Origin of the sequence: Micromonospora sp. NPDC049903 (assembly GCF_044460945.1) — a bacterium.
In the GTDB taxonomy this organism is placed as follows: domain Bacteria; phylum Actinomycetota; class Actinomycetes; order Mycobacteriales; family Micromonosporaceae; genus Micromonospora.
The window spans coordinates 68,330-291,280 of the sequence record NZ_JBITKL010000005.1; the positions used below are offsets into that span (position 1 = coordinate 68,330).

General features: G+C 72.1%; 197 protein-coding genes and 3 tRNA genes. 114 read left to right on the top strand and 86 right to left on the bottom strand.

Annotation, left to right across the window (positions count from 1 at the left end):
- Positions 1 to 140 precede the first annotated feature (140 nt).
- The 3 genes from ACIBO1_RS11635 to ACIBO1_RS11645 all read right to left on the bottom strand — a co-directional run bounded on the left by ACIBO1_RS11635 (position 141) and on the right by ACIBO1_RS11645 (position 2,943).
- The gene (locus tag ACIBO1_RS11635) at positions 141 to 1,469 is read right to left on the bottom strand and encodes an ABC1 kinase family protein (protein ID WP_396744341.1); all 1,329 of its coding nucleotides are present in this window, start codon (positions 1,467 to 1,469) and stop codon (positions 141 to 143) included.
- A gap of 10 nt (positions 1,470 to 1,479) precedes the next feature.
- Positions 1,480 to 2,583, bottom strand: coding sequence for a TOMM precursor leader peptide-binding protein (locus ACIBO1_RS11640; protein WP_396744344.1), 1,104 nt, complete (start codon positions 2,581 to 2,583; stop codon positions 1,480 to 1,482).
- A 192-nt stretch (positions 2,584 to 2,775) separates the two neighbouring features.
- On the bottom strand, positions 2,776 to 2,943 hold the full coding sequence (locus ACIBO1_RS11645; protein ID WP_012014940.1) for a DUF5679 domain-containing protein: 168 nt from the start codon (positions 2,941 to 2,943) through the stop codon (positions 2,776 to 2,778).
- Between the two features lie 535 nt (positions 2,944 to 3,478).
- Here ACIBO1_RS11645 and ACIBO1_RS11650 point away from each other — a divergent pair.
- Positions 3,479 to 4,000, top strand: a complete 522-nt coding sequence (locus ACIBO1_RS11650) for a M48 family metallopeptidase (RefSeq protein WP_396744347.1) — start codon at positions 3,479 to 3,481, stop codon at positions 3,998 to 4,000.
- A 32-nt stretch (positions 4,001 to 4,032) separates the two neighbouring features.
- Positions 4,033 to 4,653: a hypothetical protein gene (locus tag ACIBO1_RS11655; protein ID WP_396744350.1), complete on the top strand. Its 621-nt coding sequence runs from the start codon at positions 4,033 to 4,035 to the stop codon at positions 4,651 to 4,653.
- A 25-nt stretch (positions 4,654 to 4,678) separates the two neighbouring features.
- On the opposite strand, the gene ACIBO1_RS11660 is transcribed toward ACIBO1_RS11655, so the two are convergent.
- On the bottom strand, positions 4,679 to 5,992 hold the full coding sequence (locus tag ACIBO1_RS11660) for a zinc-dependent metalloprotease (RefSeq protein ID WP_396744352.1): 1,314 nt from the start codon (positions 5,990 to 5,992) through the stop codon (positions 4,679 to 4,681).
- A 113-nt stretch (positions 5,993 to 6,105) separates the two neighbouring features.
- Between ACIBO1_RS11660 and ACIBO1_RS11665 the strand changes: the two genes are divergently transcribed.
- The 6 genes from ACIBO1_RS11665 (at position 6,106) to ACIBO1_RS11690 (ending at position 12,050) form a co-directional block, all read left to right on the top strand.
- On the top strand, positions 6,106 to 7,119 hold the full coding sequence (locus ACIBO1_RS11665; protein WP_396744355.1) for a PDZ domain-containing protein: 1,014 nt from the start codon (positions 6,106 to 6,108) through the stop codon (positions 7,117 to 7,119).
- Positions 7,120 to 7,308: 189 nt separating this feature from the next.
- Positions 7,309 to 10,308 carry a UPF0182 family protein gene (locus tag ACIBO1_RS11670; protein WP_396744789.1) on the top strand — a complete coding sequence of 1,000 codons (3,000 nt, stop codon included), beginning with the start codon at positions 7,309 to 7,311 and terminating at the stop codon, positions 10,306 to 10,308.
- Between the two features lie 150 nt (positions 10,309 to 10,458).
- A tRNA-Met gene (locus ACIBO1_RS11675) sits at positions 10,459 to 10,532 on the top strand.
- A gap of 151 nt (positions 10,533 to 10,683) precedes the next feature.
- A tRNA-Met gene (locus ACIBO1_RS11680) sits at positions 10,684 to 10,757 on the top strand.
- A 141-nt stretch (positions 10,758 to 10,898) separates the two neighbouring features.
- On the top strand, positions 10,899 to 11,141 hold the full coding sequence (locus tag ACIBO1_RS11685) for a hypothetical protein (protein ID WP_396744357.1): 243 nt from the start codon (positions 10,899 to 10,901) through the stop codon (positions 11,139 to 11,141).
- Between the two features lie 75 nt (positions 11,142 to 11,216).
- Positions 11,217 to 12,050, top strand: coding sequence for a phosphoribosylaminoimidazolesuccinocarboxamide synthase (locus ACIBO1_RS11690; RefSeq protein ID WP_396744359.1), 834 nt, complete (start codon positions 11,217 to 11,219; stop codon positions 12,048 to 12,050).
- 16 nt (positions 12,051 to 12,066) lie between these two features.
- On the opposite strand, the gene ACIBO1_RS11695 is transcribed toward ACIBO1_RS11690, so the two are convergent.
- Entirely contained in the window at positions 12,067 to 12,537 is a 471-nt protein-coding gene (locus ACIBO1_RS11695; protein WP_396744361.1) for an ATP-binding protein, read from the bottom strand.
- A 116-nt stretch (positions 12,538 to 12,653) separates the two neighbouring features.
- Here ACIBO1_RS11695 and macS point away from each other — a divergent pair, with 116 nt between their 5' ends.
- Both macS and ACIBO1_RS11705 read left to right on the top strand, forming a co-directional pair.
- Positions 12,654 to 13,778 carry a MacS family sensor histidine kinase gene (gene macS / locus ACIBO1_RS11700; protein WP_396744363.1) on the top strand — a complete coding sequence of 375 codons (1,125 nt, stop codon included), beginning with the start codon at positions 12,654 to 12,656 and terminating at the stop codon, positions 13,776 to 13,778.
- A 14-nt stretch (positions 13,779 to 13,792) separates the two neighbouring features.
- Positions 13,793 to 14,437 (top strand): response regulator transcription factor, encoded by a 645-nt coding sequence (locus tag ACIBO1_RS11705; protein ID WP_350693154.1) that lies wholly within the window; start codon positions 13,793 to 13,795, stop codon positions 14,435 to 14,437.
- A gap of 178 nt (positions 14,438 to 14,615) precedes the next feature.
- On the opposite strand, the gene ACIBO1_RS11710 is transcribed toward ACIBO1_RS11705, so the two are convergent.
- Both ACIBO1_RS11710 and ACIBO1_RS11715 read right to left on the bottom strand, forming a co-directional pair.
- Complete coding sequence (locus ACIBO1_RS11710; protein ID WP_350692591.1) at positions 14,616 to 15,188, bottom strand: DUF5709 domain-containing protein; 573 nt, start codon at positions 15,186 to 15,188, stop codon at positions 14,616 to 14,618.
- Between the two features lie 9 nt (positions 15,189 to 15,197).
- Entirely contained in the window at positions 15,198 to 16,223 is a 1,026-nt protein-coding gene (locus ACIBO1_RS11715) for an SDR family oxidoreductase (RefSeq protein WP_396744366.1), read from the bottom strand.
- Between the two features lie 135 nt (positions 16,224 to 16,358).
- Between ACIBO1_RS11715 and ACIBO1_RS11720 the strand changes: the two genes are divergently transcribed.
- The gene (locus ACIBO1_RS11720; RefSeq protein ID WP_396744369.1) at positions 16,359 to 17,561 is read left to right on the top strand and encodes a glycosyltransferase; all 1,203 of its coding nucleotides are present in this window, start codon (positions 16,359 to 16,361) and stop codon (positions 17,559 to 17,561) included.
- Here ACIBO1_RS11720 and ACIBO1_RS11725 read toward each other — a convergent pair.
- From ACIBO1_RS11725 to aroA, 4 genes are all read right to left on the bottom strand, one after another.
- The gene (locus ACIBO1_RS11725) at positions 17,516 to 18,505 is read right to left on the bottom strand and encodes a hypothetical protein (RefSeq protein ID WP_396744792.1); all 990 of its coding nucleotides are present in this window, start codon (positions 18,503 to 18,505) and stop codon (positions 17,516 to 17,518) included. The two genes, ACIBO1_RS11720 and ACIBO1_RS11725, sit on opposite strands and share 46 nt — an antisense overlap.
- Before the next feature lie 59 nt (positions 18,506 to 18,564).
- Positions 18,565 to 19,368, bottom strand: coding sequence for a histidinol-phosphatase (hisN, locus tag ACIBO1_RS11730; RefSeq protein WP_396744372.1), 804 nt, complete (start codon positions 19,366 to 19,368; stop codon positions 18,565 to 18,567).
- Positions 19,369 to 19,432: 64 nt separating this feature from the next.
- On the bottom strand, positions 19,433 to 20,554 hold the full coding sequence (gene rsgA, locus ACIBO1_RS11735; protein WP_396744375.1) for a ribosome small subunit-dependent GTPase A: 1,122 nt from the start codon (positions 20,552 to 20,554) through the stop codon (positions 19,433 to 19,435).
- Positions 20,524 to 21,825 (bottom strand): 3-phosphoshikimate 1-carboxyvinyltransferase, encoded by a 1,302-nt coding sequence (gene aroA, locus ACIBO1_RS11740; RefSeq protein ID WP_396744378.1) that lies wholly within the window; start codon positions 21,823 to 21,825, stop codon positions 20,524 to 20,526. Before aroA ends, rsgA begins: the two co-directional genes overlap by 31 nt.
- A 102-nt stretch (positions 21,826 to 21,927) precedes the next feature.
- Between aroA and ACIBO1_RS11745 the strand changes: the two genes are divergently transcribed.
- The 5 genes from ACIBO1_RS11745 to rsrA all read left to right on the top strand — a co-directional run bounded on the left by ACIBO1_RS11745 (position 21,928) and on the right by rsrA (position 25,401).
- Positions 21,928 to 22,638: an SOS response-associated peptidase gene (locus tag ACIBO1_RS11745; RefSeq protein WP_396744381.1), complete on the top strand. Its 711-nt coding sequence runs from the start codon at positions 21,928 to 21,930 to the stop codon at positions 22,636 to 22,638.
- A gap of 195 nt (positions 22,639 to 22,833) precedes the next feature.
- Entirely contained in the window at positions 22,834 to 23,226 is a 393-nt protein-coding gene (locus tag ACIBO1_RS11750; RefSeq protein WP_350692582.1) for a WhiB family transcriptional regulator, read from the top strand.
- A gap of 194 nt (positions 23,227 to 23,420) precedes the next feature.
- Complete coding sequence (locus ACIBO1_RS11755; RefSeq protein WP_396744385.1) at positions 23,421 to 24,035, top strand: alpha/beta family hydrolase; 615 nt, start codon at positions 23,421 to 23,423, stop codon at positions 24,033 to 24,035.
- Positions 24,036 to 24,296: 261 nt separating this feature from the next.
- The gene (locus ACIBO1_RS11760) at positions 24,297 to 25,112 is read left to right on the top strand and encodes a sigma-70 family RNA polymerase sigma factor (RefSeq protein WP_350692578.1); all 816 of its coding nucleotides are present in this window, start codon (positions 24,297 to 24,299) and stop codon (positions 25,110 to 25,112) included.
- Position 25,113: 1 nt separating this feature from the next.
- Entirely contained in the window at positions 25,114 to 25,401 is a 288-nt protein-coding gene (gene rsrA / locus ACIBO1_RS11765) for a mycothiol system anti-sigma-R factor (RefSeq protein WP_396744389.1), read from the top strand.
- A 90-nt stretch (positions 25,402 to 25,491) separates the two neighbouring features.
- On the opposite strand, the gene ACIBO1_RS11770 is transcribed toward rsrA, so the two are convergent.
- Positions 25,492 to 25,566, bottom strand: coding sequence for a 50S ribosomal protein bL37 (locus ACIBO1_RS11770; RefSeq protein ID WP_370461611.1), 75 nt, complete (start codon positions 25,564 to 25,566; stop codon positions 25,492 to 25,494).
- Between the two features lie 201 nt (positions 25,567 to 25,767).
- Here ACIBO1_RS11770 and ACIBO1_RS11775 point away from each other — a divergent pair, with 201 nt between their 5' ends.
- Both ACIBO1_RS11775 and ACIBO1_RS11780 read left to right on the top strand, forming a co-directional pair.
- Positions 25,768 to 25,983, top strand: a complete 216-nt coding sequence (locus ACIBO1_RS11775) for a biotin/lipoyl-binding carrier protein (RefSeq protein ID WP_139582225.1) — start codon at positions 25,768 to 25,770, stop codon at positions 25,981 to 25,983.
- Positions 25,980 to 26,537, top strand: a complete 558-nt coding sequence (locus tag ACIBO1_RS11780) for a GNAT family N-acetyltransferase (protein ID WP_396744393.1) — start codon at positions 25,980 to 25,982, stop codon at positions 26,535 to 26,537. Before ACIBO1_RS11775 ends, ACIBO1_RS11780 begins: the two co-directional genes overlap by 4 nt.
- Here the strand turns inward: ACIBO1_RS11780 and ACIBO1_RS11785 are convergent.
- Positions 26,517 to 26,891, bottom strand: a complete 375-nt coding sequence (locus ACIBO1_RS11785) for a hypothetical protein (protein WP_396744396.1) — start codon at positions 26,889 to 26,891, stop codon at positions 26,517 to 26,519. The genes ACIBO1_RS11780 and ACIBO1_RS11785 overlap by 21 nt on opposite strands.
- A 34-nt stretch (positions 26,892 to 26,925) precedes the next feature.
- Positions 26,926 to 27,534, bottom strand: coding sequence for a TetR/AcrR family transcriptional regulator (locus ACIBO1_RS11790; protein WP_396744795.1), 609 nt, complete (start codon positions 27,532 to 27,534; stop codon positions 26,926 to 26,928).
- A 108-nt stretch (positions 27,535 to 27,642) separates the two neighbouring features.
- Here ACIBO1_RS11790 and ACIBO1_RS11795 point away from each other — a divergent pair, with 108 nt between their 5' ends.
- Positions 27,643 to 29,220, top strand: a complete 1,578-nt coding sequence (locus ACIBO1_RS11795; protein WP_396744399.1) for an MDR family MFS transporter — start codon at positions 27,643 to 27,645, stop codon at positions 29,218 to 29,220.
- Positions 29,221 to 29,331: 111 nt separating this feature from the next.
- On the opposite strand, the gene ACIBO1_RS11800 is transcribed toward ACIBO1_RS11795, so the two are convergent.
- Positions 29,332 to 30,948, bottom strand: coding sequence for a tetratricopeptide repeat protein (locus ACIBO1_RS11800; RefSeq protein WP_396744402.1), 1,617 nt, complete (start codon positions 30,946 to 30,948; stop codon positions 29,332 to 29,334).
- A 221-nt stretch (positions 30,949 to 31,169) separates the two neighbouring features.
- On the opposite strand from ACIBO1_RS11800, the gene ACIBO1_RS11805 reads away from it, so the two are divergent.
- Together ACIBO1_RS11805 and ACIBO1_RS11810 are read left to right on the top strand one after the other, a co-directional pair.
- Positions 31,170 to 32,201 carry an SIS domain-containing protein gene (locus tag ACIBO1_RS11805; RefSeq protein ID WP_396744798.1) on the top strand — a complete coding sequence of 344 codons (1,032 nt, stop codon included), beginning with the start codon at positions 31,170 to 31,172 and terminating at the stop codon, positions 32,199 to 32,201.
- A gap of 25 nt (positions 32,202 to 32,226) precedes the next feature.
- On the top strand, positions 32,227 to 33,798 hold the full coding sequence (locus tag ACIBO1_RS11810) for a histidine kinase N-terminal domain-containing protein (RefSeq protein WP_396744405.1): 1,572 nt from the start codon (positions 32,227 to 32,229) through the stop codon (positions 33,796 to 33,798).
- 184 nt (positions 33,799 to 33,982) lie between these two features.
- Here ACIBO1_RS11810 and ACIBO1_RS11815 read toward each other — a convergent pair whose 3' ends face one another.
- Positions 33,983 to 35,599 (bottom strand): glycosyltransferase family 39 protein, encoded by a 1,617-nt coding sequence (locus ACIBO1_RS11815; protein ID WP_396744801.1) that lies wholly within the window; start codon positions 35,597 to 35,599, stop codon positions 33,983 to 33,985.
- A 401-nt stretch (positions 35,600 to 36,000) separates the two neighbouring features.
- On the opposite strand from ACIBO1_RS11815, the gene ACIBO1_RS11820 reads away from it, so the two are divergent.
- From ACIBO1_RS11820 to ACIBO1_RS11835, 4 genes are all read left to right on the top strand, one after another.
- Positions 36,001 to 37,713 (top strand): nitrite/sulfite reductase, encoded by a 1,713-nt coding sequence (locus tag ACIBO1_RS11820; RefSeq protein ID WP_396744408.1) that lies wholly within the window; start codon positions 36,001 to 36,003, stop codon positions 37,711 to 37,713.
- Between the two features lie 13 nt (positions 37,714 to 37,726).
- Positions 37,727 to 37,888, top strand: coding sequence for a hypothetical protein (locus ACIBO1_RS11825; RefSeq protein ID WP_162854390.1), 162 nt, complete (start codon positions 37,727 to 37,729; stop codon positions 37,886 to 37,888).
- Entirely contained in the window at positions 37,885 to 38,658 is a 774-nt protein-coding gene (locus ACIBO1_RS11830) for a phosphoadenylyl-sulfate reductase (RefSeq protein WP_396744412.1), read from the top strand. The genes ACIBO1_RS11825 and ACIBO1_RS11830 overlap by 4 nt, the downstream gene beginning before the upstream one ends.
- A 65-nt stretch (positions 38,659 to 38,723) precedes the next feature.
- Positions 38,724 to 39,449 (top strand): sirohydrochlorin chelatase, encoded by a 726-nt coding sequence (locus tag ACIBO1_RS11835; protein ID WP_396744804.1) that lies wholly within the window; start codon positions 38,724 to 38,726, stop codon positions 39,447 to 39,449.
- A 142-nt stretch (positions 39,450 to 39,591) separates the two neighbouring features.
- On the opposite strand, the gene ACIBO1_RS11840 is transcribed toward ACIBO1_RS11835, so the two are convergent.
- Both ACIBO1_RS11840 and ACIBO1_RS11845 read right to left on the bottom strand, forming a co-directional pair.
- A complete protein-coding gene (locus tag ACIBO1_RS11840) occupies positions 39,592 to 39,849 on the bottom strand; it encodes a WhiB family transcriptional regulator (protein ID WP_007072794.1) in 258 nt (85 codons plus the stop codon).
- 444 nt (positions 39,850 to 40,293) lie between these two features.
- Positions 40,294 to 41,238, bottom strand: a complete 945-nt coding sequence (locus ACIBO1_RS11845; RefSeq protein ID WP_396744415.1) for a diacylglycerol/lipid kinase family protein — start codon at positions 41,236 to 41,238, stop codon at positions 40,294 to 40,296.
- Positions 41,239 to 41,280: 42 nt separating this feature from the next.
- Between ACIBO1_RS11845 and ACIBO1_RS11850 the strand changes: the two genes are divergently transcribed.
- Positions 41,281 to 41,670, top strand: coding sequence for a hypothetical protein (locus tag ACIBO1_RS11850; protein ID WP_350692555.1), 390 nt, complete (start codon positions 41,281 to 41,283; stop codon positions 41,668 to 41,670).
- Between the two features lie 7 nt (positions 41,671 to 41,677).
- Here the strand turns inward: ACIBO1_RS11850 and ACIBO1_RS11855 are convergent, their stop codons facing one another.
- Both ACIBO1_RS11855 and sodN read right to left on the bottom strand, forming a co-directional pair.
- Positions 41,678 to 42,085: an anti-sigma regulatory factor gene (locus ACIBO1_RS11855; protein ID WP_131055293.1), complete on the bottom strand. Its 408-nt coding sequence runs from the start codon at positions 42,083 to 42,085 to the stop codon at positions 41,678 to 41,680.
- Positions 42,086 to 42,271: 186 nt separating this feature from the next.
- Positions 42,272 to 42,676, bottom strand: a complete 405-nt coding sequence (sodN, locus tag ACIBO1_RS11860) for a superoxide dismutase, Ni (protein WP_131055291.1) — start codon at positions 42,674 to 42,676, stop codon at positions 42,272 to 42,274.
- A gap of 85 nt (positions 42,677 to 42,761) precedes the next feature.
- On the opposite strand from sodN, the gene ACIBO1_RS11865 reads away from it, so the two are divergent.
- From ACIBO1_RS11865 to ACIBO1_RS11875, 3 genes are all read left to right on the top strand, one after another.
- Positions 42,762 to 43,094, top strand: coding sequence for a S24/S26 family peptidase (locus ACIBO1_RS11865; protein ID WP_350692553.1), 333 nt, complete (start codon positions 42,762 to 42,764; stop codon positions 43,092 to 43,094).
- A gap of 141 nt (positions 43,095 to 43,235) precedes the next feature.
- The gene (locus ACIBO1_RS11870) at positions 43,236 to 44,414 is read left to right on the top strand and encodes an NADP-dependent malic enzyme (RefSeq protein WP_396744419.1); all 1,179 of its coding nucleotides are present in this window, start codon (positions 43,236 to 43,238) and stop codon (positions 44,412 to 44,414) included.
- A 76-nt stretch (positions 44,415 to 44,490) separates the two neighbouring features.
- The gene (locus tag ACIBO1_RS11875) at positions 44,491 to 45,453 is read left to right on the top strand and encodes a zinc-binding dehydrogenase (protein ID WP_396744422.1); all 963 of its coding nucleotides are present in this window, start codon (positions 44,491 to 44,493) and stop codon (positions 45,451 to 45,453) included.
- A gap of 131 nt (positions 45,454 to 45,584) precedes the next feature.
- Here the strand turns inward: ACIBO1_RS11875 and ACIBO1_RS11880 are convergent, their stop codons facing one another.
- Together ACIBO1_RS11880 and ACIBO1_RS11885 are read right to left on the bottom strand one after the other, a co-directional pair.
- Complete coding sequence (locus ACIBO1_RS11880; protein ID WP_396744425.1) at positions 45,585 to 46,571, bottom strand: alpha/beta hydrolase family protein; 987 nt, start codon at positions 46,569 to 46,571, stop codon at positions 45,585 to 45,587.
- Between the two features lie 97 nt (positions 46,572 to 46,668).
- Positions 46,669 to 47,568, bottom strand: coding sequence for an alpha/beta hydrolase family protein (locus ACIBO1_RS11885; RefSeq protein ID WP_396744428.1), 900 nt, complete (start codon positions 47,566 to 47,568; stop codon positions 46,669 to 46,671).
- Between the two features lie 118 nt (positions 47,569 to 47,686).
- Between ACIBO1_RS11885 and ACIBO1_RS11890 the strand changes: the two genes are divergently transcribed.
- On the top strand, positions 47,687 to 47,854 hold the full coding sequence (locus ACIBO1_RS11890; RefSeq protein WP_162854353.1) for a hypothetical protein: 168 nt from the start codon (positions 47,687 to 47,689) through the stop codon (positions 47,852 to 47,854).
- A gap of 26 nt (positions 47,855 to 47,880) precedes the next feature.
- Here ACIBO1_RS11890 and ACIBO1_RS11895 read toward each other — a convergent pair whose 3' ends face one another.
- On the bottom strand, positions 47,881 to 49,002 hold the full coding sequence (locus tag ACIBO1_RS11895) for an acetate/propionate family kinase (RefSeq protein WP_396744807.1): 1,122 nt from the start codon (positions 49,000 to 49,002) through the stop codon (positions 47,881 to 47,883).
- Positions 49,002 to 51,083, bottom strand: a complete 2,082-nt coding sequence (gene pta / locus ACIBO1_RS11900; RefSeq protein WP_396744431.1) for a phosphate acetyltransferase — start codon at positions 51,081 to 51,083, stop codon at positions 49,002 to 49,004. The genes ACIBO1_RS11895 and pta overlap by 1 nt, the downstream gene beginning before the upstream one ends.
- A gap of 130 nt (positions 51,084 to 51,213) precedes the next feature.
- Between pta and ACIBO1_RS11905 the strand changes: the two genes are divergently transcribed.
- Positions 51,214 to 51,747 (top strand): hypothetical protein, encoded by a 534-nt coding sequence (locus ACIBO1_RS11905; protein ID WP_396744433.1) that lies wholly within the window; start codon positions 51,214 to 51,216, stop codon positions 51,745 to 51,747.
- Positions 51,748 to 51,887: 140 nt separating this feature from the next.
- A complete protein-coding gene (locus ACIBO1_RS11910) occupies positions 51,888 to 54,041 on the top strand; it encodes a bifunctional polysaccharide deacetylase/glycosyltransferase family 2 protein (protein WP_396744435.1) in 2,154 nt (717 codons plus the stop codon).
- A gap of 105 nt (positions 54,042 to 54,146) precedes the next feature.
- Here ACIBO1_RS11910 and ACIBO1_RS11915 read toward each other — a convergent pair whose 3' ends face one another.
- The 6 genes from ACIBO1_RS11915 to ACIBO1_RS11940 form a co-directional block, all read right to left on the bottom strand.
- Complete coding sequence (locus ACIBO1_RS11915) at positions 54,147 to 55,172, bottom strand: glycoside hydrolase family 6 protein (protein WP_396744438.1); 1,026 nt, start codon at positions 55,170 to 55,172, stop codon at positions 54,147 to 54,149.
- Positions 55,173 to 55,293: 121 nt separating this feature from the next.
- Entirely contained in the window at positions 55,294 to 55,473 is a 180-nt protein-coding gene (locus ACIBO1_RS11920; protein ID WP_117226038.1) for a DUF6104 family protein, read from the bottom strand.
- Between the two features lie 76 nt (positions 55,474 to 55,549).
- Positions 55,550 to 59,281 (bottom strand): multifunctional oxoglutarate decarboxylase/oxoglutarate dehydrogenase thiamine pyrophosphate-binding subunit/dihydrolipoyllysine-residue succinyltransferase subunit, encoded by a 3,732-nt coding sequence (locus tag ACIBO1_RS11925; RefSeq protein WP_396744442.1) that lies wholly within the window; start codon positions 59,279 to 59,281, stop codon positions 55,550 to 55,552.
- Between the two features lie 228 nt (positions 59,282 to 59,509).
- On the bottom strand, positions 59,510 to 60,325 hold the full coding sequence (locus ACIBO1_RS11930; RefSeq protein ID WP_396744445.1) for an ABC transporter permease: 816 nt from the start codon (positions 60,323 to 60,325) through the stop codon (positions 59,510 to 59,512).
- Positions 60,322 to 61,257 carry an ABC transporter ATP-binding protein gene (locus ACIBO1_RS11935; RefSeq protein WP_396744448.1) on the bottom strand — a complete coding sequence of 312 codons (936 nt, stop codon included), beginning with the start codon at positions 61,255 to 61,257 and terminating at the stop codon, positions 60,322 to 60,324. Before ACIBO1_RS11935 ends, ACIBO1_RS11930 begins: the two co-directional genes overlap by 4 nt.
- A 145-nt stretch (positions 61,258 to 61,402) precedes the next feature.
- The gene (locus ACIBO1_RS11940) at positions 61,403 to 62,050 is read right to left on the bottom strand and encodes a hypothetical protein (protein ID WP_396744451.1); all 648 of its coding nucleotides are present in this window, start codon (positions 62,048 to 62,050) and stop codon (positions 61,403 to 61,405) included.
- A 172-nt stretch (positions 62,051 to 62,222) separates the two neighbouring features.
- On the opposite strand from ACIBO1_RS11940, the gene ACIBO1_RS11945 reads away from it, so the two are divergent.
- From ACIBO1_RS11945 to ACIBO1_RS11975, 7 genes are all read left to right on the top strand, one after another.
- Positions 62,223 to 62,987, top strand: a complete 765-nt coding sequence (locus ACIBO1_RS11945) for a GNAT family N-acetyltransferase (protein ID WP_396744454.1) — start codon at positions 62,223 to 62,225, stop codon at positions 62,985 to 62,987.
- Positions 62,984 to 63,931, top strand: coding sequence for a lysophospholipid acyltransferase family protein (locus tag ACIBO1_RS11950; RefSeq protein WP_396744457.1), 948 nt, complete (start codon positions 62,984 to 62,986; stop codon positions 63,929 to 63,931). Before ACIBO1_RS11945 ends, ACIBO1_RS11950 begins: the two co-directional genes overlap by 4 nt.
- Positions 63,932 to 64,002: 71 nt before the next feature.
- Positions 64,003 to 64,704, top strand: coding sequence for a response regulator transcription factor (locus tag ACIBO1_RS11955; protein ID WP_137780828.1), 702 nt, complete (start codon positions 64,003 to 64,005; stop codon positions 64,702 to 64,704).
- Positions 64,701 to 66,254: an ATP-binding protein gene (locus tag ACIBO1_RS11960; protein ID WP_396744461.1), complete on the top strand. Its 1,554-nt coding sequence runs from the start codon at positions 64,701 to 64,703 to the stop codon at positions 66,252 to 66,254. The genes ACIBO1_RS11955 and ACIBO1_RS11960 overlap by 4 nt, the downstream gene beginning before the upstream one ends.
- 62 nt (positions 66,255 to 66,316) lie before the next feature.
- Complete coding sequence (locus ACIBO1_RS11965) at positions 66,317 to 68,020, top strand: trypsin-like peptidase domain-containing protein (RefSeq protein WP_396744464.1); 1,704 nt, start codon at positions 66,317 to 66,319, stop codon at positions 68,018 to 68,020.
- Between the two features lie 180 nt (positions 68,021 to 68,200).
- Positions 68,201 to 68,872, top strand: coding sequence for a BON domain-containing protein (locus ACIBO1_RS11970; protein ID WP_396744467.1), 672 nt, complete (start codon positions 68,201 to 68,203; stop codon positions 68,870 to 68,872).
- A gap of 148 nt (positions 68,873 to 69,020) precedes the next feature.
- On the top strand, positions 69,021 to 70,082 hold the full coding sequence (locus tag ACIBO1_RS11975) for a glycosyltransferase family 4 protein (protein WP_396744810.1): 1,062 nt from the start codon (positions 69,021 to 69,023) through the stop codon (positions 70,080 to 70,082).
- 27 nt (positions 70,083 to 70,109) lie between these two features.
- Here ACIBO1_RS11975 and ACIBO1_RS11980 read toward each other — a convergent pair whose 3' ends face one another.
- A complete protein-coding gene (locus ACIBO1_RS11980; RefSeq protein ID WP_396744470.1) occupies positions 70,110 to 71,702 on the bottom strand; it encodes a protein kinase in 1,593 nt (530 codons plus the stop codon).
- A 168-nt stretch (positions 71,703 to 71,870) separates the two neighbouring features.
- Between ACIBO1_RS11980 and ACIBO1_RS11985 the strand changes: the two genes are divergently transcribed.
- Genes ACIBO1_RS11985 through ACIBO1_RS12010 form a run of 6 tightly spaced genes read left to right on the top strand, consistent with a single transcriptional unit; the run spans position 71,871 to position 79,143 of the window.
- Complete coding sequence (locus tag ACIBO1_RS11985; protein ID WP_131057051.1) at positions 71,871 to 72,701, top strand: patatin-like phospholipase family protein; 831 nt, start codon at positions 71,871 to 71,873, stop codon at positions 72,699 to 72,701.
- Complete coding sequence (locus ACIBO1_RS11990; RefSeq protein WP_396744474.1) at positions 72,701 to 73,717, top strand: 1-acyl-sn-glycerol-3-phosphate acyltransferase; 1,017 nt, start codon at positions 72,701 to 72,703, stop codon at positions 73,715 to 73,717. Before ACIBO1_RS11985 ends, ACIBO1_RS11990 begins: the two co-directional genes overlap by 1 nt.
- A gap of 9 nt (positions 73,718 to 73,726) precedes the next feature.
- The gene (gene cutA / locus ACIBO1_RS11995; RefSeq protein ID WP_396744477.1) at positions 73,727 to 74,047 is read left to right on the top strand and encodes a divalent-cation tolerance protein CutA; all 321 of its coding nucleotides are present in this window, start codon (positions 73,727 to 73,729) and stop codon (positions 74,045 to 74,047) included.
- A 48-nt stretch (positions 74,048 to 74,095) separates the two neighbouring features.
- Complete coding sequence (locus ACIBO1_RS12000) at positions 74,096 to 77,647, top strand: SCO7613 C-terminal domain-containing membrane protein (protein ID WP_396744480.1); 3,552 nt, start codon at positions 74,096 to 74,098, stop codon at positions 77,645 to 77,647.
- Between the two features lie 57 nt (positions 77,648 to 77,704).
- Positions 77,705 to 77,998 (top strand): 4a-hydroxytetrahydrobiopterin dehydratase, encoded by a 294-nt coding sequence (locus ACIBO1_RS12005; RefSeq protein WP_396744483.1) that lies wholly within the window; start codon positions 77,705 to 77,707, stop codon positions 77,996 to 77,998.
- A complete protein-coding gene (locus ACIBO1_RS12010; RefSeq protein ID WP_396744486.1) occupies positions 77,995 to 79,143 on the top strand; it encodes an FHA domain-containing protein in 1,149 nt (382 codons plus the stop codon). Before ACIBO1_RS12005 ends, ACIBO1_RS12010 begins: the two co-directional genes overlap by 4 nt.
- A gap of 147 nt (positions 79,144 to 79,290) precedes the next feature.
- Here ACIBO1_RS12010 and rocD read toward each other — a convergent pair whose 3' ends face one another.
- The 4 genes from rocD to ACIBO1_RS12030 all read right to left on the bottom strand — a co-directional run bounded on the left by rocD (position 79,291) and on the right by ACIBO1_RS12030 (position 84,431).
- Positions 79,291 to 80,505, bottom strand: coding sequence for an ornithine--oxo-acid transaminase (rocD, locus tag ACIBO1_RS12015; protein ID WP_396744489.1), 1,215 nt, complete (start codon positions 80,503 to 80,505; stop codon positions 79,291 to 79,293).
- A complete protein-coding gene (gene ddaH / locus ACIBO1_RS12020; RefSeq protein WP_396744813.1) occupies positions 80,502 to 81,311 on the bottom strand; it encodes a dimethylargininase in 810 nt (269 codons plus the stop codon). Before ddaH ends, rocD begins: the two co-directional genes overlap by 4 nt.
- Positions 81,312 to 82,246: 935 nt before the next feature.
- The gene (locus ACIBO1_RS12025) at positions 82,247 to 83,434 is read right to left on the bottom strand and encodes a thrombospondin (RefSeq protein ID WP_396744492.1); all 1,188 of its coding nucleotides are present in this window, start codon (positions 83,432 to 83,434) and stop codon (positions 82,247 to 82,249) included.
- 304 nt (positions 83,435 to 83,738) lie between these two features.
- A complete protein-coding gene (locus ACIBO1_RS12030) occupies positions 83,739 to 84,431 on the bottom strand; it encodes an SDR family NAD(P)-dependent oxidoreductase (protein ID WP_396744495.1) in 693 nt (230 codons plus the stop codon).
- 100 nt (positions 84,432 to 84,531) lie between these two features.
- On the opposite strand from ACIBO1_RS12030, the gene ACIBO1_RS12035 reads away from it, so the two are divergent.
- From ACIBO1_RS12035 to ACIBO1_RS12045, 3 genes are read left to right on the top strand one after another with little or no spacing between them, the layout of a single operon-like run.
- On the top strand, positions 84,532 to 84,954 hold the full coding sequence (locus ACIBO1_RS12035) for a DUF5753 domain-containing protein (RefSeq protein WP_396744498.1): 423 nt from the start codon (positions 84,532 to 84,534) through the stop codon (positions 84,952 to 84,954).
- Positions 84,947 to 85,144, top strand: coding sequence for a DUF397 domain-containing protein (locus tag ACIBO1_RS12040; protein ID WP_396744501.1), 198 nt, complete (start codon positions 84,947 to 84,949; stop codon positions 85,142 to 85,144). Before ACIBO1_RS12035 ends, ACIBO1_RS12040 begins: the two co-directional genes overlap by 8 nt.
- Positions 85,145 to 85,175: 31 nt before the next feature.
- On the top strand, positions 85,176 to 86,000 hold the full coding sequence (locus ACIBO1_RS12045; protein ID WP_396744504.1) for an Fpg/Nei family DNA glycosylase: 825 nt from the start codon (positions 85,176 to 85,178) through the stop codon (positions 85,998 to 86,000).
- A 75-nt stretch (positions 86,001 to 86,075) separates the two neighbouring features.
- Here the strand turns inward: ACIBO1_RS12045 and ACIBO1_RS12050 are convergent, their stop codons facing one another.
- The 5 genes from ACIBO1_RS12050 to ACIBO1_RS12070 form a co-directional block, all read right to left on the bottom strand.
- Positions 86,076 to 87,683, bottom strand: coding sequence for a ricin-type beta-trefoil lectin domain protein (locus ACIBO1_RS12050; RefSeq protein ID WP_396744507.1), 1,608 nt, complete (start codon positions 87,681 to 87,683; stop codon positions 86,076 to 86,078).
- A gap of 122 nt (positions 87,684 to 87,805) precedes the next feature.
- On the bottom strand, positions 87,806 to 88,678 hold the full coding sequence (locus ACIBO1_RS12055) for an aminoglycoside phosphotransferase family protein (protein ID WP_396744510.1): 873 nt from the start codon (positions 88,676 to 88,678) through the stop codon (positions 87,806 to 87,808).
- Between the two features lie 219 nt (positions 88,679 to 88,897).
- Complete coding sequence (locus ACIBO1_RS12060) at positions 88,898 to 90,319, bottom strand: WGR domain-containing protein (RefSeq protein WP_396744513.1); 1,422 nt, start codon at positions 90,317 to 90,319, stop codon at positions 88,898 to 88,900.
- 87 nt (positions 90,320 to 90,406) lie between these two features.
- Positions 90,407 to 91,780: an FAD-dependent oxidoreductase gene (locus tag ACIBO1_RS12065; RefSeq protein ID WP_396744516.1), complete on the bottom strand. Its 1,374-nt coding sequence runs from the start codon at positions 91,778 to 91,780 to the stop codon at positions 90,407 to 90,409.
- Between the two features lie 13 nt (positions 91,781 to 91,793).
- The gene (locus tag ACIBO1_RS12070; RefSeq protein WP_396744519.1) at positions 91,794 to 92,942 is read right to left on the bottom strand and encodes a glutamate--cysteine ligase; all 1,149 of its coding nucleotides are present in this window, start codon (positions 92,940 to 92,942) and stop codon (positions 91,794 to 91,796) included.
- A 256-nt stretch (positions 92,943 to 93,198) separates the two neighbouring features.
- Between ACIBO1_RS12070 and ACIBO1_RS12075 the strand changes: the two genes are divergently transcribed.
- Both ACIBO1_RS12075 and ACIBO1_RS12080 read left to right on the top strand, forming a co-directional pair.
- Positions 93,199 to 94,617, top strand: coding sequence for a carbohydrate-binding protein (locus tag ACIBO1_RS12075; RefSeq protein WP_396744522.1), 1,419 nt, complete (start codon positions 93,199 to 93,201; stop codon positions 94,615 to 94,617).
- A gap of 174 nt (positions 94,618 to 94,791) precedes the next feature.
- Entirely contained in the window at positions 94,792 to 96,180 is a 1,389-nt protein-coding gene (locus tag ACIBO1_RS12080; RefSeq protein ID WP_396744525.1) for a chitinase, read from the top strand.
- A 149-nt stretch (positions 96,181 to 96,329) separates the two neighbouring features.
- On the opposite strand, the gene ACIBO1_RS12085 is transcribed toward ACIBO1_RS12080, so the two are convergent.
- Positions 96,330 to 96,995 (bottom strand): DedA family protein, encoded by a 666-nt coding sequence (locus ACIBO1_RS12085; protein ID WP_396744528.1) that lies wholly within the window; start codon positions 96,993 to 96,995, stop codon positions 96,330 to 96,332.
- A 55-nt stretch (positions 96,996 to 97,050) separates the two neighbouring features.
- Entirely contained in the window at positions 97,051 to 97,641 is a 591-nt protein-coding gene (locus ACIBO1_RS12090) for a DUF1349 domain-containing protein (RefSeq protein ID WP_396744531.1), read from the bottom strand.
- 93 nt (positions 97,642 to 97,734) lie between these two features.
- Here ACIBO1_RS12090 and ACIBO1_RS12095 point away from each other — a divergent pair, with 93 nt between their 5' ends.
- Positions 97,735 to 99,387 carry an alpha-amylase family protein gene (locus tag ACIBO1_RS12095; RefSeq protein ID WP_396744534.1) on the top strand — a complete coding sequence of 551 codons (1,653 nt, stop codon included), beginning with the start codon at positions 97,735 to 97,737 and terminating at the stop codon, positions 99,385 to 99,387.
- Positions 99,388 to 99,501: 114 nt separating this feature from the next.
- Positions 99,502 to 100,260: a 3-oxoacyl-ACP reductase FabG gene (gene fabG / locus ACIBO1_RS12100; protein ID WP_396744537.1), complete on the top strand. Its 759-nt coding sequence runs from the start codon at positions 99,502 to 99,504 to the stop codon at positions 100,258 to 100,260.
- A gap of 86 nt (positions 100,261 to 100,346) precedes the next feature.
- Here fabG and ACIBO1_RS12105 read toward each other — a convergent pair whose 3' ends face one another.
- Both ACIBO1_RS12105 and ACIBO1_RS12110 read right to left on the bottom strand, forming a co-directional pair.
- The gene (locus ACIBO1_RS12105; protein WP_396744540.1) at positions 100,347 to 100,763 is read right to left on the bottom strand and encodes a hypothetical protein; all 417 of its coding nucleotides are present in this window, start codon (positions 100,761 to 100,763) and stop codon (positions 100,347 to 100,349) included.
- A complete protein-coding gene (locus ACIBO1_RS12110) occupies positions 100,756 to 101,151 on the bottom strand; it encodes a hypothetical protein (RefSeq protein ID WP_396744543.1) in 396 nt (131 codons plus the stop codon). Before ACIBO1_RS12110 ends, ACIBO1_RS12105 begins: the two co-directional genes overlap by 8 nt.
- A gap of 151 nt (positions 101,152 to 101,302) precedes the next feature.
- On the opposite strand from ACIBO1_RS12110, the gene ACIBO1_RS12115 reads away from it, so the two are divergent.
- Both ACIBO1_RS12115 and erm read left to right on the top strand, forming a co-directional pair.
- On the top strand, positions 101,303 to 102,205 hold the full coding sequence (locus ACIBO1_RS12115) for a Gfo/Idh/MocA family protein (RefSeq protein ID WP_396744546.1): 903 nt from the start codon (positions 101,303 to 101,305) through the stop codon (positions 102,203 to 102,205).
- A 344-nt stretch (positions 102,206 to 102,549) separates the two neighbouring features.
- The gene (gene erm / locus ACIBO1_RS12120; protein ID WP_396744549.1) at positions 102,550 to 103,347 is read left to right on the top strand and encodes an ErmE/ErmH/ErmO/ErmR family 23S rRNA (adenine(2058)-N(6))-methyltransferase; all 798 of its coding nucleotides are present in this window, start codon (positions 102,550 to 102,552) and stop codon (positions 103,345 to 103,347) included.
- A 7-nt stretch (positions 103,348 to 103,354) separates the two neighbouring features.
- On the opposite strand, the gene ACIBO1_RS12125 is transcribed toward erm, so the two are convergent.
- Entirely contained in the window at positions 103,355 to 103,546 is a 192-nt protein-coding gene (locus ACIBO1_RS12125) for a DUF2795 domain-containing protein (RefSeq protein WP_350692482.1), read from the bottom strand.
- A 75-nt stretch (positions 103,547 to 103,621) separates the two neighbouring features.
- Here ACIBO1_RS12125 and ACIBO1_RS12130 point away from each other — a divergent pair, with 75 nt between their 5' ends.
- Complete coding sequence (locus ACIBO1_RS12130) at positions 103,622 to 104,878, top strand: erythromycin esterase family protein (protein WP_396744553.1); 1,257 nt, start codon at positions 103,622 to 103,624, stop codon at positions 104,876 to 104,878.
- Positions 104,879 to 105,030: 152 nt separating this feature from the next.
- On the opposite strand, the gene ACIBO1_RS12135 is transcribed toward ACIBO1_RS12130, so the two are convergent.
- Both ACIBO1_RS12135 and ACIBO1_RS12140 read right to left on the bottom strand, forming a co-directional pair.
- Positions 105,031 to 107,265 carry an MMPL family transporter gene (locus tag ACIBO1_RS12135; protein WP_396744556.1) on the bottom strand — a complete coding sequence of 745 codons (2,235 nt, stop codon included), beginning with the start codon at positions 107,263 to 107,265 and terminating at the stop codon, positions 105,031 to 105,033.
- Positions 107,266 to 107,302: 37 nt separating this feature from the next.
- Entirely contained in the window at positions 107,303 to 107,851 is a 549-nt protein-coding gene (locus ACIBO1_RS12140; RefSeq protein WP_396744559.1) for a TetR/AcrR family transcriptional regulator, read from the bottom strand.
- Between the two features lie 125 nt (positions 107,852 to 107,976).
- On the opposite strand from ACIBO1_RS12140, the gene ACIBO1_RS12145 reads away from it, so the two are divergent.
- A complete protein-coding gene (locus ACIBO1_RS12145) occupies positions 107,977 to 108,747 on the top strand; it encodes an isocitrate lyase/phosphoenolpyruvate mutase family protein (protein ID WP_396744562.1) in 771 nt (256 codons plus the stop codon).
- Between the two features lie 486 nt (positions 108,748 to 109,233).
- Positions 109,234 to 110,196: a DNA polymerase domain-containing protein gene (locus ACIBO1_RS12150; protein ID WP_396744565.1), complete on the top strand. Its 963-nt coding sequence runs from the start codon at positions 109,234 to 109,236 to the stop codon at positions 110,194 to 110,196.
- Positions 110,197 to 110,208: 12 nt separating this feature from the next.
- Here ACIBO1_RS12150 and ACIBO1_RS12155 read toward each other — a convergent pair whose 3' ends face one another.
- The 7 genes from ACIBO1_RS12155 to ACIBO1_RS12185 all read right to left on the bottom strand — a co-directional run bounded on the left by ACIBO1_RS12155 (position 110,209) and on the right by ACIBO1_RS12185 (position 116,985).
- On the bottom strand, positions 110,209 to 112,563 hold the full coding sequence (locus tag ACIBO1_RS12155) for a metallophosphoesterase (RefSeq protein ID WP_396744568.1): 2,355 nt from the start codon (positions 112,561 to 112,563) through the stop codon (positions 110,209 to 110,211).
- Between the two features lie 20 nt (positions 112,564 to 112,583).
- A complete protein-coding gene (locus ACIBO1_RS12160; protein ID WP_396744571.1) occupies positions 112,584 to 113,285 on the bottom strand; it encodes a hypothetical protein in 702 nt (233 codons plus the stop codon).
- A 271-nt stretch (positions 113,286 to 113,556) separates the two neighbouring features.
- Positions 113,557 to 114,198, bottom strand: a complete 642-nt coding sequence (locus tag ACIBO1_RS12165) for a LysE family translocator (protein ID WP_396744574.1) — start codon at positions 114,196 to 114,198, stop codon at positions 113,557 to 113,559.
- A 110-nt stretch (positions 114,199 to 114,308) separates the two neighbouring features.
- Positions 114,309 to 114,380: transfer RNA gene (locus tag ACIBO1_RS12170), tRNA-Arg, on the bottom strand.
- Positions 114,381 to 114,618: 238 nt separating this feature from the next.
- Positions 114,619 to 115,311, bottom strand: a complete 693-nt coding sequence (locus tag ACIBO1_RS12175) for a winged helix-turn-helix domain-containing protein (RefSeq protein WP_396744816.1) — start codon at positions 115,309 to 115,311, stop codon at positions 114,619 to 114,621.
- A gap of 212 nt (positions 115,312 to 115,523) precedes the next feature.
- Positions 115,524 to 116,153 carry a DUF305 domain-containing protein gene (locus tag ACIBO1_RS12180; RefSeq protein WP_396744577.1) on the bottom strand — a complete coding sequence of 210 codons (630 nt, stop codon included), beginning with the start codon at positions 116,151 to 116,153 and terminating at the stop codon, positions 115,524 to 115,526.
- A 28-nt stretch (positions 116,154 to 116,181) separates the two neighbouring features.
- Positions 116,182 to 116,985 (bottom strand): DUF3105 domain-containing protein, encoded by an 804-nt coding sequence (locus tag ACIBO1_RS12185; protein ID WP_396744580.1) that lies wholly within the window; start codon positions 116,983 to 116,985, stop codon positions 116,182 to 116,184.
- 101 nt (positions 116,986 to 117,086) lie between these two features.
- On the opposite strand from ACIBO1_RS12185, the gene argS reads away from it, so the two are divergent.
- The 5 genes from argS (at position 117,087) to ACIBO1_RS12210 (ending at position 123,892) form a co-directional block, all read left to right on the top strand.
- Positions 117,087 to 118,751 carry an arginine--tRNA ligase gene (gene argS, locus ACIBO1_RS12190; RefSeq protein ID WP_396744583.1) on the top strand — a complete coding sequence of 555 codons (1,665 nt, stop codon included), beginning with the start codon at positions 117,087 to 117,089 and terminating at the stop codon, positions 118,749 to 118,751.
- Between the two features lie 3 nt (positions 118,752 to 118,754).
- Positions 118,755 to 120,167, top strand: coding sequence for a diaminopimelate decarboxylase (gene lysA / locus ACIBO1_RS12195; protein WP_396744586.1), 1,413 nt, complete (start codon positions 118,755 to 118,757; stop codon positions 120,165 to 120,167).
- 8 nt (positions 120,168 to 120,175) lie between these two features.
- Positions 120,176 to 121,486 carry a homoserine dehydrogenase gene (locus tag ACIBO1_RS12200; RefSeq protein ID WP_350693145.1) on the top strand — a complete coding sequence of 437 codons (1,311 nt, stop codon included), beginning with the start codon at positions 120,176 to 120,178 and terminating at the stop codon, positions 121,484 to 121,486.
- 73 nt (positions 121,487 to 121,559) lie between these two features.
- Positions 121,560 to 122,609, top strand: coding sequence for a threonine synthase (gene thrC, locus ACIBO1_RS12205; protein WP_396744819.1), 1,050 nt, complete (start codon positions 121,560 to 121,562; stop codon positions 122,607 to 122,609).
- A 74-nt stretch (positions 122,610 to 122,683) separates the two neighbouring features.
- Positions 122,684 to 123,892, top strand: coding sequence for an acyltransferase (locus ACIBO1_RS12210; RefSeq protein ID WP_396744589.1), 1,209 nt, complete (start codon positions 122,684 to 122,686; stop codon positions 123,890 to 123,892).
- A 12-nt stretch (positions 123,893 to 123,904) separates the two neighbouring features.
- On the opposite strand, the gene ACIBO1_RS12215 is transcribed toward ACIBO1_RS12210, so the two are convergent.
- Positions 123,905 to 124,468 (bottom strand): TetR/AcrR family transcriptional regulator, encoded by a 564-nt coding sequence (locus tag ACIBO1_RS12215; RefSeq protein ID WP_396744592.1) that lies wholly within the window; start codon positions 124,466 to 124,468, stop codon positions 123,905 to 123,907.
- Positions 124,469 to 124,544: 76 nt separating this feature from the next.
- On the opposite strand from ACIBO1_RS12215, the gene ACIBO1_RS12220 reads away from it, so the two are divergent.
- From ACIBO1_RS12220 to ACIBO1_RS12230, 3 genes are all read left to right on the top strand, one after another.
- The gene (locus tag ACIBO1_RS12220) at positions 124,545 to 126,449 is read left to right on the top strand and encodes an ABC transporter ATP-binding protein (RefSeq protein WP_396744595.1); all 1,905 of its coding nucleotides are present in this window, start codon (positions 124,545 to 124,547) and stop codon (positions 126,447 to 126,449) included.
- Between the two features lie 9 nt (positions 126,450 to 126,458).
- Positions 126,459 to 129,743, top strand: a complete 3,285-nt coding sequence (locus ACIBO1_RS12225) for an efflux RND transporter permease subunit (protein WP_396744598.1) — start codon at positions 126,459 to 126,461, stop codon at positions 129,741 to 129,743.
- 109 nt (positions 129,744 to 129,852) lie between these two features.
- Positions 129,853 to 131,097, top strand: a complete 1,245-nt coding sequence (locus tag ACIBO1_RS12230; RefSeq protein WP_396744601.1) for an MFS transporter — start codon at positions 129,853 to 129,855, stop codon at positions 131,095 to 131,097.
- 10 nt (positions 131,098 to 131,107) lie between these two features.
- Here ACIBO1_RS12230 and ACIBO1_RS12235 read toward each other — a convergent pair whose 3' ends face one another.
- Positions 131,108 to 131,584, bottom strand: a complete 477-nt coding sequence (locus ACIBO1_RS12235; RefSeq protein WP_396744604.1) for a hypothetical protein — start codon at positions 131,582 to 131,584, stop codon at positions 131,108 to 131,110.
- A 118-nt stretch (positions 131,585 to 131,702) separates the two neighbouring features.
- Here ACIBO1_RS12235 and thrB point away from each other — a divergent pair, with 118 nt between their 5' ends.
- The 4 genes from thrB to prfA all read left to right on the top strand — a co-directional run bounded on the left by thrB (position 131,703) and on the right by prfA (position 136,858).
- Positions 131,703 to 132,656: a homoserine kinase gene (gene thrB, locus ACIBO1_RS12240; RefSeq protein ID WP_396744607.1), complete on the top strand. Its 954-nt coding sequence runs from the start codon at positions 131,703 to 131,705 to the stop codon at positions 132,654 to 132,656.
- A gap of 296 nt (positions 132,657 to 132,952) precedes the next feature.
- Positions 132,953 to 135,025: a transcription termination factor Rho gene (gene rho, locus ACIBO1_RS12245; RefSeq protein WP_396744610.1), complete on the top strand. Its 2,073-nt coding sequence runs from the start codon at positions 132,953 to 132,955 to the stop codon at positions 135,023 to 135,025.
- A gap of 425 nt (positions 135,026 to 135,450) precedes the next feature.
- Positions 135,451 to 135,675 carry a 50S ribosomal protein L31 gene (gene rpmE, locus ACIBO1_RS12250; RefSeq protein ID WP_350692447.1) on the top strand — a complete coding sequence of 75 codons (225 nt, stop codon included), beginning with the start codon at positions 135,451 to 135,453 and terminating at the stop codon, positions 135,673 to 135,675.
- Between the two features lie 94 nt (positions 135,676 to 135,769).
- A complete protein-coding gene (gene prfA, locus ACIBO1_RS12255) occupies positions 135,770 to 136,858 on the top strand; it encodes a peptide chain release factor 1 (RefSeq protein ID WP_396744613.1) in 1,089 nt (362 codons plus the stop codon).
- Positions 136,859 to 136,864: 6 nt separating this feature from the next.
- Here the strand turns inward: prfA and ACIBO1_RS12260 are convergent, their stop codons facing one another.
- Positions 136,865 to 138,415, bottom strand: a complete 1,551-nt coding sequence (locus tag ACIBO1_RS12260; RefSeq protein WP_396744615.1) for a diguanylate cyclase domain-containing protein — start codon at positions 138,413 to 138,415, stop codon at positions 136,865 to 136,867.
- A gap of 84 nt (positions 138,416 to 138,499) precedes the next feature.
- Between ACIBO1_RS12260 and prmC the strand changes: the two genes are divergently transcribed.
- The 4 genes from prmC (at position 138,500) to ACIBO1_RS12280 (ending at position 142,913) form a co-directional block, all read left to right on the top strand.
- Positions 138,500 to 139,450, top strand: a complete 951-nt coding sequence (gene prmC, locus ACIBO1_RS12265) for a peptide chain release factor N(5)-glutamine methyltransferase (protein WP_396744822.1) — start codon at positions 138,500 to 138,502, stop codon at positions 139,448 to 139,450.
- A complete protein-coding gene (locus tag ACIBO1_RS12270) occupies positions 139,450 to 140,094 on the top strand; it encodes an L-threonylcarbamoyladenylate synthase (RefSeq protein WP_396744825.1) in 645 nt (214 codons plus the stop codon). The genes prmC and ACIBO1_RS12270 overlap by 1 nt, the downstream gene beginning before the upstream one ends.
- On the top strand, positions 140,095 to 140,706 hold the full coding sequence (locus ACIBO1_RS12275; protein WP_396744618.1) for a phosphotyrosine protein phosphatase: 612 nt from the start codon (positions 140,095 to 140,097) through the stop codon (positions 140,704 to 140,706).
- Positions 140,707 to 140,801: 95 nt separating this feature from the next.
- Positions 140,802 to 142,913: a transglycosylase domain-containing protein gene (locus tag ACIBO1_RS12280; RefSeq protein WP_396744621.1), complete on the top strand. Its 2,112-nt coding sequence runs from the start codon at positions 140,802 to 140,804 to the stop codon at positions 142,911 to 142,913.
- Positions 142,914 to 142,928: 15 nt separating this feature from the next.
- Here ACIBO1_RS12280 and ACIBO1_RS12285 read toward each other — a convergent pair whose 3' ends face one another.
- Positions 142,929 to 144,413: an SDR family oxidoreductase gene (locus ACIBO1_RS12285; protein WP_396744624.1), complete on the bottom strand. Its 1,485-nt coding sequence runs from the start codon at positions 144,411 to 144,413 to the stop codon at positions 142,929 to 142,931.
- 35 nt (positions 144,414 to 144,448) lie between these two features.
- Between ACIBO1_RS12285 and glyA the strand changes: the two genes are divergently transcribed.
- The 13 genes from glyA to ACIBO1_RS12350 all read left to right on the top strand — a co-directional run bounded on the left by glyA (position 144,449) and on the right by ACIBO1_RS12350 (position 155,418).
- Positions 144,449 to 145,735 (top strand): serine hydroxymethyltransferase, encoded by a 1,287-nt coding sequence (glyA, locus tag ACIBO1_RS12290; RefSeq protein WP_396744627.1) that lies wholly within the window; start codon positions 144,449 to 144,451, stop codon positions 145,733 to 145,735.
- Entirely contained in the window at positions 145,732 to 146,166 is a 435-nt protein-coding gene (locus ACIBO1_RS12295) for a hypothetical protein (protein ID WP_396744630.1), read from the top strand. The genes glyA and ACIBO1_RS12295 overlap by 4 nt, the downstream gene beginning before the upstream one ends.
- Positions 146,167 to 146,332: 166 nt before the next feature.
- Positions 146,333 to 146,554, top strand: a complete 222-nt coding sequence (locus tag ACIBO1_RS12300; protein WP_117225980.1) for a hypothetical protein — start codon at positions 146,333 to 146,335, stop codon at positions 146,552 to 146,554.
- Between the two features lie 42 nt (positions 146,555 to 146,596).
- Entirely contained in the window at positions 146,597 to 147,376 is a 780-nt protein-coding gene (gene atpB, locus ACIBO1_RS12305; RefSeq protein ID WP_396744634.1) for a F0F1 ATP synthase subunit A, read from the top strand.
- A gap of 85 nt (positions 147,377 to 147,461) precedes the next feature.
- Positions 147,462 to 147,683: an ATP synthase F0 subunit C gene (gene atpE, locus ACIBO1_RS12310; protein WP_350692432.1), complete on the top strand. Its 222-nt coding sequence runs from the start codon at positions 147,462 to 147,464 to the stop codon at positions 147,681 to 147,683.
- Between the two features lie 29 nt (positions 147,684 to 147,712).
- Positions 147,713 to 148,243: a F0F1 ATP synthase subunit B gene (locus tag ACIBO1_RS12315; RefSeq protein ID WP_396744638.1), complete on the top strand. Its 531-nt coding sequence runs from the start codon at positions 147,713 to 147,715 to the stop codon at positions 148,241 to 148,243.
- Positions 148,243 to 149,064 (top strand): F0F1 ATP synthase subunit delta, encoded by an 822-nt coding sequence (locus tag ACIBO1_RS12320; protein ID WP_396744641.1) that lies wholly within the window; start codon positions 148,243 to 148,245, stop codon positions 149,062 to 149,064. Before ACIBO1_RS12315 ends, ACIBO1_RS12320 begins: the two co-directional genes overlap by 1 nt.
- Before the next feature lie 92 nt (positions 149,065 to 149,156).
- Positions 149,157 to 150,800 carry a F0F1 ATP synthase subunit alpha gene (gene atpA, locus ACIBO1_RS12325; protein ID WP_131052262.1) on the top strand — a complete coding sequence of 548 codons (1,644 nt, stop codon included), beginning with the start codon at positions 149,157 to 149,159 and terminating at the stop codon, positions 150,798 to 150,800.
- Positions 150,801 to 150,809: 9 nt separating this feature from the next.
- Positions 150,810 to 151,748 (top strand): F0F1 ATP synthase subunit gamma, encoded by a 939-nt coding sequence (locus ACIBO1_RS12330; RefSeq protein WP_131052261.1) that lies wholly within the window; start codon positions 150,810 to 150,812, stop codon positions 151,746 to 151,748.
- Positions 151,748 to 153,199: a F0F1 ATP synthase subunit beta gene (gene atpD, locus ACIBO1_RS12335; RefSeq protein WP_117225973.1), complete on the top strand. Its 1,452-nt coding sequence runs from the start codon at positions 151,748 to 151,750 to the stop codon at positions 153,197 to 153,199. The genes ACIBO1_RS12330 and atpD overlap by 1 nt, the downstream gene beginning before the upstream one ends.
- 225 nt (positions 153,200 to 153,424) lie before the next feature.
- Positions 153,425 to 154,573: an LCP family protein gene (locus ACIBO1_RS12340; protein ID WP_396744646.1), complete on the top strand. Its 1,149-nt coding sequence runs from the start codon at positions 153,425 to 153,427 to the stop codon at positions 154,571 to 154,573.
- An 89-nt stretch (positions 154,574 to 154,662) separates the two neighbouring features.
- A complete protein-coding gene (locus ACIBO1_RS12345; RefSeq protein WP_396744649.1) occupies positions 154,663 to 154,947 on the top strand; it encodes a F0F1 ATP synthase subunit epsilon in 285 nt (94 codons plus the stop codon).
- A gap of 12 nt (positions 154,948 to 154,959) precedes the next feature.
- A complete protein-coding gene (locus tag ACIBO1_RS12350) occupies positions 154,960 to 155,418 on the top strand; it encodes a DUF2550 domain-containing protein (protein WP_350692419.1) in 459 nt (152 codons plus the stop codon).
- Positions 155,419 to 155,567: 149 nt separating this feature from the next.
- Here the strand turns inward: ACIBO1_RS12350 and ACIBO1_RS12355 are convergent, their stop codons facing one another.
- Together ACIBO1_RS12355 and ACIBO1_RS12360 are read right to left on the bottom strand one after the other, a co-directional pair.
- Positions 155,568 to 156,002: a VOC family protein gene (locus ACIBO1_RS12355; protein ID WP_396744652.1), complete on the bottom strand. Its 435-nt coding sequence runs from the start codon at positions 156,000 to 156,002 to the stop codon at positions 155,568 to 155,570.
- Entirely contained in the window at positions 155,978 to 156,550 is a 573-nt protein-coding gene (locus tag ACIBO1_RS12360; protein WP_396744655.1) for a cob(I)yrinic acid a,c-diamide adenosyltransferase, read from the bottom strand. The genes ACIBO1_RS12355 and ACIBO1_RS12360 overlap by 25 nt, the downstream gene beginning before the upstream one ends.
- Between ACIBO1_RS12360 and murA the strand changes: the two genes are divergently transcribed.
- Positions 156,549 to 157,991 carry a UDP-N-acetylglucosamine 1-carboxyvinyltransferase gene (murA, locus tag ACIBO1_RS12365; RefSeq protein ID WP_396744658.1) on the top strand — a complete coding sequence of 481 codons (1,443 nt, stop codon included), beginning with the start codon at positions 156,549 to 156,551 and terminating at the stop codon, positions 157,989 to 157,991. The two genes, ACIBO1_RS12360 and murA, sit on opposite strands and share 2 nt — an antisense overlap.
- Positions 157,992 to 158,077: 86 nt before the next feature.
- Complete coding sequence (locus ACIBO1_RS12370; RefSeq protein WP_396744661.1) at positions 158,078 to 158,926, top strand: 3-hydroxyacyl-CoA dehydrogenase family protein; 849 nt, start codon at positions 158,078 to 158,080, stop codon at positions 158,924 to 158,926.
- 145 nt (positions 158,927 to 159,071) lie between these two features.
- Here the strand turns inward: ACIBO1_RS12370 and ACIBO1_RS12375 are convergent, their stop codons facing one another.
- The 5 genes from ACIBO1_RS12375 to ACIBO1_RS12395 all read right to left on the bottom strand — a co-directional run bounded on the left by ACIBO1_RS12375 (position 159,072) and on the right by ACIBO1_RS12395 (position 162,464).
- Positions 159,072 to 159,917, bottom strand: coding sequence for an ABC transporter permease (locus tag ACIBO1_RS12375; protein ID WP_396744664.1), 846 nt, complete (start codon positions 159,915 to 159,917; stop codon positions 159,072 to 159,074).
- Positions 159,917 to 160,813 (bottom strand): ABC transporter ATP-binding protein, encoded by an 897-nt coding sequence (locus tag ACIBO1_RS12380; RefSeq protein WP_396744667.1) that lies wholly within the window; start codon positions 160,811 to 160,813, stop codon positions 159,917 to 159,919. Before ACIBO1_RS12380 ends, ACIBO1_RS12375 begins: the two co-directional genes overlap by 1 nt.
- 160 nt (positions 160,814 to 160,973) lie before the next feature.
- Positions 160,974 to 161,273 (bottom strand): DUF1540 domain-containing protein, encoded by a 300-nt coding sequence (locus ACIBO1_RS12385; RefSeq protein ID WP_350692407.1) that lies wholly within the window; start codon positions 161,271 to 161,273, stop codon positions 160,974 to 160,976.
- A 74-nt stretch (positions 161,274 to 161,347) separates the two neighbouring features.
- The gene (locus tag ACIBO1_RS12390; protein WP_396744671.1) at positions 161,348 to 161,791 is read right to left on the bottom strand and encodes a DUF4878 domain-containing protein; all 444 of its coding nucleotides are present in this window, start codon (positions 161,789 to 161,791) and stop codon (positions 161,348 to 161,350) included.
- 52 nt (positions 161,792 to 161,843) lie between these two features.
- Positions 161,844 to 162,464, bottom strand: a complete 621-nt coding sequence (locus ACIBO1_RS12395; RefSeq protein ID WP_396744828.1) for a DUF4126 domain-containing protein — start codon at positions 162,462 to 162,464, stop codon at positions 161,844 to 161,846.
- A 71-nt stretch (positions 162,465 to 162,535) separates the two neighbouring features.
- On the opposite strand from ACIBO1_RS12395, the gene nucS reads away from it, so the two are divergent.
- Complete coding sequence (gene nucS, locus ACIBO1_RS12400; RefSeq protein ID WP_350692403.1) at positions 162,536 to 163,195, top strand: endonuclease NucS; 660 nt, start codon at positions 162,536 to 162,538, stop codon at positions 163,193 to 163,195.
- Positions 163,196 to 163,249: 54 nt separating this feature from the next.
- Here nucS and ACIBO1_RS12405 read toward each other — a convergent pair whose 3' ends face one another.
- Positions 163,250 to 163,927 (bottom strand): class I SAM-dependent methyltransferase, encoded by a 678-nt coding sequence (locus tag ACIBO1_RS12405; protein ID WP_350692402.1) that lies wholly within the window; start codon positions 163,925 to 163,927, stop codon positions 163,250 to 163,252.
- Positions 163,928 to 164,029: 102 nt separating this feature from the next.
- Positions 164,030 to 165,526, bottom strand: coding sequence for an aldehyde dehydrogenase family protein (locus ACIBO1_RS12410; RefSeq protein WP_396744675.1), 1,497 nt, complete (start codon positions 165,524 to 165,526; stop codon positions 164,030 to 164,032).
- Positions 165,527 to 165,778: 252 nt separating this feature from the next.
- Here ACIBO1_RS12410 and ACIBO1_RS12415 point away from each other — a divergent pair, with 252 nt between their 5' ends.
- The 4 genes from ACIBO1_RS12415 to ACIBO1_RS12430 all read left to right on the top strand — a co-directional run bounded on the left by ACIBO1_RS12415 (position 165,779) and on the right by ACIBO1_RS12430 (position 169,802).
- Positions 165,779 to 166,204 (top strand): FHA domain-containing protein, encoded by a 426-nt coding sequence (locus tag ACIBO1_RS12415; RefSeq protein ID WP_396744678.1) that lies wholly within the window; start codon positions 165,779 to 165,781, stop codon positions 166,202 to 166,204.
- Positions 166,205 to 166,371: 167 nt separating this feature from the next.
- Positions 166,372 to 168,138: a 3-hydroxyacyl-CoA dehydrogenase family protein gene (locus tag ACIBO1_RS12420; protein WP_396744681.1), complete on the top strand. Its 1,767-nt coding sequence runs from the start codon at positions 166,372 to 166,374 to the stop codon at positions 168,136 to 168,138.
- A gap of 398 nt (positions 168,139 to 168,536) precedes the next feature.
- Positions 168,537 to 168,863 carry a hypothetical protein gene (locus tag ACIBO1_RS12425; RefSeq protein WP_396744684.1) on the top strand — a complete coding sequence of 109 codons (327 nt, stop codon included), beginning with the start codon at positions 168,537 to 168,539 and terminating at the stop codon, positions 168,861 to 168,863.
- 129 nt (positions 168,864 to 168,992) lie between these two features.
- Entirely contained in the window at positions 168,993 to 169,802 is an 810-nt protein-coding gene (locus ACIBO1_RS12430) for an alpha/beta hydrolase (protein ID WP_396744687.1), read from the top strand.
- A 10-nt stretch (positions 169,803 to 169,812) separates the two neighbouring features.
- On the opposite strand, the gene ACIBO1_RS12435 is transcribed toward ACIBO1_RS12430, so the two are convergent.
- The 3 genes from ACIBO1_RS12435 to ACIBO1_RS12445 form a co-directional block, all read right to left on the bottom strand.
- The gene (locus tag ACIBO1_RS12435; protein WP_396744831.1) at positions 169,813 to 170,892 is read right to left on the bottom strand and encodes an AI-2E family transporter; all 1,080 of its coding nucleotides are present in this window, start codon (positions 170,890 to 170,892) and stop codon (positions 169,813 to 169,815) included.
- A 546-nt stretch (positions 170,893 to 171,438) separates the two neighbouring features.
- A complete protein-coding gene (locus ACIBO1_RS12440; RefSeq protein ID WP_396744690.1) occupies positions 171,439 to 171,621 on the bottom strand; it encodes a DUF397 domain-containing protein in 183 nt (60 codons plus the stop codon).
- Entirely contained in the window at positions 171,612 to 172,412 is an 801-nt protein-coding gene (locus ACIBO1_RS12445) for a helix-turn-helix transcriptional regulator (RefSeq protein ID WP_396744693.1), read from the bottom strand. Before ACIBO1_RS12445 ends, ACIBO1_RS12440 begins: the two co-directional genes overlap by 10 nt.
- Positions 172,413 to 172,693: 281 nt before the next feature.
- Here ACIBO1_RS12445 and ACIBO1_RS12450 point away from each other — a divergent pair, with 281 nt between their 5' ends.
- Positions 172,694 to 172,900, top strand: coding sequence for a hypothetical protein (locus ACIBO1_RS12450; RefSeq protein ID WP_396744696.1), 207 nt, complete (start codon positions 172,694 to 172,696; stop codon positions 172,898 to 172,900).
- Entirely contained in the window at positions 172,897 to 173,241 is a 345-nt protein-coding gene (locus ACIBO1_RS12455; protein WP_396744698.1) for a hypothetical protein, read from the top strand. The genes ACIBO1_RS12450 and ACIBO1_RS12455 overlap by 4 nt, the downstream gene beginning before the upstream one ends.
- Positions 173,242 to 173,445: 204 nt before the next feature.
- Here the strand turns inward: ACIBO1_RS12455 and ACIBO1_RS12460 are convergent, their stop codons facing one another.
- From ACIBO1_RS12460 to mce, 3 genes are all read right to left on the bottom strand, one after another.
- Positions 173,446 to 175,665, bottom strand: a complete 2,220-nt coding sequence (locus tag ACIBO1_RS12460) for a hypothetical protein (protein WP_396744701.1) — start codon at positions 175,663 to 175,665, stop codon at positions 173,446 to 173,448.
- Positions 175,666 to 175,841: 176 nt separating this feature from the next.
- Positions 175,842 to 177,113: a DivIVA domain-containing protein gene (locus ACIBO1_RS12465; protein ID WP_350692385.1), complete on the bottom strand. Its 1,272-nt coding sequence runs from the start codon at positions 177,111 to 177,113 to the stop codon at positions 175,842 to 175,844.
- A 505-nt stretch (positions 177,114 to 177,618) separates the two neighbouring features.
- On the bottom strand, positions 177,619 to 178,083 hold the full coding sequence (mce, locus tag ACIBO1_RS12470) for a methylmalonyl-CoA epimerase (protein ID WP_350692383.1): 465 nt from the start codon (positions 178,081 to 178,083) through the stop codon (positions 177,619 to 177,621).
- Positions 178,084 to 178,144: 61 nt separating this feature from the next.
- Between mce and ACIBO1_RS12475 the strand changes: the two genes are divergently transcribed.
- The 6 genes from ACIBO1_RS12475 (at position 178,145) to ACIBO1_RS12500 (ending at position 185,094) form a co-directional block, all read left to right on the top strand.
- On the top strand, positions 178,145 to 179,344 hold the full coding sequence (locus ACIBO1_RS12475) for an acetyl-CoA C-acetyltransferase (RefSeq protein ID WP_396744705.1): 1,200 nt from the start codon (positions 178,145 to 178,147) through the stop codon (positions 179,342 to 179,344).
- 124 nt (positions 179,345 to 179,468) lie between these two features.
- Positions 179,469 to 180,470 carry a methylmalonyl Co-A mutase-associated GTPase MeaB gene (gene meaB, locus ACIBO1_RS12480; RefSeq protein WP_350692380.1) on the top strand — a complete coding sequence of 334 codons (1,002 nt, stop codon included), beginning with the start codon at positions 179,469 to 179,471 and terminating at the stop codon, positions 180,468 to 180,470.
- 88 nt (positions 180,471 to 180,558) lie between these two features.
- A complete protein-coding gene (locus tag ACIBO1_RS12485) occupies positions 180,559 to 180,963 on the top strand; it encodes an Asp23/Gls24 family envelope stress response protein (protein ID WP_396744708.1) in 405 nt (134 codons plus the stop codon).
- A 103-nt stretch (positions 180,964 to 181,066) separates the two neighbouring features.
- Positions 181,067 to 182,755 carry a methylmalonyl-CoA mutase gene (locus ACIBO1_RS12490; protein WP_396744711.1) on the top strand — a complete coding sequence of 563 codons (1,689 nt, stop codon included), beginning with the start codon at positions 181,067 to 181,069 and terminating at the stop codon, positions 182,753 to 182,755.
- A 101-nt stretch (positions 182,756 to 182,856) separates the two neighbouring features.
- Positions 182,857 to 183,771, top strand: a complete 915-nt coding sequence (locus tag ACIBO1_RS12495; RefSeq protein ID WP_396744714.1) for a tetratricopeptide repeat protein — start codon at positions 182,857 to 182,859, stop codon at positions 183,769 to 183,771.
- A 66-nt stretch (positions 183,772 to 183,837) separates the two neighbouring features.
- Positions 183,838 to 185,094 carry an arginase family protein gene (locus ACIBO1_RS12500; RefSeq protein WP_396744834.1) on the top strand — a complete coding sequence of 419 codons (1,257 nt, stop codon included), beginning with the start codon at positions 183,838 to 183,840 and terminating at the stop codon, positions 185,092 to 185,094.
- A gap of 4 nt (positions 185,095 to 185,098) precedes the next feature.
- On the opposite strand, the gene ACIBO1_RS12505 is transcribed toward ACIBO1_RS12500, so the two are convergent.
- The gene (locus ACIBO1_RS12505; RefSeq protein ID WP_396744717.1) at positions 185,099 to 187,051 is read right to left on the bottom strand and encodes a penicillin-binding transpeptidase domain-containing protein; all 1,953 of its coding nucleotides are present in this window, start codon (positions 187,049 to 187,051) and stop codon (positions 185,099 to 185,101) included.
- A gap of 289 nt (positions 187,052 to 187,340) precedes the next feature.
- On the opposite strand from ACIBO1_RS12505, the gene ACIBO1_RS12510 reads away from it, so the two are divergent.
- Entirely contained in the window at positions 187,341 to 192,395 is a 5,055-nt protein-coding gene (locus ACIBO1_RS12510) for an NAD-glutamate dehydrogenase (RefSeq protein WP_396744720.1), read from the top strand.
- A gap of 64 nt (positions 192,396 to 192,459) precedes the next feature.
- Here ACIBO1_RS12510 and ACIBO1_RS12515 read toward each other — a convergent pair whose 3' ends face one another.
- A complete protein-coding gene (locus tag ACIBO1_RS12515; RefSeq protein ID WP_396744723.1) occupies positions 192,460 to 193,185 on the bottom strand; it encodes a class F sortase in 726 nt (241 codons plus the stop codon).
- A complete protein-coding gene (locus ACIBO1_RS12520) occupies positions 193,169 to 194,170 on the bottom strand; it encodes a hypothetical protein (RefSeq protein WP_396744726.1) in 1,002 nt (333 codons plus the stop codon). Before ACIBO1_RS12520 ends, ACIBO1_RS12515 begins: the two co-directional genes overlap by 17 nt.
- A gap of 536 nt (positions 194,171 to 194,706) precedes the next feature.
- Here ACIBO1_RS12520 and ACIBO1_RS12525 point away from each other — a divergent pair.
- Positions 194,707 to 196,512: a glycoside hydrolase family 6 protein gene (locus ACIBO1_RS12525; RefSeq protein ID WP_396744729.1), complete on the top strand. Its 1,806-nt coding sequence runs from the start codon at positions 194,707 to 194,709 to the stop codon at positions 196,510 to 196,512.
- A gap of 146 nt (positions 196,513 to 196,658) precedes the next feature.
- Here the strand turns inward: ACIBO1_RS12525 and ACIBO1_RS12530 are convergent, their stop codons facing one another.
- From ACIBO1_RS12530 to ACIBO1_RS12540, 3 genes are all read right to left on the bottom strand, one after another.
- Positions 196,659 to 197,036 carry a hypothetical protein gene (locus tag ACIBO1_RS12530; protein WP_396744731.1) on the bottom strand — a complete coding sequence of 126 codons (378 nt, stop codon included), beginning with the start codon at positions 197,034 to 197,036 and terminating at the stop codon, positions 196,659 to 196,661.
- A 129-nt stretch (positions 197,037 to 197,165) separates the two neighbouring features.
- Positions 197,166 to 198,098 (bottom strand): hypothetical protein, encoded by a 933-nt coding sequence (locus tag ACIBO1_RS12535; RefSeq protein ID WP_396744734.1) that lies wholly within the window; start codon positions 198,096 to 198,098, stop codon positions 197,166 to 197,168.
- A 10-nt stretch (positions 198,099 to 198,108) separates the two neighbouring features.
- On the bottom strand, positions 198,109 to 198,705 hold the full coding sequence (locus tag ACIBO1_RS12540; RefSeq protein WP_396744737.1) for a hypothetical protein: 597 nt from the start codon (positions 198,703 to 198,705) through the stop codon (positions 198,109 to 198,111).
- 378 nt (positions 198,706 to 199,083) lie between these two features.
- Here ACIBO1_RS12540 and ACIBO1_RS12545 point away from each other — a divergent pair, with 378 nt between their 5' ends.
- From ACIBO1_RS12545 to ACIBO1_RS12575, 7 genes are all read left to right on the top strand, one after another.
- Positions 199,084 to 201,906 (top strand): nitrate- and nitrite sensing domain-containing protein, encoded by a 2,823-nt coding sequence (locus tag ACIBO1_RS12545; RefSeq protein ID WP_396744740.1) that lies wholly within the window; start codon positions 199,084 to 199,086, stop codon positions 201,904 to 201,906.
- Positions 201,906 to 202,325, top strand: a complete 420-nt coding sequence (locus ACIBO1_RS12550) for a roadblock/LC7 domain-containing protein (RefSeq protein WP_350692360.1) — start codon at positions 201,906 to 201,908, stop codon at positions 202,323 to 202,325. Before ACIBO1_RS12545 ends, ACIBO1_RS12550 begins: the two co-directional genes overlap by 1 nt.
- Positions 202,315 to 202,704 (top strand): DUF742 domain-containing protein, encoded by a 390-nt coding sequence (locus tag ACIBO1_RS12555; RefSeq protein WP_117225943.1) that lies wholly within the window; start codon positions 202,315 to 202,317, stop codon positions 202,702 to 202,704. Before ACIBO1_RS12550 ends, ACIBO1_RS12555 begins: the two co-directional genes overlap by 11 nt.
- Positions 202,685 to 203,287 (top strand): ATP/GTP-binding protein, encoded by a 603-nt coding sequence (locus tag ACIBO1_RS12560; protein ID WP_350692358.1) that lies wholly within the window; start codon positions 202,685 to 202,687, stop codon positions 203,285 to 203,287. Before ACIBO1_RS12555 ends, ACIBO1_RS12560 begins: the two co-directional genes overlap by 20 nt.
- A 130-nt stretch (positions 203,288 to 203,417) precedes the next feature.
- Positions 203,418 to 204,452: a lactonase family protein gene (locus ACIBO1_RS12565; protein ID WP_396744745.1), complete on the top strand. Its 1,035-nt coding sequence runs from the start codon at positions 203,418 to 203,420 to the stop codon at positions 204,450 to 204,452.
- 145 nt (positions 204,453 to 204,597) lie between these two features.
- Complete coding sequence (locus ACIBO1_RS12570; protein ID WP_396744748.1) at positions 204,598 to 206,358, top strand: substrate-binding domain-containing protein; 1,761 nt, start codon at positions 204,598 to 204,600, stop codon at positions 206,356 to 206,358.
- Positions 206,359 to 206,566: 208 nt separating this feature from the next.
- A complete protein-coding gene (locus ACIBO1_RS12575) occupies positions 206,567 to 208,054 on the top strand; it encodes a sugar transferase (RefSeq protein ID WP_396744751.1) in 1,488 nt (495 codons plus the stop codon).
- An 8-nt stretch (positions 208,055 to 208,062) separates the two neighbouring features.
- On the opposite strand, the gene ACIBO1_RS12580 is transcribed toward ACIBO1_RS12575, so the two are convergent.
- The gene (locus ACIBO1_RS12580; RefSeq protein ID WP_396744754.1) at positions 208,063 to 209,190 is read right to left on the bottom strand and encodes a PP2C family protein-serine/threonine phosphatase; all 1,128 of its coding nucleotides are present in this window, start codon (positions 209,188 to 209,190) and stop codon (positions 208,063 to 208,065) included.
- Positions 209,191 to 209,282: 92 nt separating this feature from the next.
- On the opposite strand from ACIBO1_RS12580, the gene ACIBO1_RS12585 reads away from it, so the two are divergent.
- Positions 209,283 to 209,846, top strand: coding sequence for a MarR family winged helix-turn-helix transcriptional regulator (locus tag ACIBO1_RS12585; protein WP_396744757.1), 564 nt, complete (start codon positions 209,283 to 209,285; stop codon positions 209,844 to 209,846).
- An 11-nt stretch (positions 209,847 to 209,857) separates the two neighbouring features.
- Here ACIBO1_RS12585 and ACIBO1_RS12590 read toward each other — a convergent pair whose 3' ends face one another.
- Together ACIBO1_RS12590 and ACIBO1_RS12595 are read right to left on the bottom strand one after the other, a co-directional pair.
- The gene (locus ACIBO1_RS12590; RefSeq protein WP_396744760.1) at positions 209,858 to 211,513 is read right to left on the bottom strand and encodes a PP2C family protein-serine/threonine phosphatase; all 1,656 of its coding nucleotides are present in this window, start codon (positions 211,511 to 211,513) and stop codon (positions 209,858 to 209,860) included.
- Between the two features lie 135 nt (positions 211,514 to 211,648).
- The gene (locus ACIBO1_RS12595; protein WP_396744763.1) at positions 211,649 to 212,908 is read right to left on the bottom strand and encodes an ROK family protein; all 1,260 of its coding nucleotides are present in this window, start codon (positions 212,906 to 212,908) and stop codon (positions 211,649 to 211,651) included.
- A 49-nt stretch (positions 212,909 to 212,957) separates the two neighbouring features.
- Between ACIBO1_RS12595 and xylA the strand changes: the two genes are divergently transcribed.
- The 3 genes from xylA (at position 212,958) to ACIBO1_RS12610 (ending at position 217,759) form a co-directional block, all read left to right on the top strand.
- A complete protein-coding gene (gene xylA / locus ACIBO1_RS12600) occupies positions 212,958 to 214,145 on the top strand; it encodes a xylose isomerase (protein ID WP_350692348.1) in 1,188 nt (395 codons plus the stop codon).
- 10 nt (positions 214,146 to 214,155) lie between these two features.
- Positions 214,156 to 215,574: a xylulokinase gene (gene xylB / locus ACIBO1_RS12605; protein WP_396744767.1), complete on the top strand. Its 1,419-nt coding sequence runs from the start codon at positions 214,156 to 214,158 to the stop codon at positions 215,572 to 215,574.
- A 760-nt stretch (positions 215,575 to 216,334) separates the two neighbouring features.
- Positions 216,335 to 217,759, top strand: coding sequence for an MFS transporter (locus ACIBO1_RS12610; RefSeq protein ID WP_350692345.1), 1,425 nt, complete (start codon positions 216,335 to 216,337; stop codon positions 217,757 to 217,759).
- 213 nt (positions 217,760 to 217,972) lie between these two features.
- Here ACIBO1_RS12610 and ACIBO1_RS12615 read toward each other — a convergent pair whose 3' ends face one another.
- The 4 genes from ACIBO1_RS12615 to ACIBO1_RS12630 form a co-directional block, all read right to left on the bottom strand.
- Positions 217,973 to 219,631, bottom strand: coding sequence for an alpha-amylase family glycosyl hydrolase (locus ACIBO1_RS12615; protein WP_396744836.1), 1,659 nt, complete (start codon positions 219,629 to 219,631; stop codon positions 217,973 to 217,975).
- 57 nt (positions 219,632 to 219,688) lie between these two features.
- On the bottom strand, positions 219,689 to 220,720 hold the full coding sequence (locus tag ACIBO1_RS12620) for a LacI family DNA-binding transcriptional regulator (protein WP_396744839.1): 1,032 nt from the start codon (positions 220,718 to 220,720) through the stop codon (positions 219,689 to 219,691).
- Positions 220,721 to 220,784: 64 nt separating this feature from the next.
- On the bottom strand, positions 220,785 to 221,750 hold the full coding sequence (locus tag ACIBO1_RS12625) for a carbohydrate ABC transporter permease (RefSeq protein WP_350692341.1): 966 nt from the start codon (positions 221,748 to 221,750) through the stop codon (positions 220,785 to 220,787).
- 1 nt (position 221,751) lies between these two features.
- The gene (locus ACIBO1_RS12630; protein WP_396744772.1) at positions 221,752 to 222,804 is read right to left on the bottom strand and encodes a carbohydrate ABC transporter permease; all 1,053 of its coding nucleotides are present in this window, start codon (positions 222,802 to 222,804) and stop codon (positions 221,752 to 221,754) included.
- Positions 222,805 to 222,951 lie beyond the last annotated feature (147 nt).

The following is a 222,951-nucleotide window of genomic DNA, read 5'->3' on the forward strand; positions in this document are numbered from 1 at the left end:
ACCCCCCCCCCCCCGACCCCCCGCAACCCCCGCCCGGCCCCGGGGGGCCCGCGTGTGGGGCGTTCTTACGCCCCCCCCCCCCCCCCCCGGGGGGGGGCCGCCCCCCCCCCCCCCGCCGTCGTCGTGTGGTGGGGCGGTGCTCAGCCGACCGCGGCGAAACCGGGCAGCCAACGTTCCAGGATGCCCCGGTAGGGTGCCTTGGCCTCCAACTGGCACAGCACCCCGATGGAGCCGAGCGTCACCCGGTGGATGAGCAGGTACGACGGCGGCAGGTTGAGGTGCCGGCTGAATTGGTACGCGGGTGAGCGCGGGTTGGCCAGCCGGGTCGCCTCGGCACGCAGCCAGGCCCGGGAGAACCGGAACTCCTCGGCGGCGATCGGTTCCAGCATCGGCCGCAGGAACTCCAGCAGCGCGTGGGCGTCGATCGGGTCGTCGGTGCTGAGGAAGCCCTCCGAGCGCAGGCCGGCCTCCACGCCGTCGGCGTCGCCGCGCAGGGCCAGGGCGGCGATGCGGCCGATCGGTTCCGGCGTACCCTCCGGCATCCGGGCCACCGCGCCGAAGTCGATCACCCCGAGCCGGCCGTCCGCCAGCAGCCGGAAGTTGCCCGGGTGCGGGTCGGCGTGCAGCAGCCCGGCCCGCGCCGGTGCGGACAGGTGCAGCGTGGCCATCAGCAGGCCGGCCCGGTCACGCTGCTCCTCGCTGCCCTCCCGGATGATGTCCGACAGCGGTGTGCCCTCCACCCACTCGGTGACCAGCACCCGGGGCGAGGCGGAGAAGACCGAGGGGACGTAGATCTCGGGATCGTCCTCGTACGCGGCGGCGAAGGCGCGCTGCGACTCCGCCTCCAGCTCGTAGTCCAACTCCTCGGTGATGCGTTCCCGCAGCTCGGCGAGGAGCGGCTTGACGTCCAGCCCGGGCTGGATGGCCCGGAACATGGCGCTCAGCCGGGAGAGCTGCTTGAGGTCGGCGAGCAGGGCGTCACCGGCGCCCGGATACTGGATCTTGACGGCGGCGTCCCGCCCGGTGCCGTCCGGCATCCGCCACACGGCCCGGTGCACCTGCCCGATGCTGGCCGCGGCGGCGGGGGAGTCGTCGAAGGTGACGAAGCGCTCCCGCCAGGCCGGACCCAGCTGCTCGGCGAGGACCTTGTGCACGCTGGCGGCGGGCAGCGGCGGCGCGGCCTCCTGAAGCTTGGTCAGGGCCTGCCGGTACGGCGCGGCGACCTCCTCGGGCAGAGCCGCCTCGAAGACGGACAACGCCTGGCCGAACTTCATCGCCCCGCCCTTGAGCTGGCCCAGGACGCTGAAGAGCTGCTCGGCGGTGCGTTGCTGGATCTCGGCGGAGATCACGTCGGAGGCGAGCCCGGTGACACGCTTTCCCATGCCGAGGACGGTCCGCCCGGCGAAGCCGAGCGGCAGTGCGGCGAGCTTGGCGGTGCGGGACACGGCCCGGCGCGGGATGTCGGTCACGAGGTCATTGTTACCGACTCGGCGGGCCCGCTGCTGCTCTGCGCCCGGGCTGGCGTTCATCTTCGGTGTACGCACCGCACCGGCAGCGGGGGTGCGGCGGCCAGTGCCGGCGGCGGGTGACGCCCGCCGGGCCGATCTCCGCCGCCCCGCCGAGCGTCTCCGGTGTGCCGCCGTCGAGCTGTGCCAGCGCCTCGCCGACCGTGTAGGCGGTGGCCGCCAGGACCGTGCCGGTGGCACACGTCGGGGTGGCGGGCGTGTGGGCGATCTGGGCGGCGAGGGCCGGCCAGTGCGGGTCCCGGTCGGCGCGGTGCAGGTCGAGGCAACGCAGGCAGGGGCCGGTCGGCGGCCGGACCAGTGGCCCGATGACCGGTATGCCCTCCCGGACGTCGACCAGCAGGTGCGGCTGCCGGCGCTGGGCGTGACCGGCGGCCACCAGGGCGGCCGGTCGGTCGAGGCCGAGCTGGATCACCAGGTCGGGCCGGGTCCGGCGCAGTGGTTCGGTGGCGGTGCCGGGTGCGGCGCGCGTCACGGTCGCCCGGACGGCCGCGTCGAGCGGACGCCCGAGGTCACCGGCGGCGATACCGCTGGCGACCAGGTCGACGGGGCGTACCGGGCCGGTGAGGTCGGGCTGGACGTGCCCGACACCGGCCTGGGCCAGGGCCAGGGTGACGGCGGCGCCGAGTGGCCCGGGGCCGGTGACCACCACCCGGGCGGCCAGGCGACGTCGGAGCACCTGCGCGGGGGTGCCGGGCAGCCGGGCGGCGGCCAGGGCCAGCGCGCCGGCCTCCGCGGCGAGCCGGCTCCGACGGGGCTCGGCGAGATCCCGGGGCACCAGCGTATGCGCCGGCACCACCAGCCCGGCCTCGCGCAGTGCGTCGAGCAGGGCTTGGGCGTGCTCCGGACGGCCGCCCGTGCCGGTCAGCGCCTGCCGCTCGCTGCGCGTGCCGTCGAGCAGGTCGAGGAGCCGGACCGCCCCGGGGTCGGCGAACTCGACCAGGACGGCACGCTCCGGTGCCAGCCCGAGCTGGAGGGTGTGCCGGTCGCGCCAGAGTCGGCTGAGGCCGGGCAACAGGGTGGGACGGGGCGACGGCGGGTGCTCCGGGATCGGCGACATGGGTACGAACAGTGACCGATTCCCTGCTGTCCGTCGATCGTTGTCCACAGGTGGCCACCCGCAGATCCAGGGCTGTCCACAGGATTCGGCGAGTTTTCCACAACTCGCCGGTAACCCTGTCGGCGGCCCGACAGTGAGCGGGAACGCCGCGAGGGGGTGGCCGCCGGCCACCCCCTCGCGCGGACGCGTACGTCAGACCTTCGCCTTGCCCAGGATGCGGTTCACTGTTGTGCCACACACCGGACACTTGCCCTTGGCCATGTTCATGCCGGTCTTCGAGACCTCGACGCGGCCTTCGAAATCCCGCTTCTCCTTGCACTTGACGCAGTAACCGTTGTAGGTCTGGGCCTGGTCGGCCACGGTGTGCCTCCTCGTCTCGTCCGCCGGGTCGATGCCGGTCCGGCGGTTCTCCCGGCGACGGGCGCCTACGACGTCCGACACCGGGTCTTCTCCGTGGTCATCCACATGACCACCGGTTGGCGGACCCTACCCAGGTGAGGGCGGTTCCATGTCAGCTGCGCGTTGCCACTGTGAGCAAGGCGACGTCGAGAGTGTGCACGCCGAATTGGGCCAGATCAGTCCTTTTGGCGGGGACACGCCGACTGGAGGTCGCTAAATCCGCTGGTAGGGCCCGCGCGACCGAAGATCGGGACCCGACTGGCGGGGTCGGACGATGATCACTTACCGTGGAGCGTGTCGGTGCGGTGACACCTCACCGACCATCACGATGGGTGATCGCGACGCCTCACGGGCCTCCGGCCAGAAATTTTTCGGGACTCCTGGCGACCAATCCCCATTTTCCGGGCGCGTGCCGGGGGTTTGACCCTTGCGGACCCCTGGTCACAACGCATTAGCTTGCCAACGTGACAGCAAACCGAGGCTGCGCGGTCCACTGATGGCGGGGGCGCGGAAGCCTGTCGTCGAGGTACGGCGCAGCCAGCGTCGGCGACGTACGGTGTCCGCCTACCGCGACGGTGAGCGGGTCGTCGTCCTCATCCCCGACCAGTTCTCCCGGGCCGAGGAGAGCGAGTGGGTCGACCGGATGCTCGCCCGGCTCGCCGCCCGTGAGGGGCGTCTCACCCGCTCCGACGCCGAGCTGCTGGAACGGGCCGGCCGGCTGATCAAGCTGTACCTGACCGAGTACGGCGACCAGGCGGTGCCGGCCAGCGTCCGGTGGGTGAGCAACCAGAACGGCCGATGGGGCTCCTGCACCCCGGCGGACCGCTCGATCCGGCTCTCCCACCGACTCCAGGAGATGCCGGATTGGGTGATCGACTACGTGCTGCTGCACGAACTCGTCCACCTCATCGTGGCCAGCCACAACGCGCAGTTCTGGGCGTTGGTCGGCCGGTACCCGAAGACCGAACGCGCCCGGGGCTACCTGGAGGGTGTCGCGGCGGTGGGCGGCACGCCCTGAGCGTTCGTCCACCCCGGCGGTAGGGTCGGAGGATGGCCCGACGTGTGGTGGTGGCGCTGCTCGCCCCGGTCGCCTGGACGCCGCCCGGCATCGATCCGGCGGACTGGCGTCGCGCGCTCGCCGAGGACGTGGTGGACCTGCTCGCCATGCTCAACGAGGTCGACACGGCGGTGGCGGCCACCCCGGCGGACCGCCGGCTGGCCGACGAGGTGATCTGGCCCGGCACGACCGTGTACGAGGTGCCCGAGCCGACCCCCAACGCCGTCTTCGCCGCCCTCACCGCCTCGGGCGACGGCTACGAGCAGGCGGCGGTGGTCGCCGGGGACGCCCCCGACCTGCCCGGACTCACCGTCGGCAAGCTCCTGCGCCCGTTGACCAGCCGGCCGGTAGCGCTCGCCCCGGTCGAGGGCGGTGTGCCGGGACTGCTCGGTGCGGCGGTCCGGCTGCCCGTACCCTCCTGGCTGCCGGCACTGGACCTGGACAGCGCCGTGCCCGCGGCCGTACGCGCGGCGGCGCCCGAGCCGGGCGACCTCGCGGTCACCCCGTCCTGGCACCGGCTACGCGGCCCGGCCGACCTGGCCCGGCTCGACCTCGCGCTGGACGGCTGGGAGCACACCCGCGCCCTGCTCTCCGGCGCCGACCGGTCCGGCTGACGCCGGACCGGCGGGTGCGGCGGGATCAGGAGCGGCGGTCGTCGCCCTCGGTGTCGTCGGGGCGCTCCGGGCCCTTGCCCTCGACCTCGCCCGGGATCTTCTCCTCCGGGCCGCCCGGGGCGGAGAAGTCGAACTTGTCCAGCTCGGACATCAGGTCCACGTCGGCCATGGCGAAGGCCACCGGGTCGGCGAAGTCGTCGTCGGAGGGCAGCAGGTCGGGGTGGCCCCAGAGGGCGTCCCGCCCGGCGATGCCCCGGTGCTCGGTGAGCGCCGCCCAGAGCGCGGCGGCCTCGCGCAGCCGACGGGGACGCAGCTCCAGCCCGACCAGGGCGGCGAACGTCTGCTCGGCCGGTCCACCGGCCGCCCGACGGCGACGGAACGCCTCGCCGAGCGCGACCACGTTCGGCAGCCGGCCGTCGGCGGCGCCGTCCACCACGTGGCAGACCCAGCCCTCGACCAGGGCGAGAGCGGTCTCCAGGCGAGCCAGTGACGCCTTCTGCGCCGGGCTGTCCTCCGGCGTGAAGATGCCCTCCAGGGCGATCGCCTGCATCGACTCCGGGTCGGTCGGGTCGACCCGACCCATCGCCTCCTCGATCGCCTCCCGGTTGACCCGGATCCCGGCCGCGTACGTCTCGACGGCGGTGAGCACGTGTCCGCGCAACCACGGCACGTGCTCGAAGAGGCGCTGGTGGGCCGCCTCGCGCAGGGCGACGTAGAGGCGTACCTCGTCCTCGGGCAGCTCCAGACCCTCGCCGTAGCCCCGGATGTTGGCCGGGATCAGCGCGGCGGTCCCGGCCGGGCCGAGCGGCAGGCCGATGTCACCGACGGAGAGCACCTCCGCGGCCAACGACCCGAGCGCCTGGCCGAGCTGACCGCCGAAGAGGGCGCCGCCGAGGGTGGCCACCATCGACTGCATCGGGCCGAGCTGGGCGCGTGCCTCCGGCGGCACCAGGTCGCCCATCGCGCCGACCATCCGGCTGGCCACCGGGTCGCAGAGCTTGCGCCAGACGTCCAGCGTCTTGAAGATCCACTCGTTGCGGTTCCAGGCCACCGTGGTCTTGATGCCGGAGGGCAGCGCCGAGGCCGGCTCCAGCCAGAGGTCGGCGATGCGCAGCGCTTCCTCGACCGCGTTGCGCTCGTACGGCGAGACCGCCGGGTCGCCCGCCGCCGCGAGCTGACTGGCCGCCACCTGCCGGGCCAGGTCCCAGTTGACCGGCCCGCTGCCCGGCGCGGAGAGCAGGTGCTGCAACTGCGACATGAACTGCTGCATCTGCGCGGGGTCGTTGGGGTCGGGCGGCTGCCCACCCGGGAGCGCGAAACCGAACGGAATATCAGGCACGAGCTCTACGGTACGCGCGCCGTGCCCCAGGTCGCCGTCACCGCGGTTGCGCTGAGGGCGAAGTCCCGTCGTGCCGCCCGGCGCCCGAGAACCGGCTCGGTACGCTCTGCCGCATGAGACGACGTGGCGTGACCGTCCTCCTCGGTGCTCTGCTCACCGCACTGCTCAGCATCGGGGTGCTCGGCGCACCCGTCCCCTATGTCGTGCTCGGTCCCGGTCCGACGGTGGACACGCTCGGGCAGGAGGACGGCAAGGAGGTGATCCAGGTCACCGGCGGTGAGACCTCCACCTCCGCAGGTCAACTGCGGCTGACCACGGTGGGTGTGCAGCCCACCGTGAAGTTGCGCTCGGCCATCCAGGGCTGGCTCTCCGACGACCAGGCGGTGGTGCCGCGCGAGCTGGTCTATCCGCCCGGCGAGACCCGCGAGGAGGTCGAGCAGCGCAACGCCGAGGACTTCCAGGTCTCGCAGACCAGCGCGGAGACCGCCGCGTTGCGGGAGTTGGGGTACGAGGTGCAGGTCGTGGTCAAGACCGTCGCCGACGACGGTCCGGCCGCCGGGGTGCTGCGTCCCGGTGACGTGGTGACCTCGGTCGACGGGGAGCCGGTGCCGCTGGCCGGCCGACTGACCGAGCTGGTCCGGGCGAAGCCGGCGGGCACCGCCCTGCGCATCGGCTACACCCGCGACGGGGCCGCGCGTGTCGACACCGTCACCACCGAGGAGCTGGACGGCCGTCCGCGCATCGGGGTCGAGATCGAGCAGCAGCAGCCGCACCCGTTCACGCTCTCCTTCGACCTCCAGGACATCGGCGGGCCCAGCGCCGGGCTGATGTTCGCCCTGGGAATCATCGACAAGCTGACCCCGGAGGACCTGACCGGCGGCCGGGTCATCGCGGGCACCGGCACCATCGACGACTCCGGCCAGGTCGGGCCGATCGGCGGCATCCCACAGAAGCTGGTCGGCGCGAAGCGGGCCGACGCCACCGTGTTCCTGGTGCCGGCGGCCAACTGTGCCGAGGCGGTGTCCAACAGCCAGCCGGACCTGCCGCTGGTCCGGGTGGGTTCGCTCGACGAGGCGCTCACCGCGCTGGAGACGCTGCGTTCCGGGGGCGAGCCGACGCTCTGCTGACCGCCGGACCGACCCGGCGTTCCGCCGGAACCACACGCTGACCTGGGACGACTGCTGGTCGGTGCGGTCGCGTACGGACCGGGTGTCGGCTGCGCGGCGCGACCTTGCCACAACGCATTCAGGAACACCCCGTACTCTGGGTGCCTGGTCGGAGCCGATCATAACGAGCGTGCGGAGCCAACAGTGGTCATGCGTAGCAGCAGCCCTCTGCCGAGGATGAGCCGACGCGGACGCGTCACAATCGGGGTGCTGATCGGGGTGTTCGTCCTGTTCACCCTGCTCGGCTGGGGGGTGCAGGCCTGGACCGACTGGCTGTGGTTCTCCGAGGTCGACTACACCTCGGTCTTCCGTGGCGTGATCGTCACCCGGTTGCTGCTGTTCCTGGCCGCCGCCGTCGCGATGGGCCTGATCGTCGGCGGCAACCTCTGGCTGGCGCAGCGGTTGCGGCCCCGGATGCGTCCGCACTCGCCGGAGCAGGCGACGCTGGAGCGCTACCGGATGCTGCTCGGCCCCCGGCTCGGGCTCTGGATCGCCGCCGCCGCCGTGGTGGTGGGTCTCTTCGCCGGCCTGTCCGCGCAGAGCCGCTGGAACCAGTGGCTGCTCTTCCTGCACGGCGGTGACTTCGGCGTGCAGGACCCGGAGTTCGGCGTGGACGTCGGCTTCTATGTCTTCCAGTTGCCGTTCTGGCGGTTCCTGCTCGGGCTGGGCTTCACCGCGGTGGTGCTGGCGCTGATCGGATCGCTGGCCGTGCACTACCTCTTCGGCGGGGTCCGCCTACAGGGCGTCGGCGACCGGATGAGCGGTGCGGCGCGGGCCCACCTGAGCTCGCTGGTCGCGGTCTTCGTGCTGCTCAAGGCCGTTGCGTACGTGCTGGACCGGCGGTCGATGCTGCTGGAGTACAACGACGGCGTGGGCGTCTACGGCGCCGGGTACGCCGACATCAACGCGTTGCTGCCGGCCAAGGAGATCCTCGCCTACATCTCCGTGGTGGTGGCGATCGCGATCATCGTGTTCTCCAACGCCTGGATGCGGAACCTGGTCTGGCCGGGCATCTCGCTGGCGCTGCTCGGCGTCTCGGCGGTGGCGATCGGCGGCATCTACCCCTGGGCGGTGCAGACCTTCGAGGTCAAGCCGAGCGCCCGGGACAAGGAGGCGCCGTACATCCAGCGCAGCATCGACGCCACCCGTGCCTCGTACGGGCTGGACATCGCCGAGAACTCGGCGTACTCGGCCAGCAACCTGACCCCGACGGAGAGCCTGGCCACCGACACCGCGGTGGTGCCGAACGCCCGACTGCTCGACCCGCAGCTGGTCAGCGAGACCTACACCCAGCTCCAGCAGGTCCGTGGTTTCTACGACTTCGGCCCCAAGCTCGACATCGACCGGTACACGGTCGACGGCCGGACCCAGGACTACGTGGTCGGCGTACGTGAGATCAACTACGGCGAGCTGACCGCCCAGCAGAGCAACTGGATCAACCGCCACACCGTCTACACCCACGGGTACGGCGTGGTGGCCGCCCCCGCCAACCGGGTCGTCTGCGGTGGCCAGCCGTTCTTCGTCTCGGGCTTCCTCGGCGAGCGGTCACAGGAGTCCTGCTCCTCGCCGACCGACCTGATCCCGGCCAGCCAGCCCCGGATCTACTACGGCGAGCGGATGCAGGACGGTGACTACGCCATCGTCGGCAAGCCGAACGAGGACGCCAACCCGGCGGAGTTCGACCGGCCGGCGGGCGAGAGCGGCGAGGCCCGCGAGTCGTACTACACCTACACCGGCGAGGGCGGCGTCGACGTCGGGTCGTTCTCCCGGCGGCTGCTCTACGCGATCAAGGAGCAGGAGCCGAACTTCCTGCTCTCCGAGGCGGTCAACGACAACTCCAAGCTGCTCTACGTGCGTAACCCGCGGGACCGGGTGGAGAAGGTCGCGCCGTTCCTGACGCTCGACGGCGACCCGTACCCCGCCGTGGTGGACGGCCGGGTGCAGTGGATCGTGGACGGCTACACCACCTCGGCCACCTACCCGTACGCCGAGCGGGTCAACCTCCAGCAGGAGACCACCGACGAGCTGACCGGCCGGGGCACCATCCAGCTGGCCCGGGAGAACGTCAACTACATCCGCAACTCGGTCAAGGCGACCGTGGACGCGTACGACGGCACGGTCGTGCTCTACGAGTTCGACGAGAACGACCCGGTGCTCAAGGCCTGGAACAATGCCTTCGGCGGTGACCTGATCAAGCCGCGCGCGGAGATTCCGCAGTCGCTGGCAGACCACTTCCGCTACCCGGCCGACCTGTTCAAGGTGCAGCGCAACCTGCTGACCCGCTTCCACGTCACGAACCCCGGCGACTTCTACTCCGGCCAGGACTTCTGGCAGGTGCCGAACGTGCCGGACGCGCCGGACAGCGGGGTCAAGCAGCCGCCGTACTACCTCTACACGCAGATGCCCGGGCAGGAGGAGCCAACCTTCCAGCTCACCAGCGCGGTCACCCCCAACGGCCGGCAGAACCTGGCCGCGTTGATCTCGGCGTCGTACCAGGACGGGCGGCCCAGGTTGCAGGTGCTGGAGTTGCCCGACCAGACCCGAGTCTCCGGCCCGGTGCAGGTGCACCAGCAGATGACCAACAACGCCAACATCCGGCAGCAGCTGAACCTGCTCTCCTCGAACCAGGCCCAGGTGCAGTACGGCAACCTGCTCTCACTGCCGTTCGGCAACGGCATGCTCTACGTCGAGCCGGTCTACGTGAAGAGCAACCAGACCGACGCGTACCCGCTGTTGCAGAAGGTGCTGCTCTCGTACGGTGACGGTGGTTCGTTCGTGGTGCTGGCCGACAACCCGGCCGACGGCATCAAGCAGCTCGTGGAGCAGGGCAAGCGGGCGGCGGAAGGCAACCCGCCGCCGGCCACGGAGGAGCCGCCCGCGGGTGAGGAGCCGCCACCGGGTGGCGAGGAGCCGACGCCCACGCCCACCCCGACCGAGGCGCCGCCGCTCACCGGCGATCTGGGTGTCGCCGCCGATCGGGTACGCGCGGCGATCACCGAGGTGCGCGACGCACAGGCGTCCGGTGACTTCGAGCGGTACGGCCGGGCGCTCAAGACGCTGGACGAGGCGCTGACCGCGTTCCAGCAGGCCCAGCAGGCAGCCGGGGCGAACGGTCCGGCACCGACCGGCAGCCCGTCACCGACCGGCTGACGAACCGCATCCGACCGGGCCCGTGGCCGGCGACCTCCCGTCGCCGCCACGGGCCCGGTCCGTTTCCCGGCCTGACCCCGGCAGCGCCACGGCCGTTCTGTGAGTCGTTTTGCGGCGGGACGGGGTGGTGCGCTACGGTGGATCTACCGACGCGGGGTGGAGCAGCTCGGTAGCTCGCTGGGCTCATAACCCAGAGGTCGCAGGTTCAAATCCTGTCCCCGCTACTGCACGAGAAAGGCCCCGGATATCCGGGGCCTTTCTCGTTGTCCGGAGTGCGGTGCCCCCTCCCGACGGCTGCCGGGAACACCTTGTTCGGGTACCGGTGGGGTGGTCGGTGGGGCTCGTGACGGATGGGGTAGGGTTGTCACATACCGACGCGGGGTGGAGCAGCTCGGTAGCTCGCTGGGCTCATAACCCAGAGGTCGCAGGTTCAAATCCTGTCCCCGCTACTGCACGACGAAGGCCCCGGATATCCGGGGCCTTCGTCGTTCCGCCGGCGAGTCGGCCGGTGGCCCCGTCCGCAGGCCGGGGGCCCAGCTCGCAGCGCCGTTCGCCGGCCAGGGGTTGCGGGCCTCGGCGAGGATGGGGCCATGTCTTCCTTCGGCAAGTGGTGGGGGCGGCTCGGCACGCTCCTGGGAACGGTCGTGCTGGCGGTGTTCGTGCCGGTCGCCGCGTGGGCCTCGACCGGCACCGGGGAACTGGTCGTGGAGGCCGCCCGGCGACGTGGGCGCGGTGGCGGCGTCTTCGGTTTCCTGGGCCTGCTCTGCTGCCTGGCGGTGGTGGCCGTGGTGGTCCTGCTGCTGGTCCGGCTCACCCGTAACCGGCGGCGCTGACCGGGTGCCGCAGCGCTTCGGAAGCGCTGCGGTCCCGCAACTGTGGTGCCTCCGGCGCGTGGTCTACTTGTTCGCGTGGAACTTCTGCACTCGGGCAAAGTGAGGGACGTCTACGCGGACGGCGACGACCTGATCCTGGTCGCCTCGGACCGCGTCTCCGTCTACGACGTGGTGCTGCCGACCCCGATCCCGGACAAGGGCAAGCTGCTCACCGCGCTGTCGCTGTGGTGGTTCGAGCAGCTCGCCGACCTGGTGCCGCACCACGTCATCTCCGCCACCGACGTGCCGGCGGAGTTCGCCGGGCGGGCGATCCGGTGCCGCCGGCTGCGGATGGTCCCGGTGGAGTGCGTCGCCCGTGGGTTCCTCACCGGCGGCGGCCTCAAGGAGTACCAGAGCACGGGCGCGGTGTCCGGCGTCGCGCTGCCGCGTGGTCTGGGTGAGGCGTCCATCCTGCCCGAGCCGATCTTCACTCCGTCGACCAAGGCGCCGATGGGGGAGCACGACGAGCCGATGACCTTCGCCGAGGTGATCGACGAGGTCGGCGCGGAGACCGCCGAGCGGCTGCGGAAGCTGACCATCGACGTGTACTGCCGGGGTGCCGAGCTGGCCGCCGAGCGCGGCATCCTGGTCGCCGACACCAAGATCGAGCTGGGCTGGGCGTCGGACGGCACCCTGGTCCTCGCCGACGAGGTGCTCACCCCGGACTCGTCCCGCTTCTGGCCGGCCGAGTCGTACCAGCCGGGCCGTACGCAGTTCTCCTACGACAAGCAGTACGTGCGGGACTGGGCGGCGGGCAGCGGCTGGGACAAGCGCGAACCGGCGCCCGAGGTGCCGGCCGAGGTGGTCGAGGCCACCCGGGCCCGTTACGTGGACGTCTACGAGAAGATCACCGGTAACCGCTGGGAGTGACCCCGGGCGTCGGTCGTCAGTCGCTGCGGTGCCGGCCGATGTGCTGCTCGGTGGCCACGGTCGCGGAGGTGATGCGGACCGTGGTGCCCGCCGGGCCGGTCTCCACGTCCATCGCGTCGGTCAGCTCGCGGGCCAGCCAGAGTCCCCAGCCACCGGCGGTCTCCGGCGCAGGTCGGCTGCGGTCGTCTAGGCGTTGCACGCTGATGCCCTGACCGTGGTCGGAGACCTCGCACATCACCAGTTCCGACTGCGTCCAGAGGCGTAGCCAGCCCTGCCCTCCGCCGTGCCGGACCGCGTTGGTGATCAGCTCGTTGACCGCGAGCACGAAGTCGTCCAGGCGGTCGTCGCGCAGCCCTGCGGCGCGCACACAGGAGGTGACCGAGTGCCGCAGCTCGGTCACCTGTGCCTGGTCGAAGGCGTCGGCGATCAGGAGGGTGTGTTCGATGGGCACCACCGTACGCGGTGTGCGGGGTTCTGCGTTCGTCATGGCCCCGTCCCGAGAGGAGATCGCAGAGCTTTACGCGGCTTTTACCACCGTACGTCAGGGTTAGGTGCGCCGCATCGCCGAGGACTCCCCGAACGGGCTGTGGCATGGTGACGGGCGTGTCCGCCCCCGGTGGTTTCGAACTCCCCCTCTGGCGGGCCGTCGCGGTCTTCCGGGTGGCCTCGCTGGCGTACGTCTGCGTGGTCGTGCTGCGCGACGCGGACCGCTACGCCCACCCGTGGCTTGCCGGGGTGCTGGTGCTGGTGATGGCGGTCTGGACCGCCGTCACCGCGATCGGCTACGCGACTCCGTCCCGGCGCGGCTGGCCGCTTCTCCTGGCCGATCTCGGCGTCGTGGTGGCGATCCTGCTGGCCACCCCGTGGGTGATGGGCCGCGACGCGCTGGACGCCGGACTACCGACCATGGCGGTGGCCTGGCTGAGCGGTCCGGTGCTGGCCTGGGCGGTCTGCGGCGGGCGGCGGCGCGGGGCGCTGGCCGCGCTGGTCGTCGGCGCCACCGACGTGGCCACCCGGGGGATGGCCACCCCGACCGCGATCAACGGCGCGATCCTCATGTTGCTCGCCGGCGTGGTGGTCGGGCACGTCGCCCGGCTCACCGTGACCGCCGGAGAGCGGTTACAGCGGGCGGTCGAGATCGAGGCCGCCAACCGCGAACGGGAACGGCTGGCCCGCGACATCCACGACTCGGTGCTCCAGGTGCTCGCCCTGGTGCAGCGACGCGGTGAGCGGCTCGACGGCGAGGCCGGCGAACTGGCCCGGCTCGCCGGTGAGCAGGAGGCCGCGCTGCGCATGCTGATCTCCGGTGCCGGCCCGTTGTCCGGCGACGACGTGGACTCGCCGGTGGACCTGCGCGCCCTGCTCGGCCGGTACGCCTCGGGCAGCGTGTCGCTGTCCGCGCCGGCCACCCCGGTACCGCTGCCACCACAGGTGGCCCGCGAACTGGCCGCCGCGATCGGGGCCGCGCTGGACAACGTCGCCCGACACGGAGACGGACGCGCCTGGGTACTGGTCGAGGACGAGGGGACGGCGGTGACCGTGTCGATCCGGGACGAGGGGCCCGGCTTCACCCCGGAACGACTCGCCGAGGCCGCCGCCCAGGGCCGGCTCGGCGTCACCCACGCGATCCAGGGACGCCTCGCCGACCTCGGCGGGACCGCCCGGATCAGCTCCACCCCGGGCGCCGGCACCGAGGTCGAGCTCACCGTGCCGAGGAGGGGACTGTGAACGGCCTACGCGTGATGGTGGTCGACGACCACCCGATGTGGCGGGAAGGGGTGGCCCGCGACCTCACCGAGGCCGGCCACGAGGTGGTCGCGAGTTGTGGCGAGGGCCGTCAGGCGGTCCGGGTGGTCGCCGCGGCCCGCCCCGACCTGGTGGTGCTCGACCTGCAACTGCCGGACATCTCCGGGGTGCAGGTGATCCGGGGACTACGGGCGGAACGACCCGAGGTGCGAGTGCTGATGCTCTCGGCCAGCGGCGAGCAGCAGGGGGTGCTGGACGCGGTGAAGGCCGGCGCCACCGGCTATCTGTTGAAGTCCGCCGGGCTGGCGGAGTTCCTGGACGCGGTTCGGCGGACCGCCGCCGGTGAGCCGGTCTTCACGCCCGGCCTGGCCGGGCTGGTGCTCGGCGAGTACCGCCGGCTGGCCGCCGTGCGGGAGCAGGCCCCGGCCGGTACGCAGGACGCCGCACCCCGGCTCACCGACCGGGAGACCGAGGTGCTGCGGCTGGTGGCCAAGGGGATGTCCTACAAGCAGATCGCCGAGCGGCTCGGACTGTCGCACCGGACGGTGCAGAACCACGTGCAGAACACGCTCGGCAAGCTGCAACTGCACAACCGGGTCGAACTGACCCGGTACGCGATCGAGCGCGGCCTCGACGAGTAAGAGCGACCGGCAATAGGGCTGTGGAGGCGAGGCGGGTCCTGGTCGAGGATGGCAAGGCGGAGGAGGAGGTCATGCTGGTGTTGCATGGCCGACGACGACAACGCCGCCAGCCGATGTGCCAGGGGTCGCCGCAGCCCCGCCAGCCCTATTGCCGGTCGCTCTAAGCGAGGGTGGGCGCTCAGACGGAGTGCGGCGGCCGGGTCTCGTGCACGGCCAACTCCTCCGCGCTGGCCCCGCCACCGGCGGCCCCCGCGTCGTACGCGATGGAGTCGGTCTCCTGGTCGGTGTGCGTACCCTCGTCCGGTTCGACCAGTCGGCCCACGGTGGCGTCGGCGACGGTGCCCAGCCGGTCGTGGTCGTAGAGCGACACCGGGGAGTTCGGGTCGGAGGTCGGGCCCGGGTCGATCACGTCGGCGTCGAGCTGTGCCTGCGCCGCCTGCTCCCGACTGTCCGCCTCGGCCGCGATGTCCGGGTCGACCGGACCGGCCAGCGGGTCGTCGACCGGCAGCTCGAACTGCTCCCGGCCGAGCTTGTAGTCCAGCGACTCGCCGTCGAGCTGCTCCTCGGCGGTGGTGCCGAACTCGTCCACCGCCACCGGGGTCCGGTCGCCGGGCAACTGGGCCGGTGCCGGACCGTCCGCCTCCCGGCCGGTCAGCACGTCGTCACCGGCCGTCGAGTCGTCGTCGGCGGTGTCCGGCAGGCCGTCGGCCTCAGGGTCGGACAGGGGAGTCGGGTACTCGTCGTCGCGCATGACTGACCACTACCCGTTGCCCTCCGGCCGTAACCGGTCCCGTCCGCGCCGTTCGGGCAGCCGCCGCTGCCGGGCCACGGCGGCGACCGTGCCGGCGGCGGCCAGGCCGACGGCGGCGCTCACCCGGACGAGCTGTCGGCGTCGCCCGTGCCAGCCGCCCTCCGGCAGGGCCTCGGCGTCCGGGCGGAAGACGTTCCCGCTGCCCTCGGGGCGGCCGGCGGGCCCGAACTGGGTGCGGTGGGCGTACCAGCCGAGGAGACGCTCGGCGGCGGCCGGGGCGAGTCGCCAGGGCAGGCCGATCAACCGGGCGGCCCCGCCCGCGTACGCCTCGCGGCGCGGCTTGCGCAGCAGCCGGACGATCGTCTCGGCGACCACCTCCGGCGGATAGACCGGCGGCGGTGGCGTCAGTTCCCGGCCGCTGTGGTTGGCGGCGTGCCGGAAGAACGGCGTGTCGATGGTGGCCGGAAGCACGGTGCAGACCGAGATCGCGCCGCGCCCGGTGAGCCGCAGCTCCTGGCGGACCGTGTCGGCCAGCCCCCGGATGCCGTGCTTGGCGGCGTTGTACGGCGACTGGTACGGCATCGCCACCTCGGCCAGTATCGAGGCGTTGTTGACCACCACACCACCGCCGGCCGCCGACAGGTGCGGCAGCGCGGCCCGGATGCCGTTCGCGCTGCCGAGCAGGTTCACGTCCAGCACCCGGCGGAACTCCGCCTCCGGGATCTCGTCGAACAACCCGACCGCGCCCACCGCCGCGTTGTTGATCCAGGCGTCGATCCGGCCGAACTCGGTCGCCGCAGCGGTCGCCAACCGGCGCACCGCGTCCGGGTCGGTGACGTCGGTCGGCACCACCAGTGCCCGACCGCCCAGCTCACGACAGTGCCCGGCGACCCGCTCCAGAGCCGGAGCGGAGCGGGCGGCCAGCACCACCGCACAGCCACGACGGGCCAGCGCATAGGCGGTCGCCGCACCGATGCCACTGGAGGCGCCGGTGATCACCACGGTCGCGTCGGCGAGCTTTCGGGCGAGGGGCATTCCTCATCGGTACCCCCTGGTGTCCGGGTCATGCGCGCCGGACATCGCCGGATCTGCCATGTTTCGGCTCGTCGGAGCCCGGTTAATGGGACGCTCTGACCGGAGACCACCGCCCCATCCGCATGGAGGTGACCCATGCGCGTCGGCCTCGTCTGCGCCCACGCCGCTTCGCCGCCGTCCGGCGACGGAACCGTCGTCGGCACCTACCAGCACATCGCACGGGTCGCCGCCGAACTGGCGGGCAGAGGCCACGACGTTCGGGTCTACACCCGACGGGACGATCCGGAGGCGGTCGAGAGCGACCTCGTCGACGGCTACCGGGTGGAGCGCGCCCCGGTCGGCCCGATCGCCCCGATCCCCACCGCCGAGTTGGTGCCGTACGTGCCGGCGTTCGGCCAGTGGCTGGCCGACCGGTGGTCCGGCGACTGGGCACCGGAGGTGGTGCACGGCCACTACTGGGTCGGTGGACTGGCCGCCGCGCAGGCGGTCCGGGAGACCGACATCCCGGTGGTGCAGACGTTCCACTCCCTCGGCATGGAGCAGCTACGCCACCTCGGTCCGCAGTACGACGGGCCGGGCACCCGCATCCCGCTGGAACGGGCGCTGACCCGGGCGGTGGACATGGCGGTCGCCCAGTGCAACGACGAGGTGGACGAGCTGACCCGGATGGGTCTGCAACGCAGCTCGGTGGCGATGGTGCCGACCGGAGTGGACATCGACCGGTTTCACCCCGACGGCGAGGCGGCCCCCCGGGACCAGCGTCCCCGGATCCTCTCCGTCGGCGGGCTCTCCCGAGGCCACGGGCAGGACGACCTGATCCGCGCGATGCGCCTGGTGGGCGATGCGGAACTGGTGATCGCCGGTGGCCCGCCGGCCGAGGGACTGGCCCGGCACACCGAGGCCCGTCGGCTGCGCGAGCTGGCCGAGCGGATCGGGGTGGGGGACCAGGTGCACCTGGTGGGCGCCGTGCCGCACGAGCAGATGGCCACCTGGTACCGCTCGGCCGACGTGGTCGCCTGCACGCCGCACTACTCCTCGGCCGGGCGGGTGTCGCTGGAGGCGATGGCCTGCGGGGTGCCGGTGGTCGGCTACGCCATGGGCGGCATCGCCGACGCGGTGGTGGACGAGGTGACCGGCAAGCTGGTGCCGCCGGGCGACGTCCGGACCCTGGGGATGACGTTGCGCCGACTGCTCACCGACAACGCGGGCCGGTTCGCCTACGGGCACGCCGCGGTGGACCGGGTCCGGTGCAGCTACACCTGGGAGCGGACAGCCTCCGCCCTGGAACGGCTCTACGAGCGGGTGGTCGGTCGACGTAAGCCCGTCGAGGCGGCCTGAGGCGGCCCGGAGGCGGCCCGGGAGAGCTGGGCGGCCGGCTGCGGCAGCGGGCTCTCCGTGCCGCCCAGGCGGGACCCGGTGGGCTGCGGCCCGATCAGCGGCCTGCCGGCGACGACCGCCCGCGAGGTCTCCTGCGCGACGGCGTGGTGGTGCTGGGGCTCGGCGTACCGGGTCAGCCCGATCACCGAGGCGAGGGTGACCAGGAAGCCGACTCCGGCCAGCCACTCCCGGCCGGGCCAGATCTTGTCGTTGAGCAACAGCAGCCCGACGATCGCGGCGGGCACCGCCCCGGCGGCGTCCATCGCGGCCACCGCCGCCGTGGTGGAGCCGCGCTGCATGGCCAGGCCGAGCAGCAGTTGACCGACCACGGAGTGACCGACCAGGACGTAGAGCAGCGGGTCGGCGAGGAACGCGTCCCAGGTCGGTGCGGAGGCGAGTGGGCGGGCGGCGACCGCGGCGGCGGAGAAGGCGAGCCCGGCCAGCGAGCCGAGCGCCACCGAGCCGGGGGCGCCGCGCAGCCGGACCGCGAAGAAGCCCAGCACCGCGATCACGCCGAGCGTCACCAGCAGGGCGATCATGCCGGCGGTGCCGAGGGGTTTGGACTGTGCCGGCCGGGCGGAGAGCACCAGCGCGGTGATCCCGGCGAAGAGCAGGAGCAGCAGCACCACCTCGGCGACCGGCAGCCGCCACTTCAGCACCAGCACACCGAGGATCGCGGTGACCCCGAGCCCGGCCGCCACGCTGGCCTGCACCAGGAACAACGGCAGGTCCCGGCGGGCCAGGAAGGCGAGCACGAAGCCACCCACCTGGCAGACCAGGCCGACCAGGTAGGCGCGGTGTCCGGCCAGGCGCAGCAGCAGACCGGGATCGAAGGTGTGCTGCACTGTGGTGCGGGCCGCGGCGACCGACTGCAACAGGTTGGCAACGCCGTACGCGACGATCATCGCCGCGAGAAAACACCAACCCGAGGTAGCCACCTGGCGAGGATAGAGGTAACCGGACGTCAGTGCGCGGCGGGCCGACCGAGCCTGCCGAGGATGTCTGCGTGCAGTGCTCCGTTGCTGGCCACCGCGCTGTTTTCGCCTCCGGCGGGGGCCGGTCGACCGGCCAGATCGGTGAAGACACCCCCTGCCTCGGTCACGATGGGTACCAATGCGGCCACGTCCCAGAGCGACAGTTCGGGTTCGACCATGACGTCCAGTGCGCCCTCGGCCAGCAGCATGTAACCGTAGAAGTCGCCGTAGGCGCGACTGCGCCAGGTGTCGCGCATCAGTTGGAGCATCGGCTCCAGCCGACCGGCCTCCTCCCAGCCGCTGAGGGAGGAGTAGCAGAAGCTCGCGTCGGCCAGCGCCGTCACGGCGGAGACCCGGATCGGCTCGCCCGAGGCGGCGTCCGGGCCCGCGTACGCGCCGATGCCGGTCGCCGCCCACCAACGGCGGCCCAGGGCCGGTGCGGAGACCAGCCCGACGACCGGTCGGCCGTCCTCCAGCAACGCGATCAGGGTGGCCCAGACGGGCACTCCCCGGACGAAGTTCTTGGTGCCGTCGATCGGGTCCACCACCCACTGCCGGGTGCCGGCGGCCGGCGACGCGCCGTACTCCTCGCCGAGCAGCCCGTCGTCCGGCCGATGCTCGGTCAGCAGGGCGCGGATCGCGCGCTCCACGGCGGTGTCCGCGTCGGAGACGGGGGTGAGGTCGGGCTTCGCCTCCACCCGCAGATCGAGCGCGCGGAACCGGGCCACCGAGATGACGTCGGCGGCGTCGGCGAGCCGGTGGGCGAGAGCGAGGTCGTCGGCGTACCCGGTCATGCCGGACACGGTAGCGACGCCGACCCCGGGCCTTCCCGCCGGGCCGCGGTGGTCTCGGTGCGGCTCAGGGGTGCCCGCGCGGCTCGGCCTCGCCGCGCGGCTCCAGGTCACCGGCCCGGGAGGCCAGCAACCGGCGGTACGAGGCCAGCCGACGGGGATCCGCCCGCCCCTGCGCCACCCAGGCGTCCAGCGCACAGTCGGCCTCGTCGGCGGTGTGTGGACAGTTGGCCGGGCAGTCGACGGTGGCCTCGACGAGGTCGGGGAAACCGTGCAGCAGGCTCTCGGCCGAGACGTGCGCCAGCCCGAAGCTGCGGACGCCCGGCGTGTCCACGATCCAGCCCGGGTCGTCCGACGCGTCCGGCAGGGCGGGTAGCCGCAACGCCACCGCGCTGGTCGAGGTGTGCCGCCCCCGGCCGATCGCGCTGACCACGCCGACCGCCCGGTCGGCCTCCGGGACCAGTCGGTTGACCAGCGTCGACTTGCCCACCCCGGAGTGTCCGACGAGCACCGACACCCGACCGGCGAGCAGGCCGCGCAGGGCGTCCAGCGACGAGTCCGGCCGGATCAGCACGTACGGCAGTTCCAGCTCGGTGTAGTAGTCGAGCACCGCCTCGGGGCCGGCCAGGTCGGCCTTGGTCAGGCAGAGCAGCGGCTCGATGTCCGCGTCGTACGCGGCCACCAGGCAGCGGTCGATGAACCCGGTACGCGGCGGCGGGTCGGCCAGCGCGCTGACGATCACGAGCTGGTCGGCGTTGGCGACGACCACCCGTTCCAGCCGCCCCTCGGCGGTGCTGGCGTCGTCCTCGGCGGTCCGCCGCAGCACGGAGCGGCGGGGCGCGATCCGGACGATGCGGGCCAGCGCACCGTCCGCGCCGGAGGTGTCGCCGACCAGGGCCACCCGATCGCCGACCACCACCGACTTGCGCCCCAGCTCGCGGGCGCGCATCGCGGTGACGGTGGGGTCGTCGGGTCCGGCTCCGGCCAGCACACAGGTGTAGCGGCCCCGGTCCACCGCGATGACAAAACCGTCCTGGGCGTCGGCGTGCTGAGGGCGGGTGCGGGTACGCGGACGCGAGGACTTGCCGGGCCGTACCCGGACGTCGTCCTCGTCGTACTCGCGTCGCCTGGTCGCCAGGTCCGCTCCTCCGTCGTCGGTCAGCTCTTGCCGGTCACCATCGCCGACCATAGTGCCGGAAACTCGGGCATGGTCTTCGAGGTGCACCCCACGTCGTTCAACTCGACGCCCGGGACGGCCAGGCCGGTGATCGCCGCGGCGTGCGCCATCCGGTGGTCGTCGTAGGTGTGGAACACCCCGCCCCGCAGCGGCCGGGGACGGATCTCCAGCCCGTCGGACGCCTCGGTGACGTCGGCGCCCAGCGCGGCGAACTCCCGGGCCAGCGCCGCCAGCCGGTCGGTCTCGTGCCCCCGGATGTGCTCGACACCGGTGAACACCGACGGGGAGTCGGCCAGCATCGCCAGCGCGGTCAGGGCCGGGGTCAGCTCGCTGACGTCCGAGAGGTCGGCGCGCAGCCCGTGGACCGTCCCGGTGCCGCGTACGGTGAGCCCCTCGGTGGTGAGCGCGACCTCCGCACCCATCTGCTGCAACAGCGAGCGGAGCAGGTCCACCGGCTGCACGCTGCTGCCGGGCCAGCCCTGCAGCGTCACCTCGCCGCCGGTGACCATCGCAGCGGCGAAGAACGGCACCGCACCGGAGAGGTCGGGCTCGATCTGCCAGCCGCGTCCGGTCAGCGGACCCGGCTCGACCACCCACACGTCGGGCGTGCTGTCGTCCACCGCCGCGCCGGCCGAGCGCAGCATCTGCACGGTTATCCGCAGGTGGGGCGCGGAGGGCACCGGAGGGCCGACGTGGCGTACCACCAGGCCCCGGTCGAAGCGCGGGGCCGCCAGCAGCAGGCCGGACACGAGCTGGCTGGAGGCGGAGGCGTCGATCACCACCTCGCCGCCGGTCACCCGGCCGGTGCCCAGGACCGCCAGCGGCAGGCTGCCCGGACCGGTGGTGTCGATCCGGACGCCGAGTGAGCGCAGCGCCTCGATCAGCGGACCCAACGGCCGGGTGCGGGCGTGCGGGTCCCCGTCGAAGGTGACCCGGCCGTTGGCCAGCCCGGCGACCGGCGGTACGAACCGCATGATCGTGCCGGCCAGGCCGACGTCGACGTGGGCCGGACCGGCCAGCGGATGCGGTCGGACCAGCCAGCGCTCGTCGTCGGCGATCGACACGTGCGCGCCCATCGCCCGCAGCCCGCCGGCCATCAACTCGGTGTCCCGGGCGCGCAGCGGCGCGGCCAGTGTCGAGGGGCCGGTGGCCAGCGCGCTGAGCACCAGGGCACGGTTGGTCATCGACTTGGACCCGGGCAGGCGCAGCGACGCCGACACCGGGTCGCTGGCCGTCGGGGCGGTCCACGGCTGCAGCGGCCGGGTCGCGGTCAGTTTCCCCACGGTTCCATTCTGCCGTGTGCGACGCGTCGGCGGACCTCGCCGTTTCCCACTCCCGGTGAACGGGACAGCCGGGCGGGCCGGTGGCGCGCTAGCGTGTCCGGCATGTGCGGGAGGTACGCCACGACCCGGAGCTCCGGTGACCTGAGCGGGCTGTTCGAGTCCGCCGACGAGACCGGTGGCGACCTGGTGGTCGACTACAACGTGGCGCCGACCGATCCGGTGCCGTTGGTGCGGGTCAGCTCCGAGGGGCACCGGGTGCTCTGTCTGGCCCGCTGGGGGTTGGTGCCGCCGTGGTCCCGGTCGCCCGCAGGCGCCGCGCGCATGATCAACGCTCGCGCCGAGACGGTCGCCACCAGCCGGGCATACGCGCCGTCCTTCGCCCGCCGCCGGGCCCTGGTCCCGGCCGACGGCTGGTACGAGTGGGTCCGTCGGTCGGACGGCACGAAGCAGGCGTTCTACCTGACCCCGCGCGACGGGTCGGTGCTCGCCTTCGCCGGCATCTGGTCGGTCTGGGGCGGGCCCGACGAGCCGCTGCTGACCTGCAGCGTGGTGACCACCGACGCCCTGGGTGAGCTGGCCGAGGTGCACGACCGGATGCCGTTGCTGCTGCCGCCGGAGCGCTGGGCGACCTGGCTGGGCGGGGGTGGCGAGCCGACCGAGCTGCTCGTCCCGCCGTCACCCGAGTGGCTGGCCGGGCTGGAGGTGCGCCCGGTGGGTCCGGCGGTCGGCGACGTGCGCAACGACGGCCCTCGGTTGACCGCCCGGGTGCCGCTGTCGGCCCCGACCGGGCCGGAAGAGGCGACCCTCTTCTGATTGCACCCCCATATTGTCGGGAGTGATTTGCCGCAGTTGCGGGTGAAAGGTGCCGGGCTCTTTCTGCCAACTTCCCGGCAGACCCTTGTCCCCGTGCCGGTAAATGCGATAGAACACAGCGCCGGTGGTGGGTGTCGTTCACGTCGGGTGAACGATGCTCATCGATATTGCTGGTCCCACGGGGGAGGTGGGTGGATGACACGGGCGCGTATGCCCCGTCCGCACGAGGTGGCCGCCGCACGGCGTGATCCACGACTGTTGAAAGCGCTGCGTGAGCGGCGACAGGACGAAGCCTGGCGTACCAGGGGGACATGTCAGAGCGTCGATCCGGAGACGTTCTTTCCGGCGCCGAACGAGCCGGCCGACGCGGCGGTGGCGCTCTGCAACAGCTGTGACGTGCAGGGCTCCTGTCTGGCCTGGGCGCTGGAGGTGGGCGACTGCCACGGCGTGTGGGGCGGCACCACGCCCCGCGAGCGGCGGGCGATGCTGGTGGCCTGGCGTGACGAGGTCCAACCGGACCCGGACGCGGCCAGCGAGGCCGGTCCGCCGGTCCGCGACCGGCTGCTCACCCTGGTGCCGCTGAGCTGATCGGAGAAGCCGGTCCGGGGCCGGACGGTACGTCGTCGACGTGGTCGTCCCGCCCCGGTGCCGGCAATTGCGCCACGTGACGCGCACGGCGACTGCGGTCGACGCGACATCTCCACGGTCGGGTGCAGTCGGCGGCGTGGACGGCAATGCGTGCCGCCGCCGGGGTGGCAGTCGGCGGCCCGCAGAATGGAGCCGTGCCGCACGACGACCTCATCGAGACCCCGCACGGCCCGGCGCGGGTGGACACCGACCAGCCGACCGGCCCGGCCGGCGCGCTGCTGCTGCTCGGGCACGGGGCGGGCGGCGGGGTCGACGCGCCGGACCTGCTCGCGCTGCGCGACGCGGCGGTGGCCGTCGGGCTGGTCGTGGCCCGGGTGACGCAGCCCTATCGGGTGGCCGGTCGGCGTGCTCCGGCCCCGGCCGGACAACTCGACACGGCGTGGACCGCCGTGTCGACCGTGCTCCGCGAGCGCCATCCGGGCGTACCGGTGCTGGTGGGGGGTCGCTCCAGCGGCGCGCGGGTGGCCTGCCGGACGGCGCGTGGCGTGGGCGCCGCCGGGGTGGTCGCGCTCGCCTTCCCGCTGCATCCGCCCGGCCGCCCGGAGCGCAGCCGGGCCGCCGAGTTGACCACCGGGGTGCCGACGCTGGTGGTCAACGGCGACCGGGACCCGTTCGGGGTGCCCGAGCCGGGGCCGGACGTCCACGTGGTGATTCGGCCGGGCCAGCGTCACGACCTGCGTGGCGACCCATCCGGGACGGCGGCGCTGGTGATCGACTGGCTGCGCGGGCACGGCTGGGTGCGGTCCTGATCGTCTACCGTCCGGTCGACTCCGAGGCGGCAGTCGACGGCGCCTGCCGGGTCCGCGCCGTTTCCGGTGGCCGCGCCGGGTCGTTGCATCCGATGGTGTCGCCCGCCCGTTCCGGACGGTGGCACCGGGCTCCCAGGCCCTTCCTGGTCCCAGCCGTGTGATCCGCGCGGCCGGGACCAGGATCGGGAGTCGGATCCGGAATGCCCTGGCCTGCGGTGGGTGTTGAACCCCTCGGATGACCACTGTGCGAGGGGGTGACCGGTGCCGACCGAGATCCGGAACCGGGAACGCGACGAGCGGGACGCGCGGCAGCTACGGCAGTTGCTGGCGGGCCCGGACTGGCCGGCGACGGTGTCACCGGCCGAGGTGGCGACGGGCACACCCGTCGGAACCGAATCTCCCGGCAGGTCCGTGCGCGTATCCTCGGCGGGGAAGCATCCGACCCGAGGGGATGTGCGGTTGACCACCGAGAAGACGGACGAGCGCAGGGCCCGGTTCGAGCGGGACGCGATGCCATTCGTCGATCAGCTGTACGCGGCCGGCCTGCGAATGACGCGTAACCCGGCGGATGCCGAGGACCTGGTCCAGGAGACCTACCTGAAGGCGTACGCGGCCTTCCACCAGTTCGAACAGGGTACGAACCTGAAGGCCTGGTTGTATCGGATCCTGACCAACACCTACATCAACTCCTACCGGAAGCGGCAGCGGCAGCCGGTGCAGGCGCCCACCGACGAGATCACCGACTGGCAGCTCGCCGAGGCCGAGTCGCACACCTCAAGCGGGTTGCGCTCCGCCGAGACCGAGGCGCTCGACCGGCTGCCCGACAGCGACGTCAAGGAGGCCCTCCAGCAGTTGCCGGAGGAGTTCCGGTTGGCGGTGTACCTGACCGACGTCGAGGGGTTCTCCTACAAGGAGGTCGCCGACATCATGGGTACGCCGATCGGCACCGTGATGTCGCGGTTGCACCGCGGTCGTCGTAATCTGCGCAAGCTGCTCGAGGGCTACGCCGCGGAGCGCGGCTTCTCCGCCGCTCCGTCGTCGGCCCGGAGTTCCGCTGCCACCGGCCGGGAGGTGTGACGTGAGCTGTGGGGAGCCGCACGAGACGGACTGCCGCGAGGTCCTCGCCGAGGTCTACCTCTACCTCGATCTGGAGTGCGCCCAGGAACGGCGTTCCCGGATCCGTCACCACCTCGACGAATGCGGGCCCTGCCTGCGGGAGTACGGCATCGAGCAGGAGGTGAAGGCGCTGGTGGCCCGGTGCTGCGGCAACGAGTCCGCGCCGGACGAACTGCGCGAGCGGCTGCGGGTACGCCTCAGCGAGATCGTGGTCTTCGAGAGCACCGAGTCCCGCGAACTGGCCGACTGACGCGTCGGCGCGCCGGAGACGACGACGCCGGTGGCCCGTACGGGCCACCGGCGTCTCGCTGTCCGGTCCGCGGGATCCGGAGCGCCGTCGTCAGGAGTTGGGGCGCTTGCCGTGGTTGGCGGCGCTCTTCTTCCGGGCCTTCTTCTTGCGGGCCTTCTTCGCCATACTGACCTCCTCGTGATGATCGCCTGCGCACGACCTCGACCCCGGGGCACGCTACCGGCCCTCCCGGAGCCAGGGTCCGACCCGTTGATGCTAGTGCGGTCGGCGTCGAAGCATCCCGGCCGGGGCTGCTGCTCGCCGCCCGGGGACGACCGTCACGTGATTGGATGTGGCGCAGGCAGTCGCGAGAGAAGGGGCCGGGAGATGGCCGAGGAGATCCGCGCCGAGATGGTGGCGAACGTCTGGAAGGTCGTCGCGTCGACCGGGGACACCGTGTCCGAGGGGGACACCCTGGTGATCCTGGAGTCGATGAAGATGGAGATCCCGGTGATCGCCGAGTCCGACGGCGTCGTCCAGCAGCTCGCGGTCAACGAGGGCGACGTGGTGCAGGACGGTGACCTGATCGCGGTGATCGGTTGACCGGCGTCCTGGTCCGACCGGCCGCGCCGGCCGACTTCGCCGCGGTGGCCCGGCTGACCGTCGCGGCGTACGAGGCCGACGGCCAGTTGAAGGGCGAGCACGGCTACGCCGAGGTGCTGGCCGACGTCAGCGGGCGGGCGGCGCACGGCCTGATCCTGGTCGCCGTCGACTCCGCCACCGGCCAGGTGCTCGGCACGGTCACCTTCGTCCTGCCCGGCAGCAGGTACGCCGAGATGTGCCGGCCGGACGAGGCGGAGTTCCGGATGCTGGCGGTCGATCCGGCCACCCAGGGTCGGGGTGTCGGTGCTGCCCTGGTCGAGGCGTGCGTGGCGGAGGCGACCGAGCGCGGCTGCACCGCGTTGGCCATCTGCGTACGCGCCGGCCACGCCGAGCCCGCCCACCGGCTCTATCAGCGGCGGGGCTTCGTCCGCGTACCGGAGCAGGACTGGTCGCCGTTGCCCGGCGTCGACCTGCTCGCCCTGCGCCTGGCTCTCACTGCGGCACCGCCGGGCCACGACGACACCGGGTACGGCTCAGCCGATCGCGACGAGTAGGCCGAGTGCGGTGAGTGCTATCGAGACCGGCACCATCACGGCCCGCTCCGAACGACTCCTGGAGAGCGCGTTAGGCACGATGGACAGCGCCGCGTAACCGACCACGACCCACATCGCGATGCGCGCGACCGATCCGGCGAGCATGTCGATCAGCCCCGCGCGATCGAGGGCGATCACGGCGATGACCGCGTACACGACGACCGACACCGCGCTGCCGAGCCGGAGCGGGCGGGGCAGCACCTCGTGCCGGCCACCCCAGGCGAACCGGCCGAGCGGTGCACCGAGCGCGAGCGTGATCTGAAAGGTCGCGAGGAGGGCGAGCAGCACGACGAGGGCCAGGGCGGCGAGAGGCATCGGCTCAGTGTAGTGATCGTCGGTGCGCGGTCGATCACTCTACGGCGGGGGTGGGTTTGGCAGAGGAACCCGACTGCGCGGCGATCGCGGCGAGCAGTTCGTAGGCGACCTCCAAGGCCACCCGCTTGCGGTCGGCGTCGGTGATCTCCGGCATGCGTACGGCGAACCAACTGCTGTGCACCGCGAACAGGGCCAGCACGGCGCGGAGCTGGGCACCGGCGCTGTCGTCGCCCCGGCAGAGCACGGAGGCCAGCCGGAACATCCGCTCCCGCATGTCCCGGCCGGCGGAGAGGTTCTTCAGGGCCGTCTGGTTCTGCTCGAAGAAGCGCATCACCGAGGGCTGTTCGCCGCCGAACATCGCGTCGGCGTACCGCTCGATCAGCGCCTGGCGGGTGGCCAGCGTGTCCGGTTGGGCCTCGCCCCACGAGATCAGCGTGTCCATCCGGCCCAGCCGGTCCTCGACCACGCTGGTGACGATCTCGTCCTTGCTCTTGAAGTGGTAGTAGAGGGCGGCCTTGGTCACGCCGAGTCGTTCGGCGACCTCACGCAGCGAGGTCGCCTCGTAGCCCTGCTCGGTGAAGAGTTCCAGCGCGACGGCCTTGATCCGCTCCCGGGTGCCGCCTGTGCTCTGGCTCACCTGCACCACCTAATCCAGTTGACCGTCATCTGCTGTCCAACTTACCGTCCGGCTAGTAAGGTAGCTAGCCGGTCGGCAAGTAAGTGCGTCACGTCTCGGGGGGAGAGCTTACCGATGGCCTCACAACAACAGGCCGCCGTGCGACCCAACATTCGACTCGTCCTGTTCGGGCTGATGATCGCCATGATGCTGGCGATGCTCGACAACATGATCGTCAGCACCGCACTGCCCCGCATCGTCGGCGAGTTCGGTGGGCTCAACCACTTCACCTGGGTGGTCACCGCGTACGTGCTGGGCACCACCGTCTCCACCCCGATCTGGGGCAAGCTCGGCGACCTGTACGGCCGCAAGAACGTCTTCCTCACCGCCGTGGTGCTCTTCCTGCTCGGCTCCGCGCTCTGCGGTATGGCCGGCTCGTCGATGCTCGGCGGACCCGACGACGGCATGGTCCAGCTCATCGCCTTCCGCGCGGTGCAGGGCCTCGGCGCCGGTGGCCTGATGGTCGGTGTGATGGCGATCATCGGCGACCTGGTCCCGCCCCGCGAGCGCGGCCGGTACCAGGGCATGATCGCCGGCATCATGGCCATCGCCATGGTCGCCGGACCGCTGGTCGGCGGCTTCATCACCGACCACCTCTCCTGGCGCTGGGCGTTCTATGTGAACCTGCCGCTCGGCGGGGTGGCGCTGGTGCTGCTGATCGCCACCCTGCGCCTGCCCCGGTACCGCACCGAGCACCGGATCGACTGGCTCGGTGCCGCGCTGCTGTCGGTCGGCATCACCGCGATCGTGCTGATCACCACGTGGGGCGGCAACGAGTACGCCTGGCGCTCCCCGCAGATCCTCGGCCTCGCCGCCCTGGCGCTCGCCGCCCTGGTGGCCTTCGGGTTCGTCGAGCGGCGGGCCCCCGAGCCGATCCTGCCGCTGGGCCTGTTCGCCAACCGGAACTTCGCCCTGATCTCCACGATCGGCTTCCTGCTCGGCTTCGCGATGTTCGGCGCGATGAACTTCCTGCCGCTCTATCAGCAGACCGTGCAGGGCGCCTCGGCCACCAACTCGGGCCTGCTCCTGCTGCCGCTGATGTTCGGCATGCTGGTGGTCTCGCTGCTCGTCGGCCGGGCCATCACCCGGACCGGTCGCTACCGGATCTATCCGATCGTCGGCGGCGCGGTGATGGCCGTCGGGCTCGCCCTGCTGAGCCTGCTGGACGTGCACACCAGCAAGCTCCAGTCGTCGCTCTACATGATCGTGCTCGGCGTCGGCATGGGCTTCCTCATGCAGACGTCGATGCTGATCGCGCAGAACAGCGTGGAGCAGAAGGACCTCGGCGCGGCCAGCGGCGCGGCCACCTTCTTCCGCTCCATCGGCGGCTCGTTCGGCATCTCGCTGTTCGGCGCGATCTTCGCCAACCGGCTCGCCGGCACCGCCGCCGGTGGTGCCTTCAGCGGCGGTGGCGAGGCCGGGGCGGCGATGAACATCGACCAGCTCCGGGACCTGCCGGCAGAGGCCCGCGAGGCGGTGCTCGGTGGGCTGGCCGACGCGATCTCGCACGTCTTCCTGTGGGCGGTGCTCTTCGCCGTCCTGGTGCCGGTGCTGGCCTGGTTCATCCGGGAGATCCCGCTGCGCACCAGCAACGAACCGACCGGCACTCCCGAGGAGCAGGCCGAGACCGCCCTGGCCCGCAACCCGGCGTGAGGATCGGAGGTAAGGAGGGGTCCCCTGCTAACGCCTCGTGCATAGCAGGGGACCCCTCCTTACATGCGTGAGCGCGAGGTGCGCGGAACAGCCGAGCGCGAGGTGCGCGGATCAGGGTGGGCCGGCCAGGCGGGGACGGAACGGGCGTAGCAGCCGGCTCAGCAGGACGCGGAGCGGAGAGCGGTGCCGGCCGCCGGGTGCGCCGGCCAGGGAACGCGCCAGGGTGACGCTGTCGGGATCGAGATCCGGGGTGGCCAACGCCAGGTGGGCCAGGGAGGCGGCCGTCGGCACCGGGCCCTGCCGGGCCGCCTCGGCCACCGTGGCCAGTCGGGCGGCGACCAGCCCGGCTACGTCGGGTCGGACCGACGGGTCCACCCAGGCGGCGGTGACCAGCGCGAACAGGGCCGCCTCGGCGACCTCCTCGGTGTCGGCCAACTCGGTGAGCACCCGCCGACGCGTCGAGGCGGACCACGGCTCGTCGGTGCGGTGGTGCAGCAGGCCGAGGCAGGCCCACACCTGCACACAGCGCACCCAGAGGGCGGGGTCCTGCCCGGCGAGCACCCGGCCCAACGCGGTCGGCGGGGCCTCCGGCGGGTGGGCCAGCAGGCCGAGCAGATCCGTCAGGTCGAGCGTGGCCAGCCCGACCGCCGTGTCGTACGCGGCCGGGGGGTGCGGCCAGGCGGGGTGGGCGAGGTGTTGCAGTCGCCGGGCCGCGTCCGCCGACGGCGGGGACGGTGTCTCGCCCGCCTCCTGCGCAGGCGGACGGGAGCCGACCGGTGTCACCTGTCCCAGCCAGGGCCGGCCTCGGCAGCACTCGGCGAGGTCACCGTGCTCGTGCGAGTCGTCCGGGTGGTCGCGGACGAAGTCGGCCAGCGCGACGAGGTGGCGTACGTCGCCGTCGCGCTGGAACCGCAGCCGGTGGGCGGTGTGCACCGCGCAGTCGAAGGACGGGTTGCGGACCAACGCGCGCTCGATCCAGACCAACGCCTCGTCCAGTCGGCCGTGGTCGGCCAGCGTGCCGGCGATGTCGGCGTACACGGCGAGGTCGTCGGGATCGTGGTCGACGGCACGGCGCAGCGCGGCGAGCGCCTCCCGGGTACGGCCCGCGCTGCGCAACGCGTACCCGAGCCAGACCTCACCGATCTTGGACGGCGCCGCGCGTACGCCCCGGGCGGCCCAGCGGACCGCGAGCGGCACCTCGCCGACCCGCCGGGCCAGCGCGGAGGCCGTGCCGAGCAGCAGCCCGTGTTCGGGGTGGACGGTGACCGCGTTGCGGGCCAGCGTCAGGTAGGCCGCCAGCGCGGCCCGGTCGGACGCCGGCACCGGATCGGGTGCGGCGGCGCAGACCTGCATCAGGACCCGGGCCGCCTGGTCCGGGCCGAGGCGTTCGGCCAGTTCGGGTGAGGTGACCCAGGGGACGCCGGCCCAGTCCGCGCCCGGTGCGTGCGCGGTGGCGGCGACCAGCAGGTCGAGCCCGTCGGCGGGACGGCCGGCGGCGGCGAGCAGGTGTGCCCGGGCGACGACCGCGCCGATGAAGGTGTGGTGTTGCAGAGGGAAGAGGTCCACCGCGTCGTCGCCGCCGACCGCGGCCAGCCGGGCCAGGGTCTCGTGCACCTCGGGCAGCGTCGGCGCCCGGGCCAGCGCGGCCGCGACATGGTCAGCGGCGTGTGCCAGGTCGCCGGAGTCCAGGGCCCGCCGAGCCAGCGCCAGTTCCTCCGTCGCCGGCATCGCCCGATCGTCGGTTCCCTCGGCCACGTGGTCCTCTCGGTGGTAGGTACGGGTTGCGCGGTGAGGTCGGGTCAGCGTAGGTGACGCCACCCAGTTTTGGTGATCCACTGCGCAGTACTGCGCGTTCGGTTGCTGATACGTGAAGAAACCTGCAAGACTGAGCATCAAACGCGCGGCGACCGCGCAGGGGAGGAGTTCGTGTGACGCGCCCAGGAAGCGGCATGGCCGCCGACATCGACGAGCAGCCGGCCGGTTACGAGCGACTGCTCTCCGCCGAGTACGCCGCACCGATCGCCCGGGTCGCCGCCGCCATCGCCGAGCGCCGCCCACGGCACGTGGTGTTCACCGCGCGCGGCACCTCCGACCACGCCGCGCTGTACGGGGCGTACCTGGCCGAGATCCGTCTCGGCCTGCCGGCCGGCCTCGCCTCGCCGAGCGCCGTCACCCTCTTCGGCGCCCGGCCGGACCTCTCCGACGCCCTGGTCGTCGGCGTCAGCCAGAGCGGCGGCTCGCCCGACCTGGCCGAGGTGCTCCGGGCCGCCCGGGACTCCGGCGCCCTCACCCTCGCGGTCACCAACGCGCCGGACTCCCCGCTGGCCCGGACCGCCGAACTCTCCGTCGACATCGCCGCCGGGCACGAGCGGGCGGTGGCGGCCACCAAGACGTACACCGCGGAGCTGCTCGCCCTGCTCCTGCTGGTCGAGGGGATCCGGTCCGGCGACGGCACGCTGCCGGACGACGAGCGCCGAGCCCTGGCCGCGCTGCCGGAGCTGGCCGCCCGCACGCTCGCCGACCCGACCGCGACCCAGCTCGCGCCCCGCTACCGCTTCGCCGGCCAACTGGTCACCACCGGCCGGGGGTACGCGTACCCGACCGCCCGGGAGGCCGCGCTCAAGCTGATGGAGACGTCGTACCTGCCGGCGCTGTCCTTCTCCGGCGCCGACCTGCTGCACGGTCCGCTCGCCATGACCGACCCGGACGTGCCGGTGCTGGCCGTGGTCGGCTCCGGGCCGGGCGGTCAGGCGATGCGCGAGGTGCTGCCCCGGCTCGGCGAGCGTCGCGCCGACGTGGTCGTGGTCGGCTCCGCCGAGGTCGAGGGGGCCACCCGGCTCGGCGTCCCCGAGGTCGACGAGCGCTACGCCCCGCTGCTGGACATCCTGCCGCTGCAACGGTTGGCGCTGGCTCTCGCGCTGACCCGGGGCGAGGACCCGGACGCGCCACGGGGCCTGAAGAAGGTCACCGCGACGATGTGACCCTCGGCGTGGCACGCTGGTCGGCGTGTCAACGCTGCGTGATCTCGCCGAGGAGCACACCCGTCTGCGTCCGGCCGACATCGACCACCTGCACCGCATCGCCGGTGACTGGCAGTTGCTGTCCGACCTGTCCTTCGCCGACCTGCTGCTCTGGGTCCCGGTGGACGGCGAGGGGAGCTTCCTCTGCGTGGCCCAGGTCCGCCCGACCACCGCGCCCACCGCCTACCAGGACGACCAGGTGGGACGCATCGTCGGCGGCCCGGAGGTGGCGCACCTGGAGGTCGCCTACGGTCAGGGCCGGATCTGGCGGGAGGGCGACCCGGTCTGGTACGGCGACGTGCCCGCCCGACACGAGGCGATCCCGGTCCGGCTGCGGGCCGCCGACGGGGAGTCCGACGAGGTGATCGCCGTGGTGGGCCGGGACACCAACCTGTCCACCGCCCGGACCCCCAGCCAGCTCGAACTGAACTACCTGACCACCGCCGACGACCTGGCGCAGATGATCGCCGACGGCACTTTCCCGCCGCCCCGGCACCCCGGCGAGACCACCTCGGCGCCGCGGGTCGGCGACGGCCTGGTCCGGCTGGACGCCGGTGGCAAGGTCACCTACGCCAGTCCGAACGCGCAGTCGGCGTACCGCCGGTTGGGCTACGCCTCCCACCTGGTGGGCGAGGATCTCGCGGCGCTGCACCGCCGGCTGGCCAACGACCCGCTGGAGGGGACCGAGGCCGGCAACGGCATCCTCGCCGCGCTGCGCGGCGAGGCGCCGCCCCGGCGCGAGATCGACGCCCGGGGCGCGACCATGCTCACCCGGGCCCTGCCGCTGATGCCCGCCGGTGTGCCGATCGGCGCGCTGGTCCTGGTCCGGGACATCACCGAGGTACGCCGCCGGGACCGCGCTCTGATCACCAAGGACGCCACCATCCGGGAGATCCACCACCGGGTGAAGAACAACCTGCAGACCGTCGCGGCGCTGCTGCGCCTCCAGGCCCGCCGGGTCGGCATACCGGAGGCGCGGGTCGCCCTGGAGGAGTCGGTACGCCGGGTCGCCTCGATCGCGTTGGTGCACGAGACGCTCTCCATGTCCAGTGACGAGGCGGTCGAGTTCGACGGGATCGTCGACCGGGTGGCCAGCGCGGCGACCGAGGTGGCGGCGACCGAGGTGAGCGTCGGGATGCGGCGTACGGGCAGCTTCGGAGTCCTGCCGGCCGAGATCGCCACCTCGATGGTGATGGTGCTCAACGAACTGCTGCTCAACGCCGTCGAGCACGGCTTCCCGTCGGCCGGTGAGGCCGAGGACGAGGACGGAGTCGAGCCGGAGCCGCCGGGCCAGCCCAGCGTCGACGCGCCCGAGGTGGTGGTGTCGGCGCACCGGGCCCGCAAGATGCTGCACGTCACCGTCGCCGACAACGGTCGGGGGCTGCCGGACGACTTCGACGCCTCCGGCGGGAGCAAGCTCGGCCTGCAGATCGTCCGGGCGCTGGTGACCGGGGAACTGCGGGGCAGCATTGAACTGCGGCCCGGTGCCGAGGGCGGCACCGAGGCGGTCCTGATCGTCCCGCTGGCCCGCAGCGCACCCGAACGCCCCGGCGCCTGAGCGTCCCGGGCGTCGGCGGCAGCCCTCGCCCCGGCGGTCGACCGCGTCCGGGGCGTCGAGAGCGTGTCCCTGACGGCAGCCCTCCTGGCGGTCGACCGCGTTCCGGGGGTCGAGACCGTGGCCCGGCGGCCGGTCCTCCCGGTCGACCTGGTCGGTGCCGTCGACCGCGTCGGCAGCGGGCCGGTCAGCGGCCGTCGGCGGTGAGCAGCGCGACGGTGAGGCCGGGGCGGGGCCAGACCCGGGTGACGGTGTAGCCGGTCCGCAGCGCGTCGCCCTTGGCACCGGGAACGGCGGCCAGCGGGTCGGCGGGTCGGCCCGCGACCACCAGCCAGACCCGGTCCACCCCGGCCAGGCACTCCGTCGGCCGGTCGCACTCGGCGGCCCACAGGTCGCCCCGGCGCTGCGGGTCCGCCACCGCCAGCACGTCCCGGGGGGTCCGCTCGCCGAGGTGGTAGCGCAGCCCCAGGTCGAGGAAGAGCCAGCTCTCCCGGGGCGAGTAGACGACCGCGTCGTCGGAGCGCAGGTCGTCGGCCACGATCCGGGCCGCGCCCGCGTAGTCGACCGTGGCGCTGCGCGGCCACTCGTGGGTACGCCGCAGGGCGGCCTGGTCGGGCAGGCCGAGCAGCCCGGCCAGGGCCACCACGGCGAGCGCACCGGGCGCCCGGACGGTACGCAGTGCCGCACCGGCCAGCAGGCAGCCGAACGGCACCACGAAGACCAGGTAGCGGGGTACCCAGAGCGGGACCACGGACCCGGCGACGAAGAGCAGCAGCACGGGAAGCAGCACGCAACTGGCCGGCAGCAGCGCCCGCCGACCGGCTCGGACCGTCCCGAGGGCGGCGAGCCCGACCAGGAGGCCGCCGACCACCCCGCTCTGCACCACTCCGCCGGGCAGCGCCGCCAGGTCCCCGGGCCGGGCGGCGTCCACCCAGTCCAGTTGCCGGGCCCGCTGTCCCCGCGCCCGCAGCGCCAACGGGGCGACCGCCGCGAACACCGGCGCCAACGCGAGCGCCCACCCCCACACCACCCGCCGCCGGAACCGCCGCCGCCCCTCGCCGGCCCCGATGCCGCCTCCGGTCGCGGGGCTGGGATCCGGGGCCGGTGGCCGTTCCGGTGACGCCGTGCCCGACGCTGCCGTTCCCGACGCTGCGGTGCCCGGTGCTGCGGTGCCTGGGGTGGGTGGTCGGTCCGGGGGCTCCGGGGCGGCGGGCGGTGCGGTGGCGCCCGGTGAAGCGGTGCGGGGTGCGGCGGTGAGCACGGCGACGGCGTGCGCGGCGAGCAGGGTGAGCGCGACCAGGTGGGTGAGCCCGAGGGCGGCGGTCGCCACGGCGTACCCGGCCCAGCGGCGTGGACCGGGGCGGTGCAGCGCGTCGACGAGCAGCAGGGTGCTCAGCACGGCGAGGGCGGTGGCCAGCGCGTACGGGCGGGCCTCCTGGCCGTAGCGGGAGGTGCTGGGCAGGACCGCGAACAGCAGTCCGGCGAGGGTGCCGACGCGGGCGTCCCAGAGCCGCCGACCGAGCGCGGCGGTCAGGCCGGCGGCGGCGGCCATGGCCAGTGCGGACGGCAGGCGCAGTGCGGCCACCGAGTCGCCGGCCACCGCGGTCCAGGCGTGCACGAGCAGGTAGTAGGGCGCGGCGGCGGCGTCGATGGTGCCGCTCAGCCGGAGCAGGTCGGTGGCCGGTCGGGTGGCGGCGCTCCAGGTGGCCAGCTCGTCCCGCCACGGCTGGGCGGAGTCCAGCCCGGCCAGCGTCACCAGCAGCGTCAGGCCTGCCGGGAGCAGCCACACCGGCAGCGCGCGCAGGCGTACGCCGCTGAGCCGGACGCCGTTTCCGGCGGCCGGTACCGACCTACCGGACAAATCACCCACATTGCGAGCCTGCCACACGATCGCGCTCCGAGTGGCGGCAGCGACCGCCCGTGATGTGGGATGCGGCACGCAGTCATTGGCCCGCCCATACCCGGTGTGGCAACATGACGTTCATGACTGCCGCCGTCGTGCGCCGCTTCGTGGCTCGCCGCCACGTCGATTACGGCCGCGTACGCAGCGCCATCTGTCCGGCCCACTGACGACGCCCGACCACCCTGCCTCGGGCACCCTGGCGCGCCGGCCGTTCCTGACATCGCCGTCCACGGCCCCTTTCCGGGAGCCGACCGCGTCCGCGTACCCCAGCCGAGGCACTGCAGACAACGGAGGACGCCGCGATGGCGGTCAGCGAGATTCCGGCCCGACCCGGGGACCCCACGGCGCGCCCCGCGCGGGCTCCCCGCCGCCCCCGCGGCGAGGGCCAGTGGGCGCTCGGATACCGCGAGCCGCTCAACCCCAACGAGCGCAGCAAGAAGGACGACAACCCGCTCAACGTGCGGGAGCGGATCGAGAACATCTACGCACACGGGGGCTTCGCCTCGATCGACCCGGCGGACCTGCGTGGTCGGTTCCGCTGGTGGGGCCTCTACACCCAGCGCAAGGCGGGCATCGACGGCGGACGGACCGCCGTGCTGGAGCCGCACGAGCTGGAGGACGAGTACTTCATGCTCCGGGTGCGGGTGGACGGCGGCCAGCTCGACCTGGCCCAGCTGCGCACCATCGCGGAGATCTCCCGGGAGTTCGCCCGCGACACCGCCGACATCACCGACCGGCAGAACATCCAGTACCACTGGATCCGGGTCGAGGACATGCCCGAGATCTGGCGTCGGCTGGAGGCCGTCGGCCTGCAGACCACCGAGGCGTGCGGCGACTGCCCCCGCATCGTGCTGGGCAGCCCGGTGGCGGGCGTCGCCGCGAACGAGCGGATCGACGCCACCCCGGCGATCGACGAGATCGTCCGGCGGTACGTCGGCGACCGGGAGTACTCCAACCTGCCCCGTAAGTTCAAGTCGTCGATCTCGTGGCTGGTGGACACCCCGTACCAGGCCAACGACATCGCCTTCCTCGGCGTCGACCACCCCGAGCACGGCCCCGGCTTCGACGTGTGGGTCGGCGGCGGGCTCTCCACCAACCCGATGCTGGCCCAGCGGCTCGGCGTCTGGGTGCCGCTGAACGAGGTGCCGGACGTCTGGGTCGGCGTGGTCGGCATCTTCCGCGACTACGGATACCGCCGGCTGCGCCACCGCGCCCGGTTGAAGTTCCTGGTGGCCGACTGGGGCGTGACCAAGTTCCGCGAGGTGCTGGAGAAGGAGTACCTCGGCCGGACGCTGCTCGACGGCCCGGCCCCGGAGCTGCCGGAGCGGCCGGTCGACCACATCGGCGTGCACGCCCAGCGGGACGGCCGCAACTACGTCGGCGCGACCCCGGTGGTGGGGCGGGTATCCGGCACCCAGCTCGCCCAGCTCGCCGACGTCGTCGAAGCGCACGGCAGCGGCCGGATCAGCCTCACCCCGTACCAGAAACTGCTCGTCCTCGACGTCCCGCAGGAGCGGACCGACTCGCTGGTCACCGCGCTGCGCGGGATCGGTCTGGAGGCCCACCCGTCGAGCTGGCGGCGCGGCACCATGGCCTGCACCGGCATCGAGTACTGCAAGCTCGCCATCGTCGAGACCAAGGCGCGCGGCGAGGAGCTGGTCGCCCGCCTGGAGCAGCGGCTGCGCGACTTCGACACGGACATCTCCATCCACATCAACGGCTGCCCGAACGCCTGCGCCCGCACCCAGGTCGCCGACATCGGGCTCAAGGGACAACTGGTGACCGGGCCGGACGGCCAGCAGGTCGAGGGCTACCAGGTGCACCTCGGCGGCGGGCTGGGCATGGCCGAGGGCCAGACCGCCGGGTTCGGGCGCAAGCTGCGCGGTCTCAAGACGACCGCCGACGAGCTTCCCGAGTACGTCGAACGGCTGGCCCGGCGCTACCTGGACGGGCGGACCGAGAACGAGTCGTTCGCCAACTGGGTCGTCAGGGCCGACGAGGAACTACTGCGATGAGCGAGGTGACGCGATGAGCAGCGAGACCCGTGCCGCGCCGTTGTACTGCCCGTACTGCGGTGAGGAGGACCTGCGGCCGAGCGAGACCGGGCACGGCGCCTGGGAGTGCCACGGCTGTGCCCGGGTGTTCACGGTCCGCTTCACCGGCCTGCTTCCCCAGGCGGTGCGGCGATGAGCGCTCTGATCTCCGCCGCCGGTCTGGGACTTGTCGACACCGCACCCGCCCCGGTCGCCGCGCCGGCCGACCCGACCCGACGCAGCCCCGAGCAGTTGCGGGAACTGGCGGACCGGGCGGGCCGGGAGCTGGAGGGCGCGCCCGCGCTGGAGATCGCCCGGTGGGCCGCGGAGACCTTCGGCGACCGGTTCTGCGTGACCAGTTCGATGGCGGACGCGGTGCTCGCCCACCTCGTCTCCCGGGTGGCACCCGGGGTGGACGTGGTCTTCCTCGACACCGGCCTGCACTTCCCGGAGACCCTCGCCGTCCGCGACGAGGTCGCCCGCACCCTGCCGGTGAACGTCCGGTCGATCCGGCCCCGACTCACCGTCGGCCAGCAGGACGGCGAGTACGGGCCACGGCTGTTCAACCGGTCACCGGACGAGTGCTGCCGGTTGCGCAAGGTGGAGCCGCTGGAGCGGGCTCTGGCCGGCTACGAGGCGTGGGCCGCCGGACTGCGCCGCGACGAGTCGCCGACCCGGGCCAACACGCCGGTGGTGGCGTTCGACCCGCGTCGGGGCCGGGTGAAGGTCAACCCGATCGCGGCCTGGAGCCAGGCGGACGTCGACGCGTACATCGCGCGCTGGAAGGTGCCGGTCAACGAGCTGTTCCGGCGCGGCTACGGCTCGATCGGCTGCTGGCCGTGCACCCGCCGGACCTCGACCGGGGAGGACCCGCGCGCCGGCCGCTGGGCCATGTTCGAGAAGACCGAGTGCGGACTGCACCTCTGACCGAGGCGGCGGACACCGACGGCGGCACGAACCGCCCCGGCCCACCCGGGTCGGGGCGGGACCCGCTGCTCCTGGTCGCCCACGGCAGTCGCGATCCCCGGGCCGCCGAGGCCACCCGGGCGCTGGCGCGGGCGGTGTCGGCCGCCCGGCCCGGCAGGCCGGTGCTGGCGAGTTGGCTGGACCACACCGAGCCCGGTCCGACCGAGGCGCTGCGCGGGCTGGCCGCCGCCGGGCATTCCCGGGCGGTCCTGGTGCCGCTGTTGCTGACCGCCGCGTACCACCGGCGGGTGGACATCCCGGCAGCGGTGGCGGCCGCCCAGGAATCCGGCCCGTCGATCGCGGTGACGGTCACCGACGTGCTCGGTCCGGTCGGCCAGCACGTGGACCGCTCGCTGCTCGCCGGGCTGGTACGGCGACTGGACGAGGCGGAACCGGGAAAGTTCGACGCAGTGGTGCTGGCGGCGGCGGGTACCCGGGACGCGTCCGCCCGTGCCTCGGTCGGCCGGGTGGCCAACGCGCTCGGTGTGACCCTCGGCACCCCGGCCCGGGTCTCGTACGCCTCGGCGGCACCACCAGCCGTCGGTGCGGCGGTGGCCCGGTTGCGTACGCGCGGCGCGCGGCGGGTCGCCGTGGCCGCGTACTTCCTGGCGCCCGGGTTGTTCCACGACGCGGTGGCGGCGGCGGCGCGGGAGGCCGGCGCGGTCGCGGTGGCGGCGCCGCTGACCGACGCGCCGGAGTTGGTGGGGCTGGTGCTGGACCGGGCGGACGTCCAGGCGTCCTCGACGCGCTGAGCGGCCTTGTGTGTAAGGAGGGGTCCCCTACTAGCGCCTGGTGTATAGGAAGGGTCCCTTCCTTACATCTGGTGCGTGTGGGCAGCAGAACGCCCCGGCGGGCTGAGCCCGGCCGGGGCGTGTCGCTTCGGTGCGGTTGTGGTCAGGCGGAGTGAGCGCGCAGCACCCGGAGTCCACCGCGACGCTTGACAGCGCGGCGCTCCTCCTCGCTCATTCCGCCCCAGACGCCAGCGTCCTGACCGGACTCCAGCGCCCACTGCAGGCACTGGTCGGTCACGGAGCAGCGCCTGCAGACGGCCTTGGCCTGCTCGACCTGCAGGAGAGCCGGACCGGACGTCCCGATCGGGAAGAACAGCTCCGGGTCCTCGTCGCGGCAGACAGCATGGTGACGCCAGTCCATGGCGGCAACACTCCTCATTCTGGATGGGTGGCAGATGTTGCTTGTTCGTGCTTTTCCTATATGCATCCGCATTGCCGATGGTGACGTTTCGCGTTCGCCAATTCGGCAGTGCGTGAGCAGGCTGTTGGCCCGGGGGACCTGCTGGAACAGCTCAACCTGCCGAGCATATCCAGGCAATGTCCCGGTAACTCAAGTTCGCTTGTGAATACTTTCACGAACTCTGGCGATGTCAAGGGTGGCGCTCGGAAAAACTCCGGGCGGTGAGCAAGCCCACAACCCATTTGTCCGGGTTCCAGAGGGTGCTGGTTACCCGACGTACCACAGTCGAGGATCAATATAGTACAGTCCCGCGCACATTGCCGACATTTCCGGCACGAGTCCCGGGTGTCGCAGCCGTCGCGTGTCGGGGGCGCGTCGACTTCTCCGCCCGGGGGTGCCGGAGGCCTAACAGATTACTCTGAGTGCGGCCGGAACGGAGGCGAATCCAACTTTTTCTCGCTCGCCAAGGTAGTCGCCGTCGAGCTGAAACGCCTGCGGACGGCTCGCTACCAGCGTGAACTCGGCAACATCGTGCCGACGAAGAACTTGGCGACCCTGTGGATCCGGCGTGGCGGACAGGAATTGCCTCACTGTCCGTGTCGTGCTGGCGACGCCTAGCTGGCGAAGGGCCATCACGTCGAGGCCCAGATCGAAGGACGCCTCCGGGTTCGGGTTGGCCTCCCGGTCGCCGACGAACGTCCACGGGGCGGTGTTCTGGACGATCACCGTCGCCAGATCGCCCTCCGTGGTCTCGCCCGGCTGCTCCAGCCGGATCGCCGGGTTGCGCCGCTCGGCACCGAGCAGGAACTGCGCGGTGAAGGCGCGGAAGTAGAGCCCCGGCGAGGAGACCCGACCCCGCCGACGGGCCTCCTCGACCCGATGGATGACCGCCGCGTCGAGCCCGAAGCCGGCGCAGAAGGTGAAGTAGCGGTCGTCGGCCCGGCCGAGGCCGATCGTCCGGTGCCGGCTCAGCCGCAGCCCCTCCAGGAGCATGCTGGCCGCCTCGGGCCACTCCTTCGGCAGGCCCAGCGCCCGCGCGAAGACGTTCGTCGAGCCGCCCGGCACGGTGGCCAGCGCGGGCAACCGCTCGGCGGTCGGTGCCGCACCGCCGGCGCTGGTCGCCGTCATCAGGCCGTTGACCACCTCGTTGACCGTGCCGTCACCACCGAGGGTGACCACCACGTCGACGCCCTCCACCGCGGCCTCCCGGGCCAGCGCGGTGGCGTGACCGCGGCGCCGGGTGTAGCGCACGGAGAGGTCCACCTCGCTGCGCAGCGCGCGGACGAGCACATCCCGCGCACGCTCGCTGGTGGTGGTGGCCTTCGGATTGACCAGCAGGACGGCCCGCATGGGCGGCACTGTACCCCGACCCGCCACGGGTATCGTGACCGCGTGGCAATCGACTCCGACCCGACTCCGGTGACCCTCCGGTGGGCGGTCTTCCTGCTGCGGGGTCAGGCGGTCGCCGTCGGGCTGATCGCGGCCTGGTTGGTCGTCGCCGACTTCACCGCCACCACCACCGATCTGGTGTCGGCACTGCTGGTGACGGCGTTCGCCATCGGCGCGGCGATCGCGCTCTGGGCGCTGGGCAGCGCGCTGCTGCGCCGCCGGGCCGGTGCCCGGGCACCGGCCATCGTGCTGCAACTCATGCTGCTGCCGATCGGCTGGTTCATGATCCAGGGTGGGCTGGGCTGGCTCGGCGTACCGCTGATCGCGCTCGGCCTCGGCGTCACCTGGCTGCTGGTGAGCCCGCCCACCACCCGGGCCCTCGGCTTCGAGTGAGCTCCGCTCACCAGCCGGAGGCGCGGCGGGTGAGCAGCGAGATGGTGGCCCGGCCGTCGGCGGCCCCCGCCGAGGCCGAGGTGGTCAGCGCGGTGAGCACCTTCCAGGCGAACGACGACTCCGCCGGGAGCCGCGCGCCGGGCACCGTCGGCACCGTCACCTCGACGGTCAGCGCGTCCTCGGTGACCGCGAAGCGGCAGTCCAACTCCGCGCCCCGGGGCGCGATGGCGAGCAGCATGGCGCACGCCTCGTCGACGGCGATGCGTAGGTCCTCGATCTCGTCGAGGGCGAACTGGAGACGCGCCGCGAGACCGGCGGTGGCGGTGCGCAGCACGCTCAGGTAGCCGCCGTCGGCGGGCACGGTGAGGTGCACCACGTCGTCGTCGGTGGTCGGTTGTCCGGTCAGTTGAGTCACGACTCATCCCCCCGGTCGGGGACTCTACCCGCTCAGGCGGCGGGGCGGCGGAGGGCCGTCAGCGCGGCGGACGGCGAGCCGGGCGGCCCGGTACGGACCGGGCTGCCCGGCCGGAAACGCGTCGGCGACCGACCCGCCCCGAAGGGGGCAGGGCCGGCCGCCGACGACAGGCGTGGACGGGCCACGTCACGCCTGCTTGGTCTCCCAGAAGATCTTCGAGATCTCGTCGATCTTCTGCAGCAGCTCGTCGGCCTTGGACGGGTCGGTGGCGCCCTTGGCGCCCGCCGCGCCGGCCAGCTTGGTGGCCTCGTTGAACAACTGGTGCAGGTGCGGGTACTTCTCGAAGTGCGGCGGCTTGAAGTAGTCGGTCCACAGCACCCACAGGTGGTGCTTGACCAGCTCGGCCCGCTGCTCCTTGATCAGGATGGCGCGGGTGCGGAACTCGGGGTCGGTGTTGGCCTGGTACTTCTCGCAGATCATTTTCACCGACTCGGCCTCGATCCGAGCCTGCGCGGGGTCGTAGACGCCGCAGGGCAGGTCGCAGTGCGCGCTCGCGGTCACCCGGGGCGCAAGGATGCGTGGAAGTCGCATCGGGATCCTCCATGGGAAGTTTGCGATGATCCATGACGACATTACTCCTGGACGTGGTCCCCGAGGCCGCAGGAGGTGAAACCACATGCCGGTGCCACATCTCCGGCGACCACTCTCGGCCGTACTCGTGACCGGTCCGTCGATGGCGCCGACCCTGCGGCACGGCGACGCGGTGCTGGTCCGGCCGGGTGGCCGTGCCACCCGACCCGGCGACGTGGTGGTCGCGGTCTTCCGCAGCCGTCCCGATCTGCTCGTGGTCAAACGCGCCGTCCGACCCGCCGACGGCGGTTGGTGGTTGTACGGTGACAACGAGTTGGTCACCGACGACTCCCGGGCGTACGGGGTGGCCGACGTCCTCGGTCGGGTGGTGCTCCGCTACTGGCCCCGCCCCGGCCGATTGCCGCCGCAGCCGTTATGACCCTGCTCACCTCTGGCTCCCCGTGGCGTGACTATGCTCGGAAAGTGCCTGGGTGACCCCCGCACTTCGTGCCGCCGCTCGCTTGCCTCACCGTGCGCCCCGACCGGCCGGCCCAGCTGCTGAAACGACACTGGAGTCACCATGCCTTCGTCCACCGTGGACCCCGCTGATCCCGTCTTCCAACTGCACCGGGGCGGCAAGATGGCCGTCCTCTCGACGGTCCCGCTGACCAGCCGCGAAGACCTCTCCCTCGCGTACACGCCGGGTGTGGCCCGGGTGTGCGAGGCGATCGCCGCCGACCCGTCGCTGACCTACGAGTACACCTGGGCGTCGAACACCGTCGCGGTCGTCACCGACGGTTCGGCCGTACTCGGACTGGGCAACATCGGCCCGCGCGCCGCGCTGCCGGTGATGGAGGGCAAGGCCGTGCTGTTCAAGCAGTTCGGCGGCGTCGACGCGGTGCCGGTCTGCCTGGACACGCAGGACGTCGACGAGATCGTGGCGACGGTCAAGGCGCTCGCGCCGTCGTTCGGTGGGATCAACCTGGAGGACATCAGCGCGCCGCGCTGCTTCGAGGTGGAACGCCGCCTCGACGAGGCGCTGGACATCCCGGTCTTCCACGACGACCAGCACGGCACCGCGATCGTGGTGCTGGCCGCGCTGCGCAACGCCGCGACCCTGCTCAACCGTAAGCTCGGCGACCTGCGGGTGGCGGTCAGTGGTGCGGGTGCGGCCGGCGTGGCGGTGACCAAGATGCTGGTGGCCGGGGGAGTGGACCCGCAGCGGGTGGTGGTCTGCGACTCCCGGGGCATCGTCTCCCGTCAGCGCGACGGCCTCACCGGCACCAAGGCCGAGCTCGCCGAGCTGACCAACGCCGACGGCCGGCAGGGCGACATCACCGAGGCGTTGCGCGACGCCGACGTGCTGATCGGCGTCTCCGGCGGGCAGATCCCGGAGGCGGCGGTGGCCGGGATGGCGTCCGGCGGGATCGTGTTCGCGTTGGCCAACCCCACCCCCGAGGTGCACCCGGACGTCGCCGCACGGCACGTCGCGGTGGTCGCCACCGGCCGCAGCGACTACCCCAACCAGATCAACAACGTGCTGGCCTTCCCGGGTGTGTTCCGGGGCGCGCTCCAGGCCCGGGCCACCCGGGTCACCGAGTCGATGAAGGTGGCCGCCGCCGACGCCATCGCCGCCGTGGTGGCCGAGGCGCTCACGCCGGACGCGATCGTGCCCTCACCGCTCGATCCCCGGGTCGCTCCGGCGGTGGCCGAAGCCGTCGCCGAAGCCGCCCGCCGCGACGGCGTCGCCCGCGCCTGACGTGAAAGGAAGGGTCCCCTCCTAACGCCTCGTGTCTAGGAAGGGACCCTTCTTAACGGCCGCTCAGCTTGTTACGGTGCGGATCATGCGTGCCGCCTTCGCCTCCCGTTTCGACGACGCCGATCCGCTCGCCGCGCTCACCGTGGGTGAGCAGCCCGAGCCGAGCCTGCCCGACGACGACTGGGTGACCCTGCGCGTCACTGCCAGCTCGCTCAACCACCACGACATCTGGTCGCTGCGCGGGGTCGGGCTGCGCGCCGAGCAGTTGCCGATGATCCTGGGCTGCGACGCCGTCGGCGTCGACCCGGAGGGCAACGAGGTGGTCGTCTATCCGGTGGTGCCCACTCCGGGTGACCCGCGCGGGATGTCCATCCTCTCCGAGCACTTCCCCGGCACGCTGGCCGAGCGGGTGGCCGTACCCCGGTGGAATCTGCTTCCGCTGCCGGCGGGCCTGTCGGCGACGAACGCGGCGTGCCTGCCGACCGCCTGGCTGACCGCGTGGCGGATGCTGACCACCAAGGGCCGCATCGACGAGGCCGATGCGGTGTTGGTCCAGGGCGCCGGAGGCGGCGTGGCCACCGCCGCCGTGGTGCTGGCCACCGCGATGGGCAAGCGGGTGTACGCGACCAGTCGCGACGCCGCGAAGCGGGAGCGGGTCGCCGGACTGGGTGCGACCGCCCTGGAGACGGGTGCCCGGCTGCCCGAGCGGGTCGACGTGGTGATCGAGACGGTCGGCGCGGCCACCTTCGACCACTCCCTGAAGTCGGCCGCGCCGGGCGCGCGGATCGTGGTCTCCGGGGCGACCGCCGGGCACGAGCCGGCGGTCAACCTGCGCCGGGTCTTCGCGATGCAGTTGGAGATCCTGGGCACCTCGATGGGTACCCCGGCCGACCTGGCCGACCTGCTGGCGTTCTGCGCCGAGCGGAAGGTGCGTCCGGTGGTGGACAGCGTGGTGCCGTTCAGTCGGGTCGAGGAGGCGTTCGCCCGCCTGCACTCCGGTGACGCCTTCGGCAAGGTCGTCATCGACCACACGAGCTGACACACGGCGGTTGGTGCGTGCGGCGGTCGAGGCGCACGGCGGTCGGGGCGTACGGCGTTAGGAGGGGTCCCCTGCTATACGCGAGGCGTTAGCAGGGGACCCCTCCTAACACCCGACCCCGACCCTGGGTGCTACAGGTTGTTGTCGAGGGTGGCGATGTCGTCGCGGGCGGCGGCGGTGGGGATGCGCTCCTTGGCCTCGGCGTCGCCGTAGAGCGTCCAGCGCAGAAACTCGGCGGTGGTGTTCGCCACCACGCCCAGCGACGTGTCGTCTCTCAGCAGCTTCCGGCCGTGGTCGCCCTCGGGCAGGCTGAGCATCGCCTTCGGCCAGGGCACCAGGTCGTAGACCGCCTTGCCGGCGGTGTACTGCACCACCTCGTCGGCCTCGCCGTGCACGAAGAGTTGCGGCGCGGCGGCACCGGCGAACGCGGTGCCCACGCCGAGCGCGGTGCCGGCGAAGACGATCCCGGCGGCCAGCCGCTCGTCCCGGCCGGCGGTGAACAGCCCGATGGTGGTCACCCCGCCCGCCGAGTGCCCGGCGGCGGCCACCCGGTCGGTGGCGAGCCGGCCCCGCAGCACGTCGCCGTCGCGGGCGTCGAGCGCGAGCACCTCGGTCAGCGCGTACGAGACGTCGGCGGGCTGGTTGAGCACGTCGAGCACGTTGTTCTCGCCACCCGCCTTCGAGGTGTTCGGGAACGTCGGCGCGGCCACCACGAAACCGGCGGCCGCCCACCGGGTGAGCAGCGCCTGGTAGTCGGCGGGTCGACCGCCGAGGCCGTGACTGAACATGACCACCGGGAACCGCCCCTCGGCGGCGTCCGCCGACGACTGCGGCTTCCCGCCGGACCGACCGGCCGCCGGGTACCAGACGGTCACCGGCAGTGGCCGGTTTCCGTCGCGGTTGAGCTTGAGCTGTCGTACGCCGACGGCGAAGGTCTGCTCCGGCGCGCTGCCGGCGGGGATGTCCGGCGCCGACGTGGTCGCGGCCGGTGCGGAGGCGGTCGCCGAGGGGGCGGGCGCCTCGGCCCGCTCGTCCGGTTCGCGGTCGGCGGAGCAGCCGACCAGCATGCCGGCGGTGAGCGTGCTGGCGAGCAGGAGAGAGAGGGCGCGGCGCGACATGACTCCGATTCTGCCTCGCCCGCCGACCGGCCCGTCCGGCGCTCCACGTCCTGCGTCCACGCCCTCACCCGGCGTGCAGGTGGTGCCGTCGGGCAGGTCAGGCTGCCGGACGGGTCTCGAAACTGGTGACGCCGGCCAGCAGCGCCCGGCCGGGCACCCGCCGTCCGGCCTCGGCGTCGCCGTAGAGCGTCAGGCGCAGGAAGTCTGTGGTGGCGCCGAGGACCTGGGCGAAACCGGGCCGGCCGGGGACGAGGTACTCGCCGTGGCCCTGCCCGAGCAGGCTGAGGAAGGAGGCCGGCCCGGGGGTACGGCCGTACGCGGCCCGGCCGACACTGAGCGGCACCACCGCGTCGGCGGTGCCGTGCACGAAGAGGATCGGGGCGCTCGGGCCGGCGAAACTGCCCGCCATCCCGCCTCCGGCGATCACGATGCCGGCCCGCAGCCGGGACGGGTGCCCGGCGGTGAACATACCGGCCGTGGTGAAGCCGCCCGCCGAGTGTCCGGCCGCCGCCACCCGCTGCACGTCGAGGTGACCGGCGAGCGGGTCGCCGGAGCGGCCGTCGAGCCGGACCAGGTGCCGGATCACCCGCCACCCGTCGGCCGGCTGGTGACGGACGTCGGCCCGGGAGAACCGCTTCGCGCCGCGCCGGGTGTGCGGGTACGTGGGCGCGGCCACCACGAATCCGGCGGCGGCCCATCGGGCGGTCAGTCCGGAGTGCAACTCGGGCAGGCTGGCCAGACCGTGGCTGTAGATCACCACCGGGAACCGCCCCTCGGCGACCCGGCTGCCCTGCGTCGGATACCAGAGTGTGACCGGCAGTGGACGTTCCGAGGCCGGGTCGACGGTGAGGGTGCGCACACCCACCGCGTACGGCACCTCCGGCGCCTGCCGGCCGCGCAGTGCCTGGCCGGGCTGCTCGCCACTCGTCGCGCAACCGGCCGACAACGCCATCAGCAGCGCCGACACCAGTGCGGTGAACCCCCGTGCGATTCCCACGACATCACGGTAGGACCCCGGGTCACCCGTCCGGGTCCGGTTGACCGGTGCCGTACGCCACCCGTTCGGACGGCGCGCACGGACCGTCCGACTGGACCGCTTTCGCTAAGGTCACGGCATGACTGAGAACTACACCGATCCGAGCGGCAACACCGAGGCGTTCCGCGCCTTCGCCGGCACCCCGGACGCCCCCGCTGAGACGGCCTCCCGCAACGGCCTGATCATCGGTGCCGCCGTGGTCGCCGTGGTGCTGGTCGCGCTCGCGAGCTGGCTCGCCTTCGCCTGATCGGTTCGCCTCCGGCCGCCGACCGATCAGCCGGTGGCCGCCACCACCGCGCGTGCCGCCCGGGCGATCTCGCGTTCCTCGTCCGTGCCGACCACGCAGATCGCGACCTCCGCGCCGTCCGGTGAGATGAACCGGTCACCGCTGCCCGTGTTGCGCTCGGGGTCGACGGTGATGCCGAGCCGTTCCAGCCCGGCCAGTGCCGCCGCGCGTACCGGTGCCGCGTGCTCGCCGACCCCGGCGGTGAAGGTGACCGCGTCGACCCGGCCGAGCAACGCGTAGTACGCCCCCACGTAGCCGGTGATCCGCCGGCAGTAGACGTCGAAGGCGAGCGTCGCCGCCTCGTCCCCGGCCGCCCGCCGGGACAGCACCTCCCGCATGTCGTTGACGCCGGAGAGCCCGAGCAGCCCGCTGCGGTGGTTGAGCAGGTCGTCGATTTCGTCCACGCCCAGTCCGCCCTCGCGGCGCAGGTGGAACACCACGGTCGGGTCCAGGTCACCGCTGCGGGTGCCCATCACCAGCCCCTCCAGCGGGGACATCCCCATCGAGGTGGCCACGCTGCGTCCCTGCGCGACCGCGCACGCGCTGGCGCCGTTGCCCAGGTGCAGGGTGATCGTGTTGACCTCCGCGTACGGGCGGCCCAGCAACTCGGCGGTGCGCCGGGAGACGTACGAGTGCGAGGTGCCGTGGAAGCCGTACCGCCGGACGCCGTACCGCTGCGCGACGTCCCGGTCGATCGCGTACGTGGCGGCGGAGTCGGGCAGCGTGTGGTGGAACGCGGTGTCGAAGACGGCGACCTGCGGCACCTCGGGCAGGACAGCATGCGCCTCGGCGATGCCGGCGAGGTTGGCGGGGTTGTGCAGCGGTGCCAGCGGCACCAGGTCGGTGATGGCGGCCAGCACCGCGTCGTCCACCAGCGTCGGCGCGGTGAACCGCCGGCCGCCGTGCACCACCCGGTGCCCGACCGCGGTGAGCCCGGTCAGGTCCAGCCCGGCCAGGATCCGCCGGACCGCCCCGGCATGGTCGGGCGCGTCGCCACCGGCCTCACCGATCCGCTCGACGGTGCCCTTGTCGAGTACCCGGTCACCGTCGTACAGCCGGTACTTGACCGAGGACGACCCGCAGTTGAGCACCAGCACCTTGTCGGTCATCATGCGTCTCCGGGAGCGTCGGTGAGGGCGGCGGCCTGGATGGCGGTGATCGCCACGGTGTTGACGATGTCCGGCACGGTGGCCCCTCGGGAGAGGTCGTTGACCGGCCGGCGCAGGCCCTGCATCACCGGCCCGACGGCCACCGCCCCGGCCGAGCGCTGCACCGCCTTGTACGTGTTGTTGCCCGTGTTCAGGTCCGGGAAGATGAAGACCGTCGCGCGGCCGGCGACCGTACTGTCGGGCAGCTTCGTCGCCGCCACCGCCGGGTCGATCGCCGCGTCGTACTGGATCGGACCCTCCACGGCCAGGTCGGGCCGACGCTCACGGACCAGCGCGGTGGCCGCCGCGACCTTCTCCACGTCGGCACCGGCGCCGGAACTGCCGGTCGAGTACGACAGCATCGCCACCCGGGGCTCGATGCCGAACCGGGCCGCGGTGTCGGCCGAGGAGATCGCGATGTCGGCGAGCTGGGCGGCGTCCGGGTCGCGGTTGACCGCGCAGTCGCCGTACACCAGTACCCGGTCGGCGAGCAGCATGAAGAAGACGCTGGAGGCGACGGAGACGTCCGGCAGGTTCTTGACGATCTCGAAGGCGGGGCGGATGGTGGCGGCGGTGGTGTGGGTGGCGCCGGAGACCATGCCGTCGGCGTGACCGGCCCACACCATCATGGTGCCGAAGTAGTTCGGCTGGGCCACCACGTCGTACGCCAGCTCGACGGTGACGCCCCGGTGGGCGCGCAGCTTCGCGTACGCCTCGGCGAACTCGTCCCGCCACTGGCTGGTCGCCGGGTCGACGATCGTGGCCCCGGTGATGTCGACGCCCAGTTCCCGGGTCCGCCGGGCCACGTCGTCGGGGCGACCGAGCAGGGTGAGGTCGGCCACGCCCCGGTGCAGCAGGATCTCGGTGGCCCGCAGGATCCGTTCGTCGGTGCCCTCGGGCAGCACCAGGTGGCGGCGCTGGGCGCGGGCCCGGTCGATCAGGTCGTACTCGAACATCAGCGGGGTGACCCGCTGTGAGCGGGTGACCGCGAGTCGGCGGGCCAGCTCGTCGGTGTCCACGTTGGCCTCGAAGGCACCGAGTGCGGCCTCCACCTTCCGGGTGTTGGCCGCGCTGGGCCGTCCCTCGATCCGGCTGGACGCGGCGACCGTGTCGTAGCTGTCGCTGGTGACACTGAGCACCGCCAGGCCGGTGTTCAGCCCGTCGAAGAGGCGCAGGGCGCGCGGGTCGGGTTGTTCGCCGAGGGTGAGCACCAGCCCGGAGATCGAGACCTGGCCGGAGACGTGCGCGGCACCGGCGGCCACCAGCAGGTCGTCCCGGTCGCCGGGGGTGATCACCAGGCAGCCGTCGGTCAGGTGTTCCACGAGCGTCGGTACGTGGGCCGCGCCGACCACGTAGTCGAGCACGTCGCGACCGAGCGCCGCCTCGTCGCCGGTGAGCAGTGTCGCGCCGAGTGCGGCGGCCACCTCGGCCACCGTCGGCGCCGACACGGTCGGCACCTCGGGGATGGCGTACGCCGGCACCGGCAGGTCGGGCAGGTCCATCGGCGCGGGCACCCGGTTGGCGATGACCGCGAGCACCGTCGCGCCGAGGTCCACCAGGTCGTGGTACGCGCCCCGGGCCGCCGCCGCGATCGCCTCCGGTGACTGGCCCTGCCCGTCCACGACCGGCACCACCACGCTGCCGAACTCGGTCGCCAGCCGAGCGTTGAAGGCGAGTTCCCGTGGCGTGGTCCCGTCGCCGGAGTCGGCGAAGTCGCTACCCACCACTACGACGGCCGGGCACTGTCGCTCGACCGCTCGGTAGCGCTGCACCACCCTGGAGATCAATTCTTCCCGCCGTCCGTCTGATACCAGCGCCGTGGCCTCGGCATATGTGGCTCCGGCCAGGTCGGACGGGTTAACCTGCACGCGATAGCGCTCGCTGAGCAGGGCGAGGATGTGGTCGGGCCTGGTCGACGGCACCAGCGGCCGGAACACGCCGATCCGTTCGACCTGCCGGGAGAGCAGCTCGGCGAGACCCAACGCGATGGCGGATTTGCCGCCGCCGGATCCCACGCTGGTGAGGTAGACGCTGCGAGCCATGCGGCCCAACCTACTCGGTCCGGTTGGTTGTCCTCAGACAACCATCTAGGGTTGGTTGCGCCTGTTTTCGCATGTCAGATGGGACACTTGGGCGAGAAAGCGAGAGCTTTTCACGTTTAGACTCGCCCAGGTGGAGGGACCAACACAGATCATTCCTGTCGCCCCGGAACCATCCCCCGTCTTCGTCGATCCAAGTGGCCGTCGCCGCCGATGGTTACGGCGGACCGCGTACGCCCTCGGCCTGGCCGGGGTGGCGTACACCATGATGGTCGGCATCAGCTTCGCCGGCGGACCGGTCCGTCCCGACTCGATCATCCCGTTCGTCGAGCCCGCCGAGACCTGGGAAGCGCCGCCGGTCTCCCCGACGCCGTCGCCCAGCCGCTCGACCTCGCCGGCGCCGCCGCCGACCCAGGTCACGCCGCAGCGCCCGGTCCTCCCATCCTCCACGCCCGGCACCGGCACGACCTCGGCCAGTCCCACCCCCAGCCCCTCCCGGACGGCGCCGACCAGCGCCCGCCCCAGCGGGACGCCGACGCCCAGCCCGTCCCGGAGCACCCCGCCCCGCAGCACACCGCCGCCCAGCACGCCGCCGCCGAGCAGCCCGACACCCACGACAACGCCGTCGCCGGAACCGAACGACACGAATGAGGCGACCGCTCCCTGATGAGCCACCCGTACCCGCCCCGCCGGCCGGCACACGCGTCCCCTTCCCCCACACCCGAACGACCCCGACAGCACGCCCGGCCGGGTCCGACCGCCCGCGCCCGACGGTTCATCCCCCGTCCGAGCTGGACCGTGTACGCCATGGTCTTCGTGCTGCTCGGCGGCATCCTCTTCGTCCAGGCGTACGCCAACGGCTCGTTCATCCCGGACTACCGGGCGGAGAACACCTTCGGCAGCGGCCAGGACGACGTCCCCGACGAGATCCTCGAAGGCGGGCCGATCGTCAACACCACCGCCGACCGGCCACAGTCGTACCGGCTGCCGGCGCGGACCATCGCGTTGACCTTCGACGACGGCCCCGACCCGGTCTGGACCCCGGCCGTGCTGGAGGTGCTGGAGAAGCACCAGGTCCCGGGCACCTTCTTCGTCCTCGGCAATCAGGTGGTCCGCAGCCCCGACCTGGTCCGTGAGCTGGCCGAGAAGGGGCACGAACTGGGCGTGCACACCTTCACCCACCCGCACCTCACCCAGATCCCGGGATGGCAGCGGCGGATGGAGTACACCCAGACCCAGCTCGTCATCGCCGGGGCCACCGGCCAGAGGTCCAACCTGCTGCGGTTCCCGTACTCGTCGCGGGCGGACGCCTTCGTCGACCAGGACTGGCCGCTGCTGCAACAGGCCGGTGAACTCGGCTACCTGAGCGTGGTCAACGACCTGGACAGCCGGGACTGGGAACGGCAGGGCGTGGAGGGGATGATCGAGCGGACCGTACCGGAGGGCTACTCCGGTGCGGTCACGCTCTGGCACGACTCCGGCGGCGACCGCTCGCAGACCGTCGAGGCGCTGGACCGGTACATCCCGATGATGAAGGACCGGGGATACACCTTCACCACCATCAGTGAGGGGTTGAACCGGGCGCTGGCCGAGGCCGGTGCCACCGGCACCACGGCCGGGCCGACCGAGGCGACGTTCACCGAGCGCTGGCGCGGGCAGATGCTGATCATGGCGGTGCGCGCCGCCGACGGCACCTTCGTCCTCTTCGGCGTGCTCTTCGTGCTGGTCGGGACGCTCACCATCGGGCGGACCGTGCTGCTGTTCGTGCTGGCGCGGCGGCACGCCCGCAAACGACGCCGGAAGGGCTTCGCCTGGGGACCGCCGATCACCGAACCGGTGTCGGTGATCGTGCCCGCGTACAACGAGAAGGAGGGCATCGCCGAGGCGGTCCGCTCGCTCGCCACCGGCGACCATCCCGGCGGCATCGAGGTGGTGGTGGTCGACGACGGGTCGACCGACGGCACCGCCGACATCGCCGCGGGGCTCGGCCTGCCGAACGTACGGGTGGTCCGCAAGCCCAACGGCGGGAAGCCGAGCGCGCTGAACACCGGCGTCGCCCTGGCCCGACACGACCTGATCGTGATGGTCGACGGGGACACCGTCTTCGAGCCCGACGCGGTCCGTCGCCTGGTCCAGCCGTTCGGCGACCCGCAGGTGGGTGCGGTGGCCGGCAACGTCAAGGTCGGCAACCGGCGCAGCATGATCGCCAAGTGGCAGCACATCGAGTACGTGATCGGCTTCAACCTCGACCGCCGGCTCTACGAGACGCTGCGCTGCATGCCGACCATCCCCGGCGCGATCGGCGCGTTCCGCCGCGAGGCGCTGGAGTACGCCGGTGGGATGACCGACGAGACGCTGGCCGAGGACACCGACATCACCATGGCCCTGGGCCGCGCCGGCTGGAAGGTGGTGTACGAGGAGAGCGCCCGCGCCTGGACCGAGGCGCCGGCCAGCTTCGGGCAGTTGTGGAAGCAGCGCTACCGGTGGAGCTACGGCACCATGCAGGCGATGTGGAAGCACCGCCGCTCGGTGCTCGACAAGGGCGCGTCCGGCCGGTTCAGCCGCCGCTGCCTGGCCTTCCTGACGCTGTTCGGGGTGCTGCTCCCGTTGACCGCCCCGGTGATCGACCTGCTCGCGATCTACGGCCTGATCTTCCTGAACCGCACCGAGACGGCGCTGGCCTGGGCCGCCATGCTGGGGTTGCAGTTCCTGACCGCGATCGTGGCGTTCCGCCTCGACAAGGAGAAGCTCGGCGTCCTCTGGGTGCTGCCGTTGCAGCAGTTCGTCTATCGCCAACTGATGTATCTGGTGCTGCTCCAGTCGGTGGTCACCGCGTTGACCGGCGGCCGGCTGGGCTGGCAGAAGCTCAAGCGGACCGGACTGGCACCGGGCGGCCCGGCGGGTCCGCCACCGCCGGTGCCCGTGCCGACCGCCGCCACCGCCCAGCGGGTACGCCCCTGATCTGTGGCCCGCCGCCGCCCGCCCGGCCCGGTGGACGTTCCTGACCTGCGCCCTGCCGCTGCCCACCAGGCCCGGCGTGCGGGGGAGCGGGCGGCGGCGGGTGGCTCAGTCGGCGCGTCGGGCCAGGCCGAGGGCGTACTCGGGCCACCAGACGCCGCTCTCCGGCTCGCCCGGGCGGCAGGCGCCGTCTGACTCGCCCGGGTACTTGACCCAGAGCAGGGCGTCGACCCGGTCAAGGCCGGTGTCGGTGGTGGGGTCCGCGCCGAGCGCGCGGCCCGGCGGATTGCACCAGCTCGGCGCGGACCGGACGGTCTCGCCCGGGTACGCGCCCCGGCCGTTGCGGCTGGTGTCGATGACGAACGTGGTGGTACCGCCGAGGGCGTCGGAGATCTCGTGGCCGTAGGTCACGTTCTGCGGCGTGCCGACGAAGTTGGCCACGTTGAGCGCGAAGCCGTCGGCCTCGGTGACACCGGCACGGCGCAGCGCTGCCGCCAGCCGTGCGCCGTCGGTGATCCAGCCGGGGTGCCCGGCGTCCAGATAGATCCGGGCGCTGCCGGTGCTGCCCAGCACCGTCACCGCGTCCCGCAGCAGGTCCAGCCGCTCGTCGACGTCGTCGACGCAGCGGTCCACGGCGTCCGGCACCGCGCCCGGTTCCACCACGATCGTGACCGGCCGTCCCTGCACGCCGGCGGCCACCCGCCGGATCCAGTCCTGGTACGCCCCGGCCGACTCGGCACCGCCCTGACCCTGCCGCCCGCAGTCGCGCTGCGGGAGGTTGTGGGTGACCAGCACCGGCGTCTGGCCGGAGCGGCTGGCACCGGCGAGGAACTCCGACACCTCCGCGGTGACCGTGGCGGAGTCGCCGACCAGCCACCGGGCGGTCGGGCGGGTGCTGATCCGGCGCAGCGTGGCGGCGTCCTCGTCCCGGCCCTCCTGCGCCCACTCGGTGACCTGCCAGGACGCCGCACCACGCGGGTCGACGTAGAAGACCGGCGGCAGCGGCGGTGACGAGCGGTCGGCGCTGACGGTCTCCGTCGGCGGACGCTCGGGTGCCTCGTCCCCGCACCCGGTCAGCAGGACGGTCAGCGCGATCCCCACCACCAGGGCAGGGCGGCGGGAGCTGCGAAGCATGGCCGCCACCATACCCGCCGTCCCGGCCGGTCCGGACCTGGCCTACCAGGGCTTTCGTCGGCGCGGATGCCCGCTTCCCGGGCGCTCCGGCCGCGTGGCGGGTCGGTGGCCCGTCCGGCGACTACTCGTCGTCGGGGTCGTCGAGCCGGGCGAGCCAGGTGGCGAAGCGCTCGATCGGGGTCTCGAACTCGGGGTTGAGGTCGACGAAGTCCCGCAGCCGCTCGCCGAGCCACTCCAGGGTGACGTCCTCGTCACCCCGGCGCTGGACCAACTCCTCGATGCCACGGTCGGTGAAGTACATCAGGTCTCCTCGGACATGCTCACCGGGGCGGGCCACCGTCTCCGATGGCCCGCCCCGGTGTTCGCGGTCGGTGCGGTCAGGGGCGGGGCAGCGCCGCCTCGATGAGCGCGTTCTGCTCCACCTCGTGCATCTTCGCCGAGCCGACGGCCGGGGCGGCGGCGGCCGGGCGGGAGATGCGACGCAGGCGGACCCCGTCGAGGTGCTCCAGCAGGTTGAGCGCGACGAACGACCAGGAGCCCTGGTTGGCCGGCTCCTCCTGCACCCAGGCGAAGTCCTCCGCGTTCGGGTACTGGGCGAGCGCGGCGCGGATCTCCTCCACCGGCATCGGGTAGAGCTGCTCCAGCCGGATCAGCGCGGTGTCGGTGACGCCGCGCTCCTGCCGGGCCTGGAACAGGTCGTAGTAGACCTTGCCCGAGCAGAGCAGCACCCGCTTGACCTGGTCGGCGGCGGGTGCGGCCTGGTCGCCCAGGACCGGCGAGAAGGTGCCGGAGGTGAAGTCCTCGACCGAGGAGACACAGAGCTTGTGCCGCAGCAGGGACTTCGGCGTGAACACCACGAGCGGCTTGCGCTTCGGCGAGAGCGCCTGGCGACGCAGCAGGTGGAAGTAGTTCGCCGGGGTGGTCGGGATGGCCACCCGCATGTTGTCCTCGGCGCAGAGCTGGAGGAAGCGCTCGGGACGGCCGGAGGTGTGGTCCGGGCCCTGTCCCTCGTGGCCGTGCGGCAGCAGCAGGGTGACCGCGGAGCGCTGGCCCCACTTCACCTCGCCGGACGAGATGAACTCGTCGATCACCGACTGGGCGCCGTTGACGAAGTCGCCGAACTGGGCCTCCCAGCAGACCAGCGCGTTCAGGTTCTCCACCGAGTAGCCGTACTCGAAGCCCATCGCGGCGTACTCGGAGAGCAGCGAGTCGTGCACGAAGAGGCGGGACCGCTCGCCGTCGCCGGTCAGCGACTTCAACGGGAGGTAGTCGTCGCCGGTCTCGGCGTCGACGATCGACGCGTGCCGCTGCACGAAGGTGCCGCGTCGGGAGTCCTGTCCGGCGAGCCGGACGGTGACCCCGTCGTGCAGCAGGGCCCCGAAGGCGATGATCTCGCCGAAGCCCCAGTCGATGTTGCCCTCGACGGACATCCGCGACCGCCGGTCGAGCAACTGCTGGATCCGCTTGTGCGGGGTGAAGCCGTCCGGCAGGTTGACGTGCGCCTCACCGATGGCCTTGACCACCGACGCGTCGGTCGCGGTCTCCACCTCCGGCTCCGGCTCGTCCTGCCGGGCCGGGCGGCTGACCTGACGTGGGGTGCTGGCCGCGTCGCGGGTGGCCTTGAAGACCCGCTCCAGCTGCGCCTGGTAGTCGCGCAGCAGCTCCTCGGCGTCCTCCACGGTGATGTCACCCCGCCCGATCAGCTCCTCGGTGTAGAGCTTGCGGACCGAGCGCTTCGAGTCGATGATCTTGTACATCTGGGGGTTGGACATCGAGGGGTCGTCGCCCTCGTTGTGCCCGCGCCGCCGGTAGCAGACCAGGTCGATCACGACGTCCTTGTTGAACGTCTGCCGGTATTCGAAGGCCAGCCGGGCGACCCGGACCACGGCCTCGGGGTCGTCACCGTTGACGTGGAAGATCGGTGCCTGGATCATCCGGGCCACGTCGGTGCTGTAGAGGCTGGACCGGGAGTACTCCGGGGCGGTGGTGAAGCCGACCTGGTTGTTGACCACCACGTGCACCGTCCCGCCGGTGCGGTAGCCGCGCAGCTGGGAGAGGTTGAGCGTCTCGGCCACCACACCCTGACCGGCGAAGGCGGCGTCGCCGTGCACCGCCAGCGGCAGCACGGTGTAGCCCTCCAGCTTGAGGTCGATGCGGTCCTGCTTGGCGCGGACGATGCCCTCCAGCACCGGGTCGACCGCCTCCAGGTGCGACGGGTTCGCCACCACCGAGACCTTGACCGAGTGGTCGCCGTCAGGGGTGGTGAACTTGCCGTTCTGGCCCAGGTGGTATTTCACGTCACCGGAACCCTGGGTGGAGCGCGGGTCGAGGTGCCCCTCGAACTCCGAGAAGATCTTCTCGTACGGCTTGCCGACGATGTTGGCCAGCACGTTGAGGCGGCCCCGGTGGGCCATGCCGATCACAACCTCGTCCAGGTCGTTCTCGGCGGACGCCTCCAGCACCTCGCCGAGCAGCGGGATCAGCGACTCGCCGCCCTCCAGCGAGAAGCGCTTCTGACCGACGTACTTGGTCTGGAGGAACGTCTCGAACGCCTCGGCGGCGTTGAGCCGGTTCAGCACGTGCTTCTGCTCGTCGGCCGGAGGCTTCTCGTACTTGCGCTCGACCCGCTCCTGGATCCAGCGGCGCTCGGCCGGGTCCTGGATGTGCATGTACTCGATGCCGACCCGGCGGCAGTACGAGTCGCGCAGCACCCCGAGGATCTCCCGCAGCCGCATCCGCTGCCGACCGTTGAAGCCGTTGACCGGGAAGGTGCGGTCCAGGTCCCACAGGGTCAGCCCGTGCTGGAGGACGTCCAGGTCGGGGTGCTTGCGGATCTTGAACTCCAGCGGGTCGGTGTCGGCCATCAGGTGGCCCCGGACCCGGTAGGAGTGGATCAGCTCGTGCACCCGCGCGGTCTTGTTGATCTGCCCCTCGCTGTCGACCGCGACGTCGCGCATCCAGCGCACCGGCTCGTACGGGATGCGCAGCGAGGTGAAGATCTGGTCGTAGTAGCCGTGCTCGCCGAGCAGCAGCTCGTGCATGACCTTGAGGAACTCGCCGGACTGCGCGCCCTGGATGATCCGGTGGTCGTAGGTGCTGGTCAGCGTGATGACCTTGCTGACCGCCAGCTCGGCCAGGGTGGCCTCGCTCATGCCCTGGTACGGCGCCGGGTACTCCATCGCGCCGACGCCGATGATCGCGCTCTGGCCCTGCATCAGACGCGGCATCGAGTGCACGGTGCCGATGCCGCCGGGGTTGGTCAGCGAGATGGTGGTGCCGGAGTAGTCGTCCATGGTCAGCTCGTTGCGGCGGGCACGCCGGACGACGTCCTCGTACGCCTGCCAGAACTGCCGGAAGTCCATCTTCTCGCAGCCCTTGATGGACGGCACGACCAGGGTCCGGCTGCCGTCGGGCTTGGCCAGGTCGATGGCGATGCCCAGGTTGACGTGCTCGGGGCGGACCATCGCCGGCTTGCCGTCGACCTCGGCGAAGGAGTTGTTCATCTCCGGGTGCGCGACCATCGCCCGGACCAGCGCGTAGCCGACCAGGTGGGTGAAGCTGACCTTGCCACCACGCCCCCGGGCGAGGTGGTTGTTGATCACGATGCGGTTGTCCACCAGCAGCTTGGCCGGGACCGCGCGCACGCTGGTCGCGGTCGGCACGGCCAGCGAGGCGTCCATGTTCTGCACGATCCGGGCGGCGACGCCGCGCAGCGGCGTGGTCTGCGGCCCGGTGGCGGTCGGGGCGGACTTCGGCGGGGCGGACTTCGTCGCGGTCGCCTTGGTCGGTTCGGACTTGGCGGCCGGCTTGGCCTTCGCCGGAGCCGTGGACTTGGCCGGAGCCGGCTCGGCCTTGGTCGCGGGGGCGGCCTTGGCGCTCGGCTCGGCCTTGGCCGGGGTCTTCGGGGCGGATTCGGTGGTGGCCTGGCCGTCACCGTCGGCGGAGCGGGCCTTGCCCGCACCGGGCCGGTAGTCGGCGAAGAAGTCGTGCCAGGCCGGGTCGACGCTGCTGGGATCGGCGAGGTAGCGCTGGTACATCTCCTCGACGATCCACTCGTTCGGGCCGAAACCCGCCAGTGGGTTCTCCTGCGAAGTCTGCTGGGTCGACACGGCCGGTAATCGCCTCTTTCACGCGGGTTTGGTGTGTCACGCGGTGTCCGTCCGCGCCAGGACGAGCGCACACAGGACGGATCCAAGGCTACGCCGTACTGATCGCCGAGGCATTTCCACCTCCGTCCCGTGGTCCGATTCACAGAAGATGCCAGAAGTTCCGTAAGCCCAGCGTGTCGCCCTGCTAGCTGCTATGACACGGGCCCGGTCGCTGCGGTGCCTGCGAGATCAGGAGATGTCGCGACGCCGAGTAATCAGGATGCCGACCACGCAGCTCGCCACGGCGTAGCCGATCAGCACCACCGCGCCGACCCACCAGGAGGGCAGCATCTCGTTCTCACCTGGGGTGATCATGATTTGGGAGGCCGCCGCTGGCCAGATCACCTGCCACTTGATCACGGCCATGCTGTCCAGCAGGTTCGACAGCAGGAGGAACAGCAGACCGACAACTTGTGTACCAATTAGGTAAAGCACCGAGGCGGTGATCACCGCGCCGAGCTGGTTGGTGATCAGAGTGCCGATGCCCACGCCCAGCACGGTCCAGATGGCGTACGCCATCAGGTTGAGCAGCAGGGCCCGCTGGACCTCCCACTCGCCGAGCATCGTGCCGTGGTCGTTGAGCGTCAGGAACGCGGCTCCGGCCACGAGGTCGATCACGGTGGTCACCAGCCAGAACGCGAAGCCCAACAGGCTGGCCGCGATGAGCTTGCTGACGATCACCGCGGTCCGCCGCGGGGTGGCCAGGAAGGTGGTGGTCGCGGTCTGGTGGAAGAACTCGTTGGTGACCATCAGGATGCCGATCAGCATCACGAACATCAGGCCGAGGTACTGACCCGAGGTGTAGATGTTCGCCGCCTGGGCCGGCGCGGAGGCGGCGTCGCCGGTGTAACCGAACTCCTCCCCGCCACCGCTGAGCGTCTCGTTGGCCAGCCAGGCGTTGAACGGGAAGGCCATGGCGATCGACAGGAACGCCGCCAGGGCCAGCCACCACCAGGTGCTGGTGGTGCGGATCTTGAGCAGTTCGGCGCGGACCAGGTTGCTCATCGGATGCCCGCCTTTCCGGCCGTCAGCTCCAGGAACACGCGTTCCAGGTCGGGGCGTTCGGTGCTCAGCTCGTGCAGCTCGACCCCGGCGGTCAGCGCCGCCCGGCCCACCGTCGGGGCGTCCACCCCGCCGATCAGCAGCACGCCCTGCTCGTCGGTCTGCACGGTGGCCGGTCCACCGGCCAGCGCCGCGGTCAGCGCGTCCGCCTGCGGGGTGCGGACCCGGACCCGGGCCCCCTGTTCCATCGACCCGATCACCTGCTCGACCGGTCCCTGCCGGACGAGCTGTCCGGCCGCGATGATCACCACGTCGTCGGCGAGCAACTGCATCTCCGACAGCAGGTGACTGGAGACCAGCACGGTGCGGCCCTCGGCGGCCAGGCCCTTGAGGAACCCGCGCATCCAGCGGATGCCCTCCGGGTCCAGACCGTTGGCCGGCTCGTCGAGGATGAGCACCCGGGGGTCGCCGACCATCGCCGCGGCGATGCCGAGGCGCTGCTTCATGCCCAGTGAGTAACCCTTGAACTTGCGCTTCGCCGCCGGGCTCAGGCCGACCATGGCGAGCGCCTCGTCGGCCCGCTGCCGGGGCAACCCGGCCGCCGCGCAGATCACTCGCAGGTGGTTGATTCCGGTACGCCCCTTGTGCGCGCTGGACGCCTCCAGTACCGCGCCGACGTGCCGCAGCGGGTCGACCAGGTCCGGGTACCGGCGGCCACCGATGGTGGCGGTGCCGGCGCTCGGGGTGACCAGGTTCAGCAGCATCCGCAGCGTGGTGGTCTTGCCGGCGCCGTTCGGACCGAGGAAGCCGGTGACCCGGCCCGGCTCGACCGTGAACGACAGATTGTTGACCGCCAGCATGTTGCGGTACTGCTTGGTCAGACCGGAGACCACGATCTGCGCGTCGTTGGTGGGGCGTGACTGCCCGTCGGACATCATTCTCCTCCCGTGGCGCCGGGGTGCGCCGTTGCACAGCGTGACGGTAGTGGTCAAGCAAATCAATCGGGCGCGTTCCGGAGATCGTGATCCGTCCCAGGCATGAGCTGCCTCATCCCCAGGTACGACCCGATCGACGGTCGTCCTACACCGCGATCCAGGTGGCCCGGGCATGGGCCAGCAGATCACCGTCTGCGGTGTACAGGCCGGTGTGCACCAGCGCCTTGCGCCCTTCGGTGATGATCACCACACCGGTCACCACGCACTCGGTGCCCGGCTCGGGCACTGCCTCGACCCGCGCGGCGATCCGCCCGAGCAGATACGGCCGGTCCGCGCCGAGCACCGTCCAGCCGCCCGGGCAGTCCAGCGCGGCCCAGACCGTGGCCACGCCCACCTGCTCCGGCACCCGCCACGGCGCGGCCGTCCGGCCGCCCGGCAGCGGCCCGGGGAAGATCCGCAGGCCGTCGGCGCGCTCCGGGCCGCAGACGAAACAGCCGGGGAACGGGTGGTCGACCAGACCCGGGTACGCCGTCGAGGCCGACCGGGCGGCGGCCGGGTCCACCGCCGACGCCACGACGTCGAACGGCTCGGCGGGACGCAGCTGCGCGACCACCTCGCCGGCCGGGTCGTGCACCCGGCCCTCGGTCAACGTCAGCGTCGTGTCCAGCGGCGGTGGTCGACGCAGAGTCACCTCCACCGGACCGGACCCGCCGTACGCCGAGGCGAACACGCCGGCACTCCACCCGCCGTTGCCGGAGCCGGGCGGCCCGTTGTAGCGCGCCTCGATGATCATCGGACTCCTCCCGCCGCACCCGGCCCCGTCGCCGGGCACACACCCCGGCAGCCTCGCACGATTCCCGGGCCGGACCGGACGGCGGGCCGGTCACCGGTCGCCCACCGGCGTTCACCGGATCGACACCGGTCGCCACCGGAGCCGGCAACCCAGCGGGGGCTACACAGAGGGCATGGCTGTTCTGCCCGCCGCGGGCGTACCTCTGACGACCAGCGGCTACACCCTCTCGATCGCCGACGGACCCCGCCAGGTCGAGGCCGCGCAACGCCTGCGTCACGAGGTGTTCGCCGGTGAGCTGGGCGCGACCGTCGCGCCGGACGCGTCCGGCCTGGACACCGACGCCCTCGACCCGTACTGCGACCACCTGCTGGTGCGCCAGGAGCACACCGGGGCGGTGGTCGGCACGTACCGTCTCCTGCCGCCGGGCCGGACGGACCGTCGCTACGCGGCGGGGGAGTTCGACCTGGCCCCGCTCGACCCGCTGGACGGGCACCTGGTCGAGGCGGGTCGGTCCTGCGTACACCCGGACCACCGCACCGGCGCGGTGATCAACCTGATGTGGGCGGGCATCGCCCGCTACCTGCACCTGCGCGGCCTGCGCTGGCTCGGCGGCTGTGCCTCGGTGCCGGTGGCCGACGGTGGCCTGGCCGCCGCCGCGGTGTGGGCCCAGGTCCAGTCCCGCCACCTCGCGCCGCCGCCGCTGCGGGTCCGCCCGCTGCGGCCCTGGTTCGCCGAGCCGGGCGTGCCGCGCACGCCGGTGGAGGGCACGGCCGGGCTGATCCCGCCGCTGCTGCGCGGATACCTGCGGCTCGGCGCCTGGGTCTGCGGTGAGCCGGCGTACGACCCGGACTTCGGGGTGGCCGACTACTACGTGCTGCTCGACCTGAACCGGATGAACCCCCGCTACCTGCGGCACTTCCTCGGTGGTCGACCATGACCGTGCTCGCCCACCCGCTGTGGCGGCCCGGTTCCGCCTGCGGCCCGGACTGTCTGCCCCGCGCCGACGAGACTCCCACCGTCCCGGTGGCCCGACGGCTGCTCCGGGCCACCGCCCTGCTCGGCATGCTCGGGCTCGGCGTCGGGGTGGCCGTGCTGCTGCCGCTGCTGCCCGCCCGCGAGTGGTCGGCGCTGACCCCCGTCTGGGCACGGGCCACGGCCCGGGCCTGCGGGGTACGCCTGCAAGTGCGCGGGCGGTTGCCCCGGCGGCGGGTCCTGCTGGTCGCCAACCACGTCTCCTGGTGGGACGTCCCGGCGCTGCTGGCGGTCGCGCCGGCCCGGCTGGTGGCCAAGCGTGAGGTCGGCCGTTGGCCGCTGGTGGGCCTGCTGGCCCGCGCGGCGGGCACGGTCTTCGTGGACCGCACCCGCCCACGCCGCCTACCGGCCACCGTGGACCGGGTGGCGGCGACGCTGCGGGCGGGCCGCTCCGTCGCGGTCTTCCCGGAGGGCACCACCTGGTGCGGTACGGGTGTCGACTGCCGCCCCCGCACCGGCTTCCGGCCGGCGATGTTCCAGGCCGCCATCGATGCCGGGGCACCCGTGGTGCCTCTGCGGATCGGTTACCGGCTCGGTGCCACCGGTACGCCCACCACGGCACCGGCCTTCCTCGGCGAGGAGAGCCTGCTGCGGTCGATGTGCCGGGTGCTCGCCCTGCGGGAGCTGACCGTCACCGTGGAGATCGCCGCGCCGCTCTACCCGGCCCCGTCCGCCGACCGTCGGGCGCTCGCCCGGGTCGCCGAATCGGCGGTGCATCTCGTACCGTCGTCGGCGGCTGCGCCGCCCGCCGCGCCGGTGCCGGTGCGGCCGGTCCGAACACCACCGCGGCATGTGGTCGGGCCGCCGCCCACCGGTACGCCCGGACCCGAGTTGCCACTGGCCGCCTGAGCCGCCTGCTCACAGGGTTTTTTCAGTGACCGCCCAGCATGGGCGCAGCGACTGCACGGATGATGGGCGGCATGGCGGCTACCCAGACCGAGGCCCGACTACTCGTCGTCGAGGACGATCCCAACATCCTCGAACTGCTCTCCGCGAGCCTGCGGTTCGCGGGTTTCGACGTGGCCACCGCCACCAGTGGCAGCGCGGCGCTCAGCGCGGCCCGGGACCACCGGCCCGACCTCGTGGTGCTCGACGTGATGCTGCCGGACCTGGACGGCTTCGAGGTGATCCGGATGATGCGCGAGGGCGGCACCCGTACGCCGGTGGTCTTCCTCACCGCCCGGGACGCCACCGACGACAAGATCCGGGGACTGACCCTCGGCGGCGACGACTACGTCACCAAGCCGTTCAGCCTGGAGGAGCTGACCGCCCGGATCCGGGCGGTGCTGCGCCGCACCAGCACCGGCGAGCAGGCGCCCGCCCGCCTCACCTTCGCCGACCTGGAGCTGGACGAGGAGACCCACGAGGTGTACAGGGCCGGTCAGCGGGTCCAGCTCTCGCCGACCGAGTTCAAGCTGCTGCGCTACCTGATGCTCAACGCCAACCGGGTGCTGTCCAAGGCGCAGATCCTCGACCACGTCTGGAACTACGACTTCCGGGGCGACGACAACATCGTCGAGTCCTACATCTCCTACCTGCGCCGCAAGGTCGACACCACCGAGCCCCGGCTCATCCACACCCTGCGGGGGGTCGGGTACGTGCTCCGCAAGCCGGCGGCGTGAACCCGGTACAGCAGGGCAAGACCCGACTCCGCTCGGTATCGCTGCGGGTCAAGCTCGTCGCGGCCGTACTCGCGCTGGTCGCCGCCGCGCTGTTGGTGATCGCCTCGCTGACCACGATCTTCCTCCGCAGCTATCTGGTGGACCAGGTGGACGCCGAGCTGCGAGGTGCCGCCCTCACCATCGAGACCGCCGTCATCGCGCAGCAGGGCACGGTCGGCATCCCGACCGACTACCTGGTGGTCTTCACCAACCGCAACACCGGCCTCGTGGAGGGGGTGGGGTTCGACACCCGGCGGTTCGACTCCGCCGACGTACCGGCCTGGCCCAACGACGCCGCCGGGTTCGAGCGGCTGGCCGGAGAGCCCTTCACCACCCGTGCCCGGGGCAGCGAGGTGCGCTGGCGGATGCTCTACACCGAGCTGCCGAACGGGCAGTGGGCGGTGATCGGGCAGCACCTCACCGACGTCGAGATGGCGGTCAAGCGGCTGATCCTGATCGACCTGCTGGTCGGTGGGGCGGTGCTGATCCTGCTCGCCTCGATCGGCGCGGCCATCGTCCGGACCAGCCTCAAACCGTTGGTGGAGATCGAACGTACCGCCGCCGCGATCGCCGGTGGCGACCTCAGCCGCCGGGTGCCCGACCCCGAGTACGGGCAACCCTGTCCCACCTCGGAGCTGGGGCGGCTGTCCCGCGCGTTGAACGCGATGCTCAGCCAGATCGAGATGGCCTTCACCGCCCGTGCGGCGTCCGAGTTCGCGGCCCGTTCCGCCGAGTCCGCCGCGCGGGAGGCGGCGGAGGCGGCCCGTGCCTCCGAGGCGCGGTCCCGCCGGTCGGAGGAGCGGATGCGGCAGTTCGTCGCGGACGCCTCGCACGAGCTGCGGACCCCGCTGACCACGATCCGGGGCTTCGCCGAGCTGTACCGGCAGGGTGCGGCCCGCGCTCCCGAGCAGACCTCGGACCTGCTGCGCCGGATCGAGGACGAGGCGTCCCGGATGGGCCTGCTGGTGGAGGACCTGCTGCTGCTGGCCCGGCTGGACCAGGAGCGGCCGTTGTCGCTCGCCCCGGTCGAGCTGCCAGTGCTGGCCACGGACGCGTTGGAGGCGGCCCGGGCGACCGCGCCGGACCGGCGGATCGAGCTGGAGATCGAGCCGGGTTCCGGGCCGCTCGTGGTGCGCGGCGACGACGCCCGGCTGCGGCAGGTGATCGGCAACCTGATGACGAACGCCGTGCGGCACACCCCGCCGGAGGCGTCGGTGACGCTGCGCCTGCGTGCCGAGCCGGGCGACCTTGCGGTGATCGAGGTCTCCGACACCGGGCCGGGACTCACCGGCGAGCAGGCGGAACGGGTCTTCGAACGCTTCTACCGAGCGGACGCCTCGCGGACCCGGCGTACCGGAACGTACACCGGCACCGGTCTCGGGCTGGCCATCGTCGCTGCTCTGGTGTCGGTGCACCAGGGCAGCGTGGAGGTGACCGACACGCCGGGCGGGGGCGCCACCTTCCGGGTCCGGCTGCCGCTGGCCCCCGCCACGGACATCGACGATGAATGATTTTCAGCGAACGCTCAGGCCCGGCTAAGGCGGATCGCAGTGCGATGGGTAAAGGTAGAGGCATGAGCGAGTACGAGTCCGACCCGCGCCGGCCGGCACCGACCGACGCCGAGCCGTCGCATCCCGAGCTGTCCCGCGCCGAGTACGCGCGGACCGACTCCCCCTCCCTCCCGGCGTCCGGCGGCGGTGCCGACCGGACCGCCGAGGCGCCGACCGTCCCGGTCCGGGCGGTTGACGCGCCGGGCACCGGTGGGCAGGACAACGAGCCCACGATGACCGGCCTGCCCACCGCCGGCTCGGCTCCGCCGGCCTCCGGTCGACCCACCTGGTCGCCGTCGAGCGGGCAACCGCACCAGCCCGGCTACGGCACCCCGTCCGGCTACGCCGCGCAGTCCGGTTACGGCGGCCAGTCCGGATACGGCGGCCAGTCCGGATACGGCAGTCAGTCCGGCCAGTCGGGCCAGTCGGGTTACGGCGGCCAGTCCGGTCAGTCCGGCCAGTCGGGCTACGGCAGCCAGTCCGGGTACGGCAGTCAGCCCGGCTACGGCCAGTCCGGTGCCGGATACTCCGGCGCGTCCTGGTATCCGAACCAGTCGAGCTGGAGCGGCGGCACCCAGAGCGGCTCCTCCGGGCACCCGGGCTACCCGGGTCAGCCGGGTCAGCCGGGAACGCCCGGCGGCTACCCGGGCCAACCCGCGCCGTGGGGACCGACCCCGCCCCGGGGATCCAAGCCGGGCCGGGTCGCCAAGTTCATCGGTGCCGGTGTGGCGGTGTTCGCGTTGATGCTCGGCAGCGGGGTGGCCGGTGGGACGCTCGCGCTGGCGCTCAACGGCGGCGGGGGCGTGACCCGTACCTTCTCCGCCGCGCCGGTGATCGACGGTGCCGACCTGCCGCGGATCGCCGCGTCCGTGCAGGACAGCGTGGTGTCGATCAGCACCGGCAGCGGTGAGGGTTCCGGCGTGGTGCTCAGCGCGGACGGGTTCGTCCTGACCAACAACCACGTGATCGCCAACGGGGGCGACAACGTTCGGGTGATCTTCGCCAACGGCACCACGGCGCGGGCCGAGATCGTCGGCACCGACCCGAAGACCGACCTGGCGGTGCTGAAGGCGAACGGGGTCACCGACCTCCAGGCCGCCAAGTTCGGCGACAGCGACGCCATGCAGGTCGGCGACACGGTGCTCGCGCTGGGCAGCCCGCTCGGCCTCCAGGGCTCGGTGACGGCCGGCATCCTCAGCGCCCGGGACCGCACCATCCAGGCCGGCAGCGGCCAGCCCGGCCAGTCGGCCAGCTCGATCTCCGGGCTGTTGCAGACCGATGCGCCGATCAACCCCGGTAACTCCGGCGGCGCGCTGGTCAACACCCGGGGCGAGGTGATCGGCATCAACACCGCCATCGCCACCGCCGGGCAGGGCTCCAGCGGCAACATCGGCGTGGGCTTCGCGATCCCCAGCAACAAGGCCAAGGACGTCACGGACAAGCTGCGACGCGGCGAGAAGATCAGCCACCCGTCGCTCGGGGTGAGCGTGAACGCTTCGCCCGACGGCGGCGCGATGGTCGGTTCCCTGCTGCCGGGCGGTGCCGCCGAGCGCGCCGGTCTGCAACAGGGCGACGTGATCATCCGGTTCGGCGACAAGCCGATCAACGACTCCACCGACCTGGTCGCGGCCGTGCAGGCCGGCAAGGTCGGTGACCAGGTCGAGGTGACCTACGTACGCAACGGCACCGAGGCGACGGCAACCGTGACGCTCGCCGAGGCGTCCTGACGCAAGGACCTGCTTCCTCCCTCCGGGGCGGCGGGTGGCGCGGCCAAGGGGGTTGGTCGCGGCACCCGCCGCCCCTCTTTTGCGGCTCGGGACGGTTCACCCGCATCGGGTGACCCCTGCTCACCCGGTGCGCGGGCAGTCTCGGCGATGCGGAAGCAGGTCAGGCGGATGGGGGGAGCCATGACCACGGCAGCGGCGGCCCGGACCGACGACCGGGTCCAACGGGACGTACTCGACGAACTCGACTGGGACCCACAGGTACGCGGGACCGACCTCGGGGTGACCGTGCACGACGGGGTGGTGACGCTGACCGGTGCGGTGGACGGCGCGGCCCACCGGTGGGCCGCGGTCGGTGCGGCCCGACGGGTACGCGGCGTACGTGCCGTCGCCGGCGAGATCGAGGTGCGCCCCGCTGGGCCGGACGGGATCACCGACGGCGAACTGGCGATCGCGGCCGCCCGGGCGTTGGAGTGGAACAGCTTCGTGCCGGCCGAACGGCTGGACGTGACCGTCGCCGCCGGCTGGCTGATGCTGCGCGGCGAGGTGGAGTTCGGGTGGCAACGGCGTACCGCCGAGCGGGAGTTGCGCCGGCTGCGGGGCGTACGCGGGCTGACCAACCTGGTCGAGGTGCGGGCCGCCACCCCGCCCGACTCCGACCGGGTACGCCGCGACGTGCAACGTGCCCTGCTGCGCGGTATCGGCACGGAACGGGTGACCGTGCAGGTCAGCGGCGACACAGTGACCCTGACCGGGGTGGTGCGGTCCTGGTGGGAACGCGATCAGGCGGAACGGATGGCCTGGTCGACCGAGGGTGTGTCGGTGGTACGCGACGAACTGCTCGTGGGCGGCTGAGCCGCGATGTGGTGTCCCGTTTGCCGGCGGCGGCACCGGGAAACCGCTTCGATCCCCGCCCGCCGTACCGGGGACCGGGGCCAGCGGAGACGGACGGGGAGGGCTCGTGGCCGACAAGGTTCCCTGGGAACGCCGACTACGGATCGCGATGGTGGTGCCACCCTGGCTGTCCGTGCCTCCGCCCGGGTACGGCGGGTTGGAGCAGGTGGTGGCGGGCCTGGTGGACGCCCTGGTCGACCGGGGGCATGCGGTGACCCTGATGGGCGCGGGCGCGGAGAACGGCACCGCGGGCGACTTCCTCGCCACCCTCGACGAGTTGCAGTACGACCGGCTCGGCGAGTCGCTGCCCGAACTGGCCCACCTGGCCCGGGTGAACCATCTGGTCAGCGCGGCCGACTTCGACGTCGTGCACGACCACACCACGATCGGTCCGCTGGTCGCCGGGCGTCGCGCGGTGCCCACCGTGGCGACCGTGCACGGCAACCCGGTGGGCGAGTACGGCACCGTGCTCAGCGACACCGACCAGGGCGTCGGCCTGGTCGCCATCTCCCACGCCCAGCGGCGGCTGAACCCGCGACTGCCCTGGGTCGGCACGGTGCACAACGCGATGGAGGTCGGCGGGTTCCCGCGAAAGACGTCACCCGGTGACGGGCCGGTGCTGTGGCTCGCCCGGTTCAGCCCGGACAAGGGACCGGACCTGGCCATCCGCGCCTGCCGGGAGGCCGGCCTGCCGCTGGTGCTGGCCGGTAAGTGCAGCGAGCCGGCCGAGCAGCGCTACTTCGACGAGGTGGTCCGGCCGCTACTCGGCCCGGACGTCACGGTGGTGCGCGACGCCGACCGGGAGGCCGCGTTGCGGCTGCTGGTCGAGGCGTCCTGCCTGATCATGCCGATCCAGTGGGAGGAGCCCTTCGGCATCGTGATGCTGGAGGCGATGGCCACCGGCACGCCGGTGGTGGCGTTGCGCCGGGGCGCGGTGCCGGAGCTGGTCCGGCCCGGGGTGACCGGGTTGATCTGCGAGCGTCCGGAGGAGTTGCCGGCGGCGCTGCGCGAGGCGCCTCGGCTGGACCCGGCGGACTGCGTGGCGCACGTGGCACAGACCTTCTCGGTGGAGCGGATGGCAGCCGGCTACGAAGAGGTGTACCGCCGGTTCCTGGCGGCGGCCACGCCGCGCACCGCGATGCGCGAGCCGGCCCGGGTCACCCCGTCCTAGACCCGCGCGGCCTGGACCCGCGCGCAACTAGACCTGCGCGGCACCGAGCGCGGTGATCGCCGCGTCGAGTTGCCGGGCGTACGCCGGACTCAGTCCCTCCTCGCGGAGCCGGGTGGCCACCTTCTCGCGGAGCCGGGCCACCTCGGGCCCCAGTTCGCCGTTGCCCTCGGCCACGGCCCGGGTGAGGTTGCGCAGTTCGTTGCGCAGGTCGAGGGCGACGTCGTCGCGGATGCCGCCGTCGGCGAGACCGGCGCCGATCACCCGGTCGAGCCGGTTCGCGGCCTCGACCAGGGTGTCCGGCTGGCTCGGTCGGGTGGGCGCGGCACTGGTTGGAGGCGGTGCGGCCGAGGTGATCGGCGGTGCCACGGGTGGTTGCTCGCTGGGGGTGTCGTCCGGCACGGTCGGCCCGGCCGACGCGCTCGGCTGTGGGGTGGGCAGCGCGGCGGGCGGCTCGTCGCCCTCCGGCAGCAGCGCCGGGACCAGCAGCGCCGCTCCGAGCACCAGGATCGCTGCCGGCACCAGGAGCGCCGGCCGCAGCAGCCGTCGTCGACGTTCCGTCGGGGCGTCGTCGCCGGGGGACCGCGTTCCCGGCTGGTGGCCGCCCGGTGCGTGTTCCCCGGCCGCCGTGGCCGTCGTCGGGGCCCCGGCCGCTCCGCCGCTGCCGGGAACGACCGGCCCGGCGATGGTGTGGTGGGCCGGACCGACGACGGAGGCGGTGGCCCGGGCCTGGGTCAGCGCGGGAAGCGTGACGGTGGGGGCGAGCATGGTGGTGGCCTGTGGGTCGGCCGGGAGCATCTGGTCGCGCAGCACGGTGGCCACCTGGCGGGCGGTGGGCCGGTCGGCCGGTTCGCGGGACAGACAGCGCAGGCAGACCTGGGCCACCATCGGGGGCAGCCCCGGCACACCGTCCAGGGTGGGCGGTGCCCCCTCGGCCAGCGCGAGGCTGAGCTCGTCCCAGGTGTCCGCCGGGTACGGCACCCGACCGGTCAGCATCTCGTGGAGCAGCACGCCGAGCGAGTAGACGTCGGTGGCGGGTTGGGTCGGCGCGCCGTCGAGTCGTTCCGGGGCCACGTAGGCCGGGGTGCCGAAGGTGGCGCCGTCCTCGTCGTCGTCGGGGGCGCCGATGCGGGTGGCGATGCCGAAGTCCAGCACCTTCGCGCCGACGTGCGTCATCATCACGTTGGCGGTGGTGACGTCCCGGTGCACGATGCCGAGCCGGTGCGCGGCGGCGAGCGCGTCGGCGACCTGCGCGCCGATCTCCACCGCCTCGGGCCACGGCAGCGGCCCTTCGGTGAGGCGGAACTCCAGCTCCTCGCCGGTGAGCAGTTCCATCACCACGAACGACGTGATGGTGCCGTCCGGCGACACGGTCTCGCCGTAGTCGTGCACCGACGTCACGTGCGGGTGCACCAGCGCGGCGGCGGCCCGGGCCTCCTCGCGCACCATGTCGCGGAACCGGGCGTCCGCCGCCAGTGACGGGGCGAGCACCTTGAGCGCGACCACGCGGTCGAGCACCTCGTCGTGGGCCCGCCAGATCACCGACATGCCACCGGCACCGATCTGGTCGATCAGCCGGTAACGGGTGGCCAGCAACCGGCCGGGCTGCAGTGCTGGCTTCACGGATCGCACCTGCCCTCATAGGTGGGAGCGGTATCAGGTTGCGCGAATGTTGCCGCCCTGTCAACGGTCGATCGGGCTGCCCGTACCGGATCGGACACGGTGCGTAGCAGGGGTGCCGGCCGTGCCGGGGTGAACGGCGTACGGCACGGACGTGCCAGGATGAACGGCATGGCTCGGGGACCGGTGGCGTTCGTGCTCGGGGGCGGTGGCGTCCTCGGCGCGGTCGAGGTGGGCATGCTGCGTGCCCTGTTCCGCGCCGGGATCCGTCCGGACATGGTCCTCGGCACCTCCATCGGGGCGGTCAACGGCGCACTCGTGGCCGCCGACCCGACCGAGGCGGTGACCGACCGACTGGTACGCCTCTGGGCGTCCCCCGAGGCCAGCGAGGTGTACGGCGACTCGGTGGCCCGGCAACTGCGGCGCTTCGCGGCGCGTACCCACCTGCACTCGCCCCGGCCACTGCGCAAGCTGCTGGAGAGCGAGCTGGGCGCGGAGACCACCTTCGCCGACCTCCAGGTCCCGTTCCGCTGCTGCGCCGCCAACATCGAGCGGGCCGCCGAGCACTGGTTCGTCAGCGGGGCGGTGGTGCCCGCCGTCCTCGCCTCCGCGTCGGTGCCGGGGCTGCTGCCGCCGGCCCGGATCGGCGACCAGCACTACGTCGACGGGGGCATTGTCAACTCGATCCCGATCGGCGAGGCGGTGGTGGCCGGCGCGGGCCGCATCTTCGTCCTCCAGGTGGGACGGATCGAACGGGCGCTGGCACCGCCCCGGCGGCCCTGGGAGATCGCCCAGGTGGCCTTCGAGATCGCCCGTCGGCACCGGTTCGCCCGGGAGATGGCCGCCCTGCCCGACGGGGTGGAGGTGCACGTGTTGCCGACCGGTGGACTAGAACCGCGCGACGACACCCCATGGGCGTACCGGGACATGGCGGCGGTGGGGCGGCGGATCAGCCGCGCCTACTCGGCCTCCCGGCACTACCTGGCGAATCTGGAGCGTTGATGCCGCTACCGCACCGGTGGGTTCGCCGCCTGCTGCTGGCACCGGGCGTGGTGCTGCTGGTGTTCCTGCTGGTGACCACCGTGCCGGTGTGGGCCCTGCTGGCTCTGGCCGTGTCTCCCTTCGTGCCGGGGCGGCTGCGTCCGCTGCGGGTGCTCTGGATCGGCTTCTGCTACCTCGTCTGGGACGCGGCGGCGCTGCTCTGCCTCTTCGGTCTCTGGGTGGCCTCCGGTTTCGGCTGGCGGGTCGGCTCCCCGGCCTTCCAGCGCGCCCACTACGTGCTGGCGGGCTGGTTCCTGCGGGTGCTGTTCTGGCAGGCGAAGTGGACGCTGCGACTGACCATCGACGTGGTCGGCACCGACCCGGACACCGCGCTGCCCGGTCGCCCCGAGCTGGTGGTCTGCCGGCACGCCGGTCCGGGTGACTCGTTCATCCTGATCCACGCGTTGGTGAACTGGTTCCAGCGGGAGCCGCGCATCGTCCTCAAGGACACCCTCCAGTGGGACCCGGCGATCGACGTGCTGCTCAACCGGCTGCCGAGCCGGTTCATCGCGCCCGGGCGCGAGGGCCGGGGCTCGCTCACCGAGCAGATCGGGCACCTCGCCGTCGACCTGGACGACGACGACGCCTTCGTGATCTTTCCCGAGGGCGGCAACTTCACCCCGAAGCGGCGACTACGGGCCATCGCCCGGCTGCGGGACCGTGGCCACGAGCGGATGGCGGCCAAGGCCGAGGCGATGCGGCACGTGCTCGCCCCGCAGCCCGGCGGACTGCTGGCGGCGCTGGAGGCGGCCCCGGACGCCGGTGTGATCTTCGTGGCGCACACCGGGCTGGACCGGATGCTCACCGTCGCGGACGTGTGGCGCGAGCTGCCGATGGACAAGCGGCTGGTGATGCGGTTCTGGTCGGTGCCGCCGGAGGAGATCCCGGCCGGCCGGCAGGAACGCATCGACTGGCTGTACGACTGGTGGAGTCGGATAGACGAGTGGATCGCGGCCAATCGCGACGACGCCGCGTAGGGTTCCGGGATGGACCAGATCAGCGTGGTGACGACGGTGGTGGACGCGCGGTCGGTCGCCGATCTGCTGGCCGCCGCCGCGGTGGCCGGTCGGCTGGCGGCCTGTGCCCAGGTGGGCGGCCAGGTGGAGAGCACCTACTGGTGGCGTTCCGGGGTGGAGACGAGCACCGAGTGGTCGGTGCAGTTCAAGACCGCGACGGACCGGGTCGACGCGCTGGTGGAGCAGATCCGCACCAGCCATCCGTACGAGGTGCCGGAGATCCTGGTCAGCCGGGTGGACTGCGGCGACCCGGCGTACGCGACCTGGGTGTTCGAGCACACCCGAGCCTGAGTACGCGCACTCTGGTGCAGGTAGGGGTCGCCCGTAAAGGATGACCTCGTGGACAACGGCTACCCCTGCCCGGCCTGCGGCGCACCGGCGACTCTCAGCTCCGGCTGCACCGGTTGCGGTCGCCCGCCGCACGCCGCCGCCGCCGAGGTGATCCGGCTCGACCGGGAGATCGTGGTGCTCGGCGGCGAGGTGCAACGGGCCCGTCAGGCGTTCGAGGGGTTGACCGGCCGGCTGTCGGCGGTCCGTCGGCGTCGGGCCGAGCTGGCCGCCGCCGTACGCGCCGAGTTCCCGGCGGATCCGGCGGTGGGTCGGCCGAGCGTACCGGTCGGTGCGGCGGCCCCGACCGCGTCGGCTCCGTGGATCGCACCCCGGGCTCCGATCCCCAGCGGGCCGATTCCTGCTGGCGCGGTCCCCGGCGGCCCGATCCCGCCGGGACAGGTGCCCGGCGGGCCGGTGCCCGGGGCCGGGTGGACGCCGGTTCCGGCGCTGCCGGCCGCGAACGCCACCGGGCCGGGCGGGGCGGAGACCTCCACCAAGACGGTGCAGAACCTGCTCTTCATCCTCGGTGGCCTGCTGCTCGGCACCGCGGCGACGGTGTTCACCGCCGTCGCCTGGGCGTCGGTCGGGGTGCCCGGCCGGGCGTTGATCCTGCTGGCGATCACCGCGCTGATGCTCACCGTGCCGTTCGTCGCCCGCTGGCGTCGGCTGTACAGCACCGCCGAGACGTTCGCCGCCGTCGGCCTGCTGCTGGTGGTGCTCGACGGGTACGCCGCCTGGACGGTGGACCTGTTCGGTGTCTCCGGCTGGCCGAGCAGCCGGTACGCGGGACTGGTCGCGCTGGTCGCGACCGGGGTGGCCGCCGGGTACGCCCTGGCCAGCCGGCTGACCGTGCCGTGGTTCGCGGCGCTGCTCACCGCGCAGCCGGTGGTGCCGCTGCTGGCCGCCGAGGCCCGGCCGGGACCGGCCGGGTGGGCGGTGGCCGGCGTCGGGGTGGCACTGATGGACCTGGCCGTGATCGTCGCACTGCGGCGTCGGAGGGTCGTCGCGGGCGAGGGGGCCACGACGACTCCGGGGCTGCGGTTCGCCGGTGAGATGGCGGCCTGGATCGGGTACGCCGTGGCGCTGCTGCTCGCCGCCGGGTGTGCCCTGGCGTCGCTGCTGGTCGGCGAGGCCGGCGGCAGCACGGTGCTGGCCGGCGGGCCGATGCTGCTGGTGGCGCTCACCCTGCTCGGGGCGGCGCTGCTGACCGGTGGGTCGACCGCGCGGGCGCTGGCCGGCGCGTTCCTGGTGCCGGCACTGGCCGCCGCGGTGCTCCGGCCCGCCTCCGAGGTGCAACCGTCGGTGTGGCTGCTGGCGGCGGGTCTGGTCGCGGTGGTGCTGGTCGGTGCGGTGCGGCTGCTGCCGGTGTCCTGGCGGCCCGGTCCTCGGGCGGGCACGATGCTGGTGGTCGGCGGGGTCGGGTTGCTGGTCACGCTGACGACCCTGGTGATGGCCCTGATCGCGGTGGGCAGGTCGGTGCCGGCGTGGCGGGGGGCCGCGTCGGGAGAGACCTTCGACGGGGGCTGGCAGCTCACTGTGGCGGTCGCCCTGGTCGCGGTGGCGGTGGGGTGGCTGCTGCCCCGGGCGGCCCGTCCGGCGGTCGCGGCGGTCGGCGTCGGCCTGGCCGCGCTGGCCGTACCGCTCGCCTGGGCCGCGCCGTGGCCGGCGCTGGTCCTGCTCGACCTGCCGGTGGGGGCGGCGCTGGTGCTCGCCGCGGTGGTCCGGCCAGCGATGCGGGGCCCGGTGTCGGCCGCTGCGGCACTGACCGGTGTCGCGTTGCTCGGGCACGGTCTGCTGGTGGGGCTGGCCGCACCGGCCGGAGCCGGCGCGGCCTGCGCGGTGATCGTGCTCGTTGGCGTCGGTGCGGCCCTACTGGGTCGGCGCGGGGGTGCGGTGCAGCGGATCGTCGGCGGGGTCGGTGCCGCCCTGGCGGTGCTGGTGGTGCCGGCCGGCGCGGCGATCGCGCTGATCGGTGCCGGCGCGTCGCCGTGGTGGCAGGCGCGGGCGGCCCTGGCCGCTCTCGTGCTGCCGGTGGTCGCGCTGCTTCTCGTCCGTCGACTCTGGCCGGACCTGCACCCGTACGCCTCGGCGGGCCTCGCCGTGGCGGCCGTGCTGACCGGCCTCGCGCCGCTGACGGTCCCGGCCGACGAGCGCCTGACGGTGTACGCGGCGGTCGCGGCGTTGCTGCTCGCGGTCTCCGTGGTCCGCTCCCGCCCGCCGATTCCGGCGCTGGTGGCCGGGGTGGTGCTGGCCGTGGTGGCGGTGCTGGCGGCGATCCCGGTGACGGTGGTCGCGCTGGTCACCCCGTACGGTCCGCCGCCCGTGCCGTGGTCCGGCGTGCCGTCGACGGTGGCCGCCCCGGGCGCGTTGCCGGTCGGCGTGGCGCTGACCGTGCTGGCCGTGGCGGCGGCGCTGGCCACCTGGCCGGCGGACCGCGCCGGTCGGGGCCGGCTGGTCGCGGTGCTGCTGCCGTTCGTGGCCGCCGCCGGGCAGGTGTTGCTGGTGGCCGCCGCCGCGCCCTGGCCGCTGGTGCCGGCGACGGCGCTGCTGGGCGGCGTGGCCCTGTTGGTGGTCACCGCGCTGCGCGGCCGGTCGGGCGCGTTCCTCGGTGCCGGTCTGCCCGTCGGTCTGGTGCTGACCGGCGCCGGCCTGCTCAACCTCCAGGCGGTCCGGGCCGGCACGCTTGCCGGTCTCGGCCTGCTGGTGGTGGCGGCGACGGTGGTCGGGATGGCCGCCCGGGCCGTCGCGGTGCGCCTGGTCGGCTGGCTGGTCGCGGTCGCGTCGGCGACCGGCCTCGCGATCACCGCCCCGCTGGCCGCCGGGCTGCCGCTGCGGGTGGCGGGGTTCGCGGTGCTCGGTGTCGCGGTGCTGGTCCTCGCGCTGGCCGCCGCCCTGTCGGCGGTCCGATCGGTGCTGGACGTCACCGCGCAGGCGGTCGCGCTGGTCGCGGTGCTGCTCACCATCGGCGCCGGCCGGCACGCCGCGACGATCTGCGTGCTCTGGGGAGTCGCGGTCGGTGTGCGGCTGCTGCGCCGGGGCGAGTCGACCGGACGACGGTGGGTCTTCGCCGCCGTGGCCGGTGGCAGCGAACTGTTCGCCGTCTGGCTGCTGCTGCGCTCCGGCGAGGTGACGGTGGTGGAGGCGTACACGGTGCCGGCGGCGGTGCTGGCGCTCGTGTTCGGTGCGGTGGCGATGCGTACCCGGCCGAGGTTGCGGAGTTGGCTCGCCCTCGGCCCGGGCCTGGTCGCCCTGCTGCTGCCCAGCCTGGCCGCCCTGCTGGTCGACGCCGACGACCAGCCGTGGCGCCGTCTGCTGCTCGGTGTCGCCGCGCTGGCCGTCACCCTGCTCGGGGCGGTCCGCCGCTGGCAGGCGCCGGTGGTGCTCGGTGGGTTGACCCTCGCCCGGCTCGCCCTGCACGAGGCGGGACGCAGCTGGGACCTGCTGCCCCGGTGGGTCTTCCTGGCCGTCGCCGGGTTGGCGCTGATCGGGCTCGCGGCCACCTACGAACGCCGCCGTCGCGACCTGGGTCGTCTCCGTGACGCCATGGGCCGGATGAGCTGATCGATGGCGCAGCCGCTGGTCGCGCCGCCGTCGGACGGCACGGGTAGGGTCCTTGCCATGGCTGACGTGCTCACCGCCGAGGCGGTGCGAAACGAGCTGGGTGGGTTGGCGGACTGGTCGGGAGACCCCGCCGGGATCACCCGCACGGTGGAGCTGGCCAGCTTCCCGGCCGCCGTCACGGTCGTCGACCGGGTCGCCGTGGTGGCGGAGGAGCTGGACCATCACCCGGACATCGACATCCGATGGCGGACGTTGACGTTCCGCTGTGTCACCCATTCGGCCGGCGGCGTCACCCTGCGCGACGTGGATTTGGCTCGGCGGATCGACGAGATCGTGGGGGCGGCCCGATGAGGTTCGAGATCAGCAAGGTCCTGGACGCGATCGAGGGGCGGGTCTGCACCGACCCGCAGCTCGTCCGCGCGGTGATCGACCTCGCCGAGGTCATCCGCTACCAGGACCTGGACGGCGGCCGACCGGCCAGCACGCTGCGCCTCGGCATGGTGATCGACGCGCTGGCGCGCAGCCTCGAGGAGGACACCGTTCCGGTCTACGCGGTGGTGCACCGGGGGGTGCTCTCCGACGCCGACCTGACCTCCAACGAGCGGATGGTGGTCCGTCGCTGGGCCGACGACGGTCTGGTCGAGGTGCTGGACAACCCGGGTGACCGGATGCTGGAGGTGGCCGATTTGCTCGGCCTGCCGGTGCTCAGCCGGGTCCGGTTCGACGGCCTGCGCGGGCGGTTCCCCTGGCTGGTCGATCAGCCCGGCCGGGCGCTCGCCCCGGTGCCCGGTGCCGGTGGGCCGGTCTTCATCGCCCACGTCGGTGGCGGCCACACCCCGCTCACCGGGCCGCCGTCACCGGCCGGTGTCCAGTTGCTCGCCCGGCAGTGGCGCTGCTCCGAGTCGGGCTGCACCCTCTTCGGCGGTGCCGGCGGCGGGGGTGCCTTCGCCGACCTGGCCCGGATCGACCGCGCGCCGACCGGCCAGCCACCACCGTCGCTGCGCGGGGGCGTACCCACCTGTCCCCGGCACGGCACGCGGCTGCGCGACGACGGCCCCCGGCCGCGCAGCGAGGTCCTCGCGGTACGCGTCGGCGGCCTGATCCGGCGTCGCTTCGTGCTGACCGAGGAACAGCCGGTCGCGATCGGCCGCGCCCCGGAGAGCGCCAACGCGATCATGCTGGGCCAGTGGCTCAACGACGAGGCCCGCCGCTGGATCAGCCGTAGCCACCTGCGACTGGAGCTGCGCGGCGGCGACATCGTCGCGACCGACGTGAGCACCAACGGCTCCGGCATCCGGCCGGGCGGCTCGATGGCCGAGTCGGACCGCCTGCCGCTGGCGCCGCAGCAGTCCCGCGTCCTCGGGAGCGGGGACATGGTCGAGCTGTACCCGGGAGTGCAGATCGGTCGGCCGAGCGAGTTGCCGTCGGGTGCGCCGTACAACCCGGACTCGGTGATGTCGGAGGCGCCGACCATGGCGATGCGCCTGCCCCGCTGACGCAGACGACGGCGGGCGCCGGGACCGTGGTCCCGACGCCCGCCCTGCGGGTACGCCCCGTCCCGCCGTCACCGCGTCGGGTCGGTCACCGCGTCGGGTCGGTCACCGCGTCGTGCGGGTCTCGGCCTGTCACCCGGCGTGCGGGTGTCAGCCGCCCAGTACGGCCGCCAACTGGGCCACCGCGTGGTCGATCTCCTCCTCGGTGATCACCAGCGGCGGGGCGAGGCGGATGGTCGAGCCGTGCGTGTCCTTGGCCAGCACGCCGCGCTCCATCAGCCGCTCGCAGGCCTCCCGACCGCTCATCAGCGCCGGATCGATGTCCAGCCCGACCCACAGGCCCCGGCCGCGTACCGCGACCAGGCCCTTGCCGACAAGGTCCCGCAGCCCGGCGTGCAGCCGCTCGCCCAGCTCGGCCGAGCGCCGCTGGAACTCCCCGGTGGCGAGCAGCCGGACCACCTCGGTGGCCACCGCGCAGGCCAGCGGATTGCCGCCGAACGTGGAACCGTGCTGGCCGGGCTTGAGCACTCCGAGCACGGCCGCGTCGGCGGCCACCGCGGAGACCGGCACGATGCCGCCGCCGAGCGCCTTGCCCAGCAGGTACACGTCCGGCACCACGCCCTCCTGCTCGCAGGCGAAGGTGGCCCCGGTCCGGCCCAGGCCGGACTGGATCTCGTCGGCGATGAAGAGCATGCTGCGCTCGTCGCAGAGCCGCCGAACGCCGGCCAGGTAGCCCTCCGGCGGCACCACCACACCCTGCTCGCCCTGGATCGGCTCCAGCAGCACCGCGACGGTGTGCTCGTCGACCGCCTCGGCCAGCGCGGCCAGGTCGCCGTAGGGGACGATCCGGAAGCCCGGCGTGTACGGCCCGAAGTCGGCCCGCGCGTCCTCGTCGGTGGAGAAGCTGACGATGGTGGTGGTCCGGCCGTGGAAGTTGCCGTCCGCGACCACGATGGTGGCCTGCCCGTCCGGTACGCCCTTGACCTGGTAGCCCCACTTGCGGGCGACCTTGATGCCGGTCTCCACCGCCTCGGCGCCGGTGTTCATCGGCAGCACGAGATCCTTGCCACACAGCGCCGCGAGCTCCCGACAGAAGTCGGCGAACTGGTCGTGCACGAACGCCCGGCTGGTCAGCGTCAACCGGTCGAGCTGGGCGTGCGCGGCGGCGATCAGCGTCGGGTGCCGGTGGCCGAAGTTCAGCGCCGAGTAGCCGGCGAGACAGTCGAGATACCGCCGACCGTCCACGTCGGTGACCCAGGCGCCCTCGGCGGAGGAGATCACCACCGGCAGCGGGTGGTAGTTGTGCGCGGTGTGACGCTCGGCGTCCCGCACCGCGGCCGGAGTCCGCAGCATGTCCTCGATCACTGGCTTGCCTTTCCGAGTCGCAACGTGCAGCACTTCGGGCCACCGCCGGCCTTACGCAGCTCGGACAGATCGACACCGATGGTCTGATAGCCCCGGTCCCGCAACGTCGCGGCCAGGCCGGTGGCCTGCTCCGGCAGCACCACGTGCCGACCGTCGCTGACCGCGTTCAGGCCGAGCACCTCGGCGTCGGCAATGCTGGCGTGCACCGCGTCCGGGAACAGCCGGCGCAACACCGCCTGGCTGCCGGGGGAGAACGCCTCCGGCAGGTACGCCACGGTCCGCTCGTCGAGCACGGTGAGCGCGGTGTCCAGGTGATAGAAGCGCGGGTCGACGAGCTGCATGGTGACCACCGGGTAGCCGAACACCTCCTGCAACTGCGCGTGCGAGGCGTGCGCGGTCCGGAAGCCGGTGCCGGCGAGCAGTACGTCCCCGGCGAGCAGCACGTCCCCCTCGCCCTCGTTGACGTGCTTCGGGTCGTACACGTCGAACCCGGCGGCCTCGAACCAGGACCGGTACGCGGGCGCCTCGTCGGCGCGCTGCGGGTCGCGGAACTGCACGGCCATCGCCCGGTCACCGATCACGGTGCCCCCGTTGGCGGCGAAGACCATGTCGGGCAGGCCCGGCAGCGGGTCGATCTCCTCGACGACGTGACCCAGGTCGCGGTACACCTGCCGCAGCCGCTCCCACTGCCGCACCGCGCGGTCGGTGTCGACCGGAGCGGTCGGGTCCATCCACGGGTTGATCGCATAATCGACGGCGAAGTACGTCGGCCGGCACATCAGGAAGCGCTGGCTGGTGGCGTCCATCGTCATTGTCCTGCTCCCAGGCTCGGGCGCGCCCTGGCCACCGTCGGCCCACGGGCTGGCGCCGTTGCTCAACGTTATGCGCCCGCCAGCCGCATAATCCACCGCCGAGCCTTGCGCAGGGTGACTGATCGTTGCGTCTCAGGTCTTGCTAACGGTAGATCGTTGCGTCCACGCGTCGACGGCCTGTGTGAGGGTCCCTCGCCTCGCTCACCGTGAGTGGTCGTCTCGCCGCGCGGCCGGTGACTTCCGCAGCGGTGGCGTCGGTTTGCGGCAGCCGCCCCCGGACGCTGCCCTGCTCCCTGGGCACTATCGGTGCTCGCGGTGTCCGGAGTGCTGTCGGTGTCCGGGCTGCTGTCAGTGTCCGGGGTGCTGTCGGCGTCGTGGGTGCTTGCGGTGTCGGGCGTTGCCGGCGACTGGGGCAATGTCGGCGGCCTGGGTGCGGTCAGACGTTGTCGGTGTCTGGGGCAGTGTCGGCCCCGTCAAGTCGGGGCTTTGCCGTTCGGGGGCGTCGGCGCTCGGGTCGTCAGCGGTCGAGGCGTCAGCGGTCGGGGTTGCTGGCGGCTTGGGGCGCGGTTGGTCGGGTGGAATCGGCCGGAGTGGCATCCGTCCGAGCGACCGGACGCCCCAGCGAACCTCACAACGCCCACCGTCCCGTCAGCTCAGCGCAGATCTTGGACAGTTTCCGTTAGCAGCTAACGGAAACTGTCCAAGATTGCCAGGCAGAGGTGACCCGGCGTCCTTACTCACACCGCCGCATCGGCCCTGGGCAGGAGAGGACTGTGCGAGGTGCCCCGGACACGCGTCAGGGGCGGCGAACCGCCGCCCCTGACGAGGGTGTGTGCGCCCGGCTGGTGAACCACCAGAATTGGTCGGGCTACGGCCGGTAACTCGCCGGCCGGGCGCCGGTGAACCACCGGCGGACCGAAATGTGCCCCCTAGATACGGTCGACAAACTGTGAGTCAAGCCACTCACGGAAACGGGCTACGGTGTCACCGTCGGTGCTCGGCCAGTCGTACTGGCCGGTCATCGCCAGGATGCCGAGGACCACCGCGCCGAGGCCGATGGCGATGCCGAACAGCGCGTCGGCCTTGCCCGCGATGTGCCGCCGCCGGGTGGCGATCAGGCCCAGCACGGCGAGGACCGCGCCGATCGCGCCGACCGCGATGCCGTATCCGGCGAGGGTTCCGGTGAGAACGAAGAGGATGCCGCCGACGCCGACGATCAGGCCCAGGGTGGCCAGCAGGCTGGCTCGGGGGCGCGGACCGGCGGGTGCGGGCGGAGCGTCGGGAGCGGGAACGGTGTCCCGGTCGGCCGTCGTGTCCCGGCTGCCCACAGTGCCACGGTCGCGCACGGTGTCGTGGTCGCGCACAGCGTCCCGGCCGGTGGTGGTCGGGGGCTGGTCGGTACGCACGTCCGGGTCGGTGTCGGTGACCGGGGCGGAGGCCGTGACCGGGGCGGAGGCCGTGACCGGGGCGGAGGCCGTGACCGGGGCGGTGCTGCGGGCGCGGCGGGAGCCGTCGACGCCGGAACGGGCGGTGGCGGCGCGCGCCACGGCGGCCCGCTCGGCGGCGGGAGCGTCGGTCGTCCGACCGGTACCGGCTTCGGTGGTGGTGGCCGCACCGGCGGCGTTGTCCCGGTCGACGGCGCGCGCGGAAGCCGTGCGGTCTCGGTCGGTCGTGCGGTCTCGGTCGGTCGTGCGAGCGGTGGCGGCGTGGTCCGCGTCGGCAGCGGTGCGATCTGCGGCTACGGCACCGACGGTGCGATCCCGGTCGGCGCGGTCCTCTGCGGCGGCGCTCGTGGCGGCCGTGTGGTCCCGGTCGGTGGAGCGTCCGGTGGCGGCGCGGAGCCGGTTGGTGGCGCGCTCGGCGGCGGCGCGGTATCGGCCGGCGGCGCGCTCGGCAGTGATGCGGCCGCCGTCGGCGTCGCGTTCGGCGGCGGTGCGGTCCGGTTCGGTGGTCGTGGCGGTGGAAGCCGCCGCGCCCCGGTAGGTGGTGCCGTCGTCGGTGCGTCCGTCGGCGGCGGGACGGGCCTCGGTGGCTACCGTGCCGGTGCGGTCGGCCTCGTCGCCGGGGGCCGGGGGCGGTGCGGGCTCCTCCCGGCGGGACAGCGAAGGAAATCTCATGGGTTCACCTCCAGGTCATGCGTGGCCGGCGCCGACCCCGTCCTTCGCCCGCCACGCGTCAACGCCACCGAGATACCCAGCCCGCACTTTCCCGACACCCGTGCGGCATCGAGCCGACTGGATCTTGGAAAGCTCGGTTCACCGGGGAGGAAGGACCTGGCAGCGGCGGTGCAGGACCCGGCTCAGCAGCGAGGCAGGACCGGCTCAGCAGCGAGGGCGGATCCGGCAGCGATGGCCCGGCTGCGATGGCTCAGCAGCGATGGCCCAGCAGCGAGGGCTGGCAGCGAGGGTCCAGCAGCGAGGGTCAGCGGCGGGGACGGGTGAGGGGTGCCAGGAGGGTGGTGAGCAGGGCCGCCCGCCGGGGCCGGGAGACCAGGACGGGCCGGTTGCGGACGCACCGGACGAGGACGTCCACCGCACGGTCCACCGTCATCATCAGCGGCCGGACCGGTCCCTTCGCCATCTTGGTGTCGACGAAACCGAACCGCACGGTGGTCACGCTCACGCCCTGACCGCGCAGCGCCGCCGAGAGTCCCATCAGGTACGACGACAGTCCCGCCTTCGACCCGGCGTACCCGGGTGCGTCGCCGGAGACCATCCGGTCGGCCATGCTGGACAGCCCGATGAGGTGCCCGTCTCCGGCGGCCACCATTCTCGGCACGACGGTGGCGACCGTGCGGGCCGCCCCGATCAGGTTGACCTCCAGGGTGCGGGTCTGCGCGTCCAGGTCGGCCAGGTCGACGGGCTCACCGATGCCGGCGGCGTACACGCAGAGGTCCACCCCGTCCAGCTCGTCGATCGCCTTGGCCAGCACCTCCGGATAGTCCGGTGCGGTCACGTCGACGGTGTGGTGGGCGTACGTGGGGACACTGATGCCGTTGTCGCGGCGGGACACTCCGGCGACCCGCCAGCCGTCGGCGAGCAGCCGTCGGGTGAACGCCAGCCCGATCCCGTCACTGTTGCCGATCACCACTGCGCAGCGCATTCGTTCCGCCATGCCCCACCGTCCTCATCGCACCGATGGTGCCCGCCCTACCGGCGGCCCGAGGCGCAATTGAACCAGAGTTTTCTGAGTACTCCCTACCAATGAGTAGCAGGTGCGGGCGGCTGTCGGCGTACACCTCGGGTCGGTGCCGGTGCGGTGCGGGCGGGGGCTCAGCGAGGCGGTGCTGCGCCGCACCATCCCCGACCGGCGGGCGATGGTCGAGCAACTCCGCCACCTGCTCGACGTGGCCGCGCTGCCGAACGTCTCGCTGCGGGTCCTGCCGCTGGCCGCCGGCCCGCCGCTGGCCAGCGAGACCGGCACCTTCGTCGTGCTGGGCTTCCCGCAGGGGCTCGGCCGGGCCTCGACCGAGCCGACCACCGTCTATCTGGAGAACATCACCGGCGCGCTCTATCTTGACCGGCCGGCGGAGGTGGCCGCCTTCGCGCACGTCTGGAACGACCTGGAGTCCCTCGCCTCCGATGAGGCAGAATCAGAGAAAATGATCAACATGATCATCGAGGAGCATCATGACTGATCTGGCCGGGGCCGTCTGGCGCAAGAGCACCCGCAGCGGCGGGAGCGGAGGAAACTGCGTCGAGGTGGCCGACAACCTGCCCGGCGTGGTGGCCGTCCGCGACAGCAAGGACCCGTGCGGCCCGGTGCTCACCGTTGCGCCGTACGCCTGGACGGCCTTCGTGCGGCAGGTGCGGCACCGCTCACACTGACCACGACGGCGGGCTGACTACGCTTGGTGTCGTGCCAGAGGGACATACGATCCATCGCCTGGCGGCCCGGCACGCCGAGCTGTTCGCCGGGGACAAGGTGCTCGCCGCCAGCCCTCAGGGCCGGTTCGCCGAGGGTGCCGCGCTGATCTCCGGCAGTGTGCTGGAGGCCACCGAGGCGTACGGCAAGCACCTGCTGCACCACTACGCCGGTGAGCGGACGCTGCACGTACACCTCGGTCTCTATGGCAAGGTGACCGACGGTGACGGTGAGCCGCCGGAGCCGGTGGGTCAGATCCGGTTGCGGTTGGCCAGCGACCGGCACTGGCTCGACCTGCGCGGGCCGACCGCGTGTGAGCTGCTCGCCCCGCCCGAGGTGGCGGCGCTGCGGGCCCGCCTCGGCCCCGATCCGCTGCGGGCTGACGCTGACCCGGACCGTGCGTACGACCGGATCCGGCGTAGCTCGACGCCGCTGGCCTCGCTGCTGCTGGACCAGTCGGTGGTGGCCGGCACCGGTCTGATCTTCGTGATGGAGGTGCTGTTCCGTGCCGGGCTGCCGCCGAGGCTGCCCGGCCGGGAGCTGACCCGTCCCGCCTGGGACGCCATCTGGGCCGACCTGGTCGAGCTGATGACGCCCGCCGTCGCCGTCGGCCGTATCGACACCGTCCGCGCCGCGCACCTGCCCGAGGCGATGGGCCGTCCGGCCCGCGTCGACCGGCACGGCGGCGAGGTGTACGTCTATCGCCGCGCCGCCCAGCCCTGCCACGTCTGCGGCACCGCCGTCAGTCGGGGCACCCTCGGCGCCCGCAACCTGTACTGGTGCTCGACGTGCCAGAGCGAAGGAAGGGTCCCCTGCTAACGCCTCGCGTATAGCAGGGGACCCTTCCTCACATCCGGCGACGGTGCTCGCGCCCGCCGATCCGGGGTGGTGCTACTACTGCTTGCGCCAGTTCTGGTCGGCGTAGCCCTTGTCGGTGAAGATGATGAGCGGCTTGTCCGGGTCGGCCATGATCGTGTCGAGGACCTTGCCGTTGAGCTTGCTCACGATGCGGCCCTTGGAGTTCATCTGCCAGTGCTGAGCGGGGTTGCCGCTACAGGTGGCCGCCTGCACCACCGTGTTGTCCTCGGAACCACCCCAGGCGATGTCCATGCAGAGACCACGGGCACGGATGGTGCCGTCACTGCGGAAGGTCCACCACTGCGCCGGGTCCTCGGTGCAGGTACGCAGCTTGAGCTGCATACCGTCGCCCCCACTGCCGGCACTGACGCAGCGCTTGGTCTGCACGTGGAGGATCTGCACCGCGTCGGCCGGGCGCGTCGGCTTCGGGTCGGGAGCCGGCGGCGGCGGTGCGCCCGCGTTCGCCCCCGCAGTACTGGGGCTGCTCGGGCTCGGGCTGCCGGAGGGGCTGGCGTCCGGACTCGGGCTCGGGCTCGGGGACCCGGACGCCGACGGGGTGGGTGAGGGGGAGGGGCTGGTCGGCAGGTTCGCCGTCAGCCGGCTGTCGAGCGCGTACACGTCGGTGAAAGTCTTCACCGACCGCAGAAACGTTTCGGTCTGCCGGTCGATGGTGCCACCGTTCTGCCGCACCGCCGTGGTGCCGTTGCGGTACGCAGCGAGCGCCAACTGAAGGGGGTCCCCCTTCAGGCCGGACAGCTCACGGACCAGGCTGCACAGGGCGTAGCCCATGGTGGGGACGGCGACCTCCGGCTCCCACACCGAACGACCCTTAGGCCCGTACGACTGCCACATGTCGGACCGGAACTGCGCGACACCGCGTTGACCGGTCGCACCGAGCCGGTTCGCGTCGAACCCGGACTGCGCCATGATGTGGGCGGCGACCAGTGGTGGGGTCACCTCCTGGCAGAGCGAACCCGCCCGGACGATGTGCTGCACGTACTCGGCGGGAACCCCCTTCGCCTCGGCGGCCGGTGCCGTCTGGGCCGTCTCACCCGGACCGCCGAACTGCCGCAGCTTGCCGTAGTACCCGGCGTAGGCGCTGACCTGGTCGACGTAGGTCGTGGCCGCGTCGGGCACCCCGCGAACCTGGGCGACGGAGTTCAGCCCGACGTGGAAGGCGGCCACCGCGAGACGCCACTGGTCACCGGCGGCACCCGCCAGCCGGAGATGGCCGGTGAGGTCGCACATCTGGTGGGCGAGCGCCAGGATGTTCGCGGACATGTCGGAGCGTCGAGCGTCCGGCCACGGCTTCCACGCCTGCCACTTGTCGTCTTCGAGGCCGGCGATGCCCTGACCGCCGGAGACGGTCCGCGCCGCCCGGTCGTCCAGGCCCGATTCGGCCATCAGTTGTCCGGCGAGTCTCGCCGGAGTCAGCGTCGGGCAGGACCCGGCGGCAGCGATGAGCACGGTCATCTGCTTGTCGGTGACCGCGTCGCCGACCAGCACGTCGTCGCGGGCAGAGGCGACGCCGAAACCGACGGCGGCGACGGCGGAGAGGACCGCGAGCGCGGCCAGGACGAACGCCACGAACCGGCGCGGCATCCGCTCCAGTTTGAGCTTCTTGAGGATGAGGTCGCGAGTCACAGGTAGGCCAATCCCTTTCGGCGTGGCGACACCTGTGGCGACGGATCTGGATCGCTGCGCGTTCACGACCTCGCCGACAATTTTCTCGACGCGGGTTCCCACCGGTCGCCTCCGGCCGACCGCTAGTCGAGGAGCCAGCGAACGATCTCGATGTGTTCGGCGAAGACCGTGTCGCCGGCGATGCTCCAGGCCATCGTGTGGCCGATCGTCCAGTCGCGTACCCGGTCCCGGTCCAGGCCCAGCTCGGCGCTGAGCCGGTCGAGTCGGCGGCGCACCGCTGCGGGGGAGTGGCCCAGCTCGGTGCCGCGCACCATCGGCACCGCCGAGAACTCCCGCTCACCGACGAGCGGCTTCGGGTCGATCGCCAGCCACGGCTCGCGGGTGGCCCGCAGCACGTTGGCGGCGTGCAGGTCCTGGTTGACCAGCACCTGTTCGCCCTGACTACCGGCCAGCCCGGAGAGCAGGTCGAGGGCGAGGTCCACCAATCGCCGCTCGTACGGTCGCCCGGCCCGTTCCCAGGCGGCCGGTAGCGCGACCGTCCAGCCCGCCACCGCCTCGGCCAACGACAGGAACGGCCCGTCGGTCGGCTGCCAGAGGCGGGGGAGCAGCGCCACCACCGCGTCCAGCGCATCGTCCAGCGGGAGTACGCGCAACGGCGTGCCGGGGTCGCAGCGCTCGATCAGCAACGCCCGCCGGTCGGGGTCGTGGGCGAGCAGCCGGGCGGCGCCGTCGCCGTTCCAGTGGTGCAGCGCGGCCGCCTCGTGTTCGCTCTCCGGGTCGGGGAACTGCATCTTCAGCACCGCCCGGGTGCCGTCGGGCAGGTCGGCCGGCACCACCAGTGAGGTCATGCCGTACCCGAAGGGCGGCCCGACCCGCAGCGACCAGTGCCGGGCGCAGGCGGCCAGCAGGTCCGGCAGCCCGGCCAGCCACTGCGCGCCGCCCGGCATGGCGCGTAACCAGGTCAACTCGTCAGGGATCCGCAGCGCGCCCGTCACCGGCCCATGGTCACCGGACGGCGAGCGCCACCACAACCACTTTCGGCCCGCGACCCGGCGCTGCCCACCCACCGGGCGGCGACGCCCACTACAACCGCTCTCGGCTCGCGATCCGGCGCTGCCCACCGGTCGGGCGACCCACTGCCCCGACCGGCCGGCGGGCGAGGCTGTGGCCTGTCCTGCCGGAGCCGGTCGGAGCCGGTCGGGGCAGGGCCGGGGTCAGCGGAGGCGGCGGATGTCGCCGTAGGCGCGGTAGAAGCCGCCCCGGCCGGACTCGCGGACGTCGGTGACCAGGTAGCGGGCGCCGGGCTGGCGGATGCCCTTGGGGAACTGCACCGACCAGTTCCGGTGGTAGCCGGCGGAGAGCACGTGCACCCGCAGCCGACCGCCCTGCTCGACGCACTCGACGATCACCCCGTCACCGGAGTCGGCGACCACCTCGACCTGCGTGACCGCGGCAGGCTCGGGCATCCGGGCCGGTGCCTTCACGTCGACCACGTCCGGCACGCTGCCCGCCTCGGCCGCCCGGATCGCCGGCTCGCTGGCGTCGATGCAGGCCAGGTGGCCGCTGGTGGTGACCACGTAGAGGCGCTGGTCGTGGTATTGCATGGAGTACGCCGAGCCGCAGCCGGTGCCGAGCTTCCACAACCGGGTGCCGTCCTCGGCGAAGCAGTAGATCGAGGACTGGCTGTCACCGGCGAAGACGTACCGGCCGTCGGAGGCGGTGGCGCAGGAGAAGACCGGCGCGTCGGCGCGGTAGGTGCGGGCGTACCCGCCGTCCTTGCCAATGCGGACCACCTCGCGGGTCGCGGTGCCGGCGAACACCGCGTCGCGTTCCTGCCAGCCGAACAGCACCGAGCCGGTGCGGGTGTGCCACAGCTCCTGCCCGGTCCGCCAGTCGTAGCCGCTGACCCCGGTCGAGTCGCCGTGGTAGACGGCGTCGCTGTCGCAGCGCACCATCCAGGCCGAACTGCCGCGCCCGCCCCGACGCCAGAGGAACTCGTCCTCGTGGTCGACGGCGGCGATCCCGCCGTCGGCGTCGGAGACACCCAGCACGCCGTCGTGGATGTCCAGCCAGTAGATGTCGATGTCGGGCGCGATCGTGTACGCCACCCGGGGGATCTTGCCGGAGAGGTCGTAGACGCTGCCGTCGTCGCAGCCGGCGTAGATCCAGGCGTCGTCGGCGACGATGCACTTCACCCCGTCTGGCAGGCGGACCTGGTCCAGCACCCGGGCGTCGTGGTCGAGCGTGGTGATGACGCCCCGCTCGTTGCCGACCATGCAGGTGCGACCGTCGATGAAGATGCCGAACGCGGGAGCGCCGGAGTCGTAGCGCCACAGCACCGGTGCGGTGCGGGCGGTCGAGCGGGTGCTGACGATCTGCCGCCGGGACACCGCGCGCTTCTGGCGGACGCCCGGCACCGCCGGGGCGTACCCCTTGCGGACCTTCTCGCCGATCTTCTTCGCGGCGGCGGCCCGCGCCCGCGCGTTGTCCGGGTAGCCGGAGGTCTTGACCTGCCCCTGGTCGCCGATCCGGCCGTAGCGCACGGTCAGCGTGGCATCGTCGACCACCACCTCGTAGAACTTGTGTGCTGCACCGTCCGTTTCGGACAGTTCGAGGTAGGTCGTCTCCTGCGACATGCGGGTCCTCCGAGGGGTCGGCACCGCCCCTGTCTGGGGCGGCAGGCACAACCTAGCCACCCCCACCGACAGGGAACCGAGCAGACCTCAGCGCGGGTCGAGCGCGTCGACGGCCTTGCGGGCGGCGACCAGCACCGGATCCCAGACCGGGGCGTACGGCGGGGCGTAACCGAGATCGAGCGCGGTCATGTCGTCCACCGTCATCCGGTTCCACAGCGCCACGGCCAACGTGTCGATCCGCTTCGCCGCCTCGGTCCAGCCGACGATCTGGGCACCGAGCAGCCGCCCGCTCGGACGTTCGGCGATCAGCTTGACCGTCATCGGCCGGGCACCCGGGTAGTACCCGGCGCGGTTGGTCGACTCCGCGATCACCGAGACGAACTCGAAGCCGGCCGCCAACGCGTCGCGCTCCCGTAGCCCGGTCCGCCCCACCTCCAGGTCGCAGACCTTCGCCACGGCCGTGCCGATCACCCCGGCGAAGGTGGCGTACCCGCCGCCGATGTTGATTCCGGCCACCCGGCCCTGCTTGTTGGCGTGCGTGCCGAGCGGCACGTGCACCGGCATGCCGCTGACCCGGTGCAGGGTCTCCACACAGTCCCCGGCGGCCCACACCCCGGACATCTCGGCGACCCGCATCCGACGGTCCACCCGGATGCCGCCGGTCGGGCCGAGCGGCATGCCGGCGGCCTCGGCGAGCGCGGTGTTGGGGCGTACGCCGAGGCCGAGCACCACCACGTCGGCCGGGATCGGGCCGTCGTCGGTGACCACCTCGCTGACCCGACCGTCGCGGACACCGAGCGACTCGACCTGCACGCCGGTGCGGATGTCCACGCCGAGGCCCCGCATCGCCTCGGTGACGAGCGTGGCCATGTCCGGGTCCACGGTCGACATCGGCTGCTCGTCGCGCTCGACCAGGGTCACCGACAGCCCGCGCCGGACCAGCGCCTCGGCCATCTCCACGCCGATGTAGCCGCCGCCGACCACCACCGCGCGCTGCGGCGTCGGGTCGGACTCCAGCCACCTGCGCAGGGCCGCGCCGTCGTCGAGCGTCTGCACCCCGAAGACCCCGAGCGCATCTGTACGCGCCCAGTCCGGCTTGGTCGGCACCGCGCCGGTGGCGTACATCAGGGTGTCGAAGCCCTCCCGGACCTCGCCGCCGCCCTCCAGATCGCGGGCGACCACCTCGCGGCGGTCCAGGTCGATCTCGGTGACCTCGTGCCGGAGTCGGACGTCGATGTCGTACTTCTCCCGGTGGGTCGCCGGGTCCCGGGCCACGAGCTGCTGCGCGTCGCCGACCAGTCCGCTGATCCAGTACGGGATGCCGCACGCCGAGTACGAGGTGTAGTGCCCCCGCTCGAACGCGACGATCTCCAGGTCGTCCGGGCCGCGGCGGCGCCGCGCCTGGGCGGCAGCCGCCATGCCGGCGGCGTCCCCGCCGACGACGATCATCCGTTCCGCCACGGCCGTCCTCCTGTCACGCCGGGATCTCGCCCCGGGTCTGTCGCGCCACGTCCGCCACCACATCCTCCAACCGACCGGTACGCGCGAACACCGCGCGCTGTCGCGCCGCGCCGGTGCCGTGCTCCCGCAGCCGGTCCAGCAACTCGGTCACCTCGGCGAGGTCACCGTGCCGGTCCAACGCCGGGCCGAGCCGCCCGACGAGCTGGTTGAGCAGGTCCCACGCCGGGCGCAGCTCACCGGTGGCCAGGTCGACCGCGTCGCCCTCCAGCCCGTCGTGCGCGGCCCGCCAGTGCGCGCCGACCAGCAGGTGGTGGTCGGCGGGCAGCGGCGGCCGTCCGGCGGCGATGTCGTCCAGCGCGGTCGCCACCAGCGCGCGGACCAGGCCGGCGACCAGGACCGCGTCGTCCACCGTCGGGCAGACGTCGCCGATGCGCAGCTCGACCGTCGGGTACTTGGCCGACAGCCGGGCGTACCAGTAGAGCATCCCCTCGTCGAGCATCACCCCGCTGCCGATCAGCTGGTCGATCAGCCGTCGGTAGTGGTGGTGGGAGGTCAGGAACGGCGTCGGCGCCACCGACGGCCAGCGTTCCCACTCGATCGAGCGCCAGCTCGCGTACCCGGTGTCCTCGCCCCGGGAGAACGGCGAGTTGGTGGTGACCGCGTGCAGGATCGGCAGCCACGGCCGGACGTGGTTGAGCACCTGCACCCCGGTGTCCGGGTCCGGCACCCCGACGTGCACGTGCATGCCGTTGTTGCCCGGCCCCGGCACCAGCAGCCGGTAGCGCTCGATCATCCGGTCGAAGCGGGGCTTGTCCACCACCGGCGGCACCGGTCCGTCGATCGGTCCGGTGCCGATGGCGAGCAGTTGGGCACCGGCCCGTTCGGCGGCGTCGGCGAGCGAGGCGCGCAACAGGGCAAGGGAGTGCCGGATCGAGGAGAGCTCCAGCCCGGGCGGGCTGCCGATCTCGATCTGGCTGGTCTGGAACTCGCGTTCCACCTGACCGTGGAGTTCCGCCGGGACCTGTTCCAGCACCGCCTCGACGGCGGGCACCGCTGCGCCGCCGTCCGGGTCGACCAGCAGGAACTCCTCCTCAACCCCCACCGTGAGCAGGTCGGTCTCCTCGACCTGCCGGGTCGGCGCCGTCGCCACCTGCCTGACCATCACCACCACCGTCCGCTCCTGCCGGGGCGGTCCGTCCGCGCCGTCGGGCGGCAATTACCCCCCGTGGTGGTCGGGGGAAACCCGCCCTGCTCGTGTAAGGAGGGGTCCCCTGATAACGCCTCGTGCATAGCAGGGGACCCCTCCTAACATCCGGGCCGATAGGGAGCGGATCGATCGACATTGACAACTGTTCGAGTCGGACGTACAACTCCTGAGAGAGCGCTCTCACATCTCCGTCCCGCAGAGAGGCACGTCCATGACACCTGCCCCGGCGGCGCCCGCCGCCCTGCCCGCGCGACGCCGGCTGCGGCTCGCGTTGGCCCTGATCACCGCCACCGTCACCGGCGTCGCCGGGCTCGCCGCGACCGCCGACGCCGCCGTGCCGACGCCCCCGTCCGGGTGGAGCCTGGTGTGGAGCGACGACTTCACCGGCGCCGCGGGCACCCTCCCGTCGTCCAACAACTGGATCATCGACACCGGCACCAGCTACCCGGGCGGGCCGCCCAACTGGGGCACCGGCGAGATCCAGACGTACACCAACAGCACCGCGAACGTCAGCCACGACGGCGCCGGCAACCTGCGGATCACGCCGCTGCGCGACAGCTCCGGCCGCTGGACCTCGGCCCGGATCGAGACGGTCCGCAGCAACTTCAAGGCCCCGAGCGGCGGCATCCTGGCCATCGAGGGCCGGATCCAGATGCCCAACGTCACCGGCGCCGCCGCCTCCGGCTACTGGCCCGCGTTCTGGGCGCTCGGCTCGCCGTACCGGGGCAACTACCAGAACTGGCCCGGCATCGGCGAGTTCGACGTGATGGAGAACGTCAACGGGCTCAACACCGTCTGGGGCGTGCTGCACTGCGGCGTGGCGCCCGGCGGCCCGTGCGACGAGTTCAACGGCATCGGCGGCTCCCGCGCCTGCCCCGGCAGCACCTGCCAGTCGGCCTTCCACACCTACCGCTTCGAGTGGGACGCCTCGACCAGCCCCCAGCAACTGCGCTGGTACGTCGACGGGCAGCTCTACCACTCCGTCAGCCAGTCCCGGGTCGGCGAGCCGTACTGGTCGCAGATGACCAACCACGCGGGCTACTTCCTGCTGCTCAACGTCGCCATGGGCGGCGCGTTCCCGAACGGGGTGGCCGGCAGCACCACGCCGACCTCGGGCACCGTGCCGGGGCGGCCGATGCTCGTGGACTACGTGGCCGTCTACAGCCGTGGCGGCAGCACCCCGCCCACCACGCCGCCGCCGACGACCCCGCCCCCGACCGGGGTGCGGGACGCGTACGGCACCATCCAGGCCGAGTCGTACAACGCGCAGAACGGCGTGATCGTCGAGGCGTGCTCCGAGGGTGGGCAGAACATCGCGGCGCTGCGCAACGGTGACTGGGTCCGCTTCGACAACGTCGACTTCGGCTCCACCGCGCCGCGCGACTTCGTGGCCCGGGTCGCCTCCGGCGCGGCGGCCGGCGTCAGCGGCCTGGTCGAGGTGCGGATCGGCAGCCCGACGAGTACGCCGATCGGCAGCTTCGCCCTCGCCAACACCGGCGGGTGGCAGAGCTGGCGCTCGGTGCCCGGCAACGTCTCCCCGGTGACCGGACGGCAGACCGTCTACCTGACGTTCAGCAGCGGCCAGCCGAACGACTTCGTCAACGTCAACTGGTTCCAGTTCCGCCGCTGAGCGCGGTGCTCGTGCAAGGAGTTCGTGTAAGGAGGGGTCCCCTGCTAACGCCTCGTGCATAGCAGGGGACCCCTCCTAACAACCCCACGCCAGCTCTGGACAGAAATAGTTAACAGTCTTAATAATGAGCGCCAGGTCGATGCCCATGGATTTCCGTCCGGTCTGGAGGCTCACATGAAACGGTCCAGAAGCCTGGTGCTCACAGTGGTCGGCGCACTGGCCGCCGCGCTCGGTGCGGTCTGGCTGGCGCCCGCCGCGTACGCCGCCGGAGTCACCGCCAGCTTCGCCAAGACGTCCGACTGGGGCTCCGGTTGGGAGGCGAAGTACACCATCACCAACGGCAGCAGCAGCACGGTCAACGGCTGGAGCCTCGCCTTCGACCTGCCCAGCGGCACCACGCTCGGCAGCTACTGGGACGCGCTGCTGACCTCCAGCGGCCAGCGCCACACGTTCACCAACCGCTCCTGGAACGGCACCATCGCCCCCGGCGCGTCGGTCTCCTTCGGCTTCCTCGGCAACGGTTCCGGCGTACCCACGAACTGCCGGCTCAACGGCGCGGCCTGCGCCGGCGGCACCACCCCGACCACCCCGCCGCCGACCACGCCGCCCCCGACCACGCCACCTCCGACGACCCCGCCGCCGACCAGCCCGCCGCCGGTCACCGGCCTGCCGAAGCACATCCTCACCGGGTACTGGCACAACTTCGACAACCCGGCCGTGGAGCTGCGGCTGCGCGACGTGCCCACCGAGTACGACCTGGTCGCGGTCGCCTTCGCCGACGCCACCACCACCCCCGGCGCGGTCTCCTTCGCCATCGACCCGGGCCTGTCCGCCTCGCTCGGCGGCTACACCGACGCCGACTTCTCCGCCGACGTGCGCACTCTCCAGAGCCGCGGCAAGAAGGTGATCATCTCGGTCGGCGGCGAGACCGGCCGGGTCGCGGTGAACGACGCGGCGTCCGCGGTGGCCTTCGCCGACAGTGTGTACGCGCTGATCCAGCGCTATGGCTTCGACGGCGTCGACGTCGACCTGGAGAACGGCCTGAACCCGACCTACATGGGGCAGGCGTTGCGCTCCCTGCGGGCCAAGGTGGGCAGTCGACTGATCATCGCGATGGCACCGCAGACCATCGACATGCAGAATCCCACCACCAGCTACTTCAAGCTGGCGCTGGACATCAAGGACATCCTGACCGTGGTGAACACCCAGTTCTACAACTCCGGGGCGATGCTCGGCTGCGACAACAACGCCGCGTACGCCCAGGGCACGGTCAACTTCATCGTCGCGCTGGCCTGCGTCCAGTTGGAGGCGGGACTACGGCCCGACCAGGTCGGGCTCGGCCTGCCGGCCGGTCCCGGGGCGGCCGGTGGCGGCATCGTCGCGCCCAGCGTGGTCAACGCCGCGATGGACTGCCTGACCCGGGGCACCAACTGCGGCAGCTTCCGCCCGCCGCGTACCTATCCGGGCCTGCGGGGCGCGATGACCTGGTCGATCAACTGGGACGTCACCCACAACAACTCCTTCGCGCGCACCGTCGCCCCCCACCTCCGCACCCTCCCCTGACCCCCACCCCATCCCGTCGATCATGGAGTTGTGGCTCCCGAAGAAGCCGCATAAGTGGTCAGAACAAGCGCCACAACTCCATGATCGCGGGGGCTCCCGGGCAGGGCGGGGCGGGGCGGGGCGGGGCAGGGCGGGACAGCGCCGGGAGGTCAGCGGGAGGCGGGGGTGCGGGGGCGGGTCCGGGCGCGGCGGCGCTTCTTCTTGATCGCCCAGGAGGCGATCATGAAGACGAAGACGGCGATGATGCCGTAGTCGAACCAGGAGCTGTAGCGGTCGATCTCGTGCCACTGCGAGCCGAGCGCGTAGCCGAGCCCGATGAACAGCCCGTTCCAGATGCCGCTGCCCAGCGTGGTCAGCGTGACGAACTCGACCAGCGGCATCCGGTTGGCGCCGGCCGGTATCGACACCAGGCTGCGGACCACCGGCGCCATCCGACCGAAGAAGACGGCGCGCCGGCCGTACCGCTCGAACCAGCGGTCGGCCTTCTCCAGGTCCTCCAGGTCCACCAGCGGCAGGCGGTCGAGCCAGTGCTTGAGCCGTTCCTCGCCCAACGCGGCGCCGAGCCAGTAGAGCACCAGCGCGCCGAGCAGTGAGCCGGCGGTGGCCGCGACGGTCACCACGACCACGTTGAAGCGGCCCTCACCGGCCAGGTACCCGGCCATCGCCAACACGATCTCGCTGGGGATCGGCGGGATGATGCTCTCCAGGGCGACCAGCAGGGCCACGCCCACCGCTCCGCCCGCCTCGATCACGCCGGCCACCCAGCCGGTGATTCCACCGAGTTGGCTCGGGTCGACATCCTGGGCGAGTGCCATGCGGTGCCTCCGCGAGGTTCCGTAAAGGAAGGCTCCTACCCGCCCGGGGCCGCTGTTACTCCTCGGGGTGCAGTGCGGCGTCGGCCGGGCCGAGTCGCCAGTCGGTGAACCGGACGGTCAGCCCGGCCCGGCTGGGGGAGCAGCAGTACGGTCCGGCGGAGGCGTCGGCGTCGGGCGCGAGCGGTGCGAGCCGGACCAACCGCCACTGCTCGCCGGCCACCCGGGCGCGTACGGTCAGCGCGTCGCCGGTGCGGCTGACGCGTACCGTCACCTCGTGGCCCGCCCAATCGGGCACCGGGGCGACCGACCAGTCGGAGAATTCGCGGGTGACCACCGCGCCGACCTGGGGGTGGCCGTCACTGACCTCCACTCCGGCTTTGACCCAGGTGCGGTCGTCCACCCACACGAGTACGCCGGCCTGGTCGAACTGTTCGGTGTAGTCGAGCGGGAAGTCCACCTCCATCGCGCTGCCCACCGGGAAGGGCGTGAGCAGGGCCGGAGCGTCGTCGTGCACGAACCCGTAGCTGGTGTGCCGCCACAGGTCGCTGCTCGCCCCCGGTTCGACGCTCAGGACACCGGCCGGCTCCACGCTCGTCCGTACCGGCTGCCCGTGCCACGTCCCGCTGGACCACTCGATGCTCCGCATGACGGCACGGTACCGATCAGCCGTCCCCGGCGGGGTCCCGCCCGCGACGTCGGCGGGTTTGCCGGGCGGGCGGTCCGGAGAAGGTTCCCCGGCATGTCTGACAGGTGGTACTCGGAGGCGGTCGTGTACTGCCTCGACATCGACACGTACGCGGACTCCGACGCCGACGGGGTCGGTGACATCCGGGGTCTGATCGGCCGGCTGGACTACCTGGCCCGGCTGGGCGTGACCTGCCTCTGGCTGCACCCCATCCACCCGTCGCCCAACGGTGACGACGGGTACGACGTGACCGACTTCTACAACGTCGACCCGCGCTTCGGCACCCTCGGCGACTTCGCCGAACTGCTGCACCAGGCCGGCAACCGAGGCATCCGTGTGATCATCGACCTGGTGGTGAACCACACCTCGGACCAGCACCCGTGGTTCGTCTCCGCCCGCTCGTCGCCGGACTCGCCGTACCGCGACTGGTACGTCTGGTCCGACGAGGAGCCCGCGGACCGGCACCAGGGCATGGTCTTCCCGGGCGAGCAGCACGAGACCTGGACCTACGACCGGACCGCGAAGTCCTGGTACTACCACCGCTTCTACAAGTTCCAACCGGACCTCAACACCAAGAATCCCCAGGTACGCGCCGAGATCAAGAAGATCATGGCGTTCTGGCTCCAGCTCGGGGTGGCCGGTTTCCGGATGGACGCGGTGCCGTTCATCATCGAGCGCACCGAGCCCGGCGACCCGAACCCGGAGCTGGACTTCGAGTTCCTCACCGAGCTGCGCCAGCACGTGCAGTGGCGTCGGGGCGACGCGGTGCTGCTCGCCGAGGCGAACGTCGAGCCGGACCAGCTGCCCGCCTTCTTCGGCGACAGCGGCGGCTCGGCCAACCGGGTGCACATGCTCTTCGACTTCATGCTGAACGGGCGGCTGATGCTGGCCATGGCCCGGCAGGACCCGGAGCCGGTGATCGAGGCGCTGCGGGACACCCCGGCCCTGCCGGAGGGTGGCCAGTGGGCCACCTTCCTGCGTAACCACGACGAGATCGACCTGTCCCGGCTCACCGCCGAACAACGCAACCAGGTGTACGCGCAGTTCGGCCCGGACGAGAACATGCGGCTCTACGACCGGGGCATCCGTCGCCGACTGGCGCCGATGCTGGGCAACGACCGGCGGCGCATCGAGTTGGCGTACTCCCTCCAGTTCTCGTTGCGCGGCACGCCGGTGCTGCGCTACGGCGAGGAGATCGGCATGGGCGAGGACCTGGCGCTGCCGGGGCGGGAGGCGATCCGTACCCCCATGCAGTGGTCCTACGAGCCCAATGCCGGCTTCTCCCGGGCGGAGCCGGAGAAGCTGGTGCGCCCGGTCATCGACAAGGGCGAGTTCGGGTACGAGAAGGTCAACGTCACCCTGCAACGTCGGGACCGCAACTCGTTGCTCGGCTGGTTCGAGCGGATGATCCGTACGCTGCGCGAGGCCCCGGAGATCGGCTTCGGCTCGACCACCCACATCGACGTACCGATGCCTGCGGGGGTGTTGGCGCACCGGGCCGACGGGCCGACCGGCACGATGGTCTTCCTGCACAACCTGGGCACCGACGACGCCGAGGTGGACCTGAGCCTGCTGGAGTCGGAGGCGGAGCTGCCGATCGACGTGCTGGCCGACCGCAACTACGACGACGTGGGCAAGCTGGACAAGCTCAAGATCGCCGGCCACGGGTACCGGTGGATCCGGCTCTGTCGATCCTGGTCCGTCTAGTCTCCGCACCGGATTCCCCGGCCGTCGCCGGCCGGTCGGGGATCTCGGTGGGCCGGAGGTGGGCGCACGGTGGGTTAGGCTCCTGCCGTCGAGCGAGGTTACCGGGAGGTAGGCATGTCGGAGGGGCAGCGGGTCGCGATCGTGACCGGGGCGGCGCGCGGGATCGGCGCGGCCACCGCCAGGCGGTTGGCCGCCGACGGGCTGGCCGTCGCGGTGGTCGACATCGAGGAGTCGGCGACCGCCGAGACGGTGGAGGCGATCACGTCGGCCGGTGGCCGGGCGCTCGGCGTCGGCGCGGACGTGTCGGACCGGGCGCAGGTGGAGGCCGCCGTCGAGCGGGTCGCCACCGAGTTGGGCGCACCGACCGTGCTGGTCAACAACGCCGGGGTACTGCGGGACAACCTGCTGTTCAAGATGACCGACGCCGACTGGGACACGGTCCTGGGCGTACACCTGCGGGGTGCCTTCCTGGTCAGCCAGGCGGCGCAGAAGCACATGGTCGAGGCCAAGTGGGGTCGGATCGTCAACCTCTCCAGCACGTCCGCGCTCGGTAACCGGGGGCAGGCCAACTACGCGGCGGCGAAGGCCGGGATGCAGGGGTTCACCAAGACCCTCGCCATCGAGCTGGGGCCGTTCGGGGTGACCGTCAACGCGGTGGCGCCGGGCTTCATCGTCACCGACATGACCGCCGCCACCGCCGCCCGGATGAAGATCGACTTCGAGGCGATGCAGAAGCACGCCGAGGGGGAGATCCCGGTACGCCGGGTCGGGCGGCCCGAGGACGTGGCGCACACCATCTCGTTCCTGGCCAGCGAGGGGGCGTCCTTCGTCTCCGGTCAGGTGATCTACGTCGCGGGCGGTCCGCGCGACTGACCCGTTGCTGTTGGTGGTGGGTGGTGGGTGGTGGGTGTTAGCAGGGGACCCTTCCTATGCACGAGGCGTTAGTAGGGGACCCTTCCTTACACCCGGGGGCGGGTGAACCAGAGCCAGGCCAGGCCGAGGACGGGCAGCACCAGCGGGATGTAGCCGTACCCGCTGCCGAAGCCGGACCAGACCGTCTCGTCCGGGAAGAGGTCGGTGCGGACCAGGCTGAACGCGCCCACCCCGACCACACCGACCAGCTCGACGAGGCAGCAGGCCAGGGCGACCCGGCGGCCCGCGTGCCCGGCTCGGGCCAGCCCCACCGCCGCCACGATGTAGACCAGCGCGGCCAGCGCCGAGAGCAGGTACGCCAGCGGCGCCTCGTCGAACCGGGTGATGATCTGGAGGCCGGCGCGACTGGTGGCGGCGATCGCGAAGAGCAGGTACACCGCGATCAGCAGGCGACCGGGGCCGGCATTGGTCCGGGTCGTCCCGGCGGTCCGCGCCTCAGCCACCGAGCACCTCCCAGGTCTGCTGGAGCCGCACCACGACCACCGGCGTCACCAGGCAGACCGCGCAGACGATCGCCGAACCCCAGCGGGTCGGCTCCATCCGGGCCAGCACCGCAGCAAGCGGCGGCAGGCAGACCAGCGTCACCAGGTAGCCGAAGAACGCCCCCGGCTCGCCGGGCTGCTCGCCACCGGCGAGGGCCACCCCGGCCAGCACCGCCAGCCCGAGCAACGCCAGCTCCAACACGGCCAGGCCGATCATCTGTAGCCGGTCCGGCGCCCGGTGGCGCAGCGTGGCCACCAGCGCCCACACGGCGACCAGCAGCGACAGCACGATGGCGACGGTCGCCGGGACGCCGTCGACCGGGGACCCGGCGGCGGGCGCGGCGGTCACCGGGTCCGTCCGGTGCTCGTTCCGATCACCGGCCTACTCTACTAACCCCCGTAGTACAGACGGCGGGGCGGCGGGCCGGACCGGCCGGGGGACTAGCGTGGACCTCGCTGCGGGTCAGCAGCAGCCAGGCGAGACGGCGGAGGTACCGGTTATGCGGTTCGGGTTGTTCGGCACCGGCCACTGGGCGGCACAGACGCACGCGGCGGCGCTGGACGCGCACCCGAGAGCGGAACTGGTCGGCGTCTGGGGACGTAACCCGGACCGAGCCGCCGCGCTGGCCACCCGGTACGGCGTACCGGCCTTCACCGAGGTCGAGGCGCTGATCGAGGCGTGCGAGGCGGTGGCCGTGGCACTGCCCCCGGACGTACAGGCCGACATCGCCGCCCGGGCCGCCACCGCCGGCCGGCACCTGCTGCTGGACAAGCCGCTGGCGTTGACCGTCGCCGACGCCGACCGGGTGGTCGAGGCCGCCACCGCCTCCGGCGTGGCCTCGGTGGTCTTCTTCACCGGCCGCTACCAGCCGGAGGTCGCCGGTTTCATCACGGCCGTCGCGGCGGCCGGTGGCTGGCACACCGCAAGCGTGGTCCGGTTCGCGTCGATCTTCCAGCCCAGCAGCCCGTACGCCCAGTCGCCCTGGCGGCGCGAGCGCGGCGCGCTCTGGGACATCGGCCCGCACGCGCTGTCCGTCCTGCTGCCGGTGCTGGGCCGGGTGAACCGGGTGACGGCCGTGGACGGCCCCGGTGACCTGGTGCACCTGCTGCTCACCCACGACGGCGGAGCCACCAGCACGGTGTCGCTGACGTTGGACGCCCCGCCCGAGGCGGTGGCGGCGGAGTTCACCCTCTATGGCGAGAACGGCGTCGAGCGGTTGCCGAACCCGGACGGTTCCTCGGCGACCGCCTTCGCCGTGGCGATCGACCAGTTGCTGGCCGAAGTGGACGGCGGCACCCGGGACCACCGCTGCGACGTGCGCTTCGGCCGCGAGGTGGTCGCCGTACTGGCCGCCGCCGAGACCGCCCGGACCCGCTCCGCCACCGTCGACCTGCCCGCCTGACCGCGTCCGACGCGGTCGAGAGCGTCCGTGCCGGGTAATTCGATGGCCGGATCAGGGCGCGCTGGCTAGGGTCGCCGACGTGGTCACCTATGCCTCGATGATCGCGGCCGGCATGCCGGCCGCGTGCTGGTGCCTGGCGTCGGCGCGGCTGCGGGCCCCGCGTCCGGCCCTGGCCGGCGCGACCCGCGACTGACGTCTCCGCGTACGTCCTCCGGCACCGCCGCACCGTGCGGTGTCCTCTCGCGCCATGCCAGGGCCGTCCGAGTCCCGACCTCTCGGACAGGCCCCGTCGACGGCTGCCTGTCCGTACCCGTCGCCCCGACGGCGACAGACAGGACGACATCGTGGCGCCCCGCCGTACCCGTACCACCGCACGCGACCGGTCCCGTCGCGTACTGTCCCAGAACTTCCTGGCCGACCCGGCCGCCCTCCGGCGGATGGTGGACGCCGCCCGCCCCGATCCCGACGGCCTGGTGTTGGAGGTGGGCGCCGGACGGGGACAACTGACCCGGCCACTGGCCGCGCGGTGCGGGCGCGTCGTGGCGTACGAGGTGGATCCGGACGCGGGCGTGGAACTGGCCCGGGTCTGCGCCGCGCTGCCCACCGTCACGCACCGCCAGGTCGACTTCCTCACCGTGACACCGCCTCGGGAGGAGTTCGCGGTGGTCGGCAACATCCCGTGGTCGCTGACGGCGGCCGTGGTGCGCTGGTGCCTGGCCGCACCGACGCTGCGCTCGGCGACCCTGATGACCCAGTGGGAGTACGCCCGTCGCCGCGCCGGTGACTACGGCAGGTGGACCCGACTGACGGTGCTGACCTGGCCGGAGTTCGAGTGGCGGCTCGCCGGACGGGTGCCGCGTGCCGCGTTCCGTCCGGTGCCCCGGGTCGACGCGGGGATCCTGCGGGTGGACCGTCGGGCGCGTCCGTTGCTGGCCCCGCAGACGCTGCCCGCGTACCGGCGGATGGTGGAGCTGGGCTTCGGCGGTGCCGGCGGCTCAGTCGCGGCCTCGCTGGCCCGGCAGTACCCGCGGGCACGCCTGGCCGCGGCGCTGCGCGCCGGGCGGCTCGCGCCGGACACCCCGGTCGGGCACGTCTGGCCCGAGCAGTGGTTGGCCCTGCACCGGCTCCTGCACGCGCGCTGACCTCGGCTCAGGTCGCCGCGCGCAGCGCCTCGCCCAGCTCGGCCGGGGAACCGAAGTGCTCCACCGGCAGCGCCCGGACCGCCTCCAACTGCTCGGTGCTGGCGCCGTTCTCCTGGCACCAGCGGATCAGGTCCTCGCGGGAGACGGGAAAGTCCAGCCCCGCGATCTGGTCCGGCAGGAAGGCGCCGCTGTCGGTCATGGTGTCCGATCTACCCGCCCGAGGCGCCCGGCACACCCCCGGGTTTGCTCCCGGGGGTGCCGGGTAGCCGCAGGCATGCTGGTACAGCGGCTCGGCGCGCCGAGCGACCTCGACCCGTTGCTGGAGCGAGTCCGGGACGTCCGGGTGGTGATGATCGGCGAGGCGACGCACGGCACCCACGACTACTACCGCATCCGGGAACAGCTCACCCGGCGGTTGATCGCCGAGTGCGGGTTCAGTTTCGTCGCGGTGGAGGGTGACTGGCCGGACTGCGACCGAGTGAACCGTTCGGTGACCGCTGCGGCGGGTGGTGCGACGGAGCCGCAGACCGCGCTGGAGCGTTTCGAGCGCTGGCCGACCTGGATGTGGTCCAACGCCGAGGTGGCCCGGTTCTGCCGCTGGCTGCGGGCGTGGAACCTGGAACGACCCGAGTCGTCCCGGGCCGGGTTCCACGGTCTGGACGTGTACAGCCTCTGGGAGTCGATGCAGGCGATCTTCGACTACCTCGGCGAGGAGGACCCGGCGTCGCTGGAGGCCGCCCAGGACGCGTACCGGTGCTTCGAGCCGTACGGCAAGCAGGTCGAGGAGTACGGCCTGGCCAGCCGCTTCGTCTCCGCCCGCTGCGAGGAGGAGGTGGTACGGCTGCTGGCGCGTACCCGCGAACACGCCGCCACGGCCGGACCGGGCGCCTTCTCGGCCTGGCAGAACGCGGAGGTGGTGGCCGGCGCGGAGCGGTACTACCGGGAGATGGTGGCCGGTGGGCCGGGATCGTGGAACGTCCGCGACGGCCACATGGCCGACACCCTGGACCGGTTGCTGGACCACTACGGGCCGGGCGCCCGGGGTGTGGTCTGGGCGCACAACACGCACGTCGGTGACGCGCGGGCCACCGACATGGCCGCCGACGGCATGCTCAACATCGGCCAGCTCGCCCGGGACCGCTACGGGCCGGACGGGGTGGCGCTGATCGGTTTCGGCAGCTATCGCGGCACGGTGACGGCAGCACCGCGCTGGGGCTCCCCGGCCGAGGCGATGGTGGTGCCGCCGGCCCGCCCCGGTTCGCTGGAGCACCGGCTGCACGAGCTGATGCCGGACCGGGCGGTGCTGGTCTTCGGCGGCCCGGACCAGCCGGGCTGGGTCACCGACACACTCGACCACCGGGCGGTCGGCGTGGTCTACGACCCGTCGTTCGAGTCGTGGGGCAACTACGTGCCGACCCGGCTCGGGGACCGGTACGACGCCTTCGTCTGGTGCGACGAGACCACCGCCCTGCACCCGCTGCCCGCGCTGACCACACCGGGTGAGATGGAAACCTATCCAGCAGGCGTCTGAACGCGCGCTCGCGCTGCGTTGCGTGCGCTGCGCCGTGGCGCGCGCTTGCGCTGCGGTACGTGCGCTGCGCCGTGCGCGGGGTGCTGATGTTAGGAAGGGTCCCCTGCTATGCACGAGGCGTTAGCAGGGGACCCTTCCTTTCACGCAACCCGTCAGGTGCCGGCGTGCACCTTGTCGTCGAGCTCGGCGCGTAGCTTCTCGCCCTCGATGTCGACGTTGGGCAGGAACCGGTCCAGCCAGCGCGGCAGCCACCAGGCCGCCTTGCCGAGCAGCGACATCACCGCCGGGACGATGGTCATCCGGACCACGAAGGCGTCGATGGCGACACCGACCGCCAGCGCGAAGCCCATCGACTTGATGACCGGGTCGTCGAGGAAGACGAAGCCGCCGAAGACCGCGGTCATGATGAGCGCGGCGGCGGTGACCACCCGGGCACCGTGCCCCATCCCGTTGATGGTGGCCTGCTGGGCGGTGTCGCCGTGGACGAAGTCCTCCCGCATCCGGGAGACCAGGAAGACCTCGTAGTCCATGGCCAGGCCGAACAGGATACCGATCAGCAGGATCGGCAGGAAGCTGATCAGCGGGCCCGGAGTGTCCAGGCCGAACAGGTCCGCCAGGTGACCCTGCTGGAACACCGCGACCGTGAGACCGAAGGTGGCCGCCACGGTGAGCAGGAAGCCCAGCGCCGCCTTGATGGGCACCAGCACCGACCGGAACACCAGCATCAGCAGCAGGATCGACAGGCCGACCACCAGGCCCAGATAGACCGGCATCGCGTCGGAGAGCTTCTCCGAGATGTCGATGCCGATGGCGGTCACGCCGGTCAGCAGCACGTCGGCGCCCTGGACGCCGTCGACCGCCGTACGGATGTCGTGCACCATCGTCTCGGTGGCCGGGTCGGTCGGGCCGGTCTGCGGGATCACGCCGAGCAGCGCGGTCCGGCCGTCCGGGCTGAGCTGCGGCGGGGCCACCGCCAGCACGTTCTCGGTGTTCTGCACCAGGTTGGCCACCTGCGGCACGGCGGCGGCGGTGGCCTGCGCGTCGTCGCCGGCCACGACCACCGCGAGTCGGCCGGTGAAGCCCGGCCCGAAGCCCTCGGTGATCAGGTCGTTGGCGACCCGGGGAGCCGAGCCGGCCGGCGCGGTGCCGGCGTCGGGCAGGGCCAGACGCATGTCCGGGGCGGGTAGCGCGAGCAGGCCGAGACCGATCACTCCGGCCAGGATCACCGGGATCCGGAAGCGGGTGAGGAACCCCGCCCAGCGGAACCCGAACGCCGACCGGTCCTCGCCGGTGATGGTGGCCGCGTCGGGGCCGACGCCGCTCTCGGTCGTCTCCGGCGTGCCCTGGTCGCCGTCGGCGACCTGCGGTGCGGCCGTACGCAGCTTGCGGGGCAGCACCCGGCGGCCGGCGAAGCCGAGCAGGGCCGGTTGCAGGGTGATCGCCACCAGCACCGCCACGGTCACCGTGCCGGCTGCGGCCAGACCCATCACGGTCAGGAACGGGATGTTCACCACCGACAGCCCGGCGAGGGCGATGACCACGGTGGCTCCGGCGAAGACCACCGCCGATCCGGCGGTGCCCACCGCTCGACCGATCGCCTCGTCGGCGGGCAGCCCTTCGAGCAGGTTCTGCCGGTAGCGGGAGGTGATGAACAGCGAGTAGTCGATGCCGACGGCGAGGCCGAGCATCAGAGCGAGGATCGGCGCGGTGCTGGTCAGTTCGACCACGCTGCTGAGCGCGAACAGGCCGGCCATGCCGACGCCGACACCGATCAGCGCGTTGAGCATGGTCATCCCGGCCGCCACCAGCGAACCGAAGGTGATCACCAGGACGATCAGGGCGACCGCGACACCGATCGCCTCGGTCGAGCCCACCTCGGGCTCGGCGTTGAGCACCTCACCGCCGGGGGCGACCTGCCAGCCCTGGGCTTCGGCCTGGGTGCCGACCTCCTCGTACGCCTCCCGCTGCTCCTCGGTGATCGCGTCGGAGCCACCACCGAACTGCACCTGGATCAGGGCGTATCGGCCGTCCGGCGACACGGCGCCGACCTGGAACGGGTCGACGGCGGCGAGTACGCCGGGGACCGCCGTGGCCTCCTGGGTGATCGACTGGACCACCGCCTGGCCTTCGGGTGTGCCGAGTTGTCCCTCGGCGGGCGCCTTGACGGCGATCGTGCCGGTCGCGCCGGACGCCGCCGGGAACTGCTCGGCGAGCAGGTCGAGAGCGCGCTGCGACTCGGTCCCGGGCATGGTGAAGTTGCTGGCCGTCGGGCCGCGCAGGGTCGCTGCGGCCAGGCCGAGCCCGACGAGTACGACGAGCCAGATCGCGGCCACGAGCCGCCGTCGGCGCATCGAACCCCGGCCAAGCCGGTAGAGCAGGGTCGCCATGAGGTCCTTTCCCTCGGTAAGTGAATGGTGGAACGGGTCAGTGCACGGGCTCCAACGCCCGTCGCAGCAGGGCGAGCAGGGCGGCCCGCAGGTCCTCGTCGGACACCTCGGCGAACTGTCCGCAGGTCTCGGCGATGCCGGCGAGCAGCACCAGCGCGCAGATCCGGGCCGAGTCGCGGGACGAGCGTCCGGCCAGGGCGGCGATGAGCCGCTCGGAGATCTCGTGGATGTGCGCGAAGTCGGGTTGTTGCAGCAGTTCCGGGAACTCGCCACGGAGCAGGGCGATCTCGCCGCGGAACCGGACCGCCAGGTCGACGAAGCCCTCGGTGGCGACCTGCTGGGCGCGGGCCGGGTCGTCCTGCGCCGCGATCCGGTCGTCCAGCGCCTGCAACACCTCGACCGCGGGCGCCATCAGCTCGGTGAGGATCGCCTCCTTGTTGGCGAAGTGGTAGAGCACCGCCGCCTTGGAGCAGCCGACCTCACGCGCGATGTCCTGCAACGAGGTGCCCCGGTAGCCGGTGGCGGCGAACCGCCGGGTGGCGGCGGCCAGGATCTCGTCGTGGGTCTGCTGGGTCGGGCGGGCCATGGCAGCCAGCATGCCTGACCGATCGGTCAGAGGCTGACCGATCGGTCAGATCAGTGGTCTTCGCCACAACCACCCGGGTTCGATTGGCTCTCGGGCCCCGCCCGTCCGATGCCCAGAATCGCGGTATGACCTCTACTGCGATCGATCGGGCGAATGCGCTGCGCGCGCTGCACCACCCGGGTGACCCACTCGTCCTGCCCAACACCTGGGACGCCGGCTCGGCCCGGGCCGTGGCCGACGCCGGCTTTCCCGCCGTCGCCACCGGCAGCGCCGCCGTCGCGGAGTCGCTCGGCTACGCCGACGGCGAGCGCACCCCACCGGCCGAGATGTTCGCGGCGGTGGCCAGGATCGCCCGTGCGGTCACCGTGCCGGCCACCGCCGACCTGGAGCGGGGGTACGGCCTGCCTCCGGCGGAGCTGGTCGAGCGCCTGCTCGACGCCGGAGCGGTCGGGCTCAACCTGGAGGACTCCGAACCCGCCGGTGGCGCGATGGTGGACACCGAGAAGCAGGCCGACCTGCTTGCCGAGGTACGGGCGGCGGCCGACGCGGCCGGCGTACCGGTGGTGCTCAACGCCCGGGTGGACGTCTTCCTTCAGCAGGCCGGCGACCCGGAACAGCGACTCGCCGAAGCCATCCGCCGGGCCCGCCGCTACCTGGCGGCCGGTGCGGACTGCGTCTATCCGATCGTGCTCGCCGACGCCGCCGACCTGCGCACCTTCGTGGCGGAGGTGCCCGGCCCGGTGAACGTGCTGGCCCGCCCGGCGGCCCCGACGCTCGCCGACCTCGCCACGCTCGGCGTCGCCCGGGTCAGCTACGGCTCCGGCGTGTACGCGGCGACCCGCGCGCACACCGCCCGCCTGCTCGCCGCGATCGCCGCCGGCGAGCGGCTGGGCTGAGCCGATGAGCTGGGCCGAGTGGGTGCGCTGGGTCGACTGCCGTGCGGAGGCGGCAGTGCCGAGCGTCGCCTGCCGGTAATGGAGCCGGGTGCCGCGTCACGGCGAGTGAGTCGAGCCGACCGTCCATGCCCCAGCGCGCCTGTCGAGCTGATGGCGTGGACGGTTCGGCGCGGCTCCGTCACCCTCCAGCGCGCCCTGTCGAGCTAAGAGCGGGGACGGGTCGGCGTCGTTCCGCGCGGTCGAGGGTACCGGCGAGGTGGTTCCAGCCGGTGGCTTCGAGGTCGACCCGCTCCGGCATGCCTGTCGAGCTGACGGCGTGGACGGATCGGCGCGGCTCCGCCACCCCCAGCGCGCCCTGTCGAGCTGATGGCGTGGACGGATCGGGGTCGTTCCGTCCACGCCCCAGTGCGCCGGTCGAGCTGACGGCGTGGACGCCATCGGCGCGTTCCGGTTGACCGCGTGTCGCGGCGGCGGGATGGTGAGCGGATGAGTCGGGCGGACGAGACCCGGGACGGCGTGGCGCTGACCAACCTCGATCAGGCGCTCTTCGACGGGTCCGGTGCGATCAAGCGGGACCTGGTCGACTACCTGGACGTGGTCGCCGACCGGCTCGTCCCGCACCTGCGCGGCCGACCGTTGTCGGTGGTCCGGGTACGCCCCGGCCAGCCGCCGTTCATGCAGAAGAACCTGCCCCGCTACACCCCCGAGTGGGTGCGCCGGGTGCCGGTCTGGGCCGAGGCGTCCCACCGCGAGATCGCGTACGCGCTCTGCGACGACCGCCGTACCCTGCTCTGGTTCGCCAACCAGCGCGCGGTGGAGTACCACCCGACGCTGGCGGTGGTCGACGACCTGAGCCGTCCCACCCACCTGGTGCTCGACCTCGATCCGCCGTCCGACGGCGGCTTCGGGGCCGGGGTGGCCGCCGCGCTGCTGGTCCGACAGGCCCTCGCCGACGCCGGGCTGGCCGGCGCGGTGAAGACCAGCGGGGCCAAGGGGGTGCACGTCTTCGTGCCGATCGCGGCCGGTCCGGACGCCGAGGAACTGGCCGCCGCCACCCGGGCCCTCGCGGCGCGTGCGGAACGGCTCGACCCGGCGCTGGCCACCACCGCGTTCATTCGGGAAGACCGGGCGGGCAAGGTCTTCGTGGACCCGACCCGGTCCGGCGGGGCCACCGTCGTGTCCGTCTACAGCCCCCGGCTGCGACCGGGTGTGCCGGTCTCCTTCCCGGTGTCCTGGGCCGACCTGGAGTCAGTGAGCCCGGCCGACTTCACCATCCGGACGGTGCCCGGCCTGCTTGCGGACCGGGACCCGTGGGCCGAGGAGATGCCGCCGCCGCAGCGACTCCCGGCCGACCTGGTCGAGGAGGGCCGGACCATCCCGATTCCCCGGGTGCAGGCCATGCACGAGGGTCGCCGCCGGGCCCGCGCCCGGCGCGCCGAGGGCGGCTGAGGACCGGTCCGGTCAGCCCTTGATGGTCCAGCGCTGCTTGGTGACCCATTCGGCGCCCGGTGCCACGGCCAGCTCACGCCACTCGATGACCAGGAAGTCGGCGCCCGGCATCCGCACCGGTTGGGCCAGCTCCAGGACGGCGAAGTGGTTCGGCTGGTTGTGCTCCAGCTCGTGCTGACTGACCCCGGTGCTGCCGCAGCCGGAGACGATCAGCGGGCGGGGCGTGACGCTGGAGTCGTTCTGCGGGATCCGCACCAGCGTCTCGCGCAACTGCGGCTTGTGCTTGTGCCCGTGCAGCAGCAGCGAGAAGCCGAGCCGTTCCAGGCGCTGCTCGACCAACCCGGCGTCGCGGACGGTGGACAGGTCGAGCACGACCGCGTCACCCCGTCGCGGCTCCAGCGGTTCGGGGAAGGGGTGCAGGTGGTGGTGCATCACCGCGACCCGTACGTTCTCCGGTGGCTCCTGCTCCAGCAGTTCCTTCACGATGTCGAGCTGGCGTTTGCCGATGTAGCCGTAGTGGTTCTGGTCGTCCTCGAAGATGCAGGAGTTCAACCCGACGATGGTCATCGTCCGGTCGGTACGCCGATAGACGATCTCCCTCGCCTCCGGTCGGGTGCCCGAGGTCCGCAGGTCCCACTCGATGCGCGGATAGACCTCGTGGAACAGCTCCTCGCCATAGAACTGGTGCGCGAAGGTGAGGTAGTTGTCGAAGCGGTTGGCGCGGTTCGACTTGGTCTGGAGCCAGTCGATGTCGTGGTTGCCGGGGACCAGCACCACCTGACTGCGGTCCATCCCGGTGTTCTCGCACAGCTCGGTGAGGAACTGCCGGACCAGGTCGAACTCGTCCTGCCGACCGGTGTAGGTGGAGTCGCCGGAGACCACCAGGACGGCGTCCGAGGCGGCGCAGCCGGACCGCTTGAGGGCGGCGTGGAACTCTCTGGTCAGCTCGACGCTGAGCCGGTCGGAGTTCTCGGTGTCGGCGAACCGGTGCAGGTCGATGCGACTGCCGCCCTCGGTGATCGACCCGAAGTGGACGTCGGAGATGTGGAAGATCATCCGGCGCGGGAAGTCCGGGTCGCCCGTCGGTGCGCCCCGCTCGTCCACGGTCGTCGACGCCGCGTCCTTGGCTCCCTCGACCAGCCAGCGCGCGAAACCGTCCGCGTCGCGCAGCGGCAGGCCGTTGGCGTGCAGCATGAGGATCTGATCGGCGGTCGACTCCAGGTGGAGCCGTTCGGCGCCGTACCGGACCGCCGCCCGCCCGAAGCGGCGGGCCGCCTCCACGTCGCCCAGCACGAAGTGCGCCTCGGCGCGGACCAGGTTCGCCCAGGAGTCGGTCTCCTGACCGGGGCGGGAGTCGATCTCGTCGAGCACCTGCCGATACCGCGCGAGCGCCGGCTCGGGATTGCCCGGATCGGCGATGGCCATCATGCCGGCGCAGGCCACGGCCAGGTACAGCGAGGTGGGGGAGAGGGTGGCGCCCTGCTGGTAGAGGCGCAGCGCCTCGGCGTACCGGCCCTGGCGTTTGAGGGCGCCGCCGAGCATGCCGAGCGTCTCCGGGTCCGACGGGTTCAGCTCGTACGCCCGGTTCAGCGCCACCTCGGCCGCGTCGAGCCGGGTCAGCTTGCGCAGATAGAAGCCGCGCTGCCGGTGTACCTCCCAGTCGCCGTCGGCCTCCGGGAAAGCGGCGTCGAGCACCTGCACCGCGCTGGCGTAGTCGCCCTCGGCGGCCAACCGGTAGCTGAGCGACAACAACGCCCCGGTCGGCAGGTCACCCGACTGCCGCGCCCAGTGCCAGACGGCGAGCAACTGCTCGATGTTCCGGCTCCGCTCGATCTTGTGGTGCAGTTCCTGCTCGAAGGCGACCCGGTCGGTACGCGGATGGAAGTTCAACCCCAGGTCGCTCAACGCGTCCCGGACCGGATTGTGCACGTGCGGGCTGTCCGAGATGAGCGCCTCGCGATAGGCGAACCGGAACCGCGGATCCTGGTCGAACTGTGGACTGTAGAACAGCACCCGCTGGCTCTTCAGGTCGAACGGCAACTCGGTGCCGTGCACCGCGACGAGAATCGTCTTGCCCGGCGAGATCGCCTGCCGGACGCCCAACTCGTAGTAGACGCTGCCGTTGGGCGAACTGATGTCGGCGACCACCACGTCGGCGGCCTGGAGGTGCCGGAACGCCTGGTTGACGATGGTGCCCGGCTCGGTGATCTCGTCGGCGCGGAACACCGACCACCCGGCGTCCTGGGCCACCGGGCGCAGGATGCCGTGATAGAAGCGGTCGAAGTCGTGCATCAGGCCGGAGGGCAGCCGTTTCAGACCGAACGGCATGATGACGAAGAGCTTCTTGGCACCCGAGATGTTCGACATCGACGTTCCGATCGTGCTGGTCAGGTGTGGCTCTCGAAAAGGCCCTTGCCGTTGACCCGGACCAGGGTCGCCAACTCGCTGAAGTCAGCGTATTCGTAGACCCGGATCCGGGGTATGTCCGGATGATTGGAGTTGGCCGCTCCACGGAGGAGGAACGGCAGCACAGCCGACGTGTGTCTGAAGTAGATGGACGGTTTCCCCAGGGCGATCGCCACCCCGGCCTCGACCAGTGCGCTCGACGAATTCGACAGCGGCAGCACCAGCAGGAAGTGCCGGCTGCGCGCCAGCGCCCGCAACTCGTCCCGGAAACCGAGGTCGACGGCGGGGAAGTCGACGATCTCGGGACGGTCCCGACCCGCGTAGTAGCAACTCAACCCGGAGCGCTGCTCGATCTCCCGGACCAGCGTCATGATCTGCTGACGGTGGACCGGGTACTCCGACTCGGGCAGCGAGGCCATCGGCGTCGAGACGAACACGTCGAACTCCGGCCCGTCACCGGCCAGGGATCGGCGGCGTACCGTGGCGATCACCGCGACCGTCGCCCCGGTGACGGCCACCCCGGCGAGGAACGACACCAGCGCGACTGCGACCGTGCCGCCCTGCCCGAGCAGCGGCACCACACCCTGCACGACCGCCACCACCACCGTGGCCGAGGCCGCGATCGCCGCACCGCCGTAGGACGCCTTCTCGGTGGCCGAGATCCGCGACCACCGTACGTTCACCCGGGGCACCGGCAGCCCTTCCGCAGAGTGGCGAGGTGCTCACAGCATAGTGTCGGCGCGCACCCCCGTACTGATCCGCTCCATCGGGTCGGTGCGGCGCTCGCACGGATCATCGCCACCGCCGGCCCGAACCCGCCGCCCCCCGAGGGCGCAGACCCCACCCCCGGACACCCCGCGAACACGACGAAGGCCGCCGACCGTGTTCCTGGTCAGCGGCCTTAGGCGTAGGTCGATTCCGGCGCTCCCGGCAGGATTGCGTTACCTCGGAGCCTCAGTCGGGTCGTCCGGTCAGCGCCAGACGCACCCCTAGACCGATCATGACGAGACCAGCCGCTGCGCCGATGGCCTCGAGACGGCGCCGTGACCTTCCCAGCCACAGCCGTGCGGTACCGGCGAACAGCGCCCAGACGCTGTCGGAAATCAGCGCGATCACCACGCAGACGAGCCCCAGCAAGAACATCTGAAGCCAGACACGGCCGGCGGTGTGATTGACGAACTGCGGGAGGATTGCTGCGAACAGGAGAAACCCCTTGGGGTTACTGACTCCGACTACCACGCCTTCGGTGAAGATCCGCCGCATGCTCTTACCTGCCATCGTGCCCTGCATCGCCGTACCGAGCGCCGCCCGATGCCGGAAAGCTTGGACCCCCAGGTAGACGAGATACGCAGCCCCGATGAGCTTGATGACGTTGTAGACAAGGATCGAACCTTCCACCAGGGCGCCGAGACCGACCGCGACGGCAGTGACTTGGACAACGAGCCCAACCTCATTGCCCGCGACCGTGACCAGAGCAGCTCGCCTTCCGAGGGAGACACCACGGCTGACCACAAAGAGGACGCTCGGCCCCGGAACGGCGATCACCGCCAGCGCGACGACGAACAGCGCGGCAACCTGATGAAGTTCGATGATCATCCGGCGGATACTAATCCGACCGGCCGCAGCCGGACAAACGAATAAGGCCGTCGACCCAGGTTCCCTGGTCAACGGCCTTCTCGTCTTTGTAGCAGCTTTCCTGGCAAGTGTGCCCCCGGCAGGATTCGAACCTGCGCCCCCGCCTCCGGAGGGCGGTGCTCTATCCCCTGAGCTACGGGGGCTCAGCGACTGGTGAAGACTAGCAAACCCACCCCCCGATCGCCGAACCGGCACCCCAACCCCACCCCCACCCACCCATCACCCCACCGCCCCCCTCCCTCACCCACTCCCACCCCGCCTGGCCCCGTTGATCAAGAAGTTTTGGTGCTCAGCGGGGTGCTCCGGAGGCCAAAACTTCTTGATCAACGGCGTGGACGGGTGGGGCTGGTGGGGGGAGTGGGGTGGGGGTGGGGTGGGGGGTTAGGCGGCTTGGGGGCGGCCGCAGCTGGGGAGGGGGTGCGGCACGATGCGGCGGGGGAGGCGGCGGGGCCACTCGTTGCGGGCCCAGGAGCCGTCCACGATCAGGTGTACGGTGCGCTGCTCGGTGCCGCTGAGGCGGAGCACGAAGTCCCGGGGAAGTGCCGGGTCCACCGACGGGGTGGTGACCATGAACCGCACCCGCCCGCGCGAGGAGACCGCCGAGATCACGTCGGCTGCCGGCATCGTGCCGACGAGCCGTACCCGGCCGAGCCAGTAGACCTCGGCGAGGTGCTCCTGGGCGGCTCGGGTGATGGCCGGGTACTCGCTGCGTACCCACCGCTCGACTGCGCCGACGCAGAGCCCGCAGGCGCGCTCGCGCGGCTCGCGCGGGCCCAACCCCCAGGCCCGCAGGTACGCCCCGACGACCCCGGCGTCCAGGGTCAGCCCGAAGTGCTGCTCGATCAGGGTGTGCAGACTCTGGCGAGTCCACAGTTCCTCGTCCAGACCGAACTCGTCGGGGTGGACGCCCCGGAGTGTGTCGATCAGTTCCAACTCCTGCTCGCGGCTGAGCGCTCCCGACTCGCTCTGCCGCTGTCCGCGACGGACGGCTGCCACCGCCCCGTCACCGCCGATGGTGTGGCGTCGGCACCAGCTGGTGACCGAACGCCGTGCGTCTCTGAGTGCAACCCCCACGTCCTGCGCAACGAGCCCGAATCCCAACTGGTCACGATATGTGGGGAGAAAGGTTGTCAAGCTCAGTAATTGGTTCAGAAAGTACTAACGGTGCGTATAGGACAAATGGGCGGTGCGGGGTGGTCCGCGTTCGGGCGAGGGGCCCGACCGGTGATCCGGCGGGCCCCTCGGGTGGAACTACGGTGTCGCGGCGGTCGTGGACCGCTCTGGTCTCAGCCGGCGGCCTGCTGGAGCTTCCGGAGCTCGTTGATCTCCTTCTGCTGCGCCAGCTTCATGGCCTCGGCCATCCGGACCACCTCTGCCCGGTCGGACGTCTTGAGCAGCCCGTCGACCATGTGGATCCCGCCGAGATGGTGCTTGATGATCAGATCCATGAAGAGGCGGTCGACCTCGGCGCCCTGGGCCTCGTGGAGCTGGGCGATCTGCTCCCGGGTGGCCATGCCGGGCATCAGCCCGTCCGCGTCCACCCGTACGCCGTCCGGCATCCACTCCATTGCCGGGCGGGTGCCGGTGGGCAGCAGGTCCCACTCCTGCAACCAGCGCTGCATGTGACCGATCTGCGCCTGCTGGGTCAGCGCCATGTCGTACCCCATCTGCCGGATCGCCGGATCCTGCCCCTTGGCGTACGCGACCATGGCCATCTCCACCGCCTGCGCGTGGTGCCGCGACATGTCCCGGGCGAAGCCGGCCTCGGCCGAGTCCTCACCCGGCGTACGCCCGGCGGCCAGCGTCGCGGCCGTCCAGCCGACGGCGAGCAGCATCAGCGCCGTCAGGGCCAGCGTCAGGTAGCGCAGCGTCCGGGAGGCCGGGCGGGGCTCTGCCCCGCCCGACTGCTCGGTCACCGGTGGGTCCTGCACGGCGGTCGGCATGTCAGCCGCCCTGCGTGGGCTGCATCTCGCGCGGCTCGGTGCCGGTGCCGGTGGTGTAGTTGCCGGAGGAGCACGGCACACCCGGCTCCATCGAGGCGTTCTGCGCCAGCACGGTGGCGAACTCCTTCAGCCGCGAGTCGCCGGCGTCGTCGACCTTGAGCTGGTAGCCCCACGCCTGGATCGAGACGGGCTTGTCGAGGCCCTCGTAGGGGCTCATGAGCATGAAGTCGTTGCCGCGGACGATCTCGGCCAGCTTCTCCACGTCCGCCTCGGGCAGGTCGGGACGGTAGGTGACCCAGACCGCGCCGTGCTCCAGGCTGTGCAGCGCGTGCTCGTTGGCGATCGGCGCCGCGTAGACGTCACCGAGGCAGCGCTGCCAGGTGTTGTTGTGCGGGCCGCCGACCGGCGGGCTGTGCGGGTACTCGATGGAGCCGGCCCGGTGCTCCTGGTTGGAGATGCTCTCCGGGTCGCTCTCCCGGAAGTTGACGATGCCGTCGATCGCCGCGGCCTTGTCCTGCCACGACTGGCTGCCCTTGAAGGTCGCCCAGGCGCCGAAGCCGATGATCGAGGTGGCGAGCACGCCCACGGCGACGAAGAGGGCGATCGGCCCCCACGAGCGGCCCTGGCTGACCTTGACCGGGGTGACCGGCTTGCGGGGACCCTTGCCACCGCCGGAGCGGGGGGTCGCCGGCTTCTTGTCGCTGGTCGGCTTGGCGCCGGCGGCCGGCCGACCCGCCGCCGGCTTCTTGCCGGTGCTGACCACGGTCGGGCGGCGCTGCGGGCCGCCCGGGGTGCTGATGCTCATCGTGCCTCGTCAGGTCGGTCGGTCAGAGGAGTTCAGCGGCCCAGCCCCCGATGCCGGGTCGCCGCCGCGGGGACCGAGTCTACCCCCGATAACATGGTTCGGTGACTCCCGCTGAACTCGCCGAAGCCGTCCTGGCCGCCGCTCACTCCGTCTTCGCCGACCGAGGGCTGGACCGCTCCGCGCTGCCGGAGCACACGACGGTCGAGCGTCCCCGCAATCCCGAGCACGGCGACTACGCCGCCACGCTGGCGCTCCAGCTCAGCAAGAAGGTGGGCGTACCGCCCCGCGAGCTGGCCACCGCGCTCGCCACGGAGCTGGGCAGCACGGCGGGGATCAAGTCGGTGGAGATCGCCGGCCCGGGCTTCCTCAACATCCGGCTCGACGCCGCCGCCGCCGGCCAGCTCGCCCGGACCATCGTCGAGGCGGGCGAGGAGTACGGCCGTGGCGACCGGCTCGCCGGCCTGAAGATCAACCTTGAGTTCGTCTCGGCCAACCCGACTGGACCGGTGCACATCGGCGGGGTGCGGTGGGCGGCGGTCGGCGACGCGCTGAGCCGCCTGCTGCGGGCCACCGGCGCGGAGGTCGGTACGGAGTACTACTTCAACGACGCCGGCTCGCAGATCGACCGGTTCGCCCGCTCGCTGCTCGCCGCCGCCCGGGGCGAGGCGGCCCCGGAGGACGGTTACGGCGGGGCGTACATCGCCGAGATCGCCGCCGAGGTCACCAGCCGGCGGCCGGAGGTGGAGTCGCTGGACGAGGCCGCCGCCCAGGAGGTGTTCCGGGTGGAGGGCGTCGCGCTGATGTTCGAGGAGATCAAGTCCTCGCTGCGCGACTTCGGGGTGGAGTTCGACACCTACTTCAACGAGAAGGACCTGCACGACCGGGGTGAGCTGGAGCACGCCCTCACCCGGCTGCGGGAGCAGGGGCACGTCTTCGACGCCGACGGCGCGACCTGGCTGCGTACCACCGACTTCGGTGACGACAAGGACCGGGTGCTGCGCAAGTCCAACGGCGAGTGGACGTACTTCGCCGCGGACTGCGCCTACTACCTGGACAAGCGGGAGCGCGGCTTCGACCGGGTCGTGATCATGCTGGGCGCGGACCACCACGGCTACATCGGCCGGATGAGGGCGATGGCCGCCTGCTTCGGCGACGATCCGGAGCAGACCCTGGAGATCCTCATCGGCCAGCTGGTCAACCTGGTCCGTGACGGCGCGCCGGTGCGGATGAGCAAGCGCGCCGGCACCGTGGTCACCCTGGAGGACCTGGTCGACGCGATCGGCGTGGACGCCTCCCGGTACGCGCTGGCCCGCTACTCCAGCGACTCGCCGATCGACATCGACATCGAGCTGTGGACCCGGGCCACCCGCGACAACCCGGTCTACTACGTGCAGTACGTGGCGGCCCGGACGGCCAACGTCGCGCGTAACGCCGCCGAGGTCGGACTGCCCCGGGGTGACGCCGACTCGTTCCGGCCCGAGCTGCTCGACCACGACAAGGAGAACGAGCTGCTCAAGGCGCTCGCCGAGTTCCCCGCCGTGGTGGCCGCCGCCGCCGAGCTGCGCGAACCGCACCGGGTGGCCCGCTACCTGGAGGACCTGGCCGGCGCTTACCACCGGTTCTACGACAACTGCCGGATCCTGCCCCGGGGTGACGAGAAGGTCACCGACCTGCACCGGGCCCGGCTCTGGCTGAACGACGCCACCCGGGTGGTCATCGCCAACGGCCTGCGCCTGCTCGGCGTCTCGGCCCCCGAGAGGATGTGACCGGTGCGCGCTCACGAGGCCGGTGCGCTGCACGGTGACATCGGCAACCGGGGCCCGGCGTGGCTGCGTACCCCGGGCGACGTCAATGCCCTGGTGCCGCGCCTGTGGCCGCGCAACACCCGGCGCGGCGACGACGGCGCGTTGGTCGTCGCGGGGCTGGACGTCCGCGACGTGGCCGCCCGGTTCGGCACTCCGGTGTACGTCCTCGACGAGGACGACCTGCGGTCGCGCTGCCGCGACTTCCGGGCCGCCTTCCCGGACGAGGACGTCTACTACGCGGGCAAGGCGTTCCTCTGCCGCGCGGTGGTCCGGATGATCGCCGAGGAGGGGTTGTTCCTCGACGTGTGCAGCGGTGGGGAACTGGCCGTGGCGCTGGCCGCCGGAATGGAGCCTGCGCGGATCGGCTTCCACGGCAACAACAAGTCCGTGGCCGAGCTGACCCGGGCGTTGGACGCCGGGGTGGGCCGGATCATCGTCGACTCGTCCGCCGAGATCGACCGGCTCACCGCGCTGGCCCGCGAGCGGGGCGTCCGGCCCCGGGTCATGATCCGGGTCACCGTCGGCGTGGAGGCGCACACCCACGAGTTCATCGCCACCGCGCATGAGGACCAGAAGTTCGGCTTCTCGCTGGCCGGGGGCGCGGCGAGCGCGGCGGCGCTGCGGATCCTCGACGAGGACGTGCTGGAGCTGCGCGGCCTGCACTCGCACATCGGCTCGCAGATCTTCGACACCAGCGGATTCGAGGTGTCCGCCCGCCGGGTGCTCTCGCTCCAGGCGCAGATCCGCGACGCCCGTGGGGTGGAGCTGCCGGAGCTGGACCTCGGCGGCGGCTTCGGCATCGCGTACACCACCCAGGACGACCCCTCGACCCCGCACGAGCTGGCCAAGCGGTTGCGCCGGATCGTGGACGCGGAGTGCGCGGCGGAGCGCCTGACGGTGCCGCGCATCTCGATCGAGCCGGGTCGGGCGATCGTCGGCCCGGCCGTGTTCACCCTCTATGAGGTGGGCACAGTGAAGTCCGTGCTGGTCGGCGCCGGCGGTGACGCGGCCGACGGGCACCGCGCCTACGTCAGCGTCGACGGGGGGATGAGCGACAACATCCGGACCGCGCTCTACGACGCCGCGTACTCGGCGACGCTGGCCTCCCGGGCCACCTCCGCCGGGTCGATGCTCGCCCGCGTGGTGGGAAAGCATTGTGAGTCCGGGGACATCCTGGTGAAGGATGAATTCCTGCCCGCCGACGTGCAGCCCGGAGATCTTGTCGCGGTGCCGGGCACCGGTGCCTACTGCCGCAGCATGGCCAGCAACTACAACCACGTGCCGCGCCCCCCGGTGGTCGCGGTGCGGGACGGCCAGGCCCGGCTGATCGTTCGACGGGAGACCGAAGAGGACCTGCTCGCCTTGGATGTGGGATGAATCAACCTGTGCGCCTGGCCCTGCTCGGCTGCGGCACCGTCGGTGCCGAGGTGGTGCGGCTGCTGCACGTGCAGTCGGCCGACCTCGCCGCCCGGATCGGTGCTCCGCTGGAGATCGCCGGCATCGCGGTACGCCGGCTCGGGCGTGACCGTGGTGACCTGCCGGTCGATCCGGCCCTGTTCACCACGGACGCGCTCGGGCTGATCAAGCGCGACGACGTGGACGTGGTCGTCGAGGTGGTCGGCGGCATCGAGCCGGCGCGTGGGTGGCTGGTGGAGGCGCTGCGGGCCGGCAAGAGCGTGGTCACCGCCAACAAGGCGCTGCTCGCCGAGGACGGCGGCACGCTGCACGACGCGGCGGCCGAGGGCGGCGCCGACCTCTACTACGAGGCCTCGGTGGCCGGGGCGATCCCGCTGCTGCGCCCGCTGCGCGAGTCGCTGCACGGCGACCGGATCACCCGGGTCACCGGCATCGTCAACGGCACCACCAACTTCATCCTCTCCGCCATGCACGCCACCGGCGCCGGCTTCGCCGAGGCGCTGGAGGAGGCCACCGAGCTGGGGTACGCGGAGGCCGACCCGACCGCCGACGTGGAGGGCTTCGACGCGGCGGCCAAGGCGGCGATCCTCGCCTCGCTGGCGTTCCACACCCGGGTCGGTGCCGACGACGTGCACCGGGAGGGCATCACCGAGGTGACGGCCGCCGACGTGGCCAGCGCGAAGGCGATGGGCTGCACGATCAAGCTGCTCTGCATCGCCGCGCGCGGTGCCGACGGGCAGGGCCGCGAGACGGTCAGCGTCCGGGTGCACCCGGCGATGATCCCGCTGAGCCACCCGCTGGCCGGGGTCGGTGACGCGTTCAACGCGGTCTTCGTCGAGGCCGACGCGGCCGGACAGTTGATGTTCTACGGCCGGGGCGCGGGAGGGTCGCCGACCGCCAGCGCGGTGCTCGGCGACGTGGTCGCGGTGGCCCGCAACCGGCTGGCCGGGGTCCGCGCGGCCAGCGAGTCCGCCTACGCCGACCTGCCGGTGCGGCCGATGGGCGAGGCGCTCACCCGCTACCACATCAGTCTCGACGTGGCCGACCGTCCGGGTGTGCTGGAGGCGGTGGCCGGGGTGTTCGCCCGCCACGACGTCTCGATCGCCACCGTGCGGCAGGGGCCGGCCGGTGGCGGCGCCGGGGGAGCGGGCGAGGCGATCCTGGTCATCGTGACCCATGTGGCACCGGACGCGGCGCTCGCGGCGACCGTCGGCGAACTGCGCGGGCTCGATATCGTCCGTTCGGTGGCGAGCGTGCTGCGGGTCGAGGGGGGCTCGTGAGCGGGCGGCCCGGATACGGACGGCTCCCGGCCGGTGGTGACCGGTGACGGGTACGAGAGGCGAGGAGAGCGGCATGTGGCGGGGTCTGATCGAGGCGTACCGGGACCGGTTGCCGGTCACCGACGCCACGCCGGTCGTCACGCTGCACGAGGGGAACACGCCGCTGCTGCCCGCGCCGGTGCTCTCCGCGCGGCTCGGCTGCGACGTCTACCTCAAGGTGGAGGGCGCCAACCCGACCGGGTCGTTCAAGGACCGGGGCATGACGATGGCCGTCTCCAAGGCGGTCGAGGCGGGTAACAAGGCGATCATCTGCGCCTCCACCGGCAACACCAGCGCCTCCGCCGCCGCGTACGCGGCCCGCGCCGGGGTGACCTGCGCGGTGCTGGTGCCGCAGGGCAAGATCGCCCTCGGCAAGCTGGCCCAGGCTCTGGTGCACGGCGCGAAGCTGCTCCAGGTCACCGGCAACTTCGACGACTGCCTGGCGTTGGCCGCCAAGCTCGCCCAGGACTACCCGGTGGCGCTGGTCAACTCGGTCAACATCGACCGGCTGCACGGCCAGAAGACGGCCGCGTTCGAGATCGTGGAGGCGCTCGGCGACGCGCCGGACATCCACTGCCTGCCGGTCGGCAACGCCGGCAACATCTCCGCGTACTGGATGGGCTACGTCGAGGACCGCGACGCCGGCAACGCCACCCGCACCCCGAAGATGTACGGCTTCCAGGCCGCCGGTGCCGCACCGATCGTGACCGGGCAGGTGGTGCCCGAGCCGTCCACGATCGCCACCGCCATCCGGATCGGCAACCCGGCGAGCTGGACGAAGGCGTTGGACGCCCGGGAGGCCAGCGGCGGCCTGATCGAGGCGGTCACCGACCGGGAGATCCTGACCGCGTACCGCCTGCTGGCCCGGGAGGTCGGCGTCTTCGTGGAGTTGGGCAGCGCGGCCAGCGTGGCGGGTCTGTTGCAGCAGGCCGCTGCCGGTCGGGTGCCGGCCGGGTCCACCGTGGTCTGCACCGTCACCGGGCACGGCCTCAAGGATCCGGAGTGGGCGATCACCACGGCGCCCGCGCCGGTCACCATCGCCAACGACCCGCTCGCCGCCGCCCGTTCGCTCGATCTCGCCTGAGGCAGCCAAACCGACACTTGCTCCTTTATGGGCATTTTGGTCGCAAAGGCGTCTTCTGGCGGTACAACTATGGGGTGGCTACCGACCCGGTGGCTGCCGAGGCTCGGCGGACACCCGACGCGACAGGCGTCGCGCCCGTGGTGGCCGCGCAGTCACGGACCTCCTACCTGGACCTGCTGCGCGCTGCGGCACTGGCCCGGGTGCTGCTGTACCACGCCACCGGGTGGCTGTGGCTGAGCCTGCTGGTGCCGGCGATGGGCGTCATGTTCGGCGTCGCCGGCGCGTTGCTCGCCGCGTCGCTGGACCGGTACGGCACCCGTGCCGTCGGCCGTCGGATGCGGCGGCTGCTGGTGCCGTTCTGGGCCTTCGGCGCGACGGTGCTGGTGCTGGTGGCCGTCGCCGGTCAGGTCTCCGGCACGCCGAGCGGGTTCGGTTGGGGCGACGTCTGCTGGTGGCTGCTGCCGCTGCGGGTGCCGTCGGCCGGCGCGATGTCCTGGGGGTGGGCGTTCACCGTCGGCCTCTGGTACGTCTCGACGTACCTGTGGCTGACCCTGCTCTCACCGCTGCTCCTGCCGTTGTACCGCCGCTGGCCGTGGCCCGTGCTGGCGGCGGCCACCGCCCTGCCGGTGTGCGCTCATCTCGCCGGGGTGACCCAGTTCTACTTCGTCGTGTCGTACCTGCCCTGCTGGCTGCTCGGTTTCGCCTACCACGACGGACTGCTGCGGCGGGTGCCGGCCCGCCTCTACCACGGTCTGGTCCTGGTGCTGGCCACCGTCGGTGGCACCTGGGTGCTGCTCGCCGCCACCACGGGTGCGCCGGGCGAGCTCAACCACATCCCGGCCGGTTCCACCATCTGGTCGATGGCCTGGGTCGCGGCGCTGTTGCGGTGGGCCCCCCGGTCGACGGCTGTTGCCCGGTCGACCGGGGAGGTCCGGCCGACGCGGGGCGGCGGGCTGCTGCGCCTGGTCAACGCCCGGGCGCTCACCGTCTATCTGTGGCACATCCCGGCCAGTGCGGCGATCACCGCCCTGCTCATGCCGTGGCTCTCCTTCGACTCCGTCGCCCACGTGGGGATACGGCTGGTCGGGATGGTCCTGCTGACGGCCGTCGCGGCGCTGGCCGTCGGGTGGATCGAGGACCTCGCCGCCCGGCGGCATCCACGGCTGCTGGGGGTGGGCGCCCCGGCGGTGCCCCGCTCGACGCGCCGTGGTGGTGCGGGCGTGCCGCGTGGACGGACCGCCGTCGACGGGCCGATGCCGCCGGTCGGGGCTGAACGAGGGTGAGCCGGCGGAGGGTCAGCCCCGGGGTGCGACAGCGCCGGCGACGGTCCGGATGACCAGGCCGAGGGCCTCGTGCCGGGAGACCTCGTGGGAGGCCAGGTAGCTCCAGCCGGCGTAGAGCTGGGACCAGAGCACCGACTGCACCCACGGCGCGGGCAGCGCCGGGTCGATGCTGCCGTCGGCGTGGCCGCGCGCGATCATCGCGTAGAAGTCGTCGTCGCAGACCTCGGTGCCCCAGACCGGGTCCTCGATGATCGTCGGCTCGGCGAAGACGAGCGAGAGCAGGTCGCCCAGGTCGAAGTACTCCGCGCAGAGGCGGAGCAGCGCCTCGGCGCCGGTGCCGTCGGCCAGGCGGGCGCGTCCGGTGGCCTCGTTGAGCCGGTTCGCGCCCTCGGCGGCCACGGCGGCCAGCAGGTCGGAGCGTTCGGCGAAGTAGCGGTGCAGGGTGGTCCGGCCGACCTGGGCGGCGGTGGCGATCTCGCTCAGGCTGGCGGCCTGGTTGTGGCTGAGCACCTCGATCGCGGCCTGCAGGATCGCCTGCCGGGTCCGCGCCCGGCTGCCGCTCTCGTCGGTGGTCATCACGCCGGACAGGTTACCAACGTACAAATTCGGAATATTGCTTGCCCGTAGTGGAACAGTGATGTTCCATTGCCGAGTGACTGTGACCGCCGTACCCGCCGCGACCGAATCGGAGCCGACCGCCCCGACCGCCCCGAGGGCCCGGACCCGGCTGCTGCTGACCTACCTCCGGCCGCACTGGCCGGCCATGCTGGTCGGGCTGCTGCTAGGCCTGGTCGCCAACGCGGCCGGGCTGGCCACCCCGCTGGTGACCAAGTGGGTGCTGGACACCCTCGGCGCCGGTGAGTCGCTGGCCCGACCCGTCGCCGTGCTGCTGGTGCTCGTGGTGGTCGGTGCCGCCATCTCGCTGTGGCAGTGGATCCTGATGGGCCGCATCGCCGAGCGGGTGGTGCTCGACGCCCGCACCGGCGTGATCCGCCGCTACTTCGCCGCCCGGATCGACCAGCTCACCCACCGCTCCGGCGGTGAACTGGTCACCCGGGCCACCTCCGACCCCGCGTTGCTGCACCAGGCGTCCGGCAGCCTGGTCGGCCTGACCAATGGTGCGTTGGCGCTGGTCGGGACGCTGGTGCTGATGGGCGCGCTCGACCTGGTGTTGCTCGGCGCCACCATGGTCGCGGTGGTCGTGGTGGCGGTGCTGATGGGACTGCTGCTGCCCTCCATCGGCCGTGCCCAGGAGGCGGCCCAGGAATCGGTCGGGCGGTTCGGCGGGGCCCTGGAAGGCTCACTGCGCGCCATCCGGACGGTCAAGGCCAGCCGCGCCGAACAGCGTCAGACGTCGGCGCTCACCACGCACGCCCGCGACGCCGCCGAGCACGGACTTCGCGCCGCCCGGCGCAGCGCCCTGGTGTGGACGATCTCCTGGACCGGCATCCAGCTCGCGGTCATCGTCATCCTGGGCGTCGGCGCGGCACGGGCCGAACGCGGCCTGATCGAGGTGTCCACCCTGATCGCGTTCCTGCTCTACGCCTTCGGGCTGATGGGGCCGATCAGCGAGCTGACCCAGAATCTCACCGCCATGCAGGCCGGGATCGCGGCGGCCGGCCGGCTCCGCGAGATCGAGGCGGTGGAGGTCGAACCCGGCTCGTCGCCGACCACCACGGCCGCCGCGCCGGAGCCCGTACCGCCGGTCGGCACCGTCGGACACCGCGACCCCACCGGGCCGGTGCTGACGCTGCGAGGCGTCACCGCCCGGTACGCGCCCTCGGCGCCACCCGCCGTGCGGGGCATCGACCTGGAGATTCCCCGCGTCGGCCACACCGCGCTGGTCGGGCCCTCGGGGGCCGGCAAGACCACCCTGTTCTCCCTGCTGCTGCGCTTCGTCGAACCGGAGCACGGGGAACTGCTGCTCGACGGCGGCCGGTACGCCGACCACACCCCGGCGCAGATCCGTGGCCGACTGGCCTACGTGGAGCAGGAGGCGCCGGTGGTGCCCGGCACCATCGGGGACAACCTGCGCTTCACCCATCCGGACGCGAGCGACGACGAACTGTGGACCGCGCTGCGGGCGGTGAACCTGCACGAGAAGGTGAGCGGGTTGGCGCTCGGGTTGGACACCCCGTTGGCCGCCACCACCGTCTCCGGCGGCGAACGGCAGCGCATCGCGCTGGCGCGGGCGGTGCTGCGTACGCCGGACGTGCTGTTGCTCGACGAGGCCACCTCGCAGGTCGACGGCCTGACCGAGGCGGTGGTGAGCCGGTGCGTCCGGCAGCGGGCCCAGGAAGGGGCCGTGGTGACGATCGCGCACCGACTCTCCACCGTGCTCGACGCTGATCAGATCGTGGTGATGGAACGGGGACGGATCCGCGCCGTCGGGGACCACGCCACCCTGCTGCGCACCGACGAGCTGTACCGGGACCTGGTGGCGTCGCTGCGGATCGGCACCGCCGAACCGGTGCCCGCCGGGTCCGCCCCGGACACCGACGGGCGGACCGGGTCGGGCACACTGCTCGTGCCCTTCGAACGTCTCCCCCAGGAGTGAGCCACGCCGATGTCGCTGCTCGCCAGATTCAGCCTCGCCAACCGAGGGCTGGTCGCCCTCATCGCGGTGGTGACCACGGCGTTCGGTGCGTACGCCGTGCCGTCGCTGAAGCAGCAACTCCTGCCCTCGTTGGAGTTCCCCGCCGCGTTCATCGTGGCGTCCTACCCCGGTGCCGGGCCCGAGGTCGTCGAGTCCCAGGTGACCGTGCCGATCGAGAACAGCCTGCAAGGCATTCCCGCGCTGGACACCGTCACCTCCACCTCCCGCGAGGGCCTGAGCACCATCCAGGTGCAGTACGAGTTCGGCACCGACCTGGACGACGTGGTCAACCGGATGCAGACCGCGCTCAACCGCACCCGGCTGCCCGACGAGGTCGAGCCGCAGGTGATCGCGGGCAGCACGGACGACCTGCCGGCCGTGGTGCTCGCCGCCAGCGGCGGTGACGACGAGCGCGCCCTCGCGGCCACACTGCGGGACACGGTGGTGCCCGAGCTGGCGGCCATCGAGGGCGTACGCGGCGTCGAGCTGACCGGCGTCCGCGACGACCTGGTGGTCATCACCCCGGACCCGGCCAAGCTGACCCGCGCCAAGGTGCCGCCGACCGCGATCGGCACCGCGTTGCAGGCCAACGGGGTGTCGGTACCCGCCGGAGCGGTCCTGGACGGCAACCGGGCGCTGCCGGTGCAGGTGGGCTCGCCACTGACCACGCTGGACGACCTGCGGGCCGTCATCGTCGCACCGGCAAGGGGCAAGACCGCTCCGGTCCGCCTGGGCGACGTCGCCACGGTCTCCGAGCAACTCGCCCCGGCCACCGCGATCACGCGTACCAACGGTCGGGAGAGCCTGGGCATCGCGGTCACCGCCGACCCGGACGGCAACGCCGTGCAGATCTCGCACGCGGTCGCCGACCGGCTCGACGACCTGCGGGCCGCCACCGGCGCCGAGCTGACCGTCGTGCTCGACCAGGCCCCGTTCGTGGAGAAGTCGATCAAGACGCTGAGCACCGAGGGCCTGCTGGGCTTGATCATGGCCGTGGTGGTCATCCTGGTGTTCCTGCTGTCGATCCGCTCCACCGTGGTCACCGCGGTCTCCATCCCGCTGTCCGTGGTGGTCGCGCTGCTCGCCCTCTGGATCGGCGACTACTCGCTCAACCTGCTCACCCTCGGCGCGTTGACGGTCGCCGTCGGGCGGGTGGTGGACGACTCGATCGTGGTGCTGGAGAACGTCAAACGGCACCTCACGTACGGCGGGCCGAAGCGGGAGGCGATCCTCACCGCCGTCCGCGAGGTGGCCGGAGCGGTCACCGCCTCCACGCTCACCACGGTCGCCGTCTTCGCGCCGATCGCCCTGGTCGGCGGCTTCGTCGGCCAGCTCTTCGCACCGTTCGCGATCACGGTCACGGTGGCGCTGCTGGCTTCGCTGCTGGTCTCGCTGACGGTGGTGCCGGTGCTCGCGTACTGGTTCCTGAAGCCGGTCACCGGCGCCGACGGGGCAGCCGTGCGCCGCGCCGCCGAGGAGCGGGAACTGCGCAGCCCGTTGCAGCGGGCATACCTGCCGGTGATCCGGTTCGCCACCGGACGGCGGGCGTTCCGCTGGGCCACCCTGGCGGCCGGGCTGGTGGTGCTGCTCGGCACGTTCGGCCTGGCCCGGCAGTTGGAGACCAACTTCCTGGACGACTCCGGCCAGGACACCCTGAACATCCGGCAGGAGCTGCCGGTGGGCACCGGGCTGGTCGGCACCGACGCGGCGGCCCGAAGGGTCGAGGCGGTGCTGGCGGAGACGCCCGGGGTGCGGTCGTACCAGGTCACCGCCGGTGGCGGCGACTCGCCGTGGGGCGGTGGCGCCGGCAACAACGTGGCCAGTTACGCGCTGCTGCTCGGCGAGGAGACCGACGCCAAGGAGATGCGCGGCATCCTGCGGGACCGCATCGGGGCGCTCGGCGCCGAGGCGGGCGAGATCACCTTCCCGGCGGGCCAGGGCGGGGCGTCCGCCAACGAGCTGGCCGTGGTGGTGCGCGCCGCCGACCCCGAGGCGCTGACCCGGGCCGCCGAGCAGGCCGAGGCGGTGTTGACCCGCCTCGGGGGCGTCGAGGACGTCTCGTCCACCCTGACCGAGCAGGTGCCGCGGGTGGAGGTGACCGTCGACCGGACGGCCGCCAGCCGGGCCGGGCTCACCGAGGCCGCGGTCGGTCAGCTCGTCGCGCAGGCGTTCCGGGGTACGCCGCTGGGCCAGGTGAGCCTGGACGACGGTGCGCGCGACGTGGTGCTGCGGCTGTCCGCGCAGCCGCCGACGACCGTGACCGAGCTGCGCGAGATGCGGGTCGGCGCGGTGAAGCTGGACGACATCGCCGAGGTCACCGAGACCACCGGACCTCAGCAGGTGCGGCGGATCGACGGTGAGCGCAGCGTCTCGGTGACCGGCACGGTCACCGGCTCCGACCTGGGCGCGATCAGCAGCGAGCTGCAACGCGAGCTGGACGCGATCGACGTACCCGGAGCGACCCTGACCATCGGCGGGGTCAGCACCGAGCAGCGGGACACCTTCGCCGATCTCGGTCTGGCCGTGCTGGCCGCGATCGCGATCGTGTTCCTGATCATGATGGCGACCTTCCGCAGCGTCGTACAGGCGCTGATCCTGCTGGTCTCGATCCCGTTCGCGGCCACCGGCGCGGTCGCCCTGCTGCTGGCCACCGGCACCGCGTTGAGCGTGCCGGCGCTGATCGGCGTGCTCATGCTCGTCGGCATCGTGGTGACCAACGCGATCGTGCTGCTGGACCTGGTCAACCAGTACCGGGCACAGGGGATGGGCGTCCGGGAGGCGGTGGTCGAGGGTGGACGGCACCGGCTCCGCCCGATCCTGATGACCGCCATCGCGACCATCTTCGCGTTGACGCCGATGGCCTTCGGGCTCACCGGCGAGGGCGGGTTCATCTCCCGACCGCTGGCGATCGTGGTGATCGGCGGCCTGCTCAGCTCCACCCTGCTCACGCTGATCCTGGTGCCCACGCTGTACGCCATGGTGGAGGACACCAAGGCGTCGGTGCGGGGCTGGCGTCGGGGCCGGTCCGGCTCGACGCCCGAAGACGAGCCGCGCGAGGTCGAGCCCGCCGAGGCGACCGGCGACGAGCCGGCCGGCGGGGAGGCGGATCCGGCCGCGCCGGCCGCCGAGGAGCGCAGACCGGAGAGCCGACCGGTGCCGGCGGCGCCCACCGGCGCGCTGATCGAGAACACCGACCAGTTCGAGGTGCTCCGGCTGCCGAAGACCCGCAACTCGCCGTTCCCGCCCACTGAGTGAAAGGAGGGGTCCCCTACTAACGCCTCGTGCATAGCAGGGGACCCCTCCTTACATCCGGGTGTCCGCGCCCCGACTCACCGGGGGAGGGCGGCCGGGTAGGGTCCGGCTCGTGGCGTCCACCGTCGGGGTCATCACCCGTAACCGGAACTTCCGCAGCCTTTTCCTGGCCCAACTGGTGGTCTTCGGCGCCGACTGGTTCGTGATGGTGCCGCTGCTGGTCCTGTTGCCGCAGCTCACCGGCAGCGGCGTGTGGGGCGCGCTGGTGCTGGCCGTGGACACCGGCATCGTGGCGTTGCTGCTGCCGTACACCGGGACCATCGCCGACCGGTTCGACCGCCGCAAGATCATGATCGCCGCGAACGCGGCCGCGCTGGTCGGCGCCCTGCTCCTGCTCGGCGTACGCGACGCCGACACGGCCTGGCTGGCGATGCTCGGCATCGGCGTGATCGCGGTGGCCAAGGCGTTCTACTCCCCGGCCGCGCAGGCGGCCCTGCCGAACGTGCTCGACCCGGAGGAGTTGGCCGCGGGCAACGCGGTGGCCGGGTCGGCCTGGGGCACCATGACCGTCGTCGGCGCCTCCCTCGGCGGCGTCCTCAGCGCGGCCGCCGGGCCGTACGTCTGCTTCTGGGTCGCCGCCGTCGCATTGGTGCTCGCCGCGGTGCTGGCCACCCGGATCCGCCGACCCCTCCAGGCGCCGCGCGAGCGGGACGAGGCGCCGCCGCAGACCTGGGCGGCGATCCGCGAGGCGTTGGGCTACATCGCGCACCGCCCCCGGGTGCTGGCCCTGGTGACGGTGAAGTCGGCGGTCGGCCTGGGCAACGGCGTGCTGACCGTCTTTCCGCTGCTGGCCGGGGTGTACGGGGTCGGCGCGCTCGGCACCGGCCTGCTGTTCGCGGTACGCGGCGCGGGCGCGCTGGTCGGCCCGATCCTGATGCGTCGGGTGCTGACCAACCGGGCCTGGTTGCTGCCCGGACTGGCACTGTCCATGTCGGCGTACGGACTGGCCTATCTGGGCACCTCGGTGGTGCCCTGGTTCCCGCTGGTACTGGTGCTGGTGTTCGTGGCGCACTTCGCCGGGGGCAGCAACTGGGTGATGTCGAACTTCGCGTTGCAGGGCGAGGTTCCGGACCGGTTGCGGGGCCGGGTGTTCGCCACCGACATGATGCTGGCGACGCTGGCGATCTCGGTCAGCCAGCTCGCGGTCGCCTCGGTGGTGGACGTGGTGGACGAACGGATCGTGCTGGCCAGTTGCGGCCTGGTCACGTTGACGTACGCGATCGGCTGGCGGGTGGCCACCCGACGACTCTCGCTCGCCGCCGTGGCGCCGACCGTCGCCGAGACGACGACCCGGTAGAACCGCCCCGCTAGCGGGTGACGGTGGGCGGTCGGTACGGGTCCGCCGAAGGTCCGTACGGGTCGGCCGGCGGCTGGTACGCGTCCACCGGAGGTTGGTCCGCGTCGACCGGTGACGCATCCCAGGCTGTGGGGGCGCCCGGTCCGGTCGGGCCCGGTGCCGGGCCGCTCCGCCGGCTGGCCAACGCGGCCGCGATCAGCAGCCCGAGCCCGGCCGGGAAGAGCAACGCGTGGATCACTCCGACCACCAGGGACAGCGCGCCGAAACGAGCGGGACCCTCGGCGGCCACCCAGGGCAGGGCGACCGACCACGCGGTGCTGAACAGCGAAAGGACCAGGAGGACGGCGAGCCCGGCCAGCAGCAGGCGGCGGACCGCCTCCGGCAGCCGCCCCCGGGCGGAGGCCGCCAGTACGCCGCCGGTGATCAGCACCGCCAGCGTCGGCAGCTCCATCGCCACCTGCACCAGCAGATATCTGAAGTCGTACACGCAGTCCTCCCGAAGCCGTCGGTCTGGGCAGACTAGGACCTGTCGGCAAGCGTGCTCAGGCGGAAGCTGCGTCCCAGGGGACGGGCGGCGTGCCGGACGTCGCCGCTGGGGCCCTAGCATGGGCGGCGTGCCGACCACATTCGCCGCCGGCCCGGTCCGGGTCCGGGTCCCCGCCACCAGTGCGAACCTGGGTCCCGGCTTCGACGCCCTGGGCCTCGCCCTCGCGCTCTACGACGACGTCGCCGCCGAGGTGACGGCGGGTGGCGTGACCGTCTCGGTGGCCGGTGAGGGCGCCGACGACCTGCCGGCCGACGACGGGCACCTGGTGGTACGCGCCATGCGGGCGACCTTCGACGAACTCGGCGGCCAGCCGTCCGGGTTGGCGTTGGAGTGTGTCAACCGGATCCCGCAGGCACGTGGGCTCGGTTCCTCCTCGGCGGCGATCGTGGCCGGCGTGCTGCTGGCCCGGGCCCTGGTGGTCGACGGGGAACAGCGGCTCGACGACGACGCCGCGCTGCGGCTGGCCGCCCGGATCGAGGGACATCCGGACAACGTCGCGCCCTGTCTGCTCGGCGGGTTCACGCTGGCCTGGACGGAGTCCGCCGGTGCGCGGGCGGTGTCGTTGCCGGTGGCCGAGGGCGTACGCCCGACGGTGCTGGTGCCGACCGAGCGCGGGCTGACCGCCTCGGCGCGGGCGGCGCTGCCGGCGACCGTGCCGCACGCTGACGCCGCGCTCAACGCCGGGCGGGCGGCGCTGCTGGTGCACGCGTTGACCACCGAGCCGGATCTCTTGCTGCCGGCCACCGTCGACCGACTGCACCAGGGTTATCGCGCACCGTCGATGCCGGGTACGGCCGCAGTGGTCGACGAGTTGCGTGCGGCCGGTGTGGCCGCCGTGGTCAGTGGGGCCGGACCGACCGTGCTCGCTCTGTCTGAGCTGCCGGAAGGCTTCGACGCGGGAACAGAATGGCAGGTTCTGCAGTTGCCGATAGACGTACCCGGCGCGCAGGTCGAGCAGGGTAGACTCGGACACGCGGAGCGGGACCCTGTTGCCGCAGGTCGGAAGAGTTGATTACGCTCTAGACTTAGCACAGCCGCGAAGCATGCGATCTCCTGCGGGTCGGCGCACCCCCGAAGCTCTCGGCGGTAAGCCCGTCACCCCTGCTTAGGCATACGCCGCACCGCAGTCTTCACTGGTCGCCGCAGACGGCGAAACCCGCTCTCCGGCTTCCTGGAGGGTCGGGCGACCGACCGGCTGCTGTGTCACAGACTCCCGCGAAGCGTCATGCGAGGCGGGTGCACCGAGGCCGCCCGGCCACCTGTTAGTCGATTCCGGGCAGTCCCGGCCTTATCGAGGGAAGGAATCCATTGAGCGACACCACCGACGTGACGTCGGATGTTTCCAACGTCGCTGGCGATGCCACCACCGCTGCCCCTGCCCGGCGTCGGCGCAGCGGCACCGGCCTGTCGGCGATGCTGCTGCCGGAGCTGCAGAGCCTGGCCGCGTCGCTCGGCATCTCGGGTACGGCTCGTATGCGCAAGGGCGAGCTGATCAGCGCGATCTCCGAGCGCCAGGGCAGCGCCGCCGGGGCCCCTCGACCACGGGCCGAGGTCGCGGCGGCCGCCGCACCGGTCCGCGAGGAGGTTCACGCGGAGGTTCGCGACGCGGGTGAGCGGCCGGAGGCCGAGCGCCGCGCCGAGCAACCGGCAGCGAGCGTCGAGACCGAGGGCCGTAGCCGGACCCGGCGCAGCCGGGCCACCGCTGCTGCGGAGCCCCGGACCGAGGAGCCCCGGACCGAGGAGCCCGCCGCCGAGACCGGCGAGCGCACCGAGGGCCGGTCCGGCCGCGAGCGCGGCGCCGAGCGTGGCGACCGTGCCGAGCGTGGCGACCGTGCCGAGCGGGGCGACCGTGCCGAGCGGGGCGAGCGCACCGAGCGCGGCACCGACCGTGCGGAGAAGACCGACCGCGCCGAGCGTGGCGAGCGTGGCACCGACCGCGCCGAGCGTGCGGAGCGGGGCGACCGTGGCGACCGCACCGAGCGGGGCGAGCGCACTGAGCGCACCGAGCGGGGTGACCGGGGCGAGCGCAACGACCGTAGCGACCGCAGTGACCGTGGTGACCGCAACGACCGTGGTGACCGGGGCGAGCGCGGGCAGCGGGCCGACCGCGACAACGACGGTGACGACGACGAGGGCGGCGGTCGGCGTAGCCGGCGCAGCCGTTTCCGGGACCGTCGACGCGGTCGTGGCGACCGTAACGAGGGCGGTGGCGGCGACAGCGGCGGTCGCGAGCCGCAGGTCGGCGAGGACGACGTGCTCGTCCCGGTGGCCGGCATCGTCGACGTGCTCGACAACTACGCCTTCGTCCGGACCACCGGCTACCTGGCCGGCGCGAACGACGTGTACGTGTCGATGTCCCAGATCAAGAAGTACGGGCTGCGGCGCGGTGACGCGATCACCGGCGCGGTCCGCGCGGCACGCGACGGCGAGCAGCGGCGGGACAAGTACAACCCGCTGGTCCGGCTGGACACCATCAACGGGATGGAGCCGGACGAGGCCAAGCGTCGCCCGGAGTTCTACAAGCTCACCCCGCTGTACCCGCAGGAGCGGTTGCGGCTGGAGACCGAGCCGCACATCCTCACCACCCGGGTGATCGACCTGGTCATGCCGATCGGCAAGGGCCAGCGGGCGCTGATCGTCTCGCCGCCGAAGGCGGGTAAGACGATGGTGCTCCAGGCGATCGCGAACGCGATCACGCACAACAACCCGGAGTGCCACCTGATGGTGGTGCTGGTGGACGAGCGGCCCGAAGAGGTCACCGACATGCAGCGGTCGGTGAAGGGCGAGGTCATCGCGGCCACGTTCGACCGTCCGCCGCAGGACCACACCACTGTCGCCGAGCTGGCGATCGAGCGGGCCAAGCGCCTGGTCGAGCTGGGTCACGACGTGGTCGTCCTGCTCGACTCGGTGACCCGGCTCGGCCGGTCGTACAACCTGGCGGCGCCGGCCAGCGGCCGGATCATGTCGGGTGGTATCGACTCCACCGCGCTGTACCCGCCGAAGCGGTTCCTCGGCGCGGCCCGGAACATCGAGAACGGCGGCTCGCTGACCATCCTCGCCACCGCGCTGGTGGAGACCGGTTCGATGGCGGACACGGTCATCTTCGAGGAGTTCAAGGGCACCGGTAACGCGGAGCTGAAGCTGGACCGGAAGATCGCCGACAAGCGGACCTTCCCGGCCATCGACATCCACCCGTCCGGTACGCGCAAGGAGGAGATCCTGCTCGCGCCGGAGGAGCTGGCCATCGTGCACAAGCTCCGCAAGGTGCTGCACTCGCTGGACTCGCAGGCGGCACTCGACCTCCTGCTGGACCGGCTCAAGCAGTCCCGCACCAACATCGAGTTCCTGATGCAGATCGCCAAGTCGACGCCGGGGGAGTGACCTCCACCGGGTGAGACCTGCGTCGAAGGGGCGCGGCCGATCCGGTCGCGCCCCTTCGTCGTACCGCCGAAGGTTTCTCTGCCGCCACGCCGGACCCACACGCCTCTCCTGTGCCGCCTTTGCTCTGCTTCAACCGGCGCATCGGTTCGGGCGTCTCCGCCGCGTGGGGTGAAGCAGAGCAAAGGGCGGCGGGTGGTAACCGTGCCGCCGGCGTGTCGGCAGGTCGGAATGCGCCAGCCCGTGCGGGGAATGCGCAGAGCGGGTCCGGCGTTGACCTGGCCGACCAGCCGGTACGGCCCGCTTCGCGGGTCGGCTGGGCCCCATGGCAGACTGGTCAATCGGCCACCGGTTCCGGTTCACGCCCCGATCGCGCGCACTGGCGCGCGAGGGCGACCCGGCGACCACGACGAGAGGACCGAGGCGAGATGAAGTCCAACATCCACCCGGAGTACGTGACCACGAACGTCACCTGCTCCTGCGGCAACAGCTTCACCACCCGCAGCACCGCGAAGGGCGGCTCGATCCACGTCGAGACGTGCAGCGCCTGCCACCCGTTCTACACGGGCAAGCAGCGCGTCCTGGACACCGCGGGCCGGGTCGCGAAGTTCCAGCAGAAGTACGCCAAGGTTCAGGCCAAGAAGGCCAAGTAGCTCCTGGTCCGACGCCCGCGTCCGGTTTCTCCCGGACGCGGGCGTCGTCCGTCTGTCGTCCGGTCTCCCCGCCGTCCAAGGAGCGATCCGCAGCATGAGCAGCGAGCGCCTGGCCGCCCTCCTCGACGAGTACGCCGAGCTGGAGAAGCGTCTGGCCGACCCCGCCATCCACGCCGACCAGGGCACCGCCCGTCGGGTCGGCCGCCGGTACGCCGAGCTGGTGCCGCTGCACAAGGCCGCCGGGGAGCTGGAGCAGGCCCGGGCCGACCTCACCGCGGCACGGGAGCTGGCCGCCGAGGACGCGTCGTTCGCGGCCGAGGCGGAGACGATCGCGTCGACGCTGCCGGCCCTGGAGGAACGCCTGGCCGAGCTGCTCATCCCGCGCGACCCGCACGACGCCAAGGACGTCATCGTCGAGATCAAGGCCGGCGAGGGCGGCGAGGAGTCCGCGCTGTTCGCCGGTGACCTGCTGCGGATGTACACCCGGTACGCGGAGCGGCGGGGCTGGCTCACCGAGGTGATCGACGCGCAGGACTCCGACCTCGGCGGGGTCAAGGACGTCTCGCTGGCGATCAAGACCAAGGGTGTGCCCGACGGAGGCCACGGCGTCTGGTCCCGGCTCAAGTGGGAGGGCGGCGTGCACCGGGTGCAGCGGGTGCCGGTGACCGAGTCGCAGGGGCGGATCCACACCAGCGCGGCCGGCGTCCTGGTGCTGCCGGAGGCCGAGGAGGTCGACGTCACCATCGACCCGAACGAGCTGCGGATCGACGTGTTCCGGTCGTCCGGTCCCGGTGGCCAGTCGGTCAACACCACCGACTCGGCGGTGCGGATCACCCACCTGCCGACCGGCATCGTGGTCTCCTGCCAGAACGAGAAGTCCCAGTTGCAGAACCGGGAGCAGGCCCTGCGGATCCTGCGCGCCCGGCTGCTGGCCGCCGCGCAGGAGCAGGCCGACGCCGCCGCCTCGGACGCGCGCAAGGCGCAGGTCCGTACGGTGGACCGCTCGGAGCGGATCCGCACCTACAACTTCCCGCAGAACCGGATCACCGACCACCGGATCGGCTACACCGCGTACAACCTGGATCTGGCCCTGGCCGGCGACCTGGACGGCGTGCTCGACGCGCTCAGTGAGGCGGACCGGGCCGCCCGCCTGGCCGGCGACCCGGAGCTGACCCGTCGCTGACGCCGCTCAGGCGCTGCGCGGCCGGACCTTGGCCTGCAACATCTCGCGGTCGGCGGCCTCGAACGCGGCGCCGAGCGCGTCGCGTTGTCCCGGCCCGGCGGCGCCCACCTCGGCGAAGCCGATGCTGACGCCGACCGGCGTGCCGGGCACCAGCGACTCCCAGTCCTCGGTCCGGATCGCGGCGTCGATCCGGCGCGCGACCTCGGCGGCCTCGGACATCCCGGCACCGGCCAACACCACGACGAACTCGTCGCCGCCGTAGCGGGCCACGAAGTCGCCCCGGCGCATCACCCGGTTGATCACCCCGGCGACCCGCTGGAGGACCAGGTCGCCCGAGTGGTGGCCGTGCCGGGTGTTGACCGCCTTGAAGCCGTCCAGGTCGCAGACGCCGATCACCACCCGTTCGCCCCGGGCGACCACCGCGGCGATGTACCGCTCCAGTCGGCGCCGGTTCGGCAGCCCGGTCAGCGGGTCGGTCAGCGCCTCGCCCTCGAACCGGGCCGCCTCGCGACGCATCTCCTCGTGGTCGATCCGGGCGGCGATGCCGTCGATGTAGACGTCGCGGAGCCGGTCGTGTCGTTGCGCGGCGAGCCGGAAGGCCAGCCGGTCGGCGCGGTGCGCCGCCGCGTGGTCACCGGCGCGGGCCAACGCGATGCTGCGCAGGCGTGCCGGTTCGGCCGCGCCGAGCGTCTCGGCGGAGACCTGGACGGCGTCCAGGCGGGTGACCGCCTCGATCGGCCGACCGGCCGCCACCGCCAGGCAGGCCTGGCCGAGCTGGCGCATGTCGCGGGCCCGTGCGCTGTCCGCGCCGTGGCCGAGCAACCGGGCCGGGTCGGCCCCGGACGGCGAGTCGATCACGTCGCCGAGGGCGGCCCGGCGGGCCGCCGCGTAGCCGTACGCGGCCAGGCTGCTCGGTCGCAGTCGGTCGGCGCGGCCGGCGGTGACGAACCGGTCGAGGTCGGTGGCGACGTCCCGCAGGACCCGCAGGCACCCGTCGCTGTCGCCGGTGTGGTCCAGGGCGACCGCGTTGCGCAGTCGGATCCCGGGGGCGGCGAACGTCTCCTCCGGGATGCCGGCGGCGGTGCCGAGCTGGCGGGCCCGTTCGATCGCGCCCAGCGCGTAGCCGTGGAAGCTGAGGTAGGAGTACGCCATCGCCAGGTCGTGCCAGCCCCAGGCGGTGTCGCGGTCCGGGTCGTCGACCGCGCCCAGCGCCCGGGCGGCCTTAACCAGGTGCGTCACGCAGCGGTCCAGCGCGCCCTGGTGGTGGGCGGCCAGCGCGGCCAGCGCGTTGAGGTGACCGTGCAGGTACGGTTCGGCGAGGTCGCGTACGGCGGCGGACGCCTCCTCGATCGCCCGGGTGTACTCCGCCGTGCGACCGAGATTGATCAATGCGGAGAGCCGCTGGACGAGCGCGTCGGCGCGGGCCCGGGAGTCGCTGCTGGTGCACAGCACCCGGTCCAGGATCGCGGACGCCTCGGCCGAGCGGCTCACCTCCTGCAACGCCCGCGCCTTCGTCAGGGCGTCAACCTGGTCATCGACCCGGTCGAGCCAGCCCACCCCTCGACCTCCCGTCGGTGTGTCGCCGGATGCACCCGCTTATGCACGTGCACCGCGACGACTCATGATTATGGCGTGACCTCCGTGCCGCAACACCCGTCCGAAGGGACGAGACGAGAGCGCCCCGCCGTCGTGCTGGCGCGGGCTGCCCGGATCCTGGCCGACGCCGGGCTGCCCTCGGCCCGCGCCGAGGCGGAACTCCTGGCCGCGTACGTGCTGGCGGTGCCCCGGGGGCGGCTGGCGCTCGCGGACGGCTTCACCGACGAGCAACGGGCCCGCTTCGAGGCGTTGGTGACCCGGCGTTCCCGGCGGGAGCCACTGCAACACCTCACCGGCAGCACCGGCTTCCGGCATCTGGAGCTGGCCGTCGGGCCGGGTGTCTTCGTGCCCCGTCCGGAGACCGAACTGCTCGCCGGCTGGGGCGTCGAGCGGGCCGCCGAGCGGGCGGCCGACGGGGAGACCCCGGTGGTGGTGGACCTGTGCAGCGGATCGGGTGCGATCGCGTTGTCGGTGGCGCAGGAGGTGCCGGCGGCCCGCGTGGTGGCGGTCGAGCGCGCGCCCGCCGCGGTGACCTGGCTGCGTCGCAACGCGGCGACCCGGGAGGCGGCGGGGGATCGGCCGATCGAGGTGGTGACGGCCGACGTGACCGCACCGGACCTGCTGGCGGAGCTGGTCGGTCGGGTGGACGTGCTGCTCTGCAACCCGCCGTACGTGCCGCTCGCGGTGGCCGTGCCGCCGGAGGTGGCCGGGCACGACCCGGCCGAGGCGGTGTTCGGCGGGGACGACGGTCTGACCGTGATCCGTCCGGTGGTGCGGCGGGCGGCGGACCTGCTGCGTCCCGGCGGCGCCGTCGGCGTGGAGCACGACGACACCCACGGCACCTCGGTGCCCGAGCTGCTCGCCGCCGACGGCCGGTACACCGCGATCACCGCCCACCACGACCTCACCGGCCGGTCCCGTTTCGCCACCGCGTTCCGTCGCACGGACCACCGGCGACCCGCGACGGGCGACACGTGGCAGACTGGCTCCTCGTGATGCTCTACGACTGCCGGTCCCTCGCCGACCGGGACCGCGGCATCGCTGCGGCCATCGAGGCGGTGCGCAACGGCGAACTGGTCGTCCTGCCGACCGACACCGTGTACGGGGTCGGTGCCGACGCGTTCACGCCGTACGCGGTGAAGGCGCTGGTGGACGCCAAGGGTGGGACGCAGGCGTCGCCGCCGGTGCTGATCGGCTCCCGACACACCCTCGACGGTCTGGTCTACACGCTGCCGCAGGCCGCCCGGGATCTGGTGGAGGCGTTCTGGCCGGGGGCGCTGACCATCCTGGTGAAGCACTCGGCGAGCCTGCGGTGGGACCTCGGTGACGACAGCGGGGTGGTGGCGGTCCGCATGCCGCTGCACCCGGTGGCGCTGGAGGTGCTGCGGGAGACCGGGCCGATGGCGGTCGCCTCGGCCAACAAGATCGGCCGTCCGGCGGCGCAGACCGCCGACGAGGCGCGGGAGCAGCTGGCGTACTCGGTGCGGGCCTACCTGGAGGCCGGACCGGCCGTCGACCCGCTGCCCAGCACGATCGTCGACCTGACCGGCGACGTGCCGACGATGGTCCGCGAGGGCGCCATCGACCTGGCCCGGCTGCGCGACGTGGTGCCGGAACTGGTCGAGAGCCGGGTGGCGTGAATGCCTCCGTTCACCGTCCTGCACGTCTGCATGGGGAACATCTGCCGCTCGCCGATGGCGGAGCGGCTGCTCACCCTCGCGGTGGGCCAGCGGCTGGCCCGGCGTGACCTCGACCCCGGCCGGGTGGAGGAACTGCTGCACAGCCACAGCGCGGGCACCGGGGGCTGGCACGCCGGCGAGGAGATGAATCCGCCGGCGGCCCGCCAGGTGACCACCCGGGGCGGCACCGTGACCGGCTTCGCCGCGCGGAAGCTGCGCTCCGATCACATCGACGCCGCGGACCTGGTCCTGACCGCCACCGCCGACCAGCAGGAGTACGTGGTGGCGCTGCGCCCCGACGCCGCCGCGCGCACCTTCGTGCTGGGCGAGTTCGGTCGGCTGCTGACCGCGCTGGACCGCGACGGGCTGCCCTCGGCCGAGGCCACCCCGGACGCGGTGTACGCCCGGGGTGTGGCGGTGGCGGAGGCTGCCAACGTCGCCCGCCAGGGTACGTCCCTGCTGCCCAGCGACGACCTCGACGATCCGTGGGGACGCGGCGACCAGTGCTTCAGCCGGGTGGCGGACGAGATCGAGGAGACGATCCACCCGCTCGCGGCGATCCTGTTGCCCTGATCGGTGAACTTCCTCCGGGTTTGAGGAAAACCGGGGTGCAAAGGGTGGTTAGCGCCATTCTGGGAGGGTCCTGACGGCTCCTGCGGGGAGAGCTGATGACCCGGGCGTTCCTGCCGAAAGTGTTCACCGTTCTGCTGGCCGGCACGCTGGCCGGCCTGGCGCTGGCGGTGGCGGCACTGCCGGCCGCGCTGGTGTTCGGGATCGGCTTCTCGACGGTGGCCGCGCCGTACACCGAGCTGCCCAACACGCTCCGGACGCCGCCCACGGCGCAGCGGTCCAACCTCTACGCCAAGGACGGCACCACCCTGATCACCTCCTTCTATCAGGAGGACCGGGTGGACGTGCCGCTGGACGAGGTGGCACCGGTGATGCGCCAGGCCATCGTCGCCGCCGAGGACGTCCGGTTCCACGAGCACAGCGGGGTCGATCTGCGGGGCGTGGCGCGGGCCTTCGCCGCCAACCAGGGCGCCGGCGGCACCCGGCAGGGCGCCTCCACCCTGACCATGCAGTACGTCCGCAACGTGTTGAGCACCGACCCCCGGTTGACCGAGTCGCAACGGGCGGCGGCCACCGAGGTGAGCACCGCCCGCAAGATCCAGGAGATGCGGTACGCGCTGGCGCTGGAGCGGGAGCTGACCAAGGACCAGATCCTGACCCGGTACCTCAACATCGCCTACTTCGGTGCCGGGGCGTACGGGGTCGCCGCCGCCAGCACGCGCTACTTCTCCACTTCGCCGGACCGGCTCACACTGGCACAGTCGGCGATGCTGGCCGGGCTGGTCCGCTCCCCGCACACCGACGACCCGATCGACGGTGACGCGGACGCGGCCACCGCCCGCCGGGGGTACGTGCTGGACCAACTGGTCGGCACCGGTCAGGTCACCGCCGAGGCGGCGGACGCGGCGCGGGCCGAACCGCTGAACCTGCGCCCCAGCGAGACGCCGAACGACTGCACGGCGGTGCCCTCGGGACACAACGACTGGGGCTTCTTCTGCGACTGGTTCACCCGCTGGTGGAACGAGCAGAAGGCGTTCGGCGGCACGGTCGACGAGCGGCAGCGCACCCTGCGTCGGGGCGGTTTCACCATCGTCACCTCGCTCGACCCGAGCGTGCAGCGGGCCACCACCGAGCAGGTACGGCGGGTCTACTCGGTGGACGAGCCGTACGCCATGCCGACGGCGGTCGTCGAACCCGGCACCGGGCGGGTGCTCGCCATGTCGGTGAACCGCAACTACAGCGTCGAGGCCAACCCGCCCGGGCAGAAGAACTACCCGAACACGGTCAACCAACTCGTCGCCGGTGGCGGCACGATCGTGGGGTACCAGGCCGGTTCGACGTTCAAGCTGTTCACCATGCTGGCCGCGTTGGAGGCCGGGATGCCGCTGCGGACCGTCTACGACGCCCCGTCGCGCATCCTCACCGACTACCGCATCAGCGGCGAGACGAGTTGTGGCGGGTATTGGTGCCCGTCGAACGCCAACGTCTCGATGCGCGGCGAGCACGACATGTGGTCCGCGTTCGGCGAGTCGGTCAACACGTACTTCGTCTGGCTGACCGAGCGGGTCGGCGCGGACCGGGTGGTGGAGATGGCCGAGCGGCTCGGCATCGTGCTGCGGGCCGAGGACGACGTCCGGCTGGCCCGGCACGGCGCGCGCGAGTGGGGGCCGTTCACCCTGGGGGTGGCCGCCACCACCCCGCTGGACCTGGCCGGGGCGTACGCCACGCTGGCGGCCGAGGGGACGTGGTGCGCGCCCACCCCGGTCACCTCGATCGTCGACGGGACCGGCCGTCGGGTCACCACCGGCCAGCCGGACTGCCGCCAGGTGCTCGACGTCGACGTGGCCCGCGCGGCGGCGGACGCCGCCCGCTGCCCGGTCGGGGACCAGTCGATGTACCAGGGCTGCTACGGCGGCACCGCGCCCGCCCTGCGCGGTCAGCTCGGCCGTCCGGTGGCCGGCAAGACGGGCAGCTCCGAGCGGTACGCGACGGAGACCGTGGTGGCCTTCACCCCGCAGCTCGCGGCGGCGGCGATGGCGGCCAACCCCGACGAGCCGCAGGACGCGGTCGGTCGGGCGGTGCAGGGCCGCCTGGTGGAGGGAGTGGGGGAGATCCTCGCCTTCGCGCTGCGCGACGTGCCGCCCCGCGACTTCGTGCCGCCCAGCGAGACGACCGCGTGGCGGTACACCACCACCCGCAGCGGCGACTGAACGATCCCGGGTCGGTCAGCGCGCGGCCGGTGACGCCTCGACGGCGGTCCGCTCGGCGTCGGCGGCGATGTTGCGGGCCATCCCGCCGAAGACCACCGCGTGGAACGGCGCCACCGCCGCCCAGTACGCGTGCCCGGCCAGTCCCCGGGGGAGGAACACGGCCCGCTGGCGGTACCGGACCTGCCCGTCGTCGTCGCGGCGTACCTGCATCTCCAACCAGGCCCGGCCGGGCAGCCGCATCTCGGCCCGCAGCCGCAGCAGCTCACCCGGGACGATCTCCTCCACCCGCCAGAAGTCCAGCGCCTCGCCCACCCGCAGCCGGTGCGGATGCCGCCGACCCCGGCGCAGCCCGACGCCGCCCACCAGCCGGTCCAGCCAGCCGCGTACCGACCAGGCCAGCGGGAACGAGTACCAGCCGTGCTGGCCGCCGACCCCCTCGATGACCCGCCACAGCGCCTCCGGTGACGCCGTCACCGCCTGTTCCCGTACGTCGGTGTAGACGCTGCCGCCGCTCCAGTCAGGGTCGCTGGGCAGCGGCTCGGCCGGGGCGTCCCGTCCCGCCGCTGACGACCACCGGGTCTCCACCTCGGCGTCGCGGACCTTGACCAGCGCCAGCTCGACCGCCCGGTCGAAGCCGGTCAGCCCCTCCGGCGGGTCCGGCAGGTACGTCGCGATGTCGTGCTCGTGCGCCACTGCCTCGTGCACCAGGCTCTCCACCAGCGGGCGGGCGAGCGCGTTCGGCACCGGCGTGACCAACCCGACCCAGTGCGAGGAGAGCCGGGGCGTCAGCGCGCGCACCGGCAGCAGGACCCGGCGGCTCAGCCCGGCGACCCGGGCGTACCGCTGCATCATGTCGCCGAAGGTGAGCACGTCCGGGCCGGCGATGTCGAAGGCCCGGTTCACCTCCGGCGGCAGGGCCACGCAGCCGACCAGGTAACGCAGCACGTCCCGGACGGCGATCGGCTGCACCCGGTTGGACACCCAGCGCGGGGTGACCATCACCGGCAGCCGTTCGGTCAGGTAGCGCAGCATCTCGAACGAGGCCGAGCCGGACCCGATGATCACCGCCGCGCGCAGCACCACCGTGGGCACGCCGCTGTCCAGCAGGATCCGGCCCACCTCGGTCCGCGAGCGCAGGTGCGCCGAGGAGGCGTCGCCGGCGGCCGGCTCCGGGCCGCCGAGATAGACGATCCGGCGTACGCCCGCCGCGTGCGCCGCCTCCGCGAAGGCCGAGGCGGCCTGCCGGTCGGCGTCTTCGAAACCGGCCTGCCCGAGCGAGTGCACCAGGTAGTACGCGACGTCGACGTCGTCGAAGACCCCGGCCAGGCTCTCCGGCCGGCTCAGGTCGCCCTCGGCGATCTCGACCTGCCCGGCCCACGGCACGTCCCGCAGCCGTCCGGCCCGCCGGGCCAGGCAGCGCACCGTGTGTCCCTCGGCCAGCAGGCGGGGCGCCAGCCGCCCGCCGATGTACCCCGTCGCACCGGTCACCAGGCATCTCACGGCCTCCAGTGTGCGGCCGAATAGACTCGGGCGCTGTGGAGACCGGTAAGGGCGCCTTCTGGGGGCCCGACTTCGAGCAGCTCAGCACCACCGACCCCGAGATCGCGGAGGTGGTGCTCGGCGAGCTGGACCGGCTGCGGGGCGGTCTGCAACTGATCGCCAGCGAGAACCTCACCTCCCCGGCGGTGCTGGCCGCGCTCGGCTCGACGCTGACGAACAAGTACGCCGAGGGCTACCCGGGTCGGCGCTACTACGGCGGGTGCGCCCAGGTGGACCGGGCCGAGGAGCTGGGGATCGCCCGGGCCCGGGAGCTGTTCGGCGCCGAGCACGCCAACCTCCAGCCGCACTCGGGCGCGAGCGCCAACCTGGCCGCGTACGCCGCGCTGGTGCAGCCGGGTGACGCGGTGCTGGCGATGGAGTTGCCGCACGGCGGGCACCTGACCCACGGCAGCCGGGTGAACTTCTCCGGCAAGTGGTTCGACACGGTCGGCTACACCGTCCGGCGGGACACCGAGCTGATCGACTACGACGAGGTCCGTGACCTGGCCCGGACCCACCGACCGAAGATGATCATCTGTGGTGCGACGGCGTACCCGAGGCTGATCGACTTCGCCCGGTTCCGGGAGATCGCCGACGAGGTGGGCGCGTACCTGATGGTGGACGCGGCGCACTTCATCGGGCTGGTCGCCGGACAGGCCATTCCCTCCCCGGTCCCGTACGCCGACGTGGTCTGCGCGACCACGCACAAGGTGCTGCGCGGTCCGCGCGGCGGGATCATCCTCTGCCGCGAGTCGCTGGCCGAGCGGATCGACAAGGCGGTCTTCCCGTTCACCCAGGGCGGGCCGCTGATGCACGCGGTGGCGGCCAAGGCCGTCGCGCTGCGCGAGGCGGCGCAGCCGGAGTACCGCACGTACGCCGCGCAGGTGGTGGCCAACGCGCAGGCGCTCGCCGACGGGCTGGCGGCGGAGGGGATGCGGCCGGTCTCCGGCGGCACCGACACCCACCTTGCCCTGGTCGACCTGCGGGAGACCGGGGTGACCGGGGCGCAGGCCGAGGCCCGCTGCGACGCGGCGACCATCACGCTGAACAAGAACGCCATCCCGTACGACCCGCAGAAGCCGATGGTCGCCTCCGGCATCCGGGTGGGCACCCCGAGCGTCACCACCCAGGGCATGGGCGAGCCGCAGATGCGCCAGGTCGCCGAGCTGATCGCGCGGGCGGTACGCACCGACCCGGCGGCGCCGGGCGGCACCGACGAACTGGCCCGGGTGGCGTCCGATGTGACCGAGCTGGTCGCCGAGTTCCCGGCGTACCCCCGATGACCGAGCCTCGCGCGGGGGAGCCCGGCGCCATCCGGTCCCGCCTGCCGCACCTGCGCCTGCCGCTGCTGGCCTGCGCCGGGCTGGCCGTGGTCGGCGTACCGATCGCCGCGCTGCTGCGGGGCCCAACCGGCGCGGCCGGGGTGGCCGCCGGGATCGGCCTGGTGATGGTGAGCTACCTGGTCTCCGGGCTCTCGGTGGCCTGGGCGGACGCGGTCAGCCCGAAGATGGTCATGCCGGTCGGGCTGGTCACCTACGCCACCAAGATGGTCTTCCTGGGCGTGGTGATGGCCGCCGTGGCGCGGACCGGCTGGCCCGGGCTGCCCGACATGGGAGTGGCGATCATCGCGGGCGTGCTGGTGTGGATCGTCGCGCACACCACCTGGGCCTGGCGCGCCCCGCTGCCCACCGTCGACCGGGCGTCGGGTCACTGACCGTACGGCCGGTGTTCGCCCGGCGTTTCGCCCCCCTTCCCGGCGGGCGGTGCAGGAGTAAGCTGAGCGCGGCTTGAGGCGCCGTATCGATCGCCCGCACGCTGCTCGGCAGTGTGGGGGGTGCCGCACACTCGCGAAACCCCCGGCTGATAAAGTTCGCCTCGTCATGGCCGACAACCCTCATCGCGGAAGCTCCGACGAGCACTCGTCGGAAGGCGTTGCCGGAGCCGTTCTTGGCTACCTGCTCGCCGGCATCCTGGTGTGGGGATTCCTCGGCTGGTTGGCGGGGACGTTCCTCGGCCTGCCGACCGGCATCGGGATCGGCGTGGGCATGATGCTCGGCGCAGCCGGAGCGATCTACCTGATCATGAAGAGGCTCGGTGCCTGAGTTTCGGCACGCGCGGGTCTGTCGAGTGCGGAGGATGACACGGTGAGCGCAGAGCTTGTCGCCGCTGAAGGGCTGCCCTGGCCCCCGGGGGTCTCGGACTTCTATCTGCCGGAAGTGGCCGGCCCATTCGTCACCAAGTTCACCCTCATGATCTGGCTGGCCGTCGGGCTGCTGATCATCTTTTTCATGGTCACCTATCGGAACCCGAAGCTGGTGCCGACCAAGGGCCAGTGGATGGCGGAGTCGATCTACGGCCTGGTCCGGGACAACATCGCCAAGGAACAGATGGGCAGCGCGGGCGTCAAGTTCGCGCCCTATTTCACGGTGCTGTTCTGCTACGTCGCGCTGACCAACCTCTTCGGCATCATCCCGGGGTTGCAGATCTCGCCGAACTCGCACATCGCCTTCCCGATCGTGCTCGCGGCGATCACCTACGTGATGTACATCTACCTCGGCATGCGCAAGCACGGTGTCGGCGGCTACCTCAAGCAGAGCCTGATCCTGCCGGGCATCCCGTGGCCGATGCACATCCTGTTGATCCCGATCGAGTTCCTGCAGACCTTCATCAACCGGCCGGTCACGCTGGCGGTGCGTCTCTTCGCCAACATGTTCGCCGGTCACCTGATCCTGCTGGTCTTCACCATCGGTGGCTTCGTGCTGCTCGCCTCGGACAACATCTTCATCCAGGCGACCTCGATCTTCTCCTTCATCATGGCGATCGTGATGGCCTTCTTCGAGGTGCTGATCGCGCTGTTGCAGGCATACGTCTTCGTCACGCTGAGCGCCAACTACATGGGGTCGGCGATCGCGACCGAACACTGATCCTTTTCGCGGGGCGCCCGCCCAAAGCTTCAGGTACGACCGGTACGCGTGAAACCTCACGCGTCAAACAGGAGGAATACCCGCAATGACTGTTCTCGCTGCGATCGAGGGTAACGTCAACACGATCGGCTACGGCCTCGCCGCCGTCGGCCCCGCGATCGGCGTGGCTCTGATCTTCGTTGCGTACATCAACTCCAGCGCCCGTCAGCCCGAGTCGGCCGGCTACAACCGGACCTGGCTGGTCCTGGGCTTCGCCCTGGTCGAGGCGCTCGCCCTGTTCGGCCTGGTGCTCGCCTTCGCTGTCTGACCGTCCGCTTCCCGACCCGGAGGTCTGAAATGTTTGTCGCCGCCGAAGGTGTGGAGCACCACCCGCTCATTCCGCTGTGGCAGGAGTTGGTGATCGGCACGATCGCCTTCGCCCTGCTCTGCTTCGTGCTGCTGAAGTTCGTCATGCCTCGTATCGAGGCGATGTACCAGGCGCGGGTCGAGGCGATCGAGGGTGGCCTCAAGCGCGCCGAGGCGGCGCAGGCCGAGGCCAACCAACTGCTCGAGCAGTACCGGGCCCAGCTCGCCGAGGTGCGTACCGAGGCGGCGCGGATCCGGGACGACGCCCGTGCCGACGCCGAGTCGATCCGCACCGACATCCTCGCCAAGGCGCGGGAGGAGTCCGACCGGATCATCGCCGCCGGCCGGGACTCGTTGGCCGTCGAGCGTCAGACCATCGTGCGCGAGCTGCGCGCGGAGGTCGGCGGTCTCGCGGTCGACCTGGCCGGTCGGATCGTGGGCGAGTCGCTCGCCGACGAGGCCCGCCGTAAGGGCACCGTCGAGCGCTTCCTCACCGACCTCGAGAGCGCGGGGGCCCGCTGATGCAGGCCGCCAGCCGGGAGTCCTACACCGTCGCGAGTCAGCGGCTGGGGGAGTACGTCCGGGGTGCCGATTCGGCGGCTCTCGCCACCACCGGTGCCGAGCTGCTCGCCGTGGCGGACCTGCTGCGGCGGGAGGTCCGGCTGCGCCGGGCGCTCTCCGACCCGGCCCGCCCGGGCGCGGACCGGAGCGGTCTGCTCGGCTCGGTGCTCTCCGGCAAGGTCGGCGCGGACACGCTCGACCTGCTCGGTGTGCTGGTCGCCGGTCGGTGGTCGGCACCGTCGGAGCTGCTCGACGGTGCCGAGCGTCTCGGCGTGCAGGCCCTGCTCGCCAGCGCGGACCGCGCCGACGAGCTGGGTGAGGTGGAGGACGAGCTGTTCCGCTTCGGCCAGGTGGTCGCGGCGGATCCGCAGCTCTCCAACGCCCTGTCCGACCCGGCGGCACCGGTGGCCCAGCGGGCCGAGCTGATCGGGATGCTCCTGACGGGCAAGGCCCGGCCGGTGACGGTGCGACTGGTGGAGGCGGCCCTGGCCGGCTTCGGCGGTCGGTCGTTCTCCGCCGCGCTGTCCCGGCTGGTGGAGTTGGCGGCCGAGCGCCGTGACCGGCAGGTCGCGTACGTGACGGTCGCGGCGCCGCTGACCGCGGACGAGGAGAGCCGGCTCACCGACCAGCTCTCGGCCATCTACGGCCGGGCGGTCGCCGTGAAGCTTACGGTTGACCCGACGATCCTCGGCGGAGCGAGCGTCCGAGTGGGTTCGGACCTGTACGACGGGACGATCCTGCGTCGCCTCAACGAGACCCGCAACGCGCTCGCGAAGCGCTGACCAGCACCCCGCGAAGCGCCCGGAATAACAGTCGACCCGAGGACCGGTCGGTACTAGGTATCCCGGGCCCCTGATACTTAAGGAAGCAGAGGATGGCCGAGCTGACCATCTCGACGGAGGAGATCCGCGGCGCCCTGGAGCGCTACGTCTCCTCCTATTCGCCCGACGTCTCCCGTGAAGAGGTCGGTACCGTCGCTGACACCGGCGACGGTATCGCCCACGTCGAGGGCCTGCCCTCGACCATGACCAACGAGCTGCTCGAGTTCGAGGACGGCACGCTCGGCGTGGCCCTGAACCTCGACGTCCGCGAGATCGGTGTCGTCGTCCTGGGCGACTACGCCGGCCTCGAAGAGGGCCAGCGGGTCAAGCGCACCGGCCGGGTGCTTTCCGTGCCGGTCGGCGACGCCTTCCTGGGGCGCGTGGTCAACGCGCTCGGCGCCCCGATCGACGGCCTCGGCGAGATCGCCGACGAGGGCTACCGCGAGCTGGAGCTCCAGGCCCCGAACGTGATGGCCCGGCAGTCCGTCTCCGAGCCGATGCAGACCGGCATCAAGGCCATCGACGCGATGACCCCAATCGGTCGTGGCCAGCGGCAGCTGATCATCGGTGACCGGAAGACCGGCAAGACCACGGTCGCCCTGGACGCCATCCTCAACCAGCGCGAGAACTGGGCCTCCGGCGACCCGACGAAGCAGGTCCGCTGCATCTACGTCGCCATCGGCCAGAAGGCCTCCACCATCGCCTCCATCAAGGGGCAGTTGGAGGAGGCGGGCGCGATGGAGTACACCACCATCGTCGCCTCCCCGGCCTCCGACCCGGCCGGCTTCAAGTACCTCTCCCCGTACACCGGCTCGGCCATCGGTCAGCACTGGATGTACGGCGGCAAGCACGTCCTGATCGTCTTCGACGACCTGAGCAAGCAGGCCGAGGCGTACCGGGCCGTGTCGCTGCTGCTGCGTCGCCCGCCGGGCCGTGAGGCGTACCCGGGTGACGTCTTCTACCTGCACTCCCGCCTGCTGGAGCGCTGCGCGAAGCTCTCCGACGAGATGGGCGGCGGGTCGATGACCGGTCTGCCGATCATCGAGACGAAGGCCAACGACATCTCGGCCTTCATCCCGACCAACGTCATCTCGATCACCGACGGTCAGATCTTCCTGGAGACCGACCTGTTCAACCAGGGCGTCCGGCCGGCGATCAACGTCGGTACCTCGGTGTCCCGGGTCGGTGGCGCGGCGCAGGTGAAGCCGATGAAGAAGGTCTCCGGTTCGCTGCGGCTGAACCTGGCCCAGTACCGCGAGCTGGAGGCGTTCGCCGCCTTCGCCTCGGACCTGGACAAGGCCTCCCGCGCCCAGCTGGACCGTGGTGCCCGCCTGGTGGAGCTGCTCAAGCAGCCGAACTACTCGCCGTACTCCGTGCAGGAGCAGGTCATCGCGGTCTGGTCCGGCACCGAGGGCAAGCTGGACGACGTTCCGGTCGGCGACGTGCGGCGCTTCGAGACCCAGTTCCTGGAGCACCTGCGGCGCAAGCACAACGCCACGCTGCTGGCGATCGCCGACAACAAGTGGGACGACGAGATCATCGCCACCCTCGACGCGGCCGTCGCGGAGTTCAAGCAGGGCTTCCTCGGCCGGGAGGACGAGCGCACGATCAACGAGGCGCCGGCGGCGCCGCTGGAGGGCGAGGCCGAGCAGGAGACGGTCACCCGCTACAGCGCAGCGCCGGCCCAGAAGCGTTAGGGCCGGGCCATGGCGGCGCAGGTACGTGTTCTTCGTCAACGCATTCGCTCGGCGAAGGGGATGAAGAAGATCACCAAGGCGATGGAGCTCGTGGCGACGAGCCGGATCGCCAAGGCCCAGGCCCGGGTGGAGGCGTCCCTGCCGTACGCCCGGGCCATCACCGGCGTGCTCACGGCGCTGGCGTCCAACGCGTCGGTCGACCACCCGTTGCTGACCCCGCGCGAGCGGGTGCGGCGGGCGGGCGTGCTGCTGGTAACCGCCGACCGGGGTCTGGCCGGCGGTTACAGCTCGAACGCCATCAAGACGGCGGAGTCGCTGGTCGCGCGGCTCAAGGAGGACGGCAAGGAGCCGGTGCTCTACGTCGTCGGTCGCAAGGGCGTCTCGTTCTACCGGTTCCGTAACCGGCCGATCGAGGCGAGCTGGACCGGCTTCTCCGAGCAGCCGTCGTTCGCCGACGCCCGCGAGGTGGGCGAGACGCTGGTGAAGGCGTTCTCGGCCGGCGCGGACGACCTCGACGGCGGTCCGGGTGCGGACGGGGTGCTCGGGGTGGACGAGTTGCACATCGTCTTCACCGAGTTCAAGTCCCTGATGACCCAGACGCCGGTGACCCGGATCATCGGTCCGCTGCAGGTGGAGGAGCGGCCTCGGTCGGAGGCGGCCCCCGGGCTGCTGCCCGACTACGAGTTCGAGCCGAACCCGGAGGAACTGCTCGACGCGTTGCTGCCGAAGTACATCAACACGCGGATCTACGCGGCGTTGCTGGAGTCGGCGGCGAGCGAGTCGGCGGCCCGGCGGCGGGCGATGAAGAGCGCCACCGACAACGCCGAAGAGATGATCGACAAGTACACGCGTGAGATGAACTCGGCCCGCCAGGCCGGGATCACCCAGGAGATCAGTGAGATCGTCGGCGGCGCCAACGCGCTGGCCGCGTCGGGAAGTGAAGTGTGATGACTGTTTCCACTGCTGGAGGACCAGCCGAGACCACGACCGCCACCGGTCGCGTGGTCCGGGTCATCGGCCCGGTCGTCGACGCCGAGTTCCCGCGCGACGCCATGCCGGACCTCTTCAACGCCCTGCACGTGAACGTGTCCCTCTCCGGTGGCGAGAAGACGCTGACCCTGGAGGTGGCCCAGCACCTGGGTGACAACCTGGTCCGCGCGATCTCGATGCAGCCGACCGACGGTCTGGTCCGGGGTGCCGAGGTGCGGGACACCGCCTTCCCGATCCGGGTGCCGGTCGGCGACGCGGTCAAGGGCCACGTCTTCAACGCGATCGGCGAGTGCCTCAACCTCACCGAGGGCGAGACCATCTCGGCCGACGACCACTGGGGCATCCACCGCAAGGCTCCGGCCTTCGCGGACCTGGAGCCGAAGACCGAGATGCTGGAGACCGGCATCAAGGTCATCGACCTGCTCGCCCCGTACGTCAAGGGCGGCAAGATCGGCCTGTTCGGCGGTGCCGGCGTGGGCAAGACGGTGCTCATCCAGGAGATGATCACCCGTGTCGCCCGGAACTTCGGTGGTACCTCCGTCTTCGCCGGTGTGGGGGAGCGGACCCGTGAGGGCAACGACCTCATCCACGAGATGACCGAGTCCGGCGTCATCGACAAGACCGCTCTGGTCTTCGGTCAGATGGACGAGCCGCCGGGCACCCGGCTGCGCGTCGCGCTCTCCGCGCTGACCATGGCGGAGTACTTCCGTGACGTGCAGAAGCAGGAGGTGCTGCTCTTCATCGACAACATCTTCCGCTTCACCCAGGCCGGTTCCGAGGTCTCCACCCTGCTGGGCCGGATGCCCAGCGCGGTGGGTTACCAGCCGACCCTGGCCGACGAGATGGGCGAGCTCCAGGAGCGGATCACGTCCGTCAAGGGCCAGGCCATCACCTCGATGCAGGCGATCTACGTGCCGGCGGACGACTACACCGACCCCGCTCCGGCCACCACCTTCGCCCACCTGGACGCCACCACCAACCTGGAGCGGTCCATCTCCGACAAGGGCATCTACCCGGCGGTGGACCCGCTGGCGTCCTCGTCGCGGATCCTCGCCCCGGAGTTCGTCGGCCAGGAGCACTTCCAGGTGGCCAGTGAGGTCAAGCGGATCCTCCAGCGCTACAAGGACCTGCAGGACATCATCGCCATCCTCGGTATCGAGGAGCTCTCCGAGGAAGACAAGATCACGGTCCAGCGGGCCCGTCGGATCGAGCGCTTCCTGTCGCAGAACACCTACGCGGCGGAGCAGTTCACCGGTGTGCCGGGCTCGACGGTCCCGATCAAGGAGACCATCGAGGCGTTCCGGAAGATCAGCGAGGGCGAGTACGACCACTTCCCCGAGCAGGCGTTCTTCATGTGCGGTGGGCTCGACGACCTGGAGAAGAAGGCCGCCGAGCTGATGAAGGGCTGACCCTTCGGTTCGAACGAAGAAAGGCCGTCCCGGTTCACGCCGGGACGGTCTTTCGTTCATCTAGGGGACGTACCATGCTCGCTGCCCGGTTTCCCGTGCTCGGCGATCACGCCGCGCCCGAGATACCGTCTAGTCCAGCTCAAGCGCGGATGAGCGGCGAACGACTTAAACCTTTCGGCTACGCGCACCCGTACCCTCCCGGGGGCGCGACGAACGGAGAAGCTTGTGGGTAAGGCCGGCAGCGGCGGCACGCGCGGCACGCGTGGTGGCAAGAAGAGGTCGATCTGGCAGGGCGTACCGCTGTGGGCGAAGCTCTGCACCATCTTCGGGGTGGTGCTGATGATGGTCAGCGGCACGTCGCTGGTGGGTGCCGAGGCGCTGATGGCCCGCTACGAGGGGGCGATCGGCAAGGCCGACCTCTTCGGTGACCAGGCGGCGGGCGAGGCCAAGAGCGATATCGAGGGCCCGCTCAACATCCTGCTGGTCGGCATCGACCCGGTCCGGGACGACCGTCCGCCGCTGAGCGACGCCATCATGATCCTGCACGTGCCGAAGGAGATGGACCGGGCGTACCTCTTCTCCCTGCCGCGGGACCTGTACGTCGAGATCCCCGCGTTCCCCAAGGCGAACTTCAACGGCAGCACCACCAAGCTGAACGCGGCGATGTCCTTCGGCAGCCGGGTGCCCGACGGAAAGCCGGATGCGGCACGCGGCTTCGAGCTGCTCGCCCTCACCGCGCAGGAGGTCACCGGCATCGAGCGCTTCGACGCCGGCGCGATCATCAACTTCTCCGGCTTCCAGAAGATCGTCGACGCGATGGGCGGCGTCACGATGAACATCGAGCGGGAGGTCCGTTCCCGGCACCGCCAGCCGGACGGCAAGCACCGTGAGGGTCGGCCCGGCGGTGGGGGCTACATCGGGCCGCAGGCGGTCTACCCGAAGGGCAAGCAGCACCTGCAGGGGTGGCAGGCGCTGGACTACGTCCGCCAGCGCTACCCGGAGAACGGCGTGCCGGACGGCGACTACGGCCGGCAGCGGCACCAGCAGCAGTTCGTCAAGGCGATGGCCGGTCAGGCGCTCAGCGCCGACGTGGTGACCAACCCGGTGAAACTGGACCGGGTGCTGCGGGCGGCCGGCGAGTCGCTGATCTTCAGCGGCCGGGGGCACAGCGTGATCGACTTCGGTCTCGCGCTCAAGGACATCCGGCCCGGTAACATCCAGATGATCAAGCTGCCGGGTGGCGGGGTCATGCAGAACGGCAAGTACCTCGGTGAACGGTTCGAGCCCGAGGTGGACGACTTCTTCGTCGCCCTGGAACGGGAACTCCTGGACCCGTTCCTCCTCGAACATCCCAAGTTCGTCAACAAGGGCTGATCGGGGCGTGGCTCCCGGCACCCGCATGAAGCACAGGTCAGGGGCGCGACTAGACTTTCCCCAATCCGCCGCCTCAGCAAGGAGACAGCGTGGCACAGCACCTTAAGGTCCAGCTCGTGGCCGTCGAGGAGAAGGTCTGGTCGGGCGAGGCCGAGATGGTCATGGCCCGCACCACCGAGGGTGAGCTGGGTGTTCTGCCGGGGCACGCGCCCCTGCTCGGCCAGCTCGCCGACTCCGGCCAGGTGCGCATCAAGCTGCCCGGCGGCGAGCAGGTCGTCTACGAGGTGGCCGGTGGCTTCCTCTCGGTGAACGAGCGGGGCGTGACCGTACTCGCCGAGACCGCGACCCCGGCCTCCGCCTCCCAGGGCAACTGAGCCGACCCGCCGATGGAGATCGTCGAAGGGATCGGAATCGGCGTCGCCGTGATCCTCGGCGCGATCCTGGTCCTCTTCGTCCGGCGGGCGCTGGTGACCCGCAGCGGCGGGATCATCCGACTCAGCGTCCGGACCTCCACCATGCTCGACGGCCGAGGCTGGGCACCCGGCTTCGGCCGCTTCGCCGGTGACGAGCTCCGCTGGTACCGGCTGGTGAGTTTCGCCGTACGCCCCAAGCGGGTGCTGTCCCGCGAGGGCCTGACCGTGGAACGACGACGGCTGCCCGAGGGGCAGGAACGAATGTCCATGCCGTCGGACTGGATCATTCTCCGGTGTAACTGCGGACATGCTCCGGTCGAGATCGCCATGGCGCGATCCACCGTCACCGGATTCCTCTCCTGGCTCGAAGCCGCTCCCCCGGGGGCGGCTTCGCCGCGTCTGGCGTCTTCTCAGGATTGGCCTGCTGCCTGAATCTCGCCGTTGTCGGGGTGGGGTTTCCGGGGGAGCCCACCCGCTCCGGGCGGTCAGGCTTGATCCCTGCGCGGGCGGGCTCCCCCGGAAACCTGACGTTCAGCAGGCCGGAGCGTGGGTTTCGGCTTCCGTGTGCTGCCCAGCGTTGGTTATCGGTCAGCGTGGTCCGGGGGGCTTGCGACTAGTTCCACCTCGTAGCCCTGGCCGTCGGTCAGGTAGGCGGCGTAGGTGTCGGGGCCGCCGGCGTGCGGGTGGCGGTCGGGGAACAGCAGCGTCCAGCCGTACTCGGGGGCCGTGGCGACCAGGCGGTCGACGGCGGCCGGTGAGCCGGCGTGGAAGGCCAGGTGGTTCAGGCCGGGCGCGAGACGGTCGTGCCGCCGCCCGGAGAGCGCGGGGGACTCCTCCAGCACCAGGTACGTCGGGCCGAGCCGCCAGGACCGACCGGCCGGCCACTCCTGGAAAGGGGTCCAACCCAACTGGCCGAGGAGCCAGCCCCAACTGCGCATCGAGACGCCCAGGTCGGGTACCCAGACCTCCACGTGGTGAAGTGCTCCGAGCGTCAACGACCTCCGCCCGGAACCCATAGCACGTCTCCGTCCGGATTTGCCGTTCTTGCCAGAATAAAGAGTAGATCCGACAACCGGTTGAGATACTTTGCCGGGAGATGGCTGGTCCGGTCGGGGTCGTGTGCGACCAGGGCCCAGGCCGACCGCTCGGCGCGCCGGGCGACGGTCCGCGCCGCGTGCAGCAGTGCCGCACCTGCGGTACCGCCGGGGAGGATGAAGGAGTCGAGCTTGCTCAGGCGCGCGTTGTACTCGTCGCACCACCCTTCGAGGCGCTCGACGTACTCCTCGGTCACCCGCAGCGGTGGGTACTTCGGATCCGGTTCGACCGGGGTGGACAGGTCCGCCCCCACGTCGAACATGTCGTTCTGGATCGGCCCCAGCACCGCTCGCAACCCGTCGTCGAGCCCGCCCAGGGCGAGCGCCACACCGATCGTGGCGTTGCACTCGTCCACGTCGGCGTACGCGGCGATCCGTGGATCGTTCTTCGGCACCTGCTCGTTGTTGCTCAGCCTGGTCATGCCGGCGTCGCCGGCCTTGGTGTAGATGCGCGTGAGGTGGACGGCCATGACGCACAGCCTACGGATACCGGACCTGACGATCCCGACCCGGCCGACGGCCGGTACGGGCTGGTCCAGCGGGGTCGGCCCGGGTGACGCGGGTGACGCGGCGGTCGCCGACGTCGACGTCATCCGGGTACGCGGCGGCGCCCGGCTCGCCGGCACCGTGCACGTGGTCGGCGCGAAGAACTCCGCGTTGAAGCTGATGGCCGCGGCGCTGCTGGCGCCGGGCCGGACGGTGATCACCAACGTGCCCCGGATCACCGACATCGCCATCATGGGCGAGGTGCTGCGCCGACTCGGCTGCGGCGTCCGTTTCGACGCCGACGAGCCGGTGGACCCGATGGTCGCCGTCGGCGGGGTGCCCCGGTCCCGCTCGGTCACCATCGACGTGCCGGAACAGCCCGGCGTCGAGGCCGACTACGACCTGGTCCGTCGGCTGCGGGCCTCGATCTGCGTACTCGGGCCGCTGCTGGCCCGGCGCGGCTACGTCCGGGTGGCCCACCCGGGCGGCGACGCGATCGGCTCGCGCGGTCTGGACATGCACATCTCCGGGCTGACCCGGATGGGTGCCGACATCTCCGGCGAACACGGTTTCGTGATCGCCTCTGCGTCGGAGGGTCTGCGGGGCGCGGAGATCACGCTGGACTTCCCAAGCGTCGGCGCGACCGAGAACCTGGTCATGGCGGCGGTGCTGGCCGAGGGCACCACCGTGATCGAGAACGCCGCCCGCGAGCCGGAGATCGTGGACATCTGCACGATGCTCCAGAGGATGGGCGCGCTGATCGAGGGGGAGGGGACCTCCACGATCACCATCGTCGGCGTACCCCGGTTGCAGCCGGTCCGGCACGCCACGGTGGGCGACCGGATCGTCGCCGGGACCTGGGCCTTCGGCGCGGCGATGACCCGTGGCGACGTGACCGTGACCGGTCTCGACCCGGCCTTCCTGGAGGTCGCGCTGGACAAGGTGGTCGCGGCCGGCGGCCTGGTGGAGACGCGGCCGGACGCCTTCCGGGTACGCATGGACGACCGTCCCCGGGCGGTGGACGTGGTGACGCTGCCCTACCCGGGCTTCGCCACCGACCTGTTGCCGATGGCGATCGGGCTCGCCGCGCTCAGCGAGGGCGCGTCCCTGATCACCGAGAACATCTTCGACGGCCGGTTCATGTTCGCCAACGAGATGATGCGGCTGGGCGCGGACATCAAGACCGACGGGCACCACGCCGTGGTACGCGGACGCGACCAGCTCTCCGGCGCACCGGTACGCGCCACCGACATCCGTGCCGGCGCCGGACTGATCATCGCCGGGCTCTGCGCCGACGGGGTGACCGAGGTGTCGCACGTGCACCACGTCGACCGGGGATACCCCGACTTCGTGGCCGACCTGCGGGCGCTCGGCATCGAGGTGGAGCGCGCCACCGCGCCGGAGGAACCCGAACTGACCATCTGAGCAGCGGCTCTCCCTCCTTAGCCGTCGTTCAGGCTCGCCGACTAGGGTGCAGGCAGACACTCGAAATCGCAGCGAGGGAGTATCAGATGGCGGGTCGACTCGCGGTCGTGGGCGCCGGGCTGATGGGCTCGGGCATCGCACAGGTGGCGGCACAGGCAGGCTGGCAGGTGGTGCTGCGGGACCTGGACGACGCGGCCACCCGGCGCGGTCTGGACGGCATCCGTACGTCGCTGGGCAAGTTCGCGGAGAAGGGCAGGATCTCCACCGACGACGCCGAGGCGGCGCTGGGGCGGATCACGGCCACCACCGACCTGGAGGCGGCGGCCGACGCGGACATCGTGGTCGAGGCCGTCTTCGAGCGGCTGGAGATCAAGCACGAGGTGTTCCGCGCGCTGGACAAGATCTGCAAGTCCGACGCGGTGCTGGCCACCAACACCTCGGCCATCCCGGTCACCCAGATCGCGGCGGTCACCGAACGGCCTGAGGCGGTCGTCGGCACCCACTTCTTCTCGCCGGTGCCGATGATGAAGCTCTGCGAGCTGATCCGGGGCTACAAGACCACCGACGCCACGCTCGACACGGCGAAGTCGTTCGCCGAGGAGATCGGCAAGACCGTGGTGGTGGTCAACCGGGACATCGCCGGCTTCGTCACCACCCGGCTGATCACCGCCCTGGCGATGGAGGCGGTCCGGCTGGTCGAGACCGGCGTGATCTCCGCCGAGGACCTGGACACCGCCTGCAAGCTCGGTTTCGGGCACGCCATGGGCCCGCTCGCCACCGTCGACCTGACCGGCGTCGACGTGCTGCTCAACGCCACCCGCAACATCTACACCGACACGGGTGACGAGAAGTTCTTCCCGCCGGAGCTGCTCCAGCGCATGGCCACCGCCGGCGACCTGGGTCGCAAGACCGGCCAGGGCTTCTACTCGTACTGACTGATTGAAAGGAGGGGTCCCCTGCTAACGCCTCGTGCATAGCAGGGGACCCCTTTTAACGGCGTCGCCCGCCGAGTGTCGTCGGGCTGTTAGCAGGGGACCCCTGCTCTACCGCAGGCGTTAACAAGGTGCCCTTCCTTGCACCTCAGCCGTCGCGGCGGGTGGTCCAGCGGAAGGTGGTCAGGCAGAGCACCAGGCCGATCACGCACCAGGCGCCCAGCACCAGCGCGACCCGGGTCAGCTCGAACGAGCCGCCCGGCTCGTTGACGCCGAAGCTCTCCGGCAGGAAGACCGCCCGCAGCCCCTGGCACATCCACTTGAGCGGGAAGATGGCCGCCACCTGCTGCATCCAGCTCGGCAGGTTGGTGAAGACGAAGAACACCCCGGAGATGAACTGGAGGACCAAGGCGACCGGGGTGACCACGGCCGAGCCGCTGCGTGCCGTACGGGCCAGGGACGAGATCGCGATGCCGCAGAGGGTGCAGGCGGTGATGCCGAGCGCACTGACCCAGCCGAAGGTGATCCAGGCCGTCGCGGTGGTCGGCAGGTTCAGGTCGAACAGCAGCACCGAGACCGTGAGCAGCAGGGCGGTCATCACCGCGCCGGTCACCAGCACCATGATCACTTTGCCGGCGAACCAGACCCACTTCGGCATCGGCGTGCCCCGGTAGCGCTTGAGCACGCCCCGGTCCCGCTCGATCGGGATCCAGATGCCGAGGTTCTGGAAGCTGACCGTCATCAGGCCGGTGGCGATCATGCCGGTGATGAAGTACTGCGTGTAGCTGACGCCCTCGCCGAGGTCGCCGTCGAAGATCGACGCGAAGATCAGCACCATGATGATCGGGAAGCCCAGCGTGAAGACGACGGACTCCCGGCTGCGCAGGAACTGCCGGATCTCCATGCGGCCCTGGCGCAGGGCGAGCGCGGAGGGGCCGAGGCGGCGGGCGGCGGGGGCGGCGACCGGGGCGTCCGGTCGGGTGGTGGTGGTCATCAGTGTCCGATCATCCGCAGGTAGATGTCCTCCAGCGTGGGCCGGGTGACGGTCAGGCCGGGCACCTCGCCACCGAACCGCGCGGCCAGCTCGGTCACCAGCGCCGTCGGCGTCGCGCTCTGCGCGCTCTCCGACGTGCCCTCCGGCGTACGCCAGGAGACCGTGGCCAGCGCCTCCTGCCGGTTGCCCAGCTCGGCGGGTACGGCGACCTCGACCAGCCGGCCACCGGCGATGACGCCCACCCGGTCGGCGAGCGCCTCGGCCTCGTCCAGGTAGTGCGTGGTGAGCACGATGGTGGTGCCGGCCGCGGAGAGGTCCCGGATCAGCTCCCAGAACTCGCGGCGGGCCTCCGGGTCGAAACCGGTGGTCGGTTCGTCGAGGAAGAGCAGTTCGGGGCGGCCGATGATGCCCAGCGCCACGTCCAGGCGGCGCTTCTGCCCGCCGGAGAGGGTGTGCGTACGGGCGGTGGCCTTGGCGGTGAGTCCGACCCGGGCGATCACCTTGTCCGGGTCGTCGCCGTCGGGGTAGAAGCCGGCGAAGTGGTGCACCACCTCGGCCACGGTCAGCTCGTCGAACTCGCCGGTGCCCTGGAGCACGATGCCGACCCGACCACGCCAGTCGCGCACCGAGTGGCCCGATCGGCCCGGTGTGCGGGAACCTCCCGACCGGGAGCCGTGGGCGAAGGAGGGGTCGGTGTCCAGGACGCGGACCTCACCGGCGTCGCGCTGCCGGTAGCCCTCCAGGATCTCCACCGTGGTGGTCTTGCCCGCGCCGTTCGGGCCCAGGAGGGCGAACACCTCGCCCCGGTGGACGTCGAGGTCCAGATCGGCCACGGCGACGTTGTCGCCGTACGCCTTGCGCAGGCCCCGGACGTGGATCGCGACGTCGTCACTCATGCCGTCAAGTGTGCGGCCCGCCCGGGTCCGCCGTCCGCACCGGGGGTGGTGGTTCCTCCCCGTCACGGGCGTGTCGGACCCGGGCGTCACCGTCGTCGTGCTGTGCGGTTCTGCACAATCCCGGGTCCGTCCGCCCGGCGGACGCCACCCGGGCGGTGGATCAGCGGTGGCTGTACGTCATGCAGTCGGCCATGTCGGCGTCCGGGCCGACCCTGATCGCCGGGGCCTGGCACTCCAGTTGCTCGTTGTGCCGACAGTCGGCCCGCTGGCACGCGCCCACCTGGGCCACCTGGCCGTCGATGCCGGCGCGTACGGCCGGCATCTCGATGAAGGTGTGGCAGTGCGCGTGGTCCATGCTGCCGATCGTGATGGCGAAGGCGTTGCAGTCGCCGGTGTGGTTGTACGCACAGGCGGACACCACACACTCCTGGACCCGGGGCATCTCCATCGCTGCGGTCATGACCCAACCTCCTCCGTTGAATTTGCCCTAATTTTAGGCTTTCGGAGGGTTCGTCAGGACCGGTTCACCGGTAGTCAGGGGCAGACGCGCCACTCGCCGTCCTCGCGGAGCAGGCTGATCGACTCGTTCGTCTCGCCGTTGGCCGTCTCCAGGCGTACCGAGGCGGTGCCGGTGGTCCGGCCGTTGTTGGTGGAGACCCGCATCCCGGTGATGTCGTACTCCACCAGTTTCGGCATCGCCTGCCGTTGCAGGGCGAACTCGTCCGCCGTGACCTGGTCGCGTTGCCGCTGGCAGAGACGGTCGTAGGCGCGCTGGTGGTCGCCGTCCCGGAGGGCGTCCAGATACTCGCCGGTGGCGCTGCGGGCCGGGCCGACCGCGTCCTGCACGGTCTGGTAGAGGAACCAGCCGCCGGCCGCACCACCCAGGCAGCAGAGGGCGACGACCACCCCCACCACGACGAGCACGATCCTCAGCGGGCGGTTGTTGCGGGGCGGGACCGGAGTCGGGTGGTACGTCATGCAGGGCAGCGTAGATCCACTACGCAACCGGTCGACCCTGCGTACCTGAGGATCAGACCCGGAAGCCGGCGTCCCGGGCGGCTTGGCGCTCGCGGCGTCGGTCCGCGCGTCGGCGCAGGAACCACGGCAGAGAGAACGCGAACGCGACCAGGAACACCAGCACCAGCACCGGCAGCACGATCGCCACCAGGGACATCACCACGCTGGTCGCGTCCTCGGCGGTGCTCGCCACCGGGGCGCCGAAACCGGCCGTGGTCGCGTTGATGACCGGCCGCGCGGCGGACTTGAGCAGGTGTACGCCGAGCGCGATCAACACACCGACGATGACCGGCAACCACTGGCCGCCGTCGGCGAAGAAGCTGTCCGGGTCGCTGACCGTCACCGTCTCCGAGGCGGAGCCGGCACCGAAGGCCAGCCCACCGGCGGTCGGGCGGACCACCGTCTGCACCACGTCGTTGACGTGGTCCACCACCGGGACCTTGTCCGCGACGACCTCGACGACGAGCAGCACCGCGAGGATGCCCAGCACCCAGTCGTTGCCGAGCCACTGCCAGCCGCCGGGCAGGTCGATGACGCTGGTGAAACGGGCCAGCGTGCCCATCAGCAGCAGCGGGATGTAGGCGTTGAGCCCCGCCGAGGCGGCGAGGCCGGTACCGGTCAGTACTTCGAGCACCATCTCAGCATGACACCGGCGCGCCAGTGCCGCTCGGCGGCGATGCCCGGGGTCTCCGCTACCCTCGTCGGGTGCGGTTGGTGATTGCGAAATGCTCGGTGGACTATGTCGGACGCCTCTCGGCCCACCTGCCGCCGGCCACCCGGCTGCTGATGGTGAAGGCGGACGGCTCGGTGTCCATCCACGCCGACGACCGGGCCTACAAGCCGTTGAACTGGATGAGCCCGCCCTGTCGGCTGGAGGAGGCACCCGGGGTGTGGCGGGTGGTCAACAAGGCCGGTGAGGAGCTGCGGATCACCCTGGAGGAGATTTTCCAGGACACCTCGTACGAACTCGGTGTCGACCCGGGCCTGCGCAAGGACGGGGTGGAGGCGCACCTGCAGGAGCTGCTGGCCGCCAACCCGGAGACGCTGGGCGAGGGGTACACGCTGGTCCGCCGCGAGTACATGACCGCCATCGGGCCGGTCGACCTGCTCTGCCGCGACGCCGAGCAGGGCACGGTCGCGGTCGAGGTGAAGCGCCGGGGCGAGATCGACGGCGTCGAGCAGCTCACCCGCTACCTCGAACTGCTCAACCGTGATCCGCTGCTCGCGCCGGTGGCCGGCGTCTTCGCCGCGCAGGAGATCAAGCCGCAGGCCCGGGTGCTCGCCCGAGATCGCGGCATCCGGTGCGTGGTCGTCGACTACGACCGGCTGCGCGGCATCGAGCGCGACGAACTGACCCTCTTCTGACGGTCAGCCCGGAACTCCCGGGGCCGCCGTCGGTCCTGCAGTGTGTCCGCGTGGTCAGGTGGTGCGTTGGCGGGGGATCGTGGTCCGGACCGCGATCAGCGACTTGGGCAGGCCGCCGACCCGTTCCACCAGGATGCGGGACTGCGGGAAGTAGTGCCGCATCTGGGACCGGTCCAGCAACTCGGTCCAGAGCACCTGGTGGATGGCCGCGTCGTGGGTGTGGGTGGCCTTGTGCCCGAGCGGCCACCGCCGGGCGACCGCGGTGCGCAGACGTACCGGCAGGAACTGCATGCCCGGCGCGATCCAGTGCGGCTCGATCGGGAAGTAGCGGTACGGCGTCTGCACCCAGTGCCGCTCGGCCAGCGTGTGCACCGCCTCGGCGAACCGCAGCCGGCGCTCGTGCCCACCCACGTGTTCCAGCACCGAGTTGGAGAAGACCAGGTCGTAACGGCGCCCGGTGATGTGGGCCGGCAGGTCGCAGGCGTCGGCCTGGTCGACCTCGGCCCATTCGGGCACGTCGGCGGCGGGTCGCTCCAGATTGACCACGTGTACGCGGGCCGGCCGGACGGCCGCACGGGTCCAGGTGCCGAGGCGTCCACCAAGGTCGATCACGTGCATCTCGGACAGTCGGGGAAACGTCCGGACCAGCCATTCGGCGCGGCGCTGGCGTTGCCGCGCGGCCCATGAGCCGTCCTTGTCCACGAGATGGAATCGCAATCGATGGGGGCGCATTTAACGGAATGTACCGTCGCGGCTACCGAGGCTAAACCTCTGTCCCGTATCGAAGCTGACGATGATCGGCTTTCCGACAGTGGCGGGTTCCGGACCCCGCGCTCACCTGCCGTAGAGCATCTTGACCGCTTTGACGAGACGGGCCACGTCAGCGGGGGTGCGATCGAACGTGGTCGAGGGGAGCAGGGTCCGGCCCCGGCGACGGGTCACCGCCTTGGCCCGCCCGAACTCGCGCAGCCCGTCCTCACCGTGGATGCGGCCGAACCCCGACTCGCCGACCCCGCCGAACGGCAGGGTGGACATGCCGGCGAAGGTGAGCGCCGAGTTGATCGACGCCATGCCGGAGCGCAGCCGACGGGCGATCGCCACCGCCCGACGCTTCCCGAAGACCGAACCGCCCAGACCGTAGGGCAGGGCGTTGGCCCGGGCGAGCGCCTCGTCCGCGTTCCGGACCCGGTTCACGGTCAGCGTCGGGCCGAAGGTCTCCTCGCGTACGGCGGCGGAGTCCTCCGGCACGTCCACCAGCACGGTCGGGTGCGCGTACGGCGGCCGTACCGCGTCCCGGCCGCCCAGGGCGGCACGCCCGCCCCGGGTCAGCGCGTCGTCGATGTGCCGCCGGATGACGTCGAGCTGGCTGGGCATGGTGATCGGGCCGACGTCGGCGTCGTCCGGGCCCACGGTGAGGCGGCCCGCACGCTCGACCACCTTGTCCAGGAACGCGTCGAAGACCGGCTCCACCGCGTAGACCCGCTCGATGCCGATGCAGGTCTGCCCGGCGTTGGTCATCGCACCCCAGACGGCGGCCTCGGCGGCGGCGTCCAGGTCGGCGTCGGTGTCCACGATCATCGCGTCCTTGCCGCCGGCCTCCAGCAGCACCGGGGTCAGCGACTCGGCGCAGGCGGCCATCACCTTCTTGGCGGTCGCCGTGGAGCCGGTGAAGGCGAGCTTGTCGACCCCGGACCGGCACAGTGCCGCGCCCACGTCGGCGAGGCCGTGCACCGTGCTGAACACCGGCTGCTCGGGCACCACCTCGGCGAACGTGTCGACCAACCACTGGCCGGCCACCGGGGTGTACTCGCTCGGCTTGAGGACCACCGCGTTGCCGGCGGCCAGCGCGTACGCGGCGGAGCCGATGGGGGTGAAGACCGGGTAGTTCCACGGCCCGATCACCCCGACCACCCCGTACGGCTGGTACTCCAGGTGGGCCGAGAACTCGGCCAGGATGAGCCGGGAGCGGACCCGGCGGGCGCCGAGCACCCGGCGGGCGTTGTTCGCGGCCCAGTCGACGTGCTCGACGGCGGACACGATCTCGACCAGCGCGTCGGCGACCGGCTTGCCGCCCTCGGCGTGGACCAGCTCCGCAAGCGTCTCCATTCGCTGCGCGAGCAGTCGCCGCCAGCGCAGCAGCCGCTCCCGCCGCCCGTCGAAGCCGAGCCCGGCCCACCACAGACCGGCGGCGCGGGCACTCGCGACGGTGCGCTCGACGTCCACGACGGTGGCGACCGGTACGCGGCCCGCCTCGTCGCCGGTGGCCGGATTGGTCGAGATCAGGTGGTGGCCCTCGATCATCGGGGTGCCGGGGCGGTGGACAGCCGTCATGGCGGAAGTCTAGACCCGAATATTACTCACAGGTAGGGGAGTGGTGCGGGGCTCAGCGCACTGGGCGGCGGATGGTTGAATCGGACTGAGCGGCAGTTTTCGCCGGGATGCCGGCACCCTGTCCACCGAAAGGGTCGAACGGAAGGTGTCCGGCCGGTTACTCGGTGATGACTGGCCGGGTGGTGGAGGTGGCCGCCCGGTGGTGGCAGGCTGACGCGGGGGTGGCCGCGCGGGGTGGAGGTCCGACTGTCCATGGAGGAATATCCGCAACTGATGCCGCTGCTGACAGTGGCCGCCGGACCCATGCGTGGGCTCGGGTTCCGGCTGCGTCGCCAGCCGCAGGTGATCGGCCGCGACCCGGCGGTCGACATCGTCGTGCACGACCCGCACCTGAGTCGTCGGCACGCCGAGATCTGGCTGGCCGGCGAGGGAGTGTCCCTGGTGGACCTCGGTTCGACCAACGGCACCTGGGTGAACGAACGTCGGATCACCGAGCTGACCCGACTGAGTGACGGCGACGTGATCCGGATCGGACGTACCGACCTGCGGTTCTTCGACCCGGGAGTGGCCCGCACCGACCCGGTGGGATTCAGCTTCGGGGTGCCGCGTCAGGAGCGGCGACCGACCCTGCCGCTACCGGTCGCGCCCGCCACGCGCGCCATCACCGGCGGCTCCTGACCTGTGCGCCCGGCCGCCGACCCGAGTCCGAACGCCGACCTGTGCCCGGCGCGGTGACAAACCCCACCGCGTCTGGACAGGCCCACACCACGTGGCAGACTCGCGCGCATGACCTGAGCGACCGTTAAAGTCCGGTCGCCGGTAACGCGGACAAGGGGAGGCCGGGCGTGGCGCGCGAGTTCACCAGCGTGGGTGTGGTGGGTCTGGGCACCATGGGTGCCGGCATCGTCGAGGTCTTCGCCCGCAGCGGCGTCGACGTGGTGGCCGTCGAGATCACCGACGACGCCCTGGAGCGGGGCCGGACCACGCTGACCGGCTCGACCGACCGGGCCGTGGCCAAGGGCCGGCTCGCCGCCGCCGACCGGGACGCCCTGCTCGGCCGGGTCACCTTCGCCGTCGGGCTGGACGCCCTGCACGCGGTCGACCTGGTGATCGAGGCGGTGCCCGAGCGCCTCGACCTCAAGCGACGGCTCTTCGCCGACCTGGACCGGATCTGCAAGCCCGAGGCCGTCCTCGCCACCAACACCTCCTCGTTGAGCGTCACCGAGATCGCGGTCGCCACCGGCCGGCCCGCGCAGGTGATCGGCATCCACTTCTTCAACCCGGCGCCGGTGATGAAGCTGGTCGAGGTCGTGCGTACGGTCGTCACCGCCGACGACGTGGTGGCCGACGTGGAGGCGCTCTGCGCGCGACTCGGCAAGGTCGACGTCACCATCGGCGACCGCGCCGGGTTCGTCGCCAACGCGCTGCTCTTCGGCTACCTCAACCACGCCGTCACGATGGTCGAGGCCCACTACGCGACCCGCGAGGACATCGACGTCGCGATGAAGCTCGGTGCCGGACTGCCGATGGGCCCGCTGGCCCTGATGGACCTGATCGGGCTGGACACGTCATACGAGGTGCTGGACACCATGTACCGCCGGGGCGGCCGGGACCGCCGCCACTCCCCGGCTCCGCTGCTGCGGCAGATGGTGACCGCCGGACTGCTCGGGCGGAAGTCCGGCCGGGGCTTCTACACCTACGAGCGGCCCGGCTCGTCGAAGGTCGTACCCGACGCGCAGACGCCGGCACCGGCGGGGGAGCCCCCCACCGACCCGGTACGCACCGTCGGCGTGGTCGGCTCGGGCGCGTCAGCGCACCGACTCGTCGCGGTCTTCGCCGCCGCCGGATACCAGGTCGTCGCGGTCAGCCCCGAATCCGGGGACCCGGCGACGGCCGGCGCGGCGGTGCGGACCGCACTGGACGAGAACGTGGCCCAGGACCGGCTCGGCGAGGCCGACCGCGACGCCGCCCTCGACCGGATCACCTGGTCGACGGCGTCGACCGAGCTGGCCGACGTCGACCTGGTGGTCGAGGCGGTGGCCGACGACCTCGACGTCAAGAAGGCACTCCTCGCCGAGTTGGCCGCGGTGTGCAGGCCGGGCACCGTGCTGGCCACCACCACCTCCGTGCTGCCGGTAATCGACCTGGCGATGGCGACCGGGCGTCCGGACGACGTGGTGGGCCTGCACTTCGTCCACCCCGGTGCGGCGACCCCAGTGGTGGAGATCGTCCGGACGATCCGAAGCTCGGTGGCGGCCGTCGACACGGCGCGGGCAGTCTGCACCACGCTGGGCAGGACCGGGGTGGTCTGCGACGACCGGGCCGGTTTCATCGTCGACGCGCTGTTGTTCCCGTACCTCAACGACGCGGTGCGGATGCTGGAGGCCGGGTACGCCGGCACCGACGACGTCGACCACGCGATGAAGCTCGGCTGCGGCTACCCGACCGGACCGTTCGCACTGCTCGACGCGATCGGCCTGGACGTCGCGCTGGCCGTGCAGCGGCGGTTGTACGGGGAACTGCGCGATCCCGGCTTCGCCCCGGCCCCCTTGCTGGAGCAACTGGTCACCGCCGGTCACCTCGGCGACCGCACCGGACGCGGCTTCCGCTGACCTTCCGGTGGACCGAGGATAGCCTGCGACCGTAGCGACCGCTTTCTGCTGCTCACGCTGGTCACCTGCCGAGTCGAGTCGGCACGCGGATCGCGGCCAGAAGCGGGCATGCGAACCGCCTTGCTCAGGCCCAGGCTGTCGCCTCCACCGCAAGATCACGCTCGATCCGGGATCGAGTGGTCATCGTCGCGCTCGGATACCACTCGATCCCGGATCGAGCGTCAGCTTCTGGTGACGACAACGCCGCCGGCCGACGTGTCAGGGCTCGCCGCAGACCCGCCAGTCCTATTGCCGGTCGCTCCTGTTAACGCCTGCGGTATAGGAAGGGTCCCCTCCTAACACGCAACGACCGCCGGCCGACGAGAAGCGCGGCGCCAACCGGCCTTACGCTGGGTGACGTGAGCCCTCGTCGCAACCGTCCCCGCCGTGACGACGACACGCGTCTGGACGCCGACCGTGCCCGGCACGGAGTCGCCTCGGTGCAGCAGTGGCGGGACGGCGATTGGCAGGTACGCGCGATCAGCGGCGGCGGGTCGACCAAGACGTACCGCTGTCCCGGCTGCGACCAGGAGATCCGGCCCGGCGTGGCGCATCTGGTCGCCTGGCCGGCCGACGACCGGGGCGACCTGACCGACCGGCGGCACTGGCACACCGGCTGCTGGCGCGCCCGGGACCGGCGGACACCGGGGATCCAGCGCGGCCGAAGCGCCCCCCGCCACGGCTGAACGCCGCCCCGCCCTACGCCGAGACGCCGAGGCACCGAGACGGCGGGGCGCGGGCCGTCCGGACCCGCCTTCCGGCGATCTTTGTCACCTGGCCGCGCGGCGGGGACGGTGGGACGGGAGGATGGAGGGGTGAGTGCACCCATTCGCGCGTCGTCGATCCTGCCCGGCCGCCGGGAGGACATCGAGCTGCACACCGCGGACGGACTGCGGCTGGTCGGTGAGCTGGCCCGCCCGGTCGACCGCGAGCCGGTGGCCACGCTGGTCTGCCTGCACCCGCTGCCCACCCACGGCGGGATGATGGACAGCCACGTGTTCCGCAAGGCCGCCTGGCGGCTGCCCGCGCTGGCCGACCTGGCCGTGCTGCGGTTCAACACCCGGGGCACCAGCAGCGTACGCGGCACCAGCGAGGGCAGCTTCGACTCGGCTGTCGGCGAGCGGTACGACGTGGCTGCCGCCATCGAGTACGCCGAGTTCCACGAGCTGCCGAACATCTGGCTGCTGGGCTGGTCGTTCGGTACCGACCTGGTGCTCAAGTACGGCGGTGACCCGGCCGTGTCCGGCGCGATCCTGCTCTCCCCGCCGCTGCGCTTCTCCGAGGCGGCCGATCTGGCCCACTGGGCGGAGTTCGGCCGACCGTTGACCGCGTTGGTGCCGGAGTTCGACGACTACCTCCGCCCCGAGGAGGCCCGCGAACGGTTCGCCGCAGTGACGCAGGCCGAGGTGGTCGGGGTACCGGGGGCGAAACACCTCTGGGTCGGCGACGCCGAGACGGTGCTGGACGAGGTGGTCCGGCGGGTCAACCCGGCGGCGTCGGTGCCGCTGCCGACGACCTGGGACGGCCCGATGGAGACCGGCGACGCCAGCGCGTACGCCGACCGCACGGTGGCCGCCTTCGCCGACGTCCCGGTCACCGGCCCGGAACAGCGTCGCGCCGACTGAGTCCCGCCGGTCAGCGGCGGTCCTGGCGGGGGATCACCACCTCGCGTAGGACGATCTGGATCGCGGCGACCGTCGGAATGGCGATCAGCGCGCCGATCACGCCGAGCAGCGATACCCCGAGCAGCGCGGCGACCAGCGCCGCCACCTCGTTGACGTGCACCGACCGGCGCATGATCTTGGGGTAGAACAGGTAGTTCTCGATCTGCTGATAGATCACGAAGAACACCACGCAGGCGATGCCGACGGACGGTTCGGTGGCGAATCCGACCAGGCTGACGACCACCGCGCCGAGCGTCGCGCCGATCTGCGGGATGAGGTCCGTGATCGCCACGACCACGGCCAGCGCGAACGGGTAGGGTAGGCCCACCGCGAGCGCGAAGACGAAGGCGGCGACACCGGCCAGCACGGCGATGGAGAGCGCGCCGACCATGTATGCGCCGACCTTGGTCAGCATCTCGTCGCCGATGAGCTGCACCCGCTCCCGGCGCGAGCGCGGCACCAGGGCGTACGCGAGGTCGCGCATCCGGTCGAAGTAGACCAGGAAGTAGATGGTCAGCACCAGCACGGTGAGCACCCGGAAGATCGTGCCGAAGAGGAACTGGGCACCACCGAGCACACCGCCCAGCGCCCGCCCGACCACGTCCGCGCTGGCCAGCTCCTGCGCCCGCCGCATCAGGTCGAAGCGTTCCACCAGGTCGTTGACCGTCTCGTTGCGGCGCAACGACTCCAGGTAGCTCGGCAACTGGTCGATGAACTGGGTCAACTGGGTCAGGATCGGCGGCACCAGGGCCAGTACGCCCCCGCTCAGCAGCGCGATCACGACGAGCGCCACGATGGCCACGGCCAGGCCGCGCGGCACCCCCCACGACCGCAGGCGGACCACCGCCGGGTGCAGGCCCACCGCGAGGAACAACGCGATGACCACCAGCACGACCATCCCGGCCGCGTTGCGCAACCCCAGATAGACGGCGTACGCGAGCAGCACGCCGAGCGCACCGGTGAACCCGACCAGGAAGCTGTTGCGCCGCAGCGGACGCCCCGGCGTACCGAACCGACCCGCATCGGGGTGTGGATCGTGCGCCGTACCCACCGCCGACGTCTCCGGGGTGGCCTGCACCGCCGACGTCTCCGGCGTGGCCCGTGCGGCCGACCTTCCCGGCGTGGCCCCGGCCGCCACCGGCCGGTCCGTCGTGCCGTGCACCGCCGCCGGGTCACTCTTGTCGTGGGAGCCGGTCGTCCCGGCCCCGCGCCGTCCCGGCGGAGACTGCTCCGCCCGGGGCTGCGCCTTCGCGGACCGCTTCGCGCCGGGATCGTCGGACCTCGGCTGCTCCACTGCGGACCGCTCCGGCTCGTCCTGCGCCACTCGGCCTCCCCGCTCGGACCTCGACCGCTGCTGCCGGAACCGCGCCGACCCGTTCAGGTGCCTGCGGGCCGGCAGGCATGACCGCACGCTACTGCACCGGCGGGGCAGTCCGATCGCGGGTGGAGGCTCCGAGAACGTGTCTCCGGCGTTCGGTCGGAGCCGGTCCGGTGCCGGGGGCGTCCCGGCACCGGACCGCGCAGGCCGTGGCCGGTCGGGTGGGCGGAGGTCCTGGCCGACCTCGGTCTGTGGCGGCTGGTGTCCGGGCCCAGCGGCTCAGTGCCGCTTGACCTGCCGGACGAACGAGCGCCAGGTCGACGGCGTGAACGCGAGCACCGGGCCCTGCCGGTCCTTGCTGTCGCGGACCGCGACCACGCCGGGCAGGTTGTCGGCCACCTCCACGCAATTGGTGTTGCCGCTGCGGCTGGCGGTACGCCAGGTCGCGCCGTTCAGGTCCATGACTTCGCCACCCTGTCGAGGAGTTCGATCGACTGCTGGCGGGACAGCGCCTCGTTGCGCACCGTCTCCCAGCGCGCCAACAGCGTAGCCAGGTCCGCCTCGCTGTCGGTCGGCGTGGCGGTCAGTTGGTTCTCCATGATCGCCACCCAGCCGCCCTCCTCGCTGCGGGCCAGCGAGAACGGCCCGGAGAGCCCGATGTGCACCCCGACACCGAGCGGGATGACATTGATGCTCACGTTTGGTCGTGCGGCACAGGCGATCAGGTGCTCGATCTGGTGCACCATGACCGGCCAGAAGCGTTCCTCCCGCCGGTGCAGGACGGCCTCGTCGACGACCGCGATGAGCTGCGGCGGCTCCGGCAGTGTGAGGATGCCCTGCCGGTCCAGCCGGGCGGCGACCCGCCGGTCCACCTCCTCGTCGCTGAGCAGGTCGTCGCAGCGGATCACCGCGCGGGCGTAACCCTCGGTCTGCAACACGGCCGGGATCAGCATGGGCTCGAACACTCGGAGTTGCCGGGCCATTCGCTCGGCGTCCAGCCACGGCAGGAACCACGAGGGCTGCCCCTCCCGCTCGGCGATCCGCAGCAGCGCCACCAGCAGCCCGCCGGAGCGCAGCACCTCGTCGGCGCGGGCGAGCAACGACCGGTCGTACGGCCGACTGCCGGTCTCGACGGCCGAGACCATCGACGGTGAGTAGTGCACCTGCTTGCCGAACTCCTCCTGGCTGAGCCCGGCGGCCACGCGCAAGCGGCGAAGCTGCGCCCGGATCAGGTCCGCCGTCGTTCCCTCCACAGTGCCTCCACAGTCTGCGCCCGAGAAACGCTCGGGATTTCCGGTCGGGGGCGGGACTCCGCAGCAGTACGACGACCAGCCTCGATGCCTTCCGACAGTAGTGGCTCGCTCAGCAGACTGTCAGCCATGCCGGACTGGTTCGTTGCCGAGGGGGCGCGGGCTGGTCCAGGCCGGGGCCGCCCCCGCCTTCCCCCGCGTGGGCGGCCCCTCCCGTAGTCCTGGCCACATCCGTCGTCGGATCAGCAGCAGATGTGTCCCAGGCTTTCCCGAGGGAGGTCGATGTGCGCAGCAAGTGGTACCAGTGCCCGACGGTGATCCTGCCGGTCCTGCCGCAACGGCGGCGGGACACGCACCTGCCCGGCTGGACGGAGCAGCCGACCCAGCCGCTGCCGCGCCAGCACGCGGGCCGTCCCGGTCGGCTCACGCCGGGGCAGTGGTGGCGGGCGACCGGCGGCCGACAGGGGCGTACGCCGGGTGGCCAGGCATGATCACCACGCGCCTGCCCATGCCGGGCAACGGCCCCCGTCCCGAACGTCCGCGCCCCGTCGACAGTCGGCCCCCGCACACCCCGTTACGACCGACCTGGTGCTGTCGCGCCGACGGGCAGCCCTGGCCCTGCGGGGAGGCGCGACTGCTGCTCCGGCTGGAGTACGACGGCAACAGCGCCGGCCTCACCATCTATCTGGCCGGCCTGATGTACGAGGCGATGCGGGACCTCTATCACCTCAACCCGCACGACGGCCCGGCACCTCGGACGCTGTTCGACCGGTTCGTCGCCTGGGGAGCATCCCGTCGACCGGCCGCGCACCGGCGTCCCGACTCGCCCTGACCGTCCGCCGCCGTAGCCCGCCCGAGTCCGCCTGATCGTCGGGCGCGGTCGGCTCAGTCCGAGGCCGCTTGGCCGGCGGCCGGTGGCGTCGCTCTGTCCCGAGTCCGCCTGATCGTCGGGTGCCGTCGGTGGTTCGCCGGTATCCGCCTGGTCGTTGGGCGTCGTCGGTTCGTTCCGTCCGCCTGATCGTCGGGCGCCGTTGTCTCAGTCTGAGGTGACCTTGCTCGGCTTGGCGCTGCGTTCGTCAGTGGTCGGCTTGGTCGGGCGCTTGCCGTTCTCGCCGGTGCTGGTGATCTTCGTCGGGGTGGCGTCCCGGCCACCCGTCCCCGGCACGGCCGCCACCGTCGGCTCGCCGTCCACACCGGCGCTCGCCGTGCTGCCGTCGACCGAGGTCGGCTCGGTGGCCGGCTTCGCCGTCGCGTCCTCGACCGTGGTGACCGGCTCCGCCATCGGCTTCGTCGCCGGCCCGTCGTCGCCGGTGGTCGCCGGCTTCGCGGTCGGTCCGTCGTCGCCCGCAGGCTCGGTGGGCCTGGTGGCGGTGTCGGCCGAGCCACCCGGTCCGCTCGCCGCGCCGACGACGCTGTTGCTCGGGCGGCTGCCGTTGACGGCGACCGGCGCCGTGGCGGAGGCAGCGGTGGCGGGGGCGGAGGCGTCCATCGCGGCAGCCGGGGCGGACGCGGCCACGGCGGCGGGAGCACCCGGACCGTCGGGGCCGGTCGCCGCCGTCAGCCGCAGGTCGAGCAGCTTGCGCTGCAGGTCGTCGGACTCCTGCCGGGACTTCCAGGTCTCCTGACGCAGGTCGGCGAGCTGCTGCTGGGCCTTGGCGATCTCCAGCATCACCTGGGCGAGCTGCTGGCGGCTCGCCGCCGCCTCCTGCTGCGTCGCGGCCAGGTGCTGCTGTGTGGTGGCCAGATGCTGCTGGGTGGTGGCGGCGTACTCCTCGAACTGGCGTCGGGAGGAGGCCACGTACTCGTCGGCCTCGCGACGGGCGGTGGTGGCGTGCTCGTCCGCCTCGCGGCGAGTGGTGGTGGCGTACTCGTCGGCTTCCCGGCGCTTGTCGGCCGCCTCGGTCCCGGCGTCGCGCAGCAGCGCGGTGGCCCGCTCCTCGGCCTCGGCGCGCACCGTGGCGGCCTCCTGCTCGGCGGCCTGGCGGATCGCGTCGGCGCCCTGCTCGATCTCGTTCTTCCGGGTGGTGTACTCCGACTCCAGCTCGGCGCGGCGGGTCTCGAAACCCGACTCCAGCTCGACGGTACGGCCCTGGAACTGCTCGTCCAGCTCGGCGTTGCGGGTCGTGAACTGCTTCTCCAACTCCTCGCGACGACTGGTGAACTCGCGCTCGGCGGTCGCCCGCCGCTCGGTCAGCTCCCGGTCCGCCGCCTCCCGCCGGCCGTTGACCTCCTTCTCCACCCCGGCCCGCCAGGCGCCCAGTTCCTGCTGCGCCTGAGCGCGGGCGTGCTGCACGTACGCCTCGGTCTCGGTGCGCATGCGCTGCGCGTACGCCTCGGTCTCCGTGCGGGTGCGGCGGGCCGCCTCGGTGGTCTGCGCGGTCAGCCGCTCGGCCTCCTGGCGGGCCTTGTCGCGGGTGGCGCGGCCGGCCGTGGCGGCGTCGTCGATGATCTGCTTGGCCTCCTGCTGGGCCTTGGCGTGCGTGGCGCGACCGGCCTCGGTGGCCTGGTCGACCAGGCGCTTGGCCTCCTGCTGCGCCTTCGCGTGCACCTCCTTGGCCGCGTCGCGGAGCTGGGTGGCCTCCTGCTGGGCGGTGGCGTGCACCTCGCGGGCGGCCTCCCGGAGCTTGGCCGCCTCCTGCTGGGCCCGGGTGTGGATCTCCTTGGCGGCGTCGCGGAGCTGGGTCGCCTCCTGCTCGGCCTTGGCCAACGCCTCCTGGGCGGCCTTGCGCAGCCGGGCGGCCTCCTCGCGGGCGGCCCGGGCAGCGGCCTCGGACTCCGCCTTACGGGCGGCGGCCTGCCGCTCCTCCTCGGCCCGGCGGGTGGCCAGCGCGATCTCGAAATCCTTGAGCGCCTTGGCGGCCTCCGCGCGCGCCTCGTCGATGATGTGCTCGGCGGTGGCCCGGCGCGCCTCGATCTCCTCGTGGGCGGCACCGAGGATGTCCTCGGCCTGCTCCTCGGCGAGCGCCAGGATCTGCTCCACCCGGGGACCGAGGTGGCGGAACGCGGCACGGTCGACCACGCCGACCTGCTTGCGGACCTGGGCGAGGTCGCGCTGGAGCACCTCGACCTGACCGGCCAGCTTGTGGATCTGGGTGTAGGCCTGTTCCCGTTCGGCCGCCAACGCCCCGATCTCGTGCTCCGCACGAGCGACGTACCGGTCGACCTGCCGTTTTTCATATCCTCGCAGGGCGGACTCGAAGCTGGGCTCCGTGGTCACGTCCCCGCCGAGGGAGAACAGTTCCTCGCCGTGCGACATGCTCCCATCCTCACACGCAACGGCGACTCCTGGGGCGATACGGACGCCCCTGTTGGGACCTACTTCACGTGCTGGGGCGAGCGGTTGCCGACACGTCCCGCACAAGCAGGGCGGCGCGGGGTGGCACCGTCACCCGGTGTCACCCCGCGCCGTCGATCATGCCCCGAGCCGCCGGATCAGCTGGTGGTCTCCGCAGCGACCTTGTCGTCGGACTCGTCGGCCTTCTTGGCCGCCGGCTTGTCCGCCGCCGCGGCGGCGTTCGCGTTGTTCGGTACGCCCGGCACGATGCCGGCCAGACCGGAGAGCATCTGCCCGAGCTGTGAGGTGACCGCGTCCTTCTGGCGGGTGAGGTCCTCGACCTCGCGGCGGGCCGCCTGGGTGGTCAGCTCGGCCTCGGTGCGCGCCTCGTTGAGCAGACGCTGCGACTCGGCGCGGGCCTCGCTCAGGGTCCGCTCGGAGAGCGCCTTGGCCTTCTCGACCGTCTCGGTCGCGTTGCGCTCGGACTCGACCCGACGGGCCTCGGCCCGCTGCTCGATCTCCTTGGCCCGCTCCTGCGCGGCCCGGGCCCGCTGCTCGGCCTCGCTGACCAGCTTCTGGGTCTGCGCGACCTGGGCGGCGTGCCGCTCCGACTCCTCGCGCTCGGCCTTCTCCCGCCGCTCGGCGAGCTGCAGCTCCAGCGCCTGGAGGTCCTTGTCGCGCTTGTCGCGGGCGTCGGTGAGGAGCTTGGTCGCCTCGGCGCGCTTCTCCTCGGCCTCCCGGGCGGCCTTGGCCCGCTGCTGGGTGATCTCCCGCTCGGCGGTGGCCCGGAGGGTGGCCACCTCCCGCTCGACGGTCGACTTCAGCTCGGCGACCTCGTGCGCGGTCACCGTACGCAGCTGCTTGGTCTCCCGCTCCGCGTCGGCGCGCAGCGTGTCGGCCTCCCGGCGGGCCTGCACCCGCGCCTCGGCCGCCTCACGCTCGGCGGCGGTGCGGACGTTGCCCGCCTCGCGCTCGGCGCTGGCCTTCATCGCGGCGGCCTCGGCACGGGCCTTGTCGGTGATCTCCCGCGCCTCGAGGCGGGCGGCGGAGAGGATGCCCTCCGACTCGCGCTTGGCTTCGTTGCGGTGGTCGTTGGCCTGCTCCTCGGCGAGCCGGAGGATCTGCTCGACCCGGGTGCCGAGACCGGACAGCGTCGGGCGGCTGTTTTCCTCCAGCTGCTTGCTGGTGTCGGTGAGCTTCTGCTCCAGGGCGGTGAGCCGCTGCTCGGACTGCCGGAGCCGGCGCTGGGCGTCGTTGAGCGCCTGCTCGGCGTCGGCGCGGTCCTTGTTGGCCTGGCTCAGCGCGGCGTTGAGCCGGCCGATGAAGTCGTCGACCTGACCGGTGTTGTATCCGCGCAGGCCAACCGTGAAATCGGGCTGCGAGTTCGCGTTATCGAAGAACGCGAGAGGGGAGGACTGCTGCTGGGGCATTGGGACATACTGGCAGACCCCCCGGGGTGCTTCGCAAGAGCGTGCCGCCCTTTGCCGTCCTCATTACATGGTCAACTCGACAGGGTGCCGGACCGCCGGGGGAAGTGGCGATCTTGCCAGCTCCGAGGCGAGCGTGAAGGCACGCAGCGTGAGGCGGAAAAGGGGACCGGCGTCCTTATGTTTCCGGCCGCCCCGTCTCACTCGAATGGGTGTCGGCGTGCCTCTGGGAAAGCCAAAGGCCGTTCACCGAATGGCCACCGGCACCTCGTCCATGAGGCCAGCCGCCCCGCGCCCGGCCCGGGCGGCGTCGTACCTCGTCGAGCCGCGTCGTGCGGCGGGTCGCGTCGTGCGGCGGGTTGCGTGGCGCGGGAGGTTGCGTGGTGCGGCGGGTTGCGTGTTAGCAGGGGTCCCCTGCTATGCACGAGGCGTTAGCAGGGGACCCTTCCTTTCACCGCACCCGCACCGCACCGGCACCTGCGTTGCGTTCGGGCTGTGCGCCGTGTCGTCAGGCGGGTTGGACCAGTTCGATCAGGACGCCGCCGGCGTCCTTGGGGTGGACGAAGTTGATCCGGGAGTCGGCGGTGCCGCGCCGGGGCGTCTCGTACAGCAGGCGTACGCCGCGCTCGCGTAGCGCCGCACAGGCCACGTCGATGTCCGCCACGGTGTACGCGACCTGCTGCACGCCCGGTCCGTTGCGGTCGAGGAACTTGCCGATGGTCGACTCCGGCGTCAGCGGGGCGAGCAGTTGCACGCAGCCACCCTCGGCGGTCGGCCCGACCGTCAGCATCGCCTCGCGGACCCCCTGCTCGGCGTTGACCTCCGTGTGCACGCAGCGCATGCCGAAGGTCCGTTGGTAGAAGTCGATCGCGGCGTCGAGGTCCGCGACCGCGATCCCGACATGGTCGATGCGGCGTAGACCGATGTCTGTGACATAGTCGGCAGCGGGCTCGACGGGGGAGTTCTCAGGCATGACGCTAGTCTGGCCGAACGATAGTTAAGGCGTACAGGTCGGCACCCCCTCGGAGGCAGTCATGGCTTCGGTGATCGTCAGTGGCGCGCGCACCCCGATGGGGCGTCTGCTGGGCAACCTGAAGGACCTACCGGCGACGAAACTCGGCGGTATCGCCATCTCCGCGGCACTGGAGCGTGCCGGCGTGGCCCCCGAACAGGTCCAGTACGTGATCATGGGGCAGGTGCTCCAGGCCGGTACCGGTCAGATCCCGGCCCGCCAGGCGGCGGTGGAGGCGGGCATCCCGATGTCGGTGCCCGCGCTGACCATCAACAAGGTCTGCCTCTCCGGGCTGGACGCGATCGCGTTGGCCGACCAGTTGATCCGGGCCGGTGAGTTCGACGTGGTGGTGGCCGGCGGCATGGAGTCGATGACCAACGCCCCGCACCTGCTGCTCGGTCAGCGGAGCGGCTACAAGTACGGCGACGTGGTGGTCAAGGACCACATGGCGCTCGACGGGCTGACCGACGCGTGGGACTGCTGCTCGATGGGCGAGTCCACCGAGCGCCACGGCGCCGAGCGGGGGATCAGCCGCGAGGAGCAGGACGCCTTCGCCGCCGCCAGCCACCAGCGGGCCGCCGCCGCGCAGAAGAACGGTCACTTCGCCGACGAGATCACCCCGGTGGTCATCCCGCAGCGCAAGGGTGACCCGCTGGTGGTCAGCGAGGACGAGGGCATCCGCCCGGACACCACCGCCGAGACGCTGGCCAAGCTTCGTCCGGCCTTCGCCAAGGACGGCACCATCACCGCCGGCAGCTCGTCGCCGATCTCCGACGGTGCCGCCGCGGTGGTCGTGATGAGCAAGGCGAAGGCCAAGGAACTCGGGCTGACCTGGCTGGCCGAGGTGGGCGCGCACGGCAACGTGGCGGGCCCGGACAACTCCCTGCACTCGCAGCCGTCCAACGCCATCCAGCACGCCCTGCGCAAGGGCGGGCTGAGCATCTCCGACCTCGACCTGATCGAGGTCAACGAGGCGTTCGCCCAGGTCGGCATCCAGTCCACCCGTGACCTCGGGATCAGCCCGGACAAGGTCAACGTGAACGGCGGCGCGATCGCGCTGGGGCACCCGATCGGCATGTCCGGCGCCCGGCTGGTGCTGACCCTGGCGATGGAGCTCAAGCGGCGCGGCGGCGGCACCGGTGCGGCGGCGCTCTGCGGTGGCGGTGGTCAGGGCGACGCGCTGATCATCCACGTCCCGGCCCCGACCGAGACCGACCTGTGAGCCCGAGGAACGAGCCGATCGTGCGAGCCCCGCAGTCGGGCCCGACGCCCAGCACGGTGAGCGGGCGAGCCCGGCCGTCGGGCCCGACGCGCAGCCTGTCAGAGTCGCGGTCGAGGGCGGCGGTATGAGCGAGACGAGGGGGAGCGCGCCGGCCGCGGCCGGTTCGGTGCGGCGTAGTCGGGACGTACCGATGCTCGTCGAACGGGCCCGCGAGGGTGACCCACGCGCGGTGGCCCGGCTGATCACGCTGGTCGAGTCGGGTGACGAGACTCTGCCGCGCATCGCGGCGGCGCTCGCGCCGCACACCGGACGGGCTCAGGTGGTCGGTCTGACCGGTTCGCCGGGGGTGGGTAAGTCGACCACCACCAACGAGCTGGTCCGCGCGCTGCGGGCGCGGGGACACCGGGTCGGCGTGCTGGCGATCGACCCGTCCAGTCCGTTCACCGGCGGGGCGATCCTCGGTGACCGGGTGCGGATGCAGGACCACGCCACCGACCCCGGTGTGTACATCCGGTCGATGTCCAGCCGGGGCCACCTGGGCGGGTTGTCGGCGGCCACCCCGCAGGCGGTGCGGGTGCTGGAGGGTGCCGGCTGCGACGTGGTGCTGGTGGAGACCGTCGGGGTCGGGCAGGCCGAGGTCGAGGTGGCCTCGCTCGCCGACACCACGTTGGTGCTGCTCGCGCCGGGCATGGGCGACGCGATCCAGGCGGTGAAGGCCGGCATCCTGGAGATCGCCGACATCTTTGTGGTGAACAAGGCCGACCGGGACGGCGCTGACGCGACGGTCCGGGACATCCAGGGCATGATCGCGCTCGGCGAGCGCGGACCGGGGCAGTGGCGGCCCCAGGTGGTGCGGGCGGTCGCCGTCCGGGGCGAGGGGATCGACGACGTCGCCGCCGCCGTCGACAAGCACCGGGGCTGGCTGGTCGAGCACGACGAGCTGCGCCGTCGCCGGGAGGCGCGGGCCGCCGCCGAGATCGAGGCGATCGCGCTGGGTGCGCTGCGCGCCCGGATCGGCTCGCTGCGCGACGGTACGCAGTTGCCGGCGCTCGCCGCCGAGGTCGCTGCCGGCGCGATCGATCCGTACGCCGCCGCGGACACCCTGCTGGCCCAGCTCTCCGGCTGAGCGGAGTCCACTGCGGACCGTCTCGGACGGTTACGCTCGCACCGCCTTCGCAGAGCGCGTGGGGTGGTGTGACGGCTGCTGGAGAGAGATGGACCACGAGATGACGCAGGAGTTGCCGATGACGCCGGACGCGGTGGCGGGTGGTCGTACCGACATCTCGGACGAGGTGGTGGAGAAGATCGCGGTGGCCGCCGCGAAGGCCGTACCCGGTGTGGTCGAGTTGGGCGGTGACATCGCGCGGTTCTTCAACGCGGTGCTCGACCGGGTCGGGCTGGACCAGGTGGGTGACGCCCGGCGCGGGTGCTCGGCGCACGTCACCAACGGCGCGGCAGTGGTCAACCTGGTGATCGTGATCGACGCCGGGCACGCGGTGCCCGAGGTGACCTCGGCGGTGCGCACCGGCGTGACCCAGGCGATCGAGGCGTACGGGCTGCGGGTCGACGAGATCAACATCCGGGTGGACGACGTCGCCATCGGTGGTCCCGCCGTCTGAGGGGCCGGTCGGCATTACCGGTCGGTAGGAGTTTCCTTAGCGATCGTTTAGTTAAGGGCTCTACACTCGACGTGCAGTCGAGGACTCAAGGAGGAGCCCGGGGATGAACGCCGACGAGATCGCCGCCGGACGGGCCCGCTGGCAGGCCCGGTACGACGCCGCGCGTAAGCGGGACGCGGACTTCACCACGCTCTCCGGGCTGCCCGTCGAGCCGGTCTACGGGCCCCCGGAGGGTGCCGCGTACCCGGGCTTCGACCGGATCGGCTGGCCGGGCGAGTTCCCGTACACCCGGGGCCTGCACCCGACCGGCTATCGCGGGCGGACCTGGACCATCCGGCAGTTCGCCGGGTTCGGCAACGCCCGGCAGACCAACGAGCGCTACAAGATGATCCTCGGCGCCGGCGGCGGCGGTCTCTCGGTCGCGTTCGACATGCCCACCCTGATGGGCCGCGACTCCGACGACCCGCAGTCGCTCGGCGAGGTGGGCCACTGCGGGGTGGCGGTGGACAGCGCCGTCGACATGGAGGCGCTCTTCGACGGCATCGACCTGGCGGCGGTCACCACCAGCATGACCATCTCCGGCCCGGCGGTGCCGGTGTTCTGCATGTACCTGGTCGCCGCCGAGCGGCAGGGCGCCGACCTGTCGACGCTCGACGGCACCCTGCAGACGGACATCTTCAAGGAGTACATCGCGCAGAAGGAGTGGCTGTTCGACCCCGAGCCGCACCTGCGCCTGATCGGTGACCTGATGGAGTACTGCGCCCGGGAGATCCCGCGCTACAAGCCGCTCTCCGTCTCCGGCTACCACATCCGCGAGGCCGGCTCGACCGCCGCGCAGGAGTTGGCGTACACGCTCGCCGACGGGTTCGGCTACGTCGAGCTGGGGCTCTCGCGCGGCTTGGACGTCAACGTCTTCGCCCCCGGGCTCAGCTTCTTCTTCGACTCGCACGTCGACTTCTTCGAGGAGATCGCCAAGTTCCGCGCCGCCCGCCGGATCTGGGCCCGCTGGCTTCGCGACGTGTACGGCGCCAGCAGTGAGAAGGCGCTCTGGCTGCGCTTCCACACGCAGACCGCCGGAGTGTCGCTGACCGCCCAGCAGCCGGTCAACAACGTGGTGCGTACGGCCGTCGAGGCGCTCGCCGCGGTGCTCGGCGGCACCAACTCGCTGCACACCAACGCGCTGGACGAGACCCTGGCGCTGCCCACCGACTCCTCCGCCGAGATCGCCCTGCGGACGCAGCAGGTGCTGATGGAGGAGATCGGGGTGACCAACGTGGCCGACCCGCTCGGCGGCTCGTGGTACGTCGAGGCGCTGACCGACCGGATCGAGGCGGAGGCGGAGGAGATCTTCGCCCGAATCCGCGCGTTGGGCGGCGAGGGCCCGCACACCATCGGCCCGATGACCTCCGGCATCCTGCGCGGCATCGAGGACGGCTGGTTCACCGGCCAGATCGCCGAGTCGGCGTTCGTCTACCAGCAGGCGCTGGAGAAGGGCGACAAGAAGATCGTCGGCGTCAACTGCCACACCGGCACGGTCGCCAAGGAGCTGGAGATCCTGCGCATCTCGCACGAGGTGGAGCTGGAGCAGCGCCGGTTGCTGGCCGAGCGCAAGACCGGCCGGGACGCCGCCCGGGCCCGGGCGGCGGTCGAGGCGATGGTGGCGGTGAGCCGTACCGGGGAGAACATGATCCCGGCGATGCTCGACGCCGTCCGCGCCGAGGCGACGCTCGGCGAGATCTGCGACGCGTTGCGCGCGGAATGGGGCGTTTACCGCGAGCCCGCCCGGTTCTGACCCCTCCCTCCGCCGGGGCGGTTGGGCAGCGGTGACAGTGGCAACTGCGCCGGCGGCGGGTGAACCTGAGTTCGGCAAATCGCGTGCGAGACTAGGTAACCATGAGCGACCCACGGATCACCTCGTCGATCTTCACCCGCGGCGCGGTCGACCTCAGCGCGTTGCGCCCCGCCGCGCCCAGCCCCACCCCGGCACCGGCCCAGTCCGGCCCGCCCGCCGCCGCGCCCGGCAACCCCGTCGGCGGCGGCGTCACCGTCATCGACGTGACGGAGGCGACCTTCCAGTCCGAGGTTTTGGAGCGCTCGCTGACCACACCTGTGGTGGTGGACTTCTGGGCCGAGTGGTGCGAACCGTGCAAGCAGCTCTCCCCGGTGCTGGAGCGGTTGGCGGCGGAGGGCGGCGGCGCCTGGGTGCTCGCCAAGGTCGATGTGGACGCCAACCCGCGACTGGCTCAGATGTTCCGCGTGCAGGGCATCCCGATGGTGTACGCGGTGGTCGGCGGGCAGCCGGTCGACGCCTTCTCCGGCGTGGTCCCCGAGGCGCAACTGCGCCAGTGGATCCAGGCGGTGCTCAAGGCCGGCGGCGTGGCCGTGGCCGAGCCGGAGGACCCGCGTCTGGACGAGGCGGACGACGCCCTGATGACCGGCGACCTGGACGCCGCCGAGCAGGCGTACCGCAAGATCCTGGCGGAGACGCCGGCGGACGCGGCGGCGACGGCCGGACTGGCCCAGGTCGGGCTGGCCCGCCGGGTGGCCGGTGCGGACCCGCAGGCGGCGCTCGCCGCCGCCGCGTCCGACCCCGACGACGTCGACGCGCAACTGCTGGCCGCCGACATCGAGGTGCTCAGCGGGCTGGCCGAGCAGGCCTACCAGCGGCTGGTCTCGGTGGTCCGGCGGACCGCCGGGGAGGACCGGGAGAAGGTACGCCAGCACCTGGTCGGCCTCTTCACCATCGCCGGTCCGGAGGATCCGGCGGTCGCATCGGCGCGTCGGGCCCTGGCCAGCGCCCTGTTCTGAGTCACTTACCACGCCTGCGCGGGCCGGCGTGATGCCGGCCCGCCCGACATCGGAGGACGGGAGCCCATCATGCGCCGGATCGCCGTCCTCGACGCGCCGAGCAACCTCGGCCTGCGTCCACCCACGCCCACCTCGGTGCCGGGCTGCGGCAAGGCCCCGGGCGCACTGCGTGACCAGGGCCTGCTGCCCCGGCTGCGGGCTCGCGACGCCGGTCACCTGACCCCGCCCCGGTACGACGCCGGGGACTGGCGGCCGGGCGACGGGGTGTGCCACGCCCGGGAGATCGCCGACTACTCGGTGGGACTGGCCGACCGGATCGGCGCGATCATCGACCGGGACGAGTTCCCGGTGATCCTGGGCGGCGACTGCTCGATCCTGCTCGGCTCGGCGCTGGCCATGCACCGGCTCGGCGAGGCGGTGGGCGGCCGGATCGGCCTGGTCTTCGTGGACGGGCACTCCGACTTCCGGCACCCGGGCAACGCCTCGTACGTGGGCGCGGCGGCCGGTGAGGACCTCGCCCTGGTCACCGGCCGGGGCCAGGCCGACCTGGCCGCCATCGAGGGGCGACGCCCGTACTTCCGGGACATCGACGTGGTGGTGCTCGGCATCCGCGCCCAGGACGAGTACCGGCTGGACCTCCAGGCCGCCGGGATCCTGACCCGGCCGGTCCCGGCGCTGCGGGCCGAGGGCGCCGCCCGTACCGCCCAGTGGGCGCACGAGCAGCTCGCGGACTGCGCCGGCTACTGGGTGCACGTCGACGTGGACGTCCTCGACCCGGCCGTGATGCCGGCGGTCGACGCCCCCGACCCGGGCGGCATCGCCTTCGCCGAGCTGGAGATCCTGCTCGCGGGGCTGGTCGACACCCCGCACTGCCTCGGCGTCGAGCTGACCGTCTTCGACCCCGACTACGACCCGGACGGCGCGTACGCGGCCGAGATCGTCAACACGTTGGTGGCCGGGCTGCGCCCGGTGACCGCGCCCGGCTCGATGCCGCCCCGGCTGCGTCCGGAGACCGTCGAACGTCCCGCTCCGGCACCGCGCCGGGGCGTCGACCCGGCCGACGTGCCGTCGGCCGGACCGCTCCTGGTGGCGGCGGCACCGGTCTCCGTCGGCCCGTCGACCGCCGCGCATCCGGGTGGCCCGGAGGAGGACGTCCGGACCGACCGGGGACCGGAACCGGACGTGGTCGACTGGGCGTCAGATTCGGACGTGGCCTACCGGGAGCCGGACGTCGCCGATCCCGACGAGGGCGGGTTCGACGACGTCGACCAGGCCGGCGACGTCGCCCGGCCCTCGTCGGCGCCGGGCGGCCTGACCGCCTGAGCGGTCAGCGGGACAGTGCGCGCAGGAAACGCTCGGCGATCGGCACGGCGGTGCCGCTGCCCGAGCCGCCCTTCTCCACGAAGACGGCGAAGGCGACGTCGCCCTGCCACCCGACGAACCAGGCGTGGGTGTTCTCCGGGTTGTCGTCGTACTCGGCGGTGCCGGTCTTGCCGTGCACGGGCCCGCCCGGGGCGTCCTTCAAGGCGGTGCCGGTGCCGCTGGTCACGACCTCGCGCATCATCTCGCGGACCGCCGTCACCGCTTCGGCGTTCAGCTCCGGGCCTGGCTCGGTTGCCCCCTCCGGAGCGGGGTCGAGCACCAGCTTCGGCGGGGTGAAGCCGCCCTTGGCCACCGCCGCGGTCGCCGCCGCCATGGCCAACGGACTGACCAGGGTGGTGCCCTGGCCGATCGCGGCGGCGGCCTGTTCGGTGGCGCCACCGTTCGCGGAGACCTTGCCGGTGAAGGCGTCGAGCCCGACCGTCCACTGGCCCTCCAGGCCGAGCGTCTTGCCGGTCGCGGCCAGTCCGTCGCCGCCGAGCTGCGGTGCCAGGGCGGCGAACGTGGTGTTGCAGGACCGGGCGAAGACGGTGCGGAAGGGCACCTCGCCGAGGGCGAAGTCGTTCGAGTTCTTGAACGACCGGCCGTCGACGACCTGGGTCTTGGGGCAGTCGACCCGGGTGTCCGGGGTCACCGCGCCGCGTTCCACCAGCCCGAGCGCGCTGACCATCTTGAACGTGGAGCCCGGCGGCACCTGGGCGGTGAAGGCCAGGTTCTCCCCGGCGGCGCCGGGACCGTTGGCGGCGGCGAGCACCGTGCCGTCGCCGATCCGGACGGCGACCAGGGCGGAACGCCGTCGCTCGCCGCGCAGTGCCTGGTCCGCCGCGTTCTGGGTGGCCACGTCGAGGCTGGTCCGCACCGGCTCGCCGGGCCGTGGGTCGTGCTGGAACAGTTCGGTGCCGGTGGGCTCCACCGTGCCGGCTCCGGACGCCCGCTTGACCACCACGGTGAGGCCCGGCGCACCACGGAGCCGCTCGTCCCAGCGTCCCTGCACCCCGCCGTGCCCGACCAGGTCACCAGGGAAGTAACGGTCGGGGAAGTTCTTCAGGTCGTCGGCCTGGGCCGGATCGACCGTGCCGAGCACCGCCCGGGCGAACTCGCGGGTGGGGGCGAGGTCCAGCTCGTCGGTGGAGAAGACGGCCCCCGGCAGGTCGTTGATCCGGGACCTGATCTGCCGGTACGCCTCCTCGCGCAACGTGACGACCTCGACGAACGCGTCCGGCTTCGCCTCGTCCAGCCGCTTGGTCAGACCGGACAGGTCGACCGGTGGGGTGATCGCCGGCCGGATCGCCCGGAACGCCGCGTCCAGTTCGCGGGTGACGGCCTTCACGTCGGTCACCGCGCGCGGCTCCAGCCCGACCCGGACCACCGCGCGCGGGGCCACCAGCGGCGCGCCCGCACCGTCGAGCACGCCGGCGCGGGGCGCCGGGTCGCGCCGCAGACCGAGCCGGTCGCCACGGGTGAGCTGCTCGGCGAGGACCTGCGGCTCCCAGATCACCTGCCAGTCGTCGTCGCGTCCCTTGACCAGCCGGATCGGCCGGTCGTACGTCCAGATGACGTCGCCGGGCAGCGTCCACTCGACCCGGACCGTGCTGGTCGCGGTGTCCTGTTCCACCGTGGGTTTGCCCTGTCGGCTCAGCTTGGGCGGCGTCTCGACCAGCTCGCCGGAGAGCTCCCTGATCTCCCGGGCGACGTCGGCAGCGGGCAACCGACTGCCGGTCGGGTCGACGAAACCGACCGCCTGGAGGTCGCCTGTGGGCCAGCCGGCGAGGAAGGCGTCCACGCTGCGCTCCGGGCCGTCCTCACCGGAGCAGGCGACCAGAGTGGCCGAGATCACCAGGCAGGCGGCAAGGGCGGCCAATCGTGACGAGACGTGACGGTTGCGGTACGCACGGTGCATCGGGCTGGTGTCCTCCTGCTCGGGCTGCCCTGCACGCTAGTACGCCCCGACACCTGGGGCTGCCCCGCCGTACCCCTTGCGGCGAAAGACGGGACCGCGCTCGTGTGATGAACAACATCTGGCGGGGTACTCCTGATCCGGCCGAACCTCGTACCGCAACGTGCGAAAGGACGACGTCACGCACCGGAAGTCCGGCTGGTGGTACGCCGACGGGTCGACCGGTCGGTCTGGCCTAGGCTGGGCGGCGAGAGTGACCCACAACGCGGTGGGTCGAGGGGAGTGGCACCGAATGGACCGGCGTCCGGCGATCAAACCGGGACCCGACCTCCGGCAGGATGACACCGGCCGGGACGACAGCTTCGACACGGCGACCGACGGAGACGGCTACGGCCGACTCGACACAGGAACGACCGGGATGACCGGTTCGAGCATCGACACCCTCTACGACCTGGGCCTGCCACCAGAGGCGTTGGCGGACGACGTGGAGGACGCCGAACTCGACGAGCCGGTGCCCAACGCCGAGCGGTTGGTGGCCCATGCGGTCGCCTTGGCCGGCGACGACCACGACGCGGCGACCCTGGTGGGTCGGTTCTGGCGGTTCGCGCCGGACGAGGAGCTGATCGGCTTCACCGCCGAGGAGATGCTCGACGCCGCACGCGCCCACCGCCAGCTCGCCGAGCAGCGGGTGCCGGGCGAGTTGAAGCTGCGGATCCACTCACCCGACGCCGAGCAGCACCACAGCGTCGTCGAGATCGTCACCGACGACATGCCGTTCCTGGTCGACTCGGTGACCGCCCTGCTCAACAGCCACCACCTGGACGTGCACCTGCTGGTGCACCCGCTGGTCGTGGTGCGCCGGGAGCCGCTGGGACGACTGGTCGAGGTCGCCGCCGACGTGGAGCCGGACGACGCGATCGACGGCGACCTGGTCGAGAGCTGGATGCGGATCGAGATCGACCCGGTCCGCGACCCGGAGGTGCGCGACAAGCTGCGCCGCGAGTTGCAGCGGGTGCTCACCGACGTGCGCGAGGCCGTCGAGGACTGGCCCAAGATGCGCCAACGGGCCCTCGCCCTCGCCGACGAGCTGGCCGCCGCACGGACCAGCGACAACCGGCCGCCGGTGCCGGAGAAGGACATCACCGACTCGGTCGAGCTGCTGCGCTGGTTGGCCCACGACCACTTCACCTTCCTCGGCTACCGCGAGTACCGGCTGGTGCAGGACTCGACCGAGGGCGGGCCGGCGCTGGAGGCGGTGCTCGGCACCGGGCTGGGCATCCTGCGGCAGGACTCGCCGGAGGCGCGGGCGCTGTCGTCGATGACGCCCGAGGCGCACGAGAAGGTCACCGAGAAGCGCCTGTTGATCATCACCAAGGCGAACTCGCGGGCCACCGTGCACCGCTCGGCGTACCTCGACTACATCGGCTTCAAGATCTTCGACGCCGACGGTCGGGTGGTGGGCGAGCGGCGGTTCCTCGGCCTGTTCTCCACCGCCGCGTACCGGACCAGCGTGCAGGAGCTGCCGGTGGTCCGACGCAAGGTCGCCGAGGTGCTGGACCGCTCCGGGCTCAGCCAGCGCAGCCACTCCGGCAAGGACCTGTTGCAGATCCTGGAGACGTACCCGCGCGACGAGCTGTTCCAGATCAAGACCGACGACCTGTACCACGCGGTGATCGGCGTACTGCGGATGGCGGGTCGCCGGCAACTGCGGGTGTTCCTGCGCCGGGACGCGTACGGGCGGTTCATCTCCTGCCTGATCTATCTGCCCCGGGACCGGTTCACCACCCAGAACCGACTACGCATGCAGGACATCCTGCTGCGTGAGCTGAACGGTGTCGGGGTGGACTACACCACCCGGGTCACCGAGTCGATGCTGGCCCGGGTGCACTTCATCGTGCGTACCGACCCGAGCAGCCCGCCCGGGGACATCGACGCCGACCTGCTCGCCGAGGAGCTGGCCGACGCCACCCGGCTGTGGGACGACGACTACCGGCTGGTGCTGGAGCGCAAGCTCGGCGACGAGCAGGCCAAGCACCTGTTCGCCCGGTACGCCGACGCGTTCCCGGAGGGCTACAAGGACGGGCACACGCCGTACGAGGCGATGAAGGACCTGGCCAAGCTGGAGCTGCTGGAGGAGTCCGGCCAGCTCGAGATGCACCTGTTCCGCAAGCAGCCGTTGCCGCGTGCGGTCGTCCGGTCCGCCGACGTCGACGAGTCGATGGACGTCCGGTTCAAGGTCTACCGCTACGGCGAGCCGATGATGCTCTCCGCGGTGCTGCCGGTGCTGCACTCGCTCGGCGTGAAGGTGGTCGACGAGCACCCGTACGAGGTGGAGCGCGTCGACGGCCGGATCTGGCTGTACGACTTCGGGCTGCGTCTGCCCGAGGGCCACCAGGAGCTGGCCGAGGTCCGCCCGCACGTGGAGAACGCCTTCGCGGCGGCGTGGCGGGGCGAGGCCGAGGTGGACGGCTTCAACGAGCTGGTGCTGCGCGCCGGGCTCACCTGGCGGCAGGTGGTGGTGCTGCGGGCGTACGCGAAGTACCTGCGCCAGACCGGCACCGTCTTCTCCCAGGACTACATGGAGTCCACCTTCATCGCGTACCCGGGCATGGCCACGCTGCTGGTGCGGCTCTTCGAGGCGCGGTTCGAACCGGGGACGCTCACCGCCGAGCAGCGGGAGGAGCGGGCGGCGGAGCTGGTCTCCGAGATCGACGCCGCGCTCGACGACGTGGCCAGCCTGGACCAGGACCGCATCCTGCGGGCGTACCTGAACCTGATCCAGGCCACCCTGCGGACCAGCTTCTACCAGAAGCCGGTCGGCGGTCGGCCCAAGTCGTACGTGGCGTTCAAGCTCGACCCGCAGGCCATCCCGGACCTGCCGGCGCCCCGGCCGAAGTTCGAGATCTTCGTCTACTCGCCCCGGTTCGAGGGTGTGCACCTGCGGTTCGGGCCGGTGGCCCGGGGCGGGCTGCGCTGGTCCGACCGGCGGGAGGACTTCCGGACCGAGGTGCTCGGCCTGGTCAAGGCGCAGATGGTCAAGAACGCGGTGATCGTGCCGGTGGGCGCCAAGGGCGGCTTCGTGCTCAAGCAGCGCCCGGGCGACCGGGACGAGGCCGTGGTCTGCTACAAGGAGTTCATCTCCGCGCTGCTGGATGTCACCGACAACATCGTGGCCGGTGACATCGTGCCGCCCGACGACGTGGTCCGGCACGACGGCGACGACCCGTACATGGTGGTGGCGGCGGACAAGGGCACCGCGACCTTCTCCGACATCGCCAACGAGATCTCCGTCGCGCACAACTTCTGGATGGGCGACGCGTTCGCCTCCGGCGGTTCGGCGGGCTACGACCACAAGAAGATGGGCATCACCGCCCGGGGCGCCTGGGAGTCGGTCAAGCGGCACTTCCGCGAGCTGGGCCACGACACCCAGAGCCAGGACTTCACCGTGGTCGGCGTCGGCGACATGTCCGGCGACGTGTTCGGCAACGGAATGCTGCTGTCGGAGCACATCCGGCTGGTGGCCGCCTTCGACCACCGGCACATCTTCCTGGACCCTAACCCGGACGCGGCCACCTCGTTCGTCGAGCGCAAGCGGCTGTTCGAGATGTCCCGTTCGACCTGGGAGGACTACCACGCCGAGCTGATCTCGGCCGGCGGTGGCGTCTACTCGCGTACCGCGAAGTCGGTGCCGGTGTCGCCGCAGGTCCGCGCGGTGCTCGGGCTGCCCGACGACGTGACGCAGATCAGCCCGCAGGAGTTGATGAAGGCGATCGTCACCGCGCCGGTCGACCTGTTCTGGAACGGCGGCATCGGCACCTACGTCAAGGCCTCCACCCAGACCAACGGCGAGGTGGGCGACAAGTCCAACGACGCGATCCGGGTGGACGGGCGCAACCTGCGCTGCCGGGTGGTCGGCGAGGGCGGCAACCTGGGCTTCACCCAGCAGGGCCGGATCGAGTACGCCCAGTCGGGCGGCCGGATGTACACCGACTTCATCGACAACGCGGCCGGGGTGGACTGCTCCGACCACGAGGTGAACATCAAGATCCTGCTGAACACGGCGGTCGCCGACGGCGAGCTGTCCGTCCCCGAGCGGGACGACCTGCTCGCCCGGATGACCGACGAGGTCGCCGAGCTGGTGCTGCGGGACAACTACGACCAGGCCCGCGCGATCAACAACGCCCAGGCCCAGGCCGCGTCGCTGCTGCCGGTACACCGCCGGATGATCAGCGATCTGGAGCGCTCCGGCGAGCTGAACCGGGCGCTGGAGGCGTTGCCGCCGGACGAGGAGCTGGCGGTACGCGCCGAGTCCGGGCTGACCGCGCCGGAGTTCGCGGTGCTGCTGGCGTACGTGAAGATCGCCCTGGAGAAGGAGATCATCGCCGAGGGGTTGGCCGACGAGAAGTGGACCAACGAGGTGTTGGTCAACTACTTCCCGACCCCGATGCGGGAGCGGTTCGCCGACCGGATGGACCGGCACCGGCTGCGTCGCGACATCGTGACCACGGTGCTGGTCAACGAGGCGATCAACCGGGGCGGCATCTCGTTCGTCTACCGCGTGGTCGAGGAGACCGCCGCCACCGCGGCCGACGTGATCCGCGCGTACGTGGTGGTCCGCGAGGTGTTCGGGTTGCGGGAGGTCTGGGACGCCATTGAGGCCCTGGACAACCGCGTCGACCCGGGGTTGCAGACCAGCGCCTACCTGGACACCCGGCGGCTGCTCGACCGGGCGGTGCGCTGGCTGGTCACCAACCGGCGTTCGCCGCTGGACGTGCCGGCGGAGATCGCCCGGTTGCGTGAGGGCGTGTCGGAGCTGCTGCCGAAGCTGGAGACGCTCTTCTACGGCACCGAGCGGGAGGGCATCGCGGCGCACATCGACTCGATGACCGAGCGAGGCGTGCCGCGTGAGCTGGCCGAGCGCAACACCCGCCTGATGTACAGCTTCGGCCTGCTGGACGTGGTGGAGACCGCGACCGGCAGCAGGCGGGATGTGAGCGAGGTGGCCTCGGTCTACTTCGTGCTCTCGAACCGGTTCCGGGTCGACTCGCTGTTGTCGAAGATCTCCCTGCTGCCCCGGGAGGACCGCTGGCAGACGCTGGCCCGGATGGCGCTGCGCTACGACCTGTACGCCGCGCTGGCCGCGCTCACCGGGGAGGTGCTCGACTCCACGCCGGGTGATCTTCCGCCGTCGGAGCGGGTGCAGCAGTGGGAACAGTCGAACGCCACCTCGATCCACCGCGCCGAGCGGGCGATGGGAGAGTTCGACGAGTCCCGCGCCGACCTGGCCGCGCTCTCGGTGCTACTGCGCCAGATCCGCACGCTGGTCCGCACCTCCTCAGCGAGCTGAGATGTAAGGAAGGGCCCCTTTCTAACGCCTCGTGCATAGGAAGGGGCCCTTCCTAACGTTCCGGTCAGCTCGCCAGCGAGGCGAAGACGATCACGTTGTCCGGGTAGTCGCCCTTGGCCTCGTCGAACTGGCCGCCGCAGGTGATCACGCGCAGCCCGGGCCGGTCGGACGGGCCGTACACCTGCTCGGTGGGGAAGGCGTTCTTGGGGTGGGCGGCCACCGAGTCCACCCGGAAGTCGACCGAGCCGCCGTCGGCCCGGCTGACCGTGATGACGTCGCCGGGTTGCAACGCGCCGAGGGAGAAGAACACGGCCGCGCCGATCGCGGCGGAGTCCACGTGTCCGACGATCACCGAGTTGCCCACCTCGCCCGGGCTGGGACCCGGCTCGTACCAGCCGGCGAGCATGGCCTGGTCCAGTGGGGGAACCTCCACCGTGCCGTCGGCGTTGGTGCCGAGCATCATGATCTTCGCGTCGACGCCGATGCGGGGAATGGTGATCGTGGTCGGGGCGGACCGGGGCAGCCCGGTCGCGGGAAGGGGCGCGCCGGAGTCACCGTCGTCGAGGTCCGCGTCGTCGACCGGTACGGACGCGCGGGGCTCGGGGGTGCTCGGCCCGGCCTGTGCCAGGGGCTGCGGTGGGCGTACCGGCTCGACGGGCCGCAGTGCCGCGCCGACCAGCCCGGAACCCACCATGGCCAGCAGCACGACGACGGCGGCGCCGACGGCGCGCCACGGAGAACCGTGACGGCCGCCGGCCCGTCTCGCCGTCGCGTCAGGCCGCGAACTCATCGGTCCGGCGCCGACGCATCAGCACGAGGCCACCGAGGGCCGCCGCGCCGACCATGCCCGCTCCGGCGGTGGCCAGGCCACCGTTGGTGCCGGTGGCGATCCCACCGTCACCGCCGTCGACCCCACCGCGCGGCAGGACCACCAGCTCGCCGACGCCGCAGGAGCCCTTCAGCTCGTACGTGCCGGGCTTGGCGTCCTTGGCGACGCGGGCTTCGCCGTAGTAGACGAAGTCCTTCTCGTGCTCCCAGCGGTCACCCGAGTCGTCCTTGCCGTGCTCGTCGGAGTCCTTGCCGTGCTCGCTCGACCGCTCCCACTCGCGCTCGCCCTCGCTCGACCAGTCCTTCTCGCCGGACGACTCGTGCTCGTTCTTGCTCGACCAGTCCTTCTCGGACTTGGCGTCGCGCTCCTCCTCGGCGGACGGAGCCTTGTGGTCCCGCGCCCCCTCCGCGTCCTGGCCGTGCTCCTCGGCCTTCCAGTCGCGGTCCTTGCCACTCTCGTCGGCCGCGTCGGCCGCACCGCCGCCGGTGCCCTTGGACTCCGGCGCCGACTCGGTCTCGCCCGACCAGTCCTTGCCACCCGAGCGGTCTTCGCCGCCGGACTGCCAGTCCTTGCCGTCCTGCGAGTCCTTCTCGTCCTGCCAGTCCTTGTCGTGCTGCGAGTCCTTGCGGTCCTCCCAGTCCTTGCGGTCCTGTTTCCAGTCCCGGTCGCCACCCTTGTCGCCCTGGTCGCCGTCCTTGTGGGCCGATTCGAGCTCGACCTTGCCGGTGACCTTGGACCAGACGAAGGGGTGCTCCTGCGCCTCTTCGCAGATCTGCACCAGCTTGACCTCGTCGCCGGGCTTCACCGCGTGCGGCTTGGCGAAGACCTTGCCCTCGTCCTCGGGAGCGTGGCCGTCGGCGAGCGCGACCCCGGGCGCGAACACCAGCAGGGAAGCCCCGCCGAGGGCGGCACCCGCAACGACCTTCCCCAGCATCTTCTTAGCCATGACCTGTGTCACTCCATCCCTGTTGTCCTGCGGCTCGCACAACCGAGCCAGAACTGACGTTAGACCGTTTCACGGCCTATGAAGGGAAAGATTCGCGTTCTGGCATTTGTGCGTTTTACCCGCTCGGTAGGGCTCTGCTGGGGGAGCCGTGCCGGGGTGTCACCGGTGGAGTGGTTCCACTCCTGGTGACCGGCGGACGCTCTTTCGGTGGCGGTGTGTCACGAGGCGCGTCAGGTGGGCCGGGGTAGGGTTTCGAAAATATCGAACCATTGCCATGGAAGCGCTCCCATGCAAGAATCGCTGCACGCGGTGATCGGAGCCACACCGCACAGGCAGGTATCGAGGGCAGCCGGTGTCACCGGACGACCACTTGCCGTCGACCGGGTTTGCCGGTCGTGCACCACCACCAACGCCCGCCCGGGTCGGGCGCTCCCGAAGAATCCCGTTGGCATCGGCGGTCGTCCGTGCAGGACGTCCCTCGGACGCCACGTGCCGGGCCGTACGCGGATCCGGTCTCGCCCAAGGAGATCAGTGGCATGAATGTGTGGAGAAGGCTGTCCAGTCGACGGCGGGCTGTCGCGCTGGCCGGCGCGAGCGCGCTGGTCGCGGGCGGTTTGGTGACGATTCCGGTCACCGCGGCGCACGCCGCGACGCAGTGCGACGTCGCGTACACGACCAACGACTGGCAGGGCGGCTTCACCGCCAACATCACCATCCGGAACATCGGCGACCGGCTCACCAGCTGGACCCTCGGCTTCACGTTCCCTGACGCCAACCAGCGCGTCCAGCAGGGCTGGTCGGCCCGTTGGACCCAGTCGGGTCGGAACGTGACCGCGCAGAACGAGTCCTACAACGGCAACCTGGCCACCGGTGCCAGCACCAGCATCGGCTTCAACGGCGCCTGGAGCGGCAGCAACCCGAAGCCCACCTCGTTCACGGTCAACGGGGTCGCGTGCAACGGCGGCACCACGCCGACCACGCCGCCGCCCACCACCCCGCCGCCGACCACGCCTCCGCCCACGACGCCTCCGCCCACCACCCCGCCGCCCACGACGCCTCCGCCCACCACGCCGCCGCCCGGCACCAAGGTGGACAACCCGTACCTGAACGCCCGGGGCTACGTGAACCCGGAGTGGAAGGCCCGGGCCGAGTCGGTCTCCGGAGGCAACCGGGTGTCGAGCATCTCGACCGCCGTCTGGATCGACCGGATCGCCGCGATCGAGGGTACGGACAACAGCCAGTCCAACGGCCCCATGGGCATCCGGGACCACCTGGACGAGGCGCTGCGGCAGAACGCCGACTACATCCAGTTCGTCATCTACAACCTGCCCGGCCGGGACTGCGCGGCGCTCGCCTCCAACGGTGAGCTGAAGGCCGACGAGCTGCCCAAGTACAAGGCGCAGTACATCGACCCGATCGCGGCGATCATGGGTGACGCGAAGTACCGGAACCTGCGGATCATCAACGTCATCGAGGTCGACTCGCTGCCGAACCTGGTGACCAACACCTCCAACAACCCGGGTGGCACCGTGATGTGCGACACGGTGAAGGCCAACGGCGCGTACGTGCAGGGTGTCGGCTACGCGCTGGCCAAGCTGGGCGCGCTCTCGAACGTCTACAACTACGTCGACGCCGGGCACCACGGCTGGCTCGGCTGGGACAGCAACTTCGTCCCGAGCGCCCAGGTCCTGAAGGAGGCCGCGACCGCCTCCGGTAGCACGGTCAACCACGTGCACGGCTTCATCACCAACACGGCGAACTACTCCGCCCTGATCGAGCCGTACGCGAAGATCACCGACACGGTCAACGGGCAGACGGTGCGCCAGGCCAAGTGGATCGACTGGAACTTCTACAACGACGAGCAGAGCTTCGCTCAGGCGTTCCGGCAGGAGCTGGTCCGGCAGGGCTTCCCGAGCGGCATCGGCATGCTGATCGACACCTCCCGTAACGGCTGGGGCGGCAGCGCCCGGCCCACCGGCGCGGGCCCGACGACCAGCGTGGACGCCTACGTGGACGGTGGCCGGGTCGACCGCCGCATCCACAAGGGCAACTGGTGCAACCAGGCCGGTGCGGGCATGGGCGAGCGGCCGAAGGCCGCGCCGGCGACGGGCATCGACGCGTACGTCTGGGCCAAGCCCCCGGGCGAGTCGGACGGCTCCAGCCGCGAGATCCCGAACAACGACGGCAAGGGCTTCGACCGGATGTGCGACCCGACCTACACCGGTAACGACCGCAACGGCAACAGCCGCAGCGGTGCCCTGGCCGACGCCCCGATCTCGGGCGCCTGGTTCTCGGCGCAGTTCGCCGAGCTGATGCGCAACGCCTACCCGCCGTTGTCCTGACGGCTAGGCATACCGGCCGCCGGCAGTAGGTGAGGCGCTGCGGCGGCAGGTTCCCCGGGCCCCTGGCCCGACCGCACCGGTCGGACCAGGGGCCCCTCTCGCCGCGCCGGACGGGTCCACTCGAACCGGGTGGACCCGTCCGGCGCTCAGGGCACCGTCTTCTCGATCGCGGCCCGGCCGGTCTCGGCCAGTTCACGCCGGGCCCGCTCGATGTTCTCGGGGGTGAGGTCCTGGCCCCGGGCCATCACCAGGTCCTCCGGGTCCCACGGCTGCTCGGCACCGGTGCGGATGTCGTCCCCGGCGGCCCCGGTGCCGGTGCCGGTCGCGCCGGTGCCCGCCGCGTACGGGTCGGCGATGACGTCCTCGGTGGGCGCGTCGAGGTCGATCCGCTCGCCCGGCCCGGCGAAGGCCGGGGTGTCCCGGTCGGCCCCGCCGCCGGTCATCAGCTCGGGAACGCCGCTGTCGTCGTCCACCGCCGCGGCCACCTCGGGGCGCTCCTCCAGCGGTCGGTCACGATCCGTCATCCTGCCGCCCTCCTGTCCGCCGCACGGTTCCTCCGGCCCCCTGCGGGTACCCGCCGGTCGCCGGGTAATGCCTGCGACGGCACGACGAAGGCGGGCGTCCCGCTCCGGGACACCCGCCTTCGACGGTGATCAGCGGCCGAGCACCCGATCGAGGAAGTCGCGGTAACCGCGGACCGCCACGCGGAGCTGCTCGGTGTCGGGCGAGCCCGCCTCCTGCCACCCGCCCAGCTTGTTCTTGTGCTCCGCCAGCGCCGCGGACAGCGCCTGCATGGCCTCGTCGACGAGCGACTGGGCCTGACCGGCGGCGGCCTGCGGGTCGTCCACGAAGCGGAGCTGGACGTCACGCCAGCGGTCCCGGAAGCCCTGTGCGGTCGTCTCGTCGAAGAGGGTCGCCGCACTGGCCGGAACCGCCGATCCGGCGTCGGTGTCACCGGTCGGCGACGGCCCGTCCGGGTCGACCATGGTCGGGGCGGCGCTGCCGTAGCCGGGGCCGCCGGCCGCCGCCACGTCGGCGGTGTCGACCGTCGACGCGTCACCGGGCAGGTCCCGCGACTCGATCCGCCCGTCGAGGTCGTCTGCCCGGTGGACGTCCGTCCCGCGGTGCGCTGCCGTGTCAGAGTCGTCCAGGTCGAGGTCGGTGCGGTCCACGTCGTCGCCGGTCCGGTCGAACTCGGCCGTCGGGTCGGCCCGAAGCCCCTCCCGCTCGCCGTCGACCGCGCCGTCGCCCGGCGCCGCGGTGCGCTCCTCGCGCGGGTCGATCTCGTCCTCCGGACGTCGGCTGGCCAGTGCGGACGCGGCCACCGCGCCACCGACCGAGGTGGCGCCGAAAGCGGTCGGCACCGGAGCGGGATCGGTCACCTCGTCATCCCGGTCGTCGCCCGGCCGGCCGTCCCAGGGGCGGTTGCGGTCGGTGGACTCCACCCGGTCGCGGTCCGACGGCTCGTCGGCGCGGTCGAGGTCGTCCGGTACGTCCCGGTGGGCACCATTCGGCGGCACTGCCACCGGGGCAGACCGGACGGCCTCGGGGTGGTCGTTGTTGAGCTGCTGCTCGTCTTGCCGCATGGTGCTCTCCTCAGCGGTTCGTGGCGTCATGGGCGGCCTCGGGGTGGCGCTGCTCGGGCGTGGTGGCAGCCGCGACCGGTTCCTCACCCAGCAGGTCGGCGAAGAGGGCGCGGTAGTGGACGACGGCCTGGCGGAGGTCCTCGGTGCTGGCCTCGCCCCGCGAGTTGCGCAGGTGGATCTCGTGCGCGTCCCGGTAGTGGCTGAGCGTCCGGGCGTGCTCGACGGACAGGTGGGCGATCTGGTCCGAGAAGTCACCGGTGGGGTAGCCCCGCTCGGCGACGAGCCGCGTGACCAGTTCGTCGGCCTGGCCGACGGTCTCGGCGGGGGAGTCGATGAAACGCACCTGGAGTTCCTCCCAGGCGGCGGAGTACCGGGCGCGGGACTCCGGGTCCAGCGGGACGAGTTCGAGTTCGGCGTGCCGGCGTTCCCGGTCCCGCAGCTCCCGCTCGGCGGCGCTGCGGCTGTCCTGCTCGGCGACGACATGGTCGTACTCCGGGCCGAAGCGTTGACGTAGCGACCGGCGGCGGCCGGCCACGACGACGGCCGCGGCCACGGCGGCGACCACCAGGATGACGAGGACGGTGACGACTATCTGCGTGGGCGACATGGCTCCTCCTTCGCCTTGAGGTATTCCCTCCGGGCACTGATCGCCAATCCCGTTCCGGAGCACTTTCCTCATCCGAATCGGCGGTGGGCAGGGCGGAGACCCCGTCCCGGAGGGGACGAGCGGCGATTCGGAGCATCGGTCGAGGCCGGGAACCGGACGAGCGCTGCGTGATCGCCCGTTCCGGGCGGCAGGGGCGTCCTCGGGACGTCCGGCACCGTATAGGTAGTCTCGACAGACGGTAGTGCGTCCGGCGCGGATTACGTATCCTGCCCAAGGCGCCCGAACCTCGGCGTCCCGGCGGACAGCCGGGGCGCGTCGGCGAGGGTGCTGCCCGGCCGTGCCGGAGCCCTTCCAGCCACCCTCCCGGGCGAGGTCCGATTGAACACCCGCGACTGGCCGATCCGCTCCAAGCTGACCGCGCTGGTGGTCGTGCCGGTGACCGCGTTGCTAGCCCTGTGGATCTTCGCGACCACGCTCACCTTCGGCCCGGCACTGGATCTGCTCGCCGCCCGGACCCTGCTGTACGACCTGGGCCGGCCGGGCGAGACGGTGGTGGCCGAGCTGCAACGGGAGCGGCGGCTCTCGGTGGTCCATCTCGGCTCACCCCGTACGGTCTGCGGTCAACCGCCGGCCAACTGTGTACTTCCGGAACTGGTCGCACAGCGGGGTCGCACCGACACCGCGATCGCCGAACTCCAGCGTCGGGTCTCCGGGGACCAACTACGCGACGCCGCCGGTGAGCTGCTGGAGACCCGGCTGGACCGACTCCTCGGCGAACTGGAGGCGCTGCCGTCGGGGCGCGAGTTCATCGATCGCCGCGACCTCGACCGGGCCGGGGTGATCGGCCTCTACAGTGGCATGATCTCGTCGGCGTTCCACACCTTCTCCGCCCTGGCGAACCTGCCGGACCAGGACCTCAACCGGGAAGCGCGGGCGTTGACCGACATCGGCCGCTCGCGCGAGCTGCTCGGTCAGACCGACGCGCTGCTGGCCGGTGCGCTGATCGGTGGACGACTCGCCGAGGGCGAGCACACGCTGCTCGTGCAGGGCATCGCCAACCAGCGTTTCCTGGCCGAGAGCGCGGTGGCCGACCTGCCGGAGCCGGACCGGGCGGCGTACCAACGGTTGACCGAGCAGGACGAGTTCACGCAGTTGCGGCAGATGCAGGACGAGCTGGTCGCCGCCGACCCCTCGGCCCGGCTCCGGCTCGATCAGCAGGCCTGGCAGAACAGCTACGACACGGTGCAGCGGTCGCTGCGCGACTTCGAGCTGACCCAGGCCGACGGCCTGGCCGACCGCTCGGTGCCGATGGCGGCACGGACCCTGGTCCGGCTGGCCGCCGCCGGACTGCTCGGCCTGGTCGCCGTCGTGCTCTCGCTGGTCGTCGCGCTGCGGGTCGGCCGATCGCTGGCGCAGCGGCTGACCCAGGTACGCGGCACCGTCAAGGAGGCCGAGGAGCGCCTGCCTGAGGTGGTGGACCGGTTGCGCCGGGGCGAGCAGGTGGACGTGACCGGCGAGGCACCGTTGGCCGACCGGGGCGCGGACGAGATCGGCCAGGTGGCCCAGGCGTTCACCGAGGTGCACAAGGCCGCGATCCGGTCCGCCATGGTCGAGGTGAGCCTGCGTCGCGGCCTCAACGAGGTCTTCCTGAACATCGCCCGCCGCAGCCAGGGCCTGGTGCACCGGCAGCTCACCGTGCTCGACCGGATGGAACGCGACGCCGAGGACCCGGACCACCTGGCCGAGCTGTTCCGGGTGGACCACCTCGCCACCCGGTTGCGGCGGCACGCCGAGGACCTGGTCATCCTCGCCGGTGCGGCGCCGGGCCGGGGTTGGCGCAACCCGGTCGCGATGGTGGACCTGATCCGGGGTGCCATCTCCGAGGTCGAGTCGTACGACCGGGTGGACATCGTCAACGTCCAGGCCGCCGGCACTGTGGGCCGGGTGGTCGGCGACATCATCCACCTGCTCGCCGAACTGATCGAGAACGCCACCGCGTACTCGCCGCCGGACTCCCGGGTGGAGATCTCGGGCGAGCACGTCGCGCACGGGTACGCCCTCTCCGTCACCGACCACGGGCTCGGCATGACGGCCGCCGCCATCGAGGAGGCCAACCGGAAGCTCGCCCGGTCACCGGACTTCGACCCGGCCGAGACCGCGCGGCTGGGGTTGTTCGTGGTCGCGCGGCTCGCCGCCCGGCACGACGTACGGGTGCGGTTGCGGGAGTCGGACGGGACCGGGCTGACCGCCGTGGTGCTGATCCCGGCGGCACTCATCACCGCCGAGCCGTCGCCCCTGCCCGACCTGGACACTTCCGCCGGGGACGACCAGGCCGCCACCCCGGAACAGCGCCGGCTGGCCCGGGCCACCCGGCTGACCACAGTGCCCCGACAGAGCACCCGATCGCAGGCCGAGCCGGAGAAGCCGGCCGCCACCGAGCCGGTGCCGGCGAGCACGAGCGGCAGTCGGGGCGGCCCCACCGTCGGCTCCACGGTCGGCCCGGCCGAGGCCGACGGCCTGCCCCGCCGCATCCGCCAGCGGGGCCCGGCCGCCACCACCCCGTCGGCCACCACCGCATCGCCGGACACCGCCGTGCCGTCGGCCACCATCGCGGCGTCCGGCTCGGTGCCGCCGGCCGCGGACGGCGACGCCGCACCGGCACCGCAGACCGTCGGACCGGCACCGGTCGCTTCGCCTCCGGTGTCGCCCACCGTCTCGACGGAGGTCGCGCCGACTGCCGCGACGACGACGGTGCCCGGCAACGGCGCGTCCGGCACTGGAGCGTCCGGAAACGGAGCGTCCGGCCCGGCCGGGCACCGGACGGCACCCGGCCGGCCGCAGGACGGCGTCGACGCGTCGACGGTGCTGATGCCGGCGGTGTCCTCGGCGATCGACGGGCCGACCGTACGGCAACCGGTGGTGGTCCCGCGCGGACCGATCCGGCCGCTCGGCGAACCGACTCCGCGCAGCCCGGAGGAGGCCCGCCGGTTCATGTCGGCGCTCCAGGCGGGCACCGCGCGGGGCCGACGCGCCGCCGTCGAGCCGAACGACGACGCGGAGCACGCCGGACCGCCCATGCCGGGCCGATCCGGTGCGACCTCCGCCGACCAGGAGCAGGACCGAGACACCGAGCCGGCAGGGACGCCGGCCGGTGACCCGGCGACTGTGCAATCCCCGACCGCGACTGAGAGGGACGCCTGATGCATTCGACGAGGCAGAGTGCCGATCTCGGCTGGTTGCTGGACGACCTGTTGGAGCGGGTACCGACCGCGCGTCAGGCGGTGGTGCTCTCGGCGGACGGGCTGCTGCTCGGCTGCTCCACCGGGATGGACAAGGCCGATGCCGAGCACCTCTGCGCGCTGGCCTCCGGGCTGTCCAGCCTGGCCCGGGGCGCGAGCCGCCACCTCACCGGTGGGCCGGTGCGCCAGACGGTGGTGGAGATGGAGTCCGCGTACCTCTTCGTGACGGCGGCGGGGCAGGGCGCCTGCCTCGCGGTCGCCAGTGACGCGGACGCCGACATCGGCCTGGTGGCGTACGAGATGGCGATGCTGGTGACCCGGGTGGGCGAGAATCTGGGGACACCCACCCGGGCGTCGGTGGGTGCCGCCGATGCGCACTGACTTACCGGGGAACCAGCACGAATGGCTCGACGCCGACGCCGGGCCGGTGGTCCGGCCGTACACGCTGACCGGTGGCCGGGTACGGGCCAGCGCGGACGCCTTCGACCTGGTGGCGTACGTGCTGGCGAAGCCGGACCCGGACCTCGGCGCCTATCCGGAGCTGTACCCGGAACACCGGCTGCTGGTGGAACTGGCCGGCCGGGGAACGCCGGTGGTGGAACTCGCCGCCGATCTCAATCTGGCCATCGGTGTGGTCCGGGTGCTGCTCGGCGATCTACTCTCCCGGGGACTGGTCGCCGTGCACCAGCCGCCGCGTGCCACGTACCTGCCCGACAACGACATCCTCAAGGCGGTGGTCGATGGACTCCGTGCGTTATGACGGCGAGCAACGGGGACAGCGGATCCCGATCGCGCTGAAGATCCTCGTCGCCGGTGGCTTCGGCGCCGGCAAGACGACGCTGGTCAGCGCGTTGAGTGAGGTCCGGCCGTTGCAGACCGAGGAGATCCTGACCGGGGCGGGCATCGAGACCGACGACCTCTCCGGTGTGGAGACCAAGTCGACCACCACGGTGGCGATGGACTTCGGCCGGATCACCATCAACGACGATCTCCAGCTCTATCTGTTCGGTACGCCCGGGCAGGACCGGTTCTGGTTCCTCTGGGACGAGCTGGCGTTCGGGGCGCTCGGCGCGGTGGTGCTCGCGGACACCCGTCGGCTGGCCGACTGCTTCCCGTCGATCGACTACTTCGAGCAGCGCGGCATCCCGTTCGTGGTCGGCGTCAACTGCTTCGACAACTCGCAGCGGTTCAGCCTGGAGGCGGTACGCCGCGCCCTCGACCTCGACGGCAACGTGCCGATGGTGCTCTGCGACGCCCGCGACCGGCAGTCCGGCAAGACGGTGTTGATCTCCCTGGTCGAGCACGTGGCCCGGCAGCGGGGCGAGCCGGTGCCGGCGGCCTGACCCGGGTGCCGGACGCGGGCCGGGACCGGGCGGATCGCAGGTCCGTCGGGAATTCCAGGTCTAACCGGTCGGCATCGGGGCAAGGCTTCTGGTGAGATCGACGCAGGATTCGGCAGGGAGGCGGAACACGGTGGCGGTTCAGGGCGAGATCGTGCACATCGGCGGCTATACGGCGTCCAGCGGCGGCCGGGCCACCGGCATCGTCGCGGCCCGCCGCGATCCGCACACCGGTGAGCTGACCTCACTGGGCACGGTCGCGGTCACCGCGTCGCCGTCCTTCCTCGCCCGCCATCCCCGCCTGCCGATGCTGTACGCGGTCAACGAGCTGCCCACCGGTGAGATCAGTGCCTGGCGGGTGGGGGCCGACGGGGAGCTGGACGCGGCCGGCACCCAGGCGACCGGGGGCGCGGAGCCGTGCCACCTGGCGGTCACGCCGGACGGCGGACACCTCGTGGTGGCCAACTACGGCAGCGGCAGCGTGACCGTGTTCCCGCTCGACGCCGACGGTGTCCCGGGTGCGCGTACCGACGTGGTGGCCCACCAGGGGCACGGGCCGAACCCCGAGCGGCAGGAGCAGGCGCACGCTCACATGGTCTCGCCGGGCAGGGACGGCGCGCCGCTGCTCGCCGTCGACCTGGGCACCGACTCGATCTACCGGTACGACCTCGACGCGGCGGGCGCGCTGGCACCCCGGGGTGCCCGGGTGCGCACCGCCCCGGGGGTGGGTCCCCGGCACGTGGCCCGGCATCCGGACGGCCGGCGCTGCTACGTCTCCGGCGAGTTGGACGGCTCGGTCCTCGCCTACGAGGTGACCGACGACGGCGTGCTCCAGGAGATCGGGCGGGTCGAGGCCAGCGGCCGGGCCGGGCACGTGCAGCCGTCGGAGATCGCCGTGGGTGCCGACGGGCGTTTCCTCTATGTCGCCAACCGGGGAGTGGGCACGATCACCGTCTTCTCCCTCGGCGCGAAACTGCCGGAGCAGGTGGCCGAGGTGGACACCGGCGGCGAGTGGCCGCGCCACTTCGCCGTCATCGGTGAGCACCTGTACGTCGCCGACGAGCGGGCAGAAATGGTACGCACTTTTCTCGTCGACCGGGAGACCGGCGTTCCGGCGCCACTGGGCGAGCCGCTCGTAGTCGCCAGTCCGACCTGTGTTCTGCCCTGATCGCGGGCCTGAGACATAGATGCATCCACATTGCGCCGTTGCGTCGTCACACAAAGTTACCAATTCGGGGGAAACTGTTTCTCCTCTGTAACTTTCGACCGAACGGCCATGGCAGTCCACCGGCGGGATACGCAAGATGGTCTGCGTGTCAGCAGGCCGCCATCGCATGCGTTCAGGTATTCACGGCGCCGCCGCCGCGGCGGCGGTCGGCGTTCTCGTCGTCACGGCCGGGGGGTGGGTCGGCTATCGCCAACTCGCCGGTCAGGACTGCTCGGGCAAGATCGAGCTGTCCGTCGCCGTGGCCAGCGAGCTCGCCCCTGCGGTGGACCAGGCCGCCTCCGAGTGGGAGGAGAAGGGTGCCGCCGTCGAGGGGACCTGCATCGACGTGACGGTCTCGGCGGCCGACCCGGTCGAGGTGGCGGCGGTGGTGGCCGCCAAGCACGGCGCGACCCTGGCCGGCGTCGGCCAGGCCAGCGGCACCGCGGTGAGCCCCGACGTCTGGATCCCGGACTCCTCCACCTGGCTGCTGCGACTCAAGACCGGTGGCGCGGCGGCCTTCGAGCCGGGCAACGGTGCGTCGATCGCCAGCAGCCCGGTGGTCGTCGCGATGCCCGAGCCGATCGCCGCCCGGCTGGGCTGGCCCCAGAAGGAACTCGACTGGACCCAGTTGCTGGCCCGGGTCAACAGCGACCGGCCGCTGCGGACCGGGATCGTTGAGCCGACCCGGGACGCCGCCGGCCTGTCCGGCCTGCTGTCGCTGATGACCGCGGCCTCGTCCACCGGTGGTGCCACCGCCGAGCAGGACCGGGTCGGCGCGTTGCGGGCGCTGGCGTCGGGTGCCTCGGCGCTGCGCCAGGACCTGCTGGCGAAGTTCCCGACCGCGGCGGACAACACCACGCTGGCCAGTGCGCTCGGCGCGGCGGCCCTCTCCGAAGAGGACGTCATCCAGTACAACGCCCGCAAGCCTCCGGTGCCGTTGGCGGCGTTGTACCTCAAACCGGCGCCGCTGCCGTTGGACTACCCGTACGCGGTGCTGCCCGGCATCGACCCGGCCAAGGCGTCGGCCGCCCGGGTGCTGTTCGAGGCGCTGACCACCTCGTCGTTCAAGGACAAGCTGGCCGAGCAGTCGCTGCGTGGGCCGGACGGGAACTGGGGGAGCGGCTTCGCCGCGCCGCAGGGTGCACCCAGCCCAGCCGGTGGCGACTCCTCCGCCGCGCCGCCGCAGGGCGGGGTGGCCGCCGGTGGGCTGGCACCGGACGCGGTGGAGCGGGCGGTGTCGAGCTGGTCGATCGCCACGCTGTCCGGTCGGATGCTCTGCATCATCGACGTCTCCGGCTCGATGAAGAAGACCGTGCCGACGGCCAACGGGGCGACCCGGCAGCAGGTCACCATCGAGGCGGCCCGACGCGGTCTGAACCTGTTCGACGACTCGTGGTCGATCGGGTTGTGGGTGTTCTCCACCAAGCTGGCGGGGACGCGGGACTACCGCGAGGTGGTGCCGATCGCGCCGCTGTCGCGGCAGCGCAGCACCCTGGAGCGGGGACTGGACACGGTCACCTCGTCCAGCGGTGACACCGGCCTTTACGACACGCTGTTGGCCGCCTACAAGGACGTGCAGCGCAACTGGGAACCCGGCAAGGTCAACTCGATCGTGCTCTTCACCGATGGCAAGAACGAGAACCCGGACGGCATCTCGCAGCGCGAACTGCTCGCGGAGCTGGAGCGGATCAAGGACCCGGAGCAGCCGATCCAGGTCATCATCGTGGGCATCGGCACCGAGGTGAGCAAGGCTGAGCTGGACACCATCGCCGGGGCCGCCGGTGGCGGGGCGTTCATCGCCGCCGACCCCACCAAGATCAGTGACATCTTCCTCAGGGCGATCGCCCTGAGGAAGGCACCGGCCTGAGCGTAGGCGCAGGAAGGGGTCTGCGGTACCGGAGAAAGCGGTACGACAGGCCCCTTTCCGGTCGTCCTCCACACCGGAAAGTGACGGCAATACGTCCGAAGCAATCGGCCGCCATAGTTATCAAGGCAGGATGTCCTCGTGCACCGGCAGATCCGGCCTCCGTCCCGGCCGGTCCCGGGCCGTCGGCGAGCGAAGTGTGGGAGGGCTGGTGACCTCGGCGACGCTGTTGACCCCCGCCAGATCGTCATCGCGATCAGGTGAGGCTGCGCCATCGAGCGGGTCGGTGCGTGGCGACCAGCGGACATACGTCCGTTCCCTGGTCGTGCTGGACGCCACCGTACTCTCCGTGGCAGTGCTCATCGGTTACGCGGCGCGATTCGGTGAATCCGTGCCACGTGGTACCCACGTGCCCTACGTCCTGTTCGCGCCGGCACTTGTGCTGGCCTGGTTGGTCTCCCTGAAGGCCCTGCGCTGTTACGACGACCGGGTGGTCGGCTACGGCGCGGACGAGTACCGGCGGGTGAGCATGGCCAGCCTCCGGTTGGCCGGCGCCGTCGCGATCCTCGGATACGTCGCCGACGTCGGCGTGTCCCGTGGCTTCCTGGCGATCTCGTTCGCGGTGGGCATGATCGGGCTCGAAGTGGCCCGGTTCGCCGCGCGCAAGCGTCTGCACCGAGCCCGGTCGCGGGGGACGGGCTGGTCTCGGCGGGTGCTGGTGGTCGGCGACACCGCACACGTGTTGGAACTGGTGCACACGCTGCGCCGCGAGCCGTACGCCGGCTACCAGGTGGTCGGCGCCTGCATCCCGGACGCGCTGCTGGCCCCGGTGGCGCAGCGGCTCGGTGACGTGCCGGTGGTCGGCTCGTTCCGGGGCATCCCGGAGGCCGCCGACGCCATCGGCGCGGACACGGTCGCGGTCACCGCCTGCGGGGAGCTGACCGCCACCCGGCTGCGTCGGCTCGGATGGCAACTGGAGGGCACCGGCATCGACCTGGTGCTGGCCCCGGCGTTGACCGACGTCGCGGGCCCGCGTATCCACACCCGTCCGGTCGCCGGGCTGCCCCTGATCCACGTGGAGGCACCCGAGTTCCGTGGGGTTCGCAAGCTGGTCAAGGGGCTGGTCGACCGCTCGGTCGCGCTGGTGGCGCTGACCCTGCTGTTCCCGTTGCTGGCGGCCATCGCGCTGGCGGTGAAGGTGAACAGCCGGGGGCCGGTGCTGTTCCGGCAGACCCGGGTGGGGCAGGGCGGGCGCGAGTTCGGCGTCTTCAAGTTCCGCACCATGGTGGTGAACGCCGACGCCCTGCTGGCGGAGTTGACCGCCCGCAACGAGACCGACGGTCTGATGTTCAAGATGCGGGACGACCCCCGGGTGACCAGGGTCGGCCGGCTGCTGCGCAAGTGGTCCCTGGACGAGCTTCCCCAGTTGGTCAACGTGCTGTTCGGGCAGATGAGCCTGGTCGGGCCACGGCCGCCGTTGCCGTCCGAGGTGGCCCGCTACGACGGCGACGTGGCCCGGCGTCTGCTGGTCAAGCCCGGGATGACCGGTCTCTGGCAGGTCAGCGGCCGGTCCGACCTGAGTTGGGAGGACGGCATCCGGCTCGACCTCTACTACGTGGAGAACTGGTCACTCGCGGCCGACCTGACCATCCTCTGGAAGACCTTCGGCGCGGTGGTCAACAGCCGGGGCGCGTACTAGAACGGGCCTCAGGGCTGCGGGCCGGTCCAGTCCAGGCAGACCACGACTGCGTCGTCGGTCAGGTCACCGGCGACGAAGGCGCGCAGGTCGCCGAGGAGGGAACGGACCGCGTCGAGCGGGGTCATCGGCGCGGTACGGCGCAACATCCGGTCCAGCGCGGTCTCGCCGTAGCGGATGTTGCGCCCGGTCGCGTCGATCACCCCGTCGCTGATCATGAAGAGACGGTCGCCGCGCTGGAGCTGGACGTACTGCTCGTGGTAGTTCGTCCCCTCGAACATGCCGAGCGGGAACTGCGCCTCCAGCGGCTGCACGGTGACCTGCCCGGCCCGCAGCAGCACCAGCCGGGGCGAACCGGCGTCGACAGCGGTGAGCAGGCCGGTACGCAGGTCGAGTTCGAGCAGCAGGGTGGAGAGATGTTGCTCACCCCGGTGCAGGTCGTAGATCGCCTGGTCGGCCAGGGTGGCCTGGTCGGCGAGCGGGATGCCGGCCCGGCGGGCGTTGCGCAGCGCGCAGGTGGCCAGCGTGGTGAGCATCGAGGCGGCCACCCCCTCGCCCATCCCGTTGATCGTCGCGGTCCAGACGCGTTCGCCGTCGTCGGACCAGTCGAAGCTGTCGCCGCGCACCGCGTACGCGGGTTCGAGCTGGCCGGCCAGGCTGAACGAGGGACGGGTCCGGCTGCGCCCGGGCAGGAGTTCCCACTGCACCTCGGCCGCGAGCGTGAGCCGTCGGGTACGCCGGGCGATGCGGTACACGTCGGTGCCGGGGTCGACCGCGGTCAGCTCGTGCGCCATCGCGGTGGCGATCTCCAGCAGCTCGCTCAGCAGCCCGTCGTCGGTCAGCGGTGCGACCCGGAGCACACCACGCCGTTCGCCGCGCATGTTGACCGGCAGGTAACCGGTGCCGTCCGCGTACACCGGGGTCTCGTGGTCGAAGCAGCGCCAGGCGGGGTGACCCGGGCTGGTCACCTCGTCACCGCCGGTGAGCGGGAGCAACGCGGCCAGGCGGTAGTCGACCTGGAGCAGCTCGGTCTCGGTGATGCCGTACTCCCGCTCCAACAGCTCCGCGATCCGCCGGACGAGCAGGTCTGCGGGGGCTGCCGTGAGTGTGGCACGGGCCTCGTCGACCGGCTCGCTCATCGTCTCTCCTTGATCACAAGCCCATTCGGCGACAGAATCGGAGTACGCTCAGGCCCACCATGGCGGAACTGCATGGTCCACCGGGACCCGAGATGAGTATGGCTGCCGAGCTGGATACCGCGGCAAGCGCCCTGCTGACCGTCTGGGACGGTGCGCGGGAACGCACGGCCAACCGGATCTCCACCGCCCAGCTGCGGGCCGTCATGCTCGTCGAACGGCAGGACGGCATCAACCTGCGCCGGTTGGCCGCCGGGCTGGACATGCTGCTCTCCTCGGCCAGCCGGCTCTGTGACCGGCTGGTCGCCGCCGGGATGCTGGAACGCGAGCCGGGACGCGCTGACCGCCGGGAGATCTCGCTGCACCTCACCGCCGAGGCCCGCCGGCTCCTCGCCGAGCTGCGCGAGGACCGCCGCCAGCAGCTGTCCACGATCCTCGCCGCGATGACGCCGGAGGCCCGGGAGGCCCTGCTGCACGGGCTGCGTGAGTTCGACGCGGCGGCTCGCGCGCGGGTGATGCGGCAGGTGTCGCCGCTGGTGCCGCAGCAGGAGACCCACCCGGAGCAGCTACCGGCGGGCCGGCCCGCCGTGGAGCACGGTGCCGAGCCGCAGCCACGGAGCTGGGCGGCGGGGGAGACCTCCGTCTCACGTACCGCCTGACCGGCCGTCGGTCAGCCGGTTGCGGCCGGGCCCACCGCCAGCATCGCCACGTCGTCGTGCCGGTGCCCACCGCACCATTCGTCGACCAGGTGGAGCACGCGGTCGACAAGCGTCGCCGGTGCGGACCCGGCGGCCTCGCCCAGGGCCCGGTGCAGCCGCCGCTCGCCGAACATCTCGGTGCCGTGCGGCCCGCCCCTGGCCTCGGTCACCCCGTCGGTGCGGGCCAGCAACAGCTCACCCGGCCGCAGCCGGACCTCGGCCTCGTCGAACCGCGCCCCGGGCACCGCACCCACCGGCATGCCGCCCACCTGGACCGGGGTCACCGTCCCGGCGCCGTCGACCAGCAGCGGCGCAGGATGCCCGCCGCCGGCCACCCGGACCCGCACTCCGCCGTCCGGCTCGGGATGCAGCGTGCCCAGCAGCAGGGTGGTGAACTGGCCGCGACGGGCCGCGTCCGGGATGTCCAGCAGCGCCCGGTCGAGCAGCCCGAGCAGCTCCCGGGGCCGATGTTCGACCAGGCGCAGCGTCTGCAACGACTGGCGGACCCGGCCGGTCAGCACGGCCGCACCGACGCCCTTGCCGCTGACGTCGCCGAGGGCGAACAGCGCGCCGCCGTCGGTCGGGAGCACGTCGTAGAAGTCACCGCCGATGCGCAGGCTGTCGCCGGCCGCGCGGTACCCACCGGCGAGCCGTACGCCGTCGACGGCGGGCAGGTCCGGCGGGAGCAGACTGTTCTGCAGTACCCGGGCCAGGTGGGTCTGCTCGTCGTAGAGCTGGGCGGTGGCCATGGCGGCTCCGGCCCGGGCGGCGAACTCCCGGACCAGCTCGACGTCGCGCCGGTCGAACCCGTCGCGCGCCCCGGCCCGCACCAGCACCAGCGCGCCCGCCGTCCGGCCGGCCCCCGGCATCGGGCTGACCAGCAGCGTCGCCGCCGGATCGAGGTCGTCGGGGATCAGCGGCCCGACGCCGTCGCGCTCCGCGGCGGGCCAGGGCCGTGGCACGCCGGCCTCTCCGTCGAGCGCCTCGACCAGCCCGGGTACGGCGCTGACGGCGTCCCAGTCGGTGGCGCCGAGGGCCGGCGTCGACTGGTGACCGGCGTGCCGGATCCACTGCGGCTGGTACTCGACCGCCCCGGTCGGCAGATACACGATCAGGGCCAGGTCGGCGAGGTACGGCACGGGCAGCGTCGCGGCGGCCTGGAGCGCCTGGTCGCGGTGCAGCGCCAGGCCGAGTCGACGGCCGGCCTGGGCCAGGAAGTCGGTCCGTCCCCGCTCGGTGCGCAGCGCCTCGGCGCGCTGGTGGTCGTCGGTGACGTCCCGCACGTACCAGGCCGACCGGTCACCGGCCAGCGGGCGGCGGATGCCCCGGAGCCGCCGGTCCCGGTGTTCGCCCTCGACGTCGTCCGCCCCGGTCGCGTACGCCTCGGCCAGCATCGCGACCGGGGAACCGGGCAGCCCGACGCCCGGGTGCAGTTCCGGCAGCAGGGCGGTGGCTGCGGCGTTGACCAGCACGACCTGCCCGGCACTGTCGGTGATCAGGACCGCCTCGGCGAGCCCGTCGAGGAGTTCCCGCGCGAGATCGGGGTCCATCGAGCTGCGGGAGCCCGGGCGGCCGGTTCGCCCACGGCCGGTGGAGCCGGCGGCCGGGCCCCGTCGGGTCGTGGTCACCGACGGTCGTCCTGCGCCCTGCGCTGTCGACCTGTACGCATGCCGGTGTTGTGCTCCTCGGGTCCACGGGGTTTGTTGCCTCGGGACAAGGGTACCGAGGGCTCCCGAGGGGTGCCCTCGCAGGAACACCGTGGTCTAGAGCCGGGCCAGCCAACCCGCCGGGCGGGCGATGATCCGGCGTACCACCGAGCCTGCCGCGCCCACCGCGGCGGCGGTCGCGCCGAGGGCCGCGGGTCGTACGGTCACCGGTGACCAGGCGGCGGTGAGCACCCGGCGTTCGATCTCGGCGAGCACCGGTGGCCGGATCCAGGGAGCGAGCGGAGCGTAACCGCCACCGAGTACCACGGTGTCCAGATCCAGCAGGTTGATCACGCTCGACACGGTGATGCCGATGGCCGTACCCGCCTCGTGCAGGGCGTGCCGGGCGGCGGGCTCGCCGGCCTCGGCGAGCTGGGCCAGCCGCATCGGCGCGGTGTCGGCCGGCAGGTCGGCCCCGGCCAGGCCGGCGGCGGCGAGGATCGCCTCCTGTCCGGCGTAGCGTTCCAGGCAACCCCGGCCGCCGCACCGGCACGGCGGGCCGTCCGGCCGCACCGGGATGTGCCCGATCTCGCCGCTCCAGCCCCGGACGCCCCGGAACAACGCGCCGTCGAGCACGATCCCGGCACCGATGCCGACCTCACCGGAGAGGTGCAGGAAGCTGCCCGGTCCGGCACCGGCGTGCAGTTCGCTGAGCGCGGCGAGGTTGGCCTCGTTGTCCACCACCAGCGTCGGTACGCCCGCCACGGTCTCGGTGAGCGGCGGGTGTGCGGCCAGCAGCTCCGGGACGGGTACGTCCCGCCAGCTCAGGTTCGGCGCGAGGCGGACCCGGCCGGTGTCGTCGACCAGCCCGGGCACGCCGAGGGCCGCGCCGGCCAGGGTGAGGCCCTGCGCGTCGGCGTCGGCGCGGGCGCGGGCGGCGAGCCGGGCCAGCCGGGCCAGCGCGTCGGCGGGGGAGACCGGGCGCAGGTCGGCCCGGTGCACGGTGTGGTGCCGTACCTCACCGGAGAGGTCGACCACGCAGGCGGCCAGGTAGTCGACGTTGATCTCCAGCCCGAGCCCGGCCGGGCCGTCACCGGCGAGCACCAGGCCACGGGCGGGTCGACCGGCACCGGCGCGCGGAGTCGGCTCGGCCTCGGTGACCAGTCGACCGGCGACGAGGTCCTCCACCACGGCCGAGACGGTGGCCCGGGTCAGGCCGGTCTCGGCCGCCAGCGCGGCCCGGGAGGGCGGGCGGTCGGCCGCGGCGATCCGGCCGAGGACGAGGGCGAGGTTCAGCTCACGCAGGCTGCCCTGGCGTACGCCGCCGGCCGGGGCTGCGAGTCGGGTCACCCCTTGACACTGCCACATCGCGGCCATTTAATTCAACCACTGAACAAATAGCGGACGACACCACCGGAGGTCTGTAATGGCATCCCGTCCCACCCCCGCCGACAAGTTCTCCTTCGGCCTCTGGACGGTCGGCTGGCAGGGCCGAGACCCGTTCGGTCACGCCACCCGGCCCGCGCTGGACCCGGTGGAGTCGGTGCACCGGCTCGCCGAGCTGGGCGCGTACGGCGTCACCTTCCACGACGACGACCTCGTGCCGTTCGGTGCGGACGCCGCCACCCGCGACGGCCAGATCGCCCGGTTCCGCAAGGCGCTCGACGAGACCGGCCTGGTGGTGCCGATGGTCACCACCGACCTCTTCCAGCAGCCCGTCTTCAAGGACGGCGGCTTCACCAGCAACGACCGCGACGTCCGGCGGTACGCGCTGCGCAAGGTGCTGCGCAACATCGACCTCGCCGCCGAGCTGGGCGCCCAGACCTTCGTCATGTGGGGCGGTCGCGAAGGCGGCGAGTACGACGTGGCCAAGGACGTGCAGGCCGCGCTGGCGCGCTACCGCGAGGCGGTCGACCTGCTCTGCCAGTACGTCGTCGACCGTGGTTACGACCTGCGGTTCGCGCTGGAGCCCAAGCCGAACGAGCCGCGCGGCGACATCCTGCTGCCCACCGTCGGGCACGCCCTCGCCTTCATCTCCACGCTCGCCCACCCCGACCGGGTCGGCGTCAACCCGGAGGTCGGCCACGAGCAGATGGCCGGGCTGAACTTCGTGCACGGCATCGCCCAGGCGCTCTGGCAGGGCAAGCTGTTCCACATCGACCTCAACGGCCAGCGCGGCATCAAGTACGACCAGGACCTGGTCTTCGGCCACGGTGACCTGCTCAACGCGTTCGCGCTGGTGGACCTGCTGGAGCACGGCGCGCCGGGCGGCGGCCCCGGGTACGACGGACCCCGCCACTTCGACTACAAGCCCTCCCGCACCGAGGACATGGACGGGGTGTGGGTCTCCGCCGCCGCGAACATGCGGACCTACCTGCTGCTCAAGGAGCGGGCTGCGGCGTTCCGGGCCGACCCCGAGGTGGTCGAGGCGTTGGCCGCCAGCAAGGTCGGCGAGCTGGGCGTACCGACCCTGGGCGAGGGCGAGGGCTACGCCGAGCTGCTCGCCGACACCAGCGCGTTCGAGGGCTACGACGTCGAGGCGGCCGGTGCCAAGGGTTTCGGCTTCATCCGGCTCAACCAGCTCGCCGTCGAGCACGTGCTCGGCGCGCGCTGAGGCGGACGGCATGCCGCTCGTCGCGGGGGTGGACTCCTCCACCCAGTCCTGCAAGGTGGTCGTCCGGGACGCGGAGACCGGTGACCTGGTCCGTCAGGGCCGGGCGCCGCACCCGGACGGCACCGAGGTCGACCCCTCGGCCTGGTGGTCGGCCCTCCAGACGGCGATCGACGCCGCCGGTGGGCTGGACGACGTCGCCGCCGCCTCCGTCGCCGGCCAGCAGCACGGCATGGTCTGCCTGGACGACTCCGGCGAGGTGGTGCGGCCGGCGCTGCTGTGGAACGACACCCGCTCCGCACAGGCCGCCGCCGACCTGGTCGAGGAGGCCGGTGCCGGTACGGCGGGACGGCAGTTCTGGGCCGACGCGGTGGGCAGCGTGCCGGTGGCCAGCTTCACCGTCACCAAGCTGCGCTGGCTGGCCCGGCACGAGCCGGCCAACGCCGACCGGGTGGCCGCCGTCTGCCTGCCGCACGACTGGTTGACCTGGCGACTGTCCGGATCGTCCGACCTGGCGGCGCTGCGCACCGACCGCAGTGACGCCAGCGGCACCGGCTACTGGTCGCCGGCCACCGGCGAGTACCGTCCCGACCTGCTGGAACAGGCGCTCGGTCGGACGGTACGGGTGCCGACCGTGCTGGGACCGTCCGAGACGGCGGGCGCGCTGCCCGGCGGCGCGCTGCTCGGGCCCGGCGCGGGGGACAACGCCGCCGCCGGATTCGGGGTGGGCGCCGGCCCCGGCGACGTGGTCGTCTCGATCGGCACCTCCGGCACCGTGTTCAGCGTCGCCGACGCGCCGGCCGCCGACCCGACCGGGATCGTCGCCGGCTTCGCCGATGCCAGCGGCCGGTTCCTGCCACTGGTCTGCACGCTGAACGCGGCCCGGGTACTCGACGCCGCCGCCGGGATGCTGCGGGTCGGGCTGGACGAGTTGGCCGAGCTGGCGCTGGCCGCGCCGCCCGGCGCGGACGGGCTGGTCCTGGTGCCGTACCTGGAGGGTGAGCGGACGCCGAACCGACCGCTGGCCACCGGGGCGGTGCACGGGCTGACCCTGGGCACCTCGACCCCGGCCCACCTGGCTCGGGCGGCGGTCGAGGGCATGCTCTGCGCACTCGCCGACGGTCTGGACGCGCTGTCCGCCCAGGGGGCGACCGTCCGCCGGGTCATCCTGGTCGGTGGCGGGGCCCGCTCCGCCGCCGTCCGCCGGATCGCCGCCCAGGTCTTCGGCAGCCCGGTGGTCGTCCCGCCACCCGGCGAGTACGTCGCCGACGGGGCCGCCCGCCAGGCCGCCTGGCTGGCCCTCGGCGGCGCGGAACCACCGTCGTGGTCTCCGTCCGGCACCGAGGAGTACGCCGCCGAGCCGGTACCGGCCATCCGGGAGCGTTACGCCGAGGCCCGGGAGCGCCACCTGGACCGCTCGACGTCCGGATAGCGCACGTGGGTCCGGGCCGGGGCGCGACACCGCCCCGGCCCGGACCGGTACCCGCTGCGCCCTCGGTCTGGTCGGTCTCGTCGGCCTGGTCGGTCCCGTCGGCCTGGTCGGTTCCTCGGTCTCGTCGGTTCCTCGGCCTGGTCGGTCCCGTCGCGCCGTGACGGGGCATCGGCCGCGTCGGGCGGTGTCAGGCCGTCGGGCCGTGCCGGGCCGTGTCGGGCCGTCGGGCCGTGCCGGGCCGTCGGGCCGCGTCGGGCCGTCGGGCCGTGCCGGGCCGTCGGGCCGTGCCGGGCCGTCAGCCGTGTCGCGCTTTCGGGCATCGCATCGGCTTCCCGCCGGCCCACTCGCTCGCTGACCTCAAGGTCGTGCTCAATCCTGGATCGAGTGGTCATTGCGGCGCTGGGATGCCACTCGATCCAGGATCGAGCGTGATCTTGGCCGCGCGGGCCGCACGATCATCGGGGCCTGTGAGGGCGTCGGGCCTCGTCGGGTCATTAGACGCTGTCGGGTCGCCGGGCCTCGTCGGGTCGTCGCGCCTCCGTGGGATCGTGGGGCCTCCGTGGGGTCGTCGGCCTTGTCGGCCCCTCGGCCCAGTCGTGCCGTGACGGGACATCGGCCTCGTCGGCCTTGTGGAGTCGTCGGGGCCAAGGTCGTCGGGGTGCGCGGATCGGTGACGTGGGTGGGGCCGGTCTGCTGTCGCCTGGTCGGGGTGGGTGGACCCGGTGACCGGGCCGTTATCCGGTCCTGGTTGGCTGCCGGCATGACCTTGCGCACGGGCCGATCCGCGCGGGTGTGGGGCGGGAGCGCCACGCACCGGATCTACAGCGTCGTGGTCTTCGTGCTGCTCGCCTCGCTGGACAACGTGGCGATCGGTCTGGTGCCGCCGCTCTACGGCGCGATCGCCGACTCCTTCGCGGTGCCGCAGCGCCTGCTCGGCCTGGTCACCGCGATCAGTTTCCTGGTCAGCGCCGTGGCAGCGGTCGGCTGGGCGTACTTCGGAGACCGCACCAACCGCAAGCCGCTGCTCATGATCGGCACGCTGATCTGGGCGGTCGGCACCGGGGGAAGCGGCCTGGCCGGCGACTATCCGACGTTCCTGGCCGCGCAGTTGCTGGCGGCGATCGGGCTCGGCGCGGTCGGGTCGGTCGGGTTCTCGGTCGTCACCGACCTGATCTCGCCCCGCCGCCGGGGCCTGGTGATGAGCTTCTGGGGACTCTCCCAGGGCATCGGCACGCTGGCCGGCACGCTGGTCGGCGGGCTGCTCGGCGCGACCGACTGGCGCCGCCCGTTCCTGCTGCTCACCGTCGTCGGCCTGGCCGCCACTGCGGCGTACCTGTTCACGTACGACATCCGGCGCGGGCAGAGCGAACCGGAACTGGCCGCCGCGCTGGCCGCCGGCGCCGAGTACGACCACCGCATCAGCCGGTCCGATCTGCCGGTCATCCTGGGCCGGCGGACCAACCGGTGGCTCGTCCTGCAGGGCCTCACCGCACAGGCCGCGTTCGGCTCGCTGGTCTGGCTGCCGGTGCTCTTCACCGAGCGGGCCCGGGAGCAGGGCTACTCACCGGCGACGGCGATCGTGGTGGGCAGCGTCTTCGCCACTCTGTTCCAGCTCGGCGGCGTGTTCTCCATCGTCGGCGGTCTGATCGGCGATGCGTTGCAACGGCGTACGCCCTCCGGCCGGGCACTGGTCGCTGCGGTCGGCATCCTCGCGGCGGTCCCGCTCTACCTGGTGCTGTTCTTCGTGCCGATCCGCATCGACGTGCCCGACGGCGCCGGCACCGGCGCGGTGGTGGCGGCCGTGGTGGGCAGCGTGTTCACCGAGCCGACGGTCGGGCTGAGCCTGCTCACCGCGCTGCTGGCGTTGGCGTTGACCTCGGCGAACTCACCGAACTGGTTCGCGTTGATCGCCGATGCCAACCCGCCCGAGCATCGGGGCACCGTCTACAGCCTCGGCAACCTGGTCAACGGGGTGGGGCGGGCGGCCGGCAACGGGCTGGTCGGCGTGGTCTTCCACGCCCTGCGGGGGGCTTTCCCGCCGCCGCTGAACTACGCCGTCGGGCTGGCCGCGTTCCAGCTCTTCTTCATCCCCACCGGGATCATGTACTGGCTCGCCGCCCGGACGTCCCCCAAGGACATCGCCGACGTCCGCGACCTGCTGCACTCTCGCGCCGAAAAGCTGTGACAGATGTAAGGAAGGGCCCCTTGTTAACGCCTCGTGCATAGCAAGGGCCCCCTGTTAACAAACGACCGCCAGCCGGCGGGCCGCGCGGGACAGCCCGGTCGGCGGCTGCTCGCCTTGCCGCAGCCCGCGACGGGCGGTGTTAACAGGGGGCCCTTCCTCTACCTGAGGCGTTAATAAGGTGCCCTTCCTTACAACACCCACACCCCCGCCCGATCAGGGGGAGTGGAGCCAGACGGTTGCGTCGGTGGGGAGGGAACCGTCCTCGTTCAACGGAGCGCTGCTGTGCACCAGTTTGCCGTCGGGCAGTGGAATCGCCTCCGGGCCGAAGTTGGTCGACACGACCAGGTCGCCGTTGCGGAAGGTCAGCACGTCGTCGTCGGAGGCGAGCCACTCCAGGGTGCCTCGACCCAACCCGTGGGTACGCCGTAGCCGCAACGCCGTCCGGTACATCTCGTACGTCGAGCCGGGCACGTCGCGCTGGCGGTCCCGGGCGTACTCGGCCCAGACCGGTGGCTGTGGCAGCCAGCTCGCGTCGGTGGACCCGAAGCCGTACGACGGGGCGTCGGCCTCCCACGGGATCGGCACCCGGCAGCCGTCGCGGCCCCGCTGGGTGCGCCCGCTGCGTTCCCAGGTCGGGTCCTGCCGGGCCTCGTCGGGCAGGCTGGTGTGCTCCGGCAGCCCCAACTCCTCGCCCTGGTAGAGGTAGGCCGAACCGGGCAGGGCGAGCATCAGCAGGGTGGCCGCCCGGGCCCGGCGCAGCCCGAGCGCCGCGTCCGGCTGCTCGTCGCCGACGCCGATGCCGTTGGGTCGGGCGGTGCCCACCGGCAGCCCGAGCCGGGAGGCGTGCCGGACCACGTCGTGGTTGGAGAGCACCCAGGTGGTGGGCGCGCCGACCGCGTCGGTGGCCTCCAGCGACCGGGTGATCACGGCGTACTGGGCCGGGGCGGTCCAGGAGGCGACCAAGTATTCGAAGTTGAACGCCTGGTGCATCTCGTCGGGGCGGACGTACCGGGCCAGCCGCTCGGCCGGCTCCACCCACGCCTCGGCGACCAGGACGCGTTCCCCGGGGTAGCCGTCCAGCAGCCGCCGCCAGTCGCGGTAGATCTCGTGTACGCCGTCCTGGTCCCACATCGGCGGGCGGGGCTTGTCGGCCTCCTGCCCGGAGAGGATCTCCTGCGGCTCCCGCCAGTCGGCCAGGTCGGCCTGCTTGACCAGCCCGTGCGCCACGTCGACCCGGAAGCCGTCCACGCCCCGGTCCAGCCAGAACCGCAGCACGTCCAGGAACTCGGCGCGTACCTCCGGGTCGTCCCAGTTCAGGTCGGGCTGGGCGGTGTCGAACAGGTGCAGGTACCACTGACCGTCGGGGACCCGGGTCCAGGCCGGTCCGCCGAAGACGCTCTGCCAGTCGTTGGGCGGCTCGACGCCGTCCGGGCCCCGGCCGTCGCGGAAGACGTACCGCTGCCGCTCGGGGCTGCCCGGCGCGGCGGCCAGGGCGGCCTGGAACCACCGGTGTGCCGACGAGGTGTGGTTGGGGACCAGGTCGACGATCACCCGCAGCCCCCGCGCGCGGGCCTGCGCGATCAGCTCGTCGGCGTCGGCGAGCGTGCCGAACAGCGGCTCCACGTCCCGGTAGTCGGCAACGTCGTAGCCGGCGTCGGCCTGCGGCGACGGATAGAACGGGGAGAGCCAGACCGCGTCGACCCCCAGCTCGGTCAGGTGGTCCAGGCGGGCGGTGATCCCCGGCAGGTCGCCGATGCCGTCGCCGTTGGAGTCGGCGAACGAGCGCGGGTAGATCTGATAGATCACCGCCTCGGTCCACCAACCGGTGAGCGGGGCGGAGGGCGCGGTCTGCTGCGTCGCGTTGTCGTTCAGGACGGACTCCCGTGGTCGAGCCGGCCCGGCGGGTCGCCGGACGACGAGGTGATCAGGTCAGTGTGCCCGCGCCGGCGCGGTCGATTCACGCACGACCAACCGAGTGTTCAGGATCACCGGCGACGTCGCACGGTGTGGCCCGGATTGCGGGGGCCCGGCGAGCGGGTCGAGCAGCAGCTTCGCGGCCAACCGGCCCTGCTCGGCGGCGGGCTGGGCGATGGTGCTCAGCCCGAGCACACCGGCGAGTGCGTGGTCGTCGATGCCGATCACGCTGACGTCCTGGGGTACCCGCAGGCCGGCGTCGCGCAGCGCGGTCAGCGCGCCCATCGCCATCTCGTCGCAGGCGGCGAAGATCGCCGTGGGCGGATCACCCCGGCGCAGCAGTTCCTCGGTGGCCCGGGTGCCACCGGCGATGTCGAACCGGGACTCCACGTCGAGGCTCGGGTCGGGAGACAAGCCGGCGGCGCGCAGCGCCTCCTGGTAGCCCCGGCGTCGGTCCAGGTGCGCGGTGAAGGCGAGTTCGTCGTCGGGGTCGCCGGAGATGTGGGCGATGCGTCGGTGGCCGAGGTCCAGCAGATGCCGGGTGGCGGTCCGCGCGGCGACCACGTCGTCGATGCGTACGCAGGGCCAGCCCGGCACGTCGGTGCCGGAGCTGACGGTCACCCCGGGCAGGTCGAGCGCGGCCAGAGCGGTCAGTTCGGGTGCCCGCAGCGGGGTGGCGACCAGCATCACCGCGTCCACCCGCTTGTGCAGGTTGGCGGGGTGCAGCAGGCGCTGGCGGTTCTGCTCCCGGCCGCCGAGGTTGTGCAGCAGCAGGTCGTAGCCGGCCTGGTGCAGGAAGTCCTCGACCGCTTCGACGACGACGCCGAAGAACCACCGGGTGATCCGGGGGACCACCACCGCCACCGTGCCGGTACGACCGCCGGCCAGCCGGGAGGCGCTCGGCGACACGGCATACTGCAACTGCTCGGCGGCAGCCAGCACCCGGTGGCGGGTGGCGGCCGACACGGTCGGCAGTCCGCGTAGCGCCCGGGAGACGGTGGCCGTGGAGACTCCGGCCAGCCGGGCGACGTCGTCGATCCTGGTCACGCTTACCCCGCTCACGTCCCGGGTGGTGCCGCCGTCACCGTCGGCGGCGGCACCACCCGGGGTATCAGCCCTTGACGCTGCCGGCGAGCAGCCCTCGAACGAAGTAACGCTGCAACGACAGGAACACGATCAGCGGTACGACGATCGAGACGAACGCTCCGGCGGTCAGCCGTTGCCACTCGTTGCCCCGGGTGCCGGCCAGTTCGGCCAGCCGGACGGTGAGCGGCGCGGTGACGTCGCTGCCACCGGCGAAGATGAGCGCGACCAGCAGGTCGTTCCAGACCCAGAGGAACTGGAAGATGCCGAACGCGGCCAGGGCGGGAGCGACCAGCGGCAACACGATGGTGCGGAAGATCCTGGGGTGGGTGGCCCCGTCGACCCGGGCCGCCTCCATCAGGTCCTTCGGTAGCTGCGAGATGAAGTTGTGCAGCAGGAACACGGCGAACGGCAACGCGAAGCAGGTGTGCGCGAACCACACCTGGGCGAAGTTCTGCGCGCCGTCGAGGTTCCAGGCGGGCATCAGGGTGACGCCGCCGATGCTGACTCCCCGCGAGAAGAAGCTCAGCAGCGGCACCAGCGCCATCTGCAACGGCACGATCTGGAGCGCGAAGATGCCGATGTAGACCCAGTCCCGGCCGCGGAAGTTGATCCACGCCAGCGCGTACGCGGCCAGGGCGGCGAACGCGAGCGGGAACAGCACCGACGGCAGGGTGATGACCAGCGAGTTGACGAAGTAGTTGGCGAGCTGTCCCGAGCCGGACGCCTGCCCGAACAGCACGTCCTGGTAGTTCTGCAGGGTGAACTGCGGGTCCCGGAAGAACGTCCACCAGCCGGTGGTCTTGAGCTGGGGCTCCGGCCGGAACGAGGAGACGAACAGGCCGAACGTCGGGATGGTCCAGACGACCGCGATGACGATCGCGACGATCGTCGCGGTACGGCTGTTCAGCCGCTTGCGTACCCGGGACGCCCGCGTCGACGTGCCGCTTGTGTCCTGGGCGCCGGCGGCGACCGGGGGAGTGGTGGTGGTCATCTCAGCCCTCCCGTCGCTGCTGACGCAGGTTACGGATCTGGAAGATCACGATCGGCAGCACCAGGACGAAGAGGAAGACCGCCAGGGCGGACCCCTGACCGTTCTGGCCGTACCGGAACGCCTGGTTGTACATCTCGTTCGCGATCACGCTGGTGTCGTAGTTGCCGTTGGTCGTGGTGCGGACGATGTCGAAGACCTTCAGCGTGGCGATCGAGATGGTGACCACGACGACGATCATGGCCGGCCGGATGCTGGGCACGGTGATCTGCCGGAACATCTGCCAGGGGGTGACCCCGTCGAGGCGGGCCGCCTCCACGATGTCGGCCGGGATGGACTTGATCGCCGCGGAGAGCACCACCATGGCGAATCCGGCCTGGATCCAGACCATGATCACGATGAGCAGCAGCGTGTTCAGTGGCGAGTCGAGCAGCCACTGTCGGGGCTCGCCACCGAGGCTGACCACGATCTGGTTGAGCAGACCGATCTGTTCCTGGTCCTCACCCCGGTAGGCGTAGACGAACCGCCAGATGATGGCGGCACCCACGAACGAGATCGCCATCGGCATGAAGATCAGCGACTTCGCCAACGACTCCATCCGGGCCTTGTCGACCAGCACCGCGTAGAGCAGGCCCATCGAGGTGGCGACCAGCGGGACCAGGGTCACCCAGACCAGCGTGTTGATCAGTACCCGGACGATCGCGTCCTCGGCGAACATCCAGCGGTAGTTGTCCAGCCCGACCCAGTTCTGACTGCCGCCGTCCATGAAGGACAGGAGCGTGGTGCGGATCGCCGGGACGACCAGGCCGATCATCAGCAGCAGTACGGTCGGCAGCAGGAAGAAGAGTGCGAACAGCCCCTCCCGGGGCTTGGTCCGCCGGGGCATCGGCGCGCTGCCGGCGGCGGCGGCGACGAGTTGCGCCTCGCGACGCCGGGCGAAGAACGCCGGCACCGCGTCGAGCAGGACGAGCAGGCCGCCGACGACCACTGCGAAGGCGACCAGCCCCCACAGCAACATCATCAGTTTCGGCGCCTGGGCGGCGAAGTCGAAGTTCATCAACCCTCCCGGAGGTGTCGACAGAGCCGGGGGGGGGGGGGGGGGGGGGGGGGGGCGCCCCCCCACGGCGCGCTTGCGGCCGCCGGGCGCGCGGGACGGGGCGGGCGCGGGGGGGGGGCGGCCCCGGGTTGAGGCTCGCCACGCGCG

Bases quoted from the DNA above. Each gene is read 5' to 3' on its own strand.
- ACIBO1_RS11640 (WP_396744344.1), bottom strand. From the start codon at position 2,583: ATGTCGCCGATCCCGGAGCACCCGCCGTCGCCCCGTCCCACCCTGTTG.
- ACIBO1_RS11650 (WP_396744347.1), top strand. From the start codon at position 3,479: ATGGCGGGGGCGCGGAAGCCTGTCGTCGAGGTACGGCGCAGCCAGCGT.
- ACIBO1_RS11655 (WP_396744350.1), top strand. From the start codon at position 4,033: ATGGCCCGACGTGTGGTGGTGGCGCTGCTCGCCCCGGTCGCCTGGACG.
- ACIBO1_RS11665 (WP_396744355.1), top strand. From the start codon at position 6,106: ATGAGACGACGTGGCGTGACCGTCCTCCTCGGTGCTCTGCTCACCGCA.
- ACIBO1_RS11670 (WP_396744789.1), top strand. From the start codon at position 7,309: ATGCGTAGCAGCAGCCCTCTGCCGAGGATGAGCCGACGCGGACGCGTC.
- ACIBO1_RS11685 (WP_396744357.1), top strand. From the start codon at position 10,899: ATGTCTTCCTTCGGCAAGTGGTGGGGGCGGCTCGGCACGCTCCTGGGA.
- ACIBO1_RS11695 (WP_396744361.1), bottom strand. From the start codon at position 12,537: ATGACGAACGCAGAACCCCGCACACCGCGTACGGTGGTGCCCATCGAA.
- ACIBO1_RS11705 (WP_350693154.1), top strand. From the start codon at position 13,793: ATGGTGGTCGACGACCACCCGATGTGGCGGGAAGGGGTGGCCCGCGAC.
- ACIBO1_RS11710 (WP_350692591.1), bottom strand. From the start codon at position 15,188: ATGCGCGACGACGAGTACCCGACTCCCCTGTCCGACCCTGAGGCCGAC.
- ACIBO1_RS11715 (WP_396744366.1), bottom strand. From the start codon at position 16,223: ATGCCCCTCGCCCGAAAGCTCGCCGACGCGACCGTGGTGATCACCGGC.
- ACIBO1_RS11720 (WP_396744369.1), top strand. From the start codon at position 16,359: ATGCGCGTCGGCCTCGTCTGCGCCCACGCCGCTTCGCCGCCGTCCGGC.
- ACIBO1_RS11725 (WP_396744792.1), bottom strand. From the start codon at position 18,505: ATGATCGTCGCGTACGGCGTTGCCAACCTGTTGCAGTCGGTCGCCGCG.
- hisN (WP_396744372.1), bottom strand. From the start codon at position 19,368: ATGACCGGGTACGCCGACGACCTCGCTCTCGCCCACCGGCTCGCCGAC.
- rsgA (WP_396744375.1), bottom strand. From the start codon at position 20,554: ATGGTCGGCGATGGTGACCGGCAAGAGCTGACCGACGACGGAGGAGCG.
- ACIBO1_RS11745 (WP_396744381.1), top strand. From the start codon at position 21,928: ATGTGCGGGAGGTACGCCACGACCCGGAGCTCCGGTGACCTGAGCGGG.
- ACIBO1_RS11750 (WP_350692582.1), top strand. From the start codon at position 22,834: ATGACACGGGCGCGTATGCCCCGTCCGCACGAGGTGGCCGCCGCACGG.
- ACIBO1_RS11775 (WP_139582225.1), top strand. From the start codon at position 25,768: ATGGCCGAGGAGATCCGCGCCGAGATGGTGGCGAACGTCTGGAAGGTC.
- ACIBO1_RS11785 (WP_396744396.1), bottom strand. From the start codon at position 26,891: ATGCCTCTCGCCGCCCTGGCCCTCGTCGTGCTGCTCGCCCTCCTCGCG.
- ACIBO1_RS11795 (WP_396744399.1), top strand. From the start codon at position 27,643: ATGGCCTCACAACAACAGGCCGCCGTGCGACCCAACATTCGACTCGTC.
- ACIBO1_RS11800 (WP_396744402.1), bottom strand. From the start codon at position 30,948: ATGCCGGCGACGGAGGAACTGGCGCTGGCTCGGCGGGCCCTGGACTCC.
- ACIBO1_RS11805 (WP_396744798.1), top strand. From the start codon at position 31,170: ATGGCCGCCGACATCGACGAGCAGCCGGCCGGTTACGAGCGACTGCTC.
- ACIBO1_RS11820 (WP_396744408.1), top strand. From the start codon at position 36,001: ATGGCGGTCAGCGAGATTCCGGCCCGACCCGGGGACCCCACGGCGCGC.
- ACIBO1_RS11825 (WP_162854390.1), top strand. From the start codon at position 37,727: ATGAGCAGCGAGACCCGTGCCGCGCCGTTGTACTGCCCGTACTGCGGT.
- ACIBO1_RS11830 (WP_396744412.1), top strand. From the start codon at position 37,885: ATGAGCGCTCTGATCTCCGCCGCCGGTCTGGGACTTGTCGACACCGCA.
- ACIBO1_RS11840 (WP_007072794.1), bottom strand. From the start codon at position 39,849: ATGGACTGGCGTCACCATGCTGTCTGCCGCGACGAGGACCCGGAGCTG.
- ACIBO1_RS11845 (WP_396744415.1), bottom strand. From the start codon at position 41,238: ATGCGGGCCGTCCTGCTGGTCAATCCGAAGGCCACCACCACCAGCGAG.
- sodN (WP_131055291.1), bottom strand. From the start codon at position 42,676: ATGCGACTTCCACGCATCCTTGCGCCCCGGGTGACCGCGAGCGCGCAC.
- ACIBO1_RS11865 (WP_350692553.1), top strand. From the start codon at position 42,762: ATGCCGGTGCCACATCTCCGGCGACCACTCTCGGCCGTACTCGTGACC.
- ACIBO1_RS11870 (WP_396744419.1), top strand. From the start codon at position 43,236: ATGCCTTCGTCCACCGTGGACCCCGCTGATCCCGTCTTCCAACTGCAC.
- ACIBO1_RS11880 (WP_396744425.1), bottom strand. From the start codon at position 46,571: ATGTCGCGCCGCGCCCTCTCTCTCCTGCTCGCCAGCACGCTCACCGCC.
- ACIBO1_RS11890 (WP_162854353.1), top strand. From the start codon at position 47,687: ATGACTGAGAACTACACCGATCCGAGCGGCAACACCGAGGCGTTCCGC.
- ACIBO1_RS11895 (WP_396744807.1), bottom strand. From the start codon at position 49,002: ATGACCGACAAGGTGCTGGTGCTCAACTGCGGGTCGTCCTCGGTCAAG.
- pta (WP_396744431.1), bottom strand. From the start codon at position 51,083: ATGGCTCGCAGCGTCTACCTCACCAGCGTGGGATCCGGCGGCGGCAAA.
- ACIBO1_RS11910 (WP_396744435.1), top strand. From the start codon at position 51,888: ATGGTCTTCGTGCTGCTCGGCGGCATCCTCTTCGTCCAGGCGTACGCC.
- ACIBO1_RS11915 (WP_396744438.1), bottom strand. From the start codon at position 55,172: ATGCTTCGCAGCTCCCGCCGCCCTGCCCTGGTGGTGGGGATCGCGCTG.
- ACIBO1_RS11920 (WP_117226038.1), bottom strand. From the start codon at position 55,473: ATGTACTTCACCGACCGTGGCATCGAGGAGTTGGTCCAGCGCCGGGGT.
- ACIBO1_RS11930 (WP_396744445.1), bottom strand. From the start codon at position 60,325: ATGAGCAACCTGGTCCGCGCCGAACTGCTCAAGATCCGCACCACCAGC.
- ACIBO1_RS11935 (WP_396744448.1), bottom strand. From the start codon at position 61,257: ATGTCCGACGGGCAGTCACGCCCCACCAACGACGCGCAGATCGTGGTC.
- ACIBO1_RS11940 (WP_396744451.1), bottom strand. From the start codon at position 62,050: ATGATCATCGAGGCGCGCTACAACGGGCCGCCCGGCTCCGGCAACGGC.
- ACIBO1_RS11945 (WP_396744454.1), top strand. From the start codon at position 62,223: ATGGCTGTTCTGCCCGCCGCGGGCGTACCTCTGACGACCAGCGGCTAC.
- ACIBO1_RS11950 (WP_396744457.1), top strand. From the start codon at position 62,984: ATGACCGTGCTCGCCCACCCGCTGTGGCGGCCCGGTTCCGCCTGCGGC.
- ACIBO1_RS11955 (WP_137780828.1), top strand. From the start codon at position 64,003: ATGGCGGCTACCCAGACCGAGGCCCGACTACTCGTCGTCGAGGACGAT.
- ACIBO1_RS11965 (WP_396744464.1), top strand. From the start codon at position 66,317: ATGAGCGAGTACGAGTCCGACCCGCGCCGGCCGGCACCGACCGACGCC.
- ACIBO1_RS11970 (WP_396744467.1), top strand. From the start codon at position 68,201: ATGACCACGGCAGCGGCGGCCCGGACCGACGACCGGGTCCAACGGGAC.
- ACIBO1_RS11975 (WP_396744810.1), top strand. From the start codon at position 69,021: ATGGTGGTGCCACCCTGGCTGTCCGTGCCTCCGCCCGGGTACGGCGGG.
- ACIBO1_RS11985 (WP_131057051.1), top strand. From the start codon at position 71,871: ATGGCTCGGGGACCGGTGGCGTTCGTGCTCGGGGGCGGTGGCGTCCTC.
- ACIBO1_RS11990 (WP_396744474.1), top strand. From the start codon at position 72,701: ATGCCGCTACCGCACCGGTGGGTTCGCCGCCTGCTGCTGGCACCGGGC.
- cutA (WP_396744477.1), top strand. From the start codon at position 73,727: ATGGACCAGATCAGCGTGGTGACGACGGTGGTGGACGCGCGGTCGGTC.
- ACIBO1_RS12005 (WP_396744483.1), top strand. From the start codon at position 77,705: ATGGCTGACGTGCTCACCGCCGAGGCGGTGCGAAACGAGCTGGGTGGG.
- ACIBO1_RS12010 (WP_396744486.1), top strand. From the start codon at position 77,995: ATGAGGTTCGAGATCAGCAAGGTCCTGGACGCGATCGAGGGGCGGGTC.
- ddaH (WP_396744813.1), bottom strand. From the start codon at position 81,311: ATGGACGCCACCAGCCAGCGCTTCCTGATGTGCCGGCCGACGTACTTC.
- ACIBO1_RS12025 (WP_396744492.1), bottom strand. From the start codon at position 83,434: ATGAGATTTCCTTCGCTGTCCCGCCGGGAGGAGCCCGCACCGCCCCCG.
- ACIBO1_RS12030 (WP_396744495.1), bottom strand. From the start codon at position 84,431: ATGGCGGAACGAATGCGCTGCGCAGTGGTGATCGGCAACAGTGACGGG.
- ACIBO1_RS12040 (WP_396744501.1), top strand. From the start codon at position 84,947: ATGACTGATCTGGCCGGGGCCGTCTGGCGCAAGAGCACCCGCAGCGGC.
- ACIBO1_RS12060 (WP_396744513.1), bottom strand. From the start codon at position 90,319: ATGTCGCAGGAGACGACCTACCTCGAACTGTCCGAAACGGACGGTGCA.
- ACIBO1_RS12070 (WP_396744519.1), bottom strand. From the start codon at position 92,942: ATGGTCAGGCAGGTGGCGACGGCGCCGACCCGGCAGGTCGAGGAGACC.
- ACIBO1_RS12075 (WP_396744522.1), top strand. From the start codon at position 93,199: ATGACACCTGCCCCGGCGGCGCCCGCCGCCCTGCCCGCGCGACGCCGG.
- ACIBO1_RS12080 (WP_396744525.1), top strand. From the start codon at position 94,792: ATGAAACGGTCCAGAAGCCTGGTGCTCACAGTGGTCGGCGCACTGGCC.
- ACIBO1_RS12085 (WP_396744528.1), bottom strand. From the start codon at position 96,995: ATGGCACTCGCCCAGGATGTCGACCCGAGCCAACTCGGTGGAATCACC.
- ACIBO1_RS12090 (WP_396744531.1), bottom strand. From the start codon at position 97,641: ATGCGGAGCATCGAGTGGTCCAGCGGGACGTGGCACGGGCAGCCGGTA.
- ACIBO1_RS12095 (WP_396744534.1), top strand. From the start codon at position 97,735: ATGTCTGACAGGTGGTACTCGGAGGCGGTCGTGTACTGCCTCGACATC.
- fabG (WP_396744537.1), top strand. From the start codon at position 99,502: ATGTCGGAGGGGCAGCGGGTCGCGATCGTGACCGGGGCGGCGCGCGGG.
- ACIBO1_RS12115 (WP_396744546.1), top strand. From the start codon at position 101,303: ATGCGGTTCGGGTTGTTCGGCACCGGCCACTGGGCGGCACAGACGCAC.
- ACIBO1_RS12125 (WP_350692482.1), bottom strand. From the start codon at position 103,546: ATGACCGACAGCGGCGCCTTCCTGCCGGACCAGATCGCGGGGCTGGAC.
- ACIBO1_RS12130 (WP_396744553.1), top strand. From the start codon at position 103,622: ATGCTGGTACAGCGGCTCGGCGCGCCGAGCGACCTCGACCCGTTGCTG.
- ACIBO1_RS12135 (WP_396744556.1), bottom strand. From the start codon at position 107,265: ATGGCGACCCTGCTCTACCGGCTTGGCCGGGGTTCGATGCGCCGACGG.
- ACIBO1_RS12140 (WP_396744559.1), bottom strand. From the start codon at position 107,851: ATGGCCCGCCCGACCCAGCAGACCCACGACGAGATCCTGGCCGCCGCC.
- ACIBO1_RS12145 (WP_396744562.1), top strand. From the start codon at position 107,977: ATGACCTCTACTGCGATCGATCGGGCGAATGCGCTGCGCGCGCTGCAC.
- ACIBO1_RS12150 (WP_396744565.1), top strand. From the start codon at position 109,234: ATGAGTCGGGCGGACGAGACCCGGGACGGCGTGGCGCTGACCAACCTC.
- ACIBO1_RS12155 (WP_396744568.1), bottom strand. From the start codon at position 112,563: ATGTCGAACATCTCGGGTGCCAAGAAGCTCTTCGTCATCATGCCGTTC.
- ACIBO1_RS12165 (WP_396744574.1), bottom strand. From the start codon at position 114,198: ATGATCATCGAACTTCATCAGGTTGCCGCGCTGTTCGTCGTCGCGCTG.
- ACIBO1_RS12185 (WP_396744580.1), bottom strand. From the start codon at position 116,985: ATGAGCATCAGCACCCCGGGCGGCCCGCAGCGCCGCCCGACCGTGGTC.
- thrC (WP_396744819.1), top strand. From the start codon at position 121,560: ATGTGGCGGGGTCTGATCGAGGCGTACCGGGACCGGTTGCCGGTCACC.
- ACIBO1_RS12215 (WP_396744592.1), bottom strand. From the start codon at position 124,468: ATGACCACCGACGAGAGCGGCAGCCGGGCGCGGACCCGGCAGGCGATC.
- ACIBO1_RS12225 (WP_396744598.1), top strand. From the start codon at position 126,459: ATGTCGCTGCTCGCCAGATTCAGCCTCGCCAACCGAGGGCTGGTCGCC.
- thrB (WP_396744607.1), top strand. From the start codon at position 131,703: ATGGGCGGCGTGCCGACCACATTCGCCGCCGGCCCGGTCCGGGTCCGG.
- rpmE (WP_350692447.1), top strand. From the start codon at position 135,451: ATGAAGTCCAACATCCACCCGGAGTACGTGACCACGAACGTCACCTGC.
- prfA (WP_396744613.1), top strand. From the start codon at position 135,770: ATGAGCAGCGAGCGCCTGGCCGCCCTCCTCGACGAGTACGCCGAGCTG.
- ACIBO1_RS12270 (WP_396744825.1), top strand. From the start codon at position 139,450: ATGCTCTACGACTGCCGGTCCCTCGCCGACCGGGACCGCGGCATCGCT.
- ACIBO1_RS12275 (WP_396744618.1), top strand. From the start codon at position 140,095: ATGCCTCCGTTCACCGTCCTGCACGTCTGCATGGGGAACATCTGCCGC.
- ACIBO1_RS12280 (WP_396744621.1), top strand. From the start codon at position 140,802: ATGACCCGGGCGTTCCTGCCGAAAGTGTTCACCGTTCTGCTGGCCGGC.
- ACIBO1_RS12295 (WP_396744630.1), top strand. From the start codon at position 145,732: ATGACCGAGCCTCGCGCGGGGGAGCCCGGCGCCATCCGGTCCCGCCTG.
- ACIBO1_RS12300 (WP_117225980.1), top strand. From the start codon at position 146,333: ATGGCCGACAACCCTCATCGCGGAAGCTCCGACGAGCACTCGTCGGAA.
- atpE (WP_350692432.1), top strand. From the start codon at position 147,462: ATGACTGTTCTCGCTGCGATCGAGGGTAACGTCAACACGATCGGCTAC.
- ACIBO1_RS12315 (WP_396744638.1), top strand. From the start codon at position 147,713: ATGTTTGTCGCCGCCGAAGGTGTGGAGCACCACCCGCTCATTCCGCTG.
- ACIBO1_RS12320 (WP_396744641.1), top strand. From the start codon at position 148,243: ATGCAGGCCGCCAGCCGGGAGTCCTACACCGTCGCGAGTCAGCGGCTG.
- atpA (WP_131052262.1), top strand. From the start codon at position 149,157: ATGGCCGAGCTGACCATCTCGACGGAGGAGATCCGCGGCGCCCTGGAG.
- ACIBO1_RS12330 (WP_131052261.1), top strand. From the start codon at position 150,810: ATGGCGGCGCAGGTACGTGTTCTTCGTCAACGCATTCGCTCGGCGAAG.
- atpD (WP_117225973.1), top strand. From the start codon at position 151,748: ATGACTGTTTCCACTGCTGGAGGACCAGCCGAGACCACGACCGCCACC.
- ACIBO1_RS12350 (WP_350692419.1), top strand. From the start codon at position 154,960: ATGGAGATCGTCGAAGGGATCGGAATCGGCGTCGCCGTGATCCTCGGC.
- ACIBO1_RS12355 (WP_396744652.1), bottom strand. From the start codon at position 156,002: ATGGGTTCCGGGCGGAGGTCGTTGACGCTCGGAGCACTTCACCACGTG.
- murA (WP_396744658.1), top strand. From the start codon at position 156,549: ATGACGCACAGCCTACGGATACCGGACCTGACGATCCCGACCCGGCCG.
- ACIBO1_RS12360 (WP_396744655.1), bottom strand. From the start codon at position 156,550: ATGGCCGTCCACCTCACGCGCATCTACACCAAGGCCGGCGACGCCGGC.
- ACIBO1_RS12370 (WP_396744661.1), top strand. From the start codon at position 158,078: ATGGCGGGTCGACTCGCGGTCGTGGGCGCCGGGCTGATGGGCTCGGGC.
- ACIBO1_RS12375 (WP_396744664.1), bottom strand. From the start codon at position 159,917: ATGACCACCACCACCCGACCGGACGCCCCGGTCGCCGCCCCCGCCGCC.
- ACIBO1_RS12380 (WP_396744667.1), bottom strand. From the start codon at position 160,813: ATGAGTGACGACGTCGCGATCCACGTCCGGGGCCTGCGCAAGGCGTAC.
- ACIBO1_RS12385 (WP_350692407.1), bottom strand. From the start codon at position 161,273: ATGACCGCAGCGATGGAGATGCCCCGGGTCCAGGAGTGTGTGGTGTCC.
- ACIBO1_RS12390 (WP_396744671.1), bottom strand. From the start codon at position 161,791: ATGACGTACCACCCGACTCCGGTCCCGCCCCGCAACAACCGCCCGCTG.
- ACIBO1_RS12405 (WP_350692402.1), bottom strand. From the start codon at position 163,927: ATGCGCCCCCATCGATTGCGATTCCATCTCGTGGACAAGGACGGCTCA.
- ACIBO1_RS12410 (WP_396744675.1), bottom strand. From the start codon at position 165,526: ATGACGGCTGTCCACCGCCCCGGCACCCCGATGATCGAGGGCCACCAC.
- ACIBO1_RS12415 (WP_396744678.1), top strand. From the start codon at position 165,779: ATGGAGGAATATCCGCAACTGATGCCGCTGCTGACAGTGGCCGCCGGA.
- ACIBO1_RS12440 (WP_396744690.1), bottom strand. From the start codon at position 171,621: ATGGACCTGAACGGCGCGACCTGGCGTACCGCCAGCCGCAGCGGCAAC.
- ACIBO1_RS12455 (WP_396744698.1), top strand. From the start codon at position 172,897: ATGATCACCACGCGCCTGCCCATGCCGGGCAACGGCCCCCGTCCCGAA.
- ACIBO1_RS12460 (WP_396744701.1), bottom strand. From the start codon at position 175,665: ATGTCGCACGGCGAGGAACTGTTCTCCCTCGGCGGGGACGTGACCACG.
- ACIBO1_RS12465 (WP_350692385.1), bottom strand. From the start codon at position 177,113: ATGCCCCAGCAGCAGTCCTCCCCTCTCGCGTTCTTCGATAACGCGAAC.
- mce (WP_350692383.1), bottom strand. From the start codon at position 178,083: ATGCCTGAGAACTCCCCCGTCGAGCCCGCTGCCGACTATGTCACAGAC.
- ACIBO1_RS12475 (WP_396744705.1), top strand. From the start codon at position 178,145: ATGGCTTCGGTGATCGTCAGTGGCGCGCGCACCCCGATGGGGCGTCTG.
- meaB (WP_350692380.1), top strand. From the start codon at position 179,469: ATGAGCGAGACGAGGGGGAGCGCGCCGGCCGCGGCCGGTTCGGTGCGG.
- ACIBO1_RS12485 (WP_396744708.1), top strand. From the start codon at position 180,559: ATGGACCACGAGATGACGCAGGAGTTGCCGATGACGCCGGACGCGGTG.
- ACIBO1_RS12490 (WP_396744711.1), top strand. From the start codon at position 181,067: ATGAACGCCGACGAGATCGCCGCCGGACGGGCCCGCTGGCAGGCCCGG.
- ACIBO1_RS12495 (WP_396744714.1), top strand. From the start codon at position 182,857: ATGAGCGACCCACGGATCACCTCGTCGATCTTCACCCGCGGCGCGGTC.
- ACIBO1_RS12505 (WP_396744717.1), bottom strand. From the start codon at position 187,051: ATGCACCGTGCGTACCGCAACCGTCACGTCTCGTCACGATTGGCCGCC.
- ACIBO1_RS12510 (WP_396744720.1), top strand. From the start codon at position 187,341: ATGGACCGGCGTCCGGCGATCAAACCGGGACCCGACCTCCGGCAGGAT.
- ACIBO1_RS12515 (WP_396744723.1), bottom strand. From the start codon at position 193,185: ATGAGTTCGCGGCCTGACGCGACGGCGAGACGGGCCGGCGGCCGTCAC.
- ACIBO1_RS12520 (WP_396744726.1), bottom strand. From the start codon at position 194,170: ATGGCTAAGAAGATGCTGGGGAAGGTCGTTGCGGGTGCCGCCCTCGGC.
- ACIBO1_RS12525 (WP_396744729.1), top strand. From the start codon at position 194,707: ATGAATGTGTGGAGAAGGCTGTCCAGTCGACGGCGGGCTGTCGCGCTG.
- ACIBO1_RS12530 (WP_396744731.1), bottom strand. From the start codon at position 197,036: ATGACGGATCGTGACCGACCGCTGGAGGAGCGCCCCGAGGTGGCCGCG.
- ACIBO1_RS12535 (WP_396744734.1), bottom strand. From the start codon at position 198,098: ATGCGGCAAGACGAGCAGCAGCTCAACAACGACCACCCCGAGGCCGTC.
- ACIBO1_RS12540 (WP_396744737.1), bottom strand. From the start codon at position 198,705: ATGTCGCCCACGCAGATAGTCGTCACCGTCCTCGTCATCCTGGTGGTC.
- ACIBO1_RS12550 (WP_350692360.1), top strand. From the start codon at position 201,906: ATGCATTCGACGAGGCAGAGTGCCGATCTCGGCTGGTTGCTGGACGAC.
- ACIBO1_RS12555 (WP_117225943.1), top strand. From the start codon at position 202,315: ATGCGCACTGACTTACCGGGGAACCAGCACGAATGGCTCGACGCCGAC.
- ACIBO1_RS12560 (WP_350692358.1), top strand. From the start codon at position 202,685: ATGGACTCCGTGCGTTATGACGGCGAGCAACGGGGACAGCGGATCCCG.
- ACIBO1_RS12580 (WP_396744754.1), bottom strand. From the start codon at position 209,190: ATGAGCGAGCCGGTCGACGAGGCCCGTGCCACACTCACGGCAGCCCCC.
- ACIBO1_RS12585 (WP_396744757.1), top strand. From the start codon at position 209,283: ATGAGTATGGCTGCCGAGCTGGATACCGCGGCAAGCGCCCTGCTGACC.
- ACIBO1_RS12595 (WP_396744763.1), bottom strand. From the start codon at position 212,908: ATGGCCGCGATGTGGCAGTGTCAAGGGGTGACCCGACTCGCAGCCCCG.
- xylA (WP_350692348.1), top strand. From the start codon at position 212,958: ATGGCATCCCGTCCCACCCCCGCCGACAAGTTCTCCTTCGGCCTCTGG.
- xylB (WP_396744767.1), top strand. From the start codon at position 214,156: ATGCCGCTCGTCGCGGGGGTGGACTCCTCCACCCAGTCCTGCAAGGTG.
- ACIBO1_RS12610 (WP_350692345.1), top strand. From the start codon at position 216,335: ATGACCTTGCGCACGGGCCGATCCGCGCGGGTGTGGGGCGGGAGCGCC.
- ACIBO1_RS12625 (WP_350692341.1), bottom strand. From the start codon at position 221,750: ATGACCACCACCACTCCCCCGGTCGCCGCCGGCGCCCAGGACACAAGC.
- ACIBO1_RS12630 (WP_396744772.1), bottom strand. From the start codon at position 222,804: ATGAACTTCGACTTCGCCGCCCAGGCGCCGAAACTGATGATGTTGCTG.